The sequence below is a fragment of the Leptolyngbya sp. FACHB-321 genome, assembly GCF_014695975.1.
GTDB lineage: Bacteria > Cyanobacteriota > Cyanobacteriia > Leptolyngbyales > Leptolyngbyaceae > Stenomitos.
On the sequence record NZ_JACJPI010000084.1, the window covers coordinates 1 to 230,686 of the forward strand.

General features: G+C 50.3%; 200 protein-coding genes, 2 tRNA genes, 6 pseudogenes and 2 riboswitches (1 of these 210 cut by a window edge). Of the genes and pseudogenes, 116 read left to right on the forward strand and 92 right to left on the reverse strand.

Annotated elements, in window-relative coordinates; all coding sequences use genetic code 11:
* Nucleotides 1-298: 298 nt before the first annotated feature.
* The 4 genes and pseudogenes from H6F76_RS26955 to H6F76_RS26970 all read right to left on the reverse strand — a co-directional run.
* Nucleotides 299-853 (reverse strand): RNA 2'-phosphotransferase, encoded by a 555-nt coding sequence (locus H6F76_RS26955; protein WP_190512979.1) that lies wholly within the window; start codon nt 851-853, stop codon nt 299-301.
* A 160-nt stretch (nt 854-1,013) separates the two neighbouring features.
* On the reverse strand, nt 1,014-3,266 hold the full coding sequence (locus H6F76_RS26960; RefSeq protein WP_190512981.1) for an ATP-binding protein: 2,253 nt from the start codon (nt 3,264-3,266) through the stop codon (nt 1,014-1,016).
* 153 nt (nt 3,267-3,419) lie between these two features.
* Entirely contained in the window at nt 3,420-3,749 is a 330-nt protein-coding gene (locus H6F76_RS26965) for a carbohydrate porin (RefSeq protein WP_190512983.1), read from the reverse strand.
* A 42-nt stretch (nt 3,750-3,791) separates the two neighbouring features.
* Nucleotides 3,792-3,945, reverse strand: a pseudogene (locus H6F76_RS26970) (S-layer homology domain-containing protein); the annotation flags it as partial.
* Between H6F76_RS26970 and H6F76_RS30105 the strand changes: the two are divergent.
* Together H6F76_RS30105 and H6F76_RS26980 are read left to right on the forward strand one after the other, a co-directional pair.
* Nucleotides 3,943-4,083, forward strand: coding sequence for a hypothetical protein (locus H6F76_RS30105; RefSeq protein WP_190512985.1), 141 nt, complete (start codon nt 3,943-3,945; stop codon nt 4,081-4,083). The pseudogene H6F76_RS26970 and the gene H6F76_RS30105 sit on opposite strands and share 3 nt — an antisense overlap.
* Before the next feature lie 396 nt (nt 4,084-4,479).
* Nucleotides 4,480-6,102: a WG repeat-containing protein gene (locus H6F76_RS26980; protein ID WP_190512987.1), complete on the forward strand. Its 1,623-nt coding sequence runs from the start codon at nt 4,480-4,482 to the stop codon at nt 6,100-6,102.
* 241 nt (nt 6,103-6,343) lie between these two features.
* On the opposite strand, the gene H6F76_RS26985 is transcribed toward H6F76_RS26980, so the two are convergent.
* The 4 genes from H6F76_RS26985 to H6F76_RS27000 form a co-directional block, all read right to left on the reverse strand.
* Nucleotides 6,344-8,251 carry an ATP-binding protein gene (locus tag H6F76_RS26985; protein WP_190512988.1) on the reverse strand — a complete coding sequence of 636 codons (1,908 nt, stop codon included), beginning with the start codon at nt 8,249-8,251 and terminating at the stop codon, nt 6,344-6,346.
* Nucleotides 8,252-8,346: 95 nt separating this feature from the next.
* Entirely contained in the window at nt 8,347-9,228 is an 882-nt protein-coding gene (locus H6F76_RS26990) for a transporter substrate-binding domain-containing protein (protein ID WP_190512990.1), read from the reverse strand.
* 495 nt (nt 9,229-9,723) lie between these two features.
* Complete coding sequence (locus tag H6F76_RS26995) at nt 9,724-10,374, reverse strand: glutathione S-transferase family protein (protein ID WP_190512992.1); 651 nt, start codon at nt 10,372-10,374, stop codon at nt 9,724-9,726.
* A complete protein-coding gene (locus tag H6F76_RS27000; protein WP_199322531.1) occupies nt 10,371-10,658 on the reverse strand; it encodes a hypothetical protein in 288 nt (95 codons plus the stop codon). The genes H6F76_RS26995 and H6F76_RS27000 overlap by 4 nt, the downstream gene beginning before the upstream one ends.
* Nucleotides 10,659-10,763: 105 nt before the next feature.
* Here H6F76_RS27000 and H6F76_RS27005 point away from each other — a divergent pair, with 105 nt between their 5' ends.
* Nucleotides 10,764-11,654 (forward strand): LysR family transcriptional regulator, encoded by an 891-nt coding sequence (locus H6F76_RS27005; RefSeq protein ID WP_190513254.1) that lies wholly within the window; start codon nt 10,764-10,766, stop codon nt 11,652-11,654.
* A 26-nt stretch (nt 11,655-11,680) separates the two neighbouring features.
* On the opposite strand, the gene H6F76_RS27010 is transcribed toward H6F76_RS27005, so the two are convergent.
* The 4 genes from H6F76_RS27010 to H6F76_RS27025 all read right to left on the reverse strand — a co-directional run bounded on the left by H6F76_RS27010 (nt 11,681) and on the right by H6F76_RS27025 (nt 16,154).
* Nucleotides 11,681-12,475 carry an SDR family oxidoreductase gene (locus tag H6F76_RS27010; protein ID WP_190512994.1) on the reverse strand — a complete coding sequence of 265 codons (795 nt, stop codon included), beginning with the start codon at nt 12,473-12,475 and terminating at the stop codon, nt 11,681-11,683.
* A gap of 206 nt (nt 12,476-12,681) precedes the next feature.
* Nucleotides 12,682-13,782, reverse strand: coding sequence for an alkene reductase (locus H6F76_RS27015; RefSeq protein WP_190512996.1), 1,101 nt, complete (start codon nt 13,780-13,782; stop codon nt 12,682-12,684).
* Nucleotides 13,783-14,069: 287 nt separating this feature from the next.
* The gene (locus H6F76_RS27020) at nt 14,070-15,038 is read right to left on the reverse strand and encodes a HEAT repeat domain-containing protein (RefSeq protein WP_190512998.1); all 969 of its coding nucleotides are present in this window, start codon (nt 15,036-15,038) and stop codon (nt 14,070-14,072) included.
* A 102-nt stretch (nt 15,039-15,140) separates the two neighbouring features.
* Entirely contained in the window at nt 15,141-16,154 is a 1,014-nt protein-coding gene (locus H6F76_RS27025) for a TOBE-like domain-containing protein (protein WP_190451804.1), read from the reverse strand.
* A gap of 517 nt (nt 16,155-16,671) precedes the next feature.
* Between H6F76_RS27025 and ftsH4 the strand changes: the two genes are divergently transcribed.
* The 4 genes from ftsH4 (at nt 16,672) to H6F76_RS27045 (ending at nt 21,496) form a co-directional block, all read left to right on the forward strand.
* Nucleotides 16,672-18,531: an ATP-dependent zinc metalloprotease FtsH4 gene (gene ftsH4 / locus H6F76_RS27030; protein ID WP_190513002.1), complete on the forward strand. Its 1,860-nt coding sequence runs from the start codon at nt 16,672-16,674 to the stop codon at nt 18,529-18,531.
* Nucleotides 18,532-18,792: 261 nt separating this feature from the next.
* The gene (locus H6F76_RS27035) at nt 18,793-19,575 is read left to right on the forward strand and encodes a fatty acid desaturase (protein WP_242036870.1); all 783 of its coding nucleotides are present in this window, start codon (nt 18,793-18,795) and stop codon (nt 19,573-19,575) included.
* A 209-nt stretch (nt 19,576-19,784) separates the two neighbouring features.
* Nucleotides 19,785-20,591 carry an ABC transporter permease gene (locus tag H6F76_RS27040; protein ID WP_190513004.1) on the forward strand — a complete coding sequence of 269 codons (807 nt, stop codon included), beginning with the start codon at nt 19,785-19,787 and terminating at the stop codon, nt 20,589-20,591.
* Nucleotides 20,592-20,596: 5 nt separating this feature from the next.
* Nucleotides 20,597-21,496 carry an ABC transporter ATP-binding protein gene (locus H6F76_RS27045; RefSeq protein ID WP_190513006.1) on the forward strand — a complete coding sequence of 300 codons (900 nt, stop codon included), beginning with the start codon at nt 20,597-20,599 and terminating at the stop codon, nt 21,494-21,496.
* Here the strand turns inward: H6F76_RS27045 and H6F76_RS27050 are convergent.
* Nucleotides 21,493-23,550, reverse strand: a complete 2,058-nt coding sequence (locus H6F76_RS27050) for a DNA polymerase III subunit gamma/tau (RefSeq protein ID WP_190513008.1) — start codon at nt 23,548-23,550, stop codon at nt 21,493-21,495. The two genes, H6F76_RS27045 and H6F76_RS27050, sit on opposite strands and share 4 nt — an antisense overlap.
* Nucleotides 23,551-23,775: 225 nt before the next feature.
* On the opposite strand from H6F76_RS27050, the pseudogene rnhA reads away from it, so the two are divergent.
* Nucleotides 23,776-24,243 (forward strand): annotated as a pseudogene (gene rnhA / locus H6F76_RS27055) (ribonuclease HI); the annotation flags it as partial.
* Between the two features lie 287 nt (nt 24,244-24,530).
* Nucleotides 24,531-24,779, forward strand: a pseudogene (locus H6F76_RS27060) (ribonuclease HI); the annotation flags it as partial.
* Between the two features lie 118 nt (nt 24,780-24,897).
* Here the strand turns inward: H6F76_RS27060 and H6F76_RS27065 are convergent.
* The 7 genes and pseudogenes from H6F76_RS27065 to cobG all read right to left on the reverse strand — a co-directional run bounded on the left by H6F76_RS27065 (nt 24,898) and on the right by cobG (nt 31,967).
* Nucleotides 24,898-25,890 (reverse strand): vitamin K epoxide reductase family protein, encoded by a 993-nt coding sequence (locus H6F76_RS27065; protein ID WP_190513010.1) that lies wholly within the window; start codon nt 25,888-25,890, stop codon nt 24,898-24,900.
* Nucleotides 25,891-26,106: 216 nt separating this feature from the next.
* Nucleotides 26,107-27,486, reverse strand: a complete 1,380-nt coding sequence (gene cobJ / locus H6F76_RS27070; RefSeq protein ID WP_190513012.1) for a precorrin-3B C(17)-methyltransferase — start codon at nt 27,484-27,486, stop codon at nt 26,107-26,109.
* Nucleotides 27,483-28,217, reverse strand: coding sequence for a Uma2 family endonuclease (locus H6F76_RS27075; protein ID WP_190452834.1), 735 nt, complete (start codon nt 28,215-28,217; stop codon nt 27,483-27,485). The genes cobJ and H6F76_RS27075 overlap by 4 nt, the downstream gene beginning before the upstream one ends.
* Before the next feature lie 49 nt (nt 28,218-28,266).
* Nucleotides 28,267-28,962: pseudogene (locus tag H6F76_RS27080) on the reverse strand (precorrin-2 C(20)-methyltransferase); the annotation flags it as partial.
* Nucleotides 28,963-29,147: 185 nt separating this feature from the next.
* Nucleotides 29,148-29,777: a precorrin-8X methylmutase gene (locus H6F76_RS27085; protein ID WP_190513014.1), complete on the reverse strand. Its 630-nt coding sequence runs from the start codon at nt 29,775-29,777 to the stop codon at nt 29,148-29,150.
* Nucleotides 29,770-30,465 carry an SAM-dependent methyltransferase gene (locus H6F76_RS27090; protein WP_190513016.1) on the reverse strand — a complete coding sequence of 232 codons (696 nt, stop codon included), beginning with the start codon at nt 30,463-30,465 and terminating at the stop codon, nt 29,770-29,772. The genes H6F76_RS27085 and H6F76_RS27090 overlap by 8 nt, the downstream gene beginning before the upstream one ends.
* 5 nt (nt 30,466-30,470) lie before the next feature.
* Nucleotides 30,471-31,967, reverse strand: coding sequence for a precorrin-3B synthase (gene cobG, locus H6F76_RS27095; RefSeq protein ID WP_199322532.1), 1,497 nt, complete (start codon nt 31,965-31,967; stop codon nt 30,471-30,473).
* Between the two features lie 48 nt (nt 31,968-32,015).
* Nucleotides 32,016-32,218, reverse strand: a riboswitch (cobalamin riboswitch).
* A 287-nt stretch (nt 32,219-32,505) separates the two neighbouring features.
* Here cobG and cbiE point away from each other — a divergent pair.
* Nucleotides 32,506-33,708, forward strand: a complete 1,203-nt coding sequence (gene cbiE / locus H6F76_RS27100) for a precorrin-6y C5,15-methyltransferase (decarboxylating) subunit CbiE (protein WP_190513020.1) — start codon at nt 32,506-32,508, stop codon at nt 33,706-33,708.
* Nucleotides 33,709-33,889: 181 nt separating this feature from the next.
* Here cbiE and H6F76_RS27105 read toward each other — a convergent pair whose 3' ends face one another.
* Both H6F76_RS27105 and H6F76_RS27110 read right to left on the reverse strand, forming a co-directional pair.
* On the reverse strand, nt 33,890-34,639 hold the full coding sequence (locus H6F76_RS27105) for a cobalt-precorrin-6A reductase (protein WP_190513022.1): 750 nt from the start codon (nt 34,637-34,639) through the stop codon (nt 33,890-33,892).
* A 144-nt stretch (nt 34,640-34,783) separates the two neighbouring features.
* Complete coding sequence (locus H6F76_RS27110) at nt 34,784-35,599, reverse strand: SPFH domain-containing protein (protein ID WP_190452845.1); 816 nt, start codon at nt 35,597-35,599, stop codon at nt 34,784-34,786.
* A 57-nt stretch (nt 35,600-35,656) separates the two neighbouring features.
* Between H6F76_RS27110 and H6F76_RS27115 the strand changes: the two genes are divergently transcribed.
* On the forward strand, nt 35,657-35,803 hold the full coding sequence (locus H6F76_RS27115; RefSeq protein ID WP_190513024.1) for a hypothetical protein: 147 nt from the start codon (nt 35,657-35,659) through the stop codon (nt 35,801-35,803).
* Here the strand turns inward: H6F76_RS27115 and H6F76_RS27120 are convergent.
* Nucleotides 35,794-37,047: a hypothetical protein gene (locus H6F76_RS27120; protein WP_190513026.1), complete on the reverse strand. Its 1,254-nt coding sequence runs from the start codon at nt 37,045-37,047 to the stop codon at nt 35,794-35,796. The genes H6F76_RS27115 and H6F76_RS27120 overlap by 10 nt on opposite strands.
* Before the next feature lie 733 nt (nt 37,048-37,780).
* Here H6F76_RS27120 and H6F76_RS27125 point away from each other — a divergent pair.
* From H6F76_RS27125 to H6F76_RS27160, 8 genes are all read left to right on the forward strand, one after another.
* Nucleotides 37,781-38,479, forward strand: coding sequence for a pirin family protein (locus H6F76_RS27125; RefSeq protein ID WP_190513028.1), 699 nt, complete (start codon nt 37,781-37,783; stop codon nt 38,477-38,479).
* A gap of 146 nt (nt 38,480-38,625) precedes the next feature.
* A complete protein-coding gene (locus H6F76_RS27130) occupies nt 38,626-39,588 on the forward strand; it encodes a glutathione S-transferase family protein (RefSeq protein WP_190513030.1) in 963 nt (320 codons plus the stop codon).
* A gap of 261 nt (nt 39,589-39,849) precedes the next feature.
* Nucleotides 39,850-40,281, forward strand: a complete 432-nt coding sequence (locus H6F76_RS27135) for a pentapeptide repeat-containing protein (RefSeq protein ID WP_190513031.1) — start codon at nt 39,850-39,852, stop codon at nt 40,279-40,281.
* 46 nt (nt 40,282-40,327) lie between these two features.
* On the forward strand, nt 40,328-41,011 hold the full coding sequence (locus tag H6F76_RS27140; RefSeq protein WP_190513032.1) for an SDR family NAD(P)-dependent oxidoreductase: 684 nt from the start codon (nt 40,328-40,330) through the stop codon (nt 41,009-41,011).
* 254 nt (nt 41,012-41,265) lie between these two features.
* Nucleotides 41,266-42,858 (forward strand): DUF3747 domain-containing protein, encoded by a 1,593-nt coding sequence (locus H6F76_RS29905; protein WP_199322533.1) that lies wholly within the window; start codon nt 41,266-41,268, stop codon nt 42,856-42,858.
* A 29-nt stretch (nt 42,859-42,887) separates the two neighbouring features.
* Complete coding sequence (locus H6F76_RS27150) at nt 42,888-43,451, forward strand: nuclear transport factor 2 family protein (RefSeq protein WP_242036872.1); 564 nt, start codon at nt 42,888-42,890, stop codon at nt 43,449-43,451.
* 128 nt (nt 43,452-43,579) lie between these two features.
* Nucleotides 43,580-43,825: a hypothetical protein gene (locus tag H6F76_RS27155; protein ID WP_190513033.1), complete on the forward strand. Its 246-nt coding sequence runs from the start codon at nt 43,580-43,582 to the stop codon at nt 43,823-43,825.
* Nucleotides 43,826-44,220: 395 nt separating this feature from the next.
* Nucleotides 44,221-45,390, forward strand: a complete 1,170-nt coding sequence (locus H6F76_RS27160) for a PPC domain-containing protein (protein WP_190513034.1) — start codon at nt 44,221-44,223, stop codon at nt 45,388-45,390.
* A gap of 336 nt (nt 45,391-45,726) precedes the next feature.
* On the opposite strand, the gene H6F76_RS27165 is transcribed toward H6F76_RS27160, so the two are convergent.
* On the reverse strand, nt 45,727-47,118 hold the full coding sequence (locus tag H6F76_RS27165) for a malic enzyme-like NAD(P)-binding protein (RefSeq protein WP_190513035.1): 1,392 nt from the start codon (nt 47,116-47,118) through the stop codon (nt 45,727-45,729).
* A gap of 165 nt (nt 47,119-47,283) precedes the next feature.
* On the opposite strand from H6F76_RS27165, the gene H6F76_RS27170 reads away from it, so the two are divergent.
* Together H6F76_RS27170 and H6F76_RS27175 are read left to right on the forward strand one after the other, a co-directional pair.
* The gene (locus tag H6F76_RS27170) at nt 47,284-47,751 is read left to right on the forward strand and encodes an SRPBCC domain-containing protein (RefSeq protein WP_190513036.1); all 468 of its coding nucleotides are present in this window, start codon (nt 47,284-47,286) and stop codon (nt 47,749-47,751) included.
* Nucleotides 47,752-48,113: 362 nt separating this feature from the next.
* Nucleotides 48,114-48,899 carry a DUF2993 domain-containing protein gene (locus H6F76_RS27175; RefSeq protein WP_190513260.1) on the forward strand — a complete coding sequence of 262 codons (786 nt, stop codon included), beginning with the start codon at nt 48,114-48,116 and terminating at the stop codon, nt 48,897-48,899.
* Nucleotides 48,900-49,033: 134 nt separating this feature from the next.
* Here H6F76_RS27175 and H6F76_RS27180 read toward each other — a convergent pair whose 3' ends face one another.
* The 3 genes from H6F76_RS27180 to folD form a co-directional block, all read right to left on the reverse strand.
* Nucleotides 49,034-49,489 carry a divergent PAP2 family protein gene (locus tag H6F76_RS27180; protein WP_190452864.1) on the reverse strand — a complete coding sequence of 152 codons (456 nt, stop codon included), beginning with the start codon at nt 49,487-49,489 and terminating at the stop codon, nt 49,034-49,036.
* A gap of 89 nt (nt 49,490-49,578) precedes the next feature.
* Nucleotides 49,579-50,505, reverse strand: a complete 927-nt coding sequence (gene crtE / locus H6F76_RS27185; RefSeq protein WP_190452866.1) for a geranylgeranyl diphosphate synthase CrtE — start codon at nt 50,503-50,505, stop codon at nt 49,579-49,581.
* A 207-nt stretch (nt 50,506-50,712) separates the two neighbouring features.
* Complete coding sequence (folD, locus tag H6F76_RS27190) at nt 50,713-51,579, reverse strand: bifunctional methylenetetrahydrofolate dehydrogenase/methenyltetrahydrofolate cyclohydrolase FolD (RefSeq protein ID WP_190513037.1); 867 nt, start codon at nt 51,577-51,579, stop codon at nt 50,713-50,715.
* A 280-nt stretch (nt 51,580-51,859) separates the two neighbouring features.
* On the opposite strand from folD, the gene H6F76_RS27195 reads away from it, so the two are divergent.
* The 7 genes from H6F76_RS27195 (at nt 51,860) to H6F76_RS27225 (ending at nt 61,264) form a co-directional block, all read left to right on the forward strand.
* Nucleotides 51,860-52,201 (forward strand): hypothetical protein, encoded by a 342-nt coding sequence (locus H6F76_RS27195; protein ID WP_190513039.1) that lies wholly within the window; start codon nt 51,860-51,862, stop codon nt 52,199-52,201.
* A complete protein-coding gene (locus H6F76_RS27200) occupies nt 52,198-52,677 on the forward strand; it encodes an NUDIX hydrolase (protein WP_190513041.1) in 480 nt (159 codons plus the stop codon). Before H6F76_RS27195 ends, H6F76_RS27200 begins: the two co-directional genes overlap by 4 nt.
* Nucleotides 52,678-53,161: 484 nt before the next feature.
* A complete protein-coding gene (locus H6F76_RS27205) occupies nt 53,162-54,172 on the forward strand; it encodes a diguanylate cyclase (RefSeq protein WP_190452874.1) in 1,011 nt (336 codons plus the stop codon).
* Nucleotides 54,173-54,286: 114 nt separating this feature from the next.
* Entirely contained in the window at nt 54,287-55,891 is a 1,605-nt protein-coding gene (locus H6F76_RS27210; RefSeq protein ID WP_190513043.1) for a pitrilysin family protein, read from the forward strand.
* 85 nt (nt 55,892-55,976) lie between these two features.
* Nucleotides 55,977-57,461, forward strand: a complete 1,485-nt coding sequence (locus H6F76_RS27215; protein ID WP_190452879.1) for a pitrilysin family protein — start codon at nt 55,977-55,979, stop codon at nt 57,459-57,461.
* 226 nt (nt 57,462-57,687) lie between these two features.
* Nucleotides 57,688-58,131, forward strand: a complete 444-nt coding sequence (locus H6F76_RS27220) for a polymer-forming cytoskeletal protein (protein WP_190513045.1) — start codon at nt 57,688-57,690, stop codon at nt 58,129-58,131.
* Nucleotides 58,132-58,321: 190 nt separating this feature from the next.
* Entirely contained in the window at nt 58,322-61,264 is a 2,943-nt protein-coding gene (locus H6F76_RS27225; RefSeq protein ID WP_190513047.1) for a glycerol-3-phosphate acyltransferase, read from the forward strand.
* Between the two features lie 408 nt (nt 61,265-61,672).
* Here H6F76_RS27225 and H6F76_RS27230 read toward each other — a convergent pair whose 3' ends face one another.
* The 3 genes from H6F76_RS27230 to H6F76_RS27240 form a co-directional block, all read right to left on the reverse strand.
* Complete coding sequence (locus tag H6F76_RS27230; RefSeq protein ID WP_190452887.1) at nt 61,673-62,113, reverse strand: peptidylprolyl isomerase; 441 nt, start codon at nt 62,111-62,113, stop codon at nt 61,673-61,675.
* A 167-nt stretch (nt 62,114-62,280) separates the two neighbouring features.
* Nucleotides 62,281-62,721: an EVE domain-containing protein gene (locus H6F76_RS27235; protein WP_190513049.1), complete on the reverse strand. Its 441-nt coding sequence runs from the start codon at nt 62,719-62,721 to the stop codon at nt 62,281-62,283.
* A 302-nt stretch (nt 62,722-63,023) separates the two neighbouring features.
* Nucleotides 63,024-64,358: a hypothetical protein gene (locus H6F76_RS27240; RefSeq protein WP_190513051.1), complete on the reverse strand. Its 1,335-nt coding sequence runs from the start codon at nt 64,356-64,358 to the stop codon at nt 63,024-63,026.
* A 169-nt stretch (nt 64,359-64,527) separates the two neighbouring features.
* Here H6F76_RS27240 and H6F76_RS27245 point away from each other — a divergent pair, with 169 nt between their 5' ends.
* From H6F76_RS27245 to H6F76_RS27255, 3 genes are all read left to right on the forward strand, one after another.
* Nucleotides 64,528-65,859, forward strand: a complete 1,332-nt coding sequence (locus H6F76_RS27245; RefSeq protein ID WP_190513053.1) for a cytosine deaminase — start codon at nt 64,528-64,530, stop codon at nt 65,857-65,859.
* Nucleotides 65,860-65,986: 127 nt separating this feature from the next.
* Entirely contained in the window at nt 65,987-67,111 is a 1,125-nt protein-coding gene (gene pdxA / locus H6F76_RS27250) for a 4-hydroxythreonine-4-phosphate dehydrogenase PdxA (protein WP_190513055.1), read from the forward strand.
* A gap of 407 nt (nt 67,112-67,518) precedes the next feature.
* Entirely contained in the window at nt 67,519-67,740 is a 222-nt protein-coding gene (locus H6F76_RS27255) for a DUF4327 family protein (RefSeq protein ID WP_190452896.1), read from the forward strand.
* A gap of 190 nt (nt 67,741-67,930) precedes the next feature.
* Here H6F76_RS27255 and H6F76_RS27260 read toward each other — a convergent pair whose 3' ends face one another.
* Together H6F76_RS27260 and H6F76_RS27265 are read right to left on the reverse strand one after the other, a co-directional pair.
* Entirely contained in the window at nt 67,931-68,308 is a 378-nt protein-coding gene (locus tag H6F76_RS27260) for a hypothetical protein (protein ID WP_190452898.1), read from the reverse strand.
* 103 nt (nt 68,309-68,411) lie between these two features.
* Nucleotides 68,412-68,753: a hypothetical protein gene (locus tag H6F76_RS27265; RefSeq protein WP_190513057.1), complete on the reverse strand. Its 342-nt coding sequence runs from the start codon at nt 68,751-68,753 to the stop codon at nt 68,412-68,414.
* Nucleotides 68,754-69,011: 258 nt separating this feature from the next.
* On the opposite strand from H6F76_RS27265, the gene H6F76_RS27270 reads away from it, so the two are divergent.
* Complete coding sequence (locus tag H6F76_RS27270) at nt 69,012-69,917, forward strand: cation diffusion facilitator family transporter (protein WP_190513262.1); 906 nt, start codon at nt 69,012-69,014, stop codon at nt 69,915-69,917.
* A 261-nt stretch (nt 69,918-70,178) separates the two neighbouring features.
* Entirely contained in the window at nt 70,179-71,756 is a 1,578-nt protein-coding gene (locus H6F76_RS27275) for a metallophosphoesterase (RefSeq protein WP_190513059.1), read from the forward strand.
* 65 nt (nt 71,757-71,821) lie between these two features.
* On the opposite strand, the gene H6F76_RS27280 is transcribed toward H6F76_RS27275, so the two are convergent.
* Nucleotides 71,822-72,427 (reverse strand): exopolysaccharide biosynthesis protein, encoded by a 606-nt coding sequence (locus H6F76_RS27280; protein WP_190452903.1) that lies wholly within the window; start codon nt 72,425-72,427, stop codon nt 71,822-71,824.
* Between the two features lie 194 nt (nt 72,428-72,621).
* Between H6F76_RS27280 and leuD the strand changes: the two genes are divergently transcribed.
* Nucleotides 72,622-73,224, forward strand: a complete 603-nt coding sequence (gene leuD / locus H6F76_RS27285) for a 3-isopropylmalate dehydratase small subunit (RefSeq protein ID WP_190513061.1) — start codon at nt 72,622-72,624, stop codon at nt 73,222-73,224.
* Between the two features lie 18 nt (nt 73,225-73,242).
* Here the strand turns inward: leuD and H6F76_RS27290 are convergent, their stop codons facing one another.
* The 4 genes from H6F76_RS27290 to H6F76_RS27305 form a co-directional block, all read right to left on the reverse strand.
* Nucleotides 73,243-74,016, reverse strand: a complete 774-nt coding sequence (locus H6F76_RS27290) for an ABC transporter permease (RefSeq protein WP_190513063.1) — start codon at nt 74,014-74,016, stop codon at nt 73,243-73,245.
* A 147-nt stretch (nt 74,017-74,163) separates the two neighbouring features.
* Nucleotides 74,164-75,351, reverse strand: coding sequence for a DUF5357 family protein (locus H6F76_RS27295; protein WP_190513065.1), 1,188 nt, complete (start codon nt 75,349-75,351; stop codon nt 74,164-74,166).
* Nucleotides 75,352-75,365: 14 nt separating this feature from the next.
* The gene (fraC, locus tag H6F76_RS27300) at nt 75,366-75,923 is read right to left on the reverse strand and encodes a filament integrity protein FraC (RefSeq protein WP_190513068.1); all 558 of its coding nucleotides are present in this window, start codon (nt 75,921-75,923) and stop codon (nt 75,366-75,368) included.
* Nucleotides 75,924-76,012: 89 nt separating this feature from the next.
* Nucleotides 76,013-77,929 (reverse strand): ArsA family ATPase, encoded by a 1,917-nt coding sequence (locus H6F76_RS27305; RefSeq protein WP_190513264.1) that lies wholly within the window; start codon nt 77,927-77,929, stop codon nt 76,013-76,015.
* Nucleotides 77,930-78,135: 206 nt separating this feature from the next.
* Between H6F76_RS27305 and H6F76_RS27310 the strand changes: the two genes are divergently transcribed.
* The 6 genes from H6F76_RS27310 (at nt 78,136) to H6F76_RS27335 (ending at nt 84,151) form a co-directional block, all read left to right on the forward strand.
* Nucleotides 78,136-78,861: a hypothetical protein gene (locus tag H6F76_RS27310; RefSeq protein WP_190513070.1), complete on the forward strand. Its 726-nt coding sequence runs from the start codon at nt 78,136-78,138 to the stop codon at nt 78,859-78,861.
* Nucleotides 78,862-78,942: 81 nt separating this feature from the next.
* On the forward strand, nt 78,943-80,463 hold the full coding sequence (locus H6F76_RS27315) for an ATP-binding protein (RefSeq protein WP_347276138.1): 1,521 nt from the start codon (nt 78,943-78,945) through the stop codon (nt 80,461-80,463).
* A 68-nt stretch (nt 80,464-80,531) separates the two neighbouring features.
* Entirely contained in the window at nt 80,532-82,376 is a 1,845-nt protein-coding gene (locus H6F76_RS27320; protein WP_190513074.1) for an AAA family ATPase, read from the forward strand.
* 111 nt (nt 82,377-82,487) lie between these two features.
* The gene (locus H6F76_RS27325) at nt 82,488-82,757 is read left to right on the forward strand and encodes a hypothetical protein (RefSeq protein WP_190452920.1); all 270 of its coding nucleotides are present in this window, start codon (nt 82,488-82,490) and stop codon (nt 82,755-82,757) included.
* A 105-nt stretch (nt 82,758-82,862) separates the two neighbouring features.
* Nucleotides 82,863-83,068, forward strand: a riboswitch (cobalamin riboswitch).
* A 21-nt stretch (nt 83,069-83,089) separates the two neighbouring features.
* Nucleotides 83,090-83,848 carry an energy-coupling factor ABC transporter permease gene (locus H6F76_RS27330; protein ID WP_190513076.1) on the forward strand — a complete coding sequence of 253 codons (759 nt, stop codon included), beginning with the start codon at nt 83,090-83,092 and terminating at the stop codon, nt 83,846-83,848.
* 3 nt (nt 83,849-83,851) lie between these two features.
* Nucleotides 83,852-84,151: an energy-coupling factor ABC transporter substrate-binding protein gene (locus H6F76_RS27335; RefSeq protein ID WP_190513078.1), complete on the forward strand. Its 300-nt coding sequence runs from the start codon at nt 83,852-83,854 to the stop codon at nt 84,149-84,151.
* 125 nt (nt 84,152-84,276) lie between these two features.
* Here the strand turns inward: H6F76_RS27335 and H6F76_RS27340 are convergent, their stop codons facing one another.
* Nucleotides 84,277-85,212, reverse strand: coding sequence for a GIY-YIG nuclease family protein (locus H6F76_RS27340; protein ID WP_190513080.1), 936 nt, complete (start codon nt 85,210-85,212; stop codon nt 84,277-84,279).
* A gap of 121 nt (nt 85,213-85,333) precedes the next feature.
* On the opposite strand from H6F76_RS27340, the gene cbiQ reads away from it, so the two are divergent.
* Genes cbiQ through H6F76_RS27355 form a run of 3 tightly spaced genes read left to right on the forward strand, consistent with a single transcriptional unit; the run spans nt 85,334 to nt 87,078 of the window.
* Nucleotides 85,334-86,137, forward strand: a complete 804-nt coding sequence (cbiQ, locus tag H6F76_RS27345) for a cobalt ECF transporter T component CbiQ (RefSeq protein ID WP_190513082.1) — start codon at nt 85,334-85,336, stop codon at nt 86,135-86,137.
* On the forward strand, nt 86,121-86,960 hold the full coding sequence (locus tag H6F76_RS27350; RefSeq protein WP_190513266.1) for an ABC transporter ATP-binding protein: 840 nt from the start codon (nt 86,121-86,123) through the stop codon (nt 86,958-86,960). The genes cbiQ and H6F76_RS27350 overlap by 17 nt, the downstream gene beginning before the upstream one ends.
* Nucleotides 86,941-87,078, forward strand: coding sequence for a hypothetical protein (locus H6F76_RS27355; RefSeq protein ID WP_190513084.1), 138 nt, complete (start codon nt 86,941-86,943; stop codon nt 87,076-87,078). The genes H6F76_RS27350 and H6F76_RS27355 overlap by 20 nt, the downstream gene beginning before the upstream one ends.
* An 18-nt stretch (nt 87,079-87,096) precedes the next feature.
* On the opposite strand, the gene H6F76_RS27360 is transcribed toward H6F76_RS27355, so the two are convergent.
* The 4 genes from H6F76_RS27360 to H6F76_RS27375 all read right to left on the reverse strand — a co-directional run bounded on the left by H6F76_RS27360 (nt 87,097) and on the right by H6F76_RS27375 (nt 91,675).
* Entirely contained in the window at nt 87,097-87,801 is a 705-nt protein-coding gene (locus tag H6F76_RS27360; protein ID WP_190452926.1) for a bacteriorhodopsin, read from the reverse strand.
* A 278-nt stretch (nt 87,802-88,079) separates the two neighbouring features.
* The gene (locus H6F76_RS27365; RefSeq protein ID WP_190452927.1) at nt 88,080-89,081 is read right to left on the reverse strand and encodes a ribose ABC transporter permease; all 1,002 of its coding nucleotides are present in this window, start codon (nt 89,079-89,081) and stop codon (nt 88,080-88,082) included.
* Nucleotides 89,078-90,631, reverse strand: a complete 1,554-nt coding sequence (locus H6F76_RS27370) for a sugar ABC transporter ATP-binding protein (protein ID WP_190513085.1) — start codon at nt 90,629-90,631, stop codon at nt 89,078-89,080. Before H6F76_RS27370 ends, H6F76_RS27365 begins: the two co-directional genes overlap by 4 nt.
* Nucleotides 90,632-90,634: 3 nt before the next feature.
* Entirely contained in the window at nt 90,635-91,675 is a 1,041-nt protein-coding gene (locus H6F76_RS27375; protein WP_347276139.1) for an ABC transporter substrate-binding protein, read from the reverse strand.
* 560 nt (nt 91,676-92,235) lie between these two features.
* Here H6F76_RS27375 and rbsK point away from each other — a divergent pair.
* A complete protein-coding gene (gene rbsK, locus H6F76_RS27380; RefSeq protein ID WP_190513087.1) occupies nt 92,236-93,189 on the forward strand; it encodes a ribokinase in 954 nt (317 codons plus the stop codon).
* Nucleotides 93,190-93,300: 111 nt separating this feature from the next.
* Here the strand turns inward: rbsK and H6F76_RS27385 are convergent, their stop codons facing one another.
* Entirely contained in the window at nt 93,301-94,368 is a 1,068-nt protein-coding gene (locus H6F76_RS27385) for a Gfo/Idh/MocA family oxidoreductase (protein ID WP_190452931.1), read from the reverse strand.
* A gap of 329 nt (nt 94,369-94,697) precedes the next feature.
* On the opposite strand from H6F76_RS27385, the gene H6F76_RS27390 reads away from it, so the two are divergent.
* The 5 genes from H6F76_RS27390 to H6F76_RS27410 all read left to right on the forward strand — a co-directional run bounded on the left by H6F76_RS27390 (nt 94,698) and on the right by H6F76_RS27410 (nt 102,801).
* Nucleotides 94,698-96,350: a hypothetical protein gene (locus H6F76_RS27390; RefSeq protein ID WP_190513088.1), complete on the forward strand. Its 1,653-nt coding sequence runs from the start codon at nt 94,698-94,700 to the stop codon at nt 96,348-96,350.
* Between the two features lie 261 nt (nt 96,351-96,611).
* Nucleotides 96,612-97,097: an MgtC/SapB family protein gene (locus H6F76_RS27395; RefSeq protein ID WP_190513090.1), complete on the forward strand. Its 486-nt coding sequence runs from the start codon at nt 96,612-96,614 to the stop codon at nt 97,095-97,097.
* Nucleotides 97,098-97,148: 51 nt separating this feature from the next.
* Nucleotides 97,149-98,894 carry a glycosyltransferase family 39 protein gene (locus H6F76_RS27400; protein ID WP_190513092.1) on the forward strand — a complete coding sequence of 582 codons (1,746 nt, stop codon included), beginning with the start codon at nt 97,149-97,151 and terminating at the stop codon, nt 98,892-98,894.
* A 111-nt stretch (nt 98,895-99,005) separates the two neighbouring features.
* Nucleotides 99,006-100,823: a glycosyltransferase family 39 protein gene (locus H6F76_RS27405; RefSeq protein WP_190513094.1), complete on the forward strand. Its 1,818-nt coding sequence runs from the start codon at nt 99,006-99,008 to the stop codon at nt 100,821-100,823.
* A 118-nt stretch (nt 100,824-100,941) separates the two neighbouring features.
* A complete protein-coding gene (locus H6F76_RS27410; protein ID WP_190513096.1) occupies nt 100,942-102,801 on the forward strand; it encodes a metallophosphoesterase family protein in 1,860 nt (619 codons plus the stop codon).
* A gap of 173 nt (nt 102,802-102,974) precedes the next feature.
* Here H6F76_RS27410 and H6F76_RS31640 read toward each other — a convergent pair.
* Both H6F76_RS31640 and H6F76_RS27415 read right to left on the reverse strand, forming a co-directional pair.
* Nucleotides 102,975-103,246 (reverse strand): annotated as a pseudogene (locus H6F76_RS31640) (clan AA aspartic protease).
* Nucleotides 103,243-103,518, reverse strand: coding sequence for a hypothetical protein (locus H6F76_RS27415; RefSeq protein ID WP_190513098.1), 276 nt, complete (start codon nt 103,516-103,518; stop codon nt 103,243-103,245). Before H6F76_RS27415 ends, H6F76_RS31640 begins: the two are co-directional and overlap by 4 nt.
* A gap of 288 nt (nt 103,519-103,806) precedes the next feature.
* Here H6F76_RS27415 and H6F76_RS27420 point away from each other — a divergent pair, with 288 nt between their 5' ends.
* On the forward strand, nt 103,807-104,307 hold the full coding sequence (locus tag H6F76_RS27420) for a helix-turn-helix domain-containing protein (protein WP_190513100.1): 501 nt from the start codon (nt 103,807-103,809) through the stop codon (nt 104,305-104,307).
* 295 nt (nt 104,308-104,602) lie between these two features.
* Nucleotides 104,603-105,667, forward strand: coding sequence for a succinate dehydrogenase/fumarate reductase iron-sulfur subunit (locus H6F76_RS27425; RefSeq protein ID WP_190513102.1), 1,065 nt, complete (start codon nt 104,603-104,605; stop codon nt 105,665-105,667).
* A gap of 45 nt (nt 105,668-105,712) precedes the next feature.
* Here the strand turns inward: H6F76_RS27425 and H6F76_RS27430 are convergent, their stop codons facing one another.
* The 4 genes from H6F76_RS27430 to H6F76_RS31215 all read right to left on the reverse strand — a co-directional run bounded on the left by H6F76_RS27430 (nt 105,713) and on the right by H6F76_RS31215 (nt 108,516).
* The gene (locus tag H6F76_RS27430; protein ID WP_190513105.1) at nt 105,713-106,207 is read right to left on the reverse strand and encodes a PD40 domain-containing protein; all 495 of its coding nucleotides are present in this window, start codon (nt 106,205-106,207) and stop codon (nt 105,713-105,715) included.
* A gap of 154 nt (nt 106,208-106,361) precedes the next feature.
* Nucleotides 106,362-106,877, reverse strand: coding sequence for a biopolymer transporter Tol (locus tag H6F76_RS27435; RefSeq protein WP_347241157.1), 516 nt, complete (start codon nt 106,875-106,877; stop codon nt 106,362-106,364).
* A gap of 201 nt (nt 106,878-107,078) precedes the next feature.
* A complete protein-coding gene (locus H6F76_RS27440; protein WP_190513107.1) occupies nt 107,079-107,861 on the reverse strand; it encodes a Ycf66 family protein in 783 nt (260 codons plus the stop codon).
* Between the two features lie 541 nt (nt 107,862-108,402).
* The gene (locus tag H6F76_RS31215; RefSeq protein WP_190452943.1) at nt 108,403-108,516 is read right to left on the reverse strand and encodes a photosystem II reaction center X protein; all 114 of its coding nucleotides are present in this window, start codon (nt 108,514-108,516) and stop codon (nt 108,403-108,405) included.
* Nucleotides 108,517-108,697: 181 nt separating this feature from the next.
* Here H6F76_RS31215 and H6F76_RS27450 point away from each other — a divergent pair, with 181 nt between their 5' ends.
* Nucleotides 108,698-108,997: a YggT family protein gene (locus H6F76_RS27450; protein ID WP_190513109.1), complete on the forward strand. Its 300-nt coding sequence runs from the start codon at nt 108,698-108,700 to the stop codon at nt 108,995-108,997.
* 144 nt (nt 108,998-109,141) lie between these two features.
* Here H6F76_RS27450 and accC read toward each other — a convergent pair whose 3' ends face one another.
* Nucleotides 109,142-110,500, reverse strand: a complete 1,359-nt coding sequence (gene accC, locus H6F76_RS27455) for an acetyl-CoA carboxylase biotin carboxylase subunit (protein WP_190513111.1) — start codon at nt 110,498-110,500, stop codon at nt 109,142-109,144.
* Between the two features lie 177 nt (nt 110,501-110,677).
* Nucleotides 110,678-111,463 (reverse strand): DUF2459 domain-containing protein, encoded by a 786-nt coding sequence (locus H6F76_RS27460; protein WP_190513113.1) that lies wholly within the window; start codon nt 111,461-111,463, stop codon nt 110,678-110,680.
* Nucleotides 111,464-111,715: 252 nt separating this feature from the next.
* Between H6F76_RS27460 and H6F76_RS27465 the strand changes: the two genes are divergently transcribed.
* Nucleotides 111,716-113,236, forward strand: coding sequence for a tellurite resistance TerB C-terminal domain-containing protein (locus H6F76_RS27465; protein WP_190513115.1), 1,521 nt, complete (start codon nt 111,716-111,718; stop codon nt 113,234-113,236).
* On the opposite strand, the gene H6F76_RS27470 is transcribed toward H6F76_RS27465, so the two are convergent.
* Together H6F76_RS27470 and H6F76_RS27475 are read right to left on the reverse strand one after the other, a co-directional pair.
* Nucleotides 113,233-113,787: a cobalamin biosynthesis protein gene (locus H6F76_RS27470; protein WP_190513118.1), complete on the reverse strand. Its 555-nt coding sequence runs from the start codon at nt 113,785-113,787 to the stop codon at nt 113,233-113,235. The genes H6F76_RS27465 and H6F76_RS27470 overlap by 4 nt on opposite strands.
* 59 nt (nt 113,788-113,846) lie before the next feature.
* Nucleotides 113,847-115,442, reverse strand: coding sequence for an NAD(P)H-quinone oxidoreductase subunit N (locus tag H6F76_RS27475; protein ID WP_190513120.1), 1,596 nt, complete (start codon nt 115,440-115,442; stop codon nt 113,847-113,849).
* A 423-nt stretch (nt 115,443-115,865) separates the two neighbouring features.
* Here H6F76_RS27475 and topA point away from each other — a divergent pair, with 423 nt between their 5' ends.
* From topA to H6F76_RS27490, 3 genes are all read left to right on the forward strand, one after another.
* The gene (gene topA, locus H6F76_RS27480) at nt 115,866-118,622 is read left to right on the forward strand and encodes a type I DNA topoisomerase (protein ID WP_190513122.1); all 2,757 of its coding nucleotides are present in this window, start codon (nt 115,866-115,868) and stop codon (nt 118,620-118,622) included.
* Nucleotides 118,623-118,805: 183 nt separating this feature from the next.
* Nucleotides 118,806-119,069, forward strand: a complete 264-nt coding sequence (locus H6F76_RS27485; RefSeq protein ID WP_190513124.1) for an AbrB/MazE/SpoVT family DNA-binding domain-containing protein — start codon at nt 118,806-118,808, stop codon at nt 119,067-119,069.
* Nucleotides 119,056-119,445 carry a type II toxin-antitoxin system VapC family toxin gene (locus H6F76_RS27490; protein WP_190513125.1) on the forward strand — a complete coding sequence of 130 codons (390 nt, stop codon included), beginning with the start codon at nt 119,056-119,058 and terminating at the stop codon, nt 119,443-119,445. The genes H6F76_RS27485 and H6F76_RS27490 overlap by 14 nt, the downstream gene beginning before the upstream one ends.
* 43 nt (nt 119,446-119,488) lie before the next feature.
* On the opposite strand, the gene H6F76_RS27495 is transcribed toward H6F76_RS27490, so the two are convergent.
* Complete coding sequence (locus H6F76_RS27495; RefSeq protein WP_190513126.1) at nt 119,489-119,725, reverse strand: hypothetical protein; 237 nt, start codon at nt 119,723-119,725, stop codon at nt 119,489-119,491.
* A gap of 171 nt (nt 119,726-119,896) precedes the next feature.
* Here H6F76_RS27495 and H6F76_RS27500 point away from each other — a divergent pair, with 171 nt between their 5' ends.
* Nucleotides 119,897-120,394 (forward strand): hypothetical protein, encoded by a 498-nt coding sequence (locus tag H6F76_RS27500; RefSeq protein WP_190513127.1) that lies wholly within the window; start codon nt 119,897-119,899, stop codon nt 120,392-120,394.
* 171 nt (nt 120,395-120,565) lie between these two features.
* On the opposite strand, the gene crtD is transcribed toward H6F76_RS27500, so the two are convergent.
* Nucleotides 120,566-122,215, reverse strand: coding sequence for a C-3',4' desaturase CrtD (gene crtD, locus H6F76_RS27505; RefSeq protein WP_190513128.1), 1,650 nt, complete (start codon nt 122,213-122,215; stop codon nt 120,566-120,568).
* Between the two features lie 250 nt (nt 122,216-122,465).
* Here crtD and H6F76_RS27510 point away from each other — a divergent pair, with 250 nt between their 5' ends.
* On the forward strand, nt 122,466-123,800 hold the full coding sequence (locus H6F76_RS27510) for a pitrilysin family protein (RefSeq protein WP_190513129.1): 1,335 nt from the start codon (nt 122,466-122,468) through the stop codon (nt 123,798-123,800).
* A 178-nt stretch (nt 123,801-123,978) separates the two neighbouring features.
* On the opposite strand, the gene H6F76_RS27515 is transcribed toward H6F76_RS27510, so the two are convergent.
* Complete coding sequence (locus tag H6F76_RS27515; RefSeq protein ID WP_242036876.1) at nt 123,979-125,253, reverse strand: RpoD/SigA family RNA polymerase sigma factor; 1,275 nt, start codon at nt 125,251-125,253, stop codon at nt 123,979-123,981.
* An 838-nt stretch (nt 125,254-126,091) separates the two neighbouring features.
* Here H6F76_RS27515 and priA point away from each other — a divergent pair.
* Nucleotides 126,092-128,686: a primosomal protein N' gene (priA, locus tag H6F76_RS27520; protein ID WP_190513131.1), complete on the forward strand. Its 2,595-nt coding sequence runs from the start codon at nt 126,092-126,094 to the stop codon at nt 128,684-128,686.
* A 277-nt stretch (nt 128,687-128,963) separates the two neighbouring features.
* Entirely contained in the window at nt 128,964-129,899 is a 936-nt protein-coding gene (locus tag H6F76_RS27525; RefSeq protein WP_190513133.1) for a tetratricopeptide repeat protein, read from the forward strand.
* Here H6F76_RS27525 and H6F76_RS31645 read toward each other — a convergent pair.
* The 3 genes from H6F76_RS31645 to thrC all read right to left on the reverse strand — a co-directional run bounded on the left by H6F76_RS31645 (nt 129,884) and on the right by thrC (nt 131,874).
* The gene (locus tag H6F76_RS31645) at nt 129,884-130,186 is read right to left on the reverse strand and encodes an ACT domain-containing protein (protein ID WP_199322535.1); all 303 of its coding nucleotides are present in this window, start codon (nt 130,184-130,186) and stop codon (nt 129,884-129,886) included. The genes H6F76_RS27525 and H6F76_RS31645 overlap by 16 nt on opposite strands.
* A gap of 11 nt (nt 130,187-130,197) precedes the next feature.
* Nucleotides 130,198-130,473, reverse strand: coding sequence for a MoaD/ThiS family protein (locus H6F76_RS27535; RefSeq protein ID WP_190513135.1), 276 nt, complete (start codon nt 130,471-130,473; stop codon nt 130,198-130,200).
* A 99-nt stretch (nt 130,474-130,572) separates the two neighbouring features.
* On the reverse strand, nt 130,573-131,874 hold the full coding sequence (gene thrC / locus H6F76_RS27540) for a threonine synthase (protein WP_190446279.1): 1,302 nt from the start codon (nt 131,872-131,874) through the stop codon (nt 130,573-130,575).
* Between the two features lie 601 nt (nt 131,875-132,475).
* Between thrC and H6F76_RS27545 the strand changes: the two genes are divergently transcribed.
* The 6 genes from H6F76_RS27545 (at nt 132,476) to H6F76_RS27570 (ending at nt 139,285) form a co-directional block, all read left to right on the forward strand.
* Nucleotides 132,476-132,673 carry an NblA/ycf18 family protein gene (locus H6F76_RS27545; RefSeq protein ID WP_190446278.1) on the forward strand — a complete coding sequence of 66 codons (198 nt, stop codon included), beginning with the start codon at nt 132,476-132,478 and terminating at the stop codon, nt 132,671-132,673.
* Between the two features lie 360 nt (nt 132,674-133,033).
* Nucleotides 133,034-133,909: a universal stress protein gene (locus H6F76_RS27550; protein ID WP_190513137.1), complete on the forward strand. Its 876-nt coding sequence runs from the start codon at nt 133,034-133,036 to the stop codon at nt 133,907-133,909.
* Between the two features lie 390 nt (nt 133,910-134,299).
* Entirely contained in the window at nt 134,300-135,934 is a 1,635-nt protein-coding gene (locus H6F76_RS29910) for an ATP-binding protein (protein ID WP_347276140.1), read from the forward strand.
* Between the two features lie 195 nt (nt 135,935-136,129).
* Nucleotides 136,130-136,504, forward strand: a complete 375-nt coding sequence (locus tag H6F76_RS27560; RefSeq protein WP_190513139.1) for a response regulator — start codon at nt 136,130-136,132, stop codon at nt 136,502-136,504.
* Nucleotides 136,505-136,512: 8 nt separating this feature from the next.
* Complete coding sequence (locus H6F76_RS27565; protein ID WP_190513141.1) at nt 136,513-138,468, forward strand: response regulator; 1,956 nt, start codon at nt 136,513-136,515, stop codon at nt 138,466-138,468.
* A gap of 82 nt (nt 138,469-138,550) precedes the next feature.
* Nucleotides 138,551-139,285 (forward strand): phycocyanobilin:ferredoxin oxidoreductase, encoded by a 735-nt coding sequence (locus tag H6F76_RS27570; RefSeq protein ID WP_190513143.1) that lies wholly within the window; start codon nt 138,551-138,553, stop codon nt 139,283-139,285.
* 41 nt (nt 139,286-139,326) lie between these two features.
* Here H6F76_RS27570 and H6F76_RS30740 read toward each other — a convergent pair whose 3' ends face one another.
* From H6F76_RS30740 to H6F76_RS27595, 6 genes are all read right to left on the reverse strand, one after another.
* Nucleotides 139,327-139,488 (reverse strand): DUF4351 domain-containing protein, encoded by a 162-nt coding sequence (locus H6F76_RS30740; protein ID WP_347276146.1) that lies wholly within the window; start codon nt 139,486-139,488, stop codon nt 139,327-139,329.
* A 192-nt stretch (nt 139,489-139,680) separates the two neighbouring features.
* A complete protein-coding gene (locus H6F76_RS30745; RefSeq protein ID WP_242036877.1) occupies nt 139,681-139,971 on the reverse strand; it encodes a hypothetical protein in 291 nt (96 codons plus the stop codon).
* Nucleotides 139,972-140,222: 251 nt separating this feature from the next.
* Complete coding sequence (locus tag H6F76_RS27580; protein ID WP_190513145.1) at nt 140,223-141,173, reverse strand: MoxR family ATPase; 951 nt, start codon at nt 141,171-141,173, stop codon at nt 140,223-140,225.
* A gap of 146 nt (nt 141,174-141,319) precedes the next feature.
* On the reverse strand, nt 141,320-142,540 hold the full coding sequence (locus H6F76_RS27585) for a DUF4350 domain-containing protein (RefSeq protein ID WP_190513147.1): 1,221 nt from the start codon (nt 142,538-142,540) through the stop codon (nt 141,320-141,322).
* Nucleotides 142,541-142,682: 142 nt separating this feature from the next.
* Nucleotides 142,683-143,264, reverse strand: a complete 582-nt coding sequence (locus H6F76_RS27590) for a DUF4129 domain-containing protein (RefSeq protein ID WP_190513149.1) — start codon at nt 143,262-143,264, stop codon at nt 142,683-142,685.
* A 105-nt stretch (nt 143,265-143,369) separates the two neighbouring features.
* Entirely contained in the window at nt 143,370-144,686 is a 1,317-nt protein-coding gene (locus H6F76_RS27595; RefSeq protein ID WP_190513151.1) for a hemolysin family protein, read from the reverse strand.
* A gap of 231 nt (nt 144,687-144,917) precedes the next feature.
* Here H6F76_RS27595 and H6F76_RS27600 point away from each other — a divergent pair.
* Nucleotides 144,918-145,342, forward strand: a pseudogene (locus H6F76_RS27600) (VOC family protein).
* Between the two features lie 16 nt (nt 145,343-145,358).
* Here H6F76_RS27600 and H6F76_RS27605 read toward each other — a convergent pair.
* Nucleotides 145,359-146,048, reverse strand: coding sequence for a phosphorylase (locus H6F76_RS27605; protein ID WP_190513153.1), 690 nt, complete (start codon nt 146,046-146,048; stop codon nt 145,359-145,361).
* 193 nt (nt 146,049-146,241) lie between these two features.
* Between H6F76_RS27605 and H6F76_RS27610 the strand changes: the two genes are divergently transcribed.
* The 5 genes from H6F76_RS27610 to hpnH all read left to right on the forward strand — a co-directional run bounded on the left by H6F76_RS27610 (nt 146,242) and on the right by hpnH (nt 154,234).
* Nucleotides 146,242-148,611, forward strand: a complete 2,370-nt coding sequence (locus H6F76_RS27610) for a DUF4912 domain-containing protein (RefSeq protein ID WP_190513155.1) — start codon at nt 146,242-146,244, stop codon at nt 148,609-148,611.
* Nucleotides 148,612-148,731: 120 nt separating this feature from the next.
* Nucleotides 148,732-149,253, forward strand: a complete 522-nt coding sequence (locus H6F76_RS27615) for a DUF937 domain-containing protein (RefSeq protein WP_190513157.1) — start codon at nt 148,732-148,734, stop codon at nt 149,251-149,253.
* 102 nt (nt 149,254-149,355) lie between these two features.
* The gene (locus tag H6F76_RS27620) at nt 149,356-152,076 is read left to right on the forward strand and encodes an efflux RND transporter permease subunit (RefSeq protein WP_190513158.1); all 2,721 of its coding nucleotides are present in this window, start codon (nt 149,356-149,358) and stop codon (nt 152,074-152,076) included.
* Nucleotides 152,077-152,121: 45 nt separating this feature from the next.
* A complete protein-coding gene (gene hpnA, locus H6F76_RS27625) occupies nt 152,122-153,111 on the forward strand; it encodes a hopanoid-associated sugar epimerase (protein WP_190513160.1) in 990 nt (329 codons plus the stop codon).
* A 100-nt stretch (nt 153,112-153,211) separates the two neighbouring features.
* The gene (gene hpnH, locus H6F76_RS27630) at nt 153,212-154,234 is read left to right on the forward strand and encodes an adenosyl-hopene transferase HpnH (protein ID WP_190446261.1); all 1,023 of its coding nucleotides are present in this window, start codon (nt 153,212-153,214) and stop codon (nt 154,232-154,234) included.
* A gap of 91 nt (nt 154,235-154,325) precedes the next feature.
* Here hpnH and H6F76_RS27635 read toward each other — a convergent pair whose 3' ends face one another.
* Together H6F76_RS27635 and H6F76_RS27640 are read right to left on the reverse strand one after the other, a co-directional pair.
* Nucleotides 154,326-154,709: a hypothetical protein gene (locus tag H6F76_RS27635; protein WP_190513163.1), complete on the reverse strand. Its 384-nt coding sequence runs from the start codon at nt 154,707-154,709 to the stop codon at nt 154,326-154,328.
* A gap of 431 nt (nt 154,710-155,140) precedes the next feature.
* Entirely contained in the window at nt 155,141-155,602 is a 462-nt protein-coding gene (locus tag H6F76_RS27640; protein WP_199322536.1) for a hypothetical protein, read from the reverse strand.
* Between the two features lie 56 nt (nt 155,603-155,658).
* On the opposite strand from H6F76_RS27640, the gene H6F76_RS27645 reads away from it, so the two are divergent.
* A complete protein-coding gene (locus tag H6F76_RS27645) occupies nt 155,659-155,976 on the forward strand; it encodes a DUF6439 family protein (RefSeq protein WP_190513165.1) in 318 nt (105 codons plus the stop codon).
* A gap of 118 nt (nt 155,977-156,094) precedes the next feature.
* The gene (locus H6F76_RS27650) at nt 156,095-156,868 is read left to right on the forward strand and encodes a Mo-dependent nitrogenase C-terminal domain-containing protein (protein WP_277881291.1); all 774 of its coding nucleotides are present in this window, start codon (nt 156,095-156,097) and stop codon (nt 156,866-156,868) included.
* Between the two features lie 4 nt (nt 156,869-156,872).
* Here the strand turns inward: H6F76_RS27650 and H6F76_RS27655 are convergent, their stop codons facing one another.
* Both H6F76_RS27655 and H6F76_RS27660 read right to left on the reverse strand, forming a co-directional pair.
* The gene (locus tag H6F76_RS27655; RefSeq protein ID WP_190513169.1) at nt 156,873-157,715 is read right to left on the reverse strand and encodes a CPBP family intramembrane glutamic endopeptidase; all 843 of its coding nucleotides are present in this window, start codon (nt 157,713-157,715) and stop codon (nt 156,873-156,875) included.
* Between the two features lie 398 nt (nt 157,716-158,113).
* The gene (locus H6F76_RS27660) at nt 158,114-158,518 is read right to left on the reverse strand and encodes an AbrB family transcriptional regulator (RefSeq protein ID WP_190446256.1); all 405 of its coding nucleotides are present in this window, start codon (nt 158,516-158,518) and stop codon (nt 158,114-158,116) included.
* A gap of 884 nt (nt 158,519-159,402) precedes the next feature.
* Between H6F76_RS27660 and H6F76_RS27665 the strand changes: the two genes are divergently transcribed.
* Nucleotides 159,403-160,053: an ABC transporter ATP-binding protein gene (locus H6F76_RS27665; RefSeq protein ID WP_199322545.1), complete on the forward strand. Its 651-nt coding sequence runs from the start codon at nt 159,403-159,405 to the stop codon at nt 160,051-160,053.
* Nucleotides 160,054-160,148: 95 nt separating this feature from the next.
* Nucleotides 160,149-161,339 carry a glycosyltransferase gene (locus H6F76_RS27670; RefSeq protein ID WP_190513173.1) on the forward strand — a complete coding sequence of 397 codons (1,191 nt, stop codon included), beginning with the start codon at nt 160,149-160,151 and terminating at the stop codon, nt 161,337-161,339.
* Between the two features lie 377 nt (nt 161,340-161,716).
* Here H6F76_RS27670 and H6F76_RS27675 read toward each other — a convergent pair whose 3' ends face one another.
* Nucleotides 161,717-162,073 (reverse strand): DUF1830 domain-containing protein, encoded by a 357-nt coding sequence (locus tag H6F76_RS27675; protein WP_190513176.1) that lies wholly within the window; start codon nt 162,071-162,073, stop codon nt 161,717-161,719.
* 514 nt (nt 162,074-162,587) lie between these two features.
* Between H6F76_RS27675 and H6F76_RS27680 the strand changes: the two genes are divergently transcribed.
* The 11 genes from H6F76_RS27680 to H6F76_RS27730 all read left to right on the forward strand — a co-directional run bounded on the left by H6F76_RS27680 (nt 162,588) and on the right by H6F76_RS27730 (nt 172,988).
* The gene (locus H6F76_RS27680; protein ID WP_190513178.1) at nt 162,588-164,162 is read left to right on the forward strand and encodes a photosystem II high light acclimation radical SAM protein; all 1,575 of its coding nucleotides are present in this window, start codon (nt 162,588-162,590) and stop codon (nt 164,160-164,162) included.
* Nucleotides 164,163-164,255: 93 nt separating this feature from the next.
* The gene (locus H6F76_RS27685) at nt 164,256-165,704 is read left to right on the forward strand and encodes a DICT sensory domain-containing protein (protein WP_190513180.1); all 1,449 of its coding nucleotides are present in this window, start codon (nt 164,256-164,258) and stop codon (nt 165,702-165,704) included.
* A 119-nt stretch (nt 165,705-165,823) separates the two neighbouring features.
* Complete coding sequence (locus tag H6F76_RS27690; RefSeq protein ID WP_190446250.1) at nt 165,824-166,549, forward strand: pentapeptide repeat-containing protein; 726 nt, start codon at nt 165,824-165,826, stop codon at nt 166,547-166,549.
* A gap of 91 nt (nt 166,550-166,640) precedes the next feature.
* A complete protein-coding gene (locus H6F76_RS27695) occupies nt 166,641-167,711 on the forward strand; it encodes a permease (protein ID WP_190513182.1) in 1,071 nt (356 codons plus the stop codon).
* Nucleotides 167,712-167,799: 88 nt separating this feature from the next.
* The gene (locus H6F76_RS27700; protein ID WP_190513184.1) at nt 167,800-168,594 is read left to right on the forward strand and encodes a TIGR03943 family protein; all 795 of its coding nucleotides are present in this window, start codon (nt 167,800-167,802) and stop codon (nt 168,592-168,594) included.
* A 136-nt stretch (nt 168,595-168,730) separates the two neighbouring features.
* Entirely contained in the window at nt 168,731-169,168 is a 438-nt protein-coding gene (locus H6F76_RS27705) for a YiiD C-terminal domain-containing protein (protein ID WP_190513186.1), read from the forward strand.
* A 197-nt stretch (nt 169,169-169,365) separates the two neighbouring features.
* Nucleotides 169,366-170,229, forward strand: a complete 864-nt coding sequence (locus H6F76_RS27710; RefSeq protein WP_190513188.1) for a methyltransferase domain-containing protein — start codon at nt 169,366-169,368, stop codon at nt 170,227-170,229.
* 257 nt (nt 170,230-170,486) lie between these two features.
* Complete coding sequence (locus H6F76_RS27715) at nt 170,487-171,134, forward strand: ParA family protein (protein ID WP_190513190.1); 648 nt, start codon at nt 170,487-170,489, stop codon at nt 171,132-171,134.
* A 156-nt stretch (nt 171,135-171,290) separates the two neighbouring features.
* Nucleotides 171,291-171,968, forward strand: a complete 678-nt coding sequence (locus H6F76_RS27720) for a hypothetical protein (RefSeq protein ID WP_190513192.1) — start codon at nt 171,291-171,293, stop codon at nt 171,966-171,968.
* Nucleotides 171,969-172,070: 102 nt separating this feature from the next.
* Nucleotides 172,071-172,769, forward strand: coding sequence for an ROK family protein (locus H6F76_RS27725; protein WP_190513194.1), 699 nt, complete (start codon nt 172,071-172,073; stop codon nt 172,767-172,769).
* A 134-nt stretch (nt 172,770-172,903) separates the two neighbouring features.
* Nucleotides 172,904-172,988 (forward strand) — tRNA-Ser (locus H6F76_RS27730).
* A gap of 176 nt (nt 172,989-173,164) precedes the next feature.
* On the opposite strand, the gene H6F76_RS27735 is transcribed toward H6F76_RS27730, so the two are convergent.
* Nucleotides 173,165-173,923, reverse strand: a complete 759-nt coding sequence (locus H6F76_RS27735; protein ID WP_190513196.1) for a hypothetical protein — start codon at nt 173,921-173,923, stop codon at nt 173,165-173,167.
* A gap of 257 nt (nt 173,924-174,180) precedes the next feature.
* On the opposite strand from H6F76_RS27735, the gene H6F76_RS27740 reads away from it, so the two are divergent.
* The 13 genes from H6F76_RS27740 (at nt 174,181) to H6F76_RS27800 (ending at nt 190,110) form a co-directional block, all read left to right on the forward strand.
* Complete coding sequence (locus H6F76_RS27740; protein ID WP_190513198.1) at nt 174,181-174,603, forward strand: MAPEG family protein; 423 nt, start codon at nt 174,181-174,183, stop codon at nt 174,601-174,603.
* 48 nt (nt 174,604-174,651) lie between these two features.
* Nucleotides 174,652-175,332 carry a deoxyribose-phosphate aldolase gene (deoC, locus tag H6F76_RS27745; protein ID WP_190513200.1) on the forward strand — a complete coding sequence of 227 codons (681 nt, stop codon included), beginning with the start codon at nt 174,652-174,654 and terminating at the stop codon, nt 175,330-175,332.
* A 186-nt stretch (nt 175,333-175,518) separates the two neighbouring features.
* Nucleotides 175,519-176,487 (forward strand): DNA repair protein RecO, encoded by a 969-nt coding sequence (gene recO / locus H6F76_RS27750; protein ID WP_190513202.1) that lies wholly within the window; start codon nt 175,519-175,521, stop codon nt 176,485-176,487.
* A 24-nt stretch (nt 176,488-176,511) separates the two neighbouring features.
* Nucleotides 176,512-178,248: an MFS transporter gene (locus tag H6F76_RS27755; RefSeq protein WP_242036879.1), complete on the forward strand. Its 1,737-nt coding sequence runs from the start codon at nt 176,512-176,514 to the stop codon at nt 178,246-178,248.
* A 105-nt stretch (nt 178,249-178,353) separates the two neighbouring features.
* The gene (locus H6F76_RS27760; RefSeq protein ID WP_190446237.1) at nt 178,354-179,505 is read left to right on the forward strand and encodes a glycosyltransferase family 4 protein; all 1,152 of its coding nucleotides are present in this window, start codon (nt 178,354-178,356) and stop codon (nt 179,503-179,505) included.
* Nucleotides 179,506-180,912 carry an amidase gene (locus H6F76_RS27765; protein ID WP_190513204.1) on the forward strand — a complete coding sequence of 469 codons (1,407 nt, stop codon included), beginning with the start codon at nt 179,506-179,508 and terminating at the stop codon, nt 180,910-180,912. It abuts the gene before it with no gap.
* A gap of 375 nt (nt 180,913-181,287) precedes the next feature.
* Nucleotides 181,288-183,168, forward strand: coding sequence for an iron uptake porin (locus tag H6F76_RS27770; protein WP_190513206.1), 1,881 nt, complete (start codon nt 181,288-181,290; stop codon nt 183,166-183,168).
* Between the two features lie 479 nt (nt 183,169-183,647).
* Nucleotides 183,648-185,426, forward strand: a complete 1,779-nt coding sequence (locus H6F76_RS27775) for an iron uptake porin (protein WP_347276143.1) — start codon at nt 183,648-183,650, stop codon at nt 185,424-185,426.
* Nucleotides 185,427-185,752: 326 nt separating this feature from the next.
* Nucleotides 185,753-187,612, forward strand: coding sequence for an iron uptake porin (locus tag H6F76_RS27780; RefSeq protein ID WP_242036880.1), 1,860 nt, complete (start codon nt 185,753-185,755; stop codon nt 187,610-187,612).
* A 237-nt stretch (nt 187,613-187,849) separates the two neighbouring features.
* Nucleotides 187,850-188,287 carry an Rrf2 family transcriptional regulator gene (locus tag H6F76_RS27785; RefSeq protein WP_190446234.1) on the forward strand — a complete coding sequence of 146 codons (438 nt, stop codon included), beginning with the start codon at nt 187,850-187,852 and terminating at the stop codon, nt 188,285-188,287.
* Between the two features lie 4 nt (nt 188,288-188,291).
* A complete protein-coding gene (cysK, locus tag H6F76_RS27790) occupies nt 188,292-189,257 on the forward strand; it encodes a cysteine synthase A (RefSeq protein ID WP_190446233.1) in 966 nt (321 codons plus the stop codon).
* Between the two features lie 15 nt (nt 189,258-189,272).
* Nucleotides 189,273-189,989 carry a J domain-containing protein gene (locus H6F76_RS27795; RefSeq protein WP_190513208.1) on the forward strand — a complete coding sequence of 239 codons (717 nt, stop codon included), beginning with the start codon at nt 189,273-189,275 and terminating at the stop codon, nt 189,987-189,989.
* A 47-nt stretch (nt 189,990-190,036) separates the two neighbouring features.
* Nucleotides 190,037-190,110 (forward strand) — tRNA-Pro (locus H6F76_RS27800).
* A gap of 167 nt (nt 190,111-190,277) precedes the next feature.
* Here H6F76_RS27800 and H6F76_RS27805 read toward each other — a convergent pair.
* Both H6F76_RS27805 and H6F76_RS27810 read right to left on the reverse strand, forming a co-directional pair.
* Complete coding sequence (locus H6F76_RS27805) at nt 190,278-191,903, reverse strand: ATP-binding protein (protein WP_190513209.1); 1,626 nt, start codon at nt 191,901-191,903, stop codon at nt 190,278-190,280.
* The gene (locus tag H6F76_RS27810; RefSeq protein ID WP_190513211.1) at nt 191,900-193,765 is read right to left on the reverse strand and encodes a PAS domain S-box protein; all 1,866 of its coding nucleotides are present in this window, start codon (nt 193,763-193,765) and stop codon (nt 191,900-191,902) included. Before H6F76_RS27810 ends, H6F76_RS27805 begins: the two co-directional genes overlap by 4 nt.
* Before the next feature lie 441 nt (nt 193,766-194,206).
* Here H6F76_RS27810 and H6F76_RS27815 point away from each other — a divergent pair, with 441 nt between their 5' ends.
* The 4 genes from H6F76_RS27815 to tatA all read left to right on the forward strand — a co-directional run bounded on the left by H6F76_RS27815 (nt 194,207) and on the right by tatA (nt 199,116).
* Nucleotides 194,207-195,964: an ABC transporter ATP-binding protein gene (locus H6F76_RS27815; RefSeq protein WP_190513282.1), complete on the forward strand. Its 1,758-nt coding sequence runs from the start codon at nt 194,207-194,209 to the stop codon at nt 195,962-195,964.
* A 148-nt stretch (nt 195,965-196,112) separates the two neighbouring features.
* Nucleotides 196,113-198,254, forward strand: coding sequence for a magnesium chelatase ATPase subunit D (bchD, locus tag H6F76_RS27820; protein ID WP_190513213.1), 2,142 nt, complete (start codon nt 196,113-196,115; stop codon nt 198,252-198,254).
* Nucleotides 198,255-198,419: 165 nt separating this feature from the next.
* Nucleotides 198,420-198,704 (forward strand): hypothetical protein, encoded by a 285-nt coding sequence (locus H6F76_RS27825; protein ID WP_190513215.1) that lies wholly within the window; start codon nt 198,420-198,422, stop codon nt 198,702-198,704.
* A gap of 232 nt (nt 198,705-198,936) precedes the next feature.
* Complete coding sequence (gene tatA / locus H6F76_RS27830; RefSeq protein WP_190446227.1) at nt 198,937-199,116, forward strand: twin-arginine translocase TatA/TatE family subunit; 180 nt, start codon at nt 198,937-198,939, stop codon at nt 199,114-199,116.
* A gap of 14 nt (nt 199,117-199,130) precedes the next feature.
* Here tatA and dapB read toward each other — a convergent pair whose 3' ends face one another.
* Together dapB and cobS are read right to left on the reverse strand one after the other, a co-directional pair.
* Nucleotides 199,131-199,958, reverse strand: coding sequence for a 4-hydroxy-tetrahydrodipicolinate reductase (dapB, locus tag H6F76_RS27835; protein ID WP_190513217.1), 828 nt, complete (start codon nt 199,956-199,958; stop codon nt 199,131-199,133).
* A gap of 207 nt (nt 199,959-200,165) precedes the next feature.
* Entirely contained in the window at nt 200,166-200,918 is a 753-nt protein-coding gene (gene cobS / locus H6F76_RS27840; RefSeq protein WP_190513284.1) for an adenosylcobinamide-GDP ribazoletransferase, read from the reverse strand.
* Nucleotides 200,919-201,553: 635 nt separating this feature from the next.
* Between cobS and H6F76_RS27845 the strand changes: the two genes are divergently transcribed.
* The 4 genes from H6F76_RS27845 to H6F76_RS27860 all read left to right on the forward strand — a co-directional run bounded on the left by H6F76_RS27845 (nt 201,554) and on the right by H6F76_RS27860 (nt 206,018).
* Nucleotides 201,554-202,012, forward strand: coding sequence for a hypothetical protein (locus H6F76_RS27845; RefSeq protein ID WP_190446225.1), 459 nt, complete (start codon nt 201,554-201,556; stop codon nt 202,010-202,012).
* A 187-nt stretch (nt 202,013-202,199) separates the two neighbouring features.
* Nucleotides 202,200-203,315: a tRNA guanosine(34) transglycosylase Tgt gene (gene tgt, locus H6F76_RS27850; RefSeq protein ID WP_190446224.1), complete on the forward strand. Its 1,116-nt coding sequence runs from the start codon at nt 202,200-202,202 to the stop codon at nt 203,313-203,315.
* Between the two features lie 351 nt (nt 203,316-203,666).
* Nucleotides 203,667-203,804, forward strand: coding sequence for a photosystem II reaction center protein K (locus H6F76_RS27855; RefSeq protein WP_068815178.1), 138 nt, complete (start codon nt 203,667-203,669; stop codon nt 203,802-203,804).
* Nucleotides 203,805-204,041: 237 nt separating this feature from the next.
* Nucleotides 204,042-206,018, forward strand: a complete 1,977-nt coding sequence (locus H6F76_RS27860) for a serine/threonine-protein kinase (RefSeq protein WP_190513219.1) — start codon at nt 204,042-204,044, stop codon at nt 206,016-206,018.
* Nucleotides 206,019-206,110: 92 nt separating this feature from the next.
* Here the strand turns inward: H6F76_RS27860 and H6F76_RS27865 are convergent, their stop codons facing one another.
* On the reverse strand, nt 206,111-206,314 hold the full coding sequence (locus tag H6F76_RS27865) for a hypothetical protein (RefSeq protein WP_190513221.1): 204 nt from the start codon (nt 206,312-206,314) through the stop codon (nt 206,111-206,113).
* Between the two features lie 508 nt (nt 206,315-206,822).
* Between H6F76_RS27865 and H6F76_RS27870 the strand changes: the two genes are divergently transcribed.
* A complete protein-coding gene (locus H6F76_RS27870) occupies nt 206,823-207,035 on the forward strand; it encodes a hypothetical protein (protein WP_190513222.1) in 213 nt (70 codons plus the stop codon).
* A 78-nt stretch (nt 207,036-207,113) separates the two neighbouring features.
* Here H6F76_RS27870 and H6F76_RS27875 read toward each other — a convergent pair whose 3' ends face one another.
* The gene (locus tag H6F76_RS27875) at nt 207,114-207,935 is read right to left on the reverse strand and encodes a tetratricopeptide repeat protein (protein WP_190513224.1); all 822 of its coding nucleotides are present in this window, start codon (nt 207,933-207,935) and stop codon (nt 207,114-207,116) included.
* Nucleotides 207,936-208,129: 194 nt separating this feature from the next.
* Here H6F76_RS27875 and H6F76_RS27880 point away from each other — a divergent pair, with 194 nt between their 5' ends.
* On the forward strand, nt 208,130-208,315 hold the full coding sequence (locus tag H6F76_RS27880; RefSeq protein ID WP_190446219.1) for a hypothetical protein: 186 nt from the start codon (nt 208,130-208,132) through the stop codon (nt 208,313-208,315).
* A gap of 21 nt (nt 208,316-208,336) precedes the next feature.
* Here the strand turns inward: H6F76_RS27880 and H6F76_RS27885 are convergent, their stop codons facing one another.
* Both H6F76_RS27885 and H6F76_RS27890 read right to left on the reverse strand, forming a co-directional pair.
* Complete coding sequence (locus tag H6F76_RS27885) at nt 208,337-208,753, reverse strand: hypothetical protein (RefSeq protein WP_190513226.1); 417 nt, start codon at nt 208,751-208,753, stop codon at nt 208,337-208,339.
* Nucleotides 208,754-208,783: 30 nt separating this feature from the next.
* Nucleotides 208,784-209,911 (reverse strand): tetratricopeptide repeat protein, encoded by a 1,128-nt coding sequence (locus H6F76_RS27890; RefSeq protein WP_190513228.1) that lies wholly within the window; start codon nt 209,909-209,911, stop codon nt 208,784-208,786.
* A 398-nt stretch (nt 209,912-210,309) separates the two neighbouring features.
* On the opposite strand from H6F76_RS27890, the gene H6F76_RS27895 reads away from it, so the two are divergent.
* Nucleotides 210,310-211,620, forward strand: coding sequence for a glutamate-5-semialdehyde dehydrogenase (locus tag H6F76_RS27895; RefSeq protein ID WP_190513230.1), 1,311 nt, complete (start codon nt 210,310-210,312; stop codon nt 211,618-211,620).
* A 20-nt stretch (nt 211,621-211,640) separates the two neighbouring features.
* Here H6F76_RS27895 and arsJ read toward each other — a convergent pair whose 3' ends face one another.
* Nucleotides 211,641-212,900, reverse strand: a complete 1,260-nt coding sequence (arsJ, locus tag H6F76_RS27900; protein ID WP_190513232.1) for an organoarsenical effux MFS transporter ArsJ — start codon at nt 212,898-212,900, stop codon at nt 211,641-211,643.
* A gap of 144 nt (nt 212,901-213,044) precedes the next feature.
* Nucleotides 213,045-214,052, reverse strand: coding sequence for an ArsJ-associated glyceraldehyde-3-phosphate dehydrogenase (locus H6F76_RS27905; RefSeq protein WP_190513234.1), 1,008 nt, complete (start codon nt 214,050-214,052; stop codon nt 213,045-213,047).
* Between the two features lie 499 nt (nt 214,053-214,551).
* Between H6F76_RS27905 and H6F76_RS27910 the strand changes: the two genes are divergently transcribed.
* The gene (locus tag H6F76_RS27910; RefSeq protein WP_190513237.1) at nt 214,552-215,529 is read left to right on the forward strand and encodes a phosphate ABC transporter substrate-binding protein; all 978 of its coding nucleotides are present in this window, start codon (nt 214,552-214,554) and stop codon (nt 215,527-215,529) included.
* A gap of 106 nt (nt 215,530-215,635) precedes the next feature.
* Here H6F76_RS27910 and H6F76_RS27915 read toward each other — a convergent pair whose 3' ends face one another.
* The 9 genes from H6F76_RS27915 to H6F76_RS27955 form a co-directional block, all read right to left on the reverse strand.
* Nucleotides 215,636-215,965 carry a metalloregulator ArsR/SmtB family transcription factor gene (locus tag H6F76_RS27915; RefSeq protein ID WP_190446212.1) on the reverse strand — a complete coding sequence of 110 codons (330 nt, stop codon included), beginning with the start codon at nt 215,963-215,965 and terminating at the stop codon, nt 215,636-215,638.
* Between the two features lie 474 nt (nt 215,966-216,439).
* Nucleotides 216,440-216,889, reverse strand: a complete 450-nt coding sequence (cynS, locus tag H6F76_RS27920; protein WP_190513238.1) for a cyanase — start codon at nt 216,887-216,889, stop codon at nt 216,440-216,442.
* A gap of 124 nt (nt 216,890-217,013) precedes the next feature.
* The gene (locus H6F76_RS27925) at nt 217,014-217,985 is read right to left on the reverse strand and encodes an acetamidase/formamidase family protein (RefSeq protein WP_190513240.1); all 972 of its coding nucleotides are present in this window, start codon (nt 217,983-217,985) and stop codon (nt 217,014-217,016) included.
* Nucleotides 217,986-218,041: 56 nt separating this feature from the next.
* Entirely contained in the window at nt 218,042-218,428 is a 387-nt protein-coding gene (locus H6F76_RS27930; RefSeq protein WP_190446209.1) for a Rid family detoxifying hydrolase, read from the reverse strand.
* A 4-nt stretch (nt 218,429-218,432) separates the two neighbouring features.
* Nucleotides 218,433-219,248: an amino acid ABC transporter ATP-binding protein gene (locus tag H6F76_RS27935; protein ID WP_347276144.1), complete on the reverse strand. Its 816-nt coding sequence runs from the start codon at nt 219,246-219,248 to the stop codon at nt 218,433-218,435.
* Entirely contained in the window at nt 219,235-219,897 is a 663-nt protein-coding gene (locus H6F76_RS27940) for an amino acid ABC transporter permease (RefSeq protein WP_190446208.1), read from the reverse strand. Before H6F76_RS27940 ends, H6F76_RS27935 begins: the two co-directional genes overlap by 14 nt.
* Nucleotides 219,898-219,906: 9 nt before the next feature.
* Nucleotides 219,907-220,548, reverse strand: a complete 642-nt coding sequence (locus H6F76_RS27945; protein WP_190446207.1) for an amino acid ABC transporter permease — start codon at nt 220,546-220,548, stop codon at nt 219,907-219,909.
* 334 nt (nt 220,549-220,882) lie between these two features.
* The gene (locus tag H6F76_RS27950) at nt 220,883-221,617 is read right to left on the reverse strand and encodes a transporter substrate-binding domain-containing protein (RefSeq protein ID WP_190446206.1); all 735 of its coding nucleotides are present in this window, start codon (nt 221,615-221,617) and stop codon (nt 220,883-220,885) included.
* A 596-nt stretch (nt 221,618-222,213) separates the two neighbouring features.
* A complete protein-coding gene (locus H6F76_RS27955) occupies nt 222,214-222,720 on the reverse strand; it encodes a hypothetical protein (protein WP_190513242.1) in 507 nt (168 codons plus the stop codon).
* Nucleotides 222,721-223,317: 597 nt separating this feature from the next.
* On the opposite strand from H6F76_RS27955, the gene H6F76_RS27960 reads away from it, so the two are divergent.
* Nucleotides 223,318-224,403 (forward strand): beta-galactosidase, encoded by a 1,086-nt coding sequence (locus tag H6F76_RS27960; RefSeq protein ID WP_190513244.1) that lies wholly within the window; start codon nt 223,318-223,320, stop codon nt 224,401-224,403.
* A gap of 79 nt (nt 224,404-224,482) precedes the next feature.
* On the opposite strand, the gene H6F76_RS31220 is transcribed toward H6F76_RS27960, so the two are convergent.
* Nucleotides 224,483-226,369 carry a FecR domain-containing protein gene (locus tag H6F76_RS31220; protein WP_199322538.1) on the reverse strand — a complete coding sequence of 629 codons (1,887 nt, stop codon included), beginning with the start codon at nt 226,367-226,369 and terminating at the stop codon, nt 224,483-224,485.
* A gap of 619 nt (nt 226,370-226,988) precedes the next feature.
* Here H6F76_RS31220 and H6F76_RS27970 point away from each other — a divergent pair.
* The 3 genes from H6F76_RS27970 to H6F76_RS27980 form a co-directional block, all read left to right on the forward strand.
* Nucleotides 226,989-228,473 carry an outer membrane beta-barrel protein gene (locus H6F76_RS27970; protein ID WP_190513246.1) on the forward strand — a complete coding sequence of 495 codons (1,485 nt, stop codon included), beginning with the start codon at nt 226,989-226,991 and terminating at the stop codon, nt 228,471-228,473.
* A gap of 387 nt (nt 228,474-228,860) precedes the next feature.
* Entirely contained in the window at nt 228,861-229,748 is an 888-nt protein-coding gene (locus tag H6F76_RS27975; protein ID WP_190513248.1) for a FecR domain-containing protein, read from the forward strand.
* Nucleotides 229,749-229,927: 179 nt separating this feature from the next.
* On the forward strand, nt 229,928-230,686 hold the beginning of the coding sequence (locus H6F76_RS27980) for an adenylate/guanylate cyclase domain-containing protein (protein WP_190513250.1). The gene runs 1,185 nt beyond the window's last position; only the first 759 of its 1,944 coding nucleotides appear in the window; the start codon lies at nt 229,928-229,930; its stop codon lies beyond the right edge, outside the window.

A 230,686-nucleotide genomic window follows, 5' to 3' on the forward strand; every position in this document is an offset into this window, starting at 1 on the left:
GTACAAAGTCTGGGCTGACAGCAAAGCGGTGGGCTAATTGACGAATTGAGCCTTCACCTTGATTGTAAAGACTGACAATCTTTTGGCGCAAGTCGCAGGAGTAAGGTCGCATCAAAAGAGAGAAAATCGGTTTATTCTGTTCCCTATCAGTGTACTGAGCAAACTTGCACACCGCTATAGCCAAACCATTAGACATCGACGAGTTAATGGCAACGATGGCGGGTCTTACCGCGCAGGCACAGGCTTAACTGCTTTAAACTGTTGCCGTTGTCAAACCTTGCTCGTTACACAACTCTCTCTACTCAGCGTCCAGTACTTTTAGATACTGTGGTGGAACCTCATCGACCAGCCAAACACCGTTGTCTGAGCAATAGAAAGTAAAGCCTGCCTGTTGCATTGCCGTGGTGTCGATCGCCAAAATTACAGGACAACCATGTCGCATACCGACCTTGCGAGCCGTTTCCATCTCTCTAGACAAATGCACGTGGTGTCGTGACATTTTGAGTAAGCCCGATCGCAGAATAGCGGGCACAGAGGCTTCGCCCGTACCGTGATACAACACATCTGGAGGTGTTTGTGGTTCTAGCTGCAAATCCACATCAACGCTATGTCCCTGATTCGCTCGGATGCGAGTTTTTGTGTCATCAAAGGAGAACCGCTGCTTATCGCTAGCGGCAACAACTTCCTCTAACTCCGCACGAGCGAAGAAGAACTGATGCGCTGCACAAGCAGACAGCAACTCATCAACGTTGACCCAGCCACCAGGAGCAAGCGTAAGTCCAAGACGTTCTGGCGTATGCCGCAGATGCTTGCTCAAATATTTACTAATTTTGACCAGGCGTGTTTGTTCCATTTGCTATAACCCCGTCAGGCTATCGTCTCCATCACCTTTCTCCTATTGACCCACTTGTAGGGTATGGCGAGTTCTCAATTTTATAGCCACTGCTTTACCAACGTCTGAGAGACATAACCCTTATTACCAAAGCCCCTGCCAATCAGCTGTTTGCGGTCTTTCATTCACAGAGCACTGCTTCGAGGGGGCGCAGCTGACTCCGTACTGGAGTGGCTTGCTGGATGGGAATCTCAATAATGAACTTCGCCCCTTGTCCCGGTGTGGAGTGGCAAGACAAACGCCCCCCATGCTTCTCTGTAATAATTTGATAGCTAATCGAGAGCCCCAAGCCCGTGCCCTTACCCACTGCCTTCGTCGTGAAAAACGGATTGAACAAACGGGTCCGCACCGTCTCGGCAATGCCAGGACCATTATCCGCGATGATGATTTGGACGGTGCCCTGATCGGTCATGGCGGTCTGCAGCCACAACGTGTTGGGCTTCGCCGCAATCACCTCAAAGGACTGCCCCTGATTCGCTTCCTCAAACGCATCGATCGCATTACTGAGAATGTTCATAAAGACTTGATTGAGCTGTCCGGCATAACACTCCACTAGCGGTAAGGGACCGTAGTCTCTCACCACCTGAATCTCGGGTCGTTCGGCTCGTGCTTTGAAGCGGTGCCGCAGAATCACCAGCGTATTCTCAATGCCCTCGTGAATATCCACTGCCTTAAACTCCGCTTCATCCAGCCGTGAGAAGTTGCGTAACGACAGCACAATTTCGCGAATCCGCTCTGTCCCCACCTTCATCGATTGCAACATTTTGACCAGATCCGTGAGCAAAAACGCTAAATCAGCGTCCTCCACGGCCGCCTGCAAGTCCTGCGGTGGCTGCGGGTAAACGCTCTGATAGCGTTGCAGCAGACCAACTAGCTCCTGTGTGTACTCCTCAACATGGTTCAAATTGCCATGAATGAAGTTAACTGGGTTGTTAATTTCATGGGCGACGCCAGCCACCATTTGACCGAGTGCCGACATCTTCTCGCTTTGCACCATTTGGGTCTGCGTCTGGTGCAACTCTTTGAGTGTGGTTTGGAGTTGCCGATTGTTTTGGCTGAGTTCGTGAGTGCGTTGGTCCACCCGGTGCTCTAACGCGGTGTTGCTTTCCTCGAGAGCGTTGAACGAGTCGCGCAGTTGTCCAGCCATTTCGTTGAACGACAGAGACAGACTGCTGAGTTCTTGAATACCTTGAGCTTCGACCCGTTGGTCGAGGTCGCCAGCAGCGATCGCCCGTGTCGCGGCACTAAGGCGGAGGATCGGTCGCGTAATCCAGCGTGAGGTGTAGAAGCCGAGCAGGGTGGCACCTGCCAGGGCTGCCAAACAAAGAAGTAGGGTGGTGCGCGTGTTGGCATTGATTTGAGACATGAAAGCGCTTTCGGGGACGCTGACGACTACCAACCAATCTAAGCCGTACTGGTCGCGCCAGGGAGCCACCCGCACGTGATGGCGTTCGCCCTGCAAGTCAATTTGCAGTTTTTCGTTTGCCAGGGTGCCGAACCCGTGGAAGCGTTGCTGCAGTTGTTGGGCTACGGCTTGTATGGTGGGGTCAGGGCTGTCGGTTGCGTTTAACCGCTGAACCTCATTTTTAACCACTTTGAAAGGTTGGGCTTTGCCAGAGTTGGCAATCAACAGACCACTGCGCTCCAGGATGAAGACCTGTCCAGCTTTGGTAGCATCTAAATTTTGTAAGAACTCACTGATCTTCAACAGATGAATATCAGCACTGACCATTCCCAGTAGTTGGCGCTTGACATCGTAGATTGGTTGTCCCGCAGATGCCGTAATAAAGGAACCGAAGGGGGAATTCCAGGTATAGATACGTGACCAAGTGGGTTTACCCGCTTTCACAGGTTCTGTGTACCAACTCTCTTTGAAGTTGTTGTAATCAAACTTGTTGTTGAGGCGAGTGCGATTGCCCTGCGTATCAGTGGCATAGTTGGAGACATTATTCGGCAGCTTGGCTCCCCAGTCCTCAATGGTGACCGTTTTACCGTCATAACGGGCGGCTCCAACCCCTTCACCTGTTGTGAGCCCAATCCCGAGATAAGTGAGGTCATACGTTTGCATTTGACGCCAGAAGTATTTGCCGACAGTTTGACGATCGCGCACATTGAGTAAACCCACCTGCACGGCATCGGCGTTCATCTGGCTCAACCTGTGGGGAATCGACAAATAAGACGTTAAATGTTGATCCACCGAACGGCTCGTGCGTGCCATTAATTGGTCTGATAATTCGTTGACCGCTTGCTGCCCATTGCGGAGCGAGAGGTAGCCCACTAACCCAACCGCACCAAAGATTTGCAGCACGAACGGTACGATGAGCACAAATTGCAGGGAGAGCCCTTGCAACTTGTCAAAGGGGAGCGCTTTCATAAAGTTTTTTATATGTAAAGATTGGCTAACCTTAAGGTTCCCCCTTCGCTTCTGGTTGCCTCAGTTGTCTTGCTGACCCTTAACAGCCGTTTTGCTGAATCACCCCCTCTTAAACTGCTGCTAGAAACTGAACTGAGCCCGCAGATTGCCAACCTAAAGCTTGGGCTTGCTGTCAAAATTGTTGGCGTTGAAGATGGCATAGAAAGCAGGCACGAGCGCCAGACGATCATTTAACGGGTAGTAATACGAGACTTCCAGTGCGTCAAGCGTGCCACCGTTACCGCCACCAGAAACAAAGTACTGACGACCGTTGACTATAGCCATCGGTGCCACAAACGTAATTGCTCCCAGTGCCCCTTTCTTGCCCAAATCAGGGAAGGCGACACCAACTTGAAACGACTGGACATTCACAGACTGGTCGATCGGCTTCAAGTTAGTATTGCCATAGCTGTAACGCCCAAAAACGTCAAAGCCAGGGGTCATTAACTAATCCAGATTCAAGGCAAAGGTATGGGCAATAGCGTAAGCAAACTCATAGCGAGTGAGCGCACGATTACCCGAAAAGGTTTTGTCAGGATACCCCACAATGCAACCGTACCGCTCTACCAAGGATTGCAATGCTTGAAAGGCCCAATCAGAAAGCTCTATATCGGTAAGTTGAGAATATAGAGGTGACTTGACTCAATCCCATCGATCGCTGCTTCAGATGAATCAAGCGAGAGATCAACAGCGATCGCCTGAGGCTGCGTCAACAAAGCTGGAACCCCATTACGATGCAGTATTTCCATCTCTGCCTGCACAGGCATTCCCACTGTAGTTACGGTGAACTGTCCACCTAAGAATATGGCAGTACCGATAACAGCGATCGTTCGGGAAAAAGCGTTCATACACTAGCTCATAAATGCAGCTAAAATCTTAACCCGGACGTGAATGTGTACAGTATCAAATTAAATGACAACGAGACCAATGCGTGTGACTGAATAAAACCATCTCTGACGCAGGCTTGCAGAAAGTTTGCTCCGTAACCGCCTCAAGCCATCAGGATTGCTGAGGTGGAAAAGCCAGCTTGGTTTGGCTGCTTTGACAACACTAAGGTGTCTCCACAACGATAAAAAGTCACCGTACACAAATCCAGTCGGTCAACCCAGAAACAACGGAACAAGATTGATCATCATTGAAGTTACAAATACCTTCGTTGACGCATTGAGTACGCATGCCTGCCTTTAAACCGCTCCATATCCTTGTCCTTTCAGCAATCGCCTCGATTGGGACACTAACTCCTTCCAGTGCCCTTGCTTTTTCCGATACCCAATCGCACTGGGCAACCACCTGCATTGACCAACTGGCGACGCAAAAACGCGTAAGCGGTTATCCTGATGGCACTTTTCGACCCCAAGCGACCGTCACCCGCACCGAATTTGCCGTTCTCATGCTTAACTCGTTTGGGAATGTGGAACCCACCCGCCGTGCTCCAGTATTTCGAGATGTGCCCTCTAATTTCTGGGGCTATCAAGCTATCCGGAACGCTTATGCGCGCGAATTTTTCTCAGGCTATCCCGATGGCACGTTTCGACCCGCAGAAGCCATTCCCCGAGTGCAAGCGATCGCCATTCTTGCCAATGCAACCCGCATGAGCAGTGGGGAAACGCCGGAAACCGTGCTTCAGCAGTACTTTGACGACGCTCAACAGGTGCCAGCCTATGCCAGAAAGGCAATTGCGGCGGGAACTGTGGGACGGTTGGTGGTGAACCATCCAAATGTGCGGCAACTGCGACCCAATCAAGCCATGACTCGTGGCGAGGTGGCAGCTCTGATGTGTCAGTCGATCGGGCTGCCTCGAACCGTGCCGCTAGGGTACATTGCAGGCGATCGCACAGTGTTTACCCTTCCCCCCGAACTGGGAGGATATGACCGCTTTTCAGAAGGGTTGGTAGCCTTTGCCTCCAATAGCAAAGCTGGATACATGAACTCACAAGGAGCGATTGTAATTGCTCCTCAGTTTGACGAAGCATGGCGGTTCTCCGAAGGTTTAGCGGCTGTGCGAAAAGGAACCCAATGGGGCTTTATTGATCGCACCGGAGCCTTTGTCATTCCACTGCAATTCACTACCCGCCCTGACGACTTTTCCGATGGTTTAGCAGCCATTCGTACTGAAAATGGACTCACTGGATTCATTGACAAAACCGGAGCAGTTGTCATTCAGCCTCAACCTAATTACGTGACCTCTTTTTCAGAAGGGCTAGCTGCAATTTCAGTGAATGGTCAATCTGGCTTCATCGACAAAACGGGGAAAATTGTCATTCAGCCCCAGTTTGAGCAAGTCAGAGCGTTTTCAGACGGGTTAGCCGCTGTGAAAGTGCGTCCTTCCCCCACGGCTAGTGCTTTATGGGGCTATATCGATCGCACCGGAGCTTTTGTCCTGGCACCAAAGTTTTACGATGCTGAACCGTTTTCTGAGGGACTGGCAGCTGTTCGGGGTCTTGATAATGAAGGGCGATGGGGCTACATCAACCGCACAGGTGGAGTTGCCATTCAACCGCAGTTCTTTGCCCAGCCAGAGTATCAAGGTCAAGTAGCGACGCCCTTCTCCGGAGGCATTGCGATGGTCCGCCGAGGTGAGCAGGCTGGCTTTATCGATCGCACAGGGAAGTCTGCGATCGCCACTCAGTTTGTAGAGGCAGACCGCGTCTCAAATGGTATGGTCCGAGTGAATGTGGGTGGCACCTGGACACGCGTGCAAACGGGCTGCACTAACAGCGACGGCTGCTCTTATTCCAGCCAACTTCAGGGCGGCAAGTGGGGTTACATTCAAGTGGCATTGCCAGAGTCACGTTAGGCATCTGTACTAACTGTTGAGGCGCAATATGCAATTGCCGAATTTTTTGTAACGCCGTTTTACCGACCCAACGTTGTGAGACCCAAGCACATAGACTCTGTGCTTTGATAGCGGTTTTGACTCGACCGCTGTTAGCTCAGACTGATCAGACTCATCATCACCTCTCGCCTTTGTATAGCAGCAGACAAGTCGGGCGAGCGATCGTCCGGCTTCGTTTGACCATACCCCAGAAACGGTTAAACTATGCCGCCTCAGCATCAGCGTGATTGAGTTGGACGTTTTGCTGGATGGGAATTTCAAGCCAAAAGGTCGTTCCCTTATCAGGTGTCGATTCGCACCAGATGAGCCCACGATGCTTTTCACAAATGATCTGGTAGCTGATTGACATTCCCATACCTGTGCCTTTGCCAACAGGCTTTGTAGTAAAAAAGGGATCAAAGATACGTTGCTGCACCGCTTGGGGCATACCTAAGCCATTATCGGCAATGCGAACTCGAACGTGGTCTGTGCCATAGCGCTGCGTGGTGATGTGAATTTGGCTGCGAGACTGTTCCAAAGCCGCCTCATCGTAGTGCTTTTCCCGATCTTTCAAGGCATCTAGGGCATTGCTAAAAATATTCATAAACACCTGATTAAGTTGCCCAGCGTAGCATTCGATTAAGGGTAAATCGCCATAGTCTTTGATCACTTGCACACCTGCGCGATGGCGGCTTTCTTTAAGACGATGTTGCAAGATTAATAAAGTACTGTCGATACCTTCATGAATGTCAACGGGTTTAATTTCTGCCTGGTCAAGGCGCGAAAAATTACGCAGTGACAGCACAATCTGACGAATGCGATCGGCACCCATCCGCATAGAGGTAAGAATTTTAGGCAAATCTTCAGTCAGAAATTCAACGTCGATCGCGTCGGCACACAAGCTCACTTCCATATGAGGCTGAGGATGATGTTTTTGGTAAAGCCGTAGGAGTTTGAACAGGTCTTGCACATATTCATTAGCATGGGTAACGTTACCGTAGATGAAGTTGACCGGATTGTTAATCTCGTGGGCGACTCCAGCCACTAACCCACCCAGAGCCGACATCTTTTCACTTTGAATTAGTTGAAGTTGTGATCGTTGGAGTTGCTCTAGCGTGGCTGACAAGGTAGCAGTGCGTTCTGTTACATAATGTTCCAGACGCTCATTGGCTTTTTTAAGCTGCTTTTGTTCGAGCGTTTGCACTCGCCAGAGTACAGCTAGCATGGTGGTTGCCAAGCCAGCGACTACAAAGGCAATAATGTCGAGCGATCGCAGTTGCGCTTCAATATTTTCGCGGGGAATGACCAATGCAATGGACCAATCGGCTTCTTTAAGGGGCAAATACGCGATGTATTTTTGGGTGCCGTCGAGTGGCAATAACTCAATACCCTGTTGGCGCTTTGCCAGTCGTTGCGCGATCGATGCTAGGTGCTGATCGGCAGTCTGAACCAGTTTAAAAGATGGGTTTGCAGGTGTTGGAATGAAGGCTGGATTTGGATGAGCAATCACATTTCCCTGCGAATCGAGCGCAAAGGCGTAGCTGTGATCGCCATATTTGACGGTATCGACCACTTGTGAGATCCGATCGAGCCGCACCAGGCTATGCATTTCGCCAAGAGGCTTACTGGTGGTATCAAAGGTCTGTCGAACCGGGGTTGCAACAGCAATGGTTGGAATATTAGCTGCCCGACTAATCAGCGGGTCGCTCACGTTTGTTTGCCCTGCTATTGCCTTTTGAAAAAAAGCGCGATCGCTGATCTGGGCAGGGGTGCCGCCAGTCACCTCACGCTGACCATCAGGTTTGGCAAGCGCCAGTGCGTAAATGTCACTAAAGCGCAGAACCTCTGCTTTCAGGTATGGCTCAACAGTGGACCAACGCATCGATTTTACTGGCGTTGTCTGAGCCAGCGTTTCGATATGCACTTTTAAATTTGCCAGCCAGCGATCGATATCATCCCCACCTTGCTGCACTTCCAAAAAAGCATTTTTCTTCAGGCTTTCCAGCATGACGTTACGAACAGCCTGGTAACTGAAGTAGGCTCCCAGGCTTACAGCTAAGGTTGTACCGCCAATCAGGAGCCGTGCCAAAAGAGTGTGTTGTAATTTAGAGACGTTTTTAACCAGTTGCATAGCGTTACTATGAAAAGCGAGCTTGTGACGCCAGCTTTCTCCAATGAAGGGGATGAGGTTGGTTTAAGGGGATGAGACCAGTGAAGAAGGGTCTGCTACTGTATGGAACGATCGCCTGGTAAAAGCGGTTGCGTCGGTAAATTTTCAAAGGTAATTTTGAGCCACTTTGCTTGCAGCGGTTCAAGTTCACCGGTTTCCCGCAAGCTATGAAGAAAGTGATTCAGCAGGTCGAGCAACCCTTGATTGCCCTTTTTCACTGCCCAGGCAGCATAGGCTTTACGGCTCACACGCTCACCCAGATCAAAGATGGCAGGTTTTTCGTTCACCAACACCGAGAGCGAGACGATGTTGTGCAACACTGCGTCCACCCGCTGATTGAGTAAGTCTTGATAGGCTTCTGCAAAACCTCGGTACTGTCGCACCTGTCCTAATGTGCCCTTGTGTTGCTTTAGTGTGGCAGCAAGATCAGGGATAGCCGCCAACGAAACGCCGCCCTGTTGCACCCCTAATGTTTTGCCCGTAAGGTCGCGTAGCGACTGAATTGAGGCGTCATCTTTGCGTTTGATGTAAGCGATCGAAGATTCAGCGATCGGCATAGTAAAGTCTAGCCATTTTGACCGCTCATCCGTAATGCCAGCGGCTGTAAGCGCAACATCATATTTACCCTCTGCTACGCCTGGAAGAATGCCCTGCCAGGGTAGGATTTCTTGCCGAATTTCAAACGGTACGACCTTTTTGAGGCGATCGAGTAAGGCGTGGTCAAAACCAATTGGCTTACCGTTTACCAAAAACTCAAACGGCGGATAGTCGTCTTCGGTCGCAACAAGCAAATAGCCGCGTTTTTTGATTTGGTTCAGCAGCGTTGCATCGACGTTGAAAACCGACCGGTTCTGGGGTGCTTTGACGCAGCCATGCATCATGGAGGCAAGCAATGTACCTGCACTCGCCTGAAGAAAAAAACGTCTACGAATGGTCATAGCATTAAGGCACTGGGAACACTTTCTTTCTAGAGAGTGCCCTAACCAAGTGTGTTGTCACCAATAGTGCAGTAGACCGCCTGCACCAAGAGGAAGAAGGTGTGACACTTGCAAGCTCAATGAGCAAAAGGCAGTAGCTTTTCGGATCGAAGTGAAAGCGAGACACAATGAGACGATTTATCAAGTTAGAGCACCGATCGGATCGTGAATTCAGACGCTTGTGTAGCGCGAGCCGTAGTACTTTGAGATGAGTTGAGGATGGCACAACCACTGTTGCACGAATGATCAGAACAGTCGAAGACCTGTGATCAAGTGATCAAGTTGCGCTGACTGCGATCGCTCAGTACACGGGAGCAGTGAGTAGCTAAAGAGAAACCGTTTTTGAGGATGTACTAGTGACTCTGGACTAATGTCTACCTGGCAATTAACCAACAAAATTATCTCTAGATCGTTTAGATATAAAGTTAGCGATCGATCCTTTAATGTTGCTGAATGCTAATAGTTAAAGTTAGGCAGTGTCTCTGCTTCCACTTCAGCAGCTTTAAGCCAGTCCTGCATAGCTGGCAGTGCAAGAATTGCTTGAACATACTGGCTGCAAACAGCATCTAAACAAACGTCATAGGTGACGAACCGTAAGGCAACGGGGGCAAACATTGCGTCGGCGATCGTGAATTGACCGAAAAGCATTGATCCATGCTCGCCGCATAATTGCCTACACTCGCGCCAAATAGCTGTAATGCGATCGATGTCGGTCTGCACAGCAGCGGTCATGCCTTTGCCGGGAAGTCTGGCACGGCAGTTCATCGGCATATGGTGCCGTAAAGCCTGAAAACTGGAGTGCATTTCAGCGCTAATGGAGTAAGCGATCACGCGCATTGCTTTGGCTTCTGGCAACCAGGGCAAGTTTGGAAATTGCTCAACCAAATAGGCAAAGATTGCCAGAGAATCCCAAACTGCGATCGTGCCATCCAAAAGCACAGGCACCTTTCCGGCAGGTGAATAGCGTTGGATTTGTTGACGGGATTCTGGAGTGTAAAGCGCAATTTGAACCTCGTTGAATGCAACCTCAAATTGTCGCATTGCTAACCAGGGACGAAGTGACCAAGACGAGTAGTTTTTGTTGCCAATGATAAGTGTAAGGGTCATTTTTGGTAACGAAGCTCCTCAATCCAGGCTTTCATCTCAGCTTCAGAGCCAGAGGTGTTTGATCGTCCTGTTGCAGGGTCATAAGCGGACCAGTAGCGATTACCAAAGCGATCGAGGCGTTGCCAAACGCGCAGTTCAGCCGTGCGAGACAGCATCTGAGCGATAGACGACCAGAGCCGCTGACAGAAAGATAAATTTGACCAGAAACGGTGATAGGGCGCAACGATCGTGCCCTTGACTGCACCTAATATCTCTGCTTGCAAACATGGCTCAATGTTGTTCATAGAAGGATTTCTTAAAATGAATCTATGTCCTGTAGGCTAGCAGTGCTCAGATTGACAATCAAATGATGGTGTGTATAGCTTCTATAGATAGGATTTATAGAAATGATGAAGCTTTCTCAACTCCGAGCCATTGTGGCTGTTGCAGATTATGGCAACTTCAGTGAAGCAGCTTTGGAGTTGAATCTATCCCAGCCAGCGATTAGCCATGCGATCGCCACCCTCGAAGCTGAATTGGGAGTAACCCTCTTTGCCAGAGGTCGTCGGGGTGCTGTCTTGACTGCTGCTGGAGAACGCATTGTTGCCCATGCTCGTCAGTCGTTGCAGCATCTAGAGCTGATGCAGAAAGAAGCCAACCTACAAAAGGGTCTGGATGGCGGACAAGTGCGGATTGCTTCGTTTCGTAGTGTGGCAACCCATCTACTGCCAGTAGTGATTGCCCGGTTTCGCGATCGCTTTCCTAACATTGGTATCACCATCATCGAACGTCCTGACTACCTGGATATTGAGCAGACGCTGCGGGACGGTCGTGCCGATATTGGCATTACCTATTTGCCAACGAGTCCAGAGTTTGAGGTTTGGGAACTCGTGCGTGATGACTATGTTGTGCTACTGCCTCCTAGTGCTTGTGTTGGAGGCACGCACCTGACTTGGGATGAGTTAGCTGCTTACGCGCTGATTCTTTTGCCATGCCTACCCTGTGGGCGCTTGCTGCACCAACATTTGACCACGATCGCTCCACCCATGAACACCGCCAGCGACATTCAAGAAGACTCGACTATTGTCAGTATGGTAATGCAAGGTTTGGGGGCAGCAATCTTACCTCGGCTGGCAGCAGAGCCGATTCCCTCTTCGCTGCATGTCTATCCACTACCAGCGCCTTTGAAACGGGTAATTGGTGTCGCTACGGTTGCTGAAGCGCTCCACACTCCAGCCGTTTTCGCCTTTCTGGACACCTTAAAAACCTTTGACTTTCAACGTCTAGCGACCATTACTTAACAAGGGTAAAGCGACTGTTAGAACGATTAGAGAATCGATCGCACGACACCGCCATCAACCCGCAGAGCAGCACCGTTTGTTGCAGATGACACTGGACTGGAGACATACGTTACTAGAGCAGCAACTTCTTCGACAGTGGCAAAACGCTGTATGAGTGAGGAGGGGCGAACGGACTCAAAAAATTCCTTTTCAATTTGATCCACTGTGACACCGCGATCGTTTGCCATTTTGGTAACAAAATCGCCCACGCCTTCAGAGCGAGTCGGTCCTGGTAGGACAGAGTTGACTGTGACACCAGTGCCGACAGTCATTTCAGCTAAACCACGAGCAATCGCTAATTGCGCCGTTTTGGTCATCCCGTAATGAATCATTTCGACTGGAATTTGCACTGCCGATTCGCTAGAGATGAAGATAATGCGTCCCCAGTCGCGTTCCAACATTTGAGGCAAGTACTGGCGGCTTAAGCGCACCCCACTCAAAACATTTGCTTCAAAAAAGCGTAGCCAATCTTCATCCGTAATGTCTCCAAACGCTTTTGGCTCAAAGATTCCCAGGTTATTCACGAGGATATCGATCGTGGGCACCTGCTGGAAAAGTTGCTCCGCGCCCTCACGAGTGGACAGGTCAGCCGCAGCACTAGATAGGCTGGCATCTGGCATGGACGCTTTAATGGTGTCGATCGCCTGCTTAACGCGCTCCTCTGAACGCCCATTGATGATCACTGACGCGCCTTCCTGAGCAAGCGCCTGAGCGATCGCCAGCCCAATGCCACCAGTAGAACCGCTGACTAATGCCGTCTTGCCTGCTAATTTCAAGTCCATAATCGCATCTCCAAAAAGGCAGGATAGGGGTAATCGTGGTGGAAATTTTGCAAAGCTAAGTAGATGGATTAAAGCGCTCACTCGTTTTGCGTTTTTGGCTGCGCTTTATTCATGCAGATGGACACCTGAGTCTGGCTAAGTGGATGAACCATCGACCCATCCACCCATATAAGCTTCAACTCAACAGTGATTGCTGCTCCCTTGCCCTAGCGTGTTTGGAGTTCAAGTGCTGGGTAATCAATATAGCCCTGTTCACCACCACCATAAAACGTTGATGGATTAGGTTCATTCAGTGATGCATTAATTCGGAAGCGCTCTGGCAAATCGGGATTCGCGATAAAGAGCTTACCAAAGGACACCAGATCGGCATCGCCGCTAGCGATCGCAGCGTTAGCTTTGTCGCGATCGTAGTCCCAGTTAGTCATCAGCGTGCCTTTAAAGATGGGACGGAAATACGACGTTGGAATCAGGGTGCCACCATAACGGGCATCCGCTTCGCTGGGTTCTAGCAGGTGCAGATACGCCAGCCCAAACTGATTAAGCGCCTCGATCGCATAGCTAAATGTTGCCTTTGGATCAGAGTCCGACATACTGTTGAAGGTGCTGCTAGGTGAAAGACGGACGCCGACACGATCGGCGCCCCAAACATCAACAACGGCTGCGGTAACTTCTAGCAATAAGCGGGCACGGTTTTCAATACTGCCCCCGTAGGCATCGGTGCGCTTGTTGGTGCCATCGCGCAAAAATTGATCGAGCAGATAGCCATTGGCTCCGTGAATTTCAACACCATCAAAACCAGCAGCTAGGGCATTTGCAGCACCCTGACGATATTGCTCAACAATGCCGGGTAGCTCATCTATTTCCAGGGCACGCGGAGTGACATAAGGTTTAGGACCCTCGTAAGTAGAGGCTGTACCTTCAGCAGGGGCGATCGCGCTAGGCGCAACAGGCAGTGCCCCGTCGGGTTGCAACGAAGGATGCGAAATCCGTCCCACGTGCCAAAGCTGCAAGAAGATTCGTCCGCCGTGGTTATGGACTGCCTCTGTCACCAGCTTCCAGCCTTCAACCTGTTCTGGTGAATGGATGCCCGGAGTTGCTGGATAACCTTGCCCTGAAGGAGTTACCTGCGTTGCTTCTGCAATGATCAATCCTGCTGAGGCTCGCTGAACATAGTAGGTAGCGTTGAGCGCAGTTGGCACATTGCCGTCGCCAGCACGATTGCGGGTCAGCGGTGCCATGACAATGCGGTTTGGCAGCGTATAGGGACCCAGTTGGAACGGTGAAAACAGATTCGCGTTAGCGCTCATAGTGCATTTCCAGAGTGGATGAATCAGTTATAAACAACAGCGGTTTTGCGGCTGTGGGAGTCGTTAGAGGCGTATTGCGTTTGACGTAGCGTGACCAAATAACACCAAGACCTTTCTAAGGTATACAGAATCACTTTATTTAATTGTTCAGGATTCTCGAACTATTAAACTATAACTGCGAATGAGCTGATCGTGCAAGTACACAAGTTGTCTAGCAGTGATGATCGTTCGCCCAACGGTGAAAGTCTCAACGTCAAAAAAGGGTTGCTCATAGCTAGTGCCATCTGCTAGCTTGGTTCACCGCCATTCTGACGCTGCGCCATCGTTTGGCAGACACGCTGCCATAAGACCGCATCCTGCTGATAGAGACTGAGAGCCGCGATCGCATCGGTTGCATCTTGAGGCCGTCCTTGAGCAACGATCGCTAAGAGAAAGTCGAGTGGTTCGTCATGCCGCAGCATCGCCATTGCCAGCAAAGCGGTTTGGCGTCGTTCGGCATCACGCGATCGTTCCCACCAGCGCCGCAGCGGGTCAAAAGCTTCTGGTAAACGTGATTCGCCCAGTGCCAGAGCCGTCATTGCTACGATTTCAGTAGCGCGCTGCGGAACAAGTGGATCGACTGGCGGATCAAGAAACCGTATAGCCAGCGGTAACGCTGCGACTGGAGTTAATTTGAGCAGCGCCAGCAGACACTCTGAAAAGACCTGTGGCTCATCACCGACCAGAATCCGTAACCGCAGCAGTGGCGCAGCTTCGGGATTGTTAGTATAGGCGATCGCTCGTGCTGCCCCAATGCGCGCTTCGGCTTTAGCATCCGCTAACAAATCGGCAAGTTCGCTCAACACCTGCGGGTAATTCATCCGCACCAAACCTAAGGCGCAGACGCTTCGTAATGCTGGAGCCGTATCCTCCTTGCCGCCCCATACCGGCTCCATCTGTAGATGACGAATACCTTGCAGAAACAGTGCTTCCTCGCGGTAGTCCAGATGATACAGCGCTTCGGCGATCGCTGTTTTAGCAAGGCATCCGGGATCGGTCGTTTCAGGCTTGACCATGCAACGACCGAAGGTGCTAGCGAGATCGGGCACCAAACTATAGATCTCAGCCTTGCGAATGAGACGACTCGCCTGAGCAATAGCAACGCCATATTTGCCTGCTAACGTCTGTCGCAGCGTAGCGATCGCTGCCTCAGTGGTTAGGTCGGCGAGTTGGCTTAGTGCCGCTAGTGCCTCTTCTAGCTTGCGTGCTCTTGCCATTCGTGATGATAACGCTGGAGTAGCCTGTAAGTAGCTCCTCCAGCCATCTTACAGAAGGACTGCTATCACTTAATCACGAGTCAGCATTAAGTGATGCGTTTCTTAAGCATCCTGAAGGACAAACGACTTAGCCTTTTTCGGCTTCAGGTAAACCCGTTGTTTGGGTTTCAAGTTTAATTCATCAAACTTTTCGCGTGTAAGAAACACGTTAACCGCCTGTCCATCTTCCAGCGTTAATTCTGCCTGAATTTCCCAGCCCAAATGCACCAGACGCTCAAGGGTTGCTGGGGCGCTTGCTGCTTCAGGCACGGTTTCGATCAGAATATCGTGAGGGCGCAAAAAGGTTTCAGAGCGCGTTGGGTCAATACCATTGCTCTGAAAGATTTGGGAGTGGCTGGGCAATACATTAACAGGACCAATAAAGCCCATCACGAAAGGCGTTGCCGGATGATCGTAGATTTCAGCCGGACTGCCAACCTGCTCAACCTTGCCGTGATTCATCACCACCAATTCGTCAGAAACCTCCATTGCCTCTTCCTGATCATGTGTCACAAACACAGTGGTGACATTCACTTTGTCGTGAAGATGCCGCAGCCAAACACGAAGATCTTTGCGTACCTTGGCATCCAGTGCGCCGAAGGGTTCATCGAGCAGCAGGACATTTGGTTCGATCGCCAATGACCGAGCAAGCGCCACACGCTGCCGTTGCCCACCCGAAAGTTGAGAGGGATAACGATCGCCCAAGCCTCGCAACTGCACCAGATCCAGCAGTTCATTCACGCGATCGTCAATCCGACTCTTTTTCCACTTAGCAATTTCGAGACCAAAACCAATATTTTTGCGAATGGTTAAGTGCTTAAACAAGGCATAATGCTGAAAGACGAACCCAACATGGCGGTCTTGCACACTGGCGCTTGTTGCATCTTTGCCAGTCAGCAAGATTTTGCCGCTGTCAGGCTTTTCTAGCCCAGCGATTAACCGCAGTAGCGTTGATTTGCCTGAGCCTGATGGTCCCAGCAAAGCAACTAGCGAGCCCGTCTTGATTTCAACGCTGACTTCGTCAACAGCCTTGAATGTGCCGAACTGCTTTGATACATTTTCAACGGTAATCCCCACGGTCTAAGCTCCTAGCTGCTAGAAAATGAAACTGACCAAAACCCTGTTTTTTGATTGAGATACCGTAGTTTTAGCACATCCTAGGTATAAGTTAAGCAGAATAAATTATTTTTTGATAAAAGTTTGTCGCTGATACCCGCAGCACCAGAGCGAGCAAAAAGTGGTTCGGCGATCAAAAACCGTCAGCCATGTAAATAATTTGTTACATTTGTTTATAAGGCGTTACTGTCTAACCTTGCTAGGGCAGCACAAAAGGCTACTTGTTTAGGTCGATCGTTCTGACCAAAAATACTGCTATACAACTTTTGGAGCTGTCGTTTGTAGCAATTTCTTATAACCAGGTATTGGTTTATGGTAAACCGCAAGCAGCGAGAGGTAGCGCTTTTTCCAGCTTGCGGCTCTAGTTACCTCGCAACGAGCACACTCCTTCCACAGTTAGAAGACGCTGGAGTGCAGGTACTTTAGGCTTTTACACACAGACAGTACCGCATCACTTTTTAGGACTTTCAGATAAACCATGCCGATTAAAGAACAACCGACTCCGCCACGCTCCAGACTGATCAGCAACATCTTCCTGGTGCTCATTGGGTTATCGTTGATTGCAAACTTTGTACTGCCTGTCATCTTAGGACCGCAGATTCCTGGAGTACCGTATAGCCTCTTCATCCATCAAGTTCAGGAAGGTGAAGTTCAACGAGCGCAAGTTGGTCAAAACCAGATTCAATTTCAATTAAAAGCGAGTGATGAGCAGCCTGGGCAAGTGTTTACAACGACACCTATCTTTGATCTAGGCTTACCCACATTGCTAGAGGAAAAAGGCGTTGAGTTTGCGGCTGCGCCACCACCTAAAAATGGTTGGATTGGTAGCCTTTTAAGCTGGGTGATTCCACCCCTGATTTTTGTAGGCATCTGGCAGTTTTTCATCCGACGTAGCGGTGGCGGTGGACCCCAAGGCGTGCTGTCGATCGGCAAAAGCAAAGCCAAAGTGTATGTGGAAGGTGAATCGGAAAAAGTCACCTTCGCTGATGTGGCAGGGGTTGAAGAAGCAAAGACTGAGTTGGTTGAAATTGTCGATTTCTTGAAGTCTCCAGGGCGCTATACCCAAATTGGGGCACGGATTCCGAAAGGGGTACTGTTGGTTGGTCCACCAGGGACAGGCAAAACGCTGCTAGCAAAAGCGGTGGCAGGCGAGGCAGGCGTACCGTTCTTTAGCATTTCTGGCTCTGAGTTTGTGGAACTGTTTGTAGGCGTAGGGTCTTCGCGTGTGCGGGATCTGTTTGAGCAGGCGAAGAAACAGGCTCCCTGCATTGTGTTCATTGATGAATTGGATGCGATCGGTAAGTCTCGTAATAGCGGTGGCTTTTACGGCGGTAACGATGAACGGGAGCAAACGTTGAACCAGTTGCTTGCCGAAATGGATGGCTTTGCCGTTGGTGAGGCGACAGTGATTGTACTGGCAGCGACGAACCGCCCTGAAGTTCTAGACCCTGCATTGCTGCGTCCGGGTCGCTTTGACCGTCAAGTGTTGGTCGATCGTCCAGATCTACCAGGACGTGAGTTGATTCTCAAGATCCATGCTCAAAAGGTCAAGCTGGGTACAGATGTCGATTTGAAAGCGATCGCCACACGCACCCCTGGCTTTGCAGGAGCCGATCTAGCAAATCTGGTCAACGAAGCAGCACTGTTGGCAGCGCGAAACCAGCGCCAAACGGTGGCACAAGAAGATTTCGCAGAAGCGATCGAACGCGTTGTGGCAGGGTTAGAAAAGAAAAGCCGTGTACTCAACGACAAAGAGAAGAAGATCGTCGCTTATCACGAAGTGGGTCACGCGCTCGTTGGCTCTTTGATGACTGGCGGCGGGAAGGTAGAGAAAATCTCGATCGTTCCCCGTGGCATGGCGGCGTTAGGCTACACGCTACAACTCCCAACAGAAGATCGATTTCTTATGGACGAAGCGGAACTACGGGGTCAAATTGCGACCTTGCTAGGTGGACGATCGGCTGAGGAAGTTGTCTTTGGCAGCATTACCACTGGTGCCACGAACGATTTGCAGCGGGCAACCGACCTTGCAGAGCGCATGGTGACCACCTATGGCATGAGCACGGTGCTGGGTCCTCTAGCCTACCAACGACCGCAGCAAGCTGCATTCCTAAACGATGGTGCGCCGAACCCGCGACAAGCCATGAGTGAAGAAACAGCGCAAGCGATCGATCGTGAGGTGAGAGAAATTGTGGAAACGGCTCACCAACAAGCGCTAGATATCCTCAAGTCCAATCGCGATTTGCTGGAGACGATCGCGAATCAGCTTCTGGAAACAGAGGTTATCGAAGGCAAGACGTTGCATAGCCTGCTAGATCAGGTCGCAGCAGCGGCGTAGAGCAGCAAGAGAAGCCTGCGGTGTCGATGACAGCAGGCAACACTGGTAACAAATGCATGGTGATGCAAAAACGTAGGGATGAACAGCTGTTTGTCCCTACGTTTTTGTTTAGGTTGCTGGAACGATCGAATTGCTAAAACCTTAGAAATCTGGGTAAGAAGAAAGCGTAGGATTAAGGCAAACTTGCTTAACTATTTGTAATCTTTCGTACTAAAGCATTACAGTGTTAGACGAATGTACGCTTTAGTGCTGGAGCAACGTTTGACTTTACTCGAAGACGATCTGTACCAGGTTGGGCGATCAACGCAAGCCACCCCGCATAACAACGGTTATGGAGGGCTAGCGATCGCTGGCACCATTATCATGGTCTGGCTCACCAGTTTGATAGTGTTACTCCAGTTAGACGAGCAGCCTTTGCCTTTGCTGCTGCTCGCTGTACTTTGGCAAACGTTTCTTTACGCTGGCTTATTTATCACGGCTCATGATGCGATGCATAACTGTGTTGTGCCACAGCATCCTAAGCTCAACCACAGTATCGGCTTCCTGGCATTGCTTCTCTATGGCTGGTTGCCCTATCGGAGGCTACGCAAGGCGCACTGGCAGCACCATCAGTATCCTGCTAGTAAGAATGACCCTGATTTCCACAATGGCAAAGACACGCATGGACTGCTTTGGTATGCACGGTTTATGCGTCGTTACTGGAGTGGGTGGCAGTTTCTCGCTATTACAGGCACGTATCACTTTCTAAGTCGCGTGCTGCACGTTTCTGAAGTGAATTTAATTTTGTTTTGGGCAGTGCCATCGCTCTTAAGTTCGGCACAGCTTTTCTATTTCGGCACGTTTTTGGTGCACCGCGAACCACTGAGCGGCTACCAAAATCCCTTTCGGGCAAACAGCATCTACCGTCCGTATGTTTGGTCACTGCTTACCTGCTACCACTTTGGCTATCACCGAGAACATCATGAATATCCTCATGTGCCCTGGTGGCAACTGCCAAACATAAGCCAGACGGGCACAAAACGTAACGCTGCTGAATCAAGGTAGGGGTAGCAGCCGCCCTTATCGCTCAATTAACGCTTAAAACCGAGCCTGCGTCCTGTTGAGAAAGGCGCGTTCTGCTAGAGCCTTTACCGCTGCCGCTCACCTTGTTGTTAAACTGCCCCTACGGGTATTTTGCTTGCTAGCAACCATTTAATTGTCCTTGCCAACAATAGCCAGATTCTTCCCTTTTTTTCACAGCATTACAGTAGCCTATGCAAGGACAAACAAAACGATCGTTAACCCGCGACTGGTTGGGCACGACCGCGATCGCGCAGCGGATTTTGTTGGAGTTGTGGCGGCGTAAAGTCAGCCTTATCTGTTGGGCGATTTTTCCAGCTTCGATTCTGATTGTCAATAGCCTGATTTTGAGTGAGCGCTCGGAGCTTTCTACTGCTGCTGCCTTTGCCCAGGCAGTTCCTCCCTGTCTGGTTGGCACGGCGCTGTTCTTTAGCTGTTTGGGTGGCAGTATTGCGACGATCGTGGCGGAGCGCGAACAGCGGACACTGAAACAGCTACTGATTTCGCCGCTGCGAGGTGCGTCTTACTTTATGGGGATTTTCCTAGCGTATGGGGCGATCGGGCTGGGGCAAACGCTGCTGGTATATGCGATTGCTATCCTCACGGGTGCTGAATTTGGTGTTGAATTTACGGGTTCGCTGCCTTTAGGTTTACTAATTATCAGTTTGAGCATGGTGGCATATGTTGGTACTGGCTTTTGCATTGGGGCAAAGCTGGCTCGCCGTACTGAAGATGTGAACGCGCTAATAGCGGCGCTGGGCGTGCCCTTACTCTTACTAAGTGGTGCCTTTATTCCGATCGAGTTTTTTCCCGTAGCCTTACGAGACCTGGCTCAATTCAACCCGATCTACCACATGATTGAGGCGTTGGCGATCGCACAAGACAGCGATCGAGGTGATCTTGCACCGCACCTATGGTTTTTGGTTGGCTTTGCAAGCGTAATGGTGTGCGTGGGCTGGCTAACCTATCGTCAGATGCTTAATAGCGAGAGGAGGCGATAGCGTTTATGCTGCAAATTGCCAATTTGTGCAAAGCTTACGGTCAAAAAGCCGTTTTACATAATTTGAATTTGAATCTTGCCCCTGGTGAGGTGTATGGCTTGCTGGGGCCTAACGGAGCTGGAAAAACCACAACAATCCGCATTCTTTGTCATTTACTACAAGCTGATAGTGGTAGCGTCACGATCTACGATCGTCCCCTTTCGGACGCAACGAAACCCTTTATTGGCTTAGTACCGCAAGAGAACCTGCAATACGCTTGCTTGACCTGTGAAGAGAATTTACATTTTTTTGCACGGCTCTACGGAATCTCACGGCAGCAACGCCGCACACAGATACCTGCTTGCCTAGAATCCGTCGGTTTACTAGAGCGTGCTAAGAGTCTTGCTGAGACCTTAAGTGGTGGGATGAAACGTCGCCTGAGTGTGGCGATCGCGCTGGTGCATAACCCTAAACTCTTGATTTTGGATGAACCAACCACCGGGCTAGATATTGAAGCACGGATCGAACTCTGGCGGCTCATTCGACAGTTGCAGAACCAGGGCATGACCATTTTGCTCACCACACATTTGTTGGATGAAGCGGAGCGCTTGTGCGATCGTCTTGGTATCCTCAAGCAGGGCTATCTTGTAGCAGAGGGTAGCCTTGCATCTCTGCGGCAATGTATTGCTGCCCAAGAAATTGTGGTGGTGCGAACAACTGCTGAAGACAAAGCGATCGCCCGCGCCCAAACCCTCGGCTTTCCCTGTCGGCGCTATGGTGATGACCTTGCCTTTTGGCTCCCAGAAGCACTAGAAATGAAGGATCTTATTGATCGTTTTGATGGCATTCCCTTAGAGTCGATCGCCCGTCAACCTGTACGCCTTGAACACATCTACGACGAAGTGCTAAAGAATGGCATGAATTAAAACGGTACATCGTCGTCTGAATCTAAATCTTCTTCTGGTTCTTCTGTTGCTTTAGCTTTAAGGCTAGCTGCGTCAATTTCGGCTAGCTTGGGGGCTTCTGCTACGGTGTCACTGTCACTCATATCGACCACTCTGCCGCCAAAGAAATCAGCCAGTTGTTTGGCAGCGAGGGTTACTTCGTCTTCTTGCTGCCAGCGCTCAGAGGTAGACAACGGAGGGGAATCACTAACAGATCCTTCGGCAACGCGGTTAGTGGGTTTCGGTGGAGAGTCTATGCCTGCTTGATTGGGCTGAGAAAAACCAGTTGCCTGCCCACTGGTTGCTTGCCCATACATGGATGCGTTAGCAGGTGCAGGACGATCGGTGTCAGAGGACGGTAGGCGATCAACGGTTTCTGGCGGAGGCGTTGTTTGAGCCGCCTGAGGTGGTGCTTCTACAACCTGGAGTGCAACTTTAACTTTTGTCTTAAAGGCTTTGGCAGACGCTTTCTCAAGCTGCGGAATCATGCCCGTGATCATCTTGATCATACTTTGAGCCTTCACGCCGACCAAAATTTCATCATCATTCTGGCTCAGTAAGTGGCAATTTACGCTCAACATAGCGCGGGTGCCCTTCAGGTCAATGTGACTCAGAATTTGCTGCCAGGTTTCGCTAAGGTTGCTGCCCTGATCACTGGCTGGTTGGCTCGTTGCAACTGGTAATGCTGCTGACACCTCGGCAGGACGGCTGACTGGCAGAGGCTTCTCAATTGCGGGTACTTCGGTTTCTGCTACGTTTGGCACGATCGCCTCAGTATGGGAGGACATTGCTGCCGGTATAGGTGGACGTACCGCTGCTCCCCCATTAGCCGCCTGCGATGGACTAGCTGTTTGCCCACTTGCTGCTGACTGCTGACTGCTGACTGCTGACCGCTGACTGCTGACCGCTGACTGCTGACCGCTAACGGCTGACCGCTGACTACTGACCGCTGATGGCAGCAAACCCATCAACGTGACTTCTAGCCAGAGCCTTGGTTGAGTCGTACTTTTAATCTGATCCTCGCTGCTGCGAAGCTGTTGCTGACCCGCCAGGATCGTCTGCACATCCAGGGCTTGGGCAAAGCTACAAAGAGCTGCCCAGGTCGGTGGTGTCAGTGCTACCAGATCGTTGCGAGTTGGAGCCGTTTTGGCAATCAGCAGATCCCGATAAAAGCTGGCGAGGTTTTGCAGCACAATCAACGGTTCGCGCCCCCGATCCATCAACCGCCGAACGCTATCAAGCAGAGTTTCGGGGTTATCTTGCGCGATCGCCTCCAGCAAGTCCATCAAATCGCGCTCTGGCACTGACCCAACCAGATCCCAAACTTTATCAACAGATACCTCACCTTCTAGCAAACTAAGTTGATCCAGTAGGCTTTCGGCATCGCGCAGCCCACCCTGAGAGATCTGGGCAACCAGGGTAATCGCCTCTTGGGTAATTGAAATCGCTTCTTTAGCTGCGATCGTTGTGAGATGCTGCACGATCGCCATCAGTGGAATGCGCCGAAAGTCAAACCGCTGACAGCGCGAAATAATGGTTGGCAATACCCGTTGCGGATCAGTCGTTGCCAACACAAACACGACTCGGTTGGGCGGTTCTTCAAGAGTCTTCAGCAACGCATTAAACGCCGCAGTGCTGAGCATATGGCATTCATCAACGACGTACACTTTGTAGCGGCATTGCACAGGCGCAAACTGCGATCGCTCAATCAGCTCTCGCATATTGTCTACGCCTGTATTGCTAGCTGCGTCGATTTCAATCACGTCTAGCGCCGAACCTTTGGCGATCGACTGGCATACCTCGCACACACCGCAGGGCTGCTCCGTTGGCACCTCGTACGCCAGACAATTGAGTGATTTTGCCAGAATGCGCGCACTGGACGTTTTGCCCGTGCCTCTTGCGCCAGTAAAAAGGTAAGCCGGTGCAATCCGTTGCTGGTGTAGAGCATTTGTGAGCGTAGTGGCGATCGCCTCCTGCCCTACCAGATCACTAAAGGTTTGCGGACGATATTTGTGATGTAGCGGTTGATAGGTCATCGGTCTACAGCAACGTTCTATTCTCTAGCGTAAGCGATAGCTACTGCGAACATATGAACTACTTTTGCTGCTTAGAGTTAGACTACCCGACCAAAGTTAAGCTTGTACGGTAGCGATCGGGCTGATCTAGGCAGGAAGGTGACAAACGTAAGCTGAAAGCTGAAAAGCCCTTTGCCATGAGCGTCTGTATGTTAACCTGAAGAGTCATTTGATAATCGCATACTCATGGCTGACTGCCCAAAAATCCAATCAATTTATACTGACGGCGCATGTTCTGGCAATCCTGGTCCGGGTGGTTGGGGCACAGTCGTTTATTTTGCCGATGGCTCGGTACATGAAATGGGTGGAGCTGAGGCACACACAACCAATAATCGGATGGAGATGCAGGCGGCGATCGCAGCCCTCCAGTTTCTCAAGACCGTTGGCTATACAGAGCCGATCGAGCTATATACCGATAGCGAATACGTTAAAAACGGCATTACACAGTGGATTCATGGCTGGAAGAAAAAAGGCTGGAAAACCTCGACTGGCAAACTGGTACTAAACCCTGAACTGTGGCAGCAGTTAGATGTGCTTAATACGAAGCAGATTCAGTGGCGCTATGTACGCGGACATACTGGCAATGTCGGTAACGAACGCTGTGACACGATCGCCCGAGCCTTTTCGCTTGGTAAAGTGCCTGACCTCAAGCAGCTACCGGAGTGGCAACGGACGCTCTAGCCACCAACAGCAAAAGAGCGACCCTTTGTTGGACAACTTTACGAAAAGCCAATTTTTGTAAAGGCTCATGTTTTAACCCAACAGTTTCGTACCAAACCTTTTGATTCATCGCAGTATCTTAAGATTGGAGTCTGGTTTTTAAACCCCTTGCTCATTGCAGGGTTAAGCTCTAGTCACCATAAAAATTTCTTTAATCATCAAGCCAGTAGCTATAGGTAGTAAATCCCACGATGGATGCTCATTCGCACGCTCAGACTGATGCGATCGATAACCTGCCGCGCGAAATTAGAGTTGCCCAACTGCGTGACCTGGTAGACACGCTACACTTCGCCGACGAATTTTCGAGCAAGGGCTACTTAATCACTAGCTCGGAACTAGCCGACCTGATGGATGTCAACGCCAGCGCCGTTACTAGTCGGGGTGACAACTGGGTTTGGCGAAACTGGGTAGTATCGCGCGTCAGGCGCGAAGGCAACCAGATTCTTTGGCAGCTCGAACGGGTTGATTAGACAGTCATGAGTACCGTTTGTAGGGGACAGGTTTTGCCAGAGTCGTGGCTCATAGCTGCTCACATTGGCATCAAACTTGCCCCTACGGGTACTTTGTTTGCGAGAAATCTCCTTAGGACTACAAACTGTTCTTAAAGTTACGTGGTCCCTTGTAGCCAGAGGCATCGGCTAGCTGTTGCAAAGTTTGCTGTCCAGGATAGAACTTACCGTTAATCTCCCAGGTGGGAAACCCAAACCCTTGACCCGTTTGTTTCTCAACTTGAGCAGCAATCGTCTGACAAGCAGCCGTTTGACTCTCTACGCCATCAGGAGCACACTCAACATACGGCAAATCATTCAGTGCTGCTACCCCAAACAGCTTTTTCTGTTGGGTGCAGTGAGGACACCAGTAGGCACTGTACATCTTTGCGCCAGTCTGCTTGAGGTGACGGGCAAGCTGGATTTCTGCTTCGCCAGAGGTGTCTTTAATAGTGGCAAACACTTGTCCACTAGCAGACGCGATATTATAAGCATCCGCAACAGGCTTGCCTACAGGTGCATAAATTGCCAACGTAGCCACTAACGTTACAACCCCAACAATCAGCCCTGAGAACAGAAGCTGACCGATATCGTCCCAGACGCGCCCTAAAAGCGTCAGCACAAAAAGGCTGGCTGAAAAGATCGCTGACGCAATACAGTAGTAGCAAATGCCTTTAACACCAAAGGGCGCCACAAACTTCGTGAACATAATGGTCATGAGGTAGCCGCTGAAGATCAACATGGCAGTTGATCCGAGAAACAGCAGAAACCAGGTCCAGTTTTCCAGGTTCGATCGCAGCTCTTTTTGCTGATCGCCCTGGATAGCTAGTGGGGCAAGTGCGAAGATTGCCATGCTGATATATGCCACCAAGCCAAACAGCGCGAGCGGCAACCCAAACACTGTGGCATAAGGACTGGAAAGCACTTGTTCGCAGCCCCCACTTGGGCAAGCAGTATCAGTATTGGTGAATTTAGAAATGGTGATATAGGCAGTGTTGAGAGCGCCCAGAATGGCAACGCCTCCAAGCAGCGGACGCGACCAGCGCTGAATCCAGGGAGCGGTGCGACGACGATTGGCAAGACCCTTAGACATAAGACATCCTCAAAACCCGGCAGTTCTCCTGAACGTAACAGCGTTACCCTACCATTCTGCCCTATGCAACTTCTGATCGTATAGCAATTCTCATGGGATTGAGTGTCGGCAGAGGGAGCAGGAGAAGCAGGGGGAGCAAGAGACTAAAGAGTTGTTGGTTTTTAGTTTTTAGACGCAAGCTGACTGCTGATTGCTCAATCAACTCAAAACTCTCCCTTAGCCCTCATAGTGCCGTGGTGTATAAACCCAAACGTTGCCATCAGCTCGTGCGATCGTGCGCGTTTTGCTAGAGCCGATTAACAGTACTGTTCGCATATCTGCGTGTGCGGCTGTGAGCTGATCGAGAGCAATAACCTGCACAGATTGACCCGATCGACCCAAATTACGTGCCAGCACTACGGGCGTTGCGGGCGATCGCCATTTCATTAAAATCTCTTTTGCCTTATCTAGTTGCCACGTTCGTTGTTTAGAAACGGGATTGTAAAACGCCATTGCAAAATCAGCTTGCGCTGCTAAGGCAATGCGTTCTTCAATCACTGACCACGGCTTGAGAATATCCGATAGGGAGATGGCGCAGAAGTCATGCCCCAGTGGAGCACCGATCGCCGCCGCTGCTGCCTGCATCGCTGAAATTCCAGGCGCTACATGAATCTCAAGCTGTTGCCAGGCCGGATTTGCCTCGCGATCGATCACCTCAAATACGGCGGCTGCCATCGCGTAAATGCCAGGATCGCCAGAGGAAACAACGACGACTGAGCGACCCTCAGCCGCAAGTTCCAGCGCTTGACGGGCGCGATCGAGTTCCACACGATTATCCGATTCATGCCGCTTGCCTTGAGCAAACGCGCCGACCAGATCTAAATAGGTCTTGTAGCCGACCAGATCCGTGGCGGCTTGCAGCATTGCCTTGACCTCCGGCGACATCCACTCAGCGGCTCCGGGACCTGTACCGACGATCGCCAGCTTACCCGGAACCACAACGGGTTGATAGACCAGATGGGTCGCGCTGCCTGCTACAGGACGATCGCTCACTTCGATCGTGTGAGTACCGTCAGTTGTAAAAGGAAGATTGCTTTGACTAAGCCAGGACGCATCACCAAGGAGTCTCACTGTCGCTCCAGAAATGAGATCGGACGTGAACGCTTTGGCGTGTTCTGGATTGACTAACCGATAACCACGTGGCGGTGCTTCTAACACAATGTTGAAGCGTAGTTGTCCAGTGGCAGTAATGGCAGCGTTGGTATCCAGGGCACGAGCGATCGTCGTTGCCAACTCATTCGCGCCCGTTAAGCCACCCAGAAGCGGTACGACAGCACTACCATCATCTGCCACAACAATAACAGGTGGTTCTGCTCGTTTATCTGTCAGCAGGGTTGCCAGCGATCGAATCAAAATCCCAGCGGCACAGATGCCAATGATGGGGGTTCCCTTGCTGAACAGTTCTCGCACCGTGTCACCAAAGTTGGCGTATGGCACATCAACAGACTGCGTGCGTCCAGCTAAACCATAGATTGTTGCGGCTGGCAGTGCTGCCTGGATTTGCCGTGCGATCGCTACACTGGTTTCGCCAAGAATAATAACAACGGGTGGTCTCATTGTGGTCGATCGTTTGCCTGGCTCGGCTTGTCTTGCAACTCAAGTTGCTGGACAAAGGCTTGATGCGCTGCGGACTCAATGCCCGTTTGTAAGACTGCTAACACCGATCGCATCTCGCCCTGCAACATAGCTTCGACGTTTAGCCACAAGCCTGGAAATACCTGGCTGTGAAGCACACCTTCATCAGGTGCTAACGAAACGTAATCCCCATCCTGTAACTGAAACCAATCAATTTTTTGGTCAAACACTTGCCAGACGATGTATTCCTGCACGCCACTCCGTCGATAGGCTCTTTTCTTGTCGCCCAAATCGATCGCGGCACTACTAGCAGCAACCTCTACGACCAGTTCTGGTGCCCCTTCCACGTACTCATCCTCACTCAACATAGAGCGCCCACCGCTTTCTGCACTAATGAGTAAAACACCATCTGGTTGTGGCTCGTTGTCTATATCCAGACGAACGGTTGGCTCAATGCCCATTTCTACACACGACGTAGCGGCTTCATACACTCCTAGCCAGGTGATTAAGCGCCCATGTGGTTTGGCATGAGGTCTAAAGCGTAACGGTGATGCCATGTACACGACTCCTTCAATCAGTTCGGCTTTTTTCAATTTGGGCATGGCATGGTAACGGCGCTCAAATTCGGGACGGGTCAAGCGATCGCCGTTTTCCAGTGGTGGCAGTGCCGACCCTTTTAACTGAGAAGTCGTGGTTTGAGGCAAGGAAGTCATGGCAACAGTTCCCCGATCTGGGGTGAAGGTGATTCTATTATCAATAATTTCATTGAGGGCGTGTTTGGCTAGGGATGAGAATCAGCGCCCAGTAGGGAACGTCAGCCGGATTCATGTCGGTGATCGGGCGAATCTGCTGGTTTGGCATAGTCGCACGTTCGATGTATAGCGCCCGTGAGAGTAAACCTAGCTCGTCCAGAATAGTGCGGACTTTGGCGAAGTGCCTGCCCAGTTTGATGATGATGGCAGCATCGGCAACAGCGAGGCGATCGCGCAAGGTCGCTTCATCCAGCGTCGCAGGCATAATGCTGAGAACATCGTTGCGATAGGTCAGAGGCGCACCCAGCATTGCAGCGCTAGCAAAGGTCGAAGAAATCCCCGGCACCACTTCAGTATCAAAGCGTCCCGCAAGGCGATTGAAGATGTACATAAACGAGCCATACAGCATTGGTTCGCCTTCACATAACACCGCCACATTGCGTCCCGCCGCAAGATGCTGGGCGATCGTCTCAGCGGCAGCATCATAATGTGGCTGAGACGATCGCTCTACGCTAAACGGTAGCGGCATGGGCACTTCAAGCTGCTCCGGACGGATGAAATCTGCAACGATCGCTCGTGCCAACACTTTGCCGCTTTCCATTGTGGGATACGCAATCACCGGCACCGAAGTTAAAATGCGGTGAGCTTTAAGCGTCAGTAGTTCTGGATCACCGGGACCAATGCCCAAGCCGTAAAGTTTTCCGAGAGGTGGAGGAGTCGGGCGTCGGGCGTCGAGAGTGGGGGAAGAGAGTGTTGAGTGTTGAGGGTTAAGGGTTGAGTGCTGCACTGCTTCCCCTACCTCCTCTACCTTCTGCCCTCTGCCTTCTGCCTTCTGCTCCATGCCTTCTGCCTTCTGCCCCATGCCTTCTGCCTTCTGCCTATCTATTGCCGTCATAATTCATGCTCCTTTGCTAACGCATTCACGGCTGCGGCTGCCATTGCACTACCACCCCGACGACCCTGAATGGTCAGAAAGGGAACCCCTCTGCTGTTAGTTGCCAGAGCGGCTTTTGACTCAGCAGCACCGACAAAGCCAACCGGAAAGCCCAGGATTAGTGCAGGTTTGGGTGCGCCTTCATCTAGCAGTTCTAGTAGGCGAAAGAGCGCGGTTGGGGCATTGCCGATCGCCACCACTGCACCTTCTAAATGTGGTTTCCACAGTTCTAACGCGGCAGCTGATCGAGTGTTCTGAATGGTTTGGGCGATCGTAGGCACTTGTGGATCGTTCAACGTACAAATGACAGCATTGTTTGCAGGCAGGCGTTGACGAGTAACACCATTTGCCACCATTTGAGCGTCACACAAAATGGGCGCACCGTTAATGAGCGCTGATCGTCCTGCGCTCGCTGCATCAGCTGAATACGCCAAATCAGTCACAATATCGGTCATACCGCAAGCGTGAATCAACCGCACGGCTACCGCTTCTAGTGTGGCTGGTAATGTTGCTAAATTTGCCTCGGCTCGAATGATGGCAAACGAGTGTTGATAGATTTCGTTACCATCGCGAATGTAGTCAATCATGCTTACGTTCAGTTGTAATCATCAACATTTCATTACCGCCCTTTTGCAATTCGTAAGGCACTTTTTTGATCGCTAAACGATGCCCTTGATCAGCTAGAGCTTGCATAACTGGATCGAGATGAGGTGATCGCTGGCGCATCAACGTGAGGATGGGGAAAATACGCACTTCTCGACTAACTCTTAGCATTTCTTGAATCGATTCTAGATGAAATTGATAGTCGAACTGTTCTGAATACAAAAATAAAAAGTGTGAACAGACGGCTAAATCATACGTTTGATCAAGCTGTGCTAGATGAGGCAAGGCATCGATTACATAACGTCCGTCTGCTTTCCCAGTTTCATAATCATTAATGAACGTATGAATCGCCTTCACTCGATTTTTGCGTAGGTCATTTGGTGAATGGTGATACGACCAAACCCAATCGTCTGGCGATGCCTTGATCTGACTCATAATATTGTCCACAACGGCATGAAAACGAGACAAGATTTCGACACCGCTGAATTGATAAATCGGATCAATTGAAGTAACGCTATAACCCAATTGCGTTGCTTCAGCGTTAAAACTAGCAGGACCATCGCCCACCCCTAAAAGACGTTGCTTTAGATCAACATCCGTCAGGTTAAACATTTTTATATATTCATCTAGCGATCGCCCAAATGGTACGACCTTCTCCAGTTTCATTGCCATCAGTTTTAGCCTTTAACCCCCATCAAGCCGCAATCTGACGACGAACTAAGAATCTGCTGCAATTCAGCGATCGTATGCCGCTTGACAAAGTGCTTGAAGGTTTCCTGTGAGTGCAATCGTTGGTTTTGGTAAACCCGTAACATCTGCTCAACCAAGCCAGGTAATTGTGTGAAGGCATAGTTTTGATAGAGCGATCGACCGAACTTTGCACTATCCTCATCTGAAGCATCTTCACCAACATAAACGTGATATGCTTCATAGCCATTTTGAGCTACGCCAACCAGTGCAATATCGCTAGTATGATGCTGAGCGCAGGATTTTTCACAGCCGCTGAAATGGATATTAATGGGGCAATCAAGCGCAATATGTTGTTCTAAATAAGTTACTAGTGCTAGTGCATCGGCTTGCGTATTAGTAGCAGATGACTTGCAGCCCGTTGTACCAGAACAAGCCACGATCGCGCTTTGAGGATGCGTTGCAGATGTATGCAAGCCCAACTGTTCAACTTTTTGCTGTACTACTGCTATTTGTGACGTTTGCAGATCAGGAAGCAAGACGTTTTGCCAGGGTGTAAAGCGCAGTATGCCGCTGCCATAGTGTGCTGCAAGTGTTGCTAAGCCACGTAGTTGCTGCGTCTCTAAACGACCGAGGGGAAGTATTGTACCAATGTAAGAAAGTCCGGTTTGCCGTTGCGAATGGATTGCTAAATGTTGATAGCCATTTGTTAGTGAAACGTTGTCAGTTCTTTCACTTCGCTGCAAGGGAAAGGGGAGATGACGTGCAACTGCTTGTAAAAAATTTTCCACACCCCAGTCGTGCAAAAGCTCTTTTAAGCGTGGTTTACGACGTTTTGTAGTGTCGATCGCGCTTGTGTAATCGCGGTAGATCTCTGCTATGGCTGATAGCACCTGTAAACTCTCTTCCGGCTTGATCAGCACCTTGACATCGCAGGGCGCTGCTCCACGCTCACCCAGATTGAGATGGAGACGGAACCACACCGCTTCACCAATTTTCACGGCAACCAGGCTGATATCGTTGGGTCGATCGCGTACCGAAACCGCTTCGCCACCATCAAAGCACACGCTAAATTTGGGCGACAGCACTGCAAAATCGGGACGAGTCGTGAGATAACGGTTCCAGGCAGCAACAAACGGGCGTGTGTCCAGCAATTGCTGGCGATCGATGCCTGCGGTAGGGCTACACATGATGTTGCGAAGTGAGTCTACAGCGGCGATCGGGGCTGCTAAATCAAGATTTTGCAGGCGATCCAGCATTTCTGTTGTAATGCCTGCCTGAAGCTCACGAATTTGCACATTGGCGCGGTTTGTCACTTCTACATAGCCGCCACCAAACTGGTCAGCGAGGTCAGAGATCGCCTCACACTGCGGCACTGTCAGCAGTCCACCCGGTATTCTCAAGCGCAAAAGCAGCCCATCCTGTGCGGCTGACGGCTGAAACAAACCGGGACACGTGGCAAATGGTGATACGGCTAAGGCTGACAAAACTTTTACTCCTTCCCCGTGCGACGCAGGGAGTAGACGACAAAGGCATCCCACAGATACCAGCCCAGTCGGCATTCTGACTTGGAAAGGCTAAGGGCTAAAGGCTAAAAACTAAAGATAAAAATTTATCCTTTAGCGTTTATCCTTCATCCTTTGCTTCGTCCTTTCTCTTCACAGTTGCGGCACAGTACCGGAATCACACCGGACTTTCCCGACTTGAGGCTTCAGTAACTTAGCATGAGAAGGCAGACAAGACGCGAGATGCCAACTTTTGTAATGAGTAGGTCAGTTTTCAGCGATCGGCTATTGGCTATCAGCAATCAGCGGTCAGCGATCAGCCTGAGAGTTTGAATACCTGCTTCACTAGCGGCATACTTTATCGGCTTTTAGCTCTTAACTCGAGGCTGACTGCTGAAAACTAACCGCTGACGGCTTCGTTTTCACTAGCGGATACCTTATTAGCTTTTAGCTCCTAGCCTGAGGCTGACCGCTGAAAGCTGACCGCTGACGGCTCCATTAAACTCTTTAGTGCTGCTACATGACTCAGAAATGGCTTTCGGTAGTGGGGATTGGCGAGGACGGGTTAGCAGGACTCAGCACGATCGCTCGTTCTCTAGTTGATCGCGCTGAAGTGCTAGTGGGGGGCGATCGACATCTGGCTATGCTGCCGACAGACGCTCGCGAACGCCTGGTTTGGACATCGCCTCTGCGGGACTCGATCGAAGCAATTTTGCATCATCAGGGGCAAGCCGTCTGTGTGCTGGCCAGTGGCGATCCCATGTGCTACGGCATTGGGGTCACGCTGCTTCGTCACATCCCTTTAGCAGAAATGACGATTCTCCCGGCACCATCGACCTTTAGCCTTGCTTGTGCCCGACTCGGTTGGTCGCTTACGGAAGTCGAAACGGTCAGCTTGTGCAATCGTCCGCCTGCCTTGCTGCACGCCTATCTATATCCGGGTGCTAGGCTCTTGATCTTGAGTGAAGGTCAGCAAACACCCGCGATCGTTGCTGCACTGCTGACTCAACGCGGCTTTGGCAATAGTTCAATGACAGTTTTAGAACGGTTGGGTGGCGCTTACGAACGTCATGTAGTGGGCACTGCCTCAACATGGAGCGAGACGAATTTAGCCAACCTCAACGCGATCGCGGTTGAGTGCGTTGCCCATTCAGGCGTAACAGCCCTGCCGCGTACACCGGGCCTCCCAGACGATGCTTATCACCATGATGGACAACTGACCAAGCATGAGGTACGGGCGCTTACCCTGTCGGCGCTTGCGCCCATGCCGGGAGAACTTTTGTGGGATGTAGGCGCAGGCTGTGGGTCGATCGCCATTGAATGGATACGGAGCCATCCCCGTTGTCGGGCGATCGCCATTGAGAAAACCAGAACCCAGTATATTGCCGATAATGCAGCGGCACTCGGCACACCGGGGCTACACATCATCAACGGCAAAGCACCTGATGCGCTCCAAGATTTGCCTCAACCCAACGCTATTTTTATTGGTGGTGGTACCACTACCGACGGCATGATTGAAACCTGCTGGGCAGCGTTGCCGCAGGGTGGTCGTCTGGTTGCTAATGTGGTTACGATCGAGGGTGAACGGCTCCTCTTTCAATGGCATGAAAAACTAGGCGGCACCTTTACGCGCATTGCTATTCAACGTGCCGAACCGATTGGGCGTTTCTTGGGTTGGCGATCGCTCGCACCAATTACACAGTGGGCAGTAGTCAAACCCTAGCTAAGACCGCCGCTAACCGCAGCTATAAAGGATGAAAAGCCTTTCGCTCCCAACGTTGGGAACATTGATTGCCACTAAAATTCTCAGATAGATAGCCGATTAGTTTTGTAAACGTATGCTGTGCTAGTGATCGGTTCTCTTGCCGATCGCTGAAAGCCGACTGCTGAAAGCTGACCGCTTTTCAAAGCATTCGCTTTACCCACTCCACTGCACTAGCAACATCTGAGACTCGATCGCCAGATGGCATTGCAGGACGCTGCACCATCACGATCGGTAGCTCTAGCTCTCTTGCTGCCATAACTTTGGCGTAAGTGGCAGCACCACCGCTGTTTTTGCTGACGATCGCCTCAATCCTGTGCTGTTTCAGAAGCGCAATCTCGTTTTCTAGCGTATAGGGACCGCGATCGAGCAGCAATTCGCCATTTGGTAACGCCATGTCGGTGGCTGGTGGATCAATCGACCGCATGAGGAACCAATGTGGTAACAGCGCGAAGGGTGCAAGCTGCTGTCTGCCAATGGTAAGAAAGATGCGCCTGGCATTTGTTGGAATAGCTTGGGCGGCGGCTTCGACAGTCTCGACCTCAATCCAGCGATCGCCCGCAACTTTCTCCCACTCTGGTCGCACCAGCATGAGATGAGGAAGACGCGCCTCAACTGCCGCCATTGCTGCATTCCAAGATATCTGTGCAGCGAATGGATGCGTGGCATCAATCAAGATATCAATGCGCTGCTGTTTGAGATAAGCAAGCAAGCCATCAGAGCCACCAAAGCCACCAACGCGCACTTCTCCAGGTAGCGCAGACGGCTGCTGTGTCCGTCCAGCTAAAGCGGTGGTGATCTCTACTCCTGGCAAAATCGAGAGTTGGGCAGCGAGTGCGGCTGCATCGCCTGTGCCGCCTAAAATGAGCACTTGTGTGGTTTCAGAATTCACTGCGTCGCTTTAGAAGAACTGAATGCGAAACCTTTTATCCGGCTGGATAGTCTTGGTAGGCGTTACTTGCTGTTGGGCAACGTATCAAGGATGACAGCGGTGCAAAGCGTGTCATCCCTGATACAAGACGATCAAGATGATGCGCTATTTTGTTGCCAGCTTCGCCGTATCGAGATTAATGAACGGCAGCGCCCCATTGCCACCCATAACCTGTGGAAACTTGCCGTCCCATTTCTCGATCGCCTGTTTCTGTAGCAGTTCTGGTGTCAGCGTCTCACGCAGCAAGCGTTGGGCTTCTGCTTGTCCTTTCGAACGGTTGATCGTTGCTTCGGCTTCTTGCTCGGCTTCCTGGGCAACATACACAGCTCGTTGGGCGCGCTGTTCTGCAATCTGCTTTTCTTCTACCGCATTAGAAAATTCGGGCGAAAATTTCAGATCAACGACGCTGGTATCAAGAATGATGATGCCGTATTTATTCAGGCGATCACCCAGTGCCATATCAAAGTCCTGCTTCAGCTCATCACGCTTAGTAATCGCTTCTTCAATGGTGCGCCGTGCCGCCGCAATCTTAAACGACTCCTGCGTTTGAGGCGCAATAATCTTCGACACAATGTTTTGCAAACTGCCCTGTGTGCGTCGGATATTCACAACCTGAGCTGGATCTAAGCGAAAGTTGATGGCAAAGCTGGCAGTCAAGTCTTGCAAATCGCGGGTAGAACTTTGGGCAGGCACTTCAAACTTCTGCACGGTCAAATCGTAAATGTCGACTCTGGAGACAAACGGTGGCTTGATATGAATGCCTTCCAGCAGTTCACCATCACGCGCTTTACCGAGAATGCTAATAACCCCAGCCTCACCGGGGTTGATGATGACAAAGGCATTCAGCCCTAACAGCGCCACGATGCCGACGAGCACCAGTAGTGCAGTCGTCTGCCAGGTTTGCGCTTGCTGACTACTCACGATTGAAACTCCTTTGTATTGATCACTGCTACGACCATAGGCGATCGACGTTGCATAATGCTTGCCTACAGCAAAGACGATCGCTTGAAGGTGGCAGCGATCGCGCCAGCACTATCAAAAGTGGCGATCGCTAACGTGGTGGAAGGGATCAAGAGGATCAGTGAAAGCTGTTTTTTCTGGCAAACAACGATCGCTTATCGATAGGCAAGCTCCTGAAATTCCTCATGTTCAGGAAAAGGGTAAACCCTCAGATTATGGTTCTGGTTGATATTGAGCCGTCGGTAAAACATTGGGTGCACCACACAGCAATCTGTAACAAGTAGCGGTAGTCGTGTTTTTGAACTATATTCAAAATCTGCTTCTACAAAGCCCGATTTTTGATCAATATTTCGTACTCGTCCAATAATGCCTAGTTCAGCAATGAGTTGCCGAAACGCGAAGGGAGAATATTCTCCAGTCGGCCATTCCGATGAAGTAAGCGGTGCTCTTTTATCTAATTCATTCCCTTTAAAGATCATCGGTAAACCTGACAGCGCTTCCACAATTCTGCCAACTTTTGGGTAAACGGCACTGTAAGAGTTAAGCACTTCTTCCGCCAAAGCATATTCACCTTCTGCAACAGCCTTGATAATCGTTTCTGGACGAAAAGCTGGGAATGTTTTTTCTCTAGTCGCTCGAGCTGCGATCGTATTACAGAGTACAATCAGTTGCCGAGGACGCATTTGCGTATGACGCAGCACATAAGGAAACGATAGCTCAGACAAGCCTCTATGATTCCGTAGGCTGTTGCCAAAATAAGGGTTCCACATCTTCTCGCGGACTTCGTTATAGTCATCCCATTTGATGTTTGTAGACTCTTTGGAGAGCTGACCCACTGCGCGTAAATAATGATGAAAGCGCCAGCTAATAAGCCGCAGTAGATCTTTTGGTCGCCAATGCAAATAGACTTCATGTCGCACAAATTTCAGCGTGTTTAGAATGACTTCTTCCTTCAGGTGAGGGAAAACTTCAGCCATCAAAAAGATCTTTAAATGCACTCCATTTCTAGCATGATCGCGATTGAACTCAGAACCGCACTGAATCAGCGCTGCCGTTGTTCGCATCATAATGTCGTCATTAACAGCGTAATTTTCCAATGTGTCGATCGCTACAATGATCGGTTTTTTGCGTGCTATTTCCAGTACGGCAGCTTTACCAGCGGTAATTCTTTCGTCTGAAAGAATCGCTTCTAACTCACTCAGTAAATCACCTTTGGTATCCAAAAAATGATTAACCAGAGCGCTGAGTGTATGGCGAATGAAGTTGGAGACTTTGCTATTGTGATCGCCAAAGATACAGGCAGCCCGAATCCGTATATCCTGATCCTTCAGTTCTTTAAAGATGATGAGCCAAATGAGAAAGTCCCATATTTTTGCAATTCTAGGAATGGCAACTTCGCGAGACTGCATCGTGAGTTTAGAAACTTTTTCTAAAATCTGTTCAAACGCTACAGGCTCATCAACATCAATTGCGATCGTGTTGCGAAGTTGCTTTTGAAAGGAGAAGAATTGAGAGAGGGCAGTTTTTCCCGATCCTCATCTGCCCACGATAAGGAAGGCATTTAGATCAAGCGCTAAACTATTGAATCGAGTTTCGTAAAAGAAATATTCGCTGTACTCTTGCTTGAGGAGTTTCACTTCAGATTCGCAATCTGCTTCTCCAAAAGGACTCACTTGCTTGACAGTTTCCTGGTGCAATCGGGTTCTCCTCTATCTTCAAGCTAAAGCTGTACGCCCACATTATGAGTGAGGGTGCTTAACTATCTAATTACCCGCGCGGGTAGTTTGTTTGATTAACCGTTTCTGCAACCCGACAGTTTGTTTGTATGTTTAGGCTTCAGGGATGAAGTCGATATGCGAATGGCTTGCGCTGTCCTCAACTTCGACGACACCACATAGCGGTTAGTTTTTATAAAGATGGTGCAAATTGACAACACGATCGCGCCTCGCAATGTGTCATCCTGCTAATCGTTGACTTCAGAAGAGCGATCGCCCCTCACAGCTATAGAAGCGTACCGCATAGCAGCGGCATGGTAGGCATATCAAGACCAATGTCGGTTAGTTTGCATACAAACATTTTATGTGTTATTCTGTTTGCATACGAAGTGTATGACTTAGTATATTTCTACAGGAGGCACTGATCATGCTCACAGTTCGTAAAGCTGAAGACCGGGGACACGCTAACCACGGGTGGCTAGACTCCTACCATTCATTCTCATTTGCCAACTATTACGATCCACAGCACATGGGCTTTCGTAGCCTACGGGTCATCAACGAAGATATGGTTGCCCCTGCTAAAGGTTTCCCAACACATCCCCATCGGGATATGGAAATCATCACCTATGTTGTTTCCGGTGCCGTGGCTCACAAAGATAGTATCGGCAATACAGAGAAGGTTGGTGCTGGTGGTGTGCAGCGCTTTTCGGCAGGCACCGGGATTACTCACAGCGAGTTCAATCCCTCCACGACAGAAGGATTGCATTTGCTGCAAATCTGGCTTTTGCCAGAACGGCAAGGCATCACGCCCAGCTACGAGCAAAAGGAGTTCCCAGCAGAAACAAAACGCAACCAATGGCGGGCTATTGCAAATCGTGAGGCAACGGATGGTGCAGTCAAACTGCATCAAGATGCCGCAATCTACGCCACGATTCTAGAGCCAGGTGAGCAGCTTACCTATACGCTGCAAGCCGATCGCCATGCCTGGGTGCAAATTGTGCAGGGCGAGGTGACGCTGAACGGCACCACACTCGACAAGGGTGATGCGGCTGCAATCAGTAACGAAACTGAATTAGCTTTTGCAGCCAGCACCGATGCAGAAATCCTGCTGTTTGATCTGGCATAACAGTAAGTAGGAAGGGGTTGGGGAGAGAAGGCTAAAGGCTAAAGGCTAGAGCAACTCCCTGCCCCTTCCTTCCCTGCTTCCCCCTCTCCTCATTCCGCTGCTACAACTCAAAACTCAAAACCTAAAACTTCCAACGGAGGCACCTCATGGCACTCGGTATGATGGTCGATGGCAAATGGACAACAGAATGGACAGAGCATGACAAGACGGGCAAATTTAACCGAATGCCAACAAAGTTCCGTCACTGGATTACGGCAGATGGGTCGAGCGGGTTTAAGGCAGAAGCAGGACGGTATCATCTCTACATTTCGCTGGCGTGTCCGTGGGCGCACCGGACGCTAATGATGCGTCAGCTTAAAGGGTTAGATGAAGCGATCGGGCTGTCGATCGTCGATCCTATTTTGACGGATAAGGGCTGGGGCTTTTCGGATGCACCAGGCTGCCTTCCCGATACAGTAAACCACGCTCAATACTTGCAGGACCTTTACGTTAAAGCAGATGATCGCTACACCGGACGGATCACGGTGCCTGTGCTGTGGGATAAGCAGACCCAGACGATCGTCAACAATGAGTCGCGTGAAATTATTCGGATGTTTGATACTGCCTTTACGGCAATCGCCAAACCAGACACAGATTTCTATCCTCCAGCCTTGCAAGACACAATTGATCGGACGATCGACGCGATTTATATGCCTATTAATAACGGCGTGTATCGGTCTGGGTTTGCTACATCTCAAGACGCTTACGAAGAAGCAGTAACAGAACTGTTTGAAAACCTTGATCGTTGGGAAGCCGTTCTAGGTCAGCAGCGTTATTTGTGTGGCAATCAACTCACTGAAGCAGATATCTGTCTCTTTACAACCTTGATACGCTTTGATGCTGTGTATCACGGGCACTTCAAATGCAATCTCAAGTGCCTTGTTGATTACCCAAATTTGTGGAATTACCTGAAAGATATCTATCAATATCCCAGCATTAAAGCAACGTGCAATTTAGACCACATCAAGCGCCATTACTATATGAGCCAGACGCAGGTAAACCCGAATCGCATTGTTCCAAAAGGTCCATTGATCAATTTTGATGAGCCCCACGATCGCGCCCGTTTTTAAGGCGATAAAGCTAGAGGCGATCGCAAAACCCAACTTATTTTGGTAGCAATTTTTTAGCAACAAACTGTTATAGCGGTTGGCTAATGTTTCCTACAAATCTCTGCCGATAGCAGGATTGCGAGCGCCGAGCCTTGTGGCAGTGTAGAAGTAGTTGACTTATTCCCTTTCGCTCAATTCCGATTTTTGTCGTGTGTCTTGTGTAGTAGCCAACTGACGCTTCACTTTGCGCGAAGCAAGCAATGGACATTCCAAGAGGCAAATATGAACCTTAAACTTTCTCCCGCGCTTTTAATCGCCGCTGCTCTGGCGATCACCGCTCCAGCGCAGGCTGCAAATCCGGCTCACGTACAGCGCCTACTCGAAACGCGATCGTGTGCTGGGTGCGATTTATCCGGCGCAGACTTAACAGAGGCGCACCTGCTTGGCGCTGACCTTAGAAATGCCAATCTGCAAGGTGCTAATTTGACCAATGCTAACCTCGAAGGTGCTGACTTAACGGGTGCTAATCTTGAAGGTGCTAATCTTTCGGAAGCCTTTGCTAGTAACGTTAGCCTCAATCAAGCGAACCTTACAGATGCCAATTTGAAAGATGCTAATGTGAGTAATGCTGAAACCGCTGGTGCTAAAACCAGTGGTGTGGATATCACAGGGGCACTCCTGGAAGGTAGCGGTATCAGCGTTGGTAGTGACTAGACCAAAGCAGTCGATGTAGCGACCTTTAAATGGGCGAACAGAGCGGATGACTAAATTGATCCTTATTACTGGTGTGAGCCAGGGACTTGGGCTTGCAATGACAGAGGGGTTCGCCCAAGCAGGACATACAGTTATAGGCTGTGCTCGATCGCCCAAGGCGATAGAAAAACTCCAGCAGCGCTTTGGCTCACCGCATGACTTCGCCGCGATCGATGTCGCTCATGACTTTCAGGTAGAGGCATGGGCAAAGCGACTGCTGGCAACCTATGGTACGCCAGATTTGCTGATCAATAATGCTGCGATTATCAACACGCTAGCGCCCCTCTGGGAAGTGCCGTCAGCAGACTTCTCTACATTGATCGACATTAATATTAAAGGTGTTGCTAATGTCATTCGCCATTTTTTACCCGCAATGGTGGCAAAGCAGCATGGCATCATTGTGAATCTTAGCTCCGGCTGGGGGCGATCAACCTCGCCCAATGTTGCATCTTATTGCGCGTCTAAATGGGCCGTCGAAGGCTTAACTCGCGCCCTAGCTCAAGAGCTTCCTTCAGGCATGGCAGCCATTCCTCTCAGTCCTGGTATTGTGCATACTGAGATGCTGGAAACTTGCTATGGCGGCGACGCAGCCAGTTTCATCGCGCCACACGATTGGGCTGTCAGCGCCATTCCCTTTTTGCTTAACTTAAAACCTGAACAGAACGGTCAACCGCTGACAGTTCCCAGTTAAACAAACCATTAGCCTGATGCATCCCTTCCAATTCTCCTTATGAAAGGAGAATTGGAAGGCAAGGGATTCTACCTTGTAGCGTTCAAAAAGGGAGTTGCTATCAAGGCTTTAGAAGAAGTTGATCTGGGAACGGCACTATTAAGGTGCCAATGCGTCAACGAGGAGTAAAACCGGCAAGGTTCGATCGATTGCTATGCTGTTAAGCGATCGAACAATACGTTGGTTCGACTCGTTTACGCAGGTAGGTTACATCTATGGCAACTTCAATCCGATCGCGCCTTGCTTCTATCGCTACGGTTTTAGGCATCACATCTCTAGGTCTGTTGCCTTCGGCAAAAACCGCGATCGCGGTAGTCTTTGGGCAAACAGAGGTTGATCCCAACAAATTTGCAGTTGTTGCGTCTCCGCTCGGTGCCAATGCATACCAACTTTTGATCCTGGAGCAGGTTTCTAACGCACGTCCCTGCTGGAGTGAGAGCGGCACGAACCCTACACTAATCGATCCACTCCTCTTGCAATTTGACTTCACAGACATTTGTGCGCGCAGCACTGACAGTAACGGCTACTCGGTTCGCATGGCTAACCGGGAATTTGGTCTTCTCTTTCAACTTGGTATCGCCCGACGTGAAAACGATCTGGTGCTATTGGCGACCAATTTGACTAATCGTGATGCACCACCGATCGAAATTGGCAGAACAAATGGATTACCCCCGGCTGGCGCTTTTGTCAAAATCAGCCTTAACCCTGGTTGGCGACTCACAAAGCGCACTGAAAATGGCAAGGTGCTGGGGCTAGTTTATCTCACCAGCGATACGGCACCATCCAACATTAAGCTAACGGCTTTTGTTGATACGCAGTCAAATTGGGCGAAGACTTACATTGATGCACTGGCTGCACAAAACATCATCAGTGGTTTTGAAGATGGCACCTTTCGTCCGAATGATCCGGTAACACGCGTACAGTTTGCCGCGATCGTTAGCAAAGCGTTTAGCACGCCTGCTCAACGCCCCCGCACCACCTTTAGTGATATTCAACCCAGCTTTTGGGGTGCCGAAGCCATTCAAATGGCGTACGAGAAGGGCTTTATGTCAGGTTATCCAGACACCACATTTAAGCCCAATCAACAAATTCCCCGTGTCGAAGCACTAGTGACACTAGCCAGCGGGTTGCAGTTCAGCAGCACAGGCGCAGATGTGTTGTCCTATTACCAGGATGCTGCTCAAATTCCAGATTGGGCAATGGGGGCGATCGCAGCGGCAACCGAGAACCAAATTGTTGTCAATTATCCTCGAGTAAAAGGTTTAAATCCAGCTCGTCCTACCACTCGTGCTGAAGTTGCTGCCTTTGTCTATCAGGCATTAGTAAATGCTGGACGACTGCCTACTATTCCATCTAACTATGTTGTGGTCGTTGGTGCTCCAATACCGGCTCAACCACCATCCTCTACGGAACTTGGCGTACCGACACCAAACCCATCCCCAACGCCTTCAATACTAGTGCCTACGCCCTCGGTGAATCCGACTCCATCACCCACTCTGGCACCCACACCAACCCCAACTCCATCACCTACACCAACTCCATCCCTCACGCCCTCGGTGAATCCGACTCCATCACCCTCTCCATCATTGTTCCCTACACCCAATCCATCACCTTTCCCCACGCCAACTCCATCACCTTCTCCCAATCCATCACCTACACCAACTCCATTGCTCACACCATCAGCCACACCCTCTCCCACTCCATCATCCCCACCTACGCCATCACTATTCCCTACCCCATCACCCTCTCCCACTCCATCACCTACTCCAGGGTCTGTAGTCGTGCCGACAACACCCGTCTATCCCTAGTGCTACTGATATAGCAAAGTTTTGGCTGCTTGCGGCACAGAATCTCTCTAAGGAGGCAAGCGTTTATTGGTTTCCCTACCTATGCTTGCCTTACGCAGCTTGACTTACTCCAGGCTGCGATCGCCCTAGCTTTAACCAAAACTATGCAACCGTCATCCTCCACCCTGCACCAAGCAACTACATCACCAGCGCTTACCATTGCTGGCATCAGCGAACCAGTAATCTTGCGCTACTTTGAAACGCTTAACGAAGAGGCGTTTGAGGCAACGAGTCAACTGTTTGCTGTTGATGGTGTAATGCAACCACCGTTTGAGCAAGCGGTAGAGGGTCAGGATGCGATCGCCACATACTTACAAGCAGAAGCAAAAGGTCTAAAGTTGCAACCACGTCAGGGTGTGGCGCAAGCGGTGGAGGATGGCTGTACCACAGTGGAGGTTAGCGGAAAGGTGCAAACCCCCATTTTTGGAGTCAATGTCTCCTGGCTCTTTACGCTTAACGAAAACAAAGAGTTAACGTTCGCAAAAATTAAGCTTCTTGCCTCTCCCCAAGAGTTGCTAAATGCACAAATTCTCTCCAAGCGATCGGAAAGTTAAGGCTACAGTCGATCGCCTAAAGCAACCAACGAGACAGAGAGTGTTACAGCGGGCACTGCTGAATCGAGAGTTAGTCCTTTCTGTTAGGGTGTAGCTCTCAAGTTAATAAGGAATTAGAGAATTCTTGCATGACTTCCGAAGATTCTAAGCTTCAAAAGCAGTCGACTAACGTTGCCTACCGCTTTCTTGGAGGAGCCGCATTGGGTACCTTTATGGTACTCATCCCTTATTTGTTGACCTTTAGAGAATTAAATTTATCCCACGCAGGGGCTGCACTAGTGCTGATCGCATCGTGCGGATTGTTGTCGAGCTTATGGGGCAAAAAATTCATTGAAGCTTTAATGCGATTGTTGGAGTCTTCTGGTCTTTATTGAGTTCAGGGATTGGAAAGGCGCGCAAGGGAGCGCTTGTTCCGTTCAAAGCCTCATAGCAAATCAACGAAACAACATTTAGTCTGGGAAGGCTGCGGATAGGCTAAGCGCAGGCGAACGCATTCTGATCGATCGCTTACTGTATGGTGTCCATAGAGGTCTACTACCAGTAGAGGACTAGGGTTATATACGGACAAGTTTGTCTTAGTATGCCGCTTGCTATAGTAAAGCACAAGTCTAGTAACGCTATGGCTGTATATCTTTTGGAGTCATGCAGCTAAAACCTGTAAAATTCAGACATGAAGTTTACGTAAATTTACGCAATCTTTCCGTCTAAGGATTGTTTGTACTTTATTTTTTATGCAACTATAAACCGTTATTATTTCGCGACCAGACAAATGGCTATTAACCTTTTTGATGTAGATGCTTACCGTGCTGCCAATACAGATTTAGGCGCAGCAGGTTTAACTACCGATGAGCAATTGACCCAACACTTTCAAAACTTTGGGGTCAATGAAGGACGGTTCTTTTCCTTCTTTGCCAACCTGAGCGTCTATCGCTCTAGCAACCCTGACTTGGTGGCCGCAGGCTTAACAAGTAATCAACAGCTGCTTGGTCATCTACAGAATTTTGGTGTCGCTGAGGGTCGGCGCTTCTCTCAATATGTTGACATTGACTTTTATAGGAACCTCAACGGGGATGTTAACCAGGCTTATGGAGGAAATCGAGAGCTAATACTGGAGCACTTAAGCATCTTTGGTATCGAGGAAGGACGTTGGTTCTCCCCTTTTATGGGTACTAATGACAATATTGCTGACAATGTTAGTACTGTCGCAGGTTTAGATTATTACTTGTTTGCTAATAGTGATGTCTACAACGCAGTGAATGGCAGTCGGCTTGGCGCACTAGTACATTTAGAGCTTTACGGGATTAATGAGTCCCGTAGCTTCTCACCGTTTGTCGATGTTGGCTACTACTTGGCAAACAATGCGGACGTCAATCAAGCCTTTAACGGTAATCAAGCGGCAGCTTTTGCCCACCTGGTAAGTTTTGGCGTGGATGAAGGACGATCCTTCTCTCCCGCCTTTAACGCTAGCGCTTACCCCATTGCGAACCCCGACTTAGCTAGCGCTGGCATTAGCACGAACCGTCAGCGTTTTGAGCACTGGGTAACTTACGGTTTAAGTGACCGCCGTTCCGCTACAGCGGATCCTGGCAACACATTGGGCACTGCTCTGAGTCTGGGTTCTCCTAGCTCAGGATTCACTTACTTTCACAACTTCATTAGTGGTAGTGATACAAACGACTACTACCGCTTTACACTGACGACGACTCGTTACGTTTCTGTTGATCTGTTTGGTTTAAGTAATGATCTAGATATTGCCTTGCGTAGTTCTAATGGGAGCTTGATTCAAGAGTCTACATTTAGTGGTAATGCGGCTGATTCAATCACTTTCAATAATTTAAGTGCTGGCACCTATTACGTTCAAGTTTTTCCAGGCGTTAATGGTGCCTCTAGCGGCTACGATCTATTCTTAACTTTCTTGGATTTTCTTGGATCTATTTGATTCACTGCCACACTTGAGACGTTTGGTATCACTACCTCTAGCAACGATCAAGCGATCGCTCCATTAATGAATGATCGCTTGATCACACTGACCAAAAGTTGCAAACTCTTGCGCCTAATTCTATAGCTGCCGCCTTAAACATAAGGACATTGGGAGCAAGGGGGGGTGGGCTTTGCCCTTAGCCAGCTTTCGACGTGAGCGCTTAAGCCGAAGAGGGTTTCACCCCCTGCACCCCGTCCTCACCAAATTGACTACGGCTATAATAATTAATCGTTGGTGTGTAGTACCAATGGACTAGAGACGGGCAGAGGCTGCTGAGTCAGCTCGATCGCTATACTAGGCACGGGCTACCCCATCTTGCCGTGCTGCCTGTTGTACAGCCGCAGAAACCGCCGTTGCTACACGCTCATCAAAGACCGAGGGAATAATGAATTCGTGACTGAGGTCAGAGGGCTTAATTAAGGATGCGATCGCCTGTGCGGCTTCTAAATACATAGTGATTGTAAAGGTGGAGGCACGGCAATCTAACGCACCCCGAAACACACCTGGAAACGCCAGCACGTTGTTGATTTGATTAGGATAGTCGCTGCGACCCGTTGCCATGATGGCGACATCCTGCTTAACCAGTTCAGGCTGAATTTCGGGGATAGGGTTTGCCATTGCAAAGACGATCGGGTCTTTTGCCATCGAGCGCACCATTGCTGGTGTAACAACACCGGGAGCGCTTACGCCTAAGAAAACATCGCTATCTTTCATCGCGTCTGCCAAGTTGCCGCTTTTTTCAACCGCAAAGTCTTGCTTTTGCGCTGTCAGATCAGCGCGATCGAGAGACAAAATACCTCTAGAGTCGCACATGACGATATGCTCCGCGCCAGCTTTACGGAGAAGACGAGCGATTGCCACCCCAGCGGCTCCAGCACCATTAATCACAATGCGGACATCCGTCATAGACTTATGTACTAGCTTCAGCGCATTGATGAGCGCTGCCAGGGTAACAATTGCCGTCCCGTGCTGATCGTCATGGAACACAGGAATATCCAGTTCGCGTTGCAAACGGGCTTCGATTTCAAAGCAGCGAGGAGCAGCAATATCCTCCAGGTTGATGCCACCGAAAACAGGCGCAATATTTTTTACCGTTTCGACGATCGCATCGGTGTCTTGCGTCGCCAAACAGATGGGGAAGGCATCTAATCCACCAAATTCTTTGAACAGCATGGCTTTACCCTCCATAACAGGCATTGCCGCTTCGGGACCAAGATTGCCTAAGCCCAGAACAGCGCTGCCATCCGTGACGATCGCTACAGTATTTTGCTTGATCGTCAGAGTATGTACCTGTTCTGGATCTTCAGCGATCGCCGTACAAATTCGTCCGACTCCTGGTGTGTAAGCCATTGCTAGATCTTGCTGCCCCCGCAGTGGAATGCGGCTCTCCACGGTGATTTTGCCGCCCCGGTGCAAATCAAAGGTACGATCGTACACATTCAGCACCTTAATGTCGGGTAGTGCTTTAACTGCGGCGACGATCGTCTCTGCATGTTCGGTGCTAGCAGCGTCAATAGTAATATCTCGCAGTGAAAGCTGGCGCGTCTGCTCAATCAGATCAATCTGACCCATGTTGCCGCCCAGGCTAGATACTGCCATGGTCACCGATGCCAACATACCTGGTCGGTTTGGCACCTGAAAGCGGATAGTAAGGCTAAAACTGGGATTAGGAGTAAGGTTGGTCATGGGCGTGTGGGTATTGTAGATTGTCGCCTTGAGATTAGCTTAATTAACGTCGAGTCGAAAGGTAAAGCCCGCAAAAGCGTTCCTAGCTTAAAGGAATGTTTGACCCGCAATTGTACCAAGTCACACCAACTGCCTGGATGTGATTCCTGTGAAGTGTTATTCACTATGCCCAGTCTCTACGCTGAAATTGAAATCAATGCCTCCCGGCGCAGGGTTTGGCAAGCATTATGGCGCAAAGAACAATGGCTGTACTGGAATACGTTTCTCTATGACTGCGACTCAAACCAAACATTTGAGCAAGGGCAGGAGGTTTCCCTCTCGCTGCGACGGAGACCGGGCGATGAAGAAACTGAGTTTCAACCACGCATCACGCTGGTACAACCAGAGGTTTGCCTGAAGTGGGTTTCATCCATTCCTGGGTTTGCCAATGAGCATATCTTTCAGCTTCAGGAAACAGGACGCGATCGCACTAAATACATTCATCAGGAAAATTTCTCAGGGCTGCTCACACGAGTTTTCTATCCCTTTATTCGTCAGGACGAGCAACAAGGCATCCGCCGTATGGCACGGGAGCTAAAACGCTATGCAGAATCTCCATCCAGTGCTTCGTTTAATGCGTTTAGGAAAGGATAAAAACGATGTTTTGCTTTCGACCCAAGCTGAAGCCGAAGGGATTTTAAGTTGAGTCGTTCCGATCCCGGTGCTCCAATTCGCAATCGCCCATCGCAATGCTGTCTTTCTGCCCTTAAGCACAGTACGATCGAGACATGCAATAGAGCTAGAAGATAACTTTTGCTAATCGAATGCTGGGAAAACCTTAATCATTCGCGTGTCAGGCAGTAGGATCACTTGCCATAAGCTTGATACAGAGGTGTTTGATGAACCTCAACCGATGACATTTGCTGCCAGAAGTAACAAAAAAGGCAGAAAACAATTGTCGGTTTCTTCACAATTTGTTACAACTTAGTGAGACAACCTTCGGGACTAAAGATCGCATGATTGGTGGCTTTACTGCACCCCCTACTGGTACTGACTTTGGTGAGCGTATGCTCAACAAGGTCGTCAGCCAATCGATTCGCCATCTGTTCTCCCAAAGCGAGTCAGTGGACGTTTCGATTCGATGTTCGCCTTCTAGCAAGCTGCTGCAAGGGAGCATTGATAACTTTAAGATGAACGGGCGTTCCCTCGTTATCCGAAAAGATTTTTGGGTTAAGGAAATGTCGTTTGAAACGGATGCCGTTTCGATCGACTTTAGCTCTGTTTTGGGTGGCAAGATTCGGTTGAGGCAGCCGACTCAGGCGATCGCTCAAGTCGTACTGACTGAAGAGGGCATTAACCATGCCTTTTCGTCTGAGTTAGTTAAAAAACGGCTTTTGAACGTTGACACGCCTGAGCTGACAAACCTCTCCGGTGGTGAACCTGTTTCGTTTACAGATGTCAACCTGCAACTGTTGCCAGACAGCAAGATTCAGATTTTTGCTAAAACTGAACTACCTAATGGCACTGTGCCAATTAGCCTTACGGCAACGTTAGCAGTTGAACGCCGCCGCCGCATCTCGTTCCAGCAGCCACAGTTTAACGAAGCTGTTGTGCCCGAAGAACTGAGAGGTATTTCACGCGTCATGACGATGGCATTCGCCGAAATTCTCGACAATATGGTGGATCTTGATCGTTTTGATTTGGATGGCGTAACGATGCGGATTAATCGTCTAGAGACTCAAGGCAAGACGCTGGTTTTTAGCGGCTATGCCCAAATTGAGCATTTTCCTGGTAATGGGTAGTTGCAGCAATTAAATCGGTAAGTATAGTGCTTGCCGATTTGTGCAGCTATGTAATGGTAATAAATATGGTTACGGCATGTAGAAACGGCTGTAAAGTATCTCCTTCGTCGGCACTTACCTTGACTTAGGCTACTTTAGTAGGCTATTTCGGCGATCCAAGAGATTGCCACCCCCAGAATTAAGCCAGCAATGACCTGAACAGGCGTATGACCCAGCAACTCTTTCAGGCGGGCTTCGTTAAACTGCTGGTCTTCCTGAAAGAATTCATCAATGATCTGGTTAAGAATGCGTGCTTGCTTGCCAGCCGCTTGTCGTACACCAGCCGCGTCATACATAACAATGACGGCGAAAATAACCGCGATCGCAAACTCTGAGCTTGCCCAGCCAGAGGTTTGACCGACCCCCGTAGCCAGTGCCGCTACGAGCGCAGAGTGAGCACTTGGCATACCGCCCGTTTCAACCAGCACTCGCAAATTAACTTTGTGCTGTTTGGCTAACTCGATCACAAGCTTCATTGCCTGAGCAACCAAACAGGCAATTAGTGAAACTAGCAGTACCTGGTTGTGGATAATATCGCCAAAGTGCTGCATATGTTTTGCGTTAGAGGAAAAATAAAGAATAAGGAGAGAAGGCTAAAGGTGAAAGAAGCGCGTTCATCTTGTAGCCATTAACGTTCCAATTAGTGGGTGCGCGCCGTGATAAAGTCCGCGATCGCAATCAGTGGCTTGGCACGATCGCCAAAGCCAGCCAATTCTGCCTTGGCTTTCTGTACCAGCACCTGTGCTTGCTGTTTGGACTCCTCTAAACCCCAGACGCTAGGATAGGTTGCCTTTTGCGCCCGCAGGTCTTTACCAGCCGTTTTACCAAGTTCTTCCTGGGTTGCCGTGATGTCCAAAACATCATCCACGATTTGAAACGCCAAACCAATATGTTGGGCATAGTGGGTCAGGCGCTGCAAGTCAGCATCACTCACGCCTGCCAAAATACTTCCTGATGTCACTGAGGCTTCCAGCAGAGCGGCTGTCTTATGGTTATGGATAAAGTTGAGCGTTTCCAGGCATACTTCAGTCTTGCCTTCTGATTCCAGATCGACGACTTGCCCACCAACGAGACCCGCTGCCCCTACGGCTCGACCCAAAATGGCGACAATCCGTAGGAGGCGATCGTAAGGCACATCTTTTGTCTCGATCGCAACGTGTTCAAAGGCATAAGCAAGCAAGCCATCGCCTGCCAGGATCGCAATATCCTCGCCGTAGACCTTATGGTTAGTCAGCTTGCCGCGACGATAGTCGTCATTGTCCATTGCGGGTAGGTCGTCATGGATCAAGGACATGGTGTGAATCATTTCCAACGCGCAGGCAGTCGGCATTGCCATCTCGATCGTGCCACCAATCAGTTCACAGGTTGCCAGACAGAGAATCGGTCGTAGCCGTTTGCCGCCCGCTAAAAGCGAGTAGCGCATCGCTTCATAAATTTTCTCTGGATAAATAACTGGGAGGGAACGATCGAGCGCTGCTTCTACAAGCGTTTGCCGTTCTTGTAGATAGGCTGCCAGATCAAAATGGCGTTCCTTTTGGGACATCTGCCGTTTGTCCGATAAAACCATTTTTCTATCTCTCCCCCCATTCTCACTTCAGTTACAACACAAGCACACGGATTGATCGCTTTTCAATCATTTTTGTCCCTCAATCATTCTACGGAGGTTTCTGCACGCATGAGCCATTGACTAACAGACTGTTGCAACAGTACACCAGCAACGGCAGCTGATGACCGCTACCTAAAGTGGCAGCTGGCACTAACATACAGCCCTTTTTTACCGCTCACGATAGCTTAGTACTGTATTTTGCAGCAGCATAGCAACCGTCATGGGACCGATCCCGCCCGGTACTGGTGTAATCATTTTCGCGATCGGCTGCACAGAAGCAAAATCTACATCCCCGACCAGTCGGGCTTTACCTGTAGCATCCGTGACTCGGTTCATGCCAACATCGACCACGATCGCTCCCGGTTTAACCATTTCAGCCGTAATTAAGGCTGGGCGACCCACGGCAACCACGAGGACATCAGCCGTCCGGGCGATCGCGCCTAAATCAGGCGTACGTGAATGGGCGATCGTGACAGTAGCATCCGCTTCTAACAGCATTAATGCCTGCGGTTTACCCACTAGAATGCTCCGCCCAATGACGACTGCCTGTTGCCCCTTCAAATTCACCTTGTAAGCCTCTAACAGACGCATCACCCCAGCGGGCGTACAGCTACGCAAGCCAGGTTCACCCCGTACTAAGCGCCCTAAATTCACTGGATGTAGCCCATCGGCATCTTTAGAAGGTTCAATTTGGTTCAGCAACGCGACCGCATCCAGATGGTCGGGCAAAGGAAGCTGTACAAGGATGCCATCCACCCGATCGTCACGGTTAAGCGTTGCGATCGCCTGCTCCAACTCAACTTGGGTCGCTGTGGCTGGAAAATGCTGACCAAAGGAGGCAATACCAACATTGGCGCAAGCTCGCTCTTTATTGCGGACATACGCCGCACTAGCAGGATTATCACCCACCATTAGCACTGCCAAACCGGGGGGTCTTCCCATGTGCACTTGTAAAACCTGAACCTGCTGCATCAGCTCGGTTTGCAGGCTGTTAGCCAAGGCTTTACCATCAAGCAATTGGGCAGTAGAAGACATACGTCAAACTTAAGACAGCGATCGCTGTTGTACGAGTGGTCAAAGGCTGGTCAAATACCATAAGACTGTGTTAACACAGCGTTAGGCTGTCCACCAGTTTCGCAGATCCAGCGTCCTTTTTCGTCAAACCCTGGAGGTTAGAAGTGCGATGGCTTTTTTAAAGGCTCAATTATTAAATGTTCAAAGCAAGGGGACGATCGCTTTTCTGTGCGTGAGCCTCGTCGGGTGCACATCTCTCAGTTGGTCAAAAACGGAGAGCAGTGGCGTTCAACCTGTGAACATGTCACTTAGCACAGTGACCATTGCCGACATCAAGCAAACTTCAGCCAACACGATCGCCCAGACTAAAAGTGTCCAACTGAAGGGTCGAGTCAGCAACCATGCTCCCCTGCTGGGCAAAAGTGCGTACGAGCTTCAGGACACGACAGGCAGTATCTGGGTGATTGCCACTGAACCGATCCCCGGCACAGGCGATGAGGTTGTTATTCAAGGCAAGCTACTCTACCAAAGCATTCCACTTAATGGCAAAGAACAAGGCGATTCCTATATCGAGCAACAGCAACTACTTCAGCGATCGCCAGCAGTGAAAAGCGATCGTGGGGGGATGAGGAATAAGGGATGAGCCAGGATCAACGGCATAGGGTTGCGATCGCAATCCTGCATCAGAATGACAATTTTTTGCTACAGCTTCGTGATGACATTCCTGGTATTTTTTACCCCGGTCATTGGGCACTGTTTGGCGGACACATTGAACCAGGTGAAAGCCCTGATGCTGCGATCCGGCGAGAGTTGCTAGAAGAAATTGGCTATGCACCCACTACCCTGACTCAGTTTGACCTGTATGAAGATACGCAGGTTGTTCGCTATGTTTACCAGGGAGAACTGGGTGTCGCTCAAAGCCAGCTTGTGCTCAATGAAGGATGGGATATGGCGTTAGCGACTCCTGAAGAGATTGGGCGAGGCGATCGCTATTCAGAGCAAGCAAAGCAGGTGCGTCCCCTAGGCAAACCCCATCAGCGCATCTTGCTAGACTTTATCAAACACACCAGCACTCAACACACCTGCATGGGACGCAATGGCAGCGAGGGCACTGGCTAAGGTATTCCTATTAAAGCTGTCAGACGCTGGTCGCCAAAGGACATATGGTATTGCAGTCTGACACGCCATCGTGAAGCCTTCTTCACGGCTGAGTTTTGCCTACTGCGAGATTGCCCCTGAGCGCAGCAAGACAAGCATGACGGTTCGCTGCCAGTAAAGATGGGCATTCTTAAGAAATAGTAGCGATCGCAAACTGCCGTAACATTTCTTTGTTAAAGGCGTCTGGTTTTAAAAAGCAAGACTCTCCAGAGAGTTGATTGCCAAGCTATAAAACTACGCTAGCAAAATAATTGCTTCTGCTAGCCTTGCGAAACTGATCGCCATCTACGTGTATCACTTTTTGAGAGTGTAGATTTATACTTAACGATTCGGGGTACTGCTCCCTTCTGCTAGATGGTCTATGATCTATGCCTTTAGCAATGGAAATCCCAGTACCCTAGTGGAGTAATGAACCCGATTTCCCAACTAGGCTGCTAAAACGCCAATGGACGCTTCGATTCTATTAGTCGGAGGTGATGACTTTCTAGCAACACTTCTAGTTCGTATCCGTAACTTGGTGAGTTGTACAGTAGAGGTCGCACCCAGCCCTAACGAGGCTATGCCACTGATCCAGGCGCAGCAGCCAGATCTGGTTATTCTTCAAGGGAATCAGACGGTGAGCCTGGAGCTTTGCCGCCAAATTAAGGAGCAAACCCGCCTTGCCTGGATCTATTGCCTACTATTGGATCTCCCTACATCAAAGCTGGCAGAGGCATGGCAAGATGACTTTTGGATCATGAAGTGTCGCGCTGAAGCGCTGGAAAATGGTGCAGATGCTTATCTCTGGCTTCCCCAAAGCGATGCCAATGGTGCAGCCCTGCCAAAGGATACGGTCATGCAGCAAGACCGTCTTTTAAGCGCTCAGATTGCTTCTGGGCTGCGTATGGTGAAGAACCACCGCGAGTTGATGCGTACCAACGATATTTTGTCGGCGATCGCCCTTTCAGACCCGCTTACCGAACTCAATAACCGTCGTGCCCTTGATTGGGAACTACCCCGTCAAGTACAGAACTCGCGTTCGCGTTCGGAGCAAATGAGCGTACTTATGCTGGACGTAGACTATTTCAAAAACATCAACGATACCTACGGGCATCCGATCGGCGATCGCGCCCTACAGTTGATCTCAGGTCGCCTACGACATAACTTGCGGTTTCGCGATACGCTCTTTCGCTACGGTGGCGAAGAGTTTGTCATTCTCTTGAGCGGTACAGATGCACAAGAAGCCTTACTGGTTGGTCGTCGCCTCTGTCGGCTCATCGGCGATCAACCGTTTGCAGTCAATGATGACCTTAACCTTGAGATGACCATCAGCGCTGGTGTTGCTTCTCTGAATGATAGTGATGACTCGAAGGGTGCTAGCCTCTTGCAGCGCGCTGACCAAAACTTGCTAAGGGCAAAAGCAGCGGGACGCAATCGAGTAATTGGGGGGCAGGAGGGGCTAAAGGATAAGGGCTGAAAGCTGAAAGCTGAAGGCTAAGTTGGGTTTGCTTCTTGACACCACTGGTTGCTAACCACTGATCCCTAGTTCCAAGACCGAGTTATCCTGGAAGTCTGCTTACTGTGGTTGTTTATGCTCCAGACCCGTCGATCGCGTCCATCATTGTTTTCTGCTGCCTGGTTGTCTCCTACAAGCATAGCCAGAACCATCGTGCTGCTACTGTTGCTGCTAGTCGGCTGGAGTACGGTGCCAGCAGCGGCATGGGCACGCACGGAAACGGCACCAACGGCTCAGCAAACGCCAGCGCAGTCGATTCAGCCGTATCTCGATCGGGTGATTCAACAGATTACAGAATTTCGTTTGTCGAATGGCATGAAATTTATTGTGCTGGAGCGGCATCAGGCTCCAGTGATTTCGTTTCTTACCTATGCCAATGTGGGGGGTGCCGATGAACCAGACGGCAAAACGGGGGTCGCGCACTTTCTAGAACACCTTGCCTTTAAAGGGACGACCCGCATTGGCACTGTCGATTACAAAGCAGAAGCACCGCTACTAGACAAGCTCGATCAACTAGCAGCACAAATCCAGACAGCAACGGCGCAAGGACAGAAAGCAAAACTAGACACACTTAAGGCAGAATTTGCCAAGGTGGAAGCAGCGGCTGCAAAGCTAGTGAAGCAAAACGAGTTGGGGCGCATTGTTGAGCAAGCAGGCGGCGTAGGGCTGAATGCCAATACGTCTACCGATGCCACACGCTACTTTTACAGCTTTCCCTCCAACAAGCTGGAACTGTGGATGTCATTGGAGTCTGAGCGGTTTCTAGAACCCGTTTTTCGGGAATTCCACAAAGAGCAAGATGTGATTTTAGAGGAGCGGCGACTGCGGACGGATAATTCGCCGATCGGTCAAATGATTGAAGCCTTTTCGGATGTTGCGTTTAAGGTGCATCCCTACCGTCGTCCGGTGATTGGCTATAACCAGGATATTCAAGGGCTGACTCGCAAAGATGTACAGGCGTTTTACGACACGCACTATGCGCCAAATAATCTGTCGATCGCGATCGTAGGCGATGTGAACCCAGCCGAAGTGAAGCGGCTAGCGCAGCTTTACTTTGGTCGCTTTAAGGCAAAACCGGCACCGCCAGAAGTAGTAGCTGCCGAGCCTGCCCAAACAGAGCTACGCGAAGTCACGCTACGACTGGAAACGCAGCCGTGGTATCTCGAAGGCTATCACCGTCCGGCTCTCAAGCATCCAGACGATGTGATTTACGACATGATTGCCAGTATTCTCAGCGAGGGGCGTACGTCACGGCTGTATCGATCGTTAGTCGAAAAACAACAGTTGGCGCTTAACGCGGCTGGCTTCAGTGGTTTTCCGGGTAATAAGTTTCCCAATTTGATGCTGTTCTATGCGCTGACGGCTCCAGGGCATACCGTCGATGAAGTGGCAGCCGCGCTACGTGTAGAGATCGATCGTCTGAAAACTGAACTGGTGTCAGTGACCGAACTCGATCGTGTGAAAACGCAAGCGCGAGCAGGCTTGTTGCGATCGCTCGACTCCGATATGGGCATGGCGCAAGCCTTGTTGGAATACGACGTCAAAACTGGCAGTTGGCGTAACTTGTTCAAACAAATCGACGAAATTGCAGCCGTTACTCCACAGGCAGTACAGCGCATTGCCCAGGCAACCTTCGTACCCCAAAACCGTACGATCGGCAAACTGCTGCCGAAAGCCTAAAAGCAGTAGCTAACTTAATGACAGCAGCAGCCAGATTTAAAGCAGGCGTTGCTCAACGTGAACCTAGCCCTAGTGAGACGAACAAATGACAGCAGACGCTAAAAAGCAGAAAGTAGCAAAAACGATCACGCTGGTCTTTTCCTTTGTGCTGGTGCCGCTCATTCTGCTGTTCATGGCATTCCGTCCGGCAGTAGCAGAAACACCGAAGCATTATACAGACTTGACGTTTGCACCGCCGCCAGAGTTGAAGCTGCCAGATTACACACGCTTCAAGTTGGCAAATGGCATGGTGGTTTATCTAGTAGAAGACCACGAACTACCATTAATTAATGGGACAGCGCTGATTCGCACAGGCGATCGTCTGGAGCCGTCAGACAAAGTGGGGCTAGCAGAATTGGTCGGGACAGTGATGCGATCGGGCGGCACACAAAAACATACCGCCGATGCCATCAACGAATTTTTAGAGCAACGGGCGGCATCTGTAGAAACAGGGATCGGCGATGATGCTGGCAGTGCTGGGTTTGACACACTTACGGAAGATTTGCCAGAAGTCTTTGCACTGTTTGCTGAAACGTTGCGACAACCTGCGTTTCCCGATGACAAGCTCAACCTGGCAAAAACGCAGCAGCGCGGTGGCATTGCCCGTCGGAATGACGATCCAGACTCGATCGCCAGTCGTGAATTTCGCAAGCTAGTCTATGGCGATCGCAGCCCCTATGCTCGCTTTGTGGAATATGCCACCCTCGCTAACGTCTCGCGTGATGATCTTGTCAGTTTTTACCAGCAATACTTTCACCCAAACAATATTCTGCTGGGCATCGTCGGTGACTTTGATACGAAGTCAATGCGTCAGCTTGTCGAAACGACATTTGCGGACTGGAAGCCTGTAACGGCAGCACCCCCAGCATTGCCAACAGTGGAGCAGGCAAAAAAAGGCGGTGTCTTTTTTGTAAATCAGCCCCAGCTAACGCAAAGCAATGTGCAGATTGGTCATCTGGGTGGACAAGCAAACAGCCCCGACTATCCCGCGCTATCGGTTATGAATGAAGTGCTAAATGGCTTTGGCGGGCGACTATTTAATGAGGTGCGATCGCGTCAGGGGTTAGCGTATTCAGTCTATGCCTATTGGGGGTCGCGGTATGACTACCCTGGGCTTTTTGTAGCAGGTGGACAGACCCGATCGGATGCCACTGTACCGTTCATCAAAAGTGTGCAGGCAGAAATCCAGAAAGTCCGCACTGCGCCTATTGCCCCCGTAGAGCTTGCCTTTGCAAAAGATTCAGTGCTCAATTCCTTTATTTTCAACTTTCAACAGCCTGAGCAGACGCTTTCTCGCCTACTGCGTTACGAATACTTTGGCTACCCGGCTGATTTCATTTTCCGCTATCAAAAGGGTGTAGCTGCAACGACGATCGCCGATGTGCAGCGCGTTGCCAAAACCTACTTACAGCCAGACAAAATCGTCACGCTAGTAGTTGGCAATCAAGCCACAATCAAACCATCGTTAGATACTTTGGGGCAGCCCGTAACGACACTCGACATTACCATCCCAGCCCCAAGTAAGAGCTAGGCACTGTCTAACATCACGCTGCTTTTACTGGCAAAGCTGCAATGCAGTTGTAGAGCAGCCGGTTTCAGCCAGTGATGTATAGCGCGCAGCATAAGTTTTTACTGCCAAAGTCTTAACTTTAGGTAAGGAGATGTGCCATGATGGCGGCGAGGAGCGAGAAGGCAATCAGTGCAGGTTTCACGCTCATACGAACGAGTCCGCGCGAGTCTTACCCTCAGAGAACAATATGTTTAGAAAAAATACGCCTCCACCCTCAAAAGTCCTACCAACCTACATTGCGCCGAACAGCGAGTTTCAGGGCACCCTGCACGTTGAAGGCGATCTGCTTGTGGATGGTATTGTGCATGGCACGGTCGAAGTGCAGGGCGATATGCAGATATCGGAAAGCGGTCTCATTGAGGGACCTGAGGTACGGGCTAAGAACCTGACGGTGTATGGAGTGCTCAAGGCGCGAGTGCTGGTAGAAGGGAAGCTCACGTTAAGTCGTACGGCTCGGTTAGAAGGTGATGTCACTGCCAGTGCCCTTAGCGTTGAAGAAGGCGCATTCTATGTCGGCTACATTGACACAGGCGAGACACGATCGCTATCTGGGGGGAGAACGCGACCGGAACTAGTTGGTACTGGCGATCCTTATGCTGGCGATCCTTATACGGGTGGTCTTGGTGGCTGATGCTTCTAGCAATTAATTTTTGGCAAATCTCCGACTTCTTTATCTAGCCCTAATTAGATTGCTCGTAGCTGATGCAGCAGTCGGGAATCTAGGATCTAACCTGCGTCACAGACACCCAACGTCTTTGTTCGTGTCATGATTGGCTTGCCTGAACCTGATGCAGTCGGGAAGCTAGAATCTAATTGACATTATGACGCTAACGCAAGTTTGGGGTGCGCTGCTGCTTTTCATTGTCTGTCCGCTGTTGGGCGGGCTGCCCCTCATCGCTTGGACAACCTATGCTCTGACGCGACGACGGCTAGCCAGGTTGGGCACTGGCAACATTAGCGTTTCAGCCGCTTTTTACCATGGTGGACGAGTAGCAGGCATTGCAGCAGTTTTGTCGGAAGCGCTGAAGGGCATTGCTACCGTTTTGCTGGCGCGATCGTTTTTTCCAGCCGATCCTGCCTGGGAACTGGTAGCACTCATGGCACTGGTAGTCGGGCGCTACTGGTTTGGCAAGGGAGCAGGAACGACGAACGTTGTCTGGGGCTACGTTGTTCACGACCCGACCGCCGCTGGCTTTGTCTTTCTCATTAGCGGTATTAGCTTTACTGTTCTGCGTGAACGGCAACAGGGGCGACTGAGCGTTTTAGTCATCTTTCCCCTCATGACGGCGTTACGCCATTCCTCTGATCACGCGCTTATTGGAGCCGCGATCGTCCTTGCAATTCTGTTGGGCTGGATTTATACAAAGCTTCCCGATGACCTGGATTTAGCTCCAACATCGGCTCAGTCAGGGTCTAAAGCAATGTTCAAATTTTTTCGGAGCGATCGCGCCATTCGCTCGTTGAATGATCTGTTGGATGTTCGTAAGGTCGGGCAAAAAGCCGCAACACTCGCACAGTTGAAGCGATCGGGCTATCCCGTACCGATGGGCTGGGTGCTGAGTCCTGGTGACGACCCAGAGCCGCTGGTAGAGTTACTCAACCCGTCTCCAAAAGCACCGCTCATCGTGCGATCGTCAGCTGTGGGCGAAGATTCAGAAACCGCATCAGCAGCAGGGCAGTACGAATCGATTGCAGGCATTGTCCGCCGTGAGCAGTTATTACCTGCTATTTCTCGTTGCTTTGCCTCATATAACGAACCTAGTGCTGTGCAATATCGACGCGATCGCCAGCTTCCTGATGCCGCCATGGCAGTCTTGATCCAGCAGCAGGTGCGGGGAGCGTTTTCGGGTGTCGCCTTTAGCCGTGATCCCATTGCGCGACAAGGCGAGGCCGTGGCGATCGAAGCGCTTCCAGGCAGCGCGTCTCAGGTCGTATCGGGACAAGTCACGCCTGAAAGCTATCAGGTGATGGTGCCTACAATTGACGTTCAGCCTGCAACGGCTCAGACTCCAGCAGATTGGTTGTTACCGGACGATCGCACTCTGGCAATCAACGGTAGTGGCACTGTGCCACCACGACTTATCCAGCAGGTCGCATTTTTGGCAAGACATTTAGAGGCGCAACGCAGCATTCCCCAAGATATCGAGTGGAGCTATGATGGTCAGCAACTTTGGCTCTTGCAGGCGCGACCGATCACCACACTGCTGCCGATCTGGACGCGCAAGATTGCGGCGGAGGTGATTCCTGGGTCGATTCGTCCCCTTACCTGGTCAATTAATCGTCCTCTTACCTGCGGCGTTTGGGGCGATCTCTTTACCCTCGTCTTGGGCAAGCGTGGCGAGGGTTTAGACTTCAATGAAACTGCTACGCTGCATTACTCCCATGCCTACTTTAATGCCTCACTGTTAGGACAACTGTTTCGACGGATGGGGTTGCCACCCGAAAGTCTAGAGTTTCTCACACGCGGCGCGAAGTTTAGCAAACCACCGCTGCAATCTACACTGCGAAACGTACCCGGACTTCTGCGTCTAGTCGGTCGAGAATGGCAGCTAGAGAAAGATTTCCAACGCGACGATCGTCGTCAATTTGCGCCTGCACTAGCAGAGTTTTCTCAACAACCAGCCTCTGAACTCAAGCCAGCAGCGCTTCTTGCGAGGATTGATCGTATCCTCAATCTCCTCCAAACCGCCACGTACTACAGTATTTTGGCTCCCCTTAGCGCTGCCCTTCGCAAAGCCATCTTTAAGGCGAATGATGAACAACTGGACAACAGCGATACGCCAGAGATTGCGGCATTACGATCGCTTCAGGCATTAGCGAGAGAGGCGCGAGCTTTTCTGGAGAAGCAATCAGCAGTCGGCGGTCAGCATTCAGTAGAAGCATTGTTCACCCTGTTGGCACGGTTGCCTGAAGGACAGGTAATCTTAGCTCGGTTTGATACGCTGTTGGAGCAATACGGCTACTTAAGTGAAGTGGGAACTGATATTGCGGTGCCAACCTGGCGCGAAGATCCGCAGCCTGTACGATCGCTCTTTACTCAGTTTTGTCAGGATTTACCACCAATTGCATCTCCAGTCGATCGCCAAAGCGGCAACGTGAAGCGAGTACAACGTCGTTTGACGCTGAAAGGACGAGTAACAGAGGTCTATAGCCGTTTGCTTGCAGAACTACGCTGGAGTTTTGTGGCGCTAGAGCAACTTTGGCTAGAGTCAGGCTTGCTGGCAGAAGCGGGAGATATCTTTTTCCTGGAGTGGGAGGAGATTCAGCGATTGGTAGAGAGAGGAGAGGGGAGAGGGGAAAACATTCAGAAGCTAGTAGAGGGACGACGATCGCAGTTTGAAGCCGATCGCGCCCTTGAAGCAGTGCCCTATCTGGTTTATGGGAATGATCCGCCTGCTCCAGCCGTTAGTTCGCACAACTGGCAAGCATCACAGCAGTTGCAGGGCATTGGAGCAAGCCCGGGACAGGTAGAGGGCGTTGTCAAAGTGGTGCGGAGTTTGACAGCGTTGCCAGAGATTGATCGCGAAACCATTCTCGTTGTGCCATACACTGATTCTGGTTGGGCACCGCTACTGGCAAGGGCGGGAGGACTCATTGCAGAAGTGGGTGGAAGACTATCGCATGGGGCGATCGTCGCTCGTGAGTACCGCATCCCTGCCGTCATGGACATTCAAAACGCAACCCAATTGCTACAAGATGGTCAGCGCGTTCGCATTGATGGGCAAAAAGGTACTATCGAGATTCTCCCAGCTATAGATGAATAGCTGTATGAAAAATAATTAGAACAGTGATAGTGGCTTTTAAAAAATAAGCTCGGTTGCTCAACATGATGCTAATGCACCTGAGTTTATTCCTGATTGTTAGGAGGAGAACAACAGCTCTCTTAAGCAAGTAATTCGGTTTAAGATATGCTTCTTATTTTGGTCTACCTGAAGCACCTAGTTTGATTCTTTTCTTCCATGCCTAACGGCTTGATCTAGTGCTTGAGTTTGCCAGTTGTTTTTAACTAGTTCTACTACCTATCAAGCTGTTAAAGATGTTCCAATCTTCGCTCCAGCTTACTAAAACAGAGATTTAAAGTTCTTAGTTAAAAGCGATCGCTTTTCTGAAGGGCGAAAGGCGTTCACCCTTCAGCTTGAGACAAATTGATTACAAGTGAGCGTCAAGCAAAATTAGACGATATCAACTAATTTGATATCGAACGTGAGGGCTTCACCTGCCAAGGGATGATTTGCATCCAGTGTCACAGCGGCACCAGAGACATCAGTGATCACGACGGGTAACACTTGCCCATCTTGCTGCTGAAGCTGAAGCTGTTGACCAACCTGGGGTTCAATTTCGGCTGGCATTTGCTGGCGATCGACGACAACGACCATATCTTCTAAATGCGGACCGTATGCTTCGTCTGTAGGAATGACCTCTGTTTTTGCTTCACCCAGACTCATCCCGACGACGGCTCGTTCAAAACCAGGGATAATGCTACCGGAGCCAAGCGTAAACTCTAGCGGTTCGCGATCGTTCGAGGAGTCAAACACTGTGCCATCATCCAGTTTGCCAGTGTAATGAACTTTGACCGTATCGCCAATTTTTGCTTGTGTTGTTGCTTGTGTCATTCTGTTTCTCCTTTCGTTAGCAACTGTATCAGTAATGATGCGATCGCGTGCAGCTCTCGCCTCCCTTAAACTTTTTTTAGATCAATCAAGTTTTTCAATGTGGTAGAAAAACATCGCTTTCACGATAGCTCTACTACGGGTGAGCACAAATCATTCAAAAGTCCAAGTCAACACTCATCATCTTTATCACTATTGAGGCATTGACAGACCTGCTGCCATTCGTGGTGTGAGACTTTAAAGTTAGTGCTGTGCGGTGCCCGAAGCACCTGTAAGTTGCTAAGAATAGGGTCGTAACGTAGTCTGGCTTTAAGCAGAGGACAATTTAACAGTTTGTGCGTAAAGCGAACTGGGGCATAGAATCTGCCCATTGCTCGCATTGGTAGCAACCAGTAGTTAAGATCGGGCGGCTGTTCAACAAAATGGGTAGACTGCGTCACCTCAGCAAGTGCGTAAATGCCCGCCTCCTTGCCTGCAACCCAAATAAGCACACGATCGCCTACTGCAATTTGGTCAGCGTACCGAGTCACTAGCCAATGCATGCCCTTCAACTCTCGAATGCCATCGAGAATGCGACTGTACTTGGGATTTGCCTGAAATAACCAGTACATTACACACGACCTGAAGGGCTGAAAGATCAACCTGAAGGCAAAAAAAAGCAGCCTACCTACCCGGTGACAGACTGCTTAATTAGAAAGATGATGAGCTTCTCAACACTTCGCTGATCAACTAGCCACTCTCATTAACGCTTCTACCTTCTGGTAGATTCCGTATCGTGTACGGGTGTGATTAAGCGTTTGCTTTTAGAAGAATAATCAATTCATCATCCAGCTCTAGGTTAGCAAGAACCCCAGCTTTTAATTGGGTTTTCAACTATGACTGCTAGCTGCCAGATATAGTAGCTACGCGTCGATCAGCGCTGGAACCCTTTTTTAGCCTTTTGTCCCTCTTTCTCTTTTGGTTTGGTTTTGCTGACTTCCTTAAGTGCTTCTTGAAACAGGTCATGTAGATGGAGAGGGACACTAGCAATTTCGGGCAGTTCTGGCTGTAGCGGTTTTTTGTGCTGTTGCAGCAGTGCATCCAGGTCAGCCTTCAGGTCAAAGGTGGGACGATCGAGCACCGATCGCAACACGTTTTCTAAAGCAACTGGACGTGCCTCGGCTAACCGATGCCAGATAAAAGCATTGATAGTGGCATCGTCTAAGTATTTACGAACCAGCTTTTCGGCACCGGGTACACTCTGCCAGTCCTCGGCTTGAAGCAACGTTTCAAACTGAGTATAGGTTGGCAAAAACATTTGTCCCCAGCGGGGATGCGCCAGCACAGTAACGTTTTCTGCCTTTTTCAGTTCGGGCGGCAGATCAATTTTGGGCGTTACCATTTTGGCAGCAGTTTCTTTGCTCTTTAGCATGGTTGAAACCGCTTTGGCATCGGCTCCCATCGTTGCGGCTGCCTCCTCAATTTCTGCCTCATCCATGCCCGCTTCTGCGGCTAGATCAGCCAGCGATTTTGATTCATCAATACCGGCTTCTGCCAGCTGCTTCTTGGTCAGTACGTCCTGAAATTCAGCAATTTTCTTACCAAGCTGATAGCCTGGCAGCGTTATGGCATCACTACCAAAAAAGTCCAAAAAGTCCTGATGATAGCGTTCGACCGATCGCCATGCTTCCTCTAACAGTTCTGGCGCGTCGCTGTAGAGCGACTCTTTATAGTTCTGCTTGAAGTTGCCGATCGCCACTGCTAGCTTTGGTTTGCCCAGGTTGCCCATTGCCTTCCACGGCGCTGAAAACGTCCAATACGTTTCGGTGATCGGTGCAATTTGAGTTAGCAGAATTTCACCGAGCTTAAACCGCTGCATTTCTTCTAAGACGGCAGGATCATTGGGCTTGACGGTGTAGGGCTTTGCGGTCAGCCAGTTCATCAACTCAAACCCATCTGGCAATTTTGCTGTGACGGCAAATAGCCCCACAAAGCTTTGCTGCCAGCTTTTGAGCAGTTTTTGATCGCTCTCCGATAGATCCTCTGCCTCTGCCAAAAACAGGTCGATCGGCGTTTGATTTTCTACCATTCCTTCGATCACAAAGCGATCAATGACCAGCGCTTGCTGATGCTGATCGGGCTGCTGCGATCGTGCTAACTGCTCTGCGGAATAGCGCTCTAGGGCGACTGCCAGTTCTCCTTCAGCATCTAGCACAAAATCGACTAAGGCTTGTTTCAGTGGTCGCGATCGCGCCAAAATTGCATCCACAGGCTAACCTCAATACGTTTCTTGCCAGCATACGCCTTTAGCATCAAGACAGGCAAACATTTACAGCTAGACTCTCTGTAGTAGGGATGTTCTATCTAATCCCCCTGTGGATGAGAATGAGGCTAGCCACTTTAAAGCAGCCCACTTCCCTTTTACTGAGACATGCGTCATGATTCCGGCTTCCGATCACTATTGGCTGAGAAACGCTCATATCCCAAAACCGCTGCTAGACCAGAGCCAGCCCATACTTACAGGGAGCACTCAAGAGCTTCAATTCACCAACCTGGAACCCAGCGATTTTTTGCAGGTCGATCTTAAAATTGACAACGGCACGATCGCCGCGATCGTCCCTGCTGGACAAGTGATCGACGACAGCCCCTCTGCTGATCTACAAAACGGTATTGTCTTTCCCTGCTTTGTCGATCTGCATACGCATCTTGATAAAGGGCACGTTTGGGAGCGGGCACCAAATCCTGATGGCACCTTTAACAGCGCGATCGCTACCATACAAACCGATACGCGGCACTGGGATGCAGACGATCTATATCGTCGGATGTCGTTTGGGCTGAAGTGCAGCTATGCCTACGGCAGCAAAGCTGTCCGCACACACATTGACGCTTCTGGTGAACAAGCGGCAATTAGTCTAGATGTTTTCAAAACCCTTCAAGCAGAATGGTCAGAGCGGCTGTTGTTGCAAGCGGCTTCCTTGGTGCCACTAGAGTATTACCTCACGCCAGCAGGCGAACAGCTTGCCGATCAAATTGCCGCAGTGGGTGGCATTTTAGGCGGGGTTGCCTACATGGACGCCGCGATCGCGCAACAGGTCGATCGCGCTTTCACGCTGGCAAAAGAACGAAATCTTGCGTTGGACTTTCACGCAGACGAGACGAATGAGCCAAATTCAGCAACATTGCGCGTTATTGCTGAAACCGCTATTCGACATCAATATCAGGGGCGAGTCGTCTGTGGACATTGTTGCAGCCTTGCCGTGCAATCAGACGAAATAGCAGCAACGACGATCGCCCTCGTTAAGCAAGCCGGGATCGGCATCGTCAGCTTGCCAATGTGTAACCTTTACCTGCAAGATCGGCAAGTTCGTCGTACACCTCGTTGGCGGGGTGTTACGCTGTTGCACGAGCTACAGCAAGCTGGAGTGCCCGTTGCGATCGCCAGTGACAACTGTCGTGATCCCTTCCACAGTTTTGGCGACCATGATGGTCTACAAGTATTTAGCCTCTCAGTCAAAATTGCCCATCTAGATCGTCCTTACGGTACCTGGTGTCGCTCCATTACAACCACTCCGGCTAACTTAATGGGTTTGCCGACAGTGGGACGTATCGGCGTAGGCTTGCCTGCCGACCTCGTTTTGTTTAAGGCGCGCCGCTATAGTGAACTGCTGTCTCGCTCTCAGCACAATCGCACGGTTCTTCGTGCTGGTAGGGCGATCGACACCACACTACCCGACTATGCCGAACTGGATGATGTTCTTACCAAAACATAGAAAGGTTCAAAAGGGTAAAGAAGTAGATGAGAGTCACTGCAAATACCTCTAAAGCATTGATCAAAGCAAGGTAGCGCTAGATCTCGCTACAGTAGTTTTTGAGACGGATGAATGACGAAAATAATTAATGCTATCCGATACAAAGACCTATACGCCTCAGTTAGCTGTCACTCTCGGTGATCCAGCAGGCATTGGTACAGAAGTAATCCTCAAAGCCTTGGCGGCTCCACTTGCAGGTTGCGTCATCACACTTGTGGGCAGTCGATCGCGCCTCGTAGCCACCTATCAACAATTGCGATCGCGTCATCCAACGCTGCCCCTGGCAAACCCAGACGATTTGCAGATTCTCGATATCACGCTTGCTCCTGACCTTGAGCAGCAAATTGCGATCGGTCAGGAAAGTGCTGCCAGCGGAGCCGCCAGTTTTCAATATCTCGAAACGGCGATCGCCCATGCCCTCTCTGGAGCTTTTCATGGCATCGTCACAGGACCAATTTCTAAAGCTGCCTGGAGTGCTGCGGGTCATCCATACCCCGGACAAACGGAATTGCTGGCAGAACGAGCAGGGGTCGATCGCTTTGGGATGTTGTTTGTTGCTCGATCACCGCACACAGGTTGGATCTTGCGAACGCTGCTTGCTACAACTCATATTCCCCTACGCGACGTTGCAGATGCGCTCACCCCTGCCTTGCTGACCCGTAAGCTCGATCTATTGCTTGATTGTCTGCGACAAGACTTTGGGCTAGAAGCACCACGAATAGCGATCGCGGGACTCAATCCTCACAGTGGCGAACAAGGCAAGCTGGGGCACGAAGAGCAAGATTGGCTGATCCCCTGGCTCGAAGACACTCGTTTGCGGTTGCCGCACCTTCGATTAGATGGACCCACGCCACCCGATACACTATGGGTCAAACCAGGGCAAGCGTGGTTTGGCAGCACCCAGACAGCGGCAGCGTTTAATCCTGCCGACGCTTATTTAGCCCTCTATCATGATCAAGGACTGATCCCAGTCAAGCTGATGGCATTCGATCGAGCAGTCAATACGTCGATCGGACTACCTTTTGTGCGAACATCCCCTGATCACGGTACAGCCTTCGACATTGCTGGGCTGGGCATCGCAGAAGCAACCAGCATGAGAGCAGCACTAGAACTGGCAGTCGCACTATGTCACGAGCGCTATAAAACTGGGAACACTGAAACGTCTGACCAGCTCTCTAGTGGCAGCGCTAATGTAGCTGTTACAGGCATTTAGTAGCAGCAAGGCTCAAACCGGCAATCTACTTAAAACAGCGATCGCCAGTCGACCATCACACATCAGCCGTAACGGGCTAGACTCATAGCAATTGTTAATCGGTCGTAATAATAATTTAAATCTGTCCCTGAATCTACTGAGGGAAGGCTATTTCAGTTCAAGAGTGACAACAATTGAGTTAAGGTTTGATGACTTTTTCAACGGTTCTTAATACAATCAAGGAGGATTTAGCGCGAAAATGAAAACTGATCAGTATACAGGACTACAGTCCTCCTCGTTAAATCCTAAGCTTGAGTTTTTATCTATTGCTACCGCTTCTATTCCTACCGCTACAGTAACCTTGGGTTACCCTGCCAAGCTCCTCCACTTTTATCAAAGCTCCATTAACCAATACAAGGGTGAGATCCATGCTTCAATCTGCACAATATTCTCTTAGTGTCATCCAAGACGAAGCGCGTGAACTTGTTCAAAAGGGTATGGTCAGCCGTCATCAGCCGATCTATATTCTCTGCCAGTTCATTCCAGCACGCGAGTGGGCATCCATCGAGTGCGAACTTGAGCGCTGCAACTTTCTACTGCGCGATCGCATTGGCGATTTAGTCGGCCGTGAGCAGTGGGACAACGACTAAGCGATCGTCTTGCCCCACTGCTCAGCATTAGCGCTATGCCTATACCTTTGGAAATTATTTGAGGGATGTTGATCCCTCACAAATATCCCTCAAACGGGAGCGTTGTAGCCGCTACTCGCTTGTTAATCAACCTCAACCCGACTCTGACAGAGCTAACTGAGTAGACGCAGCTTAGTGATCATTCGTTCCACTAAGAGGGTGCGTTTTGGTTTCTGAGTGTTTCCAACTCAGCACGCATCGCTGCAATCTGCGCGGTTAGCTCCTGCAACTCTAGCTGGATTTCAGGTGCGGCAGATGTCGTAGTAGCGGTTGTACTAGTCGTACTTGAAGCTGGAGGCTGGTTATTGCGCTGAGCCAGAAGCGTATCCACAAAGTTACGAGCCTCTTGCTCTGTAACCTCACCCTTTTGTGCCCATTCGGATGAGAGTACGCTCCACTCCTGATTCAGCTTTGAGAGGTTCTCATGACGTTTCTCGGAGTCTTGTATCACTTCTACTAAAGATGCTGTTGCACCAAGTGTGACGCGAAAACCGTTCTGAAGCAGTTGTACAAGATTGTCAGCATTCATTTCAGCCACGTCCTTTACTAGCGATGCGAATAGTCTAAGCCCATTTTTTTCAAAACTTCGATTTGTGCAAAAATTCAATGCCAAAATCGACGTTCTTTTTCACTTAGGATTGCTCTAAATATTGATTGATGTCTTCTATCAGACGGCTGAGTTCCGCTTCTGTTGTCAAACGAATGCGATCGTCTCTTACCGTGATCAAGACTTTAGCGGCAAAGGGCGTTGCCCAAATGTTAGGGTTGCAAAAAATTTCGAGAAACACATCACCTGTGTACTGATACTCCATTGGCTTTTGCGGCGTAGCGCGACTGCCAGGGGCTGTCTTTACGGCTGTGGCTTTGAGGCGATCCATTAACTGAGAGAGTGCCGTTTGCAGTTCTGCGGCAGCCTGGGGCGTAAAACTAATGGCAACAGACCCCTCGAGAAGATTGATAGTGAACCGAGACATAGCTGCTTGCACTCAACGATCGGCACTCTAAATAGTACTGGTGATAGTAACTGAAAAGATCTTCTCTTTACGAATGGGCTACTTTCATTACCGCGAAGGCTTAGCTACCACTAGGGCATCATGCCACTAAACAGCTGCTGCTATTGAACGATCGTAACCGCCGCCAACTACTGCGAATCTTTGCCTACAAGCGCGTCATGCCAGTAGTGCTGGCGCGATCGCTGCCCTACAGTAAGGGGAATGAGTTTGCTTAATGCTGTGGTTGTAGATAATCGATCGCAGGTTCGGAAGGTGTTGTTAATCACACTGCTGCTTAACCTGTTTGTGATGGTATTGAAGGCTGGCATTGGCTGGCTGACTGGGTCGCTTAGTTTGATAGCAGATGCACTACATAGCGTGACCGACAGCGCAAACAACATTTTGGGGTTAGTTGCCAGTCGGTTTTCATCACCCGAACCCGATCGCGATCATCCTTACGGACATCAAAAGTTTGAGGCAGTCGGTGCCTTAGGCATTGCTGCCTTTCTAGGGATCGCCTGCTTCGAGATTTTGCAGGGCGCGATCGAAAACCTCTTGAAACCCAACCATGCTCCGGTAAAAATCTCATCTCAAGAACTCTGGCTGTTGTTGATCGTGCTAGGCATTAACATCTTTGTTGCCTTCTACGAACGACGGGAAGGGCTGCGTATTGGAAGCGCCATTCTCATTGCCGACGCGAAACATACTATGAGTGATATTTGGGTCACAATCAGCGTGATCGGCGGTTTGATTGGCATCTGGGCGTGGGGGCTTCAGTGGCTTGACGTGGTGCTTGCCTTTCCGGTCGCGTTGCTAGTCTTTTTTAGCGGCTGGTCAGTGCTCAAAGAGAACCTGCCGTCCTTAGTCGATGAAATGGCGATCGCTCCCGAAGCCATCCATACGATCGCCATGCAGGTTCCCGGTGTCATCAACTGCCACGACATTGCGTCTAGAGGGGTTGTGGGTCGGCAAAGCTTTATCGAGATGCACTTAATTGTTAGTGCAACTGACGTCGAAACGGCTCACCAAGTTACCGAAGCTGTAGAAGCTAAATTAGCAGAGCGCTTCAGTCCAGTTCGCGTTCTCATTCACCTTGAGCCGCCGTCTTACACATCAGAGCAGATCACGTATGAACCAAAAGCTTGAGATGAAGCGGTCGATCGTCAACTAGCGCCTATTTTTCTCTTAAAAATATGAAAGCCCCAGGTTGCCCTGGGGTTTTGGAGTCATCAGCTCTTTGCACTATTGAAGTTAAAAGAAATCGCAACGCTTTTACTCTACCTAAGGGTGGAGGAACGGGTTTAAAGCTAAAGAAAGATCAAGCGAAGCCTTATGAAGCAACCATTACAATCAGTGTAGGTTGTTATAAGGACAGCACTAAAGGTCAAAACACGGAGTTAATTTGTCATGGAGTTTGTCACCGATCCGTCGATCGCGACCAAAATCCTCAAGATGCGTCAGCGCGTCCGTTGGGGTGAACAGGCGATCGTGCAGCGAGACATTGACCAAACTCGTCTGGTGCTGGATGACAACCAGGAGGACAGCCCAGAGTTTTCCTTTCTAGTGCTAGGAGACAGCGGTTCTGGTGCACATCGGGGACACAACCCTCAGCGGCGCATTGCCGAGCAAATGGTGCAGCAGCGAGACGGCTGTCGCTTTGTGCTGCATACAGGTGATGTTGTTTACCTGACTGGCTCAAGTACCTTTTACCCTCCCAACTTTATTGAGCCGTATCGGGAGTTTCTGGTCGGCGGCAATGACTCCAAGCACATTGCCTACGATCGCATGGTGTTCAACCTGCCGTTTCTGCCCATTCCCGGTAACCACGACTATTACGATATGTCTGTGCTGTTTGGCGTGCTGTCACAGATCACGATCCCGCTGCGTAGACTGCTGCGGGCACACCTTGATTTAGACGTCAGTTGGCGTGGTTCGATGCAGGGAAACGCATACGCCCGCGCCTTTTTGGACTACCTTAAAGCCTACCAGCCCGGAGCCGAGCTAGAACGGCATCTGGATCAACACTACACGGCTAAAACCGAAACGGGACGCTGCTTAAGCTATCAACCGGGACGCTTCACTCGCCTGCCCAACCGCTACTACACGTTTCGGTCTGGCGGCATTGACTTCTTCGCGCTGGATTCAAACACCATCAATGCACCGATCGCCCTACCCAATAACCCTGCTGGAGACCAGTACCGCCGCCAGTTAGAACAGCAACGAACAGACATAGACAACCAGATACAGGAAATTTTGCTGACCCTTACGAAACTGAAGCCTGATGACCCAGATGATGCAGAACGGATGGATGACCTACACGCTAAGCTAGAGCAGCTCACCGAAGTCACGCAAGATATTACGAAGCAGCTTGCCTCTGACGGAAGAACAGAGACGGATTCAGAGCAATTGGCATGGTTAGAGAAGCGGCTGATTGAGTCATGGCACACAGACGCAGTACGGGGGCGAATCCTCTTTTTCCACCATCCGCCCTATGTGACAGAAGCAACGAAATGGCACCAGGCACAAACGCTAGCCGTGCGCGATCGACTCCGCCAGGTGTTAAACGTCGTAGCTAAAGCGGTGGGCGATCGGGCGGGCGATCGTCCTATTGTTGATCTCGTGCTGAATGGTCACGCTCATTGCCTGGAATATCTCCGCACAGCCGATACGGGGCACGCTGACGCAAACACAAACTGGATTATCTGTGGCGGTAGTGGCTTTAGTCTACGCCGCCAGCGAGAAGAAGGCGCAAACGTAACAGAATGGCTCAGTCGGTCTGGGGCAGCGAGTGAAACCGTAGTCGCCAAGTCAGAATTGTTTGTGGGGCGGAGCGGGCAAGGATCACAGCGACGACGACCCTATTCGTTTCTCCGCATTGATGTGCAAGCGGGCACGCCACCCAAATTCGTAGTACGACCCTTTGTTGCAGAGCGGTACCAGAAGGCGTGGAACGATTATAAACTTGACCCTTTTGTGATTGGCTAACGGGTGCTGTCGCGGTAGCACCAAACACACAACCGACGCAGTAGTTTGTGTGTTTCGGGTAAAGCCTAGCGAAACAAGTTCTGAAAAAAAGTGGGAGACTGCCAAAGCATATAGCCAATGCCTGCCACTGCCAGGGTGATCGCGATCGTCATGCCATACGCAATACACATTAACAAGCCATCTGCTTCTAGTGTGGCAACTGCCAACAGCAGAATTCCAGTCGTGGGGATGGGGTTGGTAAAGGGAATAGGGAGCATGAGCAAAAAAGCTAACCACGCAATGCACACCCCGTTGAGCCGCCAGATCTGATGACTTTCAGCAAGCCGTCGCAGCCGTGGTCGGGCAATTTTCTCCAGCAGCCCCGTCACTTGTCGAAGCAAGGTTAGTAACTTGAGCGCGAGCCAGTTTGGAAACTGAAATCGGGCGATGCGTTTGGGTAACCAGGGCGATCGTCGTCCCAACGCCATCTGCGCTGACAACACCAGACAGCCAAAACCTAACGGACCTGCAAACCCTGGTGGCATTGGCAGTAAAAACGGTAATGCCATCAGCACAATCACCAGACCAAAGCCTCGCTCCGACGTTTCTGCCAGAATGTCGCCCAGCGTCAGCGGCTTTTCAATGAGGCGATTAAGCAGGTTCTCCAGGTCTTGCGAAAATCTCAGGTTCATGAGTTGGACGATCCTAGTTCCACCGCTAGACTAACGTGTTCAGGCTGATGTTCCCATGCAACTGTTGTCCAAGTGTGTATCGAGGACGATCACCGTTAGACTAGTGCCTCTAAACCCAGTTTCCCATGCCAACACACTGACGTTGTACTATTAATCCGTTCTATACTGGATCTTCTTTATTAGCGGTAGATCCTATGGTGAGCGAAGTCAAAACAGTTTCGGGACGCGGCATTCCGGTTGTTGGCAATGATATCGACACCGATCGTATTATTCCCGCCCGCTTTTTACGCTGTGTGACGTTTGATGGGCTGGGTGCCGAAGTGTTTGCCGACGATCGCACACAGGCGAAGGGACAGCACCCCTTTGATTTGCCGACCTATCAGGGCGCAACAATTCTCGTTGTAAACAACAACTTTGGCTGCGGCTCGTCGCGGGAACATGCACCGCAAGCGATTGCCAAATGGGGCATTCAGGCGATTGTTGGTGAAAGCTTTGCCGAAATCTTCTTTGGGAACTGTGTAGCAATGGGCATTCCCTGCGTAACGGCTACTCCTGAAGCGGTGAAGCAGTTGCAGGACGCGATCACGGCAACTCCTGACCTACCTGTAACCATCAATTTAGAAGCGTTGACAGTACAGTATGGTGATGTTGCAGTGCCCGTAGTGATCGGCGAAGGCGTGCGTCAAATGATGATCAGCGGCACCTGGGATGCATGCGGGCAGTTAGTTGCGCAAGCAGAGGCAGTAAAAGCAACAGCATCACGCTTACCCTACGTTGCGTGGAGCAAAGCTAGCTAAAGCAATCCCAGCCTAGAGTCAAAACTCACGGCGCGAGAAGACGAAGGTGGCGATCGCCAGCAGCGCCACAATGTAGAGAATCCCATAAAGAGCATTCTCCAGCAGCGCTGTGAGGCTGGGCAGTTGACCATACACTGCCTGATTTTTAAGATCTAACCGCGCCAGATCGGGAAGCACCAAATAGAGGCTTCGGGTCATGTTTTCAATGGCTGGGTTTTTACTGAGAGTGCCCAGCGTCACCAGATCGCGGCTAAAGTTGCCCATAAAATAAACCGCAAACGTGAGCAGCGTTGCTAGTAGCGAACTGGTAAACACGCCAAACGCGATCGCCACAGCAGTAATCAGCGAAAGCTGGAGAAATAAGTAGAGTGACGAAACAAGGATACTACCAGCAGGAAATGGCACGCGACCAAAGACCAGAATTGCCATATAAATAGCGGTCATCGTTGCCACCAGTACCGCCAGCACTGCCGATAAGCCCAGATGTTTGCCAACAATAAACTCGGTGCGGCTGATTGGTTTAGCAAGTAGCGCCAGCACAGTTCGTTTCTCAATTTCTTTGTTAATTAGTCCCGTACCAACAAAAACCGCAATAACCAGACCTAGTAAGCTCATTGCTGCTAGACCCACATCCAGCAGAATTTTATTTTCGGTTGCGGCGGCAATTTCGGGCAGCAGGCGCAAACAGGCAACGAGAAACAGCGCAAACAAGCCAATGAGATAGAGGACGCGATCGCGCATCACCTCACGAAACACATTTGTTGTAATAACCAATGTTCTAGCCGCATTCATACTTACTTTCTCAAACTCATGCTTGTTGTAAACTTGTCAAACCCCTTCTAGCGAAGGCTTCCATAACATCACGACAGAAAATTTGCGGCAGCGCTGCCGATGGGCAAGGGATCGATCAGTGCTGGCTCACTTAGCCCCCCTACCTCTTTACTCCTTCACTCCTTCACTCATCATCCCTCCTCCATCCCCTGGTTGCCCTGCGGTCGGGTCTGTCACAGCATCACACGTTACTCTAGCAATCTGAGTCGATGCCACTGTGCGTGCGATCGATCGACGCGTATCAGGCACACGAGTTATTTGGCAGGGCTTCATCAAATAATACCCAGTGCCATCAGCCGATGGTCCTTGCCAAACCGCCATCATCTGCATCTGGTACTCTGTTCTCGGCAAGACTTGACCCTGCAAACCCCACAACGAGTTCTCTTTTACAGGCGAAATGCGGGTCATCACAACATCTTCTAGCTGCTGCATTTGCGGCTCTAACTCTAGCAACCACCGCTCTACCTGTGACCACGATCGCCCATCCAACTGTTCTTTCAAAACAACCTCAGCTTGATCTAAAATCGTCACACCACGAGATTCAGTAGGATTGTTCACAAACTTAATCACAAACGCACTTTTACTTAAGTCTTCAGTGATGAGGCTAGGGTAATCAACCAGCCAGGATTGTGTTAGAAAGAAAAGCTGAAACCAACAGCTCAAGAGAAGGTTGGAAAGCAATAAGATGACAAGATCTTGACGTGCCTCCGGCTTGGGAGTTTTATACTTTGGACCGATCCCAATAAACTTTGGCAACGCTGCAATTACGGCTGAAATCGGTGGCCAAGAAAGCAAGGCGATGCGAGTGCGCTCCTCCTCCGGCAAACCAGAAAAAAGAAGGGTACAGATTAAGGCACCTGTTATCCAGGGAGCAAGATACAAACCACCAATAGTTAGCCCTTTTTTGATATTAAGCGTCAGGTCAAAAACCTTGAACTTTTCCTCATGCATGAACCAGTGAATGCCTGGAATCAGAAAGAACCAGGCACATGTGGCAATAAAACCTTGCATCCATTCGCGGGCAGGCAAAAGCGACATTGCCCAGGAAAAGATGCTAATCCAGAGCAACGTTTGCCACGAGTCGGGCTTTGGTGGCGTGAGCGTTTTGCGTAACTGCTTAAAGATCTCATCAATACTAAGAAGAGATAAGAAAAATTGTCTAATCGCAAGATTAAAACCTAAGTTTACAAAGAAGAAAATAAAGACACCCAGCCAAAAAAATGTCTGCCAAGAAAGTAGACTGGGAGGAATTAAGCTAGAGATTAATTGTCCTAAAAAACTTAAAATATTTTCCATTCTAGTCAACGTATCTAACGAGGAAGGTAAGATTGTTCAACCAGACGGAAGAAAAGTAGCAGCAGAATAGCACTAAAGCTACAAGCATTGGCAACCAGTACAGCATAGACTCTGCTGTTGGCACGGACGCCCACAAGCTGACCTTGTCGACCACGAAAGCGCATCGGTTTCACTTCGCTTGTGGCTTTGGGTTTGGGATTTTTTTCGAGCAGAATATCCAAAAAATCTAACCCTTTAAGTTTGACAAGAAAGGTACCCAAAAACATACCAAGGGCACAAAATACCAGCACCGGTGCCACATTAAGTAGCATGGGGTCTGCATAAAAGTGCTCAAAAAAGATAAAGCTAATGAGCTGAACGCGCCATTCTAGTGGTAACAATGGTTGAGTGAGAAAAAAGCAGATCCAGCCAAGAAATGTGGAGAGCAGATTGACGCTGACAGCATATTGCATACTGGTTTTGTAATCCAGGCTCAACGTTCTATGTAGAACATATGCTTCGATCGCGATCGCAATCAGCAAAAATAAGCATTGAAACACCACAGCTCTTAGTGGCAAGACTTCAAAAGACATCGCTCCTTTCCTTCAAAGGTTAACCAGGCGGCTCATGCAGAATGAATGAGTACCAGTATTTTAGCCGTGACTGCTGACCATACTGACCGTTAAAATAATAATTTTGCTGCCATCTGAATGCGATCGCTAGGCGAGATCGATCGGGGCAACCCTGGTAAATGGACGATCGTCTGTTCCGAAAACAGCCCTTCTGCTAGCTTTTGTCCCGCTTCAAAGCGATTTTGGACGATGTAGTGTTGAGCCATGCCCATGTCGTTTAGCGTTATGGCTAGCCGTTGGGCTTCGGCTGTAATTGCCGCTTGCGCTTGAATCACGCCAATAAACTCAGTGTATTTTGGATCTTTCAGCTTTTTTTGTGCCTGCATCACCCGTTGCCGTAGCGTCCGTAGCCGTCCAATTAAATCAGTGCGTCCCAGCACATCCTGATACTTGATCCACAGCTTAAAGATCCAGGCAAGCCAGTCACCCATTGCCGATGGCATTTCCAAAAAGCGCAGTAAGTGTCCTGTGGGAGCCGTATCCAGCACAATCAAATCTTGTGCTTTGGACTCCAGCAGTTCCATTACTGTTACCAACGACAGCATCTCATCAATACCCGGCAACGCCTGCGCCACAATTTTTCGCCACGCCTCAGGACCGTAGGCAAGCTTGAGCGTGGTCTCGCCATCACTGGTTTCGCCGCTCATCATCTCTGCCAGTTCCCACAGGTAATCTTGCCGAAACTGATCGAGCACCTGTTCAGCATCCACTTCTTGCGCGCTCAAGTTGGATGTCAGCGCGATCGCCTCATGCCCCAAGACTTGCCCAAAGGCATCTCCCAGCGAATGGGCGGGATCGATCGAAATCACCCGAATCTTACGATCGCTATAACGCTCTGCCATCCCCCATGCGATCGCTGCTGCTACCGTCGTTTTGCCCACGCCACCCTTGCCACCTACCAAAATCAGTTGTCGTCCCGCCGCTATAAAATCGCCAAACCCAGGCGGAATCTTCTCTGGCATTTGTATCTGCGGTGCCGTAATGACGACTGACTCTACCGTTGCTGGCTGAATTTGGGTGAAAAGATGATCTAGCGCGATCGTCCCCGCTGGCTCTTGCGCTTGCTGCGGTACAGCAAAAATTGGCTTCTGATCTGCCAGGGCAATGAATTTAGACAGAAGTTGTTGCTGCTCAGCGAGGCGATCGAGAAGGGCGGGGGATGAAGGATGAAAAGATGCTTGATTGCTGCCCTCTGCCTCCCCTGTTTCTGCCTCTTGCCTTCTGCCTTCTGCCTCCACTAGACGATTCACAAACACCCCACCAACTGGAATCTTCAAAGTTTCTAACGCTGTAAGAAAGCGTTGAGTTTCCAAAAGGCTCATCGGTTCGGCGATCGCCACGACCAAGCAAGCAGTGGCATCCTGATTCTGAAGTAGCTGCCGTCCACCCACAAGGTCTGCTTTCATGTCTTGCAAAAACGCATCAGCATGATCGGCGGTGTAGCGTCCGGTAAAAGATTGGCTAATGACACGGTGCTTTTCTTGAAAGAGCTCCAAGGCACTTAGAAACTCATCCAGAAAATCCATTAAGCCGAAGAGATTGAGCGTATGTCCGCTGGGAGCCATATCGACCACGACACGATCGGCTTCATGTTCGCGCAGCAGCCGCTGGATTTCCAAAATGCCCATCAGTTCATCTAATCCGGGCCAACTTAGATCCCAAACGGGTGTCAGGTCTTCGTTTTCGACAAAGCTACCTCGTTCGACCAACAGCTCTAATACATTGCCGTAATCGCTCTTGAACGCTTGTAGGAGGATTTCTGCATCGAGCGATCGCACCTTGAGATTCGGCAGATCTACAGCAGGTTGAGGGTCGTCTGTAACCGTCATTTGCAGTACATCACCCAATGAGTGCGCTGGGTCGGTAGACAGCAGCAAAATTGACTCATCAGGAAATCGTTGTGCCCATTGTCGCGCAAAGCCGCAGGCGAGAGTTGTTTTGCCAACACCTCCCTTGCCGCTAAACATAGTCAGGTGAAGCGAGTCATAAAGCTGAAGTTCCATATCCACAGAGTACCCCGCTGACTGCAAGGAACTCTACTCCTTCTCATCTGATAGTGCAACGAACCAGATGGGAACCCTTCATGTAATGAGTGTTACTTCATAGCGCGTTTGAGTGATGAGATAGTCGGGTGCAACGCAACGAAGTTAAACCCTGTAGGCGTATCAGTGCTATGTACAACCTGACAAACTTTACTCTAAGCGATATGACCGAATGTGGCACTGCTCTACGAAAGCTGGGTGTAGGGGCGACGAGTATGGAGCAAGCAGCCGATCGGATCGTTCGCTATTTCTATGAACAGTTTAGCGATGAGCAGACGGAGGCTAGTGCATTTGCGCTCACACGCTTTTTCAAAACTCACTCCTATGAGGATTTAACGATCGAACTCCAACAATTTGCTGATCGAATGTTGGGCAAACAGCCAGATGTGCCTACAACCAAATGCCTGACGCTACTGGCTACGGCTGGCGATCGCTCCGAATGGAATGCCAGACAGGCATCGATCGGTCATCAAGCGATTCCATTGGTTAGTGAACAGTTGGTCGCCCAATCACCAATGATCTCTCAACTGATCCAGCAGTTTGGGCTAGAAATCGGTGCTGTGCTGGCTCCTGATCCCAATTTACTGGCCGATCTAGAGCAGAAAACCTACAACGTTTTTCATGTAGCGCAGGCAGCTAATAGTGCGTTTGTTCCGGCACAGGCAGAGTTTGTCACTCCTTGCGGAGTGCAATCAGTACTGGGCTTTGGCGGCATTTTACCCTCTGGTAACCTCATAGCCATCATTCTGTTCTCTAAGGTGCCTATCCCCGACGCTACGGCAGATATGTTCAAAACGTTGGCTCTCAACGCCAAAATGGCAGTGCTCCCCTTTGACAAAAGCACCGTGTTTGCCTAACTGAGACCGCTATAGTGCAAGGCTCCAATGGTTGCATCGACAGTCCGACAATCACCCTTCTGTATAGGGAAAATATTTAGCGTGAACGATACAAACCATGTCACTGAGTCTCAAGAAGTTGAGCAACTCCGAGCGCAAGTTGTTGCATTGGAGGAACTACTAGAGGTTTATGAGCAAGAAACCTTAGAAAAGTCGGTGCGGTTAGAAGCGGCACTGGTAGACCTACAGGAACGCGCACAGCAGTTAGCCTACTCCGAAGAAGCCTTACGAGTCCTGAAATCGATTTTGGAAAGTATGGGCGATGGTGTCATGGTGGCGGATGAAGCCGGTCGTTTTTTGTTCATCAATCCGGCTGCCAAGCAGGTGCTTGGGGTGCAGCCTGATAGTAGCTCGTTAGAGCAATGGACAACGCAGCAAGCCAACCTTGGCAGTTTTTACCTACCCGATGCTAAAACGCCGTACCCAACCGAGCAGTTTCCGTTAGTCCGTGCCATTCAAGGAGAAGCTGTCAACGCAACCGAAATGCTGGTGCGATCGCCCCAAAAAGACGAAAGTATCTGGCTGAGTGCGACAGCGCGATCGTTGCGGGATGATAGCGGCATTCTTTGCGGGGGGGTTGCTGTTTTCCACAACATTACAACGATCAAGCAAACAGAAGAGGCGCTACGTCAGTCGGAGGGGCGATCGCGCGAGCAAGCACAGCGGTTGAAACAAACGCTACGAACCCTTCAAGACACTCAGTCAAAACTCGTACAGAGCGAAAAGATGTCCAGCTTAGGGCAATTGGTTGCTGGGGTTGCACATGAAATTAACAACCCAATCAATTTCATCTACGGAAACATTCACCCAGCCGAGCAATATGTACAAGACTTGCTCCACCTAGTTGATCTCTACCAACAATATTATCCAGAGCCACTTCCAGCCATCCAGACCGAAATTGAGACGATGGATTTGAGTTTTTTACGAGCAGATCTGCCTAAACTGCTGTCCTCCATGCGAATTGGCTCCGATCGCATTCGTCAAATTGTGCTTTCCCTACGAAATTTCTCCCGACTGGATGAAGCGGGAATGAAACCAAGCAATCTGCATGAAGGCATTGACAGCAGCTTACTCATGCTCCAAAACCGTTTAAAGCCAAACGCTGAAAGCCCTGGTATTCAAATTGTCCAGCACTACGGCAAGCTGCCTCTGGTTGAGTGCTACGCCGGACAAATTAATCAGGTTTTTATGAACCTTCTGGTCAATGCGGTTGATGCACTAGCAGAAACGCACAACGCCCAACCCAATGAGCAACTCAGCAGCAGAGCCGTTGACTCACCCTTACCCACTATCACAATCATTACAGAATGTTCTGATACACAGGTCATCGTCCGCATTCGAGATAATGGTCCTGGCATTTCTCCATCAGCACTGCCACGCTTATTCGATCCCTTCTTTACAACTAAATCAGTTGGGCAAGGCACTGGATTGGGGTTATACATCAGCTATCAAATCATTGCGGAGCAGCATCGAGGCTCACTAGAATGCTACTCGGAACCCGGACAGGGCGCAGAATTTCAGGTTTGTATCCCAGTTCAACAGACAACCGTTTGTAAGATGTAAGCCCGACTCCCAAAGTGGGCTTACTAGAGGTAAACCCACTGTCGGGATACCATTGTCGAGATAGAACGATGAGCGATTTGTTTAAGGGGTTTGAGCAACTGCTTGAACTGGCGAAAGTCCTGGAAGAAAAAGCCGAGAAGGGAGAGTTAAAAACCAACTTTCAGATTAATGCCCGTAGTTTAAGCAGCATACCCCGACAGGGCAATATTCCTGGTGGTATTGGGGTTAGTCGAATGCCATCGAATGCAGGGGGAGCAGGGGACGCAACGGCGGCACCAGATGTTATTGTGACACCGCCTCTCAGCGATCGTGATGCCAGTGATGGTGAAACAGCGGCTTCGCTCAACGATGTGGGTGGACTGTCTGACGTGCTGAAAGAACTGCGGGAACTGGTGGAGATTCCACTGAAGCGTCCCGATCTATTGGCAAAGCTGGGGTTAGAACCGCCGCGTGGTGTGCTGTTAGTGGGTCCACCAGGAACAGGAAAAACGCTCACAGCGCGAGGGTTGGCGCAGGAACTGGGCGTGAACTACATTGCGATCGTCGGTCCCGAAGTGATGGGCAAATACTACGGGGAAGCAGAGGCACGCCTGCGCGGCATTTTTGAGAAAGCAACAAAAGCGGCTCCCTGCATTGTATTTATTGATGAAATTGACAGCCTTGCACCCGATCGCAGCAAAGTGGAAGGTGAAGTCGAAAAGCGTCTAGTGGCACAACTGCTGGGCTTGATGGATGGCTTTGCTCAAACGAAGGGCGTGATCATTCTGGCAGCGACCAATCGCCCCGATCATCTTGATCCAGCGCTGCGTCGTCCCGGTCGGTTTGATCGCGAAGTGCAGTTTCGTGTACCTGATCGCCATGGTCGCCTGGAAATTCTCACCATTCTCACCCGCACCATGCCGCTAGATGAGTCAGTGGATTTGGCGATCGTGGCTGATTTAACAGTAGGTATGGTGGGTGCCGATATCAAAGCGGTTTGTCAAAAAGCTGCTTATAGCGCTTTACGTCGCCAGGTGCCCTCGCTACAAGGAGCCATTCCAGACGACATGACGCTTAACCAGTCAGATTTCCTGCAAGCGCTCAAAGAAGTGAAACCTTCAGTGCTGCGATCGGTTGAAGTTGAGTCGCCTAACATACCGTGGGAGCAAATCGGTGGACTGGAAGCGATCAAGCGCACGTTGCAAGAATCGGTGGAAGGAGCCTTACTGTATCCCGAACTCTACCAGCGTACCGGAGCCAAAGCGCCACGCGGCATCTTACTATGGGGACCACCGGGAACCGGCAAAACCTTGCTGGCAAAAGCGGTTGCCTCGCAGGCAAGAGCCAACTTCATTGCCGTGAACGGTCCCGAATTGTTAAGCCGCTGGGTAGGTGCTGCTGAACAAGAAGTGCGTGAGTTATTTGCCAAAGCACGGCAGGCGGCTCCATGCGTGGTTTTTATTGACGAAATCGATACGCTGGTGCCCGTGCGCGGTAAATTCAACGGTGATTCGGGAGTGAGCGATCGTGTGGTTGGGCAACTCCTGACCGAACTCGATGGGCTTCAGGGCTGCCTCAATGTCTTGCTCATCGGTGCGACCAACCGACCGGACGCGATCGATCCAGCCCTTCTCCGCGCTGGACGGTTAGACCTCCAACTCAAAGTTGATTTACCCGATCTGCCCACACGGCTGGCAATTTTGCAGGTTCATAACGACGATCGTCCTCTAGCAGCCGTCGATCTGATGCATTGGGCAACTCAAACTGATGGCTGGAATGGAGCAGATCTGGCGCTTCTTAGCAACCAGGCAGCGCTAGAAGCAATTCGGCGCTACCGAGCCGCAGGTTCTACTGATGCATCCACTATCCAGATATTTACGGATGACTTTCTGGCAGCTTACCAACTATTGTCAGATCAACGTCGGTCGGTTTAGTGTTCCTCGTTGACGACTCCACGGGCGTTCCCTTGATTCTCACTTAATTTGAGTCAAGGGAAATGCTCTCCAGCAGTTGGTTTACACTTCATCCTTTCACTTTTGTTACCAATGCTTTCTGAACAGACGCCCGATCCAATTCGTCAACACGCGCTTGCTGCGTTAACCGCCACATTCATGACGCAAGGGCATCCAACAGAGTACGCCAAGCACATGGCGACTGCTGCTATCTTTCAAACTGACTTAGAGCTACGTAACGCGCAATTAACGCGCTTACTAGGATGGGTAAAGCAAGAACACAGCGACATTTATCCAGAAGCGCTTGCTCTGCTTGAAAGCACCCGCGAAGAATTTGAACGACGGATACAGATTGGCGGTTAGTGTCCAAAACACCATTTCTAAAAACTCTAGATCCCCGATTTCTTAAAGAAGTCGGGGATCTAAACTATTCGTGGATCTGGTTTCTAAGATCTTCCTAATCACGTATGCTGAGTCTCACGACTCGGTTCTGGCGGAAAGCCGTCAGAGGAAACAGGGAAAGTGTAGTGAAACTCTACCGCTGTCCCGCAACTGTGAGAAAAGTGATGAGTTTTGAATGATGGGTTTTGAGTTGGGCTAACCAACAGGAAATTTAAGATTGAAAACTCAATACTCTTTAAGTCAGAACACCTGCCAAGTCGTTTAAGGATACCGTCTTATCTGCGAGGCACAGGATGAAGACACGCTACCGGAAATGGGTCAGCCTTGGATTAATGGCTGGCTTAAGTTGTTATTTATTGCTAGGTTCTGCCCAGCCAGCCTATGCAATGCACATTGCAGAAGGATTCTTGCCTATACAGTGGGCTGCTTTTTGGTGGGCTGTGTCGCTACCGTTTTTTCTAGTAGGGCTGCGATCGCTCACTCGCATCACAAAGCAAAATCCTGAGTTAAAGCTGCTGTTGGCATTAGCAGGCGCATTCACGTTCGTTCTTTCAGCTTTAAAGATTCCCTCTGTCACCGGAAGTTCTTCGCACCCGACCGGGACTGGGTTAGGTACTATTTTGTTTGGTCCGCTTACCATGACGGTGCTAGGTACTTTGGTGCTCATCTTTCAGGCAGTCTTACTCGCACACGGTGGCATTACAACGCTGGGCGCAAATGTCTTCTCAATGGCGATCGTCGGTCCATTAGCCGCCTATGTGGTTTACAACACTGTGATGAAAACGGGTCAGCAAAAGCTGGCGGTGTTTCTGGCTGTAGTCTTGCAAGACTTACTAACTTACCTGATGACCGCTATTCAACTCGCGTTAGCGTTTCCGGCGGTGCAGGGTGGTTTCATTGCTTCATTGCTTAAGTTTACGGGCATCTTCGCTGTCACTCAATTGCCACTAGCGATTAGTGAAGGGCTGCTAACAGTGCTGGTTTGGGGCTGGCTGCAACAGTATGGCAAACAAGAATTGCAAACGCTCAAACTTTTGGAACAGGATGCATAAGCGATGAAGAAACTACCCGGTAATTGGTTGTTAATCATTGGGGTTTTGGTTCTAGCATTTGGTCCGTTGTTGGTACTCCAAGGCAAAGAATTTGGCGCAACTGATAGCAGTTTTGTGACTGCGATCGAGAAAGATCATCCAAACTATAAGCCCTGGTTTGAACCTATCCTTAAAGATTCTGGTCCTGAAGTGCAAACGTTCTTATTTGCGGCTCAAGCAGGTGTAGGCGCGGGCGTAACGGGCTACGTTTTAGGGCTGTATAAAGGACGATCGGAGCGACGCAAAAAAGACGAGCAAGGTTGAGCGATGCAGCAACACATTTTGTTCATCTGTACGAGCTGTGAGAGTGCGAGTCCTGGCAAAGATTTCATCATTGCTCAGAACATTATCAGCACTTGAGGTTGATGAGGATTAGTAAGGGTATCGAGTTAAAACTCCAAGCTAGGCACTGGATCACTATGGACAGCAGTCATTTTAGGATGCTGCTCTTGAAGATTTAAATGGTCTGAGAGTAGGGCTTGTAGTTGGCTATCAGTTAAACAAAGAATTTCTACACCACTAACAGTACGGAATTGCGCCGCACATTCTAATGGAAATAATTTTTGACCAATTTCTGAACTACGAGCCAATTCTAGCCTTTCTCTAAATGACATTGCTTTTACTTCCTGTCGCATAGATTCATACTCAGGTGCAGGAATTGAAGTCCGTGTATTAAACCGCTTCTCTACCATCACTTCATACATACTGGGATTATGCATGACGCATTCTCCAAACCAAGGGATTAGTTGAATTTCGATCCCATTACATCTTGTCAACCAATGAGCACCATCTTTGCGTCGAGTAACCTCTGTCCATCTAAATAAACTATTTGGTTTTTTTGTGATCGCCTGTAAGCTTTTACGAAGAGTAGCTGTTGAAAGCTGCATTTCTCTATATCCAGCTAAGTAACCCAAAAACAATGTTTTCAACTGTTGGTTATCTGCGGGACATGCTCCAAAACAGATTACTCGTTCGCTCAATTTCTTTAATGACAGCGTGAGCATCTGGAAGCTGGGTATGAGCTGTCGCTCCGGTATTTTCGTTTGGTTTAAGGTTGGACAGTAATATTCAATGTACTGTTGCTCAAGCTCATTAAGCTCTTTCTGAGCACAACTAAGCCAAAATAGCCTGACTTCACATCGTTTATTGATTGCTTCAAGTTGAGGTGAACGATGATGCTTTTGCCAACGATTTCTTAAGTTTGTTGCCAGACCAACGTAGAGAACCTGATCACGAGCGATCGCAAAGTAAATTGCAGAACATTCTGGTAATCTTTCCCTCTCTAAAAGCTTTAGGTTTGGTAATGTACTAAATTCTTGTAGCACGGCTTTACTTAACTCATTAGGTGTCTTACTCTATGTTCCCCAGCTTATGTGATTACCTAAACATTCACGCCCTTACAAATAATCTAAAGCTGCCTAAAACTTTTTAACTTGCTAACGGTTTATGGCTCTGCAAATTGACACACTGGCATACACCAATCGGCTGCGGCAGCTGCCACCGGAACATAAGCTACTGTTTGCGATCGCCCTTTTGCTGATCACCTACTGCACTAGTGTTTCTATTCAGCTTGTGATCGCGGTTTGGCTCAGCGTGTGGACTGTGATTTATGCTGAAATTCCAGCATTCATTTATCTTCGGCTGCTCTTGATTCCGATTGCTTTCTGGTTGACCAGTTTGCCCGCTTTTATCATCAGTGGCGTAGGTGTAGAGCATCTGGCAGCGGTGCAGGCAGATATTTGGCAGGGCATTACCTGGGGCAACGTTTACCTGTATCTCAGTAGGCATGGCATACAGCAAGCAGGAGCATTGGCGGCACGAGCGATCGCCTCCACAGCTTGCATCTACTTCATCATGCTCACCGTGCCCTTTACTGAACTGCTAGACAGTCTGCGCCGCGTTGGGTGCCCAGCATTGCTCACTGAATTGTTGCTGTTGATGTATCGCTTTATCTTTGTGATGCTACGGACTGCCAGTGAAATTTGGACAGCGCAGCAAGCACGCGGCGGCTACCGCACTTGGCGACTGTGGATGAAAAGCTTGGGGCTATTAGTAGGTCAATTGCTCCGCCGCACGCTCGAAAACTATCGTCAGGTGTCTCAAGCTCTCGACTCTCGCGGCTTTACAGGCGATATTCGCATCTGGCATTCTCGTCGTTACAAAACCTCTAAACGCTATAGTCTAGAAGCACTCTTTGGCTGCGCAGTTTTGGTGGCGCTTACGGGATGGCAGTATGTTGTTGGAGTTTGAGCAAGTTGGTTACACCTATGTAGGGAGTCCTCAGCCTGCCCTTCAAGGTTTAACACTTGGCATTCCAACTGGCAAACGCTGTGCGCTTATTGGGCAGAATGGGTGTGGTAAAACGACGCTGTTTCTGTTAGCAAATGGTTTGTATAAGCCGCAGCAGGGTATGGTGCGGTGGCAGGGGAAGCCATTACAGTACGATCGCACCTCACTGATGGCACTGCGACAGCAAGTAGGGCTGGTGTTTCAAGACCCTGAGCAGCAGCTAGTTGCCTCTACAGTAGAAGAAGATATTTCCTATGGGCTTTGTAATTTAGGCTTGCCAGAAGATGAGATCGCGCAACGGGTCGGAGAGGCGATCGCCGCGTTTGGGCTGACCGAATTAGTGGATCGTCCGGTGCATCATCTTAGCCTGGGGCAAAAGAAGCGCGTCTCATTGGCAGATGTAATGGTTATGCAACCTGAACTGCTGTTGCTGGATGAACCTACTGCTTACCTCGATCGCCTGCACACTCGCGATTTAATGGTTAAGCTTAAACAAATCTGGGCAGCAGGCACGACAATTCTGATGGCAACCCACGATTTAGATCTGGTCTACAGTTGGGCAGACTGGGTGTTTGTGGTCGATCAAGGAAAGCTGGCGCTAGAAGGTGCCCCTCAAGACGTGTTTGCCCACCGCGATTTCCTAGAAAAACTGCATCTGGGTGTGCCTCAGGTTTTTGAAGTGCTCGATCGCGTGGAAGCTGCTTGGTCTTCTCAGGCAGAGCTTTACCCCAGCGACTTTAACCTCTTGCGTCAGCGTATTCTCAATGAATTTAGACAGGGATGAACGAGGCGATCGCAGCAGAGATAAACGCGATCGCCCGCTTTCGTCGTTGATTGTGTTAGTTGAGTTGTTAGTCTCTGTGTTGAAGGAGATTCAAAGCAGCAGAGACAGCAAGGTGTAGGTTTAGCGCTCTTTAAGATTAAGTGAGGGCTCGCTCTTGCTGGTATTGGGTCACATCTTCAGCTTGTTCTAACTGCTGAAGCGAATTCAAAGCTAAGAATCCGAAGCCAACCTTAGCCGCCACATCCAGAATCGTATAACAGGCAGATTCGGCAACACTTCCGATTACGTTAAAACCAGTACTTGCAAGAATCCAAACGATCGGATAAGCCGTCCAAATAGCAATGTGAACTGTTAATAAGCGTTTAAAGGTTTTCTTGGATCGGGGGTAATGTTGCTCTGCTTGCTGGCGATAGTATTTCAACAACAAATACACCAAGCCTGCGTAAGCACCACAGCTCACGATATACCAAACGTTACTAATTGGTTTGGATGAAATTGTGGCAACAAACCCAGTCACAATCATGTAAACATCAGCACCGATCATACTGGCTGCAATGACAATACTGGTTCGCCCAAGATAGCTAAGTAAGATGAGTGTTAATGGGGTAGAAAAAGTCCAGGTTAAGTATCGAGTTAGGTAGGCAGGACGATCGCCAATATAGGTAAAGCCTTGCTTAAAAATCATTGCCAGATACAACGATGCGGCAATAGCACAAATAAAGAAATTCAAACAATAAACAATCTGCCACGACTTACCTTTTGCACGATCGGCTCCAAAGCCAAAAAAGATTGATCCTACGGTCATGCTGATGCATCCCAGCCAAAGCCAAACCTGTGTCATTGCTTCTACTCGAACATTTTTCTCAATGTAGAAGGGGTAACCAAAAAAAATCCTCTATCTAATGAAAGAATTATGTCTATATACGTATAGGGCTTTTAATTAAGCGTAAACGCAATCTCTGCCCAAACTATTGGAGACTTAATATTAAGATTAACGGACATTTTAAGAGGAGCTAGTCAGGATAAACCTGAAGGCTGAAACAGTAGGCTTTCGCGATTTCTGCGTCAGTGCTTATAGCTTGTAAGACATTAGCTCCTCTACAAACTGGCTCTCGACTGCTACCGCGATCCTCGTCTGCGGAGTCGATCGATCGTCACTGCAACAATAATCACCAGACCTTTAACAACGAGCTGCCAGAAGTAGGACATATTCAGCAGCGTCAGACCGTTGTTTAGCACGGCGATGATCAGCGCACCCAGTAATGTACCGGGCATGGTGCCAATGCCGCCCGTGAAGCTAGTGCCGCCCAAAATAACTGCGGCGATCGCATCTAACTCGTACCCATTGCCTAACATTCCTGTCGCGCTGTAGAGACGACTGGAACTCATAACGCCCGCCAATCCTGCCAGCAAACCGCTCACGCCATAGACAAACAGCAGCACACGGTTGACCTTGATACCTGTGAGTCTTGCTGCACGCTGATTGCCACCGACCGCGTAAATCTGTACACCCAAAACAGTGCGCTTCAGGATGAACCAACTTGCCCCGATCGCCAGCAGCGCAATTACCACTAGCCAGGGCAACGGACCCAAATATTCATTGCCAATCCAGGCAAAACCGAGGTCACGATTGATCACCGTCGTGCCGTTTGCAACGAGATAGGCCCCACCTCGCCATGCCGTCAGTGCACCCAAGGTGACAATAAACGGCGGCAAATCAAGGAAGGCAATCAGGGCACCATTGACTAGCCCAATCAGCAAACCTGTGAGCAGCGCGACAGGAATTGCTGCCCAACTTAAGGCAGGCAAAAGGGACACCAGCACGGCAACCACTGCCGACACACCTAGAATGGAACCAACAGAAAGGTCAATACCGCCCGTGAGGATCACGAATGTCATCCCTGTTGCCAGCACGATATTGATCGAAGCTTGGCGGGCAATGTTAACCATATTGCCCGCATTGAGAAAGTTCGGCGAGAGAACGGTAAAGAGAATGCAGATCAGCAGCAGAATGGGCAGAATACCTGCCACTTGCAGCCAGTTTTTCGTGCCGCCCCGCGATCGCGCTTTGGGTCGATCGCCGGTGTTCCGTCCTAACGGTCTTAGCTCAGTTTGGCTCATGATGCTGTTACCTCCGATGCGCCTGTAGCGTATGCCATGATGTTTTCCTGTGTAATCGCTGTACCGGTCGTACCGCCCAACTCACCCACCAATTCCCCCTCGCGCATCACGAGGACGCGATCGCTCATGCCCACGATTTCTGCCAGTTCGCTAGACACCATGAGAATGGCAACGCCTTGAGCGGAAAGGTCACTGATGATGCGATAAATTTCACTTTTGGCACCGATGTCAACGCCGCGAGTGGGTTCATCCAGCAGAATGACTCTGGGTTTAATCGCTAGCCAGCGTGCCAGCAGCAGCTTTTGCTGGTTGCCACCAGACAAATCCATCGCGCGGATCTCCAGATTTGCCAACCGGATGTTAAAGCTCTCGACCGCATCCGAGGCAATTTTGCCGATCGTGCCGAAGTTAATCATCCCGGCTCTAGAATCTTGTTGCAGCGAATTGAGTGCGATATTCTTGCCAGCACTCATTTCTAGAAATAAACCCTGGTCTTTGCGATCTTCAGGCACATAACCAATACCTGCATCAATCGCGTCTCCTGGCGAGTTAATCTCTAGTCTCTTGCCATTCAGGATGACTTCACCCGATACTTTTGGATCAGCACCAAAAATGAGCCGCGATAGCTCAGTACGTCCCGCGCCCACCAAGCCCGACAGTCCAACGATTTCACCTGCATGGAGCGTTAGATTAGCTGGCTTTACCTTCCGTCCATCACTGATGTTTCTGACTTCCAGCACGGGAGCACCAACGTTGGTTTGCCGCTGATGTTCGTAAAAATCCCCTACGGCTCTGCCAACCATCATTTGCACCAGACGATCTGCCGAAATTTCGTCGCGGGTGAGGCTACCAATATATTCGCCATCACGCAGCACACTAATGCGATCAGCTAGGGCGTACACCTCCTCCATACGGTGGCTGATGTAGATGATGGCAATACCGTCACTGCGAAGTTTGCGAATTACCTCAAACAGGTGCTCGGTTTCGCGATCAGACAGGGCTGCCGTGGGTTCATCCATAACCAGAATGCGGCTTTGGTCTTTGAGCGCGCGCGCAATCTCAAGCTGCTGTTGCTCGGCGATCGACAGACTAGATACCACATCATTGGGCGCAAAGTCGGCTCCTAGTGTTGCTAGTACGTTGGTTGCTTGTTTTGCCATCTGGGCGCGATCGAGAAACTGCCCCCGTCGCAACTCGCTGCCCATAAAGATGTTTTCCGTCACCGTCAAATTAGGCGCAACGTTCAACTCCTGATAAATCAGCGTGATACCTGCCCGTCGTGCCCGACCTGGGTCAGCAATATCAACGGGTTCGCCATTGATGCGGATCTCACCCTCATCAGCAACGTACGCACCCGCCAGAATTTTCATCAGCGTGCTTTTGCCCGCGCCGTTCTCGCCCATCAACGCATGCACTTCACCTGGATAAATCGTCAAATTGACGTTTTGCAGCGCTGGCACACCATTAAAGCGTTTAGTAATACCCTGCATCTCTAGAACGGGGGTGGCGATCGACGCATTGGAACCAGAGGTTTGTGTATCGATGGTCATGAGTTATTCTCCTGTCCAGCCTTGGTACTGACTGACGTTTTCGCGGGTAATCAATTTGACGGGAATCAAAATGTTGGGATTAGCCGGTTTTTTGCCGTGCAAAATGTCGTTGCCGACTTGAACCGCTTTTTGCGTCATCCCTAACGGATCTTGAGCAGCCGTAGCGACAAAAAGGCTTTTGGGATCTTCGATCGCCTGTTTTGCTTCGGGCGCACCATCCACACTCACGATGAAGAATTCGCTCCGTTTTGCCTGTTTGGCTGCTAGCTCTGCCCCAATACCGCTGGGGTCGTTGATGGAAAAAACGGCATCAATGCGAGGGAAAGAGGTGAGCAAATCGGTCATCACGCGCAAGCCGCCATCACGGCTACCCTCAGCGTTTTGGTCTTTTGATAACACCTTGATACCAGGATTTTTTGCAAAGATGCTTTCACAGCCTTCGACGCGATCGATGACCGAATTAACCGGCGGACCATTGACGATGACAACATTACCTTTTCCTTTGAGGCGATCAACAATGTATTGGCAACTCAGCTCTCCCGCCTGCACATTGTTAGAAGTAATGGTGGCATCGACCCCACCTTCAGCGCCTGTATCAACCGCAATGACGATCGCCCCTGCTTGCTTGGCTTTTGCCACTGCTGGCGCTATGCCCTTGCTGTCGGCTGCATTCAGCACAATGATATTTGTCTTCGATGCAACGAAGTTTTCAATCTGATTAAACTGTTGGTTTAAGTCATAACCGCTGGAGACGATTGTTGTTCTCACCTTGTCCCCACCGATCTTTTTTGCCTCAGTTTCAGCACCGCGACCCATCAAGACAAAAAAGGGATTGCTGAGATCACCAACGGTTACAGCGATCGATTGCAAATCGCCAGTTTGGACGGGCGGACTCAGACTGTTATTAGTTTCAGCACCAGGCGTACAAGCAACAAACGCGCTACCAGCCAACCCAACCATGCCAGCTATAACAATGCCAGCCACACTACTGTTCTGTCGTGGGGAACTGTAAGTGGCAATCTCTTTAAAGTCAATTTTCTTCACGTTTATTCCTGCCAACTCGTTATGAGGGAGCCAGAAGAATCAAGATCTACAATTCAATTCGCAACACAATTAATTTGAGTCGCCAAAACTCAATTAGATGCGGCTATAAGTGTCTGGACTATTAGCTTTTCAAAACCTCACCTTATTATGTGAAACGCTCATTTTTTGAGGAACTTTGAGAGAATGGAGCATTCGCTAATTTGATGCTTGCTTTATTCCAAGACAACAAGATTACAATCTTTCAAAGCATCAAGTTGCTTGTATTAAAGCATCATTAAACAGGTATAAGGTAAATATAGCCAATAGTTAAACGGTTGAAAGATCGTGTTATTAAATGTTGCAGACTTCAATTCAATTTAGCTCTCTAAGCTCTATCCTACCGTGGCGATTTGCAAAATAAACTCATACTTCAATCACCTATTCCTCAAGATAGATTCCTGATGCCTATATGTTCAAAGCGTTACTGATAGTTGCTTTCGGCGTTTCTCCTACTCTTAAAACAGCAGCAGGCGTAATAAAAAGTAACTTCTAGGCTCTCATTTAACCTACCTGACAGACTTATGAACTCCCCATCTATCATCGTCTTTGGCAGCATCAATATGGATCTCGTTGCTAGAACTCCATCGCTACCCGTTCCTGGAGAAACGCTGCTTGGCTACAGTTTTACGACTGTTCCTGGTGGCAAGGGCGCAAATCAGGCTGTAGCGGTGGCACGGCTTAATGTACTAACCGTAATGATTGGTCGTGTTGGTAGTGATAGTTTTGGGCAGGAGCTACTCTCTAGTCTCCGCTCGGCTGGTGTTCATACAGAGGACGTTTTAGCGGATGAATCCCACCATTCCGGTGTGGCAATCATTGCCGTGGATGATCGCAGTGAAAACTACATTATTGTGATTCCAGGGGCAAACGGCACGATGGGTGCAGTGGATGTTGATCGCCTGAGCCAGCATCTACCCGGAGCCACCGCCCTCCTGTTGCAGCTTGAAATTCCGTTACCTGCTGTAGTGGCAGCCGCACAAGCCGCTCATAACGTAGGCGTAAAAGTAATTTTAGATCCCGCGCCTGCCCAGGCAGATCTGCCGACTGACCTCTATGCACTGATTAGCATCATCACACCCAACGCGATCGAAGCCGCACAATTGGTGGGGTTTCCAGTCCATGATGCTGATACCGCTGCCCAAGCTGCTACCCTCTTGCAGCAACGAGGCGTTGAAACAGTTGTAATCAAGCTAGGCGCAACCGGGGTTTTCTGCGCGACACCGGAGGAATCGTTCTTTATACCAGCGTTCAAAGTGGAGGCAGTAGACACCGTTGCAGCTGGTGATGCTTTTAATGGCGGGCTTGCCGCCGCCTTAGCAGAAGGGTTATCGATCCGAGAGGCGATCGTCTGGGGTGCAGCCACCGGAGCACTATCGGCAACGAAAGCAGGTGCACAGTCATCCTTGCCCGATCGCGCTACAGTTGAAGCCTTTCTTAAAGAACGCGATCGCTCGGTTTCAGTCTTTAGCCATTGACTCGATCGGGCTTATTCTTCAAAAAGAAGTGGGTTCAACTGGTTAAGTTGAACCCACTCAAATCATTGAACTATCTAGTTGAAGCAATAAAACAGGTCTAACTTGCAGCGCTTAAACGGCTACAGCTTGAGCAAGACCATTCAACTGCATATCTTTTTGTTGCCATGCCTGACCATCGAGCGCCATTTGCTCAATTAAACTGGCAAGGCGCAGCGCTTTCAGCGCCTGTTCACCACCGACTGACGGCTGGCTGCCGCCTCGCACACAGCCAACAAAGTGTTCCAACTCAGCATTAAGTGGTTCGATATTGCTGGTGTAGACTTTTTCGATCAGACCATCCTGCCGATACAACACCTGACCGTGATCAGTGATGCAGTTAGCAGTCGTGCGCCGATGAATCAAAATCTCATTGTTGAGGAAATCGGCTTCGGTGAGAGAATTCTTGCAATGGGCAGCAATGCGGCGGATCTTGCGATGCGTTACCTTGCTAGAGGTAAGGGTGGCAACGATACCATTCGCAAAGCCGAGGGTCGCGGTCACATAGTCTAAAAAGCCAGAGTCAGAAGCACGGCTACCGCTAGCTGTAAGCTTAACGACGGGAGAGGCTGCTAGTTCTAGCATCAGATCAATGTCATGAATCATCAGATCCAGCACTACAGACACATCGTTGGCACGATCGGCGTAGGGACTCATGCGATGTGCTTCTAATGCCAGCAGCTCTTCAGTTTTAAGAATTTTATTCAGTTCTTGAAACGCAGGGTTAAACCGCTCAATATGCCCAACTTGCAGAATACATTGAGATTCTGCGGCTGCATTCACTAATGATTCGGCTTCGGCAATGCTGGCAGCGATCGGTTTTTCGATCAACACGTGTACACCTGCTTGAAGACAGGTCATGCCAACCGAATGGTGTAAGCGAGTTGGCACAGCAACACACACTGCATCGACATGTAATAAGAGATCGCGATAATCTTCAAAAAAGCGAACTCGATATTTGCTAGCAGTATCAATGCCACGTTCGACATTGACATCTGACACGCCCACCAACTCGACATCCTTCAGCATACTGAGGACGCGAGTGTGATGCTGACCCATATTACCGACACCGATCACGCCCACCCGAATTGGTTCCGGATGACTTCTCTGTGACTGTACGCTCGTAAGATGAGCGTTTGCCATTTGTATACCTGAACAAGCCGACGAAATGCGATTGGGCACTTCCACTTCTGTACTCTCCTCCACCACCAAAAAAATGACTAAGGAACGATTTAAAGCCGTGTTAGCCACCAAGATGGTAGCATAGCGTCTCTATTTGTGAAGAATTTCAAAGTCGTGTCAAGGTTCCCCATTTTGTTGTGAATTTATCTACAGACTCCTTGCAGCAATATTTTGCCTCTGTTTCTTTTTAAGATTTTGCATAGCCTCGAATAAGCGGCTTAGGAATGCTAGAAAATAGGGAACTCTTTATAAATAAGCCCACTTGTTCTCTTTGATACTTGTACGTGCTGATGAAACGCTTTTCACCTCAGTTTGATCGTCATTCAATCCGGCAGTATGGCATGGCAGGGGTGATGGGTCTGCTCCTTGTTATGGGCGGACTGGCGTTAAAGCCTGCTTCCAGGTCGATCGCCAACACCCCTGAATTGCTAGCAGGAAATCGTCCACAAAATCAGGCAAAAGCTGTTTCGAGAGCCGCGCAGCGTCAGGAGCAGAGTCGTCAAATTCGCCCTGAGAACTTCAGCCTTGATCGCTATCCGGTCACTAACCAAAACGAGAAACACTGGCGCAATTTGCTCTGGACAACGGCTGTTGTGCGGCCACAAGAAGCGTTTGCTGCTGACGCGATCGAGCAAATTCTCTCGCTGGGAACCCGCCCAGGACTATCAGATGCACAGAAACGTACGATCGATATGGCAGCGCGAGTGGGCACACAACTGTACGTGAGCAATCCCACTCGGTACGCCAGCATTGGCAACCAATTTCGGGAGACGATCGACCGTAGCACTGACCCCGAATGGGTTGCCATGTCACTGTCTGGGCTAGCAAACGGCGGACTGTCGCCCGAACAAATTCAACCACTTGTGGGACGGGTCAAAGCACGGTTTCCCAAGTGGGCAACAACGATTCCGTTACAGACAACCCTGCGTGAGATGGCAGAGTTAATTTCACCCAGCACGTTGCCGCCTCTAGGGGATTTGTTGAACTGGACGATCGCGCCCAAGCAGGCGCATTTATACGTCCTCTGTCAGCGCGATCGAACTGTACTGTGTCAGGCTTTGCTTAAAGACCGTAATGGTGCTTTTGTACGCCAGTCAAACGGGCAGCTTTGGTCAGTGCCGCTACTGCTGCGATCGATTCATGACCTAAGCTCAAACTTTGTCCGTGGCGAAACTCCGCAAGGTGTTTACCGGATGGAAGGCGCAGTGCCACAGCCCGATGATGAATTCTTCAGGGCATACGGTCAATTTCCGCTGGTGAACCTATTCGTGCCCTTTGAGCCAGGTGCAAAGCAGTTTACGCCCGGGAAGCCCGGACCGTTTCAGGGCAGCCTGGGGGATTATAAGCGCTTGCTGCCTCCCACCTGGCGCAATCATGGGGGCATTCAGGAAAGTTTCTGGGCAGGTAAAGCGGGGCGATCGCTCTTCCGCATTCACGGTACAGGCGAATCACCAGACTTTTTCAGCGGCAAAGACAAAAACCCCGATACCTACAACTGGAACCCGACCATCGGCTGTCTGTCGGCGCTAGAGCTGTATAACGAGCAAGGGCAGCTACTCCAAGCGGATATGCCCAAAATTTTGAAGGCATTGCAAATCGTTGGTGGCAAGAAATTTACAGGCTATATGGTTGTGGTTGATTTGCCAGGAAACGCACGTAAACCAGTTGCAATGAAGACGATCGAAACTGCCTTACGCAATGGCAAACTCTCGCTAGGCAATCAACCAGTGAAGGTCTCTACCTCAGTGCCGCAGGCAGCAAATCCACAGCCTGCTGACCTCAAGCCTTCTGCTAAGCCTAAAGCAGCGGAATCCCCTGTCGAATCGATCGCGATCGCACCCTCAGACAACACCTCTGCTCCTGCTGCTGAGATGCCCTCAGTCGTGTTGCCAGATCAGCCAGAGATTAATCCCAACATACGACCCTTGCCGATAGCGTATTAGGGCAGAAGGCAAAAGGTAAAAAAGGCAGAAGGTGGAAGGCAAAAGGTAAAAGGTAAAAAAAGGCAGAAGGTAAGAAAGCAGTGGTCAGAATCAACTCGAAACTCTCTGGCAAGGCGCTGTAAAACGCTACTCCAAACTTATTCCCCGCTGCTGCTTCTGCCTCCCCTGTGACCTCTGCCTCCTAGCCTCCCCTGCCGTCACAACTCTCCTTACCCCTTCACCCTATAATTAGCTTGCGAATTCTGACATGAGGTAGGTGAATTGACGGTATCGGTAGCATCTCTAGGAGCCGGCGCTGGTGAATGGTGGGGGTTGAGTTGGCGGTTAATCTTGGCAGCGTTGCTAGGTGGGGCGATCGGCGTCAATCGACAAATGGCTGGCAAAGCGGGTGGGTTGAGAACACATATGCTGGTGAGCCTGGGCGCAGCACTATTTCTTGTGATTCCCACATCGATCGACGCCACTATCCATCCAGATGCGATCAGCCGATCGATTCAAGGTGTTGCAACGGGGGTCGGCTTTCTGGGCGCGGGTGAAATTGTGCATCAGTCAAGGGCAAAGTCTGGTAAACCAGAAGTGAAAGGCTTAACGTCTGCTGCCGCTATCTGGGCAACAGCAGCGTTGGGCATGATTGCCAGCGCTGGCTTATGGCAGGCTAGCCTGATCGGGACGCTGCTCACACTGTTCATTTTGGGCGGTGCCAAGTGGCTCGAAGCGTTTATACCTGTAAAGCGCAAAGAAGAGTAAGGGCGCTAGATTTAATGTCCCGACTGCGGCTAATTTCCTCGAAATCTCCCCATGCTTCGCAAACCTCTTCCTTGGGATCACTCAAGTTCTGCATTAATCGGTGATCGCTGGATTGATCGCCTTTGGCTGCTGGGTCTCTTGCTGGCAGCAGTCGTGTTGTATAGCGTAAGCCTGGGTGATTTGCCCCTGCGAGATTGGGATGAAGGAACGGTGGCTCAGGTAGCACGGGATATCTGGCGATCGTCCCCTGGGTCGTGGGTCTGGTTGCATCCGACGATCGCAGGTGAGCCGTATCTCAACAAACCGCCCCTGGTGCACTGGCTGATGGCATTAGCGTTTCGTCTGGGTGGCGTCACCGAAAGTATGGCGCGACTGCCAGGTGCGATGCTCACAGCGGTTTCGGTGCCCCTGCTGTATGGGCTAGGGCGGGAGTTGTTTGCCCGCCGCACGCCAGCAATCTTTGCAGCACTGACCTACTTAACGCTGCTGCCAGTGGTGCGGCACGGACGCTTGGCAATGCTGGATGGAGCAGTGCTGTGCTTCGGTCTGCTGCTGCTTTTTTGCGTCTTGCGATCGCGGCGAGATTTGCGCTGGGGCTTGGGTGTGGGCATCGCGTTTGGGCTGCTTTGCCTGACTAAAGGCATCGTGGCGCTGCTGCTGGGCGCGATCGCGATCGCCTTTATGCTTTGGGATACGCCCCGCCTGCTGGCATGTGGCTATGTATGGAGTGGTGTGCTGCTAGGCAGTATCCCCGTTCTCGCCTGGTACTGGGCGCAATGGCAGCATTATGGACAGGCATTTGTGAGTGTAAGCCTGTGGAATCAAGCGCTCGATCGCGTGGTGGTATCAGTCGAGGGGAATCGGGGTGCGCCCTGGTACTACGTGCTAGAAATCCTGAAATATAGCCTGCCCTGGCTAGTGTTTTTTCCTCAGGGCTATCGGTTGGCATGGGAGCACCGCAACCTGAGTTGGGCAAAGCTTGTGCTGCTCTGGGTGACGGGCTATCTGCTCATCATTTCTGTCATGAGTACAAAACTGCCCTGGTATGTGATGCCTGTTTACCCAGCCCTTGCGCTGGCAGTAGGAGCCTATCTAGCCGAAATTTGGCAGCTTTCAGATTGGGTTGGCACCCGTTTGGTTAACATACACTCAGTTGATGCACCTTCAGTTAGCACCACTCCAGCGGAGCGCCGTCGCTACCCGATCACCTGGATCATTCTGTTTAGCCTAGTGGCGATCACAGGCTGGATCGGCAGCGTTTACTTCAGCCCGATGGGGTCTGCTCCGCAGGCTGGCTTACCGCTCATTTTGGGAGCCGTTGCACTCACGCTGACAGTGGCGACCGTCCTCATTGTGAAGCGAGATTCGCAATTTATTCTGGTGTTGTTTTGGGGAATGTATGTCTCGCTGTTGCTGTTCGTGACATCGCCCTACTGGGTATGGGAATTGGATGAGTCCTATCCCGTTAAGCCCGTAGCAACGCTGGTACGCGAAAATACTCCGCCCAACGCTACCGTTTGGACGCTGTATCCCTATAGTCGTCCCTCGCTCAACTTTTACAGCGATCGCCGAATCGTACAATCCTCTGCTAGCCCTAGCCAGCTTCCCGCAGCGCTGCAAGACTACTGGCAAAAAGACCCACAGCCCTATCTGTTGGTTGAACAGACAGCCCTCACGCAACTTGCCCTACCTTCTGTGCAGCCAGTAAGTTCTGCCGCAGACTGGGTACTGTTAACACGTCAACCCCGTAGTGAAACAGGGAAAGCTAACACCCGTGTCGATTTACCGCTAAAGTAAGGTCTGAAGAGGCGCTAGTAGAGCCACTTAAGCATTTTGTTAGGTTGCAAAAGCAACGGTTCAGACTAAGCCTGCACATGGATGAAGGATGTTGGACGGCAAGGAAACCGCATGAGTGTAAAATTTGCTCGCGTCACGCAACCGCTGCAATACTACTGGAAGCAATACCCTGCACTTGCCTGGGTGATGCCTTTACTCTGGCTCCTGGCGATCGCAGCCGTCACGCTGGTTTGGCACGTGAGCAGCATTGGGCTGATTGATGAGACCGAGCCACTCTTTGTCGAAGCGTCACGTCAAATGGTTGTCACTGGCGACTGGGTAACGCCCTACGTCAATGGGGAACCCCGCTTCGACAAACCACCGCTCATTTATTGGCTGATGGTCTTTGCCTTCCAAAGCTTTGGCGTTAATGAGTTTGCGGCTCGCCTGCCATCTATCCTTGCCGCTGTGGCGATCGCGCTTTTCTGCTTCTACATTCTTCAGCGCTACGAAGAGGCAGAAGGCAGAAGGCAGAAGGCAGAATCTGAGAGGACGGATTCACTCCTCACTCCGCTGCAAAGCGGCAACAAGCTACACTTTTCACCCTCTTACCTTGCTGCTTTACTCGCTGCAACGATGCTCATCCTCAACCCCAACACCTTCTTTTGGGGCCGGACTGGCTATGCCGATATGCTGCTGAATGCGTGCATTGGTAGTTCGCTGCTAGCGTTTTTTCTAGGGTATGCTCAGCCCGATCGCCCTCTACGGCAAAAGCGTTGGTATTTCGCCTTTTACGTGCTGATGGCACTGGCAGTTTTAACGAAGGGACCGATCGGGCTCCTCTTACCCGGTCTCATCATTGGCTGCTTTTTGCTGTACGTTGGCAACGGCAGAGCAGTGCTACGAGAAATGCAGTTACTGCGGGGTGGACTGGTAGTACTGATCATCGCGCTGCCTTGGTATGTGTTGGTCACGCTGGCAAATGGCGACGCATTCATCGACTCCTTCTTTGGTTATCACAATGTCGAGCGGTTTACGCAGGTGGTGAATAGCCATGCAGGACCGTGGTATTTTCACATTCTGGTCATTGTGGTTGGCTTTTTGCCCTGGTCAGCTTATCTGCCAGCGGCGATCGCGCACATCAAGCCCTTGCAACGCCGCTACTGGCAACGGCAGCCCCGCTGGCAGCAACTGGGTCTTTTTGCACTCTTCTGGTTTTTGGCGATCCTTGGCTTTTTTACGATCGCCACAACGAAATATTTTAGCTACACCTTACCGTTGATGCCTGCGGCAGCGATTTTAGTAGCGCTGCTGTGGACGGATTATGTAAGACGCCCACAAACTCGTAAGCAAGCTGGATTCATCATCAGCGGAGTCTTGAATCTACTGCTCCTCGCGATCGCAGCATTTGTCCTGATCGAAAGCCCTCGCTGGCTAGGCTCTGACCCGTGGATGCCCAACCTGGGGCTACGGCTGCAACAGGCAGATCTGCCCTTCCTGGGTGGCGTGATCTGGGGCACGACGGCGATCGCGGCGATCGGGCTACTGCTATGGCGGAGTCGTTGGCTCTGGATCACTAACCTACTAGGGTATCTCGCCTTCCTTATCTTGGTGGTGCATCCACTAGTCTTGATTGCGGATGTCGAGCGTCAGCTACCGTTACGCCAACTGGCGCAAGTTGCTGTGCAGACCAAACAACCGACTGAAGAGTTAGTGATGCTGGGGTTCCAAAAGCCTAGCCTGGTCTTCTATACGCGCCAGCACGTCACCTACTTAACGCAGCCAACAGAGGTAATTAACTACCTTCAAACGCAGCCGGGCGATCGTACTGGGGCACTCGTCGTTGCTGGAGAAAAACCCCTCCGGCGATCGGGGCTACAACCACAGCAGTATCAAGAGATTAGCCGCGCTGGAGTTTATCGTTTGGTGCGGGTGGCTGGGCAGCGGTAAGCACCACGATCACGGGTTTCTTGGTCCAGGCAAAGCCACACAGTCTGTTCACTACTAGTTACGAATTAAGCTCTCCTTTTTTTCGCTGATGTAGTCTAGCTTATGTAGTCCAGTACCTATGCTGAAGCGCTTGCCGAATCGTATGCTGCTGCTAGCTGTGCTGGCAGTGTCGATACTCCTCTCGTTCACCCCAACGATCGCTATGTCTGCCAAACCAACACTCTTGACCGAGCCGTTCCTGCAACTGCCAACCGAGTCGTCTGTGCGGGTAGTCTGGTTCACTAAGTTTGCGGGTGCCAAGCATACGGTTGCTTATGGCGCAGGGTTGTCGAAGCAGGCAATCGCCCAAACAACACAACTCAGCCGCACCCGCGAAGACTCAGAATCTAAACGTGCGGTGAAATATACCAGCGTTACCGTCCGTCCCATCTGGCGACATGAGGCGGAAGTTATCGGATTGAAGTCCGATCAATCTGTACGGTATCAAGTAACAAGTGTGCGTGAAGATGGCATTGCGGTGAATAGTGCAGTCTATAACTTAACTGCCAAACCTTCACCAGGAAAGCCACTCAAGATCCTGCTGACTTCCGACCATCAAGTAAAACCGATGGTAGCGGCGAATCTGCAAAAAGTGGTAGAAACTGTGGGGCAGGTCGATCTCGTGCTGTTTGCAGGTGATCTAATCAATGTTGCCGATCGCGCCTCCGAATGGTTTGACGACAACTGTGGCGGTTCCTTCTTTCCTGCCCTTCAAGGTCGTGCCTGCTATGACTTGGAGAAAAACGGCATCAAGACTCGCTACAACGGTGGGGCAATCCTTCAGAATGCACCGATGTATACTGCAATCGGCAACCACGAAGTTATGGGACGTTTCTCCAATGAAGAGCCTCTAAACGAGCAGTTCTACAATACGGTGCCGTACGAAATTGCCGAAGTATTCCATGATGCTGATTTCAGAACAATTAACCCAACAAATGATCCAGTCATTCATAAGAAATGGGTAAAAGATCATTCGTTTAATACAGACACCTACGAAGAAATTTTCACACTGCCTCAAAGCCCTCAAGGTGGAAAGCGCTATTACGCAGAAACCTTTGGCGATATGCGTTTAGTCGTACTGTATATCACCAACGTCTGGCGAGTGCCCAGCCTCGCAGCAGACGCAAAAGGAAAGTATCGGGAACGCGATCAGGATATTAAAGAGGCACAGAGTATACAGGACTGGGGTTGGGGACAACACCTTTTTGAGCCGATTGCTAAAGGCACCCCACAATACAACTGGTTAGAACAAGAACTCAACAGCCCAGAGTTCAAACAAGCCAAATATAAGCTAGTCATGTTCCATCATCCTCCCCATTCGTTAGGTGAGAACATTGTTCCTGCTTACACTGATCCGGTGCAAATAATGGATACAGAAGAAGTGGAAGTTAAACCGGACGGTTTGGTGATTATCACGCAAGCCTCCCCAAGGAATCAATCAAAACCTCAAATAGATACATCTAAGCCCTTTAAACAGACTGTTACCAAAGCTATTCGTTACGAGTATCCCATCAAAGACGATTACATCATTCGAGACGTGGTGCCGCTGCTCGAAAAAGCGAACGTCCAACTAGTGTTCTATGGGCATTCACATCTGTGGAATCGGTTTGTTAGCCCCAGTGGAATGCACTTTTTAGAAACCTCGAACGTCGGCAACTCCTACGGTGCTTTTGTGGGCGATCGAAAGCGCAATGTACCTACAGGCTACAAGGAAGACTACGCTGCCACAGGTGACCCTAATGGGCTAGAGCCGATCTTACCCACGATCACCCCACTTCTTGATGCTAAAAAACAGCCTATGTCATACGTTGCCAGCAACGATATTACCGTCTTCAGCATTTTTGATACGGGTACAGGCACCATCAGCAGCTATCGATTTGATACACGCGATCCAAAATCTGCGGTAGTCAAATTTGATGAATTTACGCTGAAGAAATAGAAGCGAGAGGCTTCGCTTTTTATGACTATGGATTAGCAGTTAAAGATAGCCAAAAATTAGCGTAATGCTCCGTTCACCCGCCGCTAGAAGCTTTTTGGGCTGATCAATTTGCCTGCCTGATTCAGTCGGTGTGCAACAGAATTGTTAGACCGTGCCTTACTGATTGCTCTGCTTTACTTCAAGGCTTCGATCATCACATTACCGCCTTTAACCGCCTCAATTTGAATCTTAAACCCATACAGCGAACCCATTCCCACTAATGGATCTGTGTCAGAAGCTGCTACATCAACAATCTGTGATCTGTGATGACGGAAAGCGGTAAAGATAAGAAGCTCGTAAAGCCCGTATTGATGATTGCATCAACGGTTATTTTGGGTGAGCCAATACGTCCTACTGCAACTTTGATGATGGCTTCACAATTGTTAGTAACCAAGCCAAACATCATATGAACTTCTTTAGACTGCGGCTACCGAAACGGAAGACTGCTCGATGTCCAATCCGAATCACCCAGGGTTGAGCATCGGGCTTACGCTGATAAAGACGATCGACTGCTTCCATCGGCGTATCAGCCACTTCAAAGGCTCCAGTTTCAATATCGATCGCCACAATCTTGCCGTAATTACTTTCCTCGACTTGAGAACGCACCTGAGATTCATAAATCTCATTGCCACGTCGAGCAAATTCCTCTTTACTGTAGCGGGGTTGTCGAAAGATCATAAGACATAGTTCTAAATTAATGCCCTATACGCCACATGTTTAGCGCACAGGGCATAAGCTACTCAGGACGTAACAGACAGATAGAGCTTAATTGCTCCCTCCAAAATGGATAGCTAGAATATAAAAATTTTCAGATGTTGAAAGACAAGTTAACCCTTAGTTGGCGTATGGAGCTACTACAATCGCCAACCACCTGACCACAACTTCTCTCACCGTGACTTTGAAGGCATCTATAATGGGGCGATCGCATCCAATCAGGCCCTCAATATTAACACGCTGGCGTGTAAAATGTCTAGTCAAGGTGAAAAACAAGGTGGCAGTAAATATCAACCGTTGTTAGATGCATTGCGCCAGAGCGATCGAACCCACGTCACGTTAACCTTTACCGAAATCGAAGCCTTACTGGGTGGAGCCTTGCCCCCGTCTGCTCGCAGCAAGCGTGGTTGGTGGAGCAACCGCAGCAAAGGCGCACTGCAAGCCACTGCCTGGATGTCGGCAGGGTATCTGGTTGACGCGATCGATCTGGAGAACGAACGGGTGACCTTTACCAAACCGCCTGCTGTCTACCGAGTACAGTGCATCAACGACACCTTGCAGTGGAACAGCGAGTTAATCCGTGCGTTGCGGCTGCATATGGGGCTGAATCAGGCAGCAATGGCGAAAGAACTAGGTGTGCGGCAACAAACGGTCAGCGAGTGGGAGAAGGGGGTTTACACTCCGACCCGCGCCAGTTCCAAACATTTAACGTTAGTGGCAGAGAAAGCAGCGTTTCGCTATGAAGTTTACTAATCTGCCTGTTGCCGCACGTTGCAAAGCAGTCAGCGATCGCGCTTTGTGAAGGATCTTGTAACGGCGTAAAGAAGTGCAGCGCCAGCAAGTGAAATGAGCTGGAAGTAGGCTAGAAGTAAAGGGATGCAGCACCGATCGTGTGTAAAGATCAATCAGACGTTGCTTTGATAGGCTTCCAGGCTAGGCACTACACTTAAATGAGTTGCACTGAAGCCTGTAGATCAGACGATTGGTACGGCATCAGCGATCGCGTTTAGACTAGAAACAACACACTCCTGACTGAAGCACCCTCAGAATGCAAGTTCTCTTTAAAGTCATCCGCCAAGACCAAACCGCTGCGCCTAGAGTGGAAACCTTTACACTCGACGTTGATCCAGGCAGCACAATTTTGGACTGCTTAAACCGCATCAAATGGGAGCAGGACGGCACGCTGGCATATCGCAAAAATTGTCGTAACACGATTTGTGGCAGTTGCTCTATTCGCATTAACGGTCGCTCGGCGTTGGCGTGCAAAGAGAATGTTGGCAGCGAACTAGCGCGTGTTCAGCAGTCGCTGCCGTCTCAGGCAGACGAGACGGCGCAGCACAATGCTGAGATTCCCACTATTACGCTCGCACCGATGGGCAATATGCCCGTCATCAAAGATCTGGTAGTGGATATGCAAAGCTTTTGGTCTAACTTGAAAGCGATCGATCCTTACGTCAGCACTGCCGCACGACAAATACCAGAACGCGAGTTTTTACAGACTCCAGAAGAACGTGCCAAACTGAACCAGACAGGCAATTGCATTCTTTGTGGTGCTTGTTATTCCGAGTGCAATGCGTATGAGGTCAATCCCAACTTTGTGGGACCGCACGCCTTGGCAAAAGCCTATCGCATGGTGGCTGACTCTCGTGATGATCAAACTGAAGCGCGGCTAGAAAAATATAACCAGGGTACAGACGGTGTTTGGGGCTGTACTCGCTGTTACTTCTGCAACTCGGTTTGCCCAATGGAAGTCGCACCGCTGGATCAGATCAGCAAAATTAAAGGCGAAATTTTAGACCGTAAGGGCGCTCAGTCCAGCCGCATTATTCGTCATCGCAAAACGCTGATTGAGCTGGTCAAGCAAGGTGGCTGGATCGATGAACGTTTGTTTGGTCTAAAAGTGGTAGGTAACTCCTTCCGCGATCTAAAAGGGCTAGCCAGCTTAAGTCCGTTAGGGCTGCGGATGATTGTGAAAGGCAAGTTTCCGCTCGGCTTCGAGCCATCCGAAGGCGCTTCTACAGTGCGATCGCTCATTGAATCGGTGCAAGTGCTAGAAGCATCTCAAGTGCAGCTTGAAACCCTTGCGGAGACACCAGAGCCAGTCGGTGGTTAGAGCCTGGAGGGAACTGGACTGTCATTAGCTAAACCGTTAGAGCCGCTAGCGAAAATCCGTCAGCGGCTCTAACGGTTGCCCGTCACGGTTGTACAGCAGAATATCCCACTGCCCATCAGCACTTGATTCAAAGGCGATCGTATTGCCATCAGCCGTAATAGTAGGATTGCGAACCTCTGCCTTCAGGTTTTCCGTCAAGTTACGCAGCTGCCGTGTTTCGCGATCGTAAAGATAGATACCGGAGCGCCCTTCACGAGAGCCAGCAAACACAATCAAGCGACCGTTCTCCGAAATACTAGGGCTGGAGACAAGCAGATCGATCGCATTCAACCCTGGCAGTTCCACCAAATTATGGATAACCGTGTCGTAAAGATACAAATTTTGGCTGCCACTGCGGTCAGACACGAAGACAATGTATCGCTCCGAGACCCGCGGCTGTAGATCGGCGAAACTACTGTTGAGACTACGACCACCTGGATCAAACGGAAAATTGACTAGTTGGGGACCACAGCCACTCAAGACGGTGGCAAAACAGAGCATAAGTGAGAGACGGCGCTGCACAAATGAATGAGGGATGAAGGATAAAAGATCAGGAATGAAGCGTTTTGAGTTTTGAGTTTAGTCCTAGCCTCCTTGTCTTCGCTGCGCCCTCTTTTCCCCCCGCCCCTTGTGCTTCCCCAATGCCTCACGTTTGCTAAGGAAAAGCTTGCGATCGCCGCCCATCAGGCATATCTGATTCTACATTCGGTCCTCGATCCATCACTTCAATATCCCACTGCCCTCGACCACCGGTTTCAAAGGCAATATAACGTCCATCGGGGCTAATGCTAGGGTTACGAAACCAGCCGCGATAGTGGGCAGTCAACACTTGCGGTTGCTGGAGTACACGATCGTACAGTTCGATTTCAGGACGAACGCTATCGCTAGCAATATAAACAATGTAGCGTCCCGTATAGCTCAAACTGGGTGACTCTGCGATCGCGTCGCTTCGATTCAAGCGAGGCAACGACACAACCTGCCGTTCCTTCAAGTCATACAGCAAAATACCACGATTGCCGCTACGGTTTGAAACAAACGCCAAAAAGCGACCATCACCACTAAGGGCTGGTTGCTCATCATTATGGCGACTATCAAACTCAGCAGAAATGGTTGGAGGGCTATCTTCTTGACTGCAAGATCCTAGCAGTAGACCGATAAGACTTAAAGACACACTCGCAGTGCGCCAAGCCCAGCCCTTTCGCTCAACATTACGGCTCACCCTTGCGGTAGCCTCAAGGGGCTTACCCAAGCTTGCCAGTCCTCACGTACACAACGCTAAAAACGTCTCCAGATCAGAGACCAACCTTAAGTTGAAGGGTGAAAGCCTGCCTTTTCAGCACTTTTAACCCTTCAAAAATATTTGACACTACTGCTAGTAGTTACCCCAATTGTCCTCTTCATCAACATCGACCGGGCGGTAATCGACGTACTCTGAGGAAGACGAACCATTCCTTACATCACGTCGATCGCGGGGTGAAACGTCGTCACCAACCGGACGAGACCGCTTGGGTCGGGATGCTGATGTTGGTGGCTGATTGCCTGAGCGCGAAGGAGAAGTACTGCGGCTACGGGCAGGTCTGTCATCCCAAAGGTCTGAGTCTTCACGGCTACTGGGTGCATCAAACGACGCATCGGTTGAACGAGGACGGCGCTTGCGAGTGCGATCCCCTGCACCAGTACCTAGACGAGCTTCACCAGTACGGCTAGTCGAACGACGGCGCGACTCTTCTTCGTATTCATCACGCTCAGAGCGCGCATCGCGAGTACCTCGAATACGCCGAGCAGCGGGGCGGTCTTCGTAAGGATTCAACTCTTCCAGATCAGCTCGGTAGACCCGACTAACTGGACGCTCATCGTCAACAATTGGCGTATTCCGCTTTGCCTGTTCTGTAGCAGCGCCACGCAAACGGATACTTTCATAAGCAAAGAAAATAGCTGTACCCGCCAGCAAGAACTGGTTGAACTGCAAGATCGGGTCAAGTCGCCAGCCTTGAAAAAAGAGAATGCCACCACAGAGAAGTGCGATCGCAGCAAAGAAAATATCATGATCGCGAGCAAGCCGGGGGCGCAACGATCGCAGCGCATATAGACCAGCACCAGAGGCTGCCAGCGCAATGCCCACAAAACTTGCCCAATTCAGTGAGGCGTTTACCATCGCATCCCTTCTCCTAAGTACATCCTATGTTAACGACTGATGCCCAAAATCTCCAACAAACCTGAGTAAGAAAGAGAGCTTCATACAGAATACTCTCAACCAGAGCTAGCAGCAAAAAGTAATGGCTGACGCACAAGTAGGTGCCTAGCGTCATACAGCATAGTAAGGCACTGATGCCGCTGGAATATCCCAACGTTCAGGCTAACCCAGATTCTATAGCCTTGTCTGTAAAGCTAGCTGGTGCGATCGCAGCGTTGAGCCAATGCCACTTGTACAAATAGCAAAAGCAAAACCCTGACATCACCTTCAAAAACAGATTATGAGTTCTGCTTGTAAGACGACTCAGGGCTTTCGCTTTTTTGCAGCTTCGCTCTGGCACGGAGTAGAACGATCTGCACACAACCTTTGATCAGTACCTTTGACGAATGCCTTTGCGCAAGCCTTTTACGCCTGCGCTGTCGATCGCTCTAGGGAGAATTCATCCACTTATTAACTCATCCACTCAGCACCAAACCGTTCTTTCTGCCGCTGGCGCACCAGATTAACGTTGAATTTTATCTTGTTGGCTAATGAAAAGCGCCCCAGCGAAAATTCCTCCAACTACAACAGTACCTGCTAGCAGGCTGATGAAAAAGTTCATTAAAGAAGGAGTCATATTAGTTTGCCTCTTTGGTACAACATTACTGTAAGCATCATTTTAACGGTCTGTTACACACTTGAGAAGCGGCAGCAAAAGGTTTTTAACTACATCTGCACGATTTTCTTACGGGTAGGCACTTGAATGGCGCTAAAATTAATGAGAAAGCTGTTTACAATGCTTAAAACTTTCTTCTGATATGGATTTTGTCGCGATCGCCACGTTGGTTCTGGGTCTATTGCTAGGCGCGATGACCTTTCTATTTATTTTCCGTATTGTGCTGACCTGGTATCCCCAGGCTGACCTGACTCGCTTTCCGTTTAATGTTATTGCAGTGCCGACCGAACCCTTTCTGGCACCGTCCCGCAAGATAGTGTCGCCGATCGGTGGTGTCGATATCACTCCCATTCTTTGGGTTGCCATCTTTAGCTTTGTGCGCGAAATTCTTTTGGGGCAGCAGGGGCTTTTGACGATGATGCTCCAGGGAAAAAGCTTTTAAGGAGAAGGGAAAGGGATAAAGGGTGAAAGATGAGGAATGAAGCTTTGGTGGCATAAGCCTCTGCCTCTGCTTCCCCTGCTCCCTACTTCCACCTCTAACCCCAAAATTCTCTCAAAAAATGCCTCTGCCTCACGGCTTCTTGTCTTACCCGTCCTGCGCTTTCTGCATCATTTGTTCGACGAAGTTTGTGTACACATCCCCTTTCTGAAAGTCTGGGTTGTCCAGGATCTTTTGATGAAAGGCGATCGTGGTAGGTAAGCCAGTGACAGCACACTCACGGAGCGCACGGCGCATTCGTTTAATGGCGGCGGGACGATCGTGCCCCCACACAATGAGTTTGCCAATCAATGAATCGTAGTAGGGTGGAATTTCATAGTCAGTATAGACATGAGAGTCCATCCGTACACCGGGACCGCTAGGCGGCAGGTAACCACTAATACGCCCAGGATGAGGACGGAAGTTGTGTTCAGGGTCTTCTGCGTTAATGCGGCACTCGATCGCGTGCCCCCGCAGCATGACTTGATCCTGCGTCAAGCTTAATGGTTCGCCCTGAGCAATCCGAATTTGTTCAGCGATGAGATCTAGCCCTGTCACCATCTCTGTCACGGGATGCTCCACTTGAATTCGAGTATTCATCTCCATGAAGTAAAATTCGCCAGACTGGTCGAGCAGAAATTCGACCGTGCCTGCACCCACATAATTAATCGACTTTGCTGCCATGACAGCGGCTGTGCCCATTTTTTCACGCAGCGTAGGAGTGAGCGCAGGGCTTGGTGATTCTTCAAGCAGCTTTTGGTGACGTCGCTGGATTGAACACTCCCGTTCACCCAAATGAATTACGTTGCCGTGAGTGTCTGCAAGAATCTGAAACTCAATATGGCGCGGCTTTTGAACAAACTTTTCCAGATAAACACCAGCGTTGCCAAAGGCAGCTTCAGCCTCTCCTTGTGCCGCCGCAAACAGCTTACCCAATTCGCTTTCTTCTTGCACCAGGCGCATCCCTCGCCCACCACCGCCTGCTGTAGCTTTGATAATGATGGGATAGCCAATTTTACGAGCGATCGCCTGAGCCTCTGCCTCATCTAACAAGAGTCCAGCGCTACCAGGCACTGTTGGTACGCCGACTCGCTGCATCGTCTTTTTTGCCGTTGACTTGTCGCCCATCGAGCGAATTGAATCCGGCGAGGGACCAATAAACACGATCTGGTGATCGGCGCAAATTTCGGCAAAGCGGGCATTCTCTGCTAAAAAGCCATAACCGGGATGAATGGCTGTCGCATTGCGAGTCAATGCCGCCGCAATGATGTTGGGAATATTCAGATAGCTTTTGTTACTCGGTGGTTCGCCAATGCAAACGGACTCATCGGCAAGCTCGACGTGGAGCGAGTGGCGATCGACCGTCGAATGAACCGCAACCGTAGCGATCCCCATCTCCTCACACGTACGGAGAATGCGAAGAGCGATTTCGCCACGATTGGCAATCAAAACTTTTGAAAACTGCATTCTTAATTGTTGGGTTCTGTAATAAGTAGAATAAACGCTTCTGTGAACCCCTGGAAGAGGCAGACAGGAGTATGAGGATCAGAGGCGCTGGAAACCGAAGGAGCTAGGGAAACGGAGAGGCTGGAGGAGCGAGAGCAAAGAACCATTTTGAGTTAACTTCTCTGCCCCCCTGCTTCCCTAGCCCCCTGCTTCCTTATCCTCCCTTGCCTTTAGCCTTTCCTTCTGCGCTCTGACCTCTGCCTTTCCCTCAACAGCCAACTGCTCCTTGTGCCCGCAGTCACACGTATCCTTCAGTTGACGCATTACAGCAGGGGCAAGTCCGCCCCAGAGAGGTGTGTTTACATCAGCGGTTCGTAGTCCTTCTGCAACCCAGGAGTTACAGGTTCTGAGGCTGGAGTAGCGTCCCGTAGCAGCGTAGAAACTACTGTCGCCGTCTTGCCCGGTGCCGATGCGTAAAGGCTTGCCCTGATTCGTTTGAAACGAGGCTTTGATAAAGTGCATCAGCTTGAGATAGTTGCCTCTGCTCAGGCTAATACACTTGAGGGTTTCATTAGGATATTGAGGAACAGACGGATGCCCTTTAACAAAGAGTGCGGCGGGGTTTTGCAAAAGGAGCGATCGCAGCGCGCTAAAGATATTGATTTGGTCCCAGGAGGGCGTTTCAAGATAGAAGATGCGATCGCCCCAGCCAAATTGCAGATAGCGGTCGTTAGTAGCTGGCTTACCAAGAGTTGCCAGATCGAGATGCTGGCTCCAATCAAACGCCTCATTGCGGACGGGCACAAAAAAGTTGGTGTGCATCGCACCGCCAGAGACGTAAACGCTGAACCGACAGTCTGCTGGCTGGGACGAAGCGTGCCATTGACGCGGGGTGAGGGCAGCAATCGTCAGTAGCGCGATCGCCGCTAGTGCACCGCACAGCCCATAGAACCCGACTCGCTTCCAAACAGACCGATCCGTCATCAATGCGCCAAACGTATTGAGTTAACCTACTATGAAGCAACGCGCTCACCCTTAAGTGACCTTAACTAGATTGGTTTAAGGCAACTGGTTTAGGACAACACCGCTAAATGCTGTGGGCAATCACTTGCAGAAGCGTTAAAGAGGTAAATGCTGCGAGGCTTTCAATGTCTATCCTACGCCCATTCGTCAGCTGACGGCTGTAGGGTTGATTGAAGGGTTAGTTCTTCACCCGCTATTTCTTGTGACCTGACTATGGTGAAACAACGGCTTTTTCTTGGCTCTGTCGCTTTTGGCATCAGTTTTGGCATCAGTTTTTTGACAGGTCGTGGTCTTGGCTCTGCGATCGCATCCGGTGTCACAACGATGGCGGCAACAGTGGTGGCAGCAGCAGTAGTCGATCGGCAGCAGCATCAACACGCCCACAGCAGAATTGCCGAACTGAAAAATCACATCCAGGCATTGCAGCAACGACGTGCAGAAGCTTATCAGGCATATATGCAGCTAGAAGCTGAAAAAGAGCATCTAGCGATTAGTCTGAACACGCTGGCGTTTCAGTCTGGTCAGCCGTCGTTTCAGTCTGGTCAGCGCTACATAACGGAATCGCCTGCACCCAGAATGCTGCCTGCATCCCCTAGACCGCTAAGTTGGAATTTAGCCGCATCCGCAGTGTCGCAACCGTCAGTTAATGCTAGTACCAGGGTGCCAGCATACGAGCTACCAACCGAGATTTCAGCCAGTGGTGTAGTCACCAGTAGCCCGGATTGGGGGCGATCAGAAACACAAATTAGCCCACAGATTTTGTCAGACGCTGCTGCCGCTAAACAGAAAATCGAAATTAGTCTGGCTGCACTTCAGACAGAGCTAAGACAAATTAAGGGACATATTACTGACCATCGCCAAACCAGAGAGAAACTGTCGCGCGATGTCGCCGATATCAGGGAAGAAAAACGGCAACTTGATGCAACGGTAAAAACGCTACGGGGTGAAGTTCAGGAGTTAGAGCCCTGTCGGGTAGAGCTAGAGCAGTTTTTAGCCTATGCAGAAGCAAAGAAACAAGAGTTAGAATCTGGCTCCAATCCACTTCAGGAAGCGCTTAAGCAGTTGCAAACGCAAGTCGAGTTGCTGCAAGAAGAACTGCGCGAACTGGAGGTGCAAATCCTCGATCGCCGCAGCCAAAAAGAGTTGCTCGAACAACAGGTAGCAGCACTTAACGCATTACAGCAAGCCTCCCAAGCGCCACTGGTTGTACTAGAGGAGACTGAGGTAACCAGCAAAAATGGTAGTGTCAGGAACGGCGGTAGTAACAATCAAGGTGATGCAACCGCAGTGGTACGCGCCAAGAAGACGATCGTGACTCAGGAAACGGCAGCCAAACGCCCAACCACGATCGCCAAACCTGCCCGTCCGCTTAAGTCCGGTGCGGGTCAGTTCAGCACGGCGGCGGTGCTGCCAGAGCCGCTTGTTGCTGACAAGCCCTCAACAGAGCTGCCAAATGAATGGACTGAATTTATGGTGCAGTCGCCAGAGTATGAGCTGCAAGTACTGAAAGTTATTGTCGAGCAAAACAACCCAGCAGCCGTGCTGAAGCACATTGCCGAGGAAAATTTGACCATGCCTGAGCTATTGATTGACTCCATTAATGAACGGGCACTGGAAACGATCGGCGATCTGTTGATTGATGCGAGTGCCGGAGCCGGATCAGCTGCGATCGTGCGCGACCACCTTAAAGCAGTTAAAAAGCTGCTGAGAACCTACGAATACCTGGTGAATTAGGCTTCCATCGCTTCATAAGGCAGCGATCGAGCGATAGCAACAGTGACCAATCCTGATTGCCCTGCGTTGCGAACAATTTGTTTGGGAACGTAGAGACTGGAAGTCGGGGATTGGGAGGGGGGAATGGGGAGTCGGGAGTCGGAAGTCGGTAAGTGCGGCTTGCCTGCTTCACCTTGCGGTAGTTTCTTCTGTTCCTGTTGCTCCTCTTTACCACTTCCCTGCTCCTCTGCTCCCCCCGCCGCCCTCTCTCTCCCCACCTCCCGACTTGCCAGAAGCGCAGCCGCTTCAGCAACGCTGGGTGTACCCACAGCAGCTAAAATTGCGCCTGATGGATGAGGTACAGCGATCAAGCGCAGTTGGTCAGCCGAAAAGCAGTGCAAGGGCAGATGGCGATCGCGGCAAAACTCGATCAGTCCCGCTTCATCCGCTTTGGTGTCAATGGTGGCAAGACCGGCGATCGCGTCTTCTGGCAGGTGATGCGCCTGAAAGACAGCACAAACTGCCTGCTCAATCAGTCCCCTGGACGTACCGCGTCTACACCCAATGCCCACCCAGAAAACTCTGGACGGGCATTGTATCGTTAGACCTTTGGCTGCAACCAAATCAGCCTTTAGCCTCTTAGATCAACGTTATTTAACTGACGTAGTGCCGCTGCTTTAGCGACTTGAGTTGTCATCGTCTCCTTGCTGGCGGTCAGAGACAATTCCAGCATTGGCGTTTGCATGACAGCATTATTTGCCAGCGTAAACAGCGGGTTTGAGAGAATGCCTGCCAGTGAGGTGATTATCACCGTCATCACTAGACCAACCTGGAGCGATCGCAGCCCCGGTAGATCCCAGGTGATAGGGGGATAGTTCTTCACAGACTCAGACATCTCGTGCGGTTCTTTAACCACCATCATCTTGACGACGCGGATATAGTAGTAAATCGAGATCACGCTAGTCACTAGCCCCAGCAGCACCAAGCCATACGCACCCGCTTGCCAACCAGCCCAGAAAAGATAGATCTTACCGAAAAAGCCTACCAGTGGTGGAATGCCACCCAAAGAGAGTAAACAGATACTTAGGCAGAGCGTCAAGAGCGGATCTTTCTGATACAAGCCTGCGTACTCGCTGATCTGGTCAGTACCCGTTCTCAGAGAGAACAAAATCACGCCAATAAACGCGCCCAGGTTCATGAACAGGTACGAAAACAGGTAAAAGAGCAAACTGGCGTAGCCAGCATCGCTATTGATGACCAACCCGATCATGACAAAGCCAGCCTGACCGATCGAAGAATATGCTAGGAGCCGCTTCATGCTGGTTTGTGCCAGTGCGACAACGTTTCCTAAGATGAGGCTTAGAATTGCCAGCACGGTCATCACCAGATGCCACTCGTCTGTTAGTAAGGGGAATGCTGTCACCAACAGGCGAATTGCCAGAGCGAAACCAGCCGTCTTAGAGCCGACAGAGAGGAACGCAACGACGGGTGTTGGCGCACCTTCGTACACATCTGGAGTCCACTGATGGAATGGGACAGCGGCGATTTTGAACGCAATGCCCGCGATCGCAAACACCAGCGCAATCACCAGCCCTAGCGACTGTAAAGAGCCTGTTTCCGAAATGTTGGCGGCAATGCGGCTGAGCGTTGTTTCGCCACCCGACAGCCCATACAGCAGCGAAAGACCATAAAGGAAAATAGCAGAACTGGATGCCCCAATCAGCAGGTACTTTAATGAGGCTTCATTCGAGCGGGGATCGCGCTTGGTATAGCCCGTTAGAAGATACGACGCAATACTCAACGTTTCAAGCGAGACGAAGATCATGACCAGTTCGTCTGCGCCCGACAAAAACATCCCGCCGATCGTCGCTGTAAGTAAAATCGACAGAAACTCTGCTACAGCTGTACCAGACTGATTAATGTAGCTGACCGACATCAGAACGGTGATCACTGCCGATAACGCAATGATGCCTCGGAAAAGGACACTCAACGAATCGCCGTTGAAGCTTCCCAGAAAGGCGATCGGGTCAGCCGCATCCCACTGGTAGTAGAGGGCAACCACAGCAGCTAAAAGCCCCCCGATCGCCACAGAGGGTGTCCAACGCGAGGAGGCAGTTCGCCCTACAATCAAGTCCCCCACAATGACAAGCATGAGGGTAAGAATCACAATGCCTTCTGGCAGAATCGCCCCGGTATTGAGCTGGGCAGCAAGCGTGGCAAAATCCATGAGGTCTAGCTCTATGAATACGGTGTTAGGGTTACGTTAAGAGGACGTGCGATCGTTCTCGTTGAATGAACAAGGAGGCGCACGAGTCAGAAATCCTCTACAGTGGATTCTACATCGCAATTTGGTGTAGTGCTGTAGTTAGCCGCATTCGGTTTGTCACATTGGGTTTAAAGTTAGCTTCAGTTAGGCTCGTTCCACACACGATCGTTTCCAGGCGTTGTTTAGCCTCTCGACAAAGAAACTGAATGACCCTTCTAGCCGTCCATCTAGCCAAATATGAGTGCGAGATCGCACCTGCCACCGTTCAAAAGATAGTTCAGGAAATACTCACTTCTCTCTGGTAGTCTCGGCAAGATTAGCTATAAGAGAGAGTAAGACACCTGCTCACTGCCCCATTCTTTTCAGTGTTAACGATTCCCACCCATGTCAAAGCTTGTCATCGTTGAGTCCCCCACCAAAGCGCGCACCATCCGTAACTACCTTCCTGCTGGTTATCGGGTCGAGGCATCCATGGGGCACGTCCGTGATTTGCCCCAATCTGCAAGTGAGATTCCGGCAAGCGTTAAGGGCGAAAAGTGGGCACCGCTAGGCGTAAACGTGGAGGCAAACTTCGAGCCGCTGTACGTCGTACCACAGGACAAGAAGAAAATTGTCAAAGAATTAAAAGAAGCGCTTAAAGACGTAGACGAACTCTTTCTGGCAACGGACGAAGACAGGGAAGGGGAGAGCATTAGCTGGCACTTGCTGCAACTGCTGAAGCCCACCGTGCCGATTAAGCGCATGGTGTTTCATGAGATTACTGAAGAGGCAATTCGCCAATCCATCACCAATTGTCGTGATGTGGATGAACGGTTGGTACGTGCTCAGGAAACGCGCCGGATTCTCGATCGCCTCGTCGGTTACACCCTCTCCCCCCTGCTGTGGAAAAAAATTGCCTTTGGTTTATCGGCTGGACGTGTGCAGTCAGTTTCGGTACGCCTACTGGTCAGACGAGAGCGCCAGCGACGAGCCTTCCGGCAGGGCAGCTATTGGGATTTGAAAGCGACGTTAGAGGCAGCCAGTCAAGAGTCGGGAGCCAAGAGTCAGGAGAAGCAAGCCTTTGAAGCACGGTTAGTGACGCTGGCAGGTGTGCGCGTTGCTAACGGCGGTGACTTTGATGAGGCAACCGGACAGGTGATTGCAGGACGTAACGTAGTGCTGCTGAGTGAAGCGGAAGCGCGGACGTTGCACGATCGCATTCGCGATCGCTCCTGGACAGTCACAAATCTGGAAGAGCGCCCCACCACCCGCAAGCCTTCGCCCCCGTTTACAACCTCCACGTTGCAACAGGAGTCCAACCGCAAACTTGGTCTTTCTGCTCGTGACACCATGCGTACCGCGCAAAGCCTGTACGAGCAAGGCTACATCACCTATATGCGGACGGACTCTGTAAGCCTTTCTCAGCAAGCAATTACAGCCGCTCGTGATTGTGTGCAGTCGATGTATGGTGCCGAGTATCTCAGCCCTGAGCCGCGCCAATACTCCACCAAAAGCAAGGGCGCACAGGAAGCTCACGAAGCAATTCGTCCGTCTGGTAGCGTCTTCCGTACACCGCAGCAAACAGGTTTGAAAGACCGAGAATTTCGCCTTTACGACCTAATCTGGAAGCGTACCGTGGCGACTCAAATGGCGGAAGTGCGCCAGACCAATGTCACTGTGCAAATACAGGTTGAGGATGCTGGCTTTCGTGCCAGTGGCAAGCGAATTGACTTTGCAGGCTTCTTCCGCGCTTATGTAGAAGGATCAGATGATCCCAATGCGGCGATCGAAGATCAAGAAATCATTCTGCCCCCGCTCCAAGTGGGTGACACGCCAAACTGCGCTGACCTAGAAGCGATCGGGCATGAAACCCAACCGCCAGCCCGTTTTACCGAAGCCTCTCTGGTCAAAACGCTGGAAAGTGAAGGCATTGGTCGCCCTAGCACCTATGCCAGCATCATTGGCACAATTATCGATCGGGGCTACGCCAACATGGTCGGCAATGCTCTGGTGCCTACCTTCACCGCCTTCGCCGTCACCGCACTGCTAGAAAAACACTTTCCCGACCTTGTAGACACCAGCTTCACCGCTCGCATGGAGCATGCCCTGGACGAAATTTCCACGGGTGCAGTTGAATGGCTCCCGTATCTGAAAGAGTTTTACCTGGGCGAAACCGGACTAGAAACGCAGGTCAAAGAACGCGAAAGCGAGATCGATCCAACAGAAGCCCGCACGGTTGATTTAGAGAACCTGGCAGCAAAAGTGCGGATTGGTCGCTTCGGTGCTTATATCGAAGCTGAAAACGGTGATGGCTCAGTCAAAGCCTCGATTCCCAAAGATTTGACTCCTGCCGATCTTGATCCCGCGCAGGTCGAAGTCCTGCTCCGCCAAAAAACCGAAGGACCCGATAAGGTTGGGCTGCATCCCGAAACAGGTGAACCCATCTACCTGAAAATCGGTGCGTATGGTCCCTACGTGCAGCTTGGCGATGAATCAGACGCGAACCCCAAGCCCAAACGAGCTTCTTTGCCCAAAGGCGTTACGCCTGACACACTAACCCTCGAACAAGCAGTTGGGTTGCTTAAGCTGCCCCGTCTTTTAGGCACGCATCCCGAACTAGGGGGCAAAATTCAGGCTAGCCTAGGTCGTTTTGGTCCTTACGTGGTGCTGGATCAGGGGAAGGGCGTGAAAGAGTATCGCTCGATCAAAGCAGGCGATGATGTTCTGACGATTACCCTTGATCGCGCCCTCGAAATGCTGGCAGAACCCAAAACCGGACGGGGCAAACGTGCCGCAGCTAAACCCCTCCGTGAGCTAGGTGCCCATCCCGAAGACGGTGAACCTGTCAATATTTACGATGGTCCCTATGGTCCTTACATTAAGCACGGCAAGGTGAATGCCTCGCTGCCCGAAGGCGAAACCGTCGAAGCGATCGCGATGCCAACGGCTGTCGAAGCACTCAACGCCAAGGCGGGAACGAAGAAGGGAGGGCGATCGCGCAAAGCTAGTACTTCTGCCGCAACTGAAACCACCAAAGCCACCAAAACTAGCGGCACAGCCAAAAAGACCGCCGCCAAAACAACGACTGGCACCAAAAAGACAACCGCCAAGAAAACCACCACTAAAAAATCCACCACCAGCAAAAAAGCCTCTACGACGTGATCTTGTCCTAACGCTACGAACGCGATCGCAGACTATTTGCTCGGTAAGAGGAAGAGGCGCTCGCGCAACACAAGGGTTAAAAAATTGATGCCGAGGGTTTTGCCGTCGATGTCATTTCAAGGGGGACAATCGCGATGCTAGAATTCTTACATCTTTCTTACTTTTTATCCTACAGGTCGTTCAATGGAAACCACTCGCTTATCCAGTAAGGGACAAGTGATTATTCCCAAGGCATTGCGTGCTGCCCATCATTGGGAAGCTGGGCAAGAACTCATTGCTACTGCCTTTGGCGACGGCATTTTGCTAAAACCCAAAAAGCCCTTCCAAGAAACGACGCTGGCAGACGTTGCAGGCTGTTTGCACTATCAAGATAAGCCAAAGAGTCTTGATGACATCGAAAACGCTGTGCAGCAGGGTTTCCTGGAGCAGTGGCATGATTGCCATTGATACGAATGTGCTTGTACGCCTGCTGACGCGAGACGATAAGCAGCAGTACAACAAAAGCCTCAAGCTGTTTCAAGAGCAAGCTATTTTTATCGCGGATACAGTCATTCTTGAAACGGAATGGGTTTTAAGATTTGCTTACCAGTTCAAACCGGATGAGAACTGCCAAGCGTTGAGCAAACTTTTTGGGTTGCCTAATGTGCAACTTGAAAACGCCAGTTTAATGGCACAAGTTTTACAGTGGCACGAGCAAGGTTTGGATTTTGCGGATGCATTTCATTTAGCCAAAAGTCAGAGCTGTTCGACCCTTTATACGTTCGACAACAAATTTGTGAAAAAAGCCAAAGATCTGACCGATTGTGCGGTGCAGCAACCCTGACGATTGCCCTTGCCTTATCCGAGCGATCGTGATCTGCCCGATCTCAGCCGATTTGAACGGTAAAGGGAGAGAAGGCGATCGCCATGCCAACTGCGGTTGAGGCACTTAATGCTAAAGCAGGCATGAAGAAGGCAGGGCGATCGCGCAAAGCCAGCCCTGCCACGACTGAAACCACCAAAGCTACCAAAACCAGCGGCACAGCCAAAAAGACAGCCGCCAAAACAACGACTGGCACCAAAAAGACTACAGCAAAGAAAACAACCACTAAAAAATCCACCACCAGCAAAAGAGCCTCAACGACCTGAACCAGTTAGACTTTTGTAGAGATGTCTATAGCGAGGTCAGAAGCAAGGAGATAGACGGCATTTAGGATGAAAAAACGTGGAGGCTTCTGACTCATGGATTTTGCTGTGTATGTCAGTTCTTGAGGATTCTAAATCAGGAGTTTGCAATGGCGAAACTATTGAAACGTCTGTTAATTATTACTTCTCGACTGTTTATCGCTTTGGTTCTTTCTGGGGTGGTTTTCCTAGGTCTCATTCTGTTCGTTGCTCCAGCTTTGCTGGATTCGGGCAATGTTTTGCCAACCCATAGTGGGACTTGTACTGGGTTTTACCTGATGTATCCAAGTCTTACCGGAAAAGTGAATAATCTCAACTGCCGGACTAATGGACTAGGTCTAGACGGTTATTCTTATTTCTGCCGCTTTAATGTGGAATCATCAAATATTGAGCGATTCATTAGGGAGAGTCAGCTGGTTAGGCAACCGGGACTAGAGTCTTGGAAGTGTAACCGATTATATGAGGGGTGGATTCCTAAAGATTCTTGGTGGAAACCGTTAGAGCTTAAGGGCGAAAGCCAATGCTACGAAAAACATGAAGGAAGCTACTCTGCGGTATTATATTCCTCAAAAAGTCAACTTGCTTACATAAATGAGGCTGATTACTAAGCTGTTTCAGTAGAGTTAAGTCTAACGAAACCCTACAAAACCTAGCTAATTTACGCAATTGAGGATGACTTGTAACAGATTGCCATAATCGCTATTCGCAAACGTCCACCCTAAGACTACGACGATTTAGATGCTTTACTAAGCAGCTTGGAATAATCCATACGATCGCCCTTACCATCCCGCCTCAATCTGCCTCACAGTCGTTAACGCTGAGTAGCTCACCCCTGCCGTGCCCTCACCGGGATGAGTCGAGTCTCCCACCAACCAGAGATTACGAATGGGTGTACGGTTTGCAAAGCCAAAGGGACCAAACGTTGGCACCCGCTGACCAATCCCGCCGACAGTGCCCCGATCGCGTCCCGTAAAATGTGCAAACGTTCGAGGCGTTGCCGCTTCAACGTGCAAAATCGTTTTGTCATTGAGGTTAAAGAATTGCGACAGACGAGCGATCGCCGCCTCGGTATAGCGCTGCTTCAGCAAATGGTGTGAGGTGTGAGGTGTGAGGTGTGAGATGTAAGTATCAAATTCAGCCTTTTGCCTTTTACCTTTTACCTTCTGCCTTCCGCCCTCTGCCCTCTGCCTTCCGTCGGCTGACGCTCTGGGAAGCCTGCCTTCTGCCTCCCCCTCTTCCCACCACAGCCTGGTATCCGTAAACGACGATGCAATAATCGTTGCTTTCCCTACTGGTGCCCGACCATCACCCGGACGGCTAACTGACACGAAGAGGGAATTATTCTCGGCGATCACACCCTCATAGTCATACAAAAACTGAAGATGGGGCGGGCAGTCTTCGGGGATAGCGCGTTCATCCACACCGAGATACACCACAAACGCACCAGAGCCAGATGGCAGTTTCTCGACTCGTCGCTGATAGCCTCTAGGAGCATTCTCGCCCAGCAAGTCCATCAGATTTTGTACCGTCACGTTCGCTACCACATGGTCGGCAGGCTCTGTCCAAACGTCTTCTGTTTTCTGGTTACGGATAGTCACATCTGCAACCCGATCGTTTTCAATATGGACGGCTTCCACCGTATGACGCATGAGAAGCTTGCCACCATCGCGTTGCAATGCCGCAACAAGACGATCGCTCAACGCCTGCATACTGCCGTGAAGATGAAACAACCCTTGTGGCTCCTGAGAAACTCCCAAGGCTGTCGCTGCATAAAGCAACGCCGTTTCTTCTGCATTCACCTGCGAATAAAGCTTGAGTTGCAAATCAAGAAAGGTGCGTAGCCGCTGATTATCTGCCAAGCCGTAGCCGCGAAGAGCGTCACCCACGGTCGAAAACGTATGAGGCAGCGTCAGCAGCGTGTCTGGTCGGACTGCCTTCGTTAACTGCCATAGATCCCACAGGTTGCGCGGCGGCAGCACCGGATCGCGTGACTGAAACGCCCAACTGTAGCGAAATAAGTCTGTTAACAACTGCCAAAATGGTTCACTGCCAGGAAACTGTCGCTGACGTTCTGCCTGCCAGCGTTGGGGGTCACGCCAAACGTTGATCGGCTCAGTTTCTCCAGGTAAGTAAACGGCACAGGCAGGATCGCAGTGAGTTGCGGGTGGCAGATCAATGCCCAGCTCGGCAAAAATCCGGTGATGAATGCCGCCAGGTTCCAGCCCCGCCACCTGAGTCGCACCGACATCAAACGTGAAGCCCTGTCGTTTGAAGGTTGACGCGCAGCCACCGGGTACTAACGCTTGATCAAGCACCAGCACAGAGTAGCCTCGATGCGCCAGCAATGCGCCAGCCGTTAACCCGCCAATACCTGCCCCAATGACAACAACATGAGGAGCCTGATGTCGATCGCGCTGATTACCTGACATACCCGGCACTTTACACTTCTTAATAGTTCCATCATAAAGCTTTATGCTTGATCTAGGGTTGGGTTGAGTTTGTAAATGCCACGCTGGCTTTGCTATCAGCTTTCAGCCTTCAGCTTTTAGATTCCCTGCTGACCGCTGACGGTTAACGCTGACCAAGGACCGCTAACTGCTTAGATAATTTACCTTTGCCGCTGCGACGCTCTCGTTCAGATTAAGATAGGTGAAGCCCCTCCACTGAAGAGCGCACCGCATGACTTCAACTTTAAGGAAACCTGCCGCTCAGCCGCTCAATGCGCCAACACTGCACCGTCTTGCTAATGGCTTGACGATCGTTGCAGAACAGATGCCCGTTGACGCTGTAAATCTGAATGTCTGGCTCAATGTTGGATCAGCTGTTGAAACAGATTCAATCAATGGCATGGCGCACTTTTTGGAGCACATGATCTTTAAGGGCACCGCGCAACTTCAGAGCGGTGAATTTGAACGCTGCATTGAGCAACGAGGAGCCGTAACCAATGCAGCGACCAGTCAGGATTACACTCATTACTACATCACTACTGCGCCCCAAGACTTTGCTGACCTGGCACCGTTGCAAATTGATGTGTTGATGAATGCCAGTATCCCTAATGATGGGTTTGAGCGAGAGCGCCAGGTCGTGTTAGAAGAGATTCGTCGATCGCAGGATAATGTTCGCCGCCGCACGTTTCAGCAGGCAACCGAACTAACCTTCGATCGCCTTCCCTATCGTCGTCAAGTGTTGGGTCCGACCACAGTCATTGAGCAACTGACTGCCCAACAGATGCGCGATTTTCACCAGCAGTGGTATCAGCCACAGGCAATGACTGCTGCCGTTGTTGGCAATCTTCCGGTTGATGAGTTGATCCGCATTGTGGAAGCTAGTTTTGTACAAGCAGCTAGTGGTCAGCGGTCAGCTATCAGCCGTCAGCCATTAGAAGCCCAACACTCAAAACTCAAGCCATTAGCCCCTGAGCCTCCGTTTGAAACGATCGTGCGTCGAGAGCTAACCGATGCAAGCCTTACGCAGGCGCGTCTGATCATGGCTTGGCGTGTACCTGGGTTGAATGATCTCCAGCAGACGTATGTTCTAGATGTGCTGGCTTCGGTACTGAGTCATGGGCGGACAACGCGACTGGTGCAAGATCTGCGAGAACAGCGTGGGCTGGTTTCGAGCATTTCTGCCAGCAACCTGACCTACCAACACCAGGGTGCCTTCTACATTTCGGCACAACTGCCGACTGAGAATTTAGCCATCGTAGAAGCGGCGATCGTCCAGCATCTCCATGACTTACAAGCTGACCTCATTAGCGAAGCTGAAGTTGCGCGTATCCGCACTCGCGTTGCCAATCACTTCATCTTTGGCAGCGAAACACCCAGCGATCGCGCCGGACTCTATGGTTACTACCAGGCTCTCGTTGGTGACCTTTCGGCGGCGATCGACTACCCAACCCACATCCAGGCACTAGATGCCGAAGCAGTCAGGGCGGCAGCTCAAACCTATCTTTCGCCTACTGCTTATGGAGTCGTTACGATTAAGCCAGAAGCGAATGAAGGAGCAGGAACATAACCTGTAGCGTAAAATCCGTAGCGTAGACAAGCTAGGGGCATGGCTGCGATAAAGCGATGCCATGTCCCTAAGCACTTTTTAGCAAACAAAAGAGATGTTAAATCAACAAAAATAAGGTCAGTAGCTGGATGGAAAAACATACAGCACCTGACCCTATTAAGCTTCTTCAGCCAGGACATTAGCCCAGCCAACTCTTCAGCCTTTCGGCAATTTGAGGACGACGTAGCTTTCGCATTGCTTTGCTTTGAATTTGCCGTACCCGTTCGCGTGAAAGGTTAAACAAGCCACCGACTTCTTCTAACGTGCAGGGTTTGCTAGAGGTTAGCCCATAGCGCAGGGAGATAATGTCTTTCTCGCGTTGGGTTAGCACATCGCCTAGCACATCCCAAATTTCCTGACGCAGCATGGTTTCACTCATCTGTGCTTCTGGCGACTGAGTATCACCATCTTCCAGCAGATCCATGAGTTCTGTGTCCTCACCTTTACCCACACGATGGTTTAGCGATAAGGACTTACGGCGCACTTGCTGCAAATTTCGTAGCTGCTCTGGTGTAACTTCTAGGGCATTCGCTAGCTCTACTTCAGTGGGGTTGCGGTTTAACTCTTTACGCAGATCGCGGTGCGCTTTCTTGAGCTTGTTCAGCTTTTCGACGATGTGGATTGGGAGACGAATGGTGCGGGCATCATTGGCGATCGTCCGCGTAATACCTTGTCGAATCCACCAATAAGCGTAGGTCGAAAACTTATAGCCCTTGTCTGGGTCAAACTTTTCGGTCGCACGGTTCAACCCTAGGGCACCTTCCTGAATTAAATCTAGAAAAGGAACGCCCCGGTTGAGATAGCGTTTGGCGATCGATACAACCAGCCGCAGGTTCGATCGAATCATCTTACGCTTGGCAACCCGGCTGCGGTACAAACGATGCTCTAGCTGCCGTTCGGTTAGTTCGACAGCGGCAGCAAGTTCTGCCCGAGTCGGAACGCGATCCAATTCCTCAATTAGCCGCGATTGCACAGCATCCATGTCAACCAGATAGCGAATCCGCCGCGCTAGCTCAACTTCCTCATTCGGTTTCAGTAAGGGATAGCGCGCCATCTCTTTGAAAAATGCACCTACCGCATCATCTGAACTAGTTTTGCTATAGCCAGACGGACGCGCACTGGCAATTTGATCTACATCCTCGTCCGTGCTCATCGCTTCGTCATCATCACTAGCGACAGCATCAAGCAGACTGGCATCGGTAATGACGGCATCAGCCGCGTCGTCGCCCTGAAAAAGTTCAGCTTCGGCAGCATCAATATCAGCAAAGTCGGGTTCAGCCAAATCGTCAGCAGCTAACCCAATAGGCAAATTTCCATCAGCCACCAGTTGCAACGATTCAAGCATTGCGTCAGCAGGCATTGCCTCATGCTCAAACGCCGCTACATCTTTAGATTGAATGGTCTCTTGGTGCATAAAAATAATTGGTGTGAGGGGGGCTGCTTACTTAAAAGGGGGGGTAAGTATACGCTTTTCTAAGCGATGAAATCTCTGAATCCAGCTATGCAAGCTGAGTAAATTACTTAACCTCTAGATTTGCCGAACTCAACGACTCAACTAGGAACGTGGGAAAAGGGTGTTGCCTGCAGGCGACATACCAGCAGAGAAACGCTTGACCAGTACCATGCCATGAGCCGATCGCCTTCTGTTAAACTACTTGAAGCAAATTTTTAGGCTGTTCGCTCGACTACAAAAAAGCCTTTCAACCCTGTTTAATCGCTTCAACAAGTTGGTAGAGAGAAACAAGTAACGCTATAAAAAGAGATGATGATCGGCAAACTCCAAGGTGCGAATCTCTAGAGCAGGTGCAAATCTTTGGAGTGGAAAGACTTTTGCCCGACAATCACAGTGAAAGTTGCTACCCCCTTTTCTCTTGCAAACTCTCGGCAGATGCCAGAGACAAACAGGTCTTGAGACGTGCCGCTCAACAGGCATCATTTATAGCTGAACGTAGTTGAACATTGTCATACGTTTGACAGGAAGACTCCTTGCTTGCTGCACTAATCCGCATACTGCGGTCAAAACGCTGGCTGTGCTCAACTGCTTATCCTTTTAAAAGAGTCCCATAGAGTTCATACGTCTCCTATCTATCGGTAGGGTGAAAACACCTCTTCCACAAGCTAGAGTGTGAAAAGCTGTAGGAAGAGGGAAAAGCAAACGCCGCACCTTTCTGGTAAGCAGAAGACGAGATTAAGTACTGAAGCCCTTTCCGTAAGCCTTCACCACGGCTATATTCTAAAGTCTGAATCCCCTGATGTTTGTGTTGGCTGAACCTGGAACCGATTATTTTGCTGATGCACCCGTAGCTGCCTGGGTCGAAGTGCTGGTAGATTGTCCCGGTGCTCAAGGCGTTTTTACCTATCGGCTACCGCCCTCTCTGGTGGTTCAACCAGGCGATATTTTAAGCGTGCCCTTTGGGATGCAACAGGTAGGCGCGATCGCCATTCGTTGTCTTGCCACTCCGCCTGCTGACCTAGAGTCAACCCAAATTAAGGATGTTGATACGCTCTTACAGACGGGCTTCTTTTCGGCGACCTATTGGCAGCTCCTAACCCGCGTAGCAGACTATTACTGCACCTCTCTAATGCAAGTAGTGCGCGTTGCACTACCGCCAGGATTGCTGACGCGATCGCAACGGCGCGTACGGCTGGTAGACGGCAAGGCAAACGGCAAACGGCAAACGGCAAACGGCGAAACCGATGCTTCCCCTCCCTCCTCTCCCCTCTCCCCTGCCGCTCAACAACTCCTCACACTCCTAAATGCAAGCAAGACGGGAGACTATACCTGGCAGTACCTACAACGCCAGTGTCAGGGTGCACATCAAGGGCTGCAAGAACTTGTCCGCAATGGCTGGGTCGAAAATTATCTAGAGCCGCCAGCAACCGTTCGCCCCAAGCAACGGTTGGCAGTCACCCTGGTTGCATCGTCTCCCACTGACCTTACCCTGACCACCCGGCAGCAGGAGATTCTGGCAGTGCTGCGACGGCAGGGCGGTGAGCTGTGGCTAGCGGATCTACTCCAGCAATGCCGTACCAGTTCCACAACGCTGAAAGGTTTGGCGCAGAAAGGGCAGGTTGTGATTCAGCCACGTGAAGTGCTCCGGCGTGAGCATGCCCCGACGATCGCAGCCGATGTGTCGAAGCCCTTGACTCCAGACCAGACAGCAGCGTTGGAGCAGCTTCAGGCACTCTCTGGCTTTGCTCAGGTGTTGCTACATGGTGTCACTGGCTCTGGTAAGACCGAAGTTTACCTACAGGCGATCGCGCCCATGCTGGAGAACGGGCAATCTGCTTTGGTGCTGGTGCCCGAAATTGGGCTGACACCACAATTGACTGATCGTTTTCGTGCCCGTTTTGGCGATCGTGTCTGCGTTTACCACAGTGCCCTCTCAGATGGCGAACGCTACGATACTTGGCGGCAAATGCTCAATGGCGATGCTCAAGTTGTAATTGGCACTCGCTCTGCCGTCTTTGCACCGTTGCCACGTCTGGGTCTCATTGTGCTGGATGAAGAACACGACTCCAGCTTCAAGCAAGACCAGCCTGCTCCTTGCTATCACGCCCGCACGGTTGCTAGCTGGCGAGCAGAGTTAGAAGATTGTCCGCTGCTGCTAGGGTCGGCAACGCCGTCGCTGGAAAGCTGGGTTTTCTGTAGAAGCCAGAAGGCAGAGGGCAGAAGGCAGAAGGCAGAAGTAACTCAAAACTCTCTAGCGCAGCGGCACGAAGTGCTACTTAAAACTTCCACCCCTCACCCCTCACCCCTTTTCCTCTCCCTTCCCACCCGCGTTCACGATCGCCCACTGCCCTCGATCGACGTGGTGGACATGCGTCGGGAACTTCATGAAGGCAATCATTCAATTTTTAGTCGATCGCTGCGAGCAGCACTCCTTACTATGAAGGAACGGCAGCAGCAGGGCATTCTATTTATTCACCGTCGTGGGCATAGCACCTTTGTTTCTTGCCGAAGCTGTGGTTACGTTGTCACCTGTCCTAACTGCGATGTCTCGCTGGCGTACCATCATGTTCACAGTGAGGCAACACCCCTATTACGCTGCCACTACTGCAACCACACCCGTTTACTACCCAACGACTGCCCAACCTGTCACTCGACCTACTTCAAGCATTTTGGCAGCGGCACTCAGCGTGTTGCTCAAGCGCTGGCGCAGGAATTTCCTGACCTTCGCCTGCTGCGGTTTGACAGCGATACAACGCGCACAAAAGGTTCGCATCGAGCACTGCTGAACCAGTTTGCGGCTGGCGAAGCAGACCTTTTAGTGGGCACTCAGATGCTAGCGAAAGGGATTGATCTACCGCAAGTGACGCTAGTTGGCATTGTGTCAGCCGATGGGCTACTGCACATGGCAGATTATCGTGCGAGCGAACGCGCGTTTCAAACGCTGACCCAGGTAGCGGGGCGCTGTGGACGTGGGGACGATCCGGGACGGGTGATTCTGCAAACCTATGCACCTGACCATCCAGTCATTCAAGCTGTACAGCAGTATGCCTACGAGCAGTTTGTGGCTACGGAACTGGGTCAGCGATCGCAGCTCAACTATCCACCCTACGGTCGCTTGGTCTTATTGCGGTTTGGCAGTACCAGCCCGATCGCAGTGCAGCAAGCTGCCGAACGGGTAGCACTAGCACTGGCAGACTTAGAAGCGCAGGGTGTAGAGCGTCTAGGACCCGCGCCTGCTGTTATTTTGCGCGTTGCTCGTCGCTACCATTGGCAAATCTTGCTGAAGCTACCGCTTCATACCGCAGTGACGCTGCCCGATAGCACCACACTCCGGGCACTCTGTGCCAGCAATGTTAGTTTAACGATTGATGTTGATCCACTAAATTTGTTCTGATTTGCTTCAAGAAATGCTTTAACCGACGGGGAGGGAACGTTAGGCGAGACAGATACCGATCGCCTGCAAGTAGTGATGTGCTTACAGTCAAGCCTCTTAAATTCCATCCCTGCAAATACGGAATAGAGCAAGCGCGTCTCGTTTCTTTAAATGTAGACACTAGCCGCGCACAGACGACCATGCGAACTTTTCGCTGCATGGGTAAGAAAATGTCAAGCTTTAAGTGCCTGGACTAGCCAACGTCTTTATTCTACCGATTTCATCGAGACAAGCCCTTATGACCTTCCAACCTGTTAAACTGACTGCCCTCATTATACTTTTAGCTAGCGTTGCTACGCCCCCCGATTCGGCGCAGGCAGCAGCATTGGGTCAAGTAACGCCTGCTAACCGTCCAGCGACCCTACTTCTTACACAAGCACAGCCTACTCCTGTTGCCCGTCTGCTCAAGGACGGCAATGCCTTGCTGAATGAGGGTAAGTCGGAGCAAGCGCTATCTTTGTTTAAGCAAGCGCTAGACGCTGACGCAAAAAATGTCCAAGCCTGGATTGGTCAGGGCACTGCGTTCTACAATTTGGAGCAGTATGACGAGGCGATCGCTGCCTATAAGCGTGCCACAGAACTCGATTCGCGCTCAGTGTCTGGCTGGGTCGGGCTAGGCAATGCATTGGATGACAGCAAAAAGCCAGAAGATGCTCTGAAAGCTTATGACACAGCGCTGAAAATTGACGCTAACGATGCCAATGTCTGGTACAACCAAGGTGTAACGCTCAGTCGCCTACGCCGCTATCAGGACGCACTGACTGCGTACGATAAAGCGATACGCTTGCAACCAGCCTATGGAAGTTCCTGGTACAACCGAGGCGTAGTGTTAACCAAGCTGCAACGTTATCCTGAAGCGCTTGCGTCTTATGACCAGGCAATAAAAATCGCCCCTGATCGCGCGGATACCTGGATCAATCGCGGGAATGTGCAGTTTAACCTCAAACGCTATCAAGATGCGGTTAAATCCTACGATCGAGCCATCACACTCCAAGCAAGTAACGAAGATGCCTGGTTTAATCGTGGTGTTGCCTTAGCCCAACTTGAGCGTTATCAAGATGCGATCGCGTCCTTTGAGAAAACGCTTAAAATCAACCCCAACAACACAGATGCTCGCGAAAACCGCGATCTCTTGCTCAAGCAAGTGGGACAACTTAATCAAGACGCTGTGTAAGTGAGCGAAGCAGGCACTACTTGATGCCCAGCTTGCAACAATACTTGAACAGCTCTCTTCAAAACTGATTGCTTCACCAAAACGTAATCTGTGTTGTAGGCAGAGATAGCAAAAATGCTAATGTCAGCGGTCGGCGGGATGACTGCTTGGGTACACATAATCGAGAGTTTGTCCTGCGTCCGCGCCACAGCAAAAAATCCTTGCAGACTCCAAGCTGATATGGGCAGAGCGCGATCGAGCTGACAGATAGCAAACACCTCTTGCAAGATGGCAAGAGTAAGTTGCACGTCAGAGGTAATCAACCACCCGCGATCGCAGGAATAATGCTAACCTCATCGCCATCTTTTAGGGGGGTTTTAGCACCCTCTAAAAAGCGAATATCTTCACTGTTGACGTAGAAGTTGACGAAACGACGCAACTCACCTTTGTCATCACATAACCGCGCTTTGATGCCGGGACAGCTTGCTTCCAGCGATTCCAACAAATCAGAAACGGTATCAGCGTTACATTCAAGCGTTGCCTGATTGTTCGTCAGCTTTTGAAGTGGAGTCGGAATAAGAACTTTAATGGACATGGGTTGAAAAGATAAAAGGATAAATCATGAAATAGCACAAAGATGAAGTAAGAAAGGGCTGTTTTGACGTTTTAGCCTTCAGCCCTTATCCTTCTATTCTTAAACTAAAACTTGCTGCCATTCCAAGCGCTCTAACGTGTGTGAGCGTTCGAGTGCCCGCTCAAAGCTGTCTAGTTTGGGTTCGATCGTAAACGGTTCGCCGATGTAACCCTGCATTGCTTCTTGGGTTTTTAGACCATTGCCTGTGATGTAAACAACTGTCGTTTCATCAGGATCAATCTTGCCAGCTTCCACTAGCTTTTGCAGCACTGCTACAGTCGTGCCGCCAGCAGTTTCGGTGAAGATGCCCTCAGTTTCTGCTAATAGCTTGATGCCTTCAATAATTTCGGCATCGGTAACAGATTCAATATTGCCGTTGGTCTTGCGAGCAATGTCGATCGCGTAAACCCCATCTGCCGGATTGCCGATCGCTAGTGATTTAGCAATGGTGCTGGGCTTCACAGGTGTTACAAAGTCACGTCCCTCACGGTACGCCTGGGCGATCGGAGAACAACCGTCCGCCTGCGCGCCGCTAAAGCGCACGTGCTTATCAGCAACCAATCCCACATCTACAAATTCTCGGAAACCCTTATAGATTTTCGTGAAGAGAGAACCTGAAGCTAGCGGTGCCACAACATGGTCGGGCAACTGCCAGCCTAGTTGTTCTGCCACTTCATAGCCCAGCGTTTTGGAGCCTTCAGAATAGTAAGGGCGCAGGTTGATATTGACAAAGCCCCAACCATGCGTGTTGGCAACTTCAGAACAGAGGCGGTTTACCTGATCGTAATTGCCCTGCACCGCCATCACGGTGGGACCATAAATCAATGTGCCCATAACCTTACCAGCTTCCAGATCGGCAGGAATGAAGACACAACAGTCTAAGCCTGCATGAGCCGCGATCGCCGCTGTAGAGTTTGCCAGATTGCCAGTGCTAGCGCACGAGACAGTCGAAAAACCTAACTCTTTTGCCCGCGTTAGCGCTACTGATACCACCCGATCCTTAAAGCTAAGGGTGGGCATATTCACTGCATCATTCTTGATGTACAGCTTATTCAAGCCAAGGCGACGTGCCAAGCGTTTCGCCTGCACGAGCGGTGTCATACCTGTACCTACGTCGATCGGCTGGTTGGTTTCAACAGGCAAAAAGGATCGATAGCGCCAGATCGAATTTGGTCCTGCCTGAATCGTTTCGCGGGTCACTGTTTGACGTAGAGCATCGTAATCGTAAACAACTTCCAAGGGACCAAAGCAGTACTCGCAGACGTGCATAGCCTTGAGTTCGTACTCTTCGCCACACTCTTTACACTTAAGCGCACGAAAGGTTGCAGCAGATTTGGTTTTTGGTTGAGTTGCCTGGGTCATAGTCAAAAGCTCTCGGTGATGGTGAAGGACACGATTAAAGACGAAGTTCGATTGATGGTAACACGGGTAACAAAACCAGTCAAACATACCCGACCTTTTTTATCGGGTATTAGTGCTGATGAGCATTTCAGCCATTTTTACCGCGAATGCCGTAGAGAAGTGCCATATATCCTCTAAACGAAGAACGTCATCTTTACTACAGATAAAGTTGGCATGGTCTGACAAGCTACTCGCAGCTTTAGTCTGCCAGTCATAACTGCCAGTTAGCAGCGTAAAGGCTGTGCCAGAACAGCAGTATTAAGCGTGATTGAGTATGCTTCTGCAAAAACGCAAGTGATGTACAGCGAAACACATACTGCTTAGGGCAATCTTTGCAACCTGAAACAGTAACGAGAGCCGTAGTACAGGCACATACTAGCGAACTAGTCCGAGAGGGGGATGGTCACTTTGTCAAACAGTTGTTATATTTTGTAATAACAAGCGGATCACTAATTCTGACTCTTGGGAAACCGTAAGCAGAAGCAGCGAGCGCTAGAAACGTCCAACTGAAGCGATTCGCTATTGGGCGGTCAAAACACACTCTCTCAAACTGGAGCCGAATATGAGCCAACCTGTTGACCTATCTTTAGAACAGCAATTCAGTATCCGTTCCTTTGAATCCCAAGTGCAGAACATGAGCCGTGAACAAGCTCAGGACTTCCTCGTCAAGCTCTACGAGCAAATGGTAATGCGTGAGAACATGTACAAGCATTTTCTTAAGCACCAATGGGGATTAGAATCGGGTCCTCAGTTTCAGTAGCGTTTTCTGCGCTGTGGACGACCTCTATCTCTTGCTTTTTTCAGACTTAATGGAAGAGAGCTGGGGGTGCTGGGGCGTCAAGTGCAGTCTATTTAGTTTTTTTGATTGCCAGTACTGCTAATTTAATTTGCTTGATTAACGTTTTACTCGTCTTTCTCAAGCGTTGATGTCAGCTATCATCTTGAACAGACCTTTGTCTTAAATGACTGGAAAACGCTGTCTGGCTCCGATCAGCGCGTGCCGACCAGTAAAAAAGCATTTAGCCAAAACCAATACCTTAATGAAATCACCACGCTGTTTTGTTCTGCAATGGTAGTTTAAGGACAGGTGAGCTGAAGAGCGCTTGCCAACCTGGATACCATGTTTCAGCGTTTAATAATCTGTACAGACTTTTCGGACGGACTGCACCGCCTCGCAAGCTTCGTGTCTAGCTTTGCAGAAGGTGGTGTGAAGCAGCTTGTCTTTTTGCATAGTGTTCCGTATGTTGAGCGCAACAACGTTCCACGGATTAATGAGGAAGGGATCAAGCAGGCACAGGAACGCTTGAGCACTGCGCTGAAAAACCTTCCTCCGGGCATTGATGTACAAGTGGAAGTCGAGTGTGGTAATCCGGTTGACTTGATCTTAAAGGTAGCTAATAAATATGCGGCAGATCTAGTGCTCACTGGCACCCCAACCCGCAGCCTTCTGGCAGAAAAATTCTTTGGTAGTACGACTGTCGCGCTGGTACAACGGTTGACAGTGCCCTTGATGGTGATGCGTCCGCAGTTGATTGCAACTTATACAGCGGAGGAATTGTCTTTGCGCTGCCGTCATCTGTGCCGCTACTTACTAGTGCCTTACCATGGAAGTCCTGCCTCAAAGTATTTGGTGCAGCAACTGAAGCAAAGCTTTCAACCGTCGATCGAGTTACAGCTACACCTATGTTGGGTTGTGGATGGGATGCGACGGCGCGACGTGCCTACCGACCATCAGCTTGCCAGCGCACGTAAAGAACTGGAGACGATTGCCGCTGAACTAAGAACGGCAGACATAACGATCGATCCGGTCGAAGTTCGGGAAGGCGACCCACTGACAGAAGTATTGGCAGCAGCACAGGAAGCCAATGTCAGCGCGATCGTTACGTCCTCAAGCGTACCCAATAAGCTGTTGAGTTGGTCTGCACCACAGTTTACAGACGAGCTGTTGCGTCGGAGTTGGCATCCAATTATCTACTTCCCACCGTCGCGACAGTAAGTAGAAAGGCTAAATCAAACACCACTGAAGGACCGGGTTTCGACTGCGCTCAACCTGCCGACACGCAGGACTAAGAGCATTGAGCGAAGTCGAGATGTGTCTCTATCAATAATTACGCCCAGCGACTTAGAAGCATTGCAACCTGTCCTTACACTTGATCAAAAATTTTGATCAGAGCTGCACTGGGTGGAATATATTGCCGTAGTCCCTTTTAGGTCTAGTGCAGGGTTTGACAAAGCAGCAGGCGATCGACGTAGAAGCAGTGGCACTACGACTACCAGCCAGTAGTGGCGTGGGAAATAAGATTTACAACATTAAGATCTGTTCGCTTTAAAGTTTTGAAGGGTTGGGTCAACAATTAAAGAGACTTGTCTGCATAGCTGTACTGAAGTGTCTCAACCGTCTTCTCAAAAATTCACAGCGTCTGAGGCTCAGAAAGCCAAACAGTACGAATCCATGCAGGCAGAGCTACGCAAGCAGCAGCAACAGATGGCACTGTTTGGTGAAGTGACGCTCAAAATTCGGCAGTCGCTTCAGCTCGAAGATATTTTGCATACGACTGTGACAGAGGTGCAGCGCCTTTTGCAAGTCGATCGCGTGTTGATTTACCATGTCTTACCTGATCACACTGGCAAGACCATTAGCGAGGCAGTGTCGCCAGAGTATCCGGCACTAATGCATTTAGAGTTTCCCGAAGAAGCGTTTCCTCAAGACTATCAGCAGCTTTATGCTCAAGGACGAGTGCGGACGATCGCCAACGTACGCGATCCGACCGCTGGTTTAGCGACTTGTTTAGTGAAATTTGTGGAGCAATTTGGCATCAAAGCAAAGTTAATTGTGCCGATCGTCCAGACGCTTACAGTTCAAACTCACGGTAATGCTCTTGTTCAGCAGCACCTCTGGGGTTTGTTAATTGCCCATCAATGCCAGAGCACCCGACAGTGGGTCGAGTTTGAGCGAGAGCTCATGCAACAACTGGCAGTGCATATCAGCCTTGCCCTCTCGCAAGCACAACGGCTAAAACAACTGGAAGCAGTTATAGAAGCCCGTACCGCAGACCTGCAAGCAGCTCAACACAATTTGCAGCAGGAAAGCAACGGGCGGATGCAAGCAGAAGCTGCCCTACGTCAAAACAATGAGTGCCTAGCTATCATCAGCCACGAACTGCGAACACCGCTAACCTCCTTGCACAGTGCCCTCAAAATTTTGGCGACTGGGCGTTTAGGCAACCTCTCAGCCAAAGGGCAACAAATGCTGACGATCGCGGATGCCAGCACTGAAAGGCTTGTGCGGCTAGTCAACAACGTACTCGATTTACAGCGGATTGAGTCTGGTAACCTCATGATGCAACGACAAGCGTGTAATGCCGCCTACCTGCTCACTCAGGCAGCAGAGGCAATGCAACCGATGGCAATGCAACACGGCATTACCCTGGTGACCCAGCTAGAAGATATTTCTGTCTGGGCGGATGCTGATTACATTCTGCAAACGCTGACCAATCTACTTAGCAATGCCATCAAGTTTTCACCCCCATATGGCAAGGTCTGGTTGAGCGTTGCCCGTTCCGATGCCCTCTCTCCGTACCCTGCACCCGCTCAGCAAAACATCTCGATGGTGGGTTCAACTGAAAGCCACGATCGTAGCCTAGACGAAACCCTACACCTCATACCCAAGCCCGTTCGGCTGCATACTCACGCCGAAACCCAAGCCCGTTCAGCTGAGTTCATGTCGAAGCCACTCCCCACTCCCGTTCGGCTGAGCGCTCACGTCGAAGCCCACTCCCCGCTCCCTGAAGCAGTCTTCCGTATCCGTGATGAGGGGCAAGGCATCCCAGAGAATCAACTAGAACGTATTTTTGAGCGGTTCCAACAGGTCGATGCCTCCGATTCTCGCCAGAAAGGGGGCACGGGCTTAGGGTTAGCAATTTGCCGCAACGTTATTGAGCAACACAGCGGCAAGATTTGGGCTGAAAGCACCCTGGGCTGTGGCAGCACCTTTGTGTTCACCCTGCCTATGCCCAGGTAGAGACGCGTAGACAGGCGCTTCCTCCGATGCTCCTACCAAATGCCCTAATGCCCTAGCTCGAACCGTTTGCAACACGCTGTGACTAGCAGTTCTTACCTAGACGGAAGGACACCTTGCAGCCTAGATTCATTAGCTGCACCACAATTGCCGAGAAAAGGCTATATGCTCATTCCCAATCTCAGGTAGTGGAAACTCATGCCCACCAAACGAATCTTAATTATTGATGATGAAGAAACCATTCAAACCGTAGTGCAATTTGGCATCCAGATGAGCGCAGGATGGGACGTTTTGCTTGCCAGTTCGGGGGCGCAAGGCATTGTCATTGCCCAGACTGAACAACCCGATGTCATTTTGTTGGATGTTGTGATGCCTGCTATGGATGGTCTTGCAACGTTCAAAGCGCTCCGATCTCATCTTGCGACAAAACATATTCCTGTAATCTTTTTAACGGCTAAGGTGCAAACGGCAGCAAGGGGTCAATTCGATGGCTTGGGAATCAGTGGTGTCATCACAAAACCATTCAATGCACTGCATTTACCAGAGCAAATTGCCCGCATTCTCCATTGGTAGCGATCGCCATGAAAATTCTGCTGGTTGAAGATGATGATGTCCTGATCAAGGTGCTGACGAAAACGCTGAAGGCACATCACTACATTATTGATGCTGTCAAAGATGGGGAGATGGGATGGACTTATGGGTCGACCTTTGAATACGACCTGATTGTGTTGGATGTTGTCTTGCCTAAGCTTGATGGCATTAGCCTATGCAAACGCTTTCGTGCTGAGGGCTATGTCACCCCTATTTTGCTGCTGACCTCTCAGACGGCAAACTCCGCTAAGGTACAGGGTTTGGATGCGGGAGCGGATGACTATGTGGTGAAACCGTTTGATCAGGCTGAACTAGCAGCTCGGATGCGGGCATTGCTACGGCGGGGTAGTCCCAATCCCTTTCCACTGTTGACGTGGGGTGATTTAATGCTGAACCCCAGCACCTGTGAGGTGAGTTATCGGGGTCAACGCCTTGACCTGACCACAAAGGAATATGAGTTGCTGGAACTGATGCTGAGAGATACTCAGCACGTTTTTAGCTCAGATGAGTTGCTGGATCATCTGTGGTCGTCAGAAAAGTTTCCGTCTGAGGCAACAGTGCGTTCCCATATTCGGCGGGTGCGCCACAAATTAGCGGCGATCGGTGCGCCCCAGGACTTTATTGCCACCTTACATGGACGCGGTTATTACTTGAAAGCGCTTCAAACAGAGGTAGCTATGCCGACAATAACCCCTCCACCCTTACGATCGCCCTCCCTAGAGGTTGCCTCTGAACCTAAGATTGATTGCTCGCACGACAGTACATCCTCCTTACCCGTTGACGATCGCTCAACCACTGCTCAACAGCAATATCTTGCCTTTCTCAACGAAACCTGGACGACAACACAGCCCGATAGTATCGACCAGGTAAGAGTTTTGCTCCAGGCGATCGGAGATTTGCATGCCGACCAACTGACTCCACAACATCAGACGCAGGCACAACACCTGGCACATAAGCTAGCTGGTACTCTGGGCATCTTTGGCTTGCATAAGGCAGTTCACCTAGCCCGCCAATTGGAGCATTGGTTGGGCGGTCAAGCCCCCCTACCTGCCAACCAGGCACCGTTAATGAAAGGGCTGGTAACGGCTCTCCAGCAGGAAATCGAGGCTACAAGCCAGATTCAACCGTCTCAAATCCCCAGTGGGCAGTCACCGCTACTCTTACTCTTAAGCGATAACGAGTCGTTGAATCATGCGCTCCAAGCCATCGCCGCGAGCCGAGGTGTTCAGGTTGAGCTAGTGTCTCCACTCGCACTGGATACGACCTTGAGTGCACTGGATGCCACGATCGACGAGATTGGACAAGCACCTGATGTCATTCTGTTGCACCTGTCCATAGATCGAGCGATGTACAGCCACTTAGGTCAGGCGCAACCGCCATCTCTTTTGCAGATTTGCACTCAACGGTATCCAGCTTTGCCGATCATAGTTATGGGCGATCGCCAGGAATGGCGCACTCGGCTAGAGGTGGCACGGCATGGTGGCAAGCTCTTTCTAGACACTTCAACGTCACCAGAACAGGTGATTGCTACAGTTGTTGATTTGTTGACACGATCAAAACTGCCCACCAAGGTCATGGTCGTCGATGACGATCATCATTGGTTACGCACCTTGCCTACCTTACTGAAACCATGGGGATTTAAAGTTACGACCCTGGCTGATCCGCAGCAATTTTGGACTGTCTTGCAAGCTGTCACCCCTGATGTTGTGGTTTTGGATGTCAATCTGCCCGAAATCAACGGCTATGAACTGTGTCAGATGCTTCGCAGCGACCCTGACTGGCAACGATTACCTGTATTATTTCTAAGTGCGCTGACAGATGCCTCTAGCCAGCAGAAAGCCTTTACCGTTGGCGCAGATGACTACTTACATAAACCGCTGATGGGAGGGGAATTGGCAACTCGGATTCTGAATCGCTTACAGCGCGTGCAAGCTTATCAGGGTTAAGATCGCATCGTCTTGGCACTAGCCTTATGTTGCCTGACACCAAATTATTAGCTACGTATTCAAATAAAACTATTAACAATTTATGGAAGGGTCATTAAGAAGCCGCCAGCATCCTCTGATTTGCCGCTTGGCGGACACCATTGAAGACGTTTGGCGGCAAAACCTTGATCTGTCGCCGTATAGCGTGCCAGAGGATTTGGGCTATATCGAGGGCAGTTTGGAAGGTGAACGCTTAACGATCGAAAACCATTGCTATCAAACGCCACAATTTCGCAAACTGCATTTAGAACTGGCGCAAGTAAGCAACGGCTTAGATATTCTCCACTGTGTCATGTTCCCCAAGCCGGAGTATGCGCTGCCAATCTTTGGTACCGATCTGGTAGGGACTCTCCGTGGTGGCATCAGTGCTGCAATCGCCGATCTGTCGCCCATCCGAATCGATCGTACCCTGCCCGATCGCTACCAGCAGGAGTTAGCAGCGCTGACTAAACCCCAGTTTTCGCAGCCACGCGACTTGCCAGAGTGGGGCAATATTTTTTCGGATTTTTGTCTGTTTGTGCGTCCGGCTAGCGATCAAGAAGAGGAGCAATTTCTCGATCGGGTACGTGCTTTCCTTACCCTCCACTGCCAGATTGCTAGCAGCGCAACGCCCCTAACTGCACCACTCGATATTCATGACGTTCTAGTTGGGCAACAAAACTACTGTACGAAACAACAGCAAAACGATAAAACCCGCCGCGTGCTGGAAAAAGCCTTTGGCAGCGAGTGGGCTGATCGCTACATGAACACCATGCTTTTTGACTACGTAGCAGTTTGATGAGCAACGGTTGAGTTTAAATCAGCACTCAGCACCGTACATTAGTGTTCCAGATTCGCCAACCAGCTTTCTAACGCTGGCAAACCGGAAAAATCCAACAACGCCTCACCGAAATCTTCTAGTTGAGCGATCGACAAACCCTGAATCTGGTGCTGCAACGCTTGTGGGACAGTACCCAAGTGTTGGGTTAGCTGCCGCACAATTAAGTTAACCTCTGCTTACAGTCCTTCCTGCAATCCCTGCTGCAACCCCTGCTGCAATCCTTCCTGCAATCCCTCTCGAAGAATTTCTTGATAGATGACAGATTCTTTCATAGTGGCGCTCCGAAAAAATTGATGAATTTGTTCGCTATCAAAGACTAAGCCTGCAAGTAACTGGGCGCAGGTTGAGATCGTTTACCACAGACTGCTTGGCTCGATTATATTCACCTGCGCTGCCACTTGTTGTAATAAAGCAGCAGGCACGTCTGTTTGCGTGAGAACGGCTAAAGGTAGCAAACTGGGAATGCTCAACAGGGTTGTAGGTTCCTCTTCCCAGATCCGGATTACCCGGTGGCGGTGAGCGGTTTTGGTAGCAGTGAAGCGATCGATGAAGACGGCTTCTGAAGTGGTTGGTTTAAGGAAAATAACGACCTGTTCAACCTCACAATTGTACTGACGGTAAAACCTCACCCAATAGTCCAGCATTCTGATTGGGAGAGAAGGGCTGGAATGTGGCAATGTTTGAAACTCTAAATGCAAAATTTGGTTGCTTGCCCGCAAAAAGATGACTGAATCTGCTCGAACTGGCTTAAGGCTCAACTCAGTTTTGAGAATTTGAACATCTGTTGAAGCGGTGCCAAGCAACCACTGAGCAGACGTTTCAGGATCTTACTCAACTAGATATTTGAGTGTGTTGTCATATGCCATACAAAAGTGAGAAAACGACCCATCCAGCATCAGCGCGGTACTGGCACTTGGCTTAATAAGGCACCAATCACTGCATCCACTTGAAGTCCGTCCAACTGCGCTTCGGGGCGCAAAATAAAGCGATGTCGTAAGGTTGGTGGGGCGATCGCTTTGATATCATCTGGTGTCACGAAATCGCGCCCGCTTAGCCAGGCATTTGCCTTACTTGCCTGGAGCCATGCCACTGCCGATCGCGGGGAAGCCCCCAATGCCAGATCAGGGTGCTGGCGCGATCGCTGCACCAGTCCCAGCAAATAATCAATTAAGGGGTCAGTTACTTTCACCGATCGTACTGCCTGCCTTGCCGCCAAAATTTGTTCGACTGAGAGTAATGGTTTTAGCTTTACCAGGTCTAAGCGCTTAGTTTGCAAACCTGTTTGGCTATTCAGCAACATTTGTTTCTCTGCTTTTGGCTCGGGGTACGCCACGATAAGCTTAAAGAGAAAGCGATCGAGTTGCGCTTCTGGTAGCGGGTACGTACCTTCAAATTCGAGTGAGTTTTGCGTCGCAACGACCCAAAACAGCTCTGGTAGCGCCAAACTCTGCCCATCCAGCGTCACTTGCTGTTCTTCCATTGCTTCTAGCAGCGCTGCCTGAGTTTTGGGCGGTGTGCGGTTCACCTCATCTGCTAGCAAAAACTGGGTAAAAACAGGTCCTTTTTTAAGGGTGAAGTTTTTAGTATTCAGGTCAAAGATGTTTGTGCCGAGAATGTCGGAGGGTAGGATGTCGGGCGTAAGCTGAATGCGGCGAAAGTCTGCCTGCACCAATTGCGCCAGCACCTTGACTAGCAGCGTTTTGCCCGTTCCTGGTACGCCTTCTAAAATGACGTGCCCACCCGCTAGCAGCGCAACCATAAATTGGTGCACTAGAGCAGTCTGCCCAACTACAACCTGGCTAAGGGCTTTGGAGAGGCGATCGAAGGTGTCGTTAAGTTCAGACATGAGGAGGTAAGGGGTGAAGAAGTAGAGGAGTGAAGGAGTTAGAAAGGCAGAGGAAGCTGGGGAGACTGAAAAAGCAGGAGAGGCAGGGGAAGGGAGGGAACTTGAATGAACTCAAAACTTTTATCCTTTAGCCCTCCTCCCTGCCGCTACAAAGCTAGCTGTTTCCGAACAGTCTGCATTGCCTCTAGCAACTTTGACAACTCTGCTTCGCTGCTTCGACGTGGGTGATTGGTAGAGTTTAAGGCAGCCTCTAGAATAGCGGCGGGTTGACCAGTTTGTTGAGTCCAGGCATCAAGTAGCGTTGGCAGTGGGAGTGGTTCTGTACCTAGCCCCAGCGCTTTTTGGATTGCAAGCTGCTCTGCTTTACAGATGGTATCCACGACAAATTGATTGCTCTCAGCTTTCCGTAAGACGGCTGACATAGCTTGAATATATGCCTCGCTGTTGTCAACGATCGGGGTTGTGAGGGCGATCGCAGGACCGAACCGCCGATTTTGTCCCCAAAGGAGCACTAGCATCATGACGGTTACTTGAATCAAGACCAGCAGCAGGGGTGTTTTTGCCAGATAGCTGACTAAATTGCCATCTTCCTGCTTGATAACCTCTGCGTCTTTGTAGCCATGTGAGTATTCGTCTACCCAAATGGGCAGTTTCGTAGCTGTAACCAGCGTTGCCAAAAACTCAAAGTTACCTGGGGCATCTTGATAAGCATTGGCTGTTAGATGCGGTGTGGATGCAAAAACAACCCGTCCTTGCCCCATGGTCTGCTGCCAGACAACAGCACCAAACGAATCATTCAACAGTGGCTCGATTCTAGTGTCGCGATCGGTTTCGCGACGGCTCGTGTGGATTTGCACAGCACCAGCAGGACTGCCGATCGCGCTTTCAAACGGTGCTTTGGTAACTGGCGATTGCGCGCCCAGCAGTATCAGCACATTACCGCGTTCGACCCATGCCATGCTTGCCACCGAGAGAGGTTCACCACTACTGACTTGCAGCAAGGTAATGGGGGAAGAGGTAGAGGCGGCAGGGGAAGCAAGGAGTTCAGGGGAAGCAGTAACAGACATGCTTATCTGTGCGTCTCTGTGTCTCTGCATCTCTGCGGTTTGGTTGGGATTGGCGGTTTCGATCGTCGGCGTTTTTAGCTCGCTGGGTTGGAATAGCAGCTTTAACGGCTTCTGCCAGCGCTGAATTGTGACGCCTCTGGATTCCATGAAGGCATACCAGGCTCCGTAGCCATCGGGCGATCGACCATAAGTGGAGCCACTTTGCTGCTGCTTGCCACCTGGAGCCGCAAAGAGACTAATGATCATCAGCGCAGCCAGGGCGATCGCGAGTATCCAGATTTGTCGCTTGGAGAGCGTCATGGGCAAGGAGTGAGGGGAGAAAGGGTAAGGGAGAAGAGAAGCAGGGGAGGGAGAGGAAGCAAAGGGTGAGGAAGAGGAGCAGCAGTAAGAGGTTGGTGCAAGCTCAATTCAATGAACTCAAAACTGAAAATTCAAAACTCTCTCAAGCGGTTTCAATGTCTTGATAAGCGCGTTGGCAGCGATCGAACTCATCGGCTGAGATCTCGGCGTTGTCAAAGCAAAGTTGCTCGTGGGTGCGGATCAGCACCCGGTAAGGGGCGGAACGGGGTAACGTTTGGATAATTTGCAGGTATTCGCCGTTGGTGCGGCTGGGTTCGTGGGGAATGGGTTCGGTGTCATTTAAGCGTTGAAGTGCAGCCATATAGAGGGCACGGCTCGCTTCGCGGTAGTCACCTTGCTGGGCAAAGGTACGCGATCGCCGGAGCCATTCTGCCACCGTCAACGGGCGATCAGTGCGATCGGGTTGAACAACCTGCCCCTGTTGTGACGGCACCAGGGCACTAAGGTAGGGACGCAAGAACGTGTAAAGCTGCCAGCTTAACCAGCCCAGCATTGCCCCTGCAATCACCCAAAACAACAGCCGCAGCAACCACTCTGGCAAAATTTCATTAGGCAAACGGGCGCGATCGACAGGTGCAAACAGCCGCTCTAACCACTCACTCACCCGCTGCTGCATCAGCCGCAACTGCCATCCAATGCTGGTTTTCTCGAAGGAGCCTGCCATCGGTTCACCTTAATCGCGATCGAGTCTTTGCGTTCAGACTTTAATACTTGCCTCCTGCCTTCTACCTTTTGCCTCCTGCCTTCTACCTTTTGCTTTTACCTGCCCCTAATCCACCCCCTCTATCTCTGGCATCTCCACCAGAATGACACGCACACGCTGACCATCTTCAAGCACAGTAAGCTGCACGTTGTCAATTTGAAGACTATCGTTGGCTTCGGGTGGACGCTGCAACTCTTCAAGAAACAAGCCTGCTAGGGTTGCCGCTTCATCGCGCGGCAACTGAAGATTCAACTCGTTATTGACGGTCGCGATGCTAGCACGAATTTTGAAGATGCCTTCATGTTCACTAAGCTGACGAAATTCGCGTTCTTCTTCTGCATCATATTCGTCGCGAATTTCACCAACAATTTCTTCTAAAACGTCCTCTAGTGTTATTAATCCGGCTGTACCGCCAAACTCATCCTGCACAACGACCAGATGTAGCCGATTTTGCTTCATCTCTGCCAGAAGATCGGTTGCAAGCTTTGTTTCAGGAACGTAGTGGACAGGGCGAAGCAACTCTTGGATGCCCGGAGCGTCTTCTGCGCTAACGGGAAAGGGGCGAATGAGATCTTTAACGTGCAGTATGCCTACGATATTGTCCAGGTCATCCTCGCAAACGGGCAGGCGAGTATGAGCATTCTCAGACACAATCTGGCAAGCATCTTGCAAGGATGTAGTGGTTTTAAGGTATTGAATCTGCACTCGGGGCACCATGATTGCCCGTGCCGTGATGTGGCTGAGTTCGACAGCACCATGAATGATGCGTCGTTCTTGTTCGCCAACTGAGCCACCTGCAAGCCCAGCATCAACCATCGCTTTAATTTCTTCTGTGCTGATGGCTTCTTCTTCTTCGTTCGCTGCGTTGCCTGCCAGATCCAAAATCAAGTTGGTGGTTAGGCTCACAAGCTTAACCACAGGAGCGGTTAGCTTTTGCAGCAGACGCAGCGGACGAATGCAAACCAGCGCAAAGGACTCAGCATGACGGATTGCTAGCTTTTTAGGTACCAGCTCGCCGAAGATGAGACTAACAAGGGCGATCGCAACCGTCACCCCTACTAGCGCCACTTTTTCGGCTGTCGCTTCGGGGATAAATGGACTCAGCACCTTTGTCAGTGGTGTTGCCAAATTTTCAGCCGCGAAAGCACCGTTAAGGAAGCCCGTGAGGGTAATCACCAGTTGAATCGTCGCTAAAAAGCGGGTGCTGTCTGCCGTAGTTGCCAGCACCAGACGGGCACGACGGCTACCCTGATCAGCCAGGAGCTGTAGCCTCACATCACTCGCTGAGACAAGAGCGATCTCTGCGGCGGCAAAAAAGGCATTGATGGCAATCAGCACAAGGTTGATGCCAATCAAAAGCGGAATATTGGTCGCTGTGTTCATGTTGCAGGTTGGCGAGCGGATGTCCAGACTCAAAAAGACACATCCAACGATCGAGCCAATAAATCATAAAAAAGAACTCTCCAAAGTTTAGCGCCTATCTTGTGACCTTTCTTAAAGGGATTCCTACAGAGGGGCTAAGGCACCGTCTATACCTGCTCTAGCTAAGCAGCTTTCGCACGCGCGAAGCATCCGTTCGCCTGTGGTACAAATGAATTGTTTAAGGGAGAAAATATGCATCCAAGACTTAATCTTGTAACGTTGGGAGTGCATGACCTGTCGCGATCGCTCCAGTTTTACCGCGATGGCTTGGGCTGGAAACCTTCTAGCGCTAGTCAAGCAGAAATTGCCTTTTTTCAGCTTGGTGGACTGGTGCTAGCGCTGTATCCAAGAACAAAGCTAGCAGAGGATATAACGATTGATGCCGTAGGAACAGGCTTTCCGGGGATCACGCTAGCATACAACGGCAAAAGTCGGGCAGAGGTCGATGAAGTGCTACAGCTCGTTAAACAGTTAGGTGCAAGGGTTGTGAAACCGGCGCAAGATGTTTTTGGGGCGGCTATAGCGGTTATTTTGCTGATCCAGATGGGCACCTTTGGGAAGTTGCCTGGAACCCCTTTTTCAAGTTCGATGCGGCTGATCAGCTCATTTTGCCTTGATACAAGAGAGTTGTTTCTAGCGTGGGTTTGTTCCAAAGATCGCGGTAGTGGCACGTTGCAGTCTGTTCAAGCTTTTGAGAGAGCCGTACACTAAGCGGGCTGCCGCGATCGGCTGCTTCACCATACCCCACGCTAACGGTAGCGGTTGCAGGGCACCATCCTGGTCGATCGCGTTAGCAAGATTAGGCAGATCATGCTGTGCGTTATCACTAACGACACGCAGCATGGCAACCGTTGCACCCAGTTGGTAGAGGCTATCGAGTGCAGCAAAGCCCTCCATATCAACTACATCTGCTGCGTAGTCTTGGGCTAACTGGTGTTTTTCTTGGGCAGACGAAACCAGGCGATCGCTCGTCAAGGCTCTAACCAATGCTGGCGTTGTCAGTTTTGTGTGCAGCCAGTCTGTAAGAGCCGTATCACAGGGCAGCACGGAGGCAGGATGTGTGCGATCAACGCATTCTCGGTACAGCACTACGTCGGCGATCGCGTAGCGCGGTATAAGCCCACCACACAACCCCATCACCAAAAGCTTCTGTCCAGCAACAATGCGCCCCACTTTCTGCTGAGCGTGCAAGTACTGACGCAAGGGTGCTGACCCGATCGGGATGGGCAAAACAATTCCTGCTGCTGCCCGACCAATGCCCCGACAGACGGCTTGATATTCTGCCCCTTGCGGCACCAAAATTAGATCAATACGCTGACCCATGCACCATCCGCCAAAATTGCTGTGCCCTGATACTACAGCAAGTTGAAGACTCTCCTCTCCTGCCGCCCTTGTCCTTCTACCTTCTGCCTTCTGCCTTTCGCTCTGCAATGATTCTCCAACGCTGTAGGATTGGCACCGCATGATTGTTGTGTTACTTGTTAAGGGTTAGTACCAAGGGATCAGGGTTATTGATATGACGAGGTTGCGTAAGCAAGAGACTTCAATCGTCTCCCTGACAATACTATTTACACTGTCTTTTGCTGCAAGTGTAGCTGGTGGCGTTGTCGCATCCAAGGCGACGGCTGCTAGACCGCTAGCAGGGATGTTGATGATCAATCCTATCCTGGGTCAGACGGCTAGTACGATCGCCTTTCCGCTGCCAACAAACGTACCTGTAGGCACCTCAATTCGCATTGGTGGTTCCAGCGGTATGGGGACGATCAACCAGGCGCTGAAACAACGCTTTGAGCAACGATTCGTTGGTACGAAGGTTGAACTGAACACCCAGGGCACAGGTCCAGCGATCAAAGACTTGATGGATAACAATGCTGACTTGGCGGCGATCGGTCGTACGCTCATGCCGCAAGAAAAGGCGCAAGGGCTGGTAGCGGTGCCAGTCTCACGGCATAAAATCGCCATCATTGTGGGTGCCGAAAATCCGTTTAAAGGTGGGCTGACGTTTGAGCAGTTCGCCAAAATCTTTCGAGGTGAGATTAAAGACTGGGCACAAGTAGGGGGTGAACCGGGTCCCATTCGGTTTATCGATCGCCCCGGTAGCAGCGACACTCGCCAAGCCTTTCGCAACTATCCAGTTTTTAAGCAGGCACCCTTTGTTACAGGAAAAACTGCCCAACAGCTTGGACAAGATAGTACTAGCCAGGTAGTAGAGGCACTTAAAGTAAGTGGTATTGGCTACGCGATCGCTGACCAACTGAAAGACTACAGCAATGTACGAATCGTCCCGATTAACAACACGCTGCCGAGCAACCCCAAATATCCCTTTTCCCAACCGTTGATTTACGTTTATAAAGGACCGCAGCCAAATCTCCCAGCGCAAGCGTTCTTGGGTTACGCCGCTGCACCTGTGAGTCGTCAAACGATTGAAACGGCGCGGAAAGAAGCAACAGCAAGCGCCACGAACCCGGACGTTACATCCCCTAGCCCGCAAGAAACGATTCCGAGTCCTCAGCCGGTGTCATCGGATGTGCCCGTGCCGTCAACGGTAGCACAAGCCCCCAGTGTGAACGGAGACACTGACGCACCAACAAAGTCGTGGCTCTGGTTACTGGCGCTACCACTCTTAGGCAGCTTTGTTTGGTGGGTACTGAAAAATCGTGATGCTGAGTCTGAGCTAGCAGAACCAGAGCTGGAGGAAGACATTGAAGAGGGCTTTATTCCTCCTACAGTTAACCCTATGCCGACCGGGGAGCCACTAACGGAAGCGTCAATCGTACCTATTGCTGATGTTGCTGCGCCACTGCTCGGAGCCATTCAACCACTGAGCAGCAGTCGTTTAATTCTGGTGCCCCGCGACTGCAAGAATGCGTATGCCTACTGGGAAATCCCTGCTGAGGCACAAGCGTCGCTACAGCAGCAAGGTGCCCAGAGGTTGGTCATACGGCTCTACGACGTAACGGGCATTGACATTAGGCGACAACCGCCAGAAAGTCTTCAGGAGTTTGAGTGTGAGGCTCAGGCACAAGATCGACATCTCCCGATTCGGACGGACGATCGAACGTATCTTACCGAGCTTGGCTACATTGCGGCTGAGGGACGCTGGCTCCAGGTTGCTCGATCGGAGCCTGTACACGTACCTGCTTGCCCTGTGGCACAAAAGGCGATCGCGCCGGATGCCGCAAGCGACGAGATACCAAGTGACAGTGTAGTGTTGGCAGATGGAACACTCTCAACAGAGGGTGCTGCGTCTCCGGTCATTGCTGTCGATCGCAGTGGATTGTATGCTACTGCTGACGACAACCAGCTTGTGCAGGAACCCTATGCTACTAGCACTGCCTTGCAAACAGGTGAGATAGCACGAGCAAGCGCCTGGTATGACGAGTCTGAGGATGCTGCCTCGTTGACCGCTGACACGATAGCAAAGGGTGAAGTGATGGATGGGATGGTGTGGCATCGATCGCTAGAAGCCATCGCCTCGGAAACGCCAAACATTTCGGAAACACCAGAACCAGTCTTCGCAGCAAGCGCTCTTGCCGAGCGAACGATTGCCGACAGCTCTCAGCCGACGAGCCAAAGTCAGCTTATGCTCATTCCTCGCGCTGACCAAGCTTTATACGTATATTGGGAAGCAGATCAAGCCGAAAAAGATGCGCTAAAGCAACAGGGTGGGCAGCAGATGGTGCTACGAGTGTATGCCGCCACTGGTACAGGCAATGCTTTCCCTCAAAGCGTGCAACAGTACTTTTGTAATGACTGGGATCAGGATCAACATGTCTCAGTGCCCGTTAGCAACCTGGAATACATTGCTGAACTAGGCTACATGGCGCTAGATGGACGCTTTCTTATGCTGGCGCGATCAACACCGACCTGGGTTCCTGGTGCGTAGGGAGTTTGTGGGCGATCGCTGGGACAATGGGGTTGAGACGTTAGCGCTATGCCAGCTTACGCTCGATCGTTTCAACGCCGTCGGTCATTGCTTTATCTAGCGTCAGCAAGGTATACAGTTATGGGACTTTTTTTCGACATCCTTAGCGCCATTAATCATCCCAACCAGCAAGGCAGCGTCGAACAACTGAATATCATTGTAAGTGAGGCGCAACAGCTAGGCAGCAGCCACGGGTTCGATGATGCCATGCTCCAAACGCTGCTCTCGGTAGTAGGCGGTTTCTTGCAAACAGTCTTTCGGCAGTCTGCTGTGATCGGTAGTGTGGCTAGTGATGCGCTAGTTAGTCAGACAGTCAGCACATCCCATTACGATGCTGCCTCGCTGCCAGCATTTCTTACACCAGAGCGTCAGCAGCAGTTGCTTCAGGCTCTTGCCCAACGTACTGGCTTAAGTAACACGACGCTGCAAGCCGCACTGCCTGGTCTGGTTAAAGTGGCATTAGGGTTTCTCAATTTGGGAACGGGCACCTTCCGCACATCAGGAGCAAACCCTGTCCTGAAGTCATTTTTAATGACCGATCACAATGAGAATATTGATTTAGGGGAGGTCTTTAAATTTTCTAATCGCTTGCTGCATCCTTGACAAAACCAGCAGTCGCCTAGGCGCTGTAATCGGTAGCCTAAAACGGTAGGATGACTAGTAGCAACTGAAGTACCTGTAAGTTGAGGGGTGGATCGTCCTGCCATGTCTTTGCGAGAGCGTTTTAATATTTCTAGGCTAGCAATTCAGTATCCCTGGCTGACGCTAGGCTTCTGGATTGCCGTCTGTGTAGCAGGGTTGCTGGCTTTTAGCTCCCTCAAGTACGCCTTGTTTCCAGACGTTACCTTTCCGGTAGTAGTGGTTAATGCAACAGCTAGCATCCCTACAGCTCAGGAGACCGAAGCCCGACTTACGCAACCGATTGAGGAGACACTACAGCCCCTCGAAGCACAGGGATTAAATTCCGTGCGATCGTCTACCTATCCAGGACGATCGATTGTCAGCCTTTCCTTTGCGGTGGGCACCGATCTTGACGAATCGGTGGCGCGGGTTGAGACGGAGCTTAAAAAACTCAAATTACCTGACAACAGCACTTACAAGATTACTCCGGTCAACCTGAATGAGTCAGCCGTTGTCAGCTACGCGATCGAAAATCCCAAACAAACCTTGGCGCAGTTGACCACACTAGCACAGGAGCGTATTCTCCCCACGATTGCTCAGGTGCCGGGTGTCTTAAAGGTCAACTTGCTGGGCGTTCCGGCTGGAGCCACAGTCACTACACCCACTGCTAAACCAAATGTGGCAGAACAAGCCGTATTGAATGCAGGTTCATCGGCGGTGCGCTTTGGTGGTCGCGATGCGCTAGCGCTTGAAGTGGTGAAGCGTGGCGATGCGAATACGCTGGATGTGGTTAAAGCAGTGGACAATGCTGTTGTCCAGTTGCGATCGCAGCTACCAGAGGTGCAGGTCAATCTAGCTGCGACCCAGGCAGAGTATATTCGTGAGGCAACTGATTCGACCGTCGAGGCGCTAGGGCTAGCGATCATCCTCTCCGTTATTGTCATCTTTCCCTTTTTGTGGGATTGGAAAGCCACGTTGATTTCGGCACTGGCGATTCCGACTTCGCTCTTTGGCACTTTCATTGTGATGGCGCTCTTTGGCTTCAACCTGGAGACGATCACCTTGCTAGCGCTAGCACTTGTTGTCGGGATCATTGTGGATGACGCGATCGTCGATGTTGAAAACATTGCCCGTCACCTGGATGAAGGTGGCAAATCACCCCGGCAAGCGGCGATCGAAGCTACGGATGAAATTGGCTTGACGGTGGCAGCTGCTACCCTGACGATCGCGGCAGTCTTCCTACCTGTCGCTTTTATGCGGGGCGTAGTCGGGCAGTTCTTTCAACCCTTTGGCGTTACCGTCTCAGCGGCAGTGCTGATTTCGCTGCTGGTTGCCCGCACCCTCTCGCCACTGCTGGCGGTCTACTGGTTGCGACCACGACCCCAAAAACCATCGGAGCAGGGTTTGTCAGGGTTTGTCAACGCCTACCGCAAGCTGTTGCAATGGTCGTTGAGGCATCGAGCCATTGTCATCGGCATTGCTCTGTTGAGCTTTGTTGCTGGTTTGGCACTTATTCCCATCATCCCCAAAGGGTTCATTCCTAAGCTCGATCGGGGTGAGTTCAACATTACCTACACGGCTCCTTTACCTGCGATCGCGCTTAATCAAGCTGCATTGGCTCAGGCGGCACAGGCTCAAGCGGCTGGTGTGAAGCCAACCACGTTACCCCCTGGCGTAGACCCAGCCCTATTAGCAGCGGCACAGAAAGCACCCCCCATCAATCCACTTCAGGACTCTCTGGAAACAGCGAAAAAGCTAGAAGCCGTCGTGCTTCAGTCCCCTGAAGTCGAAAGTGTGTTTACAACGGTTGGCACTCGGCAGCAGCCCAATAAAGGCACGCTTTACGTCAAGCTGCGAGAAGGGCATACCGTTTCAACCACAGCGCTGCAAGATCAGTTCCGGCAGCAGTTGCCTGTGCTTAAGAACGTCACGACCAGCATCGAGGATATTCAATTTGTCGATACGGGTGGTGACAAACCGCTGCAAGTGGGGCTAATCGGTGATGATCCGCTGGTTCTCAGCCAGAGTGCTAAGACCATTAAAGAGCGGCTTGAAAAACTTCCTGGCTTTGCTGATGTGACAACCACTGGTGCTGCCAATACCGCAGATAGGATTGTTGAAATTGAGCGGCGCAATGCCCGTCGAGTAGCTTACGTCAGCGCCAATCTAGGAGAGAACATTGCGTTGGGTGATGCCACCGATCGCGCTGTGGCGATCGCCAACGAAGTTAAACCACCGTCCATATCACTCAATTTAGGCGGTGATTCAGCCAGGTTGGGCGAAATCTTCGGCAGTTTTGGCTTCACGCTGGGGCTAGCTGTGATTTGCGTACTGGCAGTCTTGGTGCTGCTGTTCCGCAGTTGGACTGATCCCCTTGCTATCATCTTCTCCCTACCGCTGTCGATCGTAGGTGCCTTGCTAGCTGCCCTCTTGACCCGCAGCGATTTTGGCATGATTTCCATCATCGGTATTATCTTTCTGCTGGGTTTGGTGAATAAAAGCGCCATTCTACTGGTGGACTATACTAACCAGCTTCGTCGTAGCGGACTCTCCCGCTCTGAAGCCATCCTTACAGCCGCGCCTGTTCGCCTGCGTCCCATTCTTATGACGACCGCTGCAACCATTCTAGGGATGCTGCCGATCGCTCTTGGTTTAGGAGCGGGAGCCGAATTACGCGCACCGATGGCGATCGCCATCATCGGCGGACTGATTACCTCTACCCTTCTAAGCTTGATCGTCGTGCCCGTAGTCTACGCGCTACTCGATGACCTGAGGCTTCGGCTCAAGGGAAAGCGTGAGAATTAAAGAAATTCCCATGAGTCATACCACCACAATTACAAGAACGACTTAATGCAAGCATTTGTTACAGGTGGAACGGGGTTTATTGGCGCGAATTTAGTGCGCTTATTGCTACAAGAAGGATATGCGGTGAAAGCGCTAGCTCGATCGGGCAGTCGCTTAGACAACCTGCAAGGATTAGATGTAGAAATCGTCAAAAGTGACCTGAATGATCCTGACCTGTGGCAGCGCATCAATGGCTGTCAGTTTATGTTTCATGTCGCAGCGCATTACTCGCTGTGGCAGACCGATCGCGATGCGCTCTACCAGAACAATGTGGTGGGTACGCGAAACATTCTGGCAGCAGCCCAGAAGGCAGGCGTGGAACGCACCGTATATACGAGTTCGGTGGCAGCGATCGGCGTAGGTGCATCTGGCAGTGCCGTGGATGAAACTCATCAAAGCCCCATGGAGAAATTGGTTGGGCACTACAAAAAATCTAAGTACCTAGCAGAGCAAGAAGCGGTAAAAGCTGTTCAAGCAGGACAAGATATTGTCATCGTTAACCCTAGCAGTCCGATCGGTCCCTGGGATATCAAACCGACACCCACAGGCGACATTATCTTGCGCTTTCTGCGTCGTCAGATGCCTGCCTATGTCGATACAGGGCTGAACTTTATCCATGTAAAAGATGTGGCTTGGGGGCATTTGTTAGCGTTGCAGAAGGGTAAGACAGGCGATCGCTATATCCTTGGCAATCAAAACCTTACTCTCAAGGAACTACTCGATCAGCTTGCTGCGCTTACCGGACAACCCGCACCCCAAAACGCTATTCCTGCCTGGATTCCCCTCACCGTTGCCTGGATTGATGAGCAGATTCTCGCGCCCCTCGGCAAAACCCCTTCCGTGCCACTGGATGGGGTGCGCATGGCACAGCAGCCCATGTATTACAATGCCGCCAAAGCCGTTCGCGAACTTGGGTTACCCCAAACCCCCCTATCTACAGCTCTGCGCGATAGCATAGAGTGGTTCGTAAAAAATAGTTACGTCAAGAAAGACTAGAGAAAAGCTAAAGGCTGAAAGCTAATTTTTTTATCTTTTAGACTTTATACTTCTCTTTTTCTCTTTCATCCGTGTTCCCGTTTTGAGGAGTGAAAAATGTATGGCAGTTCTTCTACAGCAGGCGATCGAAGTTGGTAAGTACGTTGTCACCCAGCGCTTGACGGGTCGCAAACGTTATCCGCTAGTGCTTATGCTGGAACCATTGTTTCGCTGCAATCTAGCGTGCCCTGGCTGCGGCAAAATTCAGCATCCAACCGATATTTTGGTGCAGAACTTAACCCCTGCCCAATGTTTTGCAGCAGTTGAGGAGTGCGGCGCACCCGTTGTCTCGATTCCTGGTGGCGAACCATTGCTCCATCCGCAAATTGATGAGATCGTGCGTGGCTTGGTGGAACGCAAGAAATACATTTACCTTTGCACAAATGGCATTTTGCTCGAAAAAAGCCTGAGCAAATTTACACCCTCGCCGTATCTCACCTTCAGCGTGCATTTAGATGGGTTGCGTGAGCATCATGACAAGTGTGTCGATCGCAAAGGCATTTTTGACATCGCGGTCAAAGCTATCAAAGCTGCCAAAGCCAAGGGATTCCGCGTCACAACCAATACCACGGTTTTTGAAGGCACCGATCCAAAAGAAATGCAGGACTTCTTCGATTTCATTGCCACGCTTGGCACTGATGGCATGATGATTTCTCCTGGCTATAGCTACGACTGGGCACCCGATCAAGAGCACTTCCTCAAGCGCGAACAGACCAAAGCGCTCTTCCGCGAAATTCTAGCGCCCCTCAAAGCAGGCAAAAAGAACTGGAACTTTAACCACAATCCTCTGTTTTTAGACTTCCTCACGGGTGAAAAAGACTATGAATGCACGCCTTGGGGCAGCCCTAGCTACAGTGTGCTTGGCTGGCAAAAGCCCTGCTATCTCTTGAACGAAGGGCATTATGAGACCTTCCAAGAGCTAATCGATCACACTGATTGGAGCAAATACGGGCGATCGAGTGGTAATCCTGAATGTGCTGACTGTATGGTGCATTGCGGCTACGAGCCTACTGCGGCTGTGGATGCCATGCAGCCACAAAATATGATGCGGGCGATCGGTAGCGTCTTTGGCATCGCAAACTAAGTTCACGTACTAGAACATTGCAAATACAAGACCCCCAGCCTCTTAAAAAGCCGGGGGTCTAAATCATTAGTAGTAACTTCTAACTGCGATCTTAATTAGTAAGATCCGTGGCTGCACGACCGGCAGCATCTCCAACTTGGTCAGCGGTTTTCTCAGCGCCTTTTGTATAACCTGACCCAAATTCTTTGAAGGCTTCGGCTGACTCTTTACCAATGCGCTTCACGCGCTCACCAGGATTGCCTTCTACTTTCTTAGCTTCGCGGTTCCACTGTCCGGTTGTCTTGGGTCGATCGGCGTCATTTTGCTGAATACTCTCGCGCAGCTTTGCAGGTAACGGCTGGTCGTTCTTTCCTATATCAACGTTGGTTGTCAGTAGTAGAAACCCGACTAAACCAGCAGCAAAAAACTGCTTTACCTGTAGTCCTTCTAACAAAGTACTGATGTGAGCGATCGCCCTAGAAATCAAATTTTTCATGCCATTACTCCAATAGTTCATTCTCAAACATTGCTGCTGTGATGTGTTTTGATTTGACTTAGAAGCTGCGATTTGCCTTGGTAAACCGTTAGCAATTGCGTATCGCATCAGCTCCAATAGGAATTGAGCAAGAAGTGGTTTATTCTTCTAAAAACCTATGCTCTTAAGCCAAGCCATATCCATAAGCACAAGGTTAAAGTTAACGCTCACGAGAGAACAATTCCTCTGACAAAAGTCATAGCTCAATGGTGAGAAAAGCTGTGAGTGGTGCAGATTATTAGTCATAACGTCAAGCCGCTTGCTGAACCATTTTCTTTAAGCAGGAAAGTAAGGCTATGGAGAAGCGTTACAACGGCAGACTATTTGCTGTCTCATGCTCAAACACTAAAAACGTCTATCAACACAAAGTTTCAAGGCATTTGCAGTGTGGCTTAATCACCCGGCTCTCGTTGCGATGACTGGGGTGCAAGGAGTGGCGGTTGCGGTGATGGGTTGGGGCTTTGCAAAACGGCAAGGGCGATCGACCAACCGACAACAAGACCTAGTCCACCAAAACGTACGATTTGCCAAAAGGGTTCTCGCAGGCTGCCCCAAGAAAACAGACGGCTCTCAAGCTTTACCTCTAGTGCATCGAGTTGTGTTTGCAGTTGGGTTAACTCGGCTTTGAGCGCGGGGGAGGGAGACCGCTGGATCTGCTGCTTCAGTTGCTTCTGGTGTTCTTGAAGCTGTGCCTGCGTTTGCTCATCCTGTTGCACCTGCATGTAACGCTCTTTGAGGCCAGTCAGCGATCGCTCAATGGCAGCTAGCTCCTGCTCAAACGTTTGTGCATCCGATAACGGCACATCCTTATCAGAGCTGGAGGCAGAATCAGGCGATGGTGGGGGCAACGACATAACAGCAGTAGTAGAGTGGAGATACCCTTGATTATGCCCACGATCGTCGTAACCCTATGCCCGATACGTCTCTTTCTGCTACGTCATCCCAGGTCACTAGTGCTGACCGAGGTAACTTGAGCGCATTTAGCGCTGCCGAACTGGCTCAAGCATTGCTAGAAAAACTTGCGATCGCCGAACGAGACTGGCATCGCCTCAAGTCAAACCGCAAAGTCCGTGCTAATGAGCAAGCCGCTGCCGCGATCGTCTTCCTGCTTAAAGACCAACCCGATGAAGCTTTGCCGCGGCTCCAGCAAGCGGTTGCATGGCTTGATCGATCGATTTCGGCACCACCCTGCCCCTCTCATGGCGATCGGGCAAAGCGGGAGGAGTAGAAGGCTAGCCTATAAACAGATCTTGGGCAGGAGTTGCACTGCCATAGCCTTGAGAGCTGCTCCAGGATCAAGGGTTAGTCTTTCTAGCATTTAGTTACCTAGGCTACAACCACTCCTAATGGAGAACGAGCTAGAATCGAGTCGAAATCTAGTCGCAATTAACGTGACGAGAATGACTAGCAGACTTCAATCTTCCTATACCAGCCAGCAGGTATCTGTCTGGCTACGTGGGCTTTTAACAATCGCTTGGGCTGATGGACATTTCGACCCACAGGAGCAACATCTGATTACTTCACTTGTCAACCAGGAACTCAATGCCGCCGACACCTCAAAGGCATTAGAGCCTGTTTCACCCGCCGAGCTTGCAGAAGCGCTTGGGCACGACTCTGCTTTAGCCGAAAACTTCATGAGAATGGCTGTTATGGTAGCCATTGCTGACGGTGCCTACTCATCTTGCGAGGACGAAATACTCTTTCAGTACTGCCAAGCACTTGGATTAAACACAGAGGTGTTAGAAGTCCTTCGCACAACCTTAAATGAGCCAGAAAGTGAGTCAGAAGCTGCACCAGCAGAGGCAATGCTTGTGTCTAGTGGCGAACGACCGATGCAGGCTTACCTTGACCTAAAACCGCAGCCAACGTTGCTGAATCCCGTGCGCGATTGGTTGGATAAAATGGAGGTGCAAGATCCAAAAATTGCACGTCTTCTCTGTAAGCTGATTCCGCCTCAGTGCCCGTTTGAGCGTGACATTAATTTCTTTGGTCGTACGATCGCTCATATCCCACCGCTTTGCAAACTCAACCCTCTTTACGATCAACTAGTTGGCTTGCGCTTTCGGGCGCTCTCTTATTTAGCTGACGATTGCGGCGAAGACATCTCCGCTTATTGCTAGCTGATTAGCTCACAAAGCTCCAGAGCAAGCCCCCTGTACCACAGAGTAGAAGCAGCCCCATGCCACCCGCAAGAGGCTGCTTTTTTATTCCGGTTAACCATTCAGAGCCGCGATCAGTGTAGCGAATGAGTTGAGCCGTATCAAGGCTTGCCATACCCCAGACCCAACCTGCATGAAGCCCACAGGCTAGTCCTAGGCTGCCACCGTCTGCCCAACGAGCAATGACTAAGACCACTCCCATGAGCCAAAGCCCAGGTAACTGAGGTGCAATCTCCGTACCTTCCCAAACTAAGTGAAGCAACGCAAAAATGAGGCTAGAGCTAGCTGCTGCAACCCAGGCAGCATATTCAAGCTGTAGCTGGTTAAGCAGGAAGCCGCGAAAGATTAATTCTTCAATCAGACTGATTAGCAGCCCCAGCGCAAGGGTAGGTAAAAGAGCGGCAACAAATTGGCGTTGGTTTGACTGCTCGATTTCGATCCACCCAGCCCAACGTTCAAGGCTAAATAAAAGTGCAATACCCAGAATGCCTAATCCTAGTCCCAGTAGTAATGAGCTGAAGGTCGATCGCGCCAGTACAAGACCATATGCAGCAAAGGTACGCCCTTCAAGCTTCGCAAAGCCCCATAAAACGAGTGGTGCCAGCAAGTAAAGCGATAGAACCAGCGGAATTTTTTGAGCAATCGCCAGTGGCTTGGGAGGATGCCATTTCAGGCTAATTGCTAAGGGGATTGCAATCGGCAACCAAAGCAAAAGCCAAGCCACAAAAAAAGCGATGATTTTAACCACCGCCGAACTTGCTGCGATCACATCTAGCAAGGCATCTACTGGTTGAAATTGTTCAGACATTGGGCTCAAAACTTGCTACCAACAGGCACAATCATAGTTTTTCAGCATTTTCCAAGCAAAGACATTTCACTTGTTCCAGGCGATCGCGCTGCACCCGTTCATTCTAATTCGAGTGAATTTGGCTCTAGTTTGGCTCTCATCTAGCTCCAGCAAAAGAAGTGCCAAAAACCTTCAGGAACAAAAATACAGTCCTACGTTGCTTAAAGAACAATAAATCCTAGCAAGAACTCCAACGGATAACAGACAAAGATGTTATCGACTAGAGTTCTTGCTTAGAGAAGCGATCAGGCAACACAGTAGTGAAGCCACACAGTTTTCGTGGTTAAGTTTTAAGAACAGGAGCAGATAATACTACTCCATGCACTAATTCATCATTCAGAGAAGCATCTGAATTTCTATTAGGCTTCGTCATGAAAACCATTACTTTCACCCTTGCCAGCATCAAGCTGAATTAGATGAATGTGCTTGTAGCCAAGCTTAATCTCAAACTCATCTCCGGGCTTTAACCCCATTGCTTGAGTATAAGCAGCACCAATGACAATCTGACCGTTTTTGTGAACACTTACTCGATACGTTGGCTCGCGACCGCGACCATCCTTAGAGCCTTCAGGACTCAACGGAATACCTCTAGCGCCAAGTACAGCGTCGTAGAAATCAGTTAGGTTAACGCGGGTCTGGTTGTTTTTCGTTACCGTATAGTACCCGCAGCGCTTTGCTGTTTCTCGGCGCGGCAAGTGTGAAAGTTCTTTTACTTTTTGAAGTAGGGCTTTTCCAGTAAGTGGAGTCGTTGCAGTATCAGTCATCTCTCTATCCTGAGAACTCCAAGGCATTGAAGCATGATTAAACCAGTAATCTGGCGCTATAGAAAATATAGCCTTAAATCACTTAAACCTAACAATATTTTTTTTGCAGTTTTAGTATTATTTTTTTGCTTTGTTTTGCCGCTTTTCGTGTAGGTAGATCAGTTGCAGAGGATGTCTTAAAAGTCAGAATCGTTTTCTTACAGCTTGCGTTCCGCAGCATTGAAAGTTATGTTGCACGTCGGCTGCTTCCCACAACACCCCTGACATTTTAGAAAGGCAGAAGCATTCCTGAAGTGTTAGATCAAAGTTCAGCCATTCGCTAAGTTTCTTTTCTAGATCTCGTGCTGCTCTTATAGAGACACTTCATAAGCAGCATGAAGAATGGAGCGTAGCTCAGACAACCTTTAAAGAAGGGTGACATTGAAACTTTAGTCGCTTGAATCGCGCTGCGCCCTACTTACTAAGTTTCATCAGTAGGGCACGATCGCATAGGCTACTCCTGCCTGACTTAACCCAGGTAACTGCTGCCCGTCTTGTTTTGGATGTGTTTTCTGTTAAAAGCCAGACCGATGTTGAAGTGAGATTAAGAGCCAAAGCTAGATTGTCAACCGAAAGCAAGTAATACATTTAGCAGCGCCACGATCGAGCAAAACCATCCTTTGGGCGGTTGCGTTAATGCCATATATTAGGACACCAAAAAAATTGTTCTTGCACCAGGTTGAACTTTTTAGCGCTTCCTATCGTCTAACACTACGTACATGAAGTTCATCAGCTAAATGATTGCATACCAGTCACCTGTAGCGGCATATTCGCCCCCGATCGTTGCTACTGCGCCTACCTTTTTGCCTCGTACTGCGTTAGCGATCACTGCTAAAAATATTGGCATGACCTTTCAATCTGGTGCCGAACGCTATCAAGCCCTTAAGCAGATTGACCTGGAGCTAAAGCATGGCGAAATGCAGCTTTTGATGGGTCCCTCTGGGTCAGGGAAGACGACGTTGCTGTCCATTTTGGCAGGCATCATGACTCCTACTGAAGGCAGCGTTCATCTGTTAGGGCAGGAGATTACAGGTTTATCGCGATCGAAACTAGCGCGGTTTCGTTTAGAAAACATTGGCTTTATCTTTCAAGGCTTTAACCTGTTTCCAGCCCTCACTGCGCTCGAAAATGTAGAAGTGGCTTTGCATATCAAAGGCATTCGTAAACACGCCGCCACGAAGCAGGCACACGTATTGCTAGAGCAAGTGGGATTGGCAGAAAAAGCCCACCAATTACCCCGTGACTTATCGGGCGGGCAAAAACAACGGGTGGCAATCGCACGGGCGCTAGGCGGCGAACCAAAGCTGATTATGGCAGACGAGCCAACAGCCGCCTTAGATTCTCATAACGGCTATGCGGTGATCGAACTGCTGCATCGGTTAGCAAAAGAGCAAAACCGCACAGTGCTGATGGTGACACATGATCCACGGATCATTGACTTTGCCGATCGTGTCGTTAATCTTGAAGATGGCACAGTCAAAGAAAAGGATTTTTGAAGCATCGCTTGTCTTTGCAGCCCAGATCTAAAAAGTAGAGTAAATAGATCTGTTTAAGCGGAGAATGAAAGCGCAGTAAGCAAGGTGTCTAGGCAATGCGTTTAAGCCTTTGCATGATTGTGCGCGATGAAGAAGCAACGCTACGCCGTTGTCTAGACAGTGTACGAGGCGTGGTCGATGAGATGATCGTCGTCGATACTGGCTCCCGCGATCGCACCATTGCGATTGCCAAAGACTGCAAGGCAAGCGTGTATCCCTTTACCTGGTGTAATGACTTTGCGGCTGCCCGTAACGAGTCGCTTAAGTATGCCCAAGGCGACTGGATTCTAGTGCTTGATGCCGATGAGGTGCTGGTGCCAGAGAGCGTGCCAGCACTACAACAAGCCATGCAATTGGATGATGCGATCGCCATTGCCCTTTTGCGAGAAGAAGTCGGCACCCATCATCCCGACTCACAGCTTTCTCGCGTGTTTCGCAGGCATCCGGCGATCGCCTTTACCCGCCCCTATCACGAATTGATTGACGACAGCGTGACTCGGTTGCTGCAACAAGAGCCACACTGGCGGGTCGTTGCCTTACCAGACATTGCTATTCGGCACACAGGTTACCAGACAGCGTTGATTGATCAGCGTCACAAGGTCGAGCGTGCCCGCACTATCATGGAGCGCTACCATACTGCTCATCCTGACGATGCGTACATTTGCAGTAAGCTAGGGGCGCTCTACATCGATTTGGGCGATCGGGTACGCGGGTTAGCCCTACTGCAAAAGGGTTTGGAGACTGCGGCTGAAGCGGCAGTGCTATACGAATTGCATTATCACTTGGGAAGCTTCTACGGTCAGCAGCAACAGTTAGACCAGGCAGCATGGCACTACGAAGCAGCGATCGCTCAACCATTACATCCACGCTTGCAGTTAGGCGCTTACAACAACTGGGGCAACGTCCTGAAAGATCAGGGCGATCTGGAGAAAGCAAAAGCGCTCTATGAAACCACGATCGCGATCGACCCAACTGGTGCCGTTGGTTATTACAACCTGGGCTTGACGCTCAAAGCAATGGGGCAGCTACAGGAGGCGATCGTACAGTATCAGCGCGCCATTCAACTCCAGCCTAGCTACGCCGCAGCGCACCAAAACCTGGGCGTGGCGCTACTTAAAGTGGGCAATGTGGTAGCCAGCCTAGAGGCATTTCAACAGGCGATCGCGCTCTACGAACAACAGCAAGCGCCAGAAGCCGCGCACCTACGGGACGCACTCAAGCAGATGGGACTTCTCGGTTCGCTGTGACGGGTTCTGCAACGGATGAAGGCTTACTCGTAATGAGCACCCAAATGTCCGTCCTACCATTGCTTCAGTACCCTTGCTGACCCTGTAGAAACCAGGGCTTTGAGAGTTGTTTGCAGCTTTAAGTAGGAAGGCTAAATTACGCATCAGAAACCGGGTTTCAACTGCGTTCAACCCGCCGACATACAGGACTGAGAGCTTGAGACTTCGGCATGAGTGCTCAGTCGAACGTGAAGTCGAAAGGCGTCTTATCAATCATTACGCCCAGCTACTTAGAGAAAGATGGCGAAGCAAGACCTACGCACATAGAACTGAGTCGCAATGCAGCAGCGATTCTAAAAGAGTTGTTTGGTGAACAGCGTACGCCTTGGGCTTACAGCTTAAGGTGTCGCAGCAGCTGGTTCTGTCTTGGCAACTTCTATATCGTCACCTTCATTCAACCGTTCTAGGTCCTGTTCAGTTAAATGAGGCGTACTCACCTCTTCTTGAATGCAAAGGCGATCGCACGGAATGGTATCAGACAGGATTGCGCTTGCCATCATGCCGGTATGAATTTCCAGATGAGCGGCTGGAATTGCTTCAAACACCAACCGCTGCCCTGGAAACACAACCCGCTCAAAATACCAGTTAGTAACATTGCTGATGCGAGCAATCTGAATATGGCTCGTGGCATTCACATAGCAGCAAAGAATTGGGTTATCGCTATGCGATGGTAATGGATCGAAGATTTGAGCCATAAAAAAGACCCATACCGAAACTAGAGGGACTCTGTTGAACGTACCATTCTGTGATCCCCTTCGCTGTAAAGACGATTACCAATAAGCTAGCTGACGAAGATATCTACCAAAAGGTACAGATTGGCGATCACGATGGGCAGATTTAAGCAAGCCTGATGGGCTCAAACAACCATCTAATCGCATTTGCGAGAAGATTTTCTAGTCTAGAGCAAAGACAAAGCGATCGCGCTACAGGTACAAAGGCAGCTGGTTTTTCTGTGCCTTGCTTTGAAAATGTCCATGCAGCAAAAGAAAGTCAGTGGTATCGTAAAGTTATATGAAAATCTTTTTCATAATTCATCTCGCCCGGGTTCCCAAGCATTTAGCAAGCCGTTAAATATCTGCAAACGGTTGTCTGGAGGATGGCTTCATAGCGAATGCTCTCCTTTACCAACACAGATGTTTGCACAATGGTTCTTCAAGGTGCTTTCACCCAGTTAGACCGATCGCTTTTACGTTAAGAACTCGCTTGCTCATGGATAACCGGATTCTCTACGTTCGTCTCCCCTGCAACCCGATTTTTCCGATCGGCGTCATCTATCTTGCCGATCATGTTCATAAGCAATTTCCAGCCGTTGAGCAGCGTCTTTTTGACCTGGGAACAGTGCCACCGCTGGATTATGCTTCGGCGCTGGACACCTGTATTGATGAATTTAAACCTAGCCTGCTGGTTTTCTCCTGGCGCGACATTCAGATCTACGCTCCGGTAGGCGGACGGGGCGGCAATCCACTTCAGCACACGTTCGAGTTTTACTATGCACGCAATCTTTTAGTGAAGCTGCGTGGTGCGATCGGGTTATTACGGGTCGCACAGGGTTACTATGGCGAACTCTGGCGTAACCTGGGCTTGATCAAGCGCGGCATGAAACGGGCAAGAAGATATAATCCGGCTGTGCGAGCGGTGGTGGGTGGTGGTGCGGTCAGTGTGTTTTATGAGCAGCTTGGACGTAGCTTGCCCAAAGGCACGATCGTGTCTGTAGGTGAAGGCGAAGCACTGTTAGAGAAACTGCTGCGCGACAAAGATTTTCTGGACGAACGATGCTACGTCGTTGGTGAAACAACAGCCCGCGATCGCATGATCCATGAAGTGCCCACACCAATTGAGAAAACTGCCTGCGACTATAGCTACATCGAAACAATCTGGTCAGAGTTTGACTACTACTTACAGGCACAAGACTTTTATGTCGGTGTGCAAACAAAACGTGGGTGCCCACACAACTGCTGCTACTGCATTTACACCGTTATTGAGGGCAAGCAGGTACGCATCAACCCAGCAGAGGAAGTGGTTGCCGAAATGCGCCAACTGTACGATCGCGGAATGCGTAACTTCTGGTTTACCGATGCTCAATTAATTCCAGCCCGCAAGTATATTGATGATGTGGCTGAACTGTTGCAAAAGGTGCTGGATGCCGGAATGTCAGACATTCACTGGGCAGCATATATTCGGGCAGATAATCTTACGCCCGCCTTGTGCGACTTGATGGTGAAGACGGGCATGAACTACTTTGAAATCGGCATTACTAGCGGATCTCAGGAACTTGTTCGCAAAATGCGGATGGGCTATAACCTGAGAACAGTGCTGGAAAACTGCCGCGATTTAAAAGCGGCTGGTTTCAACGATGTGGTCTCGGTCAACTATTCCTTTAACGTGATTGACGAGCGCCCAGAGACCATTCGGCAGACGATCGCTTATCACCGAGAGCTAGAGCGCATCTTTGGTGCTGACAAAGTTGAGCCAGCCATTTTCTTTATCGGCTTACAGCCTCATACCCATCTAGAAACCTATGCCTTCGCCCAGAATATTTTGAAGCCAGGCTATGATCCGATGAACATCACCCCCTGGACAGTCAGAAAGCTGCTTTGGAACCCAGAACCACTTGGCTCTTTGTTTGGTGAAGTTTGCCTCCAGGCATGGCAGCAGAATCCCAATGACTTTGGGCGTGAGGTCATGGCAATTCTGGAACAGCGGTTGGGGCGAGCCGAGTTAGAAACAGCCCTGACGGCTCCGATCTCGCCTGCCAAACCCCTAGCGCTTTCTACGTCCTCTTGAGTTGGATCACGTTAAGTTCTGTTTCAGGGCATACCACCATTCCATCGCTGAGTTTACATCCACCTTGTTACTATCCCAACCGTCTCACTTGCAATGCTAGAAGGTTCAATTCTCCAAGAGTTAGGCACTAATCATCAGGCTGGTCACCCTGGCAAACAGCCACTTAACTTTGGCGTTTACTACAAAAATACGCTAGTAGCGCTCTGTCATGCCCTCGAAGACTGCATTCTAACCAGCAGCAGTCAGCCATTGGTTGTGACTGCTTTTCAGCGTGGTAAGTGGTATTTGCAAGAAGCCGATCGCTACGCCGATTTGGCAGAGCGATCGCAGCAGATTGTGATCATGGCAGCGCCGGAAGGGGGCTTTGCCGAGCATCCCACTAGCCAAAAGGCGAACGTGGAGCTGGTCAGTCTTGATCCAGACGATCCAGTGTCACAAGAGTGGCATTTGATTATTTTTGCTCCGACCTATGCAGCCATGGTGTTGTGCCAGGAGTTGTCAGACGCTGATTATGGTGCACAAGGACAACCCACACAGGATTTGGAACGCAAATTCTACGGTTTCTGGACGTTTGAGAGCAATCTAGTACAGGAGACGATTGAACTGTCGATCGCCCACATCCAGCGCTACGATGCGGCTCTCGCTGCAAAGCTAACCGCGCAAATGGAAGCCATTGCAGCAGCACAGACCGAGAAACGAGATGATCTGGGTCCCATCGTTGTACGTGTAGTGGACTACTTGCAAGAAGGTCAAACCGCACTCAGCGCACAAATCAACGCTTACGATGCGGAACGGCTCCAGCGTGACCCTCTGGACAACAATCTGATCTCCAACGAAGTGCAGGCATTTCTCCGGATGGCGCAGTTGACTGATCAAGCAGATGCCACCAATTCTACGGCTGCTGCTGAGGTGGCATCACTGGCAGAAGCGATCGGGCAACTGTTGGATTTACCCGTTTGGCAACTGCATCGTCTCAAGCTAGCAGGCTTACTGCACCGCCTTGCACCCTTGCAAGCGACAGAAACAGTTTTAAGTCCCGGCAGTTTTGGGCGCTACGGGGATGACGGTGCCCTCAGCACTGCGCCAAGCTGTCCCTTAGTGCCTGGAGCACAGGTTCTGCGGACGATGCCTCAACTGCGGGCAATCGCCACAATCATCACACACTTGACTGAATGCTGGAACGGTTCTGGTCAACCCGCTGGGCTAGCTGGAGACGAAATTCCACTGGAGTCGAGAATTCTTGGGCTGGCAGCAGAGTTTCAGCAGCGCCTGGTAAAACTTCGCACCGCCATCACCGATACCCATACACCCTTGAGCCAAGATGAATGTATGACGAAAGCGCTGACTGACTGCCAACAGCAGCAGGGCGATCGTTGGGATCCTAAACTGGTCGATGCCCTGGCATTACTGGTTAACGGTTTTCAACAGGGGTTAGACCTATCAGTTAGCGTACCGAAAATTTCTGCTGGACTTTGGCTGATCGACTCTCACTATGGTGATGATTTATTTAAGGCAGTTAGTGAAGTTGAAGGTAAACGCTAAAAAGCGAAAGGCAGAAGTAACTTAACGCTCAAAACTGCTCTTTCAGCCTCCGCTTTTCTCCTGCTTCCGCTTCTCTCCCTGCTCCACACTCTCTATACTTCACTCCCTCCCCCTCCTCAATGAACATTGACGCAATTCGCTCTGGTAAGGTAAAACAGCTTTCGGGTGCTGACCTGGAAGACGAAGATTTGTCTGGGCAGAACCTTCAAGGTGTAAACCTGGCAGGGGCACGGCTCATTGGTACCGATCTCAGCCGAGCCAATTTGGCTGGGGCATCGTTGGATGGTGCAAATATGGTTGGTTGTCAACTAGTTGCTGCCAATGTGAGAGCGAGTCTTGTCGGCGCTAACCTGATGCAGGCTAATTTAACTGAAGCTGATCTACGCGGCAGCAATCTGCGAGGTGCAAACCTAATGCGGGCAAGCGTGAGCCGAGCCTCGTTCGCTGGGGCATTTCTCAGCGGTGCTAACTTGATGGGTGTCAACTTGCAAGGCGTCGATTTGCGGGGAGCTGATTTACGCGGTGCAAACCTGAGCGGTGCAAATTTGCATGGTGCCAACCTCAGTCAGGTTGATTTACAAGGAGCCCTATTGAATGAAGCTAACCTTGAGGAAGCTGATCTCAAGGGCGCGAATCTAGCTGGAGCTAGCCTGTGTGGGGCAAACCTGCTATGTGCTGAGTTAGAGAATGCCAATCTGGATGGAGTAAACTGTGCTGATGCGTGTCTGGTCGGTACGAATCTTGATCGAACGGTCAATCGTCTCGATTTGAAGCTGGCTCTGAAGCAGCCTGAAATCGCTTTAAAGCAGCCTGAGACGGAGCCTTCTTACCGCCCAACTCTGTAGATTGCAGCCTTCAGGTTTTGGGCGTTCTAGTAAGATAGACCTTCCTGTAGAATGACCTGAATTGTGCGATCGCACTGCAAACGCGAAACGAATGAATGTAACTCAACTAAACAGCGCGTTTACGCTCTTTCTGAGTCTGCTGGTAGAAGCTGTTCCCTTTTTGCTCCTGGGGGTCTTGTTTTCGGGCTTGTTGCTTTTCTTTATTGATGAGCGCAAACTGGTAAGCTGGATGCCCAAAAATCCCTTCTTAGGAGCCTTAGCCGGTAGCTGCGTTGGCTTTCTGTTTCCCGTATGCGAATGTGGCAATGTGCCTGTTGCACGACGGTTGCTGATGCAAGGTGCGCCGTCTCCTGTGGCAATCGGCTTTCTTCTAGCAGCACCGACGATTAACCCGATCGTCTTCTGGGCAACATGGACAGCTTTTCGTGACCAGCCAGAGATTGTCTTTATGCGCATTGGCTTTTCGCTGGCGATCGCGACCATTATTGGTTGGGTCTTTAGTGCTCAGGCAGATTTGCGCCCCTTGTTGCAGCCTGCAGTAGCACGGGCAATGCCTGGAAAAAGAGCGAAGGGAGAGGGGAGAGGGGAAGAACTGGGACTGAGAGGCGCAACATGGAATGAGCCGCAAGTCTCAACAGCACCACTGTTGCAGTCAGGAACGTATTTTTTGGGTCAGTCAGCGCAGCCGTTGCGGCTTGACACAGCAGAGCTACAGGCGAGAATGTTGGGAGCCAATACAGCCGACAAACCCCTATCCCACAAGCTGTTGCTGCTGTTGGAAAATACAGTGCAGGAGCTACGAGAACTAGGCGGTGTTTTGGTTTTGGGGAGCGCGATCGCGGCTATCGTTCAGGTCTTTGTGCCTCGCGATATCATCCTCAACCTGGGTCAAAGCCCCGTCACCTCGATTCTTGCCATGATGCTTTTGGCAGCCGTTGTCTCTATTTGCTCGACCGTCGATTCGTTTTTCGCCCTCTCGTTTGCCTCCACTTTTACCAGCGGTTCGCTTCTAGCCTTCCTCGTCTTTGGACCCATGATCGACCTCAAGGGCGTGGGCTTGATGCTGTCGATTTTCAAAGCGAGGGCTGTTTTCTACCTGTTTGCTCTGGCGGCTCTATTGACCTTTTTGTTTACGCTGCTTGTGAACCTGTATGTGAGCTAATCCAGAAGTCAGCAGCTAAACCTTGAAAGGCGAAAACCCAAGTTAACTCAAAAGCCCCTCGCTCCCTGCTCTCTCATCCCCTTTCCCTATGCCTTCCCGCTCCACTCGCTCTTCCCCAGCCTTTCAAACCTTGCTGCCCTGGCTCGATGTGGTGGCGATCGCTGCCTGGGGGATTCTCTTCCTCAAATACTGGTTTACTGGCAAGCTGAATCTGCTGATTCATCCCAACTATATGGGGCTAACAGTCGTGGCTGGGGTCGTTTTGCTGTTGGTTAGCGGCATCAAAGCAGTTCTTTTAGTGAAGCAAGCGCGCCGACCGGTGAGGGGTAGCGCGATAGGACAGCACCTGACGTTGTTCCCACCGGGCTGGAGTACGACACTGCTATTGGGCACTGCAATTCTGGGCTTGCTGATTTCGCCACGTGCCTTTGCCAGCCAAACAGCGATCGATCGTGGCGTGAACGACAACATCACCCTCACTCGTGTGAAACCGCAGGCATTTCGTGTGAGCACTAACACTGCCGACAAAACCCTAGTGGATTGGGTACGAACGCTGGCAGTCTATCCCGAACCCGATGCTTATACAGGGCAAAAGGCAAAAGTGCAGGGGTTTGTTGTTTATCCCAAAGATCTGCCTGCTGATTATTTCTTGCTGTCGCGGTTTGTGCTGACCTGCTGTGCCGCAGACGCCTACCCCATTAGCTTGCCCGTAAAGCTGCCTCAAGGTTCTGATGCTCAGGGGCGCGAAGCCTACAAACCTGATATGTGGCTCGAAGTTGAGGGGCAGATGATCACAGCCGAACTTGCTGGCAAACGTCAGTTGACGATCGCAGCTAAAACGCTGAAACCCATTTCAGAACCCCAAAGACCTTACGATTATTAAAGAGATGAAGGCTGAAGGCTAAAAAGTTAACTGCTGATCGCTAGGCAGAAGACAGGCGGCAAAAGGCAGAAGTGAAAGGTTTAGAGGCAAGGCTTCTAGATTTAGCTGCCTGCTTCAGTGAGCTTTAAACTGCCGTATGAGGCAAACTTTTGTGGAACCAGATGTCATCACGCAATACGCCTACGAGCATATCCCCATCACCAAACATATGGGAATAACGGTTCTGGCAGTAGACGATGTGCAAATTTCGCTGTTAGCGCCCTACGCGCCCAACATTAACCATCGAGAGACGATTTTTGGCGGCAGTATCTCTAGCCTGGGCATTTTGGCTGGCTGGGCGCTCCTATGGGTAAAACTCCAGGTGGAAGAGACGCCAAATCGCCTGGTGATTCAATCGAGCAGTACGAACTTCATGAAACCAGCGACGGACGCGATCATGGCTTGCTGTCAGTGCGATCGTGCTAGTTGGCTCACGTTCTACACTATGCTGCAACGGCATGGAAAAGCTAGAATCACCCTCAACACTGAAACGTCCTGTAGGGAAACCATTGTTGCCACACATACAGGACAGTAAGTTGCGATAAGAACCTGAAGGGGATAGCCATTAGCGGTCAGTTTCCAGCCTTCAGCCTTTAGCGCTTCCAGCCTTCAGCCTTTAGCTTTCATCCCTCATCTTTCTGCTTCCCCTGCATCCCCTTCCCCCTCTGCTCCCCCTTGCCTCCTATCTATGCTTTACTAATCCCTTAGTCACATACCTCTTTTCTCGCCACCATGACTTCTACGCTCAACCAGCAAATTCAGCAGTTTTACGATGCCTCCTCCGGTCTGTGGGAGCAGATTTGGGGTGAGCATATGCATCATGGCTATTATGGTGCTGATGGTCGTCAACCCAAAGAGCGGCGGCAAGCCCAGATTGACCTGATCGAAGAACTGCTTCAGTGGGCACAGGTTGAGCAACCAGAGAGAATTTTGGATGTGGGCTGCGGCATTGGTGGCAGTTCGCTTTACCTGGCGGAGAAATTTAGCGCGAATGTGACGGGCGTTACCCTCAGCCCAGTGCAGGCAGGTCGGGCAGCAGAACGGGCTAAAAGCGCAGGTATGGCAGGGAATGGTGCGGGAACAAGCGCGATCGCCCAGTTTCAGGTTGCCGACGCGCTCAATCTGCCTTTTGCCGATCAATCGTTTGACTTCATCTGGTCGCTAGAAAGCGGCGAACATATGCCCGACAAAGCTAAGTTTATGCAAGAGTGCTACCGAGTGCTGAAACCGGGCGGCACGTTCTTGATGGTGACGTGGTGCCATCGCCCCATCGATCGCCAACCGTTAACAGCCGACGAGCAGAAGCACCTGGCAGAGATCTATCGCGTCTACTGTCTGCCCTATGTGCTATCGCTACCAGAATACGAGGCGATCGCCCATACCCTCAACTTTCAGCAGATTCGTACCGCCGACTGGTCTACAGCCGTAGCACCGTTCTGGGACGTAGTGATTAGCTCCGCCTTCAATTTTGAAGCGCTCGTCGGTCTACTCACATCTGGTTGGACAACAATTCAAGCCGCGCTCTCCCTCAGTCTTATGCAGCGTGGTTACCAAAGTGGACTAGTCCGTTTTGGGCTACTCCATGCAACGCGATAGCAACCTTTTAGCGCTGCATCCCACTTTTGAAGACATAATTTGTCAAGACTTACGCTCAATACGAGCGAAAAAACGACCCGTTCATCCTGGAGCGATCGCCCCATAGCAGTCGAAGAGAACGCTAGGACAGACATCAACCTTGAAACTTCCTTTAAGCAAGGGCTTTTATTCATCCCTCATCTTTCATCCTTTTGCTGCATCACACGTGCATTCAGCTTTAGCACTGTTCCCTACCACTATTCGAGAGCCATTAGCCCATGCCGTTGTCATCACCAAAAAAGATCCTCGTTGTCCTCAATGGCAAAGGAGGCGTTGGTAAGACAACCACTGCAATCAACTTAGCGGCGGCACTGGCGGCAAACCAGCGCGTCTTGCTGGTCGACGCTGATCCACAAGGGTCAGCGACCTGGTGGTTTAAGCATGGCAATCATCCTATGGGTTTTGATCTCAGGCAGGAGACTGAGCCAGCAGCACTTGCCGACCTGCGCGACGGAGGAGACTACGATCTGCTGGTCGTTGATACGCCTCCGGCTCTAGCTTCCGAAGGGCTGGCAGCCGTCATTCCTGTAACGGACTACATGATTCTGCCAACACCACCTGCACCAATGGACTTAACGGCTTTAATTGAGACGGTACGGACGACAGTCACACCAAGAGGCATTGCCCATCGGGTGCTGCTGACACGAGTCGATCCTCGTAGCATCAATGAAGCAGTAGAAGCCCAACGCACGCTTAAAGAACTTGGTATTCCAGCCTGCACAACGTTCATTCGTGCCTACAAAGCCCACGAACGGGCAGCCTTAGAAGGACTACCAATTGCACTGTGGCACGGTAAAAATGCGCGTGAAGCTGAGGCTGATTATCATCAGGTTGCTGAAGAAATTCAGCGCGATTGGCAACAGTAAAACAGCCATGAAAGATCAAAGGCAGAAAGTTCACAGTGCAGTTTCGCTGGCAAATGGCAGTATGGTTTGTAGAGGTGCTGAAACAGAACTCGACACCGCCTTACCTGAGAAGGTATCTATTTAGAGTATTAGTGATGCATGGGGAACGGAGGACGCATGGCTAGGAGACGATTGTCAGATTTATTGCGCGAAGAAGCAAATAAACCCTCAGAGGAGGCAACGGCTGCGGCAGAAGCTAAACAATCAGCCGATAAGCCAAAAGCAGACGCTGGGGATGCAGCAGGAGAAACGACAGCCACCATGACAGACTCAGTTCCTACTAAAGCCACTACAACGGCAAAGAGTCGGGCGACCAAACAGACTGAGGTTACAGAGCTGGACCCTGCTCCCGAACCAAAACAGGACGAAATCTTACTACAGAAGATTACAGATCTGACGGCTGCACTAGAGGCCCAAAAAGAGACGATCGAGCAGTTGCAGACTGATTTGAAGCAGACCCGCAAAGACGCGCGCCAGCTGACAGATACTAATGTCAAACTCGCCGAAGAACTGAAGACGATCGAGCAGTTGCAGACCGATCTGAAGCAGGCTCGCAAAGACGTGCGCCAGCTGACAGATGCCAATGCCAAACTCGCCGAAGAATTGAAGACCTTACAAGCAAAAGAAACAGCCGTAGACAATAGCACTCTTCCAGTACCAATAAAATTGGCTCCGCAAGAGTTGAAGTTGGCACCTGAGCCTGTAGCCTCTGAACGTGTTGAAGCCTCTGCACCTGTTGAAGCCTCTGCACATCCGCTTAACTCCTTTAACCGAGATGTCGGCTGGTTTGACTAATTGCTGTACTGACGCTTGTCACACTACGGATGCTCGCTACTTCCATTGTCAACACACAGTTACCGACACATTAGTTAGTTGCAAACCCACTTCATATCTGGCATGGCAAACAAACTGATTCAAACGCTTGCCGTTGACATCGGTGGCAGCGGTATCAAAGTAATGGTGTTAGACGAGGAGGGCAATCCCGTCACAGAGCGCGATCGCGTTGAAACGCCCCAGCCTGCCAAACCAGACGCAGTGATTGCTGCGATCGTTGGGTTGGCAAAGGGCAAGGAATACGATCGCGTCTCTGTAGGTTTTCCTGGTGTTGTTAAAGCAGGTGTAACCAAAACAGCCGCTAATGTTGACGCTGAATGGATTGGCTTTGATTTAGAAACGGCGCTCTCTCAGCAGCTAGAGAAGCCTGTGCGCGTCATTAACGATGCGGATATGCAAGGGCTAGGATCGATCGCTGGGAAGGGGGTAGAGCTTGTACTGACGTTTGGCACGGGACTTGGTGGTGCGCTCTTCCTTGACGGCAAGTTGGTGCCCAATCTGGAGCCAGGACACCACGAGTTTCGGAAGGGAAATACCTACGAACAACAATTGGGCAACGCCGCACTCGAAGAAGCGGGCAAGAAAAAATGGAACGATCGGGTAGAAAAAGCGATCACGTCCTTGGAGCATCTGTTTAACTACGACATGCTCTATATTGGTGGCGGCAACGCAAAATTCATCACCGCTACCCTGCCTAAAAACGTCAAGATTGTACCAAATATTTCTGGCTTGCTCGGTGGCATTGCTCTGTGGCGGGAGTAGAGAGCTTGAAGACGTAGGTTTAGTGCTCAGGTTTGAGTTCACCCTACACGTTCTTGAAGCACTCGTATTAAGGCACGCTGTCTATTAAGCAGCCATAACAGGTTAAGATAGACGACGTACTGCACCGACCTCACGGAGAGGTGGCAGAGTGGTCGAATGCACTCGACTTGAAATCGAGCATCGCGAAAGCGATCGGGGGTTCGAATCCCCCCCTCTCCGCTTTAAGCAATACTCATGCTACTAGCTACATCCCATTGCTACTTTGTGTTAGCAGTGGGATGTAGCAATAAATAGGGAAATATTACTTACAGAAGACGCTTAAGCACCCCAGCAGCGTGAGGCATCTACACGATCGCAGTCGTCGATTTTTGTTGCCTCCAAGGACTTTAATGGCTTCAGGTGCGTAGAGAAAATGAGACCGATCGCTGTTTACGTAGTTCCAACTGATCAGCCAGTCTAGCTTCCCCCCAATCGAGAGGCGATTTTTCTTCGGGCGGGACAACCGTGACCGAGGCAACTTTAACTGGCGCGACTTTGGCTAGCGCAACCGTTGGCTGCCCAGCAGCAGGCGCTGCCTTCGTTTGCTGAGCTTGATTCAATTGCATTTGAGCAAGCTGCATCAAGGTTACAGAAGGAGTAGCCTTAGTTGTCTGGTTACGACGTGGCTCCAGCACAAAAGAAGGCGCTGGGGCTGGGGCAGGCGGGGATGATGGGGTCGGTATAGAGAGTTCCATTGGCTCTGGCGCACTTGGAGTCTCCTCTAACGCACTTGGAGCAGGATGGGGCGCAAGGTGCTTTAGCTTCAGTTTAGGAGAGCGAACCTGAGGACGGGATGGGCGCATTGCCTGCTTAGCAACCAGCATAGAACCAGCTGCACAGCTTAGGGCGATCGCTCCAAACAGCCACAGTGGCAAACGACTTTGTTGCTCTCTCTGAGGCGTTTTAGCCATCGTTCTTACGATCGCCGCTTCTGTAGTTCTTTTCCCATCAGATGATTCAGGACTCAGCAAACCGCTGACTGCAACAAGAGAAATCACAACCATAACGACCCAGGCACCCCCCAAAACAGCGAAGGGGCGAGTCCATAGAAACCGACTAAAAGCAACTGTTATGACTGACTTTTGACGGTTCGGTTGGCTCGCTCGTGCAGGCATTGGTAATTGCGGTGGTTTTGATCGGTGCTGCTGCCTTTTCATACCACTCCCAGGTGCATGAACTCTTCTCTAGTTAGATTTTACTCAATGCACTCAATAAGCAACATTAATCTCAGGAATTAGAAGCCTAAGCAATCGGTAAGCATGAAAAGCATTAAAAAAAGAAGCATGATGCGAACGCGATCGCCGCTAGAATCGTCCATCTGCTAACCAACACGATTAAACTAAAGCAGCAGCCAATCTCAAAACGCTCCATCATGTCATTGCCACCCTTGCCGCTTTCCACTCCAGCAGTGCTGCTGTATGCCATTGCTACCGCGGCTGTATTGGTATACCTACCCTTTCTTGTCGTCGCTTACGGTCGGCTTCAAGCTGGTTACGATATGGCGCAACCTCGTGCTCTTTTTGATAAGCTGCCAGCCTATGCCCAGCGAGCGACGTGGGCGCACGAAAATGCGTTTGAGTCTTTTGTACTGTTTGTGGCGGCGGCATTAATGGCATACGTCACGGGGCAGCAGTCCGCTTTAGCAGGTTGGGCAGCGATCGCCTACATCGTCGCGCGTTTGCTTTATCCCACCTTCTACATTTTGAATGTGCCGATCGGGCGATCGCTCATGTTTCTGACTGGCTCACTGAGCATTACAACACTTATTGGCTTGAGCTTGCTTACAGTCAAATAGTGCGTGAGATCATCCAGCAATAACAGCCCTACCTTTCAGGAGATACCCATGACCGAGCGATCAAGTGGGTCGATTGACCTCGCTCCTTTTATTGATCACACGTTGCTACATCCGACCGCAACACTAGAGCAAGTCGAGCAGTGGTGTGAGGATGCCGACCAATTTAACTTTGCGGCTGTTTGCGTTCATCCCGCTTATGTGAGGCAAGCCGCCGCTTTACTACATGGCAAGCGACCCAACGTGTGTACCGTCATTGGGTTTCCTTACGGTGCCACCACCTCAGCCGTGAAGCTCTATGAAGCGCAAGAGGCAGTAGAAAACGGGGCGATCGAGCTGGATGTAGTAATTAATATCGGTTGGCTAAAGGCAGGCAATATGGATGCCGTACATCGCGAAATTGCCGAAATACATGAAGCGACTGGGCAAACAATTAAAGCAATTTTGGAAACCGCATTACTGACGGATGCCGAAAAACGATCGGCGGCTGAAGTTTGCATGGAGGCTGGTGTTGCTTACCTCAAAACCAGCACCGGCTTGTATGGTGGGGCAACGGTTGCCGATGTCCGCCTACTGAAAGAACTGACTAAAGACCGGGTGGGGATTAAAGCCTCTGGGGGCATTCGTACGGTGGAACAAGCGTTAGAGTTAATCATGGCTGGAGCAACTCGACTCGGCACATCACATGGTCCTGAATTAATCAGGCAGCGCGAAGGTAAAGCGATACGCTAAAAAGAGAAAGGCGGACGTACTTTAGCTTAAAAGATAGAGGGCAGAAGCGGCATAAAGCTGTTAACTGTTAGATTCAGGAAGGGCAAGACCCGATCTAGCCTAGAGATTTTCTCAAGACAAAATCCCCTTTCTTTCCCTCCGCACCTTTGCTCCTACTCTCCATATACCCATTGCATCACCGCCTGCATGAGCCGTACTTATAAAGCGACTGGAATCAATCTCAAAAGTATGCCGATGGGTGAGTCCGATCGGTTGCTGACGATTTTGACGCGCGAGTTTGGCTTGGTGCGGGCGATTGCCATGGGGTCGCGCAAACACAACTCGCGGATGGGTGGACGGAGCGAACTGTTTGTAGTCAATGAACTGATGTTTGCGAAGGGACGGTCGCTCGACAAGATCACGCAAGCAGAAACGCTGGAGTCTTATCCGCGCTTAGGACAGGATTTAAGGAAGCTGATTGCCAGCCAGTATCTCGCTGAACTGTGTCTGCATCAGGCGTTGAGTGATCAGCCGCAAGAAGAATTGTTTTACCTGTTCAACGAACATCTGGCACGGTTGGAGCGATCGCCCGCATCACAGGTATTGGCTCATTTGACTCATGCAGTTTTTCAACTGCTTGTCCTAGCAGGTGTTGCACCCCAGGTGCATCTCTGCTGCATGACCCGAGCAACGCTGCCGCCTGACTTGACTGATTGCAACTGGCGCATTGGTTTTAGCATTCCAGCTGGCGGTACCGTGACGCTGGCAGTGCTTGAGCAATTGCTTGTTAAACCAGCACCGCGCCGTCATCAGGTTGCAGAAGCCACAGCCGTAAGGGTGCCACAGGTGGGGGAGCCGCACGCTATGTCTGACACTACCGCCATTACAAGTCGCCCAGTTAAGGTCTACCAGCCGTCACCAGCGATCGCCAGTTTGCATCGCCGTTTAAGTGCCCCGGAACTGATGCTGATGCAGCATCTCGCTGAAGCAACGTTGCCTGAGCCAGAAGCGTTGCTAGCGCAAATGCAGATGGCAGGAGAGTCTTACGGAACGCTCGACCCACTATGGCAGTCTGTTGAGCACGCCTTACGCTCCTATGCTCAGTATTACCTCGATCGCCCGATCCGCTCTGCTAGCCTCATTGATGCCTGTTTTGCCACTGCCAATCCTGCCTAATTCCCTCAAACACCTCTTCAAGTTATGATGCGATTGTCCAGCTCTGACCTACAAGCAACGCTGATGTTGTCCTTGAATCCAACGAATTCAGGTGACATGATCAACCACGAGTCACGTAAGGTAGATCTTGATGCTTTACTCGGTGATCCAGCGTTGGCTTCGTCAAATGATTCGTCAGATGATTCCATGTCACCTCTAACCAGCCAGGACGCTGGCAAACCCAGATTGGCAGAGGACATCTTTAAAGCGGCAGAGGACAGAGTGGCAGATGACTTATCGCCGCAGCGCCGACTAGCGCAAGAGCCGTGGCAGCCAGCAGACGCCGAAACAATGCCTTTACCAGCATTGGAGCCACAGAACAATGGAAATGGAAATGGTCATGGGTCAGCGAACGGACTAGAATCGCTTGACAGTACCCCAACGAATCATCAAGCACCAGAGCCAGAGCAGGGCTTTTTTCCTGTTTTGAAGAACCGCAATTTTCTAACCTTGTGGAGTGGTCAGGTTTTTTCGCAACTGGCAGACAAGGTTTATCTGGTACTGATGATTGCCCTCATTGCCAGTCGTTTTCAGAGCGATGATCAGTCGATTAGTGGCTGGGTATCGTCGATTATGATCGCGTTCACGATTCCAGCAGTGCTCTTTGGCTCGATCGCTGGTGTCTTTGTCGATCGCTGGTCAAAGAAAACGGTGCTGGTGCTGACCAATCTTCTGCGTGGCGGCTTGGTTTTTGCATTACCGCCGCTGCTCTGGCTATCGAAAGGTTGGTCGCCACTGGCAGGCTTACCCGTCGGCTTCTGTGTGCTACTTGGCATCACGTTTTTAGTTTCAACGCTGACTCAGTTTTTCGCGCCAGCCGAGCAATCAACGTTGCCGCTAGTAGTGGAGCGACGGCATCTGCTGTCTGCCAACTCGCTTTATACCACCACAATGATGGCGTCGGTAATCATTGGTTTTGCCGTCGGTGAACCGCTGTTAGCGTTGGCAGATACTCTCATTAGCAAGCTCGGCTGGACGGCGATCGGGCTAGGTAAGGAACTGGTTGTTGCGAGTGGTTACACGATCGCGGGTGTTATCTTGCTGTGGCTGCGGACTGGCGAGAAAAGCCGTTTAGCAACCAACGCGACGGAAGAGGCGATCGATGCTGAGGCACCCCATGTTTGGCAGGACATCCGTGACGGCTTACGCTTTCTGGCAGAGCAAGGTCGCGTGCGGAGTGCGTTGATTCAACTAGTCATTCTATTCTCGGTTTTTGCAGCGCTGGCAGTCCTTTCGGTACGCTTGGCAGAGGTAACACCAGAAATCAAGTCTTCTCAGTTCGGCTTTTTGCTGGCAATGGGTGGCGTTGGTATGGCGATCGGGGCAACGTTTATCGGACAGTTTGGTCAGCGGTTTCCCCATACACAACTGAGCCTGGTTGGTTCATTGGGCATGGCAGCGTCGTTATTTGGTATTTCTCTCTCTGTTACACGGCTGATACCGACGCTACTACTGATTGCAGCCTTGGGAGGCTTTGCGGCTGTTGTCGGTGTACCGATGCAAACGGCGATTCAGGAGGAGACACCCGAAGCCATGCGGGGCAAGGTTTTTGGCTTACAGAACAATGCCATTAACATTGCCCTTAGCCTACCGTTGGCGCTTGCTGGTGTGGCTGAAACGTTTTTTGGCTTACGTGCCGTCTTTATCGGTCTAGCTGTTTTGGTCGTCGCAGGAGGGGTCTTAACCTGGTATATTTCCCGTACAGGATTAAACCAGCGTTAGTGGGTGATGGGCTGTGCGGTTTTGGTTAGGTGTACCCATGCTAATGGCTCGCTAATGACTGACCATTAATCACTGCACCCTATCCCTTTCGTTTCTATACCCTGAATGCATATCGCCTGGCTCGGAAAAAAGTCGCCTTTCTGCGGCAATGTTACCTACGGTCGAGAGGTGACAAACGCGCTCTTAGATCGAGGTCACCAGGTCAGTTTTTTTCACTTTGCTCAACCGGAACCACCGCCGGACAACTGGCCTGACTTTCAAGAGATTTCGATACCGTTCCTTTACAAGTCGCAAATTTATACCATACCGACGTTCAAATCGAGCAAGATTCTGGCGCAGGCGCTTTATCGGCTCAAGCCTGATGTGGTTCACGCTTCACTGACCCTATCGCCGCTTGACTTTTTGCTGCCAGAAATCTGTCTTGAGCTGGGTATTCCGCTTGTTGCCACGTTTCATCCTCCCTTCGATCGCAAACCGCGTAATCTAACATCGGGCACACAGCATCTGATGTACCAGCTTTATGCACCGTTTCTAGCGAAGTACGATCGCGTCATTATCTTTTCTCACATTCAAAAGGAACTGCTAATCCGCCTTGGTGTACCAGCCTCCAAGTTGGCAGTAATTCCTAATGGGGTAGATATACAGAAGTATTCTCCAGGACCATCAAGCCTCAAAGCAGAGTTAGATGCCGATCGCATCTTTGTCTACCAGGGACGCATCGCACCCGAGAAAAACATCGAATCCTTGCTTAAAGCCTGGAAACAATGTCGGATGGACGATCGCACCAAGCTAGTAATTGTGGGCAACCACGGCTCACTCGCAGCCTCTTTAATTCCGTTCTACGGTCCAGAGCACGGCATCATCTGGTCAGGCTTTATCGCTGACGAGCAGCAGCGGATTAACATCCTGCGTGGCTCTGATGTTTTTGTGCTGCCATCTCTGGTCGAAGGACTGTCGTTGTCGCTCTTGGAAGCGATGGCATGTGGATTAGCCTGTGTTGCTACCGATGCGGGCGCTGATGGCGAGGTCTTAGAACATGAGGCAGGCGTGATCTTAAAGACCCAAAACGTCGCGACCCAACTTAAAACGTTGCTTCCCCAACTATGTGAACACCCAGGCTGGACAACGTTGCTGGGGCAAAATGCTCGGCAACGAGTTAAAGAGCGCTACACGCTCACCGACAATATCACACACTTGGAAAGCCTTTATGATGAGGTTTTACGGCATCAGCCTGCACCATTAAGGCGAGTTTCATAAATGAATTTGACTGATTTGGCTTTTACTCCTGCCCTGGAGCAGGCACGGTTGATTCGCCAGCGGGAAATCTCGCCGCTAGAGCTGGTTGAGCTTTACCTGCAACGCATTGAGAAACTGAATGGGCAGTTGGGCAGCTATGTCACGGTGGCAGCAGAACTTGCCATTGCTGACGCTACAGCTAAAACGGAGGCGATCGCTCACAACAGCGAGGAGCTACCACCGTTTTTTGGTGTGCCAATCGCCATCAAAGACCTGAATGCAGTGGCAGGGTTGCCCTGTGCATATGGTGTCAAAATTCTTAAAAAGCGCATTTCCACTGAAGACGATGGTGTTGTCTCCCGCATCAAGCAAGCTGGCTTCATCGTTCTGGGCAAAACTGCTACATCCGAAGTTGGGATGCTGCCTTATACCGAACCAGATGGCTTTCCACCTGCCCGTAACCCCTGGCATTTAGACTATACGCCCGGTGGTTCCAGTGGTGGCTCAGCAGCAGCTCTAGCAGCAGGACTCTGCGCGATCGCTCAGGGATCAGATGGGGGTGGCTCCATTCGAGGACCGGCATCGTGCTGTGGGCTCGTTGGTATCAAGCCTTCACGGGGACGTGTAACCCATGCGCCCTATGGCGATCGACTCAGTGGTATTGCCACCAATGGACCAATGGGTCGCACAGTTGCTGATGCAGCAGCATTGCTCGATGCTATGTCCGGTTATGTCGTTGGTGACCCTTACTGGCTACCCGATCCAGACCCCTCTTTTCTAGCAGCAGCCCAGAAACCACCGGGTCATCTACGTATTGCTTTTGCAACGACCATTGAACCAGTCGGAGCAGCAGACCCAGGCTGTAAGCAGGCTGTTTTAGATACAGTGCATTTACTACAGACGATGGGGCATACGGTAGAGCCAGGTTGCCCTGATTTTAGTGATCTGATTGAGCCGTTTAGCGTGGTCTGGCAGGCTGTCCTTAGTGAGGCAGGCATCCCGTTTATTTTTCTTGGCAAGATGAATCGGTGGTTACTCAATCGATCGCGCTTTCACTCCAGCGGCAAATACCTGCGAGCCGTTGGCAAAATGCAGATGGTTGCCCGTCGCATAGTCGCCTTCTTTGATGCAGTGGATGTGTTAGTGCTACCAACTTATCTACACTCCACTATCCGCGTGGGCGAGTGGGCAACACTTCGACCCAGCAAAACTCTGGAAAAAATCATCAACTGGGTAGCGCCCTGCCCCCCATTTAATGCAACTGGGCAGCCTGTAGTCACGATTCCCACTAGTTTTGACCAAAACGGTCTGCCGATCGGCATCCAATTGATTGGTCGTCCCGCTGCTGACGCCACTGTAATTGCCCTAGCCGCCCAAATCGAAGCAGCAAAGCCTTGGATTCACCATCGCCCAGCTTTTGCCAAGTAAGACTAGTAGCCTCTTAAGGCTGAAGTATCTGCTAAGTCAAGAGGCTAGCTCAAGAGCAGGGATATAAGCACATGTCTTTCCTCTTCACTCATCGACCCTTTACTTTATTACCCACTTATTAACCTCTCACTCTAGACCTTCCCCCTGCTAGCCAAACTCGTTAGCAAAATTAGTACAACTTTTATGCCTAAGCTAGAGACACAAAGCGAAATATTGGGTATGATACCTTCAAGAGTGTAGCTAGCAGGACAAAATGCTCTTGCTCTAGAGTCTAATGTTGATTACGCTTGAGTACGTCAGCTTGCTAGACAATCTGTAGTTACAAGCAACCTTGACAGTTGCTCTGTATTGGTGTGTGGAGGATAAATTACCGTCATGTCGAATCTCTTCTTGAAATCTCTGCTAGTTAGCCCCGCAGTTCTTGCTGCTGCTCTGGCAGTGTCTACATCCGCGATTGCAACTGAAGCTAAAGCAACAAACGATGTTGTGCAGTCTCAAGCTTCAGCCCTTCAGCCTCTTTCACTGGCTGCTGCGCCACAGATTGCTGCACCAGAAGTATCTGCTTCAGATGTTGCACCGATTGCGTCTGATCATGCGGTCACCAGCTTAGAGCCAAAAGCTTTACCTGCACCAGTAGAAGTTGCACAAGCAGCTCCCGCAGCCTCTGAGCCTGCTCTTTCTGAGTCGCCCTCGAACTCTCTGAATCAAATCAATCGGTATACCCGCGAAGGTCGTACCTCAAATGCTCAAGTAACTTCGGTTTCTCAACTTTCTGATGTTCAGCCAACCGATTGGGCATTCCAAGCGTTGCAATCGTTGGTCGAGCGCTACGGTTGTATTGCTGGTTATCCTGACCGTACCTACCGTGGTAATCGTGCTACCACCCGTTACGAGTTTGCGGCTGGCTTAAATGCCTGCCTTGATCGCGTCAATGAACTCATTGCTGCTGGCACTGCCGATTTGGTGAAGAAAGAAGACTTGGCTGTGCTGCAAAAGCTACAGGAAGAGTTTGCGGCTGAATTGGCAACCCTTCGTGGTCGCGTTGATTCTCTAGAAGCTCGGACAGCAACCCTTGAGAAGCAACAGTTCTCAACTACCACCAAGCTTTCGGGTGAAGTAATCTTCGCTATCACCGACGAGTTCGGTCAGCCAAGAAGCAACGAGACTGTGTTCCAGGACCGGGTTCGTTTAGCTCTCAACACCAGCTTTACGGGTAAAGACTTGCTGGTCACTCGTCTTGCGGCTGGTAACTTTAGATCTTTCAACCTTGGAGATGACTTCTCAGGCGTTGGTTTACAGACATTCCAGTTTGGTAGTACAAATAACAACCAAGTCTTCGCTGACTGGGTTGCTTACTACTTCCCATTGGGTGAAAAGATTAGTGTTTATGTTCCAGCCTTCGCAGGTCTGCAATATGACTACGCCCCTACTCAGTCAGGTCTGATGGAAGGCTTTGATGGTGGTTCTGGACCACTTAGCGTTTTTGCTCAACGCAACCCAATTTACAACATTGGTGGTGGTTCAGGTCTTGGTGTGAACTTTGACCTTACCAACAACTTCAAGATCAGCCTTGGTTATTTGGCAGACAACTCCACTTTGAACGCAGAGGGCGGAACTCTTCAGCCACCAGCGGCTGCTTTTGGAGCGAATAACCCTGCTGAGAAGAACGGTTTGTTCAACGGTAGCTACTCCGCTTTGGCTCAAGTTGCCTTCAATACTGATTTCTTCTCCATTGGTCTCACCTACGTGAATGCGTATCGTCGTGGTGCGATCTTTGACACCGGTAGCGGTGGTGCAGTTGTGGGTACAAGCCTGGCAAACCTAGCGTTTCTTAACCCCAATGGCACATTCACATCATCTCGAGTGAATGCTTACGGTATTTCAGGGTCGATTAACCTTGGCAGAAATATCTCGGTAAATGCCTTTGGTTCGTACATCGAAGCTGATAAAGTGGGCGATGGTTTTGATGCGGGCGATATCTGGACTTATGGTATCGGTCTTGCCTTTGCTGATTTTGGCAAAAAGGGAAACCTGCTGGGTCTAATGGCAGGTGTTGAACCTTATCTGGGCAACAGCCAACAGCTTGGTCGTGGGACAGGAAACTCTGAGCCAATCCACCTTGAGGCGTTCTACAGATATCAGTTGACTGATAATATTTCTATTACGCCTGGTGTTATCTACGTGATTAACCCTGGTCAAGTCAACAACAGCTCAGACATCTTCATTGGTACTTTGAGAACGACCTTTACGTTCTAACTCTATACAGAAAGCCTCCCTGCACTAGTTGCAGAGGCTTTTGTACCGTTAACTTTGAAAGCTCTCCCTTTACACGGAGAGCTTTTTTTATGGTTTTCTTGTTTGTAACAATCTTTACCAGCTTTATGTGATGATTTTTACTGAAAACCTTAAGAGTTTACCTTTCTAAAACAAGTGCTAGAAAATAACCAGGGAAATAGTGTATATATTTAAAGTCCTGTTAACCATCGTCCCTAATAATCAGTAGAGAAGGTCGGTAGTACTATCCAACAGAGTGGTATTGCAGATTGCAAAATCGTCTCTTGAGTGACCCTTCTAAACCATTACTTTTGTTGAGGTTTCTAGCTTCTCTTTGAATCAGAGAAGTTGTCGAGGAACAGCGCGTTGATGAGTAATGTGGACGGTCTGTAAACGGAATCTTTTGTCTTTAAGGTGTGAGTGTGAAAGCAATGATGTCAAGAAAATTTTGGAAGCCTTTGTTGGCAGTCCCTTCTCTTTTGGGTGCAACGATCGCAGTATCTGCAATCGCAGCGACAAGCGTTGCCGCTAATGCTGCTGAAACAGCAACCGTATCAGTGTCTTCAGTAGAAGCTGCAGAGCCTGTAGTGGAAGCATCAGCAGCTCCTGTGGAAACGACAACGATTGCTGACGCAACGATCGCTAACGCAGCACCAGCGCCAACGCAGTCTGCTACAACAGCGTCAGCTCAAGAAAATGAGGCTACTGCTGATTTAGCAGCGACAGGGATTGCAGGTCAAGTGACATCTGTTTCTCAGTTGTCAGACGTGCAGCCGACCGACTGGGCTTTCCAAGCACTGCAATCGCTGGTTGAGCGCTATGGCTGTATTGTTGGTTATCCTGATCGCACCTATCGTGGCAATCGGGCACTGACTCGGTATGAGTTTGCCGCTGGCTTAAATGCTTGCATGGATCGGATCAACGAGTTGATTGCTGCAGGCACCGCTGATCTAGTCAAAAAAGAAGACCTCTTAGCAGTTCAAAAGCTGCAAGAAGAATTTGCGGCTGAACTAGCCACGCTGCGCGGTCGTGTCGATGCGGTAGAAGCACGGACAGCAACGCTGGAGAAGCAGCAATTCTCCACCACCACCAAGCTGGTTGGTGAAGCCATCTTTACGATCGCAGACACCTTCGGCGATAGCGCAACTAGAACCGGTAATGGCACCCTGATTCCTGGAACAACCGAGAACGACAACACAGAAACCATCTTTGCCGATCGTGTTCGTCTTAACCTAGACAGCAGCTTTACTGGTAAAGATCAGTTGCGGATTCGCTTGCAGGCACGCAACATCACGCCTTTTTCGGGTGCTGCCTTTACTGGAACGAATGAAACGCGGTTAGGTTTTGATGGCAACAACTCAAACTCTCTTGAAGTCAGTAAGGTCTTCTACCGTTTTGCTCTCAGCAACAACTTTAGATTGCAGGTTGATGCAGTCGGCAATGAGTTTTACAACGGTCTTGTTAGTACCCTAAGCCCCTTCACAAGCAGTGGTAATGGCGCACTGTCGCGTTTTGGACGGTTTAGCCCTATCTACCGGAGCAATGCAAACGGCGCTGGTTTTACGTTTGAGTACAAGTTTAGCGATTTTCTCGCTCTTCAAGGTGGCTATATTGCTGACACCCTTAGCAACGACCCAACTCCAACAAATGGTCTTTTCAACGGGGCTTACACTGCTTTAGGGCAGGTCGTTCTCAAACCCAGCAGAGCTCTTGAAGTCGCGCTGACCTATGCTCGCTCTTACTACCCTGGTAACGAGGTCAACATCACCTCAAGTACTGGTAGTGGGTATGCGTCTAACCCCTTTGCTTCCAGTGCAGCGATTCGTCGAGCCACATCATCTGATGCATTTGGTGTGCAGGCGCAGTTCCGCCTCAGCCCTAAATTTATTGTTGGTGGCTGGTTTGGCTACACCAAAGCCTATCAAGCTGGGAATGCAAATGAAGCCGATGTTCTTAACGGTTCTGTCTTCTTAGCCTTCCCCGACCTGGGCAAGAAAGGCAACTTGGGCGGCATCATCGTGGGTATTCCACCGAAAGTTACTGGCAACGACTTTATTGCTGCTAATGGGCTGCGCCGCATTGATGACGACACCACATACCATGTAGAAGCGCTGTACCGCTACCGTGTGACCAACAACATTGCGATTACACCTGGTGTCATCGTTATCTTCAACCCAGAAGGAAACAACGACAACGCAACACAATATGTTGGCGTGATTCGGACAACCTTCTCGTTCTAGTGAGCTAAAAGCTCAGGTTAATAAATAAACTAAGCCCCGTCGCGACGGGGCTTTTTTCATGCATCAGTTGCTTATAGGAATGCAATACATATAGCTAAAGGATAAAGGATGAATAGAAGCTCCTGCTCAAAGGAGGTCTTAAGGTTCAAGCCTGTCCTAACGTTCTCTTTGGCTGCTATAAAAGCATAATCATCAAAAAGCACCTAAGCTTCGAGCTTTTTTGCTTAAGTCAGTGTAAAATCTGACGAGTTGAAAAAAACTCATTCGATGGGTTCTTTCAGCAGCTTTTAAGTAGGATTTGTCTCTTGAGTGTGAGGTGTGTGGGAATGAAAGAAATGATGTCAAAACAGTTTTGGAAGCCTTTACTAACAACTCCAGCGCTTCTGAGTACTGCTGTTGTTATTTCTACGATCGCAGGTACAACGTCGGCTGTAAAAGCGACGGAAACGATTGCTAGCGAGACTCAAACTCTAACTGCATCGGCGCGTTCTGAAAGTCCCGCGCTTACAGCGGACGCTTCAGCCGTAACAGCTCAGCCTGTTGCATCAACAGCCCCTGTGAATCAACTGTCGGTTTACAGCGCTGAAGGTAAAGTTGAACCCGATGGTGTGAGTCAGGTGACATCTGTTTCTCAGTTGTCAGACGTGCAGCCAACTGACTGGGCTTTCCAAGCACTGCAATCGCTGGTTGAGCGCTATGGCTGTATTGTTGGTTATCCCGATCGCACCTATCGCGGCAACCGAGCGCTGACTCGGTATGAGTTTGCTGCTGGCTTAAATGCTTGCATGGATCGAATTAACGAATTGATTGCTGCTGGCACAGCTGATCTGGCTAAGAAAGAAGATTTGCTAGCAATCCAAAAACTGCAAGAAGAATTTGCGGCTGAATTGGCGACCTTGCGTGGTCGTGTCGATGCGGTAGAAGCACGAACAGCAACGCTTGAGAAGCAGCAATTCTCCACCACCACTAGGTTGGTTGGTGAAGCCATCTTTACAATCGCAGATGCGTTTGGTGATTTCCCACAGCAAGGAGGCACTAATACTGTCTTTAACGATCGCATTCGCTTAAACTTGCTGACGAGCTTTACAGGCAAAGATCGCTTGAGAGTACGCCTTCAAGCTGGTAACGCGACACGACTGCTCAGCAATCCCAGCATTCCTAACGCGCAAAATAACTACCAGCGTACTAACGAAGGGAACTTACCCTATGACGGTGGTAACCCTGCTGCTGATGGCACAGTCACCGACCCAAACAATAGCGGCAATGCAGTCGCTTTGGAAGCACTCGATTACCGCTTCCCCATTGGCAACAATATCTTTGCGAACGTTTTTGCGAATGGTGCGTTGCACCACTACTATGCTGATACAGTCAACCCCTTCTTTGAAGGTAATGGCGGCGGTCAGAACGCACTGTCGCGTTTTGCTGAACGGAACCCAATCTACCGCATTGGACCCTTGGGCGCAGGGGTTGGGTTTAACGTTAAGTTTAGCAATAGCCTCAAGCTCGACCTTGGCTACATTTCTAACACTGCCAGCAACCCTGGACCTGATGCCGGTCTCTTTAATGGCAACTACTCAGCGTTGGCGCAGTTGGTCTTTAACACGGGCGGCTTCAAGCTTGGTTTAACTTATGTACGGGGTTACGAGCGTAATACTCCTGGGCTGACGGCTGGTAACAACTTCAACCTGGGTGGTACGGGTACAACGTTTGCCAACCTAAACAATAATTCCCTTTTGAGGGGACGATCGTTTCCAGTTGAAAGCAACTCGTTTGGTGTGGAAGCATCTTTTCAGCCAACCTCCAGCATCGTTGTCAACGGTTGGCTAGGCTATAGTGACGCGAATATCATTGGTCTAGGTGACGCAGATATCTGGAACTTTGCAGTTGCAGTTGGCTTCCCCAACCTGGGTAAGAAAGGCAACTTCTTGGGTATTGTTGCTGGGGCAGAACCAACATTGAGGGGCACTGATTTTGACCCTGTTAACTTGAGTCCAGCCTTCGCTAGCAGAAGTCAGGATTTTGCTTACCACATCGAAGTTTTCTACAAGTACCAACTTACAGACAACATTTCGATTACTCCCGGTGTGATTTATCTCCCCAGTGTCAACCAAAATGCAGGCATTCCTGGAGACAACTCCAACGCAGATGTCTTTATTGGAGTTTTACGCACAACCTTTACGTTCTAGCTAGCTGTAGTCACTGTTCCTCTAACTTATGTATCTGACCTGATGATCTGCACTAGAACAGTTACTTAGTCACACTGCTAGTAAGAAGTGGTAACGGAAATGTAAGTGTATGAAAAAGCCCTGCGATCGCAGGGCTTTTTCATACACTTTCTTAAATTCACACAAACCCCAGCAAAGAACCGTAGTATGATAGTGATGACTTAAACAGATCAATCTACTCTTTATTTAATTTTGCCTGTGGAAATTTCTAGTAAGAATGAGTATGCAATCCTGGCACTTATTGAACTGGCATCACATTATGCCAGTGGTGAGCCACTGCAAATCCGTCAGATCTCTGCTCAGCAACAAATTCCTGATCGTTACCTGGAGCAATTATTAGCTACACTCAGACGGTGTGGTTTAGTGCGATCGCAGCGTGGCGCAAAAGGCGGCTATATTCTGGCGCGCGAACCCTGGAAAATTAATCTTCTCGAAGTGATGCACTGCTTGGAAGGTAACGATGCCCAATCGGCTGACTCTCATGTAGTGCCCAAAACCCTAGAAAGCGCTGTCATTTTGGACGTTTGGCAGGAAGCGCACCAAGCTGCAAATGCTGTCTTGCAGCAATGCACCTTGCAAGACCTCTGTGAAAAATGCAGCGCCAGACGACAACTCGACATCATGTATTACATTTAAGCCCATGCGTATAGCTCAGAACATTACCGAACTTATTGGTCGCACGCCTCTCGTGCAGTTAAACCGCGTGCCTCAGGCAGATGGCTGTGTGGCGCAAATTTTAGTGAAGCTTGAAGGGATGAACCCCTCTGCTTCGGTAAAAGACCGCATTGGCATCAGCATGATCAATGCGGCAGAGAAAGAAGGTCTAATTACCCCTGGTAAAACTGTGTTGGTAGAACCAACCTCTGGCAATACGGGCATTGCTCTAGCAATGGCAGCAGCAGCAAAAGGTTATCGCCTCGTCTTGACCATGCCAGAAACGATGAGTTCAGAGCGGCGGGCAATGCTCCGTGCTTATGGCGCACAGCTAGAGCTAACACCAGGAATTGAAGGCATGAGCGGCTGCATTCAGCGGGCACAGCAGATTGTCGATATGCTGCCCAATGCCTATATGCTGCAACAGTTTCGTAATCCGGCAAACCCTCAGATTCATCGCGAAACAACGGCAGAAGAACTTTGGGAGGATACAGACGGTCAGATTGATGCGATGATTTCGGGCGTGGGTACTGGGGGCACCATTACGGGTGTGGCGGAAGTGCTTAAGTCGCGCAAGCCTGAGTTTAAGGCGATCGCAGTTGAACCAGCCAACAGCCCTGTTCTTTCGGGCGGTCGTCCCGGTGCCCACAAAATTCAAGGGATTGGTGCTGGCTTTGTGCCGCCCGTGCTGAATGTGAACCTGATTGATGAAGTGATCACTGTTTCGGATGATGATGCAATTGCCTACGGACGGCGGTTGGCGCGCGAAGAAGGCTTGCTCTCTGGTATTTCGAGCGGTGCTGCGCTTTATGCAGCCATCCAGGTTGGGCGTCGCCCTGAGTATGCAGGAAAAATCATTGTCATGATTCAGCCTAGCTTTGGCGAACGCTATTTAAGTACACCCCTCTTTCAAGACTCTGATGCAAACATGCCAGCTATGCTAGGAGGGTAAAGCTGACGCAAGCGCATGAGGTCTGACCACTATCGCACTTTAAACGTTACCCCAGCCGCAACGCAGGCAGAGATTAAACAAGCGTACCGTCGCTTAGCAAAGCAGTTTCACCCTGACAGCAATCGGGAAACTACAAACCACGAAAAGATTGCACGGGTGAATGCTGCCTACGAAGTGTTGGGTGACCCTGACAATCGCAAATCCTACGACCAGCAGCTACAATACCTGACGCAGCTAGAAGACGCTGGTTTTTCAGCCGGACGGGGCAATCGGCAGCAACGAACGGCTGCGGCACAGGCGCGTCATCGCAAACAGCAGCAAACAGCCCAAACGGCAGACGATCACCTGCAACAGTGGCTCAAACAGGTCTATACGCCTGTGAATCGGTTGGTGCTGGAAATTCTTAAACCGTTGAAAGAGCAGATTGACGATCTGGCTGCCGATCCGTTTGATGATGCGCTCATGGCAGAGTTTCAGACTTATCTAGAGGACTGCCGCGATCGCCACCGTCGGGCTGAAACCATCTTCAAGTCTCTCCCCAATCCCAAAACGTTGGCAGGTGTAGCAGCGCATCTCTATTACTGCCTTAACCAGGTAGACGACGGCATTGAGCAGCTTGAGTTCTTTACACTCAACTACGATGACTCTTACCTGCATACTGGGCAAGAGCTCTTTCGCATTGCGTCTGGGTTACGTCGAGAGGCACAAGCAGCCGTGAAAGAAGTCGTTTAGTGCGGTAGAGACTAGTTAACAGGTTATGCTATACTGAGCAAGCACATCGGGGCGTAGCGCAGCTTGGTAGCGCACTACTTTGGGGTAGTAGGGGTCGTGAGTTCGAATCTCGCCGCTCCGATAGCATAAAAGCCGTTTAACATTAATGTTGAACGGCTTTTATGTTGAAAACAGATTTACAACTTTGACCTATACATCTATACAAAGCGGCTCTGGGCACAAGTTAGCTTTTTTCATAGGAACAGTTGATTAAAGTTACCCTACGGCGTCCCTACACCCGAAGGATGCTTAAGAAGACGGGACAGGCGCATCAGCTAGCCGAACCGGAAGTTCGGCTGTAAAGCAGGTTTGTCCGTCTTGGCTGGAAACCTGGATCGAGCCACCCAAGTAAGTTACAAGTTTCTTCACCAGCGTTAGCCCCAAGCCAGTGCCGCCTTGCCGCCAAAGATCCATGCCAGGAATCCGATGGAACTGCTCAAAAATGTGGGGCACTTCGCTAGCTGGAATCTCGACTCCAGAGTTACAAACTTGCATTTGTAAGCTGTGTGCTGGGGTTGGTTGAGCCACTGCGGTTAGACCGATCGTAATGGTAATGTGCTCATCACGTGGCGTATATTTGATGGCGTTGTTAAGTAACTCTGTAAGTACCCGGCTTAAGCTAGAGACATCCGACACGATCGGCGGCAGGTCGATCGGCAGATTGATGTGTAGCTGTTGCTGCTGGCTTTGGGCACGCTCTCGAAAGTTTTCTACCAGTTCTGGGAGCCAGCGTTGAAAGAGAATCGTAGTTAATTCGATGCTGTACGCATCAGCATTCAAGCGCTGCAAGTCTAAAAGATCATTCACAAGGCTTAATTGACGGCTGCACTGGTCATTCAGAACTTTCAAGTAACGGATGGTGGAGTCAGCAATGCTATCTGTCTCCATCGCTAAACAACCGCGTTGATCTAAGGTAATTTCTAACATCCGAGCTGCCATTTTGATATTAGTCAAAGGCGTTCGTAATTCGTGCGATACGGTATTTAAGAAGTCATCTTTGATCTGGTTGATTTGCTGGAGTTCCACCATTTGATCTTCAAGTTGTAATGCCCGCGCGATCGCTAAATTGCGTTCTTCTGCTTGTCGCCGCTCAGTAATATCGCGAAAAACCAGAACTACGCCTGCAATAGTGCCTTCATCGTTGTAAAACGGAGCCGCGCTATCGGCAATGGGGAAAGTATGACCAAGCTTAGAACGCAGCAAGGTATGGTCTGCAAGGTAAACCAAGCTGCCTGTTTGCAGGGCTGTGTCGATTGGGTTGGGCAACGGTGCCTGGGTTTGTTCGTGAATGATCTGAAAGATTTCTGCTGCCTTGAGACCGATCGCCTCTTCTTGTCGCCAGCCTGTTAAAGCCTCGGCAGCGCCGTTGAGAAACTTGATGCGGCTGTCTGCATCGACCACAATTACACCATCGCCGATCGCTCTCAGAATACTAGCCAGCCACTGTTCGCGCTCTTGCAACTCTTTGTCCAGACGGTAACGTTGCAGCGCTGTTTCGATCGCAACATACAGTTCGCGTTCTTCGATTGGCTTGAGAACATAACCAAAGGGTCCGGTTGCCTTAGCTCGTTCCATTGTGTAGCGATCGGAGTAGCCAGTAGAATAAATGATCGGAATACGGAGGCGGCTCCAGATCTGCTCGGCTGCCTGAATGCCATCCATTTCTCCCTTCAGCCGAATATCCATCAGCACGATATCAGGATGCAGTGCTGTAGCAGTGGTAATTGCCCCTTCACCAGAGACAGCGATCGCAGGCACTGTATAGCCTAGGTTTTCGAGACAGTCTTTGATGTCAGCAGCGATGACACTTTCATCTTCCACAATCAGAATTTGAATGCTCTGCCCTTTGCGATCGGTAGCGGCTAGTCTGCTCATGCTTCACTTCCTGCAAACGTAATCCTAAACTCAGTACCAGCATGACGATTGAGCAGCAACCTGCCCTCTAGCTGCTGCACAAGATCTCTGACCAGCTTTAGCCCTAACGAATCAGTATGGGCTAGTTCAAACTCGGCTGGCATACCAACGCCATCGTCGCGGACGACTAGATTGACAGCCCGATCGCCTGACGCATGAAGAGCAATAGCGATTTCACCAGGGCGATCGTTAGGAAAAGCGTACTTGAGCGCATTGGAAACCAATTCACTGATGATCAAGCCGCAGGGAATCACAGTGTCAATATCGAGTGCTACATCATCGATCGTCGTTTTTAGCGTGATGATGTTGGTGTGAATGTTGTAGGCGCTAAACAAACTTGCTGCCAGCGTAGGAATGTACTGCCTTAAGTTGATGTTGGCTAATGTTTCAGATCGATAGAGTTTTTCGTGAATGAGCGCGATCGATTTAATACGGTTCTGGCTTTCTAGTAAAATATTGGCGGCTCGCTGATCTTTAATGCGCCGCTGTTGCAAACGAAGCAAGCTGTAGACAATCTGCAAATTGTTTTTGACTCGATGATGAATTTCCTTCAACAAGATATCTTTTTCGGTCAACGAAGCCTGCAATTGCTCTTCGGCTTGACGCAGTGCTTCTAACTGTTTTGCAGCTGTAATATCAACGGCAACACCCAGAATTTGCTGCGGTAATCCGTCTGGAGTGCGGGCAAACAGCGTTTCCTGGCATTGAAAGTAACGCCACTCGCCATTACGATGCTGCATCCGAAACTCAGTGCTGAGGATCTCGCCATCGTTTGCAGTATCCCAGCGTCTGAAGTTGGCTTGCCACGGCAGAAAATCATCTGGGTGCATGACAGTCTGCAAAAAAGCGGGTTGCAGCGCCTGAATGTCATCCAGGGTATAACCAAGGTGTTCTCCAATTTCGCGATTCACGTAGATTTTGTCTTGCTTAATCAAGTCAAAGACATAGATAGCGGCTGGGCTAGTGTCGGCAATTTTTTGAGCAAACCGCTGGCTTTCTTGCAGCGCATTTTCTATGTCCTTGAGGTCAGTAATATCACGCCCAACCGCCTGAAACTCGATAAAACGTCCCTCTTCATCAAACAGCATCCGGTTGTTCCACTGCGTCCAGCGAATGTGTCCATTGGCCACAACGCGGTTTTCAATACTTACAGTCGGGTTCTCCTGGTTCATTGATCGGACCAGACGATCGATGTGTTCATGGTCTTCCTCAAACGTTAGCGGCTTGTAACAAGACCCAATCACTGCCTCTTTTGTCACCCCAAAGTAGCGGCAGTACGCACCATTGACAAAGGTCAGCGTGCCATCTGGCTGAAAGCGGACGATCAGTTCCGTCTGATCTTCAACGATCGCGCGGTACCGAGCTTCACTCTCACGGAGTGCCAATTCGACCTGCTTCCGTTCCACAATTTCGCGCTCCAACTCTCGATTTGTTGCCTCTAGCTGTGCAGGGCTGGGTAGCGACAGAACTTTTGGCAGCAGCGGTATCAATTCCAACGCTGTAATTAAAGAAATCACTGCCGTAGCCACTTTCACGGTGCCCGACAGCCAGTACATGGGATACCAGAGCGTCCAGATTTCTAGAATGTGGGTGGTGCCGCACGCGATGATAAAGGCGCTAAACAACAAAAACACCCAGTCGAAAGGCAAGTCGCGCCGCTTGCGGACAAGATAGAGCAACGTCACTGGAATGGAATAGTAGGCGATCGCAATCACCGCGTCGGCAATAACGTGTAAGCTCACCAAGCTGGGCTGCCAAAGATAACAGTGTCCATGCGGAATAAACGATCCGCTACTAAAAAAGGTTTTGAGAGCGTCCAACATCAACAACGGCTTCAATGTTCTTTATATAACTTTACACAAAGAGTTGTTTACCTACAGCGATTAGTAGGGAGCCAAAATTAGACCAAAGCCTCTCTACAATCTCCTTAAGTAAGGCATCTATCACAAGGGAGCAGAAGAGCTTCTAGGCGTCTTCATTGCTGGGGCTAACCTAGAGCTAATTAAGGATTTGGTATGCCACCTCTTTAACTACTCAAGTAATCCCAAAAACTTTGCAATATACGCAAAAGAGCGATATTTTTCAGTCGTTTAGCGTAAGACAAGCAATTATTTACCACCACAGATCCTCAACTTTTTAGAGAAATCAAGGATCTGCGGACAGCTTACAATCTTGACGGGTAAGTAGTAGAGCTTGAGCCATCGACAGCGACAAAGGCGGTATAAACTTTGGTGCAGCAAACAGAACGTCAGGAAGCATCATCCATGCAGCCCATTTGGCGCGTGCTGGGGAGTTTGCGCGTTTACCGTTGGACGGCAGTGGGTGCGTTGGTTAGTCTCTTACTGCTGACGGTAGCGAGTGCAGCGACTCCCCAGCTGTTTCGGTGGGGCATCGATCAGGGCATCGCGAAACAAAATTTGTCGATCGTGCTCTACAGTGCTGGGTGGATGGTGGTCGCGGCGATCGCCCGTGGCGTGTTCAACTTTGGGCAAAGTTATTGGGCAGAAGCCGCATCCCAGGGCGTTGTCTACGATTTACGCAACAAGATTTTCAGTAAAATCCAAAATCTCAGCTTTAGCTATCACGATCAATCGCAAACGTCACAACTGCTAACTCGCGTCACTAGCGACATTGAGCAAATTCGCGCCTTCCTTAGTACCAGTTTGATGCAGGTGATCAGCTCAGTCGTTACTCTGGTGGCGATCGCCGTGATTTTGCTGGTCATGAACTGGAGACTGGCGCTGATTACGCTGACCGTTGTACCGCTGGCTGGCTGGCTGCTGGCAAACTTTCTGACCCGTAACAGCGCACTCTTTAGTCAAGTGCAAGAGCAGTTGGGCGACCTCAACGCTATCCTGCAAGAAAATCTGCTGGGTATTCGCGTGGTTAAAGCCTTTGTGCGCGAGTCTACTGAAACAACCCGCTACACCGAGATGAATGATGCGTTAGTGCGGGCAAACATGAAAACAATTCGTGCCATTCGCAATACATTTCCGTTCATCTTCCTGTTAAGCAATCTGGTGACGTTGGCGGTCTTCGGCTATGGCGGTGCAGAGGTCATTGGTGGCAGATTTTCGATTGGGGAACTGGTCGCGTTTAATTCTTACCTGCTGTTGATTTTGCAGCCAATTTTGCTAATTGGTTTTGCGGCACCCGCGATCGCTCAGGCAGCCGCCTCCGCCGAGCGCGTGTATGAAGTGGTCGATGCAAAAGTGGAGATTCGCGATCGACCCAATGCGGTGCCGTTTGAAACCTGCGGTGGCAGAATCACCTTCGAGAACGTGTCCTTCCGCTATCCTGGCGCTACCACCGAAGCGCTTAAAGGCGTTTCTTTTGAAACCAGACCGAATGAACTGATTGCCGTACTGGGCATGACAGCTTCTGGCAAAAGTACGATCATGAACCTGATTCCACGTTTTTACGATGCAACGGCTGGTGCTATCCGCATTGATGGACACGATGTGCGCGATTTCACCCTCAAAAGTCTGCGATCGCGCATTGGCATTGTTTTTCAGGAAACAACCCTTTTCTCTGGTACGCTCCGCGAGAACATCGCCTACGCCAAGCCAGATGCCTCGCTAGAGCAGGTAATTGAGGTTGCCAAAGCCGCTCAAATGCATGACTTTATCCTGGGCTTACCTGAAGGGTATGAAACCATCGTGGGTGAACGTGGCGTAGGCTTATCCGGTGGGCAAAAACAGCGGCTAGCGATCGCTCGTACCCTTTTGACTAACTACAGCATCCTAATTTTGGATGACAGCACCTCGGCTGTTGATGCCCAAACCGCAGCCCAAATTCAAGCTGCGCTGGATGAGCTCATGCGTCAACGCACCTGCACTTCGTTTGTCGTTGCACAGCGCATCAGCACGGTTCAAAATGCCGATCGGATTTTTCTAATGGATAAAGGTCGTCTGGTGGCACAAGGCACCCATACCGAATTGCTGCAAACGAGCCAACTCTACGCGGTCATCCTGGAGTCACAGGTCAAGCGCTCAACCTTGAGCACGATCACTGCCACTTGAAAGCTAAAAGCTTTGCTGTCTTGTTGCGATCGCTGCGGTCTGCCTGCTGATTGATTAAGCGTAAGGGATCTGAGCGTAGCCGCACATCGCGTGAAGTATGTTGGTATGCTGGAATCTAGACTCCAGCCTGCCGTTGTCAACCAAATTCATGCCTGCACTTAGCACTCCGATCGCCCCTCTCGCCTTTCCCCTCGCTGCGGTTGTAGGGCAAGAAGCCATCAAACTCGCACTCTTATTGGCAGCCGTTGATCCAGGCTTAGGAGGTGTGGTGATTGCGGGACGACGCGGCACCGCAAAATCAGTGATGGCACGAGCGCTTCATGCCCTTTTGCCGCCGATCGAAATTGTCGAAGGCTCCCTCAACAGCGACCCCCTACACCCCGAAGACTGGGACGACGAGACAACGGAAAGGCTTAAGGCTCAAGGCTTAAGGATAAAGGCAAATCTTTCAGACTTTAGCCCTGAGCCTTTAGATTTTCCCACGACCATCATCCCCGCGCCTTTCGTTCAAATTCCGCTGGGCATTACCGAAGATCGACTGTTGGGTTCAGTCGATGTTAGTCAGTCGATTCGGCGGGGTGAGACGGTTTTTCAGCCAGGATTGCTGGCAGAAGCGCATCGAGGTGTGCTTTACATTGATGAAATCAATCTGCTGGATGATCAAGCAGCTAACCTCTTACTCTCCGTTTTGACGGATGGACGCAACCAGATTGAGCGCGAGGGCATTAGCTTTCAGCATCCCTGCAAACCGCTGCTAGTTGCTACCTACAACCCCGAAGAAGGAGACTTGCGCGAGCATTTGCTAGACCGCATTGCGATCGCCCTTTCCGCCGACATGGTGCTGGGCTTGGACGATCGTGTATTGGCAGTCGAGCAAGCCACTCGCTACGCCGACTCACCCCAAACCTTTCTGACCCAGTACACCGATGACATTGACTCGCTCAAAACCCAGATTGTGCTAGCGCGAGAATGGCTCAAAGACGTGCAGATTACCTCTGAGCAGGTGGGTTATCTGGTGAATGAGGCAATTCGAGGCGGTGTCATGGGGCATCGAGCAGAACTGTTTGCCGTGCGTGTTGCCAAAGCACATGCCGCGTTGGATGGTCGCACGGATGTAACAGCAGATGACTTGCGCCGTGCTGTCGAGCTAGTCATCGTACCGCGATCGACTATCGTACAAACCCCACCTGAAGAGCCACCGCCACCGCCGCCGCCACCGCCTCAGAACCAGCAAGAACCAGAAGAGGAAAATGAGCAAGAGCAGGATGATCGCGACGATGACGAAAGTAATGATCAGGATGAACAGGAGCAAGAACCACCTGCCATTCCCGAAGAGTTCATTTTTGACCCTGAAGGCGTAATTCTTGATCCATCCGTTCTCTACTTTGCTCAGTCGGCAACCCGTCAGGGCAAATCCGGTAGCCGTGCAATTATTTTCTCGGACGATCGCGGTCGCTACGTCAAACCCATGTTGCCAAAAGGGAAAGCCCGCCGTATTGCGGTTGATGCCACTCTACGAGCCGCCGCACCCTATCAGAAAGGGCGACGGACAAGGAGAGAGGAGTCAGAAATCAGAAGTCAGGCTTCTCCACTCCCCACTCCCCACTCCCCACTCCCCACTCCCCCCAAAAAACGCGTCTTCGTCGAGCAAGCAGATATTCGAGCTAAGCGGTTAGCACGTAAAGCAGGAGCGCTTGTTGTCTTCGTCGTTGATGCGTCTGGCTCCATGGCGTTAAATCGCATGCAATCGGCAAAAGGTGCAGTGCTGCGACTACTGACAGAGGCATACCAGAATCGTGATCAGGTTTCCCTGATTCCCTTTCGGGGAGAGCAAGCAGAAATCTTACTGCCACCAACCCGCTCGATTGAAGCCGCTAAACGACGACTCGATCGCATGCCCTGTGGCGGTGGTTCCCCTCTGGCACACGGATTAACGCAGGCGGTCCGAGTGGGTATGAACGCTAGACAGTCCGGTGATATTGGACAAGTCGTCGTCGTTGCAATCACAGATGGTCGCGGCAACGTACCGCTGGCGCGATCGCTGGGCGAAACCATCCCCCCTGACGAAAAGCCTGACATCAAAGCTGAACTGCTCGACATTGCCGCCAAAATTCGCGCCCTCGGCATTCAGCTACTTGTCATCGACACTGAGAATAAATTCATTAGCACTGGCTTTGCGAAGGAGCTAGCACAGCAGGCAGGCGGCAAATACTACCATCTGCCGAAAGCGAACGATCAGGCGATCGCCGCAATGGCGCGAGGGGCAATGCGTGATATGGCTCGTCCTTGAACGGTCAGCGACCAGCATAGCTTTCAGGTAAAAGCTAAAGGCTAATAGGGTTGTCTCTCAGGAACCGATTAGCAGCCTAAACTGTCTAAGCTAGTCAGGCTTGCGATCGACTTGGGTATACTGAGGAGTCTGAGCCTTCCATCCGTTATCGACAGTTGCAACCCTATGACGCGCACACGACTGAAGCAAACCATTCCCGGACTGCCCTTTCGCAAAGCCCAACGGCGGCTATTAAGCAAAGAATTGGACTTGCTGCTGCTCACAGGTTGTTCCTGTCTGCTTACCCTGTTGCACCACCCTATTAGTCAAGCTATTCAGGCACAGTCGCCTGCTCGTAACGCACCCATGACATCAACTCAGACAGGGCAGCGGGATGTCAAACTTGCTGGTCAGTTTTCTGTAACACTGCCACCAGAACGGAAGAAGCTAAAAGTAGTGAAGGAAAGCTAAATCGCTGCTAGCTGTTCGTTTGTATCCCCTTTTCTGTATGAAAAGATTGGGGAGAAGGGGTTGGGTTTTGGTGAGGCAGCGATCGTAACCACTCCTTGCCCTTTTAGATTGTCTAGCCCTCTGTGTTCTCTACCCATCTATAGTGATGAAGGGGATACAGCAACGTCGCGGTTATAGTGCCGAACCTATTGCATTATTTCCCCATCTCACAATTAGGTTAGAGGAAACAGGTATGTTTGGTCTTGGGTGGCCCGAAGTTGTCATTATTCTCATCGCAGCAGTGCTGGTCTTTGGCCCTAAGAAGATTCCAGAACTAGGCAGCGCACTTGGTAAAACGCTACGTGGCTTCAAAGAAGGTGTGAGCGAAGCCAAGGCTGAGGCTGAAGAAGCAGACGAAGATTACCGTGCGTAAGACCAATGCTTGTCTTACAGGAGCTTTTCTAAGCCATAAACCAGTGTCTTGAGCTGAATGACTTTACGGATCGCCAGCAGTACTCCGGGCATATAGCACGCTCGATCGCTCGTATCATGACGCAGCGTGTACACCTGTCCTGGTGCACCAAAGATCACTTCCTGATGGGCAATCAAGCCTGGTAGACGAATGCTGTGAATCCGAATTTCAGCATCCGCGACACTGCCGCGTGCGCCCGGAAGTTTTTCAGTTTCTTGCACAGTGGGCGGATTAAACGTCTTACCAAATTCCGCTAGCATTTGCGCCGTTTGTAGTGCAGTGCCGCTAGGCGCATCCGCCTTCTGATTATGATGCAGTTCAATGATTTCGACATGCTCAAAATGCTGGGATGCCTGAATTGCAGCCTGTTGCAGCAACACCATGCCGATCGAGAAGTTAGGAATGACCAGACAACCCGTGCTCGCTTTATCGGCAAACTCGGCTAACTCTTGCAGTTGCTTGGCGCTCAAGCCTGTTGTGCCGACTACCGGACGAATACCATAGGCAATCGCTGAACGGATATTGCTGTATACCGAGTCGGGATGGGTAAAATCCACCATCACACCAAGTTCCTTTTCTTGAGCCAGCATTGCCAGCATTGGCTCAAACTGATCGGTTACAGGCACCTCAAGCTCCCCACAGCCTGCCAGTTCTCCGATATCTAATCCCTGGTATTCAGGACTGCGATCAACCGCGCCAATCAAGGTTAGGTCTGTCGTTTGGGCGATCGCCTTGACAACTTCACGACCCATTTTGCCCGCTGCACCATTTACTAAAACTGGGATCGGAAGCTGCCCTGCCATTGCTTGAACTGCCTATATAAGGTGACTGTAGGTATTCTAAACCGGATGGCAGTCAGAAGAGAAACCGTTGGTCAGGACGAAAAGATTTGGCAAGGATGAAAAGATAGGGAGAGTTTTGAGCTTTGAGTTGATTTAGCTATCACCCCTTCACTCTCTCACTCCTTCACCCCTTTACTCTCTCACTCCTTCTGCATCCTCTACCGTGTCTCAAGCGATCGTCAGCAAACACAACAACAGTGCCTCTGTCCACTCCACAACAGCGCCGTAGGTGTCACCTGTATGCCCACCAAGCTGGCGGTTAAACCACATTCCAGTCATGATTGCGATCGCGCTTCCACCCAAACCTGTTACCCCCACTGCCAACCACGGAGCCGAACTAAAAGCCCCCTTCACGCCGCTCAATGCCAGCAGCAGCACTAGAGTTGGAACTGCTTCCCAGAGAGATCGCAACGCTGCTTTATGGAAAGCACCCTTACCTTCAAGTTTAAGGTAGGGGTAACGGACGATCGCCACCACTTGTCCCCAACGTCCCCAACCTGCCACTAGCGCTAGCACAAGCCAGCGATGAGTTGCTATATCAGCTAGCGCTGCCACCTTAAGCAAGAGAATAATCACTGCTGCCATTGCGCCAAAGGCACCTGTGTGGCTGTCTGCCATTACCTGAAGGCGACGCTGGGGGTCTAGAACTGCTAGTCCATCAGCAGTATCCATTGCACCATCTAGATGCAGCCCGCCTGTGATCGCAACCCAGCCTGCTACAACGATCGCGCTACGAGTTAGAAGCGGCATTCCCAGGTAAGACAGCCCATAGTCAAGCAGTCCCAAGAGGCTGCCGATCGCAAACCCAACGAGCGGTGCCCATCGTGCAATGCCGTTGAACGTAAGTAGCCACTGTTGAGGAACGGGAAGGCAGGTATAAAAAGCGATCGCGCCTAGAAAGGTCGAAAGTTGCTTGAGCATTCTCAGTCGTCTGGTTGAAACTAGCGGCACTGCCAGGCTGACGGCATTGTTAGTTAATTGTCGGTTAACAGAAAGTTGCATCAATCCTGGTCAAAACGAGCATTCTGAGCCATAACGATTTGGCTTCCAGATTAAGTCAGTGATTATTGAAGCACTGCTTACCAAGCACTCGTGTGATGAAATCTTGATGTTTTCTGTGGTCTGACGGACGCGATCGCTCGTCATTTATGGACATAATTAAGGAGCTTGTTCGCTTTAACGTGCTTTAACAACAGATGTCCCGCGTCAATTCAGTAAATTCCGGCGGGAGCGTGTTGAAAAACTTAGGATAGAATTGTTTCGTACACTACTAAACATCCTGACTATTTCTCGACAACGCCTAGTGCCCGTTAAGCACCTGTACTGAAGCGACTAGCTGATGCCAATCTGTCTCTTTTACAACCCGCTAAAGCTATCTAGCACCCACTCCAGGTTGCATTTTTCTTTAACTGAGTTGCGTTCCTGACTGTACTCTAAATTCTTAGCCCCCTAATTTAGTCAACTTACGTCTTGCACCTTCTCAGACATTTGTCGTTCCGTTGTTGCACATTCGCGACCTGAGCCATCGGCTTACCTAGACCAGAGGCGTTCTCTTTATGAGTCACGATCAATTTTCTCGTAGTGAACCGTTACCAGCACCTTGTATTATCGACGCAGGCACAGTGGTTAACAAACAGGATATGCAGCGACTGCTGGCAGATCTGAGCCGCGTTCGCTATATCCATCGGCAAGATGGCGTGCTGACTGGCGAAGGAGAGGGGCATGTGTTGGAAGTTTTTTCCCACCCGCAGCGATCAACCCTCATCGCCAATCATGCACTTTACCTGAACGTGCATAGTTTTGACTATTTAGAACTGGGGAAATCACCTGAGCAAGAACCCTGGTTTGACCTTATCCAAGAGGGTCGTCAACTCCGTCTCATCCCCCTTTCTAATCCAATGGTGGAGCAGAACCATCATCGCCTTAACGTTGCGGCACTAGAAGCCGTAGTTGCAGAGGTGCTGTCTGCAAATTGGGATGTTCAGATTGATGATGAAGAGCATTTTTCTTTTTGATGCTGGGAACGTATAGTGGATACCTAGAACAAGGTTAGAAAGCATAGAGTTGAGTCATTACCCAATGGCATCATTACCGATACTCTGCTGTTAACCCAGCTAGCTAGCCGCTAACTTGTATCGACCTTACGTTCTTCACACGCCGACTTTCTTTACTCTGCTTGCAATCCTTTTACATCGCTAACTCTTGACTACTGGTTTTACATTTACGTGCCAAGCACTGTGCTGCGATACGAAGGCACGCGCCGGAATCTTTGCCACGCCACACGGATTGGTAGAAACGCCACGCTTTATGCCGGTTGGTACGCTGGCAAATGTCAAAACAGTAACACCTGACCAGCTTCGGGCAACTGGAGCGCAGCTTGTGCTGGCAAACACCTACCATCTGCACCTCCAGCCAGGAGAAAGCATTGTAGCTCAGGCGGGTGGGTTGCATCGCTTTATGGCATGGGATGGTCCCATTCTGACAGACTCTGGCGGCTTTCAGGTGTTTAGCTTGAGCGAAATGCGAACGATCGCTGAAGCTGGCGTAACGTTTCGATCGCCACGCGATGGACAAATGATTTACCTGACACCAGAGCGTTCGATCGCCATTCAAAATGCGCTTGGGGCAGATGTCATCATGGCGTTTGACGAATGTCCGCCTTATCCAGCTAGCTACGATGCTGTGATGGACTCAACAGATCGTACCTACCGCTGGCTCAAACGGTGTATTGCAGCGCACGAACGTACTGATCAAGCGCTGTTTGGCATTGTGCAAGGGGGAGTATATCCCGATTTGCGTCGGCTGGCAGCAGAGCAACTGGCGCAGCTTGATTTACCGGGATACGCGATCGGTGGCGTGAGTGTTGGGGAACCAGCGAACCTGATCCAAGCAATTGTGCAGGCGACAACTCCTTTACTACCTCCTGACAAGCCGCGTTACTTGATGGGAGTTGGTACGTACCGAGAAATGGTGCAGGCGATCGCGACTGGCGTTGATCTCTTTGACTGTGTGATTCCAACGCGGTTAGCACGGCATGGCAATGCTCTGGTGCAGGGCGATCGCTGGAATCTACGCAACGCTAGATTTCGTGAAGATTTCACTGCCCTGGATGCCTCCTGCCCCTGCTACACGTGCAAGACCTTTAGCCGTGCGTATCTTAGCCACTTGTTGCGATCGCAAGAGTTGCTTGCCTACACGCTGCTTTCGATTCACAACATTACTGAGCTAGTGCAGTTCACCCAAACGATTCGCCGCGCTATCCTTAATGGCACGTTTAAAGCAGAATTTGGACACTGGCTAACAGACAGTGAAACCTAGCAGTGTGTAGGGCGACTAACACGCTACATACATGATTAGCTTTGGATGGGTAACGCGCTTGATAGGGGCGAAGAAACGCAAAGGTATAGCAAAAGGATGAAGGATGAGGAATGAGGGATGAGTGGAAGCACTTACTCAAGGGAAGTTTCAAGGTTTATGTTTGTCCTAACGCTCTCTTCAGCTGCTATATCATCCTTCTAATGCCTTCGCGCTCTTACTGCTTAACTTCTTTGCCCCTCACTCCTTTACTCGTTTTTTAATCCCTGTCCGACATTCAAACTTCAGCACGATCCGTCCCGTGGTAAAATTGGAGCTAATCCCAAAATTCTTGCTGGAGAGGTCATTCGTTATATGGAAGCAGCGCTGCTTTTAGCAAAATTGCCTGAGGCATATGCAATTTTTGATCCCCTGGTGAACGTTCTACCAGTGATTCCAGTCTTTTTTCTGCTGCTAGCGTTTGTTTGGCAAGCAGCCGTTGGTTTTAGATAGCTACAGGCGTTCTGTCAGGCACGAGATGAAGACGTTTTTGTAAAGGCAGACACACAGTCTGCTTTTTTTTGGCTTTGTAATTAGAGCGTCAGTCGGATAGCAATCGACTAAAACGATCATCGATCGCCATTGACATTCCTTTAGTAAGGTAATTGGGGCAACCATCTCAAGCATTTAAGTAAGTAAGGATGGCTAGAGAGCATCTACGATAAACAATAAAGCTTCTTTGCTCCTTGTATGAGCTATTGCCTGAACCCTTACTGTCGCTCACCGCAAAACCCTGATGTGGCTAAGTTCTGCTCGACGTGTGGGTTTAAGCTGCTGCTGGGCGATCGCTATCGAGCGCTACAGCCGCTCGCTCGTGGTGGCTTTGGCAGAACGTTTCTGGCAGTAGACGAGTACAAGCCGTCGCGACCAAGCTGCGTGATCAAGCAATTTTTTCCGCAAATCTACAGCGTGCATGACCCAGAACACGCCCGAGAATTATTTCGACGTGAAGCGGTACAGCTAGAGTTATTAGGAGAACACCCACAAATTCCAGAGCTGCTAGCGCATTTTGAGCAGGCAGACTATCAGTATCTGGTGCAAGAGTTTATTGATGGTTCTAACCTTTTGCAAGAAAGCTCTAAGAGGGGTGCGTTTAGCGAAGAGCAGGTCTGGCATTTGCTAAACGACCTGCTACCTGTGATCGCCTTTGTTCATAGCCATCATGTCATTCACCGTGATATTAAACCGCAGAACGTTATTCGTCGTGCCGCAACCCAGCAATTAGTGCTGGTTGATTTTGGTGCAGCAAAGACCATGAGCAGTACTGATGTGTTGCAGACTGGCACAAGTATCGGTAGCCCTGTCTTTGCCGCACCAGAGCAAGCACTTGGCAAAGCAACGTTTGCTAGCGACCTTTTTAGCCTAGGTGTCACCTGTATTTACTTGCTTACTCAAGTACGTCCAGCAGACTTATTTGATACTGAAGAGGGCACTTGGCAATGGCAGCAACACCTCAAGCGTTCGGTGAGTCCAGCTTTGGGCAGTATTATAGACAAGCTGCTGCAAGGTGCAGTGAAACGGCGCTACCAATCGGCAGACGCTGTTTTGCATGACCTCAACTCGCAAGCGGTTGTGGAGTCACTTCACCGCTCGGCTGAGTGCGATCGCTTATCTGCGTCAACAGCTCAACCATTAAACATAGCCGGACGAGCGCCGCTTAAAGAGCGATTACCCCCCCCCTCATGGCAACAGCCAACGAGACTGGAAACAGAGAAACCCGTTACTCAACTTTCATCCAACTCTACACCGAGTCCGAACTGGGTCTGCACTCAAACACTAACCGGGCACACCAGTTGGGTGCGGTCAGTCGCCATCCATCCTGACGGCAAGACAGTTGCTAGTGGCAGCGGCGATCGCACAATTAAAATCTGGGATCTGGCAACGGGCAGTGTAATACAAACACTGGCAGCCAAAGCAGGTTGGGTACGTGCAATCGCCGTTAGCCCAGATGGTCAAACGCTTGCCAGTTGTAATAACGATCGACAAGTAGTGCTGTGGCACTGGGAGACGGGCGATCGCCTGCAAACACTGGATGGACATTCTGATTGGGCACGTGCTGTCTGCTTTAGCCCCTATGGGCAGTATCTTGCGAGCGGCAGCCAGGACAAAACAATCCGGCTATGGCATCTTTCGACGGGCAAAACGACGCATGTGCTGGCTGGACATACCCATTGGGTTATTGCCGTTGCCTTTAGCCCCGATGGTCAAACGATCGTGAGTAGTAGCCGAGACAAAACGCTCCGGCTGTGGCATACCAAAACAGGAGCGCTAATCCGGGTGCTAGAAGGACACCAAGATGCCGTGAACGCGATCGCCATTAGCCCCAATGGACGCATCCTTGCCAGTGCTAGTGACGATCACACCATTCGCCTATGGTCGTTGGCTACCGGCAAACTCAAGCAAGTACTGACACAACATGAGGGCGCGGTTAATACGCTGGCAATTAGTGCTGATGGTACTACTCTTGTTAGCGGTAGCCAGGATACTACGATTAAGCTCTGGTCGTTAGAAACCGGAATGCTTCTTCATTCTCTGACAGGTCATAGCAACTGGGTTTGGTCCGTTGCCATTAGTGCACTGCCTCGGTCAGCAGTAAGCGACACTCACAAGGGCTTGATAGTCAGCGGCAGTTGGGATGCCACTGTGAAAATCTGGCGACAAGTGTGACTGTTGAGGCGTTTAGTCCCCTATCACGCTGGTTGTCTATGGACAAATCACGATCGACTTTCTTTTCCTGACCCTTGATTCCGACTCGCTTCTTATGTTGTAAGTGCCGCCGCCACTGGTGCTGGCTTCACAGCATAGTCCCGTCCTGGAGCAACTTCGTTGTAGTAACTTACCGCTTTTTCGGCAGCAGAGAGCGATCGATAAACCAGCGCACCAGATGGATGAAGCGATAGTGTCAACCAGCCTCTCCACAAACCAACTAGCCAATCTTGTTCATTTACTTGAATGACATACATTGCTTTAACCTTAATGTCTTACTTTAGATAAAACGTCCAAAATCATGCACGCTTCAGCGCAGAATACCCAACTTATAGGCTTTTCATCTCTCAAAAGCAGTCTCTACAAATCTAAAGGCTTATCATTAAGCTTTAATAAAGTAGACACACTAATTTCTAAGCAGTAGCCTCAAGAAGTTTGCCGCTAAATGAGAACAAGGCCCCTGCTACTGATAAAAGTGTCGCCTTTCTATTACGCCTATCGATTACTTCCAAAAGCAGTTGTTGCATTTGCATAAACTAATTAAAACCAGTTGAGTTAAAAAACTTGCTCTCATGACTAAGTTTACTAATGAAAAGTATCTACCGAAGATCGTAATAAACTCGCCCTAATATAGCTTGCAACTTGAAGTAGAGAAGCCATCTGCTTCCAAAGTAGAGTCTTTAAGAACGCTAAGTTCGTCCTTGAGGTAGTCACTAGCTAAGGACCCTCATTCTAAGTTGGGAGTACTGTTCTCAGGTATCCCAAATGAACGACTCTGTGGAAAAGCTTCCAGTCAACGAAAAATTAAAAGCTGAAAGGCTTAAAGAAGAGGGGATGTTTAATCCTCAAGATCTTGTTTCTAAAGGTGGTTACACAGGCAATCCAAGAGATATTGTTGGGAATCCAGCGGTTGCACCTCAAACGCTTGATCAAGTAGAAGAGTTGCGTGACGACCTATTAGCTGAACCTGAAGATTAGCAATAAAGTAATATGGCACTTTTCGAGCAATGAAACCTTCAAAAGCAACATTGTTCAGGACTTCAGTAGTTGAACAGCTTAATACAGTGCCATCACAAGCTGTTTGCGATAGTCTTTCGTTAACGGATGGTCGTCGCCAAGCAGATCAAAAATTGCCAGCATAGCTTTGCGAGCACCGTCATCTCGAAACTGTTGATCGCTGGTGACAATAGTCAAAAATTGCTCCAGTGCAGCAGCATAGTTTTCGTCTAGTACCAAGTTTGCCGCTTGTCGAAAGGCACGATCAAGGTCAGTGCCGCCTTCGGGCTGTAAAGCAATTTGTTTGAACTGGACGATCGCCCTCAATGTTTTAGCGTGAGGATAATGCTCTTTGTCATACTCCTGGATCGTCGCCAGCAGATTTTCAGCTTTATCAAGACGATCGGCTTCGATGTAAAAGTTAGCGGCTTCCAGCGTTAACCCACGATTGTCAGGGTGTTGCTCTAGAAGCGTAGTGAGTCGGGCTTCGGCTTGCTCAACATTACCAATCGCAGCATCGGCATAGATTGACTCTAGCGCTGTATCAAGCAGGGAGGTTATCTGTAGTTGTGCCAAAAACTCGCGGAGTTTTGGCTCTGGCAGCATACCAATAAATCCATCCGTTAACGTGCCATCGATCGCCACTTTGACATCAGGAACACCCCCAACGCCATAGGTCTGTGCCAAGTCGGGACTTTGGTCAATATCCACTTTTGCCAGCACAAAGTCATACTCCTGCGCTAGCTTTTCGAGCAGGGGCTTGAGCATCTGGCAAGGACCACACCATTGCGCGAAGAAGTCTACCAGTACAGGTTTCTGATGAGATTTCTCAATTACTTCAGTGGCGAATGTTTCCTGATTGACCGAAATTGAAGCGCCCATGAGATCAACTTTTTCTTCTTAAGTGGTTGTGGTTTTAGTGGCGTTAGTTGGTGCCGATGCAGTACGGGTGAAGTTGCTCAAAAATTGCAAAAGTTGAACCCTTAACGGTGAATCAACAGTCTTAAAGGCATATGTAATCACCCGGATGGCTTGAAGTTTAGGTGAAGAACAAACGGTAAGGACTTGCATTCACTATGAACACACCACTTTTCGATCGTGCCATGTTGCTTAAGCTAGCTGCCGTTTTCACTCTCATTGGTGCAGTTGCAGCCGTTTTACCGATTCCTCGCTTCGAGGCTGAAATAAACAGCTTTGACACCGAATCGTCCCTTGAAAAAGCAACAGCCGTGAGGTTTTCAACGATCGAGCAAGCCTGGTAGACGTACCACAGCGCGTGTCCTTTACTCGGTTGCTTTTTCAACAGGTTTGCGGGTTTTAGCTTCAATATCTTCTAACGTTTGCAAAACCAGGCGTTTTGCCTGTAACTTCCAGCCCCACTTCTGAATGTTAAAGGCGATCGCGCTACCCACAAACGTTGCAATCAAATCTACAGGCTGCATAAAAGAAATCCCAAACAGCAAACCCAGCCCAGCAATGCCCCAAAACGGTAGCGCTACAGCTTGACGCTGATTCTCTACCAGTTGGCTAACAAAATCGGTGGGCATCTCTGCCAACAACGTTTCTTTCACCTGTCGTTGTTCGCCGGGTGGCACTGAAAGACCAATCTTTTGCCGCAGTTTTTCTAGCTTACGGGCATCGGTGCTGTATTGCGTCAGTTGATCCTCTGCCATGAGAATCAAGCGCTCGTATTGTCCCATTCAATCTTTACTCCTAAGGACAGAATTTTATTATCCCTTACTGGACTGAGATCGCCGCATAGCTACACGACGATTCTGTTGCGCCAGGGCATCATCAGGATGAAGTGCTAGCACTTTGTCGTAGCAGTCGATCGCCGCTTCAAAACGTCCCAGACTGAGCAAGACACCCCCTAAGTTATTGCGCGCTCTAGCATCGTCAGGACGTAGGGCGAGGGCGTGCTCATAGCTGTCAACCGACTCTTCAAAACGCTCTAACTGTTTGAGCGCTACGCCACGGTTGAACCAGCTTTCATAGTGGTCGGGTTGATACTCCAGGGCACGATCGTAGCTAGCAATTGCGCCGTTATAATCGCCTAATTTCACCAGGCAACAACCGTGACCATAGACTGCGCCATGATGAGGCTGTAGCGCGATTGCTTTGCTGTATCCTAAAACCGCATCTTTATAGCGACCCAAATGCTTGAGGCACATTGCCCACTGATACCAGGCTTCGGCATCTTCAGAGTTGAATCCCAACGCTTTGTCATAGCTGGCGATCGCCGCTGCATAATCACCCAACCCCATTAAGGCAGCACCCCGGCTGCTCAACGCGGCTTGATAGTCGGGCTGAAGCTGCAACGCTCGATTGAAATGTTTGATGGCGCTTTCATAGTGCTTGGCAGCATACAGCGCTAGTCCCTGGCTGTACCAGGCATCGGTAAAGTCTGGCTGTTGCTTCAGGACATGATGCAGGTTTGTGATTGCCGCTTGGTACTGCCCTGTCATATACAATGCCAGTCCCAGGCTGTAGTGGGCATTGGGGAAGTCTGCCTGAAGTGCCAGCACCTGCTCAAAACTGGCGATCGCACGCTCATGCTGCTCCAGCATCGAAGCTGCCCACCCCAGACTGTAGTGCGTGTATGGTGATGCAGGATCATAGACAAGCGCCTGCTCAAAACTTGTCATTGCCTCTGCATAGCGCACAAGGCTGAGCAAGGCACTACCCTTTTCATACCAAGCATTGCTGTTATCAGGCTGAAAGCGAATCACATGATCAAAATGCACGATCGCCGCATCGTAATCACCCTGCTGGCTCAAGGTCAAACCGCGCTGAAGGATGCCTTCAGCATCAACAAAATCGTCAGCATCAACAAGTTCAGTCTGAGTTGTCCGACTCATGGATTCAACGTGCCCTTTTCACAATCAAAACGTAGCGCTCATACTTTGAGATCGAGCCTTAAATAACCTGCCAACCTCACAATCTGTAAGGGTAATAGCTTTGCGCCTGGCTACGTTAAGGCAAGCTGCACCCTACATAAGCAAGCTGACTTTACTTAATCTGCCCTTTGTTAGCGTTCCCCGATCGCACACACGCATTGACACTTGTTCCATAGCAAAAGGATGAAGGGTGAGGGATGAATCGAAGCCCTTGCTCAAAAGAAGTTTCAAGGTTTATGTCTGTCCTAACGTTCTCTTCGACTGCTATAGCCTCTGGTGAGGCATCCACTTTAGAGACCGAAAGAATTACACTAAGGAAGCATTGACTCAGTGCAGTTCACCTTCGACCGATTGTTGTCATGCCTACTTCCTCTCCCGCGACGGCGGCTTCTTCCCTCCCAGCGATCGCCCAGCAAACTCGCGACAGCGCCCGAAACCTGGCAACGCAGCCTACCGCAGTAAGGGACCAGGCGCTAGAATCGATCGCCCAGGCGTTAGAAGCAGCTAGCGCCGACATTTTGGCAGCGAACCAGGCAGACTGTGAAGCTGCAACCGCAGCCGGACTGTCAGCAGCGCTCTTTGCTCGGTTGAAGCTAGATGAGACAAAGCTGAAAGGAGCGATCGCGGGCATTCGGGATGTTGCAAAACTGCCTGATCCGATCGGAGCAGTGCAGCTTCATCGTGAGCTTGATCAGGGGCTAGTGCTAACGCGCCTTGCCTGCCCTCTAGGGGTCGTGGGCGTGATTTTTGAGGCTCGTCCCGATGCAGTCATGCAGATTGCCAGTCTGGCGATCAAGTCGGGGAATGGAGTCATCCTTAAAGGTGGGCAGGAAGCGGTGCGATCGTGCGAGGCGTTAGTAGCTGCGATCCATCGCGGACTGGCTCAAACCGATATTGCACCAACCGTTGTGCAACTGCTGACGACGCGGGAAGAAACGCTAGCACTGCTGAAGCTGGATCAATACGTGGATCTCATTATCCCTAGAGGTTCCAACTCCTTTGTGCGCTTTGTCCAAGACAACACCCGCATTCCCGTATTAGGACACGCCGAGGGCATCTGTCATCTCTACGTGGATAAAGCTGCTGACGTGCAAAAAGCCATTGCGATCGCGGTGGATGCCAAAACCCAGTATCCTGCTGCCTGCAACGCGATCGAGACTCTTTTGGTGCATCAAGCGATCGCCTCTGAATTTTTGCTTGAAGCGGTGGTTGCCCTTCAGCTCCGCAATGTGGAACTGCGCGGTGACGATCGCACCCTCGATATTCTCAACATTACTACTGCTACCGAAGCTGATTGGTCTACCGAATACAGCGATCTGATTTTGGCAATCAAAATTGTGGATACGCTAGACGAGGCGATCGCCCATATCAATACCTACGGTTCGCGTCATACAGAAGCGATCGCCACTGAAAATGCCGAAACAGCCGCAACCTTTATGGCGCAAGTCGATGCAGCAGGAGTCTTCCACAATTGCTCGACTCGCTTTGCCGATGGTTTTCGCTATGGGTTTGGTGCCGAAGTAGGCATCAGCACCCAAAAAATGCCACCACGTGGCCCTGTTGGGCTAGATGGTTTAGTCACTTATAAATATCAGTTGGTTGGCAATGGGCAAATTGTGGCAACGTACGCGGGCACAAATGCTAAACCGTTTACGCATAGAGATTTGTAAAAGCTTAGAAGCCATGATCGCTAGTCTCCATCTCCTGCTTTCCAAGCGATGGTTTTGCTAGGCTGTGGATCGGGCAGTTTGATGGAAATGGCACCAGCAGCTAACACGAGTGCCGTGGAGACCCATAAGCAACCCACCAACCCAAAGAATTGATAGACCAGCCCCGAAAGCACCGTGCCAGCCAAGCGACCGCCAGAGTTTGCCATGTAATAAAAGCCAACATTTAACGCCACATCATCATCAGCGGTAAAGGCTAACACTAGATAGGAATGCACGGCTGAGTTAAATGCGAAAACTAAACCAAACACCGTCAATCCAAGCACAATCACAACGTTTGGGGGAGCGCCACTTTGAAGCGCGATCGCGATCGCCGCTGGCACCACAGTCAAAGTGAATGTCCAAAACTGAATGGTCTTAGCTTGAGGAGGCTGCCCAGAACCAAACCGTCGTAGGATTGCTGGCGCAGAAAATTGCACAATGCCATAACCGATAACCCAGCACGCAAGGAACCCACCCACCTGATAGAACGACCAGCCTAAAACGCTTCTTAGAAAGACGGGCAAGCCGACGACAAACCAAACATCCCTGGAACCGAAGAGAAAGAAACGGGCAGCAGAGAGAATGTTGATCTCCTGGCTTTTAGAGAAGAGTTGCGTAAACTTGACCTTCGCCTTGATTTTGCCCATCCCTTTCGGCAACGACAAGCCGGTAAACATAAGCAGAAACAAGCCTGCTGCCATGATTAACAGGGCGCCAACAAACCCCACCGATGCTAAAAGTGCAGCACCTACAAAAAAGCCGACCCCTTTCAGCGCGTTTTTGGAACCTGTTAGCACTGCTACCCATTTGAACAGAGACGACTGAGCCTCTTGCGGCACTACTAGCCGAATGGCGCTCTTAGAACTCATTTTGGTCAGGTCTTTGGCAACACCTGAAAACGCTTGAGCCACCATCATGTAACCCACGGCTGCCCACTGCGCCCAACTAGGATTGAGGAAGGACAACATGACCAGTGCAAAAACTTGTAACCCAATACCGCTGTAGAGCGTTACTTTTAGCCCTAGCTGAGAACCAATCCAGCCACCGAGAAAGTTTGTAACCACCCCAAAGATTTCGTAAAACAGAAACAGAGAGGCGATTTGAATGGGGGTATAGCCGATGTTGTTGAAGTACAACAGCACCAACATTCGCAACGCTCCATCTGTAACGGTGAACCCCCAATAGGCAAGCGTGACCAGAATGTAGTTCTTAAAATTGGTGTTAGACGCAGTGGCGGTCATGAGGGAAGGGAGTGGGGGAGTGGAGAGCGAAAGGGTAATGAGGTGGATGAGTGAAGAAGTAATGGAGTGAAAGGGTAATGAGGTGATGGGATAAAAGCTAAAAGCTGAAGGCTGAAAGCTGAAAGCTAAATAACTCGAAACTCATCACAGGCTGAGAGCAACTTTTCTTGCCAGTTCCACCATGCGGTTGGAGTAACCCCATTCGTTGTCGTACCAAGCAAGGATTTTGACCTGTGTTTCATCCACGACCATGGTGGAAAGAGCATCAATGATGGCAGAACGCGGATCATCTTTGTAGTCGATCGACACAAGTGGACGCTCTTCGTAGCCCAAAATGCCGTTTAGCGACCCATCTGCCGCCGTTTTCAACAGTTGATTGGCTTCTTCAACCGTGGTGGGTCGATCGACTTCAAACACGCAATCGGTGAGGGAGGCATTGAGTAGCGGTACTCGCACTGCCAAACCATTGAGCTTGCCTTTGAGTTCGGGATAGATCAGCGCGATCGCGGTCGCTGAACCTGTGGTGGTGGGAATGAGCGAGAGGCTAGTTGCCCGTGCACGACGCAGATCTTTATGGGGTGCATCCACGAGCGTCTGTGTATTGGTGTTGTCGTGAATGGTGGTAATTACACCATGCTTGATGCCTAGCCCTTCATGAATCACTTTCACCACTGGAGCGAGACAGTTGGTGGTGCAAGAAGCAGCAGTTAGCAGATGGTGCTTGTCCGGTTCGTAAAGATGGTCGTTGACACCCATCACAATGTTCAACGCCTCTTGCTTCACAGGCGCTGCCACAATAACTTTCTGCACGCCCCGCTTGAAGTAAGGCTCAAGGGTTTCGGGCGTGCGAAATTTGCCGGAGCATTCTAACACCAAGTCAACGCCTAACTCATCCCACGGCACATCTCCAGGTTGGGCAAACGCACTGAAGCTGAGAGAGCGATCGTCAATGTGAACGTGATCGTCCTTTGCTGTCACCTCTGGTGCCCAACGCCCATGCACAGAATCAAATTTCAGCAGGTGAGCCGCTGTCTCAGCGCCCCCTTTCAGTTCGTTGATGTGGACAAACTCCAACTCCGACCAACCCCAGGCAGCACGCAATGCCAGTCGCCCAATTCTGCCAAACCCGTTAATTGCAACACGCACTGTCATTTTTCTCTCTACTAGTTTCTCTCAGTTTCATTCGCGCTAAGTTGAAAGATTGTTTCCAGCTAAAAAACAAAGAAAACCCTTGATTTTGCTTTTGCCAATGTCGTGGTAGCAATCATAAATATTGATGCGTCCTAAGCAAAAATAGTTTAAATAAAGTGATGAGCCATTAACCCCAGCATTCTTTAACAGAGGTTTATGGCAGGGATCGATCGCGGTTTTTGCGTAAAAACGGTTGCTAAAAGAGACATTGAACGTACTAAGCGCCAACTCTGTAGACACATGCAGAAAGAGCATGCGTCACGTTGCACTTCACAACGGTTTGGGCACCAACGGTTTAAATCATGCCTCCATCATTTCAAATAAAATTGATTTGTCAAGCATTTTTAGAAAATTAGATTTAAATATATTGATGTGTCAGGGTGGCGTTTAGAAACAGAAATATAGGCGACGGCGCACCCGTTAGTTAAACTAGAATCACCAACCAGGATAGGCTCGACCCATGGCAAAAGGAAATAACGATACAGCCGCCCTGATCATTGCTTTTTTAGTCACTGCGGGACTGCTAGGCGGGGGATTCTGGTTCTTTAGCCGCAATTCCCCTCAAATTGGTGGAAAGCCTGGTGAAACGCTAGACCCAGCGACGCGATCGTCTGCAACGCCGCAGAATGCTGCTGACGCAACGACCGCACCCAATCTAGATACATCGTTGCCGAACCCGGCTGTGCTAACGATGGATGGCAGCGTCACGATGGTAGCCCTGATGAAGCAACTTCAGATTGCCTATACGCAGGTCAACCCGTCTTTGCAAACGACCTACGGGTTGCCGGATGGGAAACCCAACGGTACTAATACTGGAATTCGGAATCTTATTGAGGGCAGGGCTTTGATTGCAGCTAGCTCTCGTCCCCTCAAGCCAGACGAATATCAAGCAGGGTTGCAAGGCATTCCCATAGCGAAGGATGCTCTCGCCGTTGTTGTAGGGATAGATAACCCTTACAAAGGTGAATTAACCAGCCAACAGCTTAAGCAGATTTTTCAAGGACAAATCACCAACTGGTCACAAGTGGGTGGACCAGCGTTGCCGATCAAGGTGATCAATCGTTCACCTGACAGTGGCACCTACACGTTCTTCAAGGATGTTGTCTTGCTAGAGCAAGCGTTTGCACCCGATGGACCAAATTTCACCACTGCGAAACAAGATGAAACCACACCATTGTTAAAGCAGTTGGGTCAGAATGGAATTACGTACAGCACGGTGCAGCAAGTAGAGAAACAGCGCACGGTGCGAATCGTACCGATAGACGGTCTTTTGCCTACTGACCAAGCTGCCATCAAAAATGGCACTTACCCGATCGGTCGAGTGGTGTATTTAGCCGTGCCGAAGCAGACAAGTCCTGCTGTGAAGCAGTTTATCGACATGGTACGCTCTCCTCGTGGGCAGCAGGTTGTGCAGCGAGTGGGCTTCTTACCACTGTAACGTCATTGGTTACGATCTCACTTACAGATCAATTACTTCAAATGGAATTGGTAGGTTAAATTGCTGTTAAGACAACCGATCAAGAAAAGTGAAGCCGTTGAATTGCTTAGCGATCGTCCTTGCAAGCGCGCGCAGGCAAAATGGGGCTGAAGCGGCGGAACTCTGCCAAATATTGCTCTAGCACCACAAATTGAGATAAATCAAGGCTGTAATAAACCCAACGCCCTTCTTGCCGTCCGCGAATCAACCCAGCTTCTTTCAGGTTCTTGAGGTGAAACGACAGCTTTGATTGGGTAACGCCTAGAAGGTCGCACAAATCGCAGACGCACAACTCTTTTTCACGCAGCAGCTCGATCGTCTTAACTCTTAACGGTTCAGAGAGGGCATGAAAGCCTAAAACAATCTTCTCTGATGCATTGGTGGCAGTTGAAGTCATCAAAATTTGTTGAAGCGATGCCTCATTGTAGCGAAAAGTTTTTGGCTTAAGTAGGCTTGCAGAATCAGTGAAAAGCTTATGAACGCCTTCAGTTAAATTGGTACAAAGTGGGATTGTGCCATGTCATCGTTTGGATTGAAACTCACAACTTCGCTCCGAGGCTGTAAACGCTTGTATGGAATGCCTCAAGAGAGAGCAGTACAAGGATTGTTGCGAGGGGCGATCGCTCTTCGTTTATTGTGATGCAATCGATAGGAATACAGACAGCACTCACAACCAACCAACATTTGAACTAGCTGGCTTCATGCCTTTGTTGAAACCAGCTTAAAGAGGACGTACTGAGTTCGATCGCCGCTCGATCGCCCCTCCTCTCATTACTGCGCCACCGTGCCTCAGTATGGGTGCAACGAGATAAAACGAGGCGATCTCGTCTTTCTTGATCTTGTGGGAACGTTTCGTAAGTGTGCCTTCAAGCTACCATTTCTTGTAGGGTAAGAACTTGCCGTTCATGGTGATGACGACCCGATCGCCCTTAGGGTCAGCTTCTTTTTCAATGTTCATAGTGAAGTCGATCGCGCTCATAATGCCATCGCCAAATTTTTCGTGAATAACTTCTTTGATGGGCATTCCATATACCTGCATGATTTCATAGAAGCGGTAGACCAGCGGATCGGTGGGAACGATTGGACCCAGCCCTTTCACAGATGAAGCGGTTAATTCGGGCACCAAATCGTTATTTAGTCCTAACGCCTGAAGTAGTTTGCTGGCTTCATCCTCAGAGGCACTTGCCTGCCGATAGATTAGAGCCGCAATCCAAACTTCATCACGACCGAGTGCTTGTTCTAAATCAGTAAAGGTCACTCCTTTAGCCTTTTTGGCTGCCAAAAGCTTCTCGGTAATGGTGGAAATTTCAGTATTTGACATGAGTGCTCCTTAAATGGGTTCGATGGGTTCAGGAAAACTTAGAACGTATCTGGCAGTGAAAACCGCAATCATTGTAGTTTGTGAAACTGCATTTGTGGAACCAGGCATTATAACAGGGTCGGCTCTACATTTCTAAAAGCCTTATCTGCGGTGGCAAGAGCACTCTGGGGAATAAGCCATGTACACCCTTTTGAGGGCTGTTAACAACCTGAGTGATACGGAAATTAGCAGCAAGGCTACAGAGACAATAGGCTTCAGTTTCAGTAATGCCAGCCAGTTTTGATAGCACGTCTACCATGCTGTGCAGTGCGGCTTGAAACGCATCGTCTAACGTTTCCGCAAAGCCAGTAGTGAGAATGTCTGAGGGCGTTTCGGCGATCGGGCTAGACAGCGGCATATTTTTGCGTAAGGTCAACTCGATCGTGCCATTCATTGAGGTCTCGATCGCGGTGCCACAAACTTCCCCGTCACCCTGAGCGGCGTGACCATCACCAATGGAAAACAAGGCTCCTGGCAAAAAAACAGGCAGGAAGAGACGTGAACCAGCTTGCAGTTCTGGGTTATCAATATTGCCCCCATACGCACCAGGTGGAATGGAATTGCGTGTACCTGCCGTCGCTACACCCAAAATGCCAAAAAAGGGACGAATAGGGATTTTGATGCCGCTGCCCTCTGGAAATTCGGCGGTGCCGTTCTCAAGATCAAGGTGGATAAACCGCAAGTGTCCCTCACCAAAGCGGTCAGTTAATGCGCCCCAGCCCGGACGAATGGCATTGAATCCGATCGATAAGCGGGGAGTGACCGAGTGAAGCTTCACTTCGAGGACATCTCCTGGTTCAGCACCCTCAACCCAAATGGGTCCTGTTAACAAGTGAGGACCACCACCAACCCGTCGCTCGGCTGCTAAATGCTGACAAATATCTAAAAACTCTGGCGGCACAAAGGCTGGTGGAGCCTGATCGTAAATGTTCAACCCTGAAAAGGTTTCAACCGCGATCGTATCTCCAGAATGAACGGTAAGAGCCGGTTTGAGGTCAGACGAAAAGCCACCAAAATGAACGGTCTCTTTTGTTGCCTTCAGGCTATGGTGCGCCATACATCACCCACTATTTGTGATCGAAACGGTTTGGCTTGCCTCTCAGCTTGCATAATTTAATCGCCACAGTAAACAATCAAATCAATTTCCACATCACCTAGACCAGCCAACCCCAATACGCCAACGGTTGTTCGACCGGGTAGCCGCCCCGGTGTGCAGTAGGAGGCGTAAATCTCATTCACCACCGCATAGTCTCGAAAGTCTGTGATGAAGATGCGAGCCATGACAACCTTATTGAAATCGGTGCCTGCATGGTGAAGCACCAGTTGTAGATTCTCCATCACCCGCTGCGTTTGTTCAGCGATCGAGCCTCGAACGACTTCGCCCGTGTTAGGGTCTTCTGCCAATTGACCCGTGACAAACAAAAAGTCCCCAGCCCTCACTGCATGGGAATACGGGGCAACAGGGGGCAGCGTATCCGGTAACGTAATGTACTCCAGCACAGTGTTAAACCACTCCAATACGAATATAACGATCTAAAAATTGGCGCGCGCGTTGCGTTTGCGGTTGTTTGAAGAAGATTTTTGGATCGCTGCTCTCGACAATTTCGCCCTCATCCAAGAAGACGACTCGACTGGCAACCTCTGCCGCAAATTTCATTTCATGGGTAGCAATAATCATGGTCATGCCGTCCTGCGCTAGCGATCGCATGACTGCCAGCACTTCGCCCACCAGCTCTGGATCGAGCGAACTGGTAGGTTCGTCAAACAGAATCACGTCTGACTTCATAGCCAGTGCACGCGCGATCGCTACCCGCTGCTTTTGTCCTCCCGACAAGCGAGAGGGGTACGCATCTCGCTTGTTGAGTAACCCCACTTTTGCCAAAAGTTGCTCTGCTTCGGCAATTACCTCATTTTTCGGTCGCTTTTGTACATGCACAGGCGCTTCGATAATATTCTGCAACACTGTCAGGTGAGACCACAGGTTAAAGTGCTGAAACACCATACTTACTTGTGTTCTCAGCGTCGCCAATTGGGCTTCTGACATGGGACGATCGCGTCCTCCACGGTGGTGGTAGCCCATGCGAGTACCGTGCAGCAGCACTGTTCCCACATCGGGTCGTTCTAGCCAGTTGATACAGCGTAGGAGTGTCGATTTGCCAGAACCGCTAGGTCCCAATAAGCAAACGATTTCAGACGGCATGACCGTGAGGTCGATCGCGTTGAGTACCCGCTGCTGACCAAAGGTTTTGGTTAGCCCTGTAACCTGAACGGCTGGTACTACCGTCGTTGGAGTATTGATCATTGCATCAGTACCGAGCATAGAGATTCCTTGCGAACTCAAGCCGCTTTACGCCAGATTCAGCCACTAAGCATACAGCCCAGTACAATAGTGCCGCTGTAATGAAAGACTCAAATGGCACAAAGGCATCGGACTGAACTGCTTTCGCGGTGAAGGTCAACTCTGGCACAGTGATAATAGCCAGGAAGGACGAATCCCGAATGAGTTGGATGAGTTGATTACCAAGTACCGGAGCCGCTGTGACAAGCACCTGCGGCAAAATGATGCGACGGAGCAGCTTAAACCCAGTAAATCCACACGATCGCGCCGCTTCCGTCTGTCCACGTGGCAGATTTACCCAGGCTGCCCGCAAAATTTCGGCAACATAAGCTGCGTTGTAAAGCGCGGTAACAAGTACGGCTGTTTGCCAACTGTCTAGCGTGACCCCTAATGAGGGTAAGCCGTAGTATACCAGGTACGCCAGCATTAAAAAGGGGATGGCTCGCGCACCTTCAACCAGGGCTTTGGCTGGCAAGCGGACAAACTTTGCACGGGATACCAGCGGCAACACAAGCACAATGCCCAGCAGAAAGGCGATCGCGGTGCCGACAACGCAGATCCATACGGTATTCCATAACCCCGTTGCAAAGGCAGGAGCCTGCTCCCAAATGACATCAAACCGTAAGTTCATAGCAGCAGGTTACACCAGTTCATAGCTTTGATGCAGCCGCAGTGTCAGCAAACGGCTGAGAAGAGAGACGGCTACCAGGACTAGAATGTACATCCCCATACCGATCGCAATGGTGGAAAGCGGTTCATAGTTGCTGGCAGCTAATTTGCTTGCACGTCGGGTTAAGTCATCAATGCCAATAATCCCGATCGCAGGACTCGCTTTGATAAGCAGCGTCGCTTCATTAGTGAGATCGGGAATGCTGGCACGCCAAATTTGCGGCAGGGTAATCCGCCAAAATGCCTGCATAGATGTCATGCCAACCGCTTTTGCTGCATCCAACTGTTCGATTGGAAAGTTAAGCATTGCCGATCGCCAAATCTCGCTATTAAACGTAGAGGTATTGAGTGCCAGCGCAATGACCCCAGCCACAGGTGGATCAAGATTAATACCCGTGACGGGCAACCCAAAGTAAAACAGCATCACTAGCAATGGCAGCGGCAAACTTCGCAGAAAACTGACATAAACTGCAAGTATGGGTGCGAGAACCGGAATCCGGTTGACTCGCACGATCGCAATGCTTAAACTCAACGGCATACCCAAGACCCAGGCGAAGCAGGAGAAACTGAAGGTGATCAGTGCTCCACCTAAAAAATAAGGAATGTTTTCCATGATGGAACTCTGATGTGCGATGGAAGGTTGATGGAAAGGGTGGCGACAGCAAAGGAATAAGAGTTTAATACCAATGCAAAACGTGCTGACTACAGAGTTCCCCAGTGTGTAACAAGGGCAATGTATTAAGTACCTTGCATCTGCCCTTTCTCGTACGCTCACCGTAAGGCTACCGTATACACAGAAGTCTTTTGCTTTCGCATCCACATGATTGATCCTGCCTCCCCCTTCTAAGAGGAAGTGGAAGACCTCTTAAAGAGATTGAAGGGAATCAGGTCGAGTTTAAGCCTCTAACCCAACGTGTATCAGCCTCCAGGCTATTGAATCCACAACCTTAAGCAGGTGGAATAACGGGCGTATCGGGCAAATCAAAGGTTACTTTCAGCCATTTTTCCTGCAACGCTTTCATTTCACCACTTGCTTTCACCTTTGCCAAACCATCGTTCAAGACATCCAGCATTGCTTTATTGCCTTTTTTCACTGCCCAAGATGCATAAACCTTAGGACCAACCTGTCCACCAATTTCGTATAAGTCGGGCTTTTCGCTTACCAACCGCTTAAGCGCCACAATATTGTTGAAAACAAGATCAACTCGTTTATTGAGCAAATCTTGATAGGCTTCTGCAAAAGCACTGTACTCTTTGACATTGCCGACCTTCAAACCCATTTTTTCCAACTCAGGTTCGGCATGGCTTTTCAGCACTGCTGCCGTAATGCCCCCCTGCTGTACCGCGATCGTCTTACCAGCGAAGTCTTTGGTGCTTTTGATGGTGGTATCACCTTTACGGATCAGAAAGAAGTTGGTTAATTCTGTAATTGGCATTGTAAAGTCAACAACTTCAGCCCGTTTCGCTGTAATCCCGATCGCTGAATTGCTGGCAGTATATTTGTTTGAAGCAATGCCTGCCAAAATGCCCTGAAACGGCAAAATTTCTTGCTTGATTTTGAGTGACTTTTCTTTTGCAATCAGATCCAATAAAGCTTGGTTATAACCGACGTGCTGACCGTTCTCTAAAAAGTCAAACGGTGGATAGTCATCTTCAGTTGCCACGGTAATTTCGCTGGACATCCCCGCCGCAGACGGTGAATTACTGACTTCTGGCGCTTTACCACAAGATACTATGACCAGGCAGGTCACTAACATTAGTGAAACCCAGCTCAAAAAGCCCCGGCGTTGAAATATCCCTCTCCAGCGATCGCTCACGATTACAACTCTCTTGCAACGAATGTAATCTCGTTAAACAATGAAGACCTGGTTTAATCTGTAGTCTGAACTACATTCACGGTCTTTAACGTCCGAAACGATCTAAGTAAGCACTATTTAGTCAAAGAATATTGTTGCTCAAGTTGAAGCGGATTGAGCAAAGGTTGGGGCTGGAGGAGGGGGGAGCAGAAAACAGTAAGGGCGATCGTAACCGCTAGCAGGATGTTACAGACAACAGCAACAATATAACCGCATTACCTCTGATGCTGGCACTAGCCCGATCAACAACAATAACGATGCCATCTTGCTGTAGCGAAAGACATATCGGATACTGCTCCTAAATCTACTTAGTGATGGCAACTAGTTGCGAACTAAAATTGCTTTGGTCACTTACCGCTTTCCATCACTCAATAACTCATCGCATTGCATAGCAGGGAGTACGATCGCTCCACCGCAAACGTCTATTCTTGAAGTCTCTGTGCTTTGTAAACGGTTGGAATTGCTATCGTCATTAACATCACCAGGTTTGCCATCCAAAATAGTACAACACAAACAAAGCCCACTAATGCCAACGGGGATAATGATAATCGAGTGAATCCATCTAGTAATTGCCACAATCGAAAAGCGGTGTAACAAAAACCAATCGGCACTACGGTACTAGGGACTAACCACTGACTGAATATCCGCTCGGAGATTAGCTGCACAGCAACAACTAATAGGTAACTCCCCCAGAACGTTAATGAGGAAGATTGTTTCCAGCTCTGAAAGCATAGGGCAATTGGTAATAAAACCCCAGCCACTAAAGCCAATTTGACCCACCACCTTAGAAATGACCATTGCTGTTCACTAAAGCCAATTTCGGCTAAAAAGGGGAGACGCTGAGCTTTAACACCAAAGCCGTAGCCGATCGCTAAACTAGTTGTAAACAGCATAAAAAGTGTAATAACTAGTCCGTTATCAACTGTCATAACGCCCTCCACATCTAACTAACAGGTCTTTTCATCCCAGTGGTTGCAACTGCTGGCACAGAAACAAAATCTACCTCTGCGGTTTAGGGTAAGTATAACTAAGTCTGCAAAGGCAGGCTTGGCTACAGTAGGCGTGGTTTCATGACATCTATTTCATAACATTTAGCAGCCGAAGAGAACGTTAGGACAGACATCAACCTTGAAATCTCCTTTGACCAAGGGCTTCAATTCCTCCCTCATCCTTCATCCTTTTGCTATGGGACTTGCTTGAAAGCAACGTGCCCGTCGATCGCACGTATCGCCATGCGGTTAGTCAGGCATGACCTACCAACGCTTCTTTCCTTCCTCTAAAGAATCAACTCTATCCTCATAAAGGGGAAGCCGTAAGCAAGGGGAGCGTAATTTGCAGTATGTAAAGAGGGAGGTGGTATTACTTTGTAGTATGTAAAAAGGGTAGTGTGTAAAGAGGAAATCGGTAGATAACGTTGCTTTAACAGAGCTTAACGCAATGATGTGCCACCCTATAAGCGTGTGCGGGCACTCTAAGGGAGCACTCAGAGCGATATGACTGTTATGACATCACAAAGGACGACCCCCTTGACGCGCAGACGGTTTACTCAGCTTACGATGGCTGCCCTGGGGTTTTTCACGTCTTTGAGCGCCGATCACGTACAAGCAATCTCTGGTTCCAAACTGTCGCTTGGACTAACTGGACTCAGACGACCCACAAACTTAGGTACAACGTTCAGTCAACTTCAATGCCACTACATGGGGTTGGACTATCGGGAGACATTTCGTGCAATTTGCTCTCTGGGGTTCAATCGCATTCGGCTGTGCAGCTACTGGCACGAAATTGAACCAGTTGAGAATGAGTTCGATTTCACGGCGCTAGATTGGTTGCTAGACGAAAGCCATCGACACGGCATTGAAGTTGTCTTAACTGTTGGGATGAAAGCGCCGCGTTGGCCCGAATTTCACTTTCCTGATTGGCTTCATGCCCGCCACGATACATCAACGAACCAGGCAGCAGTGGATCTGAATCCTGCGATCGGCGATCGCGCTTTAAACTTCACCCAAGCAGTCGTCAACCATGTCCGTAACGCGCCCAATCTGAACTATTGGCAAATTGAGAACGAACCGTTTACACGGTTAGAAATTACCGCTGGACGCTATCTGAGCTACGAATTTGTGCAGCGCGAAACAGCCCTGGTTCGCTCCCTAGCAGCACCGAACCAAAAGCTCGTGATGACAACTGCTATTAGTTTGCCGGCTGCTGACTTGGCAGAGGACGATCGCGCCTTCCAAGAAAGTATCAACTTAGCCGATGCTGTGGGAATCAACGTTTACACCAAAGTTCCTGCCGGAGGCTCGCTCTCTTATCTGCAACCGCAGCCACCCTTCTGGCAAAAACTTAAGGAATGGCAGACGAATCTTGCTTATTACAAAAAAGAAGACTGGATCGCTGAAGCGCAGGCAGAACCGTGGGAACTGAACCAATTAGTTGCGATGGCAAAAGCAGAATACCCCAGCAGCACACCTATACGCACCAGTAAGTTGGTGAACTCACTGACTGATTTAGGCTACGGCACCGTTATGCTATGGGGCTGCGAATATTGGTACTGGCAGAAGAAAAATAACCGCAACCTCTGGTGGTGGACAATGCAACAAATTATTGAAGCGTAGGAGCGCGCGACAAACCTCTGAAGAGAACCAGGATACTTAATTCTCTTTATAAGCGCAGATAGGGCTTCGTCAGAGCCGCTTAGTTGGATAATGGTGCCCCTACGCCGCCAATACCGGGCTGTATCGGTACTGATGTTCCAGTTGTTCCAGTCTGAATATCTAGAGTTGTTGGTGCTGGTGTTACTAAGATTGGAGGGGTAACGATCGGCGTCTGAACTGCTGGTGTTTCCGTAACCGGACTAATCGGTGTTGGAGCGGGCTGCACTACAGGCGTTGGTGGCATCACCGGGTCAGGACGAGGTGCTGGAGCTACAATTGGAGCCTGCGGGGCTGGTGTTGGGTTACCGGGTGGGGTAACGATAACTGGAGCCGGACTTGCTTGTGACGGCGTTACCGGGTCGGGACGAGGTGTTGGCTGTACTGGAGCCTGCGGTACAGGAGTAGGAGTGGGTGGTGGCGTTACCACCACTGGTGCTGCTGGTGCTGGTCGCTCTGGAATTGGCGGTGCGGCTGTCGGGCTGGGTGGTGGCGTTACCGGGTCAGGACGAGGTGCTGGCTGTATTGGAGCCTGCGGTACAGGAGTAGGAGTGGGTGGTGGCGTTACCACTACTGGTGCTGGTGCTGGTCGCTCTGGAATTGGCGGTGCGGCTGTCGGGCTGGGTGGTGGCGTTACCGGGTCAGGACGAGGTGCTGGCTGTATTGGAGCCTGCGGTACAGGAGTAGGAGTGGGTGGTGGCGTTACCACTACTGGTGCTGGTGCTGGTCGCTCTGGAATTGGTGGTGCTGCCATCGAACCGGGTGGCGGCGTTACCGGGTCAGGACGAGGTGCTAGCTGTACTGGTTCGAGCGGCGTAATTGGGGGAGGAGCCTCCGAAACTGGGGGTGTAGGCAACGTTGGGGAAACGGGAAGAGTGATAGTAGGCTCAGGAGACGCTATCCCGCCAATAGTCACATTTGAATTAGGTAATGGTTGTGCGATGACGGGCTGCACTGAAAGGGGTGCCGCTACGTTCACGCTTGCATTGTTAGGGATACTAAGTTGGGCTGGCAGCGTAGTCACCCCTGGCTGGATAACTTCACTAGGAGATGTAAACGCTTGAGCAGCTGGATTGGCAACGAGAGCTTGTCTAGCTGTAGACAAGTCAAGACCAGACGGAGTAAGCGTTACCTGATTCGCAGGGCTTGGTGTTACCGCCGTTTGAAGACCAGGAGCCGGACTCAGACTGACAAAAGCAGGATTTTCAGACACCTGACCAATAAGAGGAGCCTGTTCTCTAACAGCTTGAGCCGTTTCTGCCTGCACTGCGGCGATACCAGGATCAGCGCTTGGTGTGGCGTTGCGTAATGGTAAATCCAGATCTTTAACTAACTCACTGGTCTGGTAGAAAGTGTTCAGATCAAAGTTGTAAACCTGGACAATCTGGTCTTGAACAATGACTGCCATTTGTCCCGCTTTCAGCGTTTGAGCCTGCGGGTTTTGTTTGTTTGACACTTCAATACGACTGTTGGTAAGCGCTCCAACGATCGTCGTGTTGGTATCCTCGTTGTAGCGAACAAAGAGCGCCGAACCACGTATGCCAGCTGCTGCATTCGGTGTACGAACGTTTGTCCGTCCTTGACCCGGGGGAATCAGCAGCAGAGCTGTGCCGTTGCCAAGGTAAAAATTGCGGGTGCGAGGGACAAATTGAAACAGTGCCCGTTCGCCAATTCGTGCTAAAGAATTGTCGTTAAAGCGTAACTCTGCAAAAGACCGACGAGCCGTTGCCAGAGAATCACCGGGGGTCATTGTGTCAGCCTTTTGAGCAGCCCGGGTAACCCGATTTTTTAGGATGATCTGCACTTGATTGCGAAGTGCCTGCACTGTAGCTCTAGTCAAAGGGGTTTCAGCACTAGCAACGGGCGGCAAAGCCAGTGTGCCAGTACCAAATAAGCTCAATGCGATGATCAGGGAAAATCTGCGAGACATAATAGCTCCAAGCATTCAGCGATCGCATTCTGGCAGCGGCACTTTAGCCACTTAATCAACCATTCGAGCTGCTGTTCCTTCATTGATATAGGGTCAATACAGTGGTTTTTGTTTGCAGTCACTTAACCCAACATCTGCATTTGTAGGACTAGAACCAGCCGATCTAAAGCTAGGGCTCTGAAACTTGCTGATCTAAAAAACTCTGTAGTCTACAGGGTCACTACTCTACAAAACATTTTTGGCACCAGGCTCAACAGACTCAAAAGGAGTATTTTTAGGGTTTAAACAGATTTGCGTATTTTCTCGTAGACATTTTTTAGTGTACGAGCGTGCCTTAATTAAAGCAAGTGTAAAGCGATCTGACTACAAGCTTACTTTTCTTATATTAACAATATGTTTAACGCTCGAATAATCCCCAATTCGGGCGATGGCAGAAGGGCGATTTCGACAGCCTAATAATTTAGGTTAGTAAAATTTTTTCTAAAAATTCAGTCTATCTCTAGTGTTAAACGCACAAGAGTTACTATTACCGGGCTTAAATAGATTCAGTAGTTCTACGGTTCCTGATTTGCAGACTCGTCACTCACCGACCATTTTGAGGCTTTGTTTACCCCCCCGCTTGGCAACCTGGCAACAACTGATCATCTGGAGCAGTGTCTTGCTTAGTAGTCCAGCCTGGTCTACGCCCCAACCCCCTACATATCCCACGCTCGATACTGACGCTGTACCAATGGCAGCTCAAGACTCGATCGTAGTCGTCTCGTCACATTCGTCTCGCCAGTTGCCGACCGCCACTGCTTCATCTCCAGTGGCTTTACCGCAGTTGGAGTGGTCTACGCCCCAACCCTCTTCTATACCCTCCACACCTGATACTGACGCTACACTAAGGGCGACTCAAAGCTCGATCGCGGTAGTCTCGTCACGTTCGTCTCGCCAACTTCCGCCAGCCACTGCTTCATCTCCAGTGGCTTTACCGCAGTTGGAGCAACCACACGCACAACGTAATCGAGCCGCAGCACTTTTGCCGCTCCAACCTGTGCAAGATAGGCTTGCAGCCGAGACCGCTGAATCCATTACCTCCTTCGCTTTTTCTGAGCCAACAACAGTGATGGAGAAGGCACTGGCTGGGGCGATCGCCCAGAGTAACAGCCCCTCCTTGGCGCAAAGTGACAGCAACCCGCCCACTTCCGTTTTCAATGATCCTGAGCTGGGTGTGCTGCGCTTGCAAGTGCCCAAAATTCAGCAATCTGGGACTTCAGCAGACGGGACTTCAGAGCAACAAGCACAGACAGCAGCGCGATGTGCATCGGGAGTTGCACTAGACCCAGAACTTGGTTGTCTGCCGATACAAACAGTGCAACCCCCACCCCCATCCCGGCAACCACTGGTCTACCTTGTTGGTCGCCTCGACTACTTTAGAAGCAGCAACGTTTTCTCGGCGATCGATCCGGTCGATGATGGCTTGTTCAGACCTGGTTTGACTCTTTTTACAGCACCAGCATTAGGACGTAATACCTACTTTATTGGTGCGATTGACGGCAATTTAATTCGGTACAACACGCAATCCCAAATTGATTACAACGAGCTACAGTTCCGGGCTGGCATTTTTCAACGGCTGTCACCAACCATGTTTGGTGAAATTGGTTGGACTAATCAGCAGCTTTTTATTGCAGGTAGCAAGATTCCAGGGTTGCCGATCGGGACACGCTTTTTAAACGATCATGCAGTTCGGCTGGAGCTGAGTCGCCGCGATCAGCTCAATAAACGACTCTTGCTCAGTACGTTTTACCAACTGCGGCTAAGTTTCGCTGACCCCGACAGTCGATCGCGGGTACTCAATTCCTTTATTGCTTCACTTAGCTATAATGTGCAGCCCAACCTCCAGGTCGGACTTGACTATCAATTTGCGCTAGCGAACTTTACAGCTATCAGGCGAGACGACGAATATCATCAGTTGGCGGCTCGCCTGACCTATACAGCGTTTCGGAATACACAACTAAATATGTTTGTTGGCTACAGCTTTGGCAATTCTACTGACCCAGCAATCGAGTTTAACAGCCTGATCTTGGGAGTGAGCCTTTCGGTAAATTTAGGGCTTTTTTGAGAACAACTGCTGACAGGGTGCGTCTACATAGGCAAGTGTAGTTCCGTCGTTAACGAAACAAGTTTTTACAAAGATAGGTTAGGCTTTGGCGGTGAATTAGCTCAAGACTCTCTGGAATTGCTTTGCATGGCTTAGTAGAGAGAGTCAGGTAGTGCCTTTACGCATTCGCCGTGAGCTGTCTTTTTAATAAGCAACCGATCAAGCACCAGACTGCTTTTCTGCAAGGACATTCCTGCAAGGGAAAGTGGCAGAAAAGGTGAGTAGTGGAAAGCAGGCATTATGTCCCACCTCATGTCGTTGCTGTAATGGTGTTGCTAGCGATCAATCATCAGGGGAATCTACCTTCATGGATCAACTTGTTAAAGGTAGTGCTCCGGAGTCGCTTTTATGTTGACTATTTCTAAATTGCGTGGTGTTGAAGGCAGACCAAGCCGCCTTCTGCTGGTCTTTGTCTGTACGTTGTGGTTTGTAGTAGTTACTCAATCGTCGATCGCGGCTCAAGCTTCTACAATCAATCAAGCCAGAATTACTCAAGTGCTAGACAGCCCCCAGGTGTTCATCCAAAACAGACAAGCAAAGGTTAATGACTCTGCAAAAAGAGGGCAGCGCGTTCGTACTGGCAAAGCACGGGCACAGCTTACATTTAACACGGGCGCGATCGGGCGCTTGGCGCAAAACTCTGTCTTAACTGTTGGGCAATGTGCTCGTCTCCAGCAGGGTACGCTGTTAGTGAACGGCGCCATGAATGGGTGTACTGCCTCTGTTGTTGCAGGCGTGCGTGGCACAACTTACGTGCTAGAAGCGACTCGTGGCGACACAGGCATCAAAGTTTTGGAAGGAGAGGTGGTAGTGTCACAGCGGCAAGAACCAAATGATACTGAACCGACTACGGGCAATAAACAATTCTCTCTGCCTTCGGCGCTGCCAAAACTGCCGTCCTTTCCCAAAAATCCTGCTTCCAAACCATTGCCTAAACCTCTAGAGACGATCGACATTCTCCCCACGGAAGCAAAGCAAATTGTGCTGAAAGCAGGTGAAAAAGTCACCATTAGCGCTACTGGAACCCTAGGACTGGTCGAAAAGCTGACCCAGGGAGATTTCACTAGCCTTCTGACGGGCAATCTCTTTAATGGGTTTACTAATCAGCTACCCGGCATGGCAAAAATCCAGGCAAGCTTTCAGCAGTTATTTCCAGGCGTGCCGTTCCCTGTTCGCTTACCGCGCCTTCCCAGTCTCAAGCTGCCAATTCGTTTGCCGTTTCGTTTACCGTTTTAGAGGTGGGGGGAGAGAAGGTAGAGGGCAGAAGGCAGAAGACAGGAGGTAGGAGGTAGAAGGCAAAAGCTGAAACCTTATAGCTAATTGCTCAACCAACTCAAAACTCTTCCACTCCTTCACTCTTTACCCCTTTACTCCTCCTACCCCTTCACCTTTCTACCTCTCTACCCGCATCACCAATGACTCAAACAAAACGCCGATGGAGGGTGAGTCCTGCCACGATCGCGCCTGTGCTCATCATTAGTTGGGCAGTCACAAGTGCGATCGCTACAGGATTTAACTTTCGACCGCTGGTGCTGTTGGAGTTGCAGACTCAGGCGCTCTTTTTTCGGCTGAGGGGTGAAGTAGCGCCGCCACCAGAGCTTGTGATTTTGGCGATCGACGACGATTCACTAACGCGGGGGCGAGATGCTAAAGAATTGAAGGAACTAGCGTCGATCCGCTCTTGGCCCTGGAGGCGGACTGCTTATGCAGAGGCGATCGATAAAATTATGGCAGCAGGCGCTCGATCCGTAGCTGTTGATGTGCTGTGGGATTTGCCAAGCGAACGTCCCGCTGATGATCAGCGTCTCCAGCAGACTCTAAAACGCTATGCTGGGCGAGTGACGCTGGCAGCAATTCATGCTACGTCCGAGAGCATTGGGGGTGGTTTAGATCAATTGGTTTATCCCGATCCCATGTTTCAAGTTGACCCTAAAGCGATCGGGCTTATCAACTACTCGCCGGAGCCAGATGGACAGCTTCGTCGCTTTGCTAGTGTGTACCTTAACCAGATTGATGCCGACTTGCGACAGTCAAAGTCCGACCTGCTCTCGTTTGATGAAGCGAGCTTACAAACCTCAAAACTCCCGTTTAACGCACCGAAGGGTGACTATATATTTTTCTACGGTGGTTCAAATACGTTTGCAATTGTTCCGTTTTGGACCGTACTCTACCCT

Coding starts and splice junctions, on each gene's coding strand:
- H6F76_RS26955 (WP_190512979.1), bottom strand. CDS start 853: ATGGAACAAACACGCCTGGTCAAAATTAGTAAATATTTGAGCAAGCAT.
- H6F76_RS26960 (WP_190512981.1), bottom strand. CDS start 3,266: ATGAAAGCGCTCCCCTTTGACAAGTTGCAAGGGCTCTCCCTGCAATTT.
- H6F76_RS26965 (WP_190512983.1), bottom strand. CDS start 3,749: ATGACCCCTGGCTTTGACGTTTTTGGGCGTTACAGCTATGGCAATACT.
- H6F76_RS26980 (WP_190512987.1), top strand. CDS start 4,480: ATGCCTGCCTTTAAACCGCTCCATATCCTTGTCCTTTCAGCAATCGCC.
- H6F76_RS26985 (WP_190512988.1), bottom strand. CDS start 8,251: ATGCAACTGGTTAAAAACGTCTCTAAATTACAACACACTCTTTTGGCA.
- H6F76_RS26990 (WP_190512990.1), bottom strand. CDS start 9,228: ATGACCATTCGTAGACGTTTTTTTCTTCAGGCGAGTGCAGGTACATTG.
- H6F76_RS26995 (WP_190512992.1), bottom strand. CDS start 10,374: ATGACCCTTACACTTATCATTGGCAACAAAAACTACTCGTCTTGGTCA.
- H6F76_RS27000 (WP_199322531.1), bottom strand. CDS start 10,658: ATGAACAACATTGAGCCATGTTTGCAAGCAGAGATATTAGGTGCAGTC.
- H6F76_RS27005 (WP_190513254.1), top strand. CDS start 10,764: ATGAAGCTTTCTCAACTCCGAGCCATTGTGGCTGTTGCAGATTATGGC.
- H6F76_RS27010 (WP_190512994.1), bottom strand. CDS start 12,475: ATGGACTTGAAATTAGCAGGCAAGACGGCATTAGTCAGCGGTTCTACT.
- H6F76_RS27015 (WP_190512996.1), bottom strand. CDS start 13,782: ATGAGCGCTAACGCGAATCTGTTTTCACCGTTCCAACTGGGTCCCTAT.
- H6F76_RS27020 (WP_190512998.1), bottom strand. CDS start 15,038: ATGGCAAGAGCACGCAAGCTAGAAGAGGCACTAGCGGCACTAAGCCAA.
- ftsH4 (WP_190513002.1), top strand. CDS start 16,672: ATGCCGATTAAAGAACAACCGACTCCGCCACGCTCCAGACTGATCAGC.
- H6F76_RS27040 (WP_190513004.1), top strand. CDS start 19,785: ATGCAAGGACAAACAAAACGATCGTTAACCCGCGACTGGTTGGGCACG.
- H6F76_RS27045 (WP_190513006.1), top strand. CDS start 20,597: ATGCTGCAAATTGCCAATTTGTGCAAAGCTTACGGTCAAAAAGCCGTT.
- H6F76_RS27050 (WP_190513008.1), bottom strand. CDS start 23,550: ATGACCTATCAACCGCTACATCACAAATATCGTCCGCAAACCTTTAGT.
- H6F76_RS27065 (WP_190513010.1), bottom strand. CDS start 25,890: ATGTCTAAGGGTCTTGCCAATCGTCGTCGCACCGCTCCCTGGATTCAG.
- cobJ (WP_190513012.1), bottom strand. CDS start 27,486: ATGAGACCACCCGTTGTTATTATTCTTGGCGAAACCAGTGTAGCGATC.
- H6F76_RS27075 (WP_190452834.1), bottom strand. CDS start 28,217: ATGACTTCCTTGCCTCAAACCACGACTTCTCAGTTAAAAGGGTCGGCA.
- H6F76_RS27085 (WP_190513014.1), bottom strand. CDS start 29,777: ATGATTGACTACATTCGCGATGGTAACGAAATCTATCAACACTCGTTT.
- H6F76_RS27090 (WP_190513016.1), bottom strand. CDS start 30,465: ATGGCAATGAAACTGGAGAAGGTCGTACCATTTGGGCGATCGCTAGAT.
- cbiE (WP_190513020.1), top strand. CDS start 32,506: ATGACTCAGAAATGGCTTTCGGTAGTGGGGATTGGCGAGGACGGGTTA.
- H6F76_RS27115 (WP_190513024.1), top strand. CDS start 35,657: ATGCTTGCCTACAGCAAAGACGATCGCTTGAAGGTGGCAGCGATCGCG.
- H6F76_RS27120 (WP_190513026.1), bottom strand. CDS start 37,047: ATGCAGTCTCGCGAAGTTGCCATTCCTAGAATTGCAAAAATATGGGAC.
- H6F76_RS27125 (WP_190513028.1), top strand. CDS start 37,781: ATGCTCACAGTTCGTAAAGCTGAAGACCGGGGACACGCTAACCACGGG.
- H6F76_RS27130 (WP_190513030.1), top strand. CDS start 38,626: ATGGCACTCGGTATGATGGTCGATGGCAAATGGACAACAGAATGGACA.
- H6F76_RS27135 (WP_190513031.1), top strand. CDS start 39,850: ATGAACCTTAAACTTTCTCCCGCGCTTTTAATCGCCGCTGCTCTGGCG.
- H6F76_RS27140 (WP_190513032.1), top strand. CDS start 40,328: ATGACTAAATTGATCCTTATTACTGGTGTGAGCCAGGGACTTGGGCTT.
- H6F76_RS29905 (WP_199322533.1), top strand. CDS start 41,266: ATGGCAACTTCAATCCGATCGCGCCTTGCTTCTATCGCTACGGTTTTA.
- H6F76_RS27155 (WP_190513033.1), top strand. CDS start 43,580: ATGACTTCCGAAGATTCTAAGCTTCAAAAGCAGTCGACTAACGTTGCC.
- H6F76_RS27160 (WP_190513034.1), top strand. CDS start 44,221: ATGGCTATTAACCTTTTTGATGTAGATGCTTACCGTGCTGCCAATACA.
- H6F76_RS27165 (WP_190513035.1), bottom strand. CDS start 47,118: ATGACCAACCTTACTCCTAATCCCAGTTTTAGCCTTACTATCCGCTTT.
- H6F76_RS27170 (WP_190513036.1), top strand. CDS start 47,284: ATGCCCAGTCTCTACGCTGAAATTGAAATCAATGCCTCCCGGCGCAGG.
- H6F76_RS27175 (WP_190513260.1), top strand. CDS start 48,114: ATGATTGGTGGCTTTACTGCACCCCCTACTGGTACTGACTTTGGTGAG.
- H6F76_RS27180 (WP_190452864.1), bottom strand. CDS start 49,489: ATGCAGCACTTTGGCGATATTATCCACAACCAGGTACTGCTAGTTTCA.
- crtE (WP_190452866.1), bottom strand. CDS start 50,505: ATGGTTTTATCGGACAAACGGCAGATGTCCCAAAAGGAACGCCATTTT.
- folD (WP_190513037.1), bottom strand. CDS start 51,579: ATGTCTTCTACTGCCCAATTGCTTGATGGTAAAGCCTTGGCTAACAGC.
- H6F76_RS27195 (WP_190513039.1), top strand. CDS start 51,860: ATGTCACTTAGCACAGTGACCATTGCCGACATCAAGCAAACTTCAGCC.
- H6F76_RS27200 (WP_190513041.1), top strand. CDS start 52,198: ATGAGCCAGGATCAACGGCATAGGGTTGCGATCGCAATCCTGCATCAG.
- H6F76_RS27205 (WP_190452874.1), top strand. CDS start 53,162: ATGGACGCTTCGATTCTATTAGTCGGAGGTGATGACTTTCTAGCAACA.
- H6F76_RS27210 (WP_190513043.1), top strand. CDS start 54,287: ATGCTCCAGACCCGTCGATCGCGTCCATCATTGTTTTCTGCTGCCTGG.
- H6F76_RS27215 (WP_190452879.1), top strand. CDS start 55,977: ATGACAGCAGACGCTAAAAAGCAGAAAGTAGCAAAAACGATCACGCTG.
- H6F76_RS27220 (WP_190513045.1), top strand. CDS start 57,688: ATGTTTAGAAAAAATACGCCTCCACCCTCAAAAGTCCTACCAACCTAC.
- H6F76_RS27225 (WP_190513047.1), top strand. CDS start 58,322: ATGACGCTAACGCAAGTTTGGGGTGCGCTGCTGCTTTTCATTGTCTGT.
- H6F76_RS27230 (WP_190452887.1), bottom strand. CDS start 62,113: ATGACACAAGCAACAACACAAGCAAAAATTGGCGATACGGTCAAAGTT.
- H6F76_RS27235 (WP_190513049.1), bottom strand. CDS start 62,721: ATGTACTGGTTATTTCAGGCAAATCCCAAGTACAGTCGCATTCTCGAT.
- H6F76_RS27245 (WP_190513053.1), top strand. CDS start 64,528: ATGATTCCGGCTTCCGATCACTATTGGCTGAGAAACGCTCATATCCCA.
- pdxA (WP_190513055.1), top strand. CDS start 65,987: ATGCTATCCGATACAAAGACCTATACGCCTCAGTTAGCTGTCACTCTC.
- H6F76_RS27255 (WP_190452896.1), top strand. CDS start 67,519: ATGCTTCAATCTGCACAATATTCTCTTAGTGTCATCCAAGACGAAGCG.
- H6F76_RS27260 (WP_190452898.1), bottom strand. CDS start 68,308: ATGAATGCTGACAATCTTGTACAACTGCTTCAGAACGGTTTTCGCGTC.
- H6F76_RS27265 (WP_190513057.1), bottom strand. CDS start 68,753: ATGTCTCGGTTCACTATCAATCTTCTCGAGGGGTCTGTTGCCATTAGT.
- H6F76_RS27275 (WP_190513059.1), top strand. CDS start 70,179: ATGGAGTTTGTCACCGATCCGTCGATCGCGACCAAAATCCTCAAGATG.
- H6F76_RS27280 (WP_190452903.1), bottom strand. CDS start 72,427: ATGAACCTGAGATTTTCGCAAGACCTGGAGAACCTGCTTAATCGCCTC.
- leuD (WP_190513061.1), top strand. CDS start 72,622: ATGGTGAGCGAAGTCAAAACAGTTTCGGGACGCGGCATTCCGGTTGTT.
- H6F76_RS27290 (WP_190513063.1), bottom strand. CDS start 74,016: ATGAATGCGGCTAGAACATTGGTTATTACAACAAATGTGTTTCGTGAG.
- H6F76_RS27295 (WP_190513065.1), bottom strand. CDS start 75,351: ATGGAAAATATTTTAAGTTTTTTAGGACAATTAATCTCTAGCTTAATT.
- fraC (WP_190513068.1), bottom strand. CDS start 75,923: ATGTCTTTTGAAGTCTTGCCACTAAGAGCTGTGGTGTTTCAATGCTTA.
- H6F76_RS27305 (WP_190513264.1), bottom strand. CDS start 77,929: ATGTTTAGCGGCAAGGGAGGTGTTGGCAAAACAACTCTCGCCTGCGGC.
- H6F76_RS27310 (WP_190513070.1), top strand. CDS start 78,136: ATGTACAACCTGACAAACTTTACTCTAAGCGATATGACCGAATGTGGC.
- H6F76_RS27320 (WP_190513074.1), top strand. CDS start 80,532: ATGAGCGATTTGTTTAAGGGGTTTGAGCAACTGCTTGAACTGGCGAAA.
- H6F76_RS27325 (WP_190452920.1), top strand. CDS start 82,488: ATGCTTTCTGAACAGACGCCCGATCCAATTCGTCAACACGCGCTTGCT.
- H6F76_RS27330 (WP_190513076.1), top strand. CDS start 83,090: ATGAAGACACGCTACCGGAAATGGGTCAGCCTTGGATTAATGGCTGGC.
- H6F76_RS27335 (WP_190513078.1), top strand. CDS start 83,852: ATGAAGAAACTACCCGGTAATTGGTTGTTAATCATTGGGGTTTTGGTT.
- cbiQ (WP_190513082.1), top strand. CDS start 85,334: ATGGCTCTGCAAATTGACACACTGGCATACACCAATCGGCTGCGGCAG.
- H6F76_RS27350 (WP_190513266.1), top strand. CDS start 86,121: ATGTTGTTGGAGTTTGAGCAAGTTGGTTACACCTATGTAGGGAGTCCT.
- H6F76_RS27355 (WP_190513084.1), top strand. CDS start 86,941: ATGAATTTAGACAGGGATGAACGAGGCGATCGCAGCAGAGATAAACGC.
- H6F76_RS27360 (WP_190452926.1), bottom strand. CDS start 87,801: ATGACACAGGTTTGGCTTTGGCTGGGATGCATCAGCATGACCGTAGGA.
- H6F76_RS27365 (WP_190452927.1), bottom strand. CDS start 89,081: ATGAGCCAAACTGAGCTAAGACCGTTAGGACGGAACACCGGCGATCGA.
- H6F76_RS27370 (WP_190513085.1), bottom strand. CDS start 90,631: ATGACCATCGATACACAAACCTCTGGTTCCAATGCGTCGATCGCCACC.
- rbsK (WP_190513087.1), top strand. CDS start 92,236: ATGAACTCCCCATCTATCATCGTCTTTGGCAGCATCAATATGGATCTC.
- H6F76_RS27385 (WP_190452931.1), bottom strand. CDS start 94,368: ATGGCAAACGCTCATCTTACGAGCGTACAGTCACAGAGAAGTCATCCG.
- H6F76_RS27390 (WP_190513088.1), top strand. CDS start 94,698: ATGAAACGCTTTTCACCTCAGTTTGATCGTCATTCAATCCGGCAGTAT.
- H6F76_RS27400 (WP_190513092.1), top strand. CDS start 97,149: ATGCTTCGCAAACCTCTTCCTTGGGATCACTCAAGTTCTGCATTAATC.
- H6F76_RS27405 (WP_190513094.1), top strand. CDS start 99,006: ATGAGTGTAAAATTTGCTCGCGTCACGCAACCGCTGCAATACTACTGG.
- H6F76_RS27410 (WP_190513096.1), top strand. CDS start 100,942: ATGCTGAAGCGCTTGCCGAATCGTATGCTGCTGCTAGCTGTGCTGGCA.
- H6F76_RS27415 (WP_190513098.1), bottom strand. CDS start 103,518: ATGATCTTTCGACAACCCCGCTACAGTAAAGAGGAATTTGCTCGACGT.
- H6F76_RS27420 (WP_190513100.1), top strand. CDS start 103,807: ATGTCTAGTCAAGGTGAAAAACAAGGTGGCAGTAAATATCAACCGTTG.
- H6F76_RS27425 (WP_190513102.1), top strand. CDS start 104,603: ATGCAAGTTCTCTTTAAAGTCATCCGCCAAGACCAAACCGCTGCGCCT.
- H6F76_RS27430 (WP_190513105.1), bottom strand. CDS start 106,207: ATGCTCTGTTTTGCCACCGTCTTGAGTGGCTGTGGTCCCCAACTAGTC.
- H6F76_RS27440 (WP_190513107.1), bottom strand. CDS start 107,861: ATGGTAAACGCCTCACTGAATTGGGCAAGTTTTGTGGGCATTGCGCTG.
- H6F76_RS31215 (WP_190452943.1), bottom strand. CDS start 108,516: ATGACTCCTTCTTTAATGAACTTTTTCATCAGCCTGCTAGCAGGTACT.
- H6F76_RS27450 (WP_190513109.1), top strand. CDS start 108,698: ATGGATTTTGTCGCGATCGCCACGTTGGTTCTGGGTCTATTGCTAGGC.
- accC (WP_190513111.1), bottom strand. CDS start 110,500: ATGCAGTTTTCAAAAGTTTTGATTGCCAATCGTGGCGAAATCGCTCTT.
- H6F76_RS27460 (WP_190513113.1), bottom strand. CDS start 111,463: ATGACGGATCGGTCTGTTTGGAAGCGAGTCGGGTTCTATGGGCTGTGC.
- H6F76_RS27465 (WP_190513115.1), top strand. CDS start 111,716: ATGGTGAAACAACGGCTTTTTCTTGGCTCTGTCGCTTTTGGCATCAGT.
- H6F76_RS27475 (WP_190513120.1), bottom strand. CDS start 115,442: ATGGATTTTGCCACGCTTGCTGCCCAGCTCAATACCGGGGCGATTCTG.
- topA (WP_190513122.1), top strand. CDS start 115,866: ATGTCAAAGCTTGTCATCGTTGAGTCCCCCACCAAAGCGCGCACCATC.
- H6F76_RS27485 (WP_190513124.1), top strand. CDS start 118,806: ATGGAAACCACTCGCTTATCCAGTAAGGGACAAGTGATTATTCCCAAG.
- H6F76_RS27490 (WP_190513125.1), top strand. CDS start 119,056: ATGATTGCCATTGATACGAATGTGCTTGTACGCCTGCTGACGCGAGAC.
- H6F76_RS27500 (WP_190513127.1), top strand. CDS start 119,897: ATGGCGAAACTATTGAAACGTCTGTTAATTATTACTTCTCGACTGTTT.
- crtD (WP_190513128.1), bottom strand. CDS start 122,215: ATGTCAGGTAATCAGCGCGATCGACATCAGGCTCCTCATGTTGTTGTC.
- H6F76_RS27510 (WP_190513129.1), top strand. CDS start 122,466: ATGACTTCAACTTTAAGGAAACCTGCCGCTCAGCCGCTCAATGCGCCA.
- H6F76_RS27515 (WP_242036876.1), bottom strand. CDS start 125,253: ATGCACCAAGAGACCATTCAATCTAAAGATGTAGCGGCGTTTGAGCAT.
- priA (WP_190513131.1), top strand. CDS start 126,092: ATGTTTGTGTTGGCTGAACCTGGAACCGATTATTTTGCTGATGCACCC.
- H6F76_RS27525 (WP_190513133.1), top strand. CDS start 128,964: ATGACCTTCCAACCTGTTAAACTGACTGCCCTCATTATACTTTTAGCT.
- H6F76_RS27535 (WP_190513135.1), bottom strand. CDS start 130,473: ATGTCCATTAAAGTTCTTATTCCGACTCCACTTCAAAAGCTGACGAAC.
- thrC (WP_190446279.1), bottom strand. CDS start 131,874: ATGACCCAGGCAACTCAACCAAAAACCAAATCTGCTGCAACCTTTCGT.
- H6F76_RS27545 (WP_190446278.1), top strand. CDS start 132,476: ATGAGCCAACCTGTTGACCTATCTTTAGAACAGCAATTCAGTATCCGT.
- H6F76_RS27550 (WP_190513137.1), top strand. CDS start 133,034: ATGTTTCAGCGTTTAATAATCTGTACAGACTTTTCGGACGGACTGCAC.
- H6F76_RS27560 (WP_190513139.1), top strand. CDS start 136,130: ATGCCCACCAAACGAATCTTAATTATTGATGATGAAGAAACCATTCAA.
- H6F76_RS27565 (WP_190513141.1), top strand. CDS start 136,513: ATGAAAATTCTGCTGGTTGAAGATGATGATGTCCTGATCAAGGTGCTG.
- H6F76_RS27570 (WP_190513143.1), top strand. CDS start 138,551: ATGGAAGGGTCATTAAGAAGCCGCCAGCATCCTCTGATTTGCCGCTTG.
- H6F76_RS30745 (WP_242036877.1), bottom strand. CDS start 139,971: ATGCTGGACTATTGGGTGAGGTTTTACCGTCAGTACAATTGTGAGGTT.
- H6F76_RS27580 (WP_190513145.1), bottom strand. CDS start 141,173: ATGTCTGAACTTAACGACACCTTCGATCGCCTCTCCAAAGCCCTTAGC.
- H6F76_RS27585 (WP_190513147.1), bottom strand. CDS start 142,540: ATGACGCTCTCCAAGCGACAAATCTGGATACTCGCGATCGCCCTGGCT.
- H6F76_RS27590 (WP_190513149.1), bottom strand. CDS start 143,264: ATGGCAGGCTCCTTCGAGAAAACCAGCATTGGATGGCAGTTGCGGCTG.
- H6F76_RS27595 (WP_190513151.1), bottom strand. CDS start 144,686: ATGAACACAGCGACCAATATTCCGCTTTTGATTGGCATCAACCTTGTG.
- H6F76_RS27605 (WP_190513153.1), bottom strand. CDS start 146,048: ATGGGTCAGCGTATTGATCTAATTTTGGTGCCGCAAGGGGCAGAATAT.
- H6F76_RS27610 (WP_190513155.1), top strand. CDS start 146,242: ATGACGAGGTTGCGTAAGCAAGAGACTTCAATCGTCTCCCTGACAATA.
- H6F76_RS27615 (WP_190513157.1), top strand. CDS start 148,732: ATGGGACTTTTTTTCGACATCCTTAGCGCCATTAATCATCCCAACCAG.
- H6F76_RS27620 (WP_190513158.1), top strand. CDS start 149,356: ATGTCTTTGCGAGAGCGTTTTAATATTTCTAGGCTAGCAATTCAGTAT.
- hpnA (WP_190513160.1), top strand. CDS start 152,122: ATGCAAGCATTTGTTACAGGTGGAACGGGGTTTATTGGCGCGAATTTA.
- hpnH (WP_190446261.1), top strand. CDS start 153,212: ATGGCAGTTCTTCTACAGCAGGCGATCGAAGTTGGTAAGTACGTTGTC.
- H6F76_RS27635 (WP_190513163.1), bottom strand. CDS start 154,709: ATGAAAAATTTGATTTCTAGGGCGATCGCTCACATCAGTACTTTGTTA.
- H6F76_RS27640 (WP_199322536.1), bottom strand. CDS start 155,602: ATGTCGTTGCCCCCACCATCGCCTGATTCTGCCTCCAGCTCTGATAAG.
- H6F76_RS27645 (WP_190513165.1), top strand. CDS start 155,659: ATGCCCGATACGTCTCTTTCTGCTACGTCATCCCAGGTCACTAGTGCT.
- H6F76_RS27650 (WP_277881291.1), top strand. CDS start 156,095: ATGGAGAACGAGCTAGAATCGAGTCGAAATCTAGTCGCAATTAACGTG.
- H6F76_RS27655 (WP_190513169.1), bottom strand. CDS start 157,715: ATGTCTGAACAATTTCAACCAGTAGATGCCTTGCTAGATGTGATCGCA.
- H6F76_RS27660 (WP_190446256.1), bottom strand. CDS start 158,518: ATGACTGATACTGCAACGACTCCACTTACTGGAAAAGCCCTACTTCAA.
- H6F76_RS27665 (WP_199322545.1), top strand. CDS start 159,403: ATGACCTTTCAATCTGGTGCCGAACGCTATCAAGCCCTTAAGCAGATT.
- H6F76_RS27670 (WP_190513173.1), top strand. CDS start 160,149: ATGCGTTTAAGCCTTTGCATGATTGTGCGCGATGAAGAAGCAACGCTA.
- H6F76_RS27675 (WP_190513176.1), bottom strand. CDS start 162,073: ATGGCTCAAATCTTCGATCCATTACCATCGCATAGCGATAACCCAATT.
- H6F76_RS27680 (WP_190513178.1), top strand. CDS start 162,588: ATGGATAACCGGATTCTCTACGTTCGTCTCCCCTGCAACCCGATTTTT.
- H6F76_RS27685 (WP_190513180.1), top strand. CDS start 164,256: ATGCTAGAAGGTTCAATTCTCCAAGAGTTAGGCACTAATCATCAGGCT.
- H6F76_RS27690 (WP_190446250.1), top strand. CDS start 165,824: ATGAACATTGACGCAATTCGCTCTGGTAAGGTAAAACAGCTTTCGGGT.
- H6F76_RS27695 (WP_190513182.1), top strand. CDS start 166,641: ATGAATGTAACTCAACTAAACAGCGCGTTTACGCTCTTTCTGAGTCTG.
- H6F76_RS27700 (WP_190513184.1), top strand. CDS start 167,800: ATGCCTTCCCGCTCCACTCGCTCTTCCCCAGCCTTTCAAACCTTGCTG.
- H6F76_RS27705 (WP_190513186.1), top strand. CDS start 168,731: ATGAGGCAAACTTTTGTGGAACCAGATGTCATCACGCAATACGCCTAC.
- H6F76_RS27710 (WP_190513188.1), top strand. CDS start 169,366: ATGACTTCTACGCTCAACCAGCAAATTCAGCAGTTTTACGATGCCTCC.
- H6F76_RS27715 (WP_190513190.1), top strand. CDS start 170,487: ATGCCGTTGTCATCACCAAAAAAGATCCTCGTTGTCCTCAATGGCAAA.
- H6F76_RS27720 (WP_190513192.1), top strand. CDS start 171,291: ATGGCTAGGAGACGATTGTCAGATTTATTGCGCGAAGAAGCAAATAAA.
- H6F76_RS27725 (WP_190513194.1), top strand. CDS start 172,071: ATGGCAAACAAACTGATTCAAACGCTTGCCGTTGACATCGGTGGCAGC.
- H6F76_RS27735 (WP_190513196.1), bottom strand. CDS start 173,923: ATGCCTGCACGAGCGAGCCAACCGAACCGTCAAAAGTCAGTCATAACA.
- H6F76_RS27740 (WP_190513198.1), top strand. CDS start 174,181: ATGTCATTGCCACCCTTGCCGCTTTCCACTCCAGCAGTGCTGCTGTAT.
- deoC (WP_190513200.1), top strand. CDS start 174,652: ATGACCGAGCGATCAAGTGGGTCGATTGACCTCGCTCCTTTTATTGAT.
- recO (WP_190513202.1), top strand. CDS start 175,519: ATGAGCCGTACTTATAAAGCGACTGGAATCAATCTCAAAAGTATGCCG.
- H6F76_RS27755 (WP_242036879.1), top strand. CDS start 176,512: ATGATGCGATTGTCCAGCTCTGACCTACAAGCAACGCTGATGTTGTCC.
- H6F76_RS27760 (WP_190446237.1), top strand. CDS start 178,354: ATGCATATCGCCTGGCTCGGAAAAAAGTCGCCTTTCTGCGGCAATGTT.
- H6F76_RS27765 (WP_190513204.1), top strand. CDS start 179,506: ATGAATTTGACTGATTTGGCTTTTACTCCTGCCCTGGAGCAGGCACGG.
- H6F76_RS27770 (WP_190513206.1), top strand. CDS start 181,288: ATGTCGAATCTCTTCTTGAAATCTCTGCTAGTTAGCCCCGCAGTTCTT.
- H6F76_RS27780 (WP_242036880.1), top strand. CDS start 185,753: ATGAAAGAAATGATGTCAAAACAGTTTTGGAAGCCTTTACTAACAACT.
- cysK (WP_190446233.1), top strand. CDS start 188,292: ATGCGTATAGCTCAGAACATTACCGAACTTATTGGTCGCACGCCTCTC.
- H6F76_RS27795 (WP_190513208.1), top strand. CDS start 189,273: ATGAGGTCTGACCACTATCGCACTTTAAACGTTACCCCAGCCGCAACG.
- H6F76_RS27805 (WP_190513209.1), bottom strand. CDS start 191,903: ATGAGCAGACTAGCCGCTACCGATCGCAAAGGGCAGAGCATTCAAATT.
- H6F76_RS27810 (WP_190513211.1), bottom strand. CDS start 193,765: ATGTTGGACGCTCTCAAAACCTTTTTTAGTAGCGGATCGTTTATTCCG.
- H6F76_RS27815 (WP_190513282.1), top strand. CDS start 194,207: ATGCAGCCCATTTGGCGCGTGCTGGGGAGTTTGCGCGTTTACCGTTGG.
- bchD (WP_190513213.1), top strand. CDS start 196,113: ATGCCTGCACTTAGCACTCCGATCGCCCCTCTCGCCTTTCCCCTCGCT.
- H6F76_RS27825 (WP_190513215.1), top strand. CDS start 198,420: ATGACGCGCACACGACTGAAGCAAACCATTCCCGGACTGCCCTTTCGC.
- tatA (WP_190446227.1), top strand. CDS start 198,937: ATGTTTGGTCTTGGGTGGCCCGAAGTTGTCATTATTCTCATCGCAGCA.
- dapB (WP_190513217.1), bottom strand. CDS start 199,958: ATGGCAGGGCAGCTTCCGATCCCAGTTTTAGTAAATGGTGCAGCGGGC.
- cobS (WP_190513284.1), bottom strand. CDS start 200,918: ATGCTCAAGCAACTTTCGACCTTTCTAGGCGCGATCGCTTTTTATACC.
- H6F76_RS27845 (WP_190446225.1), top strand. CDS start 201,554: ATGAGTCACGATCAATTTTCTCGTAGTGAACCGTTACCAGCACCTTGT.
- H6F76_RS27855 (WP_068815178.1), top strand. CDS start 203,667: ATGGAAGCAGCGCTGCTTTTAGCAAAATTGCCTGAGGCATATGCAATT.
- H6F76_RS27860 (WP_190513219.1), top strand. CDS start 204,042: ATGAGCTATTGCCTGAACCCTTACTGTCGCTCACCGCAAAACCCTGAT.
- H6F76_RS27865 (WP_190513221.1), bottom strand. CDS start 206,314: ATGTATGTCATTCAAGTAAATGAACAAGATTGGCTAGTTGGTTTGTGG.
- H6F76_RS27870 (WP_190513222.1), top strand. CDS start 206,823: ATGAACGACTCTGTGGAAAAGCTTCCAGTCAACGAAAAATTAAAAGCT.
- H6F76_RS27875 (WP_190513224.1), bottom strand. CDS start 207,935: ATGGGCGCTTCAATTTCGGTCAATCAGGAAACATTCGCCACTGAAGTA.
- H6F76_RS27880 (WP_190446219.1), top strand. CDS start 208,130: ATGAACACACCACTTTTCGATCGTGCCATGTTGCTTAAGCTAGCTGCC.
- H6F76_RS27885 (WP_190513226.1), bottom strand. CDS start 208,753: ATGGGACAATACGAGCGCTTGATTCTCATGGCAGAGGATCAACTGACG.
- H6F76_RS27890 (WP_190513228.1), bottom strand. CDS start 209,911: ATGAGTCGGACAACTCAGACTGAACTTGTTGATGCTGACGATTTTGTT.
- H6F76_RS27895 (WP_190513230.1), top strand. CDS start 210,310: ATGCCTACTTCCTCTCCCGCGACGGCGGCTTCTTCCCTCCCAGCGATC.
- arsJ (WP_190513232.1), bottom strand. CDS start 212,900: ATGACCGCCACTGCGTCTAACACCAATTTTAAGAACTACATTCTGGTC.
- H6F76_RS27905 (WP_190513234.1), bottom strand. CDS start 214,052: ATGACAGTGCGTGTTGCAATTAACGGGTTTGGCAGAATTGGGCGACTG.
- H6F76_RS27910 (WP_190513237.1), top strand. CDS start 214,552: ATGGCAAAAGGAAATAACGATACAGCCGCCCTGATCATTGCTTTTTTA.
- H6F76_RS27915 (WP_190446212.1), bottom strand. CDS start 215,965: ATGACTTCAACTGCCACCAATGCATCAGAGAAGATTGTTTTAGGCTTT.
- cynS (WP_190513238.1), bottom strand. CDS start 216,889: ATGTCAAATACTGAAATTTCCACCATTACCGAGAAGCTTTTGGCAGCC.
- H6F76_RS27925 (WP_190513240.1), bottom strand. CDS start 217,985: ATGGCGCACCATAGCCTGAAGGCAACAAAAGAGACCGTTCATTTTGGT.
- H6F76_RS27935 (WP_347276144.1), bottom strand. CDS start 219,248: ATGCTCGGTACTGATGCAATGATCAATACTCCAACGACGGTAGTACCA.
- H6F76_RS27940 (WP_190446208.1), bottom strand. CDS start 219,897: ATGAACTTACGGTTTGATGTCATTTGGGAGCAGGCTCCTGCCTTTGCA.
- H6F76_RS27945 (WP_190446207.1), bottom strand. CDS start 220,548: ATGGAAAACATTCCTTATTTTTTAGGTGGAGCACTGATCACCTTCAGT.
- H6F76_RS27950 (WP_190446206.1), bottom strand. CDS start 221,617: ATGTCCAGCGAAATTACCGTGGCAACTGAAGATGACTATCCACCGTTT.
- H6F76_RS27955 (WP_190513242.1), bottom strand. CDS start 222,720: ATGACAGTTGATAACGGACTAGTTATTACACTTTTTATGCTGTTTACA.
- H6F76_RS31220 (WP_199322538.1), bottom strand. CDS start 226,369: ATGTCTCGCAGATTTTCCCTGATCATCGCATTGAGCTTATTTGGTACT.
- H6F76_RS27975 (WP_190513248.1), top strand. CDS start 228,861: ATGTTGACTATTTCTAAATTGCGTGGTGTTGAAGGCAGACCAAGCCGC.